Origin of the sequence: Wolbachia endosymbiont (group A) of Pherbina coryleti (assembly GCF_964026875.1) — a bacterium.
In the GTDB taxonomy this organism is placed as follows: Bacteria; Pseudomonadota; Alphaproteobacteria; order Rickettsiales; family Anaplasmataceae; genus Wolbachia; species Wolbachia pipientis.
This window is the reverse complement of record NZ_OZ034706.1, coordinates 1,149,533-1,380,218: the sequence shown is the minus strand read 5'-3', so window position 1 is coordinate 1,380,218 and position 230,686 is coordinate 1,149,533. Positions and strand designations below refer to the sequence as shown.

The following is a 230,686-nucleotide window of genomic DNA, read 5'->3' as shown; positions in this document are numbered from 1 at the left end:
AGAAGGAGGCTACTTGGACAACACCCTGACAACCATCATCCCGCTACGTGTTAGCGGGATCTGGAAATACCGCGGCGGTATGACGTAGGACTGCTGTCATTCCCATACGCGTCAAGTTAAGGAAATAAAGGTATGAAAGAGATAGAATAATAAGGTATAAGTTCTCCCAGATATACTTTTAGTGAGAGAACCAATGAATAAAATAACTTGCTTATCAAAAAAGCTCAAAGAATTTTTTAATGAAAAAGCAGAGAAAATCTCAATTACAACAAGGTTTATAAAAAGAAAGAGAAAGCTAAAAGGTTCATCATTCGTAAAAGCCATGGTCTTGGGTAATATAGGAGTTGATAATTGTAGCGTAGAAACAATGTGTCAATTACTAAACGAGGACTCGATAGATATAACAAAACAAGGTTTGGATTTTAGATTTACTGAAGAAGCAGTGGAATTTATGAAAAGGATGTATAATGAATCTGTGATTCTCTTTAAAAATATCTTGCAAGTTGATTGCAAAATCTTACAGCAATTTAATAGTGTTAAATTATTGGACAGTAGCTATATTACTCTACCTAACAGTATGGAAGAGATGTATAAAGGTTATGGTACTAGCTACAGTGGCTATGAAAGCAATACTAAGTCTGGAATAAAGTTACAATTAGTTTTCGACTACATGAATCAGATAATAGACCAACTTAATTTAACGGAGGGGGTAAGATCAGACCAGGGATATAGGAAACATTTAAGTAATATATTAAGCAATGATTTGCTAATATCTGATCTCGGTTATTTTGTGCCAAGTTCTTTTAAACAAATCAATGAAATAGGAGCTTATTTCATAAGTCGTCGATACCAACATATATGATGTAGAAACAAATCAAAAAATGGAGTTATTAGAATGTTGAGAGGATAAGTTATTTTTAGAAAACGAGGTATTGTTAGGAAAAGAAGCAAAAATTAGAGTAAGAATTATATGTCAGAAACTAACTGAAGAACAGTCTATGGGCAGAAGAAGGAAAGCTAATAGATTAGCAAGATCGCAGATCCTCTAAAAGAAATCAAAAATTGTTGAACTGGTCAATATTTATAACTAATGTTCCAGAAAATAAAATTAGTGCTGAGCAAGTATTAACGATTTACAGAGTAAGGTGGCAAATTGAGTTATTATTTAAATTGTATAAAAGCCATATCAGGCTTGATAAGCTAAAAGGAAAGCCATGCAGAGTATTATGTGAACTATATGCTAAATTGTGCGCAATTCTTATATTTCACGGCATAGTTGGTTGCACAGAAGTGAAAAAGAATACAGAACTTAGCTTAACAAAGGCATTTATTGAGCTAAAAAGGCGGGTTAGAGAGTTATTTTTAGTATTAACCAAAATTAATAGTTTAAAAGCATTTCTTAAAAAACTCACTATAACTTGGTCGCGATTTTCATTAAAAGACAAACGTAGAAGGGCTAGAGTATCCACTTTAACCTCTCTAAATTTGCTCACAATCTCTTAACTTGACGCGTATGGATCTTGGAACCTGGACAGACTGACCTTACCCAGAAAAAGTGGAGAGAAAGAAAGGAGTTTTTTCGGGTAAAATAAAATTTTGGAGGATTAGAAATGGCAAGAGAATATACGGCAGAATTCAAATTGGAAGCTGTTAAGCTGGCAAATGAACAAAGAAAGGTAGGTCAACCAGTTGCAAAAGTAGCAAGAGATCTAGGAATAAGGGATAGTGTATTAGGAAAATGGATGAAGAAATATAACGAAAAAAAGTCAGCGGCAAATGCATTTCCAGATGTAGCACCTTATGACAAAGAGAGATTTGATTTACAGAAAGAGTTAGCAAAAGTAACAAGAGAAAGAGACATTTTAAAAAAAGCCCTGGCCAGTCAAAAAGAGTAAAATATTTTTTCATAAAAGAGCATAGTAAACACTATAAAGTGCAGGAATTATGTAGGGTTTTCTGCTAGTGGCTACTATAAGTGGACTACAAGGAAAATAAGCAGTAGAGAATCAGCAAATAAAGAGTTATTAGCAGATATTCAAAAAATATATCAAGCTTCTAAATGTAGATATGGAGCTCCTAAAATTCATGCTGAATTAAAGGCTTTGGGTAAAAGTTGCAACTTAAAAACAGTGCAAAGTATTATGCAGAAAAATGGTATTCAGGCTATATTGAGAAGAAAATTTAAAATTAAGAAACAACAAACGGACAGTAGCTCCCAATATATTAGACCAAAACTTTATTGTCGATCAACCAAATAAAGTATGGGATTACTTATATAAAAACCAAAGAAGGATGGCTATATTTGGCAACAATAATCGATCTATATTCACGCATGGTAGTTAATGAGCAGTTCAATAAATAAACAATTGGTTATGGACTCTTTATTAATGGCCGTTAACAAGCGTAAACCTGCCAAAAATCTACTATTATAGCTCTTTTTACAATAATCCGAACAGACCGTAATATGCTACTGGCCTGCTATAGCCATAAACACATATCTTATCGCATTCGGACTATTATAAGAAAGGCTATACATAGTGATCAAGGTTCACAATATACTTCGCAAGGTTATCAATATCTCTTATCCATAAAAAACATAGATGAGTTATAAAGGTTGTTGTTACGACAATTCTGTTGTGGAAAGCTTCTTTAGCTCATTGAAAAGAGAAATACTTATTGATACTTCACAACACTCTGCTCAACAAACTAGAACTGCAATATTTGAATACATAGAAATTTTTTATAACAAACAACGTCACTATTAACTATTGCATTCCTGAGCATTTTGATTCATCATTCTCTTTGTGAAAAACATTCCAAACTTTCTCTCCACTTTTTCTGGGTAAGGTCAGTCAGCTACTTGGATGACAGGGGAGGGAGGTGCTACCCTGACAATCGTCATCCCGCTACGTGTTAGCGGGATCTAGAGATACCGCGAATGAATCGCGGTATGACGGTCTGCAGCGGTATGACGTAGGGCTGCACTAGCTATATCATGCATTTTATTAACCGACACTATAAACAATATCCTTACAATTATGAGATTGAACCACAACTTGCTCAAGCGTTAAGCTGCTGCGTTTAGCGTCTTTACTGTGATTTTCCCCAAGAACATTTGTTCTTTCTCGTTTTATTTCCTCAATGAATTTCCCATTAACATCTTTAGGATCAATCTCTTCTTCAGAATATATAAGGTTAGTGCAATTTGTTTTTCTATAATAATGCACGCCAAGACATATAATTGATAATGCAAGTATACCAGAACCTATAAGTAATGATAATCCTATGTTATTAGTCAAAGGGTTTTGGTAAAATTTTTGTACACCATTAACACCATGTGTTGCAAGTAGCCCTAGAGGAAACGCTATATTTGCAGCAACTACACCAGTAAATAATGCAGTAAATATTGGTCTGTCGTTAATTACTGATTTTATTTTATTAGTTCTAGTAATTACTTTTTCGTCAATGTTAGTGAAGCCTTGTTTAGCTTCCCAAGCATTAAGTACAAAATTTGAATGAGTGCCATTGCTATATTCCAGTCTTACAGATTTTATAGCTTTATCTTTTGGCTGGTGCTCCAACACCTCAGCTAAAATTTTATCCGCATCTTTTTTTTGAATGGAATGTTCTTCAGTATCTATAAATTGCCTTGTTGCAAAAAATATTGGACCAATTGCAAGCAATGCAGCAAGTGCGATAACTGGTATAGTGATATATTTTGGGCTGTTTGTAAAAAATGCAATAAATTTTGCTTTATCTTGTAAATATAATAAAGCTGCAGATATACTGAGTATAATAGCACTTGCACCAAAAATTATAAAACCCTTCTGCTGCATGGCATACTTTGCTCTTGGCAAGAATCTGTTTGTTTTTTTATTTTTTAAAATTGCATCGTCATTTATGTTAAATTTACTATTTGTAAGCAAAGACTTTTTAGAGCCATCTGCTGCGCTTGTGTATGATGGTAGTGAGCCAGTTGGAGGTATACTTGAGCTGTTAGTTCTTTGTAAATCTTCTAATATTTCACTATTCCAAGGTGGAATAAATACTGTCTCTTGAGAAGGTGATCTGCTTAGAGTTGAATTTTGTGGCACGTCAACATGAGTTTCTTCACCTTTTGTTTCTTCTAGGGAAGGAGGTGATACTTGAGTCTCAAGAGTTAACGGATCTCTTGAATTAGCATTGCTGTTTTTTTTCTCTTTAAATTCTTCCTCTAACAAAGCTTCTAAAGCTGTATTTTCATCATTTTTTTTCGGAGTACTTGTCCTAAGTGCTGGTATTGGTAAAATTCCTGGTGTTATCTCGCCATCTTCACTTATTGATGTGGAAGAAATTAATGTTACTGTTTGTTCTTCATTTACTGGTCCAGGCATATTCACTCCAAAATTAATTACTATGCTGCATTGATTACGCTATAGTTATTAAGATATAGTAAATACCAATTTACGGATAATTATTAGTATAGAAATTGTCTATCAAAGATTCTTTCATTCAGAGGGTAATCTTTGTCAAAAAGCAAAGTGATTGTGTTCTCATGGTCTTTTTGTATTTTTATCTGTGATATATCATGAAATTCTTTGTAATCTGATACTACAAGTGCTGGACGGTTTTTTGTGTCGTTAATGTCAATTTGTACGATTGTATCGTTTGATATTAACGCTCCATTCCAATGCCTTGGGTAATAGCTATTGATAGAGGTTAATGCAAGTAAATTTGAATTTAGCGGCAAGATTGGGCCACCGGCAGAGAAGTTATATGCAGTGCTACCTGTGGGAGTAGATAATATTACTCCGTCCCCTCTAAATTTTTCTACTTTTAGCTTATCATTAATAGTGATATTCATTTCTACTATTTGGTTTGCTTTTCTAAAAACATATACTTCGTTTACTGCTATGTAATGATATCTCTTGCCACTTGTGTCTGTTGCTTCCATTTTTAGCAAAGTTAACTGAGTTGAAGTTGCATGCTCTATATGATCAATTAAATCTTCACTGCAGCTAAAGCATTTATTCATCAAAAACCCAACATTGCCAGTGTTTATCCCATACACATGCATGTTTTTATTTTCTATGACGTAATTGTGCAAAGTGCGTAGCATAAAGCCATCACCGCCAACAACTATCAATAGATCGATTTCGGACTTATTTTCTTCTGTTATATTGATAAAATTAAGTTTCTTTAATAGTTTAGATACTTCCTGCGATTTTGGTGATGGAGAAGCAACATAGCCTATATTTTTGTATTTATGCATGCTTCAGTAAACTCTCTAAAACTTAAAGAGGAGGAGAATTAGAAAATGCTTCCATATTTATCGTTAAACTTAGCTAATTTGCTAGTTTTACTTGCTAACCCGCTTGTCAAACTTCCAGTCCATGCAGGGTGAGTAAGAGGATCTCTATCAAGTTTTACCCTATCTCCCTCCTTTCCATAAGTGGAACGAGTTTCAAACTCTTGACCGTCTGTCATAACTATAATAATTTTATGATAATTCATTGTTGTTTATAAACTTTTAGTCAGTTAACATTCTAGTGAACTTAATTCACTAAGTCAATCATTATTCTAAAATATTGACAAAAAATAAATAAAATCTTATACTTAATAAGGAATAAGTAATAATTATCATGATTTTCGCTTTCCCTGGTCAGGGCTCTCAGTTTGTAGGAATGGGAAAGAGCTTATATAGTGAGTTTTCCGTTGCAAGACAAGTATTTAATGAAGTAGATAGCATATTGGATAGAAAGCTGTCTCATTTAATCTTCAACGGTCCTATTGAAGAATTAACCATTACAGAAAACGCTCAGCCAGCTATAATGGCAGTATCAATTGCAATGCTACGTGTTATGGAGCATGTGTTTGGCAAATCTCTTTTCACTGATCACAATGTTAAATATGTTTGTGGGCATTCAGTTGGCGAATATACAGCGCTGTGTGCTGCAGGAGCGTTAACGCTTGAGTCTGCAATCAAGCTGCTGAAAGTTCGCAGCGAAGCAATGCATGAAGCTTCACTGAAATGTAAAGGCGGAATGGTTGCGTTGCTTGGAGCAGAGATAAATGAAGTGGAAGATATATTGAAATCAGTTCAAATTGACGGAATTTGTGAAATTGCAAACGATAACGGTGGCGGACAAGTGGTTATAAGTGGCACTAGAGAAGCTCTTGAAATGTTACCCGATTTATTCAAAAACTCGAGTGTGAGGAAACTAATTAAATTACAGGTTAGTGGGCCTTTTCATTCATCTCTTATGAAACCTGCTGATGAAAAAGTTTTGGAGTTTTTGAAGGGTATTAAAATAACCCGTCCTATAGTTCCTTTGATATCAAATGTTACAGCTAAAGAGGAGAGTGATCCCAAAGTTATAAAAACTTTACTCGCCAAGCAAGTTGTAAGCAGAGTGAAATGGAGAGAAATGGTTTTGTATATGTCAAGCCGTGGCATTAACAAATTTGTTGAAATTGGCCCTAATAAAGTTTTATCTAATTTGGTCAAAAGAATTGACCAATCTATCAGTACAAAAAATATAGATAGTATTGGTGATATTGACAGCTTCTTTAATGAATCATTAGTACTAACAGCGAAAAATTTAAAAGTTGGATTAAGTTAAAACACATCTATTTGATGTCATTCCGGTGCATAACGCTGCCTAGCTGGAATGACAGAGGGTAATGCAAGAAATCAACGAACTGCCTGTCATTTCGTTTGGTTTTTTAATTCCAAGTAGCTGTAAAATAGTAGGGGCAATGTCAGATAACCTTCCGTCTCTTAGTTTTAGATTATTGCAAGACACAATAAATGGCACTTTATTTAGAGTGTGTGCTGTATGAGGTGTATTATTTTCTTCATCGAACATACATTCCACATTACCATGGTCTGCAGTGACAATTAACGCGGTGTTGCTTGACTTTTTAACAGCACTCAGCACTTTTGCAAGACAATCATCTACAGCTAGCACAGCTTTCTCGGCTGCTTTTATATTACCTGTATGTCCTACCATATCAGGATTAGCGTAATTTACAACTATCAGTGCGAATTCTTGGGAGTGAATTTTTTCTACAAGCTTTTCTGTGAGCTCGAAGGCTGACATTTCGGGCTGCAAATCGTAAGTTTGAACTTTTGGTGAGGGAATGAGTATTCTTTCTTCACCAGAGAAAGGTTCTTCTTTTCCACAATTGAAAAAGAAAGTCACATGAGCGTATTTCTCGGTTTCGGCGATACGTAATTGTCGTAATTTATTGTCTTCTATTGTTTGTCCTAGAGTATCAGCGAAAGAAGTAGGAGGAAAAATATAAGGAATTTTGAGATCTTCTTTATACTTCATCATACTTAAAATTGAAGAGAATTTTGCTACCTTAGCGTAATCTGTTTTGCCAAGCAAAATACTTGCTAATTGTATCATTCGATCAGCACGAAAGTTAGCCAACAGCACTCCATCTTCTGGTTTTATACCTTGATAATCACCTATTACTGCGGGCCTGATAAACTCATCAGTTATGTTATTTTGATAGTTATTCTCAATTAACGATACTGCATTATCATGACAAGGTGCCTTTGCAAATGCGATAGCCTCATAAGCTTCGATTGTTCTCTTCCACCTGTTGTCACGGTCCATAGCATAGTAACGCCCAGAAACAGTAGCAATTCTTGTGTCATTTCCCTTTATACTCTTTGTAAATTCTTGAATGCATTTTTTTCCTGAATTTGGCAATGTGTCTCTGCCATCTAAAAATGCATGTATCACCACTTTTATTCCATGCTGTGATATTTTATTTGCTAAAGTTGAAATATGCTTTTGATGCGAATGAACACCGCCATCTGACACTAATCCCATTATATGGCATACTCCGTTCTTACTTTTTAGATTACTAATAAAACTTTGTAGATTTGCATTGTTTTCTATTGTTCCAATTTCTTGATTAATGCGCTGAAGGCTTTGCATTACTACTCTACCACTGCCAATATTCATGTGGCCAACTTCTGAATTACCTATTTGACCACCAGGTAACCCCACATCAGCTCCACAGGCGGATAAACTGCATTTTGGATAATTAGAGCTAATATATTGCCAACAGGGTGGATTTGCGTTGCTAATAGCATTGTATTTACTGCTTTCTACTCCATTTCCCCAGCCATCTAGTATACATAAAACGACTGATTTAATGTTCATACAAAATCAATACTAGAATTTCACAGAGAAGAGCTCCCCGAGCCGGATTCGAACCAGCGACCAATTGGTTAACAGCCAACTGCTCTACCACTGAGCTACCGAGGAATAAACTGGTTTCAATTTATCATATTGAGCGCTGATTGTAAATGGTTTTTGTATACAATTATGATCAAAACAATGTTAAATGCGCGAAAAAGTGTACATTGACATGAGATACAAGCCTAATGAAAAAAGCTACGAATGCCGGTGAAAAACATAGCAATTTTATTTTCATTTGCAGCTTTTATCACATCTTGATCTTTCAGCGAGCCACCGGGCTGAATTATAGCTGTAATTCCATGTTTTGCGCTTTCTACTATGCTATCTGGGAATGGAAAAAATGCATCTGAAGCAAGCACTGCACCTTTACATTTTTCACCTGCTTTTTTCACTGCAATGTTCACACTATCTATTCTGCTTGTTTGCCCTGCACCGATGCCAATAGCACAACCATCTTTTGCTATAACTATTGCGTTGGATTTCACATGCTTACATATTTTCCAGGCAAAAATAAGATCTTTTTTTTCTTTGTCTGTTGCAGTGCATTCTGTTACTTGTTCTGCTTTTATTGTGTGGTCATTATTTTCTTGCACCAAAAACCCACCAACAACATTTTTAGTTTGGTATTTCACATTTTGTTGAAAAGATTTATGAATAATCACTCTTAAATTTTTCTTTCTTTGTAAAATTTTTAGTGCCTCATTGTTTACCGATGGTGCTATCACTACTTCCAAAAATATCTCGTTTAATTTTTCTGCTAGCTTTAAATCTATCTCCCGGTTTAAGGCAACTATACCACCAAAACTGCTTACTTCATCGCACGATAGAGCTTTTTCATATGCCTCCAAAGCATTATTACCAATAGCAGCGCCACATGGGTTATTATGCTTGATTATCACTGCTGCAGGTTCTTCGAATTCAGAAGTTATGTTAAGTGCGGACTCTATATCTACTATATTATTATAACTCAACTCTTTTCCATGTATTTTTTCCAGCGGATATTTGGTGAATTGATTGCTATAAAATGCAGCTTTTTGATGAGGGTTTTCACCATACCTTAATTCTTGTGCTTTATGCCCATATAGTGCGAAAAACTCTGGTAACTCATTATTTTTACTCTGGGATAAAAACCAACTGTGAATATTAGAATCGTAGTGTGCAGTGAGAGCAAATGCTTTGGTTGCTAAGTGTTTTCTATATTCCAATGTTGTTTCATTGTTATTTTTTATCATCTCAGCTTTTAGTGCTTCGTAGTCTTGAATGCTAGAAATAACTGAAGTAAAACGAAAGTTTTTTGCTGCAGCTCTAATTAACGCCACTCCGCCGATATCAATTTGTTCTATAATTTGCTCTTCATTTGAGCCGCTACTTACTGTCTCCCAAAATGGGTATAGGTTAGTTATAAGCAGGTCTATTGGCTCAATACCTAGATCTTGCACTTCCTTTTTATGCTTTTCTCGATCATAAAGTATTCCTCCATGAATTTTAGGGTGTAAAGTTTTCACTCTACCACCCAGTATCTCTGGAAATTGTGTGTAATCTGAGACCTCTTGTGTTTTTATTCCTGCACTAGATAGCACTTTATAAGTATTGCCCGTTGAAAGAATTTCTATTTGTTGCTGCGTTAAAAACGATGCAAGATCAATTATATTCGTTTTATCGTATACTGATATTAAAGCTCTTTTTATTTTCATTTTTATATGGAAAGTTTTTTAAGATTATATCTAAGAAAAGGAAATTTAGCTATTACATTTCTACACTAATTTAAAGCAGTCTATTCTATAAATTTTTTTACCATGCTTGATTTCAAGCCACGAATAAAATCTTCAATACTGCAAGGATTTCTCCCTTCCATTTGTACAACTTTAGGAATTAAAGTGCCACCTTTTAAACTTATGTGCATATTATCGTTAACAATCTTACCTTGTTCTGAAGCGAGAGCTTCAAAGTCAGCATCAAGTATCCTGATACGTTTACTTTCTATCTTAATGAATGCTTTTGGGTAAAACGCTTTAACCTTTCTATAAGCAACTTCACAGGCATCACTTGCATAAATTTTATAGTCTTCCACTTTGTCAGCGTAACATGCATTGTTATCGTTCTGTTTTAAGGGAAGCTGTTTTTCAATTTCGTTTAGCACTTTCAGCAGTAAATCACTGCCTAGCTTAGATAATTTATCATGCAATGTCTTGTAATTATCGTTCTTTTCGATAAGAAATTTTTCCTGTTTTAAAATAGGGCCGGAATCTAATCCTTCATCCAATTGCATAATGCTAACCCCGGTTTCTTGATCTCCTGCTAAAATTGTGTGCTGTATCGGGGCTGCACTACGCCACCTTGGTAGTAATGAAGGATGAATATTAATACAACCATATTTTGGAATATTCAAAATTTCTCTTGGAAGTATCAACCCATACGCGGCTACAACTGCAACGTCTGGTTTGAAATTTCTAAATTTTTCTTGCTCTGCCGAAAACTTTAGAGAGATAGGAGTACATACCTCTATGTTACTTTCTTCAGCGATAACATGTACTGGAGATTTCGTTGGCTTCTGTCCACGCCCCGAAGGTTTTGGAGCCTTGGTGTATACTGCCACCACTTCGCTCTTTGATTTCAGTAACAAGCTCAGAGAATTAACAGCAAATCCTGGTGACCCCATGAAAATAATTCTCATGGTGTCTTTGCTTTAAGAATTCTCTGCTAATTTACCACTTACAGCTTCTACTAATTTGGCAAAATCATCCTTATAATTAACGGCCATCTCAGCAAGAATTTTTCTATTTAAATCAATGCCGGCAAGTGTAAGACCATGCATAAACCTACCATAAGTAAGCCCATGCTCTCTTGCTGCTGCATTAATACGTATTATCCATAAGCTACGGAAATCACGTTTACGGGTTCTTCTGTCTCTATAAGCATATTGCAGTGCTTTTTCAACTCTTTGTAATGCAATTCTATAACAACTTTTTGCGCGCCCTCTATAACCCTTTGCCAGTTTCAATATTTTTTTATGACGAGCGTGAGTAGTGACTCCACGTTTTACCCGAGCCATTTTATTTTACCTCCATTTTGTTAAATACCGTAAGGCATATGAAGCTTAACTATACGCGAGTCAGATTTACCAAGAATCGTTGTACCGCGCTGATTACGAATATTAGATTTACTTCTCTTTACCATGCCATGCCTTTTGCCTGACTGAGTAGAAATAACTTTACCCTTAGCTGTAAGGTGAAAGCGCTTTTTCACAGAAGATTTGGTTTTTAATTTTATTTTCTTCATATTCCAAATAAATTTACAAGCACTACTATTGAGTTCTTTAATAGTAATTAAGCATTAGTATAAATAATTTTATTAAAGAATCAAATTAAAATTGTATATTAAAGGAGTTTAAAAGTAATTACGCCCAATATGTGTGTTATACCTTCTTTATTCCCAAGTGGCAACAATACTTGCCTCATTTTAACACTTTCACTTTCTTCCTCTTCATTGATCGGGCATTTACTCTCTATTACAGTATCAAGTTTATCAATAACTGCATCTATTTTATATAGTCGCAAAAATGGTGCATCAATTGCATACTTATTATCAATGCGCGTCTTTTTCTCAAAACCATAGAATTCAACAGCCTTTTCTCCTGCATTTTCACAAATATAACCTTGATCCTTGACTTCAATGACAAAACAATGCTGCCATGATTCCATTATTTCTGCAGTGTCTATTTCATGCCTTTCTGGCCAATCTCTGTCTGATCCTTTTATGTCATTCCAGTGTTGAGTCACCACATTTGCTATTCTTTTTTCTTTGCCTACATAAATTTCCATTCCAATTTCCACATATAAAACACAGATATGAGGTAAATTTATCGTGAATATATTGATTTTTTCTTACCACAAGGTGCATGTCACTAGAAGTTCTGAGATCTAGAGAGTGGTATTGATTTTATTTCCATTACAACTTATTATTTATAGATAACCTCAATAAAAACGATGAAGCTAAACGAAATCAGAGAAAGATTTATAAAATTTTTTGTAAATAATGACCACGAGCAGGTTTCTTCTTCTCCTTTGATTCCAGAACATGACCCAACGCTCATGTTCACAAATGCTGGTATGGTGCAGTTTAAAAATATTTTTACTGGTGCTCAAAAAACTGAAATGAAACGTGCTGTCTCAAGTCAAAAGTGCCTAAGAGCAGGCGGTAAACACAATGATCTGGAAAATGTTGGCTATACAACTCGGCATCACACATTTTTTGAAATGCTCGGAAATTTTAGCTTCGGTGATTACTTTAAGGAAACTGCGATAGAATTTGCGTGGGAATTTATCACTAAAGAGTTATCTCTTGATAAAAACAGACTATCCATAACCGTCTACCATACTGATGATGAGGCGTACGAGATTTGGCGTAAGATAAGTGGCTTTTCAAGTGATAAAATCATAAGAATTACAACGGATGATAACTTTTGGAGTATGGGAAGCACTGGTCCGTGCGGTCCATGTTCTGAAATTTTTTATGACCATGGGAGTCCTAATTTACAAGAGGGCGATAGAATTGTTGAAATCTGGAATCTGGTATTCATGGAGTTTAACAAAGATGAAGAAGGTAATTTACACAAATTGCCAAAAAAATGCATCGATACTGGAATGGGCCTTGAAAGAATAGCGGCTGTTATGCAAAACGTCCATGATAACTATGATATTGATCTATTTTCTGCTCTGATAAGTAAATCACAAGAGTACTGTGGAAGAACGGAAAATAAAATAGCGCATAAGATCATAGCAGATCATCTTCGCGCGGCTGCATTTCTCATCGCAGAAGGAGTGCTTCCTGGAAATGAGGGCAGGAATTACGTATTACGCAGATTAATTAGGAGAGCCACACGTTATATTCACCTGCTTGGATATAATGATTCCCTACTCCATCGTATTTTTCCAGTGTTGATAGATAGCACGAGTTCGGCTTATATGGGAGCTGAATTAGTCAGAGCTAAAAGCTTAATAGAAACGACGTTAAAATCAGAGGAAGAAAACTTTAAAGACACTTTGATGAAAGGTATCAATCTCCTGGAGAAATTCACTACAGATTTAAAATCGGGCGATACTTTGCCTGGAGAATCAGCGTTTAAGCTATATGACACCTACGGATTTCCTTTGGATATTACACTTGATATTTTAAAAGAGAAAAAAATAAATTTTGACCAGAAGGGTTTTGATGATGCAATGGGAGAACAAAAAGAGAGAGCACGTGCTAAATGGGCTGGATCTGGTGAAAAATCTGTTGAGCAAGTATGGTTTGATTTGATCAATAAATTTGGCAAAACAAAATTTGTTGGTTATGAGTTCAATGAAGTAAGTGATGCGAAAATACTAGCTATAGTTTCCTCTAAAAATGAAGTAATTGATTCTGCAAAGGAGGGAGAAAAGATAACCATTATACTTGATAAAACACCTTTTTATGGCGAGTCAGGTGGACAAGTGGGAGATACTGGCAGTCTGATCAAATCTGATAGAAGTATTATTATAGTCGAGAATACCAATAAGGTTAATGACCTATATTTGCACAGATGCATAGTTAAGTTCGGTTCAATTTGTAAAGGTAACACAGTTGCAGCAAGCATTGACAAGGAAAGAAGGCAAACCTTAAGAAGAAATCATTCAGCTACACATCTTCTGCACTTTACACTCAGAAAAATTCTAGGTGATCATGTCACTCAAAAAGGTTCCCTAGTTGCACCAGATAGACTGAGATTCGACTTCAGCCATAACACTCAAATGACTCAAGATCAGTTGTTTTGGGTAGAGGATATGGTAAACTCTCTAATCAGAGAAAATCTTTCCGCATCTACAAAAATTCAAAGCATGAATCAGGCAATAGACGAAGGAGCTATGGCGTTATTCGGCGAAAAATATAGCGATCAAGTAAGAGTAGTGAAGATTGGAGATTCAAGGGAACTGTGTGGTGGCACGCACGTTGAACATACTGGAGAAATCGGTTTATTTAAGATAGTAACAGAGAGTTCTGTTGCTTTTGGAGTGAGGAGAATTGAAGCTTTAACTGGTCAGGAAGCAATCAATTATGTACGTGATAATGAAATTAACTTAAAAAAAGTTGCAGAATTCGTAAAAGCGCCAGTGAGTGAAATAACAAGCAGATTAAGTATTTTAAGTCAAGAACACAAAAAATCCGAAACCAAAATAAAAAACCTATATAAAAAGCTTGTGAGTGCAGAGAATATAAAAAGCACCGAAATAAATGGAATAAATTTTATAAGCCACACTTTCACTGATATTCCAGCAAATGTAATAAGAGAGTTTGTTTTGCAGCAACAAAAACCAAAAACGATAATAGCTTTCACGGCAACAGAAAAAGATAAAACAGTCTTGATTATTAAAGTAAGTAAAGACTTAATCAATAAGATTAGCGCAAAAGAACTAATATCCATAGCAGTTGAAAAGAACTGTGGTGGGAATGCTGAATTTGCACAAACAGGCTGTGATAGCAATAAAATAGATGATGCCATTACAGCCATTTATAGCAAAATAGCAGCTTCTAAGCACTCTACGTCATACCACCACGAACCGTCATACCGCCGCGGCGCTAACAAGCAGCGGGATACTTAACCATCGTCTACACCGTCATACCGCGATTCATTCGCGGTATCTCTTAGCCGCTAACAAGAGATCCCGCTAACAAGCAGCGGGATAACGAATTACTATGCCGCCGCGAACCGTCATACCGTTGCAAACCGTCATACCGCGATTCATTCGCGGTATCTCTTAGCGTAGATCCCGCTAACAGGTAGCGGGATGACGGTTGTCAGGCTAGCTGTCATCCAAGTAGCTCGACTACTTGGATCCAGGAAAAAGAATGGTGTCATGAAAGTAGCTGACACTGATTCCTTTATGATGGTGTCATCCCAGTGCCCAGACACTGGGATCCAGGAAACTTAATTGCAAGTAATGCATTGGATTTGGTGAGTATGGGTTTTGCGTTATAGAATGAAGCACTTTTGGTGAATTTATAAAGAAAGCTGGATCCCAATGTCAAGCACTGGGATGACAAGGTATAAACCTTATCGTCATGCCGCCGCGAACCGTCATACCGCGATTCATTCGCGGTATCTCAGCCGCTAACAAGAGATCCCGCTAACAAGTAGCGGGATGACGGTTGTCGTTCAGCCACAAACATTAAGAAATTTACCAAATGAAAAAAAAGGCAAAAGAAGCCCCGTGGTTATTATCCGCTTTAAAATATTGGCGTTTTTTATGTTTTAAACGCTTGACAAGCGAAATTCAGCTGCTTTTAATTGCAACTAACTTACGCTGCAAACGTTTAAGAAATTTACTAAGCAGAAAAAAAGACAAAGAATCCCCGAGTTAGCTAGTCTTTTACTATCTCTGTCGAGTATTGGCATTTTTTGATGTCTTGTAACGCTTTATAAGCGCGTTCAGCTTATTTAGATAAAAATCTAGATGTAGATGAAGTTTTGTAAAGACATACAGTATCTATATACTGCAAAAAATTGAACATAAGACGCCGATACATTAAGTAATCCTTACCTTTTAATCTGCAGATTGGCGAAAGCAAATACAATAGCTTCAGTTTCATGATAAGGGGGCTAGCGGAGTTTGTCAAGGAATTCTTATTAAAACTAAAGAGCTCAAATGAAAGGAGGTAAACTCTAAAGTATACATTTAGTAGCGCTTTCTATGAGAGAAATCGTATTACCTATTCCGTAAAGCTTTATGAAAGATCCCATTCTTGGACCGGTTTTTTGGCCAAGTAACGTTTCATATAATAGCTGAAACCAGTCACGTAAGTTGGTGTAATCATATTTTTTTCCAATAGAAAATACCTGAGATTGAATTTCTTCAGCAGTAGCAGTTGTAGATAGAGAATGTAAAGTGTCCTTCAAATCTAGTAACGCTGCTTTTTCTTTTTCATTTGGAGTTTTATATGATTTTGTTGGCTTGATAAAATCGTGATAATACTTTACTGCAAAGTCTGAAAGTCTATCAAGCATTTTATTATTTTCTGGTGTAACGTTTGGTGCATAAGAGGATATAAAACCCCATAGGATCTCTTTGTTTTCAGCATTACAAGCTGCTGCTAGGTTTAAAAGTAGTGAGAAATTTATGCCTGAAGTTTCTATACTGGGAACATTGCCCTGGTGAATGTGCCAAGCAGGATTATTTATATCCTTTTCTTTGTTCTCATGATAACGCTTTACAAATTCTAAATATTCATCAGTTGATTTTGGTATCACATCAAAATATAAACGTTTAGCTTTTTTAGGACTCTGAAAAATGTACAATGCTAAGCTCTCTGTTGGTGCGTAAGTTAGCCACTCTTCAATTGAAATGCCATTTCCTTTTGATTTTGATATTTTCTTTCCTTCTTTATCAAGAAAAAGCTCGTAGCAAAACAGAAGTGGTGGCTTTTCTCCAAGTATTTCACATATTTGACTTGAAAGCACAGCAGATGGAGTTAAATCTTTTCCGTGAGCTTCGTAATTTACTCCAAATGCGGCCCACCTCATTCCCCAATCAGGTTTCCATTGCAGTTTACATTTTCCTTTTGTCACTGGAACTTCTATTTTTTCCCCGTTTGGGTCTTCATATGTGATTGTTCCTTTCTCTGTATTTGTTTCAATTACTGGAACTTGTAAAACTTGAGAAGTTTTTGGGCATATTGGCAAGAATGGACTATAAGTCTGCTGCCTTTCTTCCCGAAATGATGGAAGCATTACGTCCATCACTTTATCATAATTTTTCAGCAGTAGTAAAAGTTTTTCATCGTAAACGCCAGATTTATAACACTCTGTTGCACTCCTGAACTCGTATTCAAATTCAAACAAATCAAGAAATTTACACAACAATGAATTCATGTGATGACCATAACTCTGATGAGTGCCAAATGGATCAGGTATCATAGTCAATGGTTTATTTAAGTGCTCTCTTAGCATCTCTTGATTTGGCACATTATCTGGTATTTTTCGCAAACCATCCATATCATCTGAAATTGCAATGATTTTGGTTTTTATACCAGGAGCTATTTTTTTTAATGCATTTACAACAACTGTAGTGCGGAAAACCTCTCCAAAGGTTCCTATGTGGGGTAAACCAGAGGGTCCATAACCAGTTTCAAATATTATTTCTTTTTTATTAGGAAACTCTTGCAATACTTTTTCTGCTTCTTGAAATGGCCAATTTGTCATTATCGGGATTAAATAATGTATCTTAACTTAAAGTGCTACTAGTTTCAATGGATTTTTAATATAATGATATAGTATTAGTGTTAGAGCTATTATTAGAAGGTTAAAGATATGTCCACAGGTAGTATACAAACAGATCAATTATTTAAAGGTCTTACAAGACCTGCAATGCTCTTTGGTGTGAGTTATATGTTTGCAATATTAAACGTCCTGATTTGCATGCTAATTTTCATTAATTCAAATGATTTAAGAGTGATTCTCTTAATGTTACCAGGTATACATGGACTTGGTTATATAGCTTCTGCAAAAGAACCGTTGTTTATTGAATTATTTATGGTAAAATTGGGAAAGTGCTCGAAATGTTTAAATCGTTTTTACCATGGAGCCAATTCTTATGATATTGCTTAACGTTGTGTGATGCTGAGGTTTAGGGCTATTCAATCAAAGAATAAATCTACTCTGAACAGGGAAGTTCACGCTGCTGAATTTATTCCTTATTCTTGCTATTGGAATAGCACAACCTTGATGACAAAAGAAAATTGGTTGGTTAAGGTTATAAAATTAAGTGGTTTTGCATTTGAAACTGCCGATGACGAGGATTTAGTCATACAGAACAACATCAGGAATCAGATGCTAAGAAGCATTTCATCTCCGGCATTTAGTTTGTATTTTCATACTATCAGACGTAAGAAAAATATTTTTTCTGATGAATTTGCAAGTCAAGGTTTGCCGAATTTTTTCGCTAATCACGTAAATCTAAAATGGAGAGAAAAACACGCAACAAGGCAATCATTTATTAATGACCTATACATTACGATTATCCGTAGAGCGGACACAAAAGGAGTAGAATTTTTGTCACATCTACTAAAAAAATTCGGACATGTAACTTCAAAACATGCTTGGGAAAGTGATATACGTGCCACGTATGAAGATTTAGAGGAAACGACAAATCGTGTAGTGACAAGCCTTAGAAATTATTCGCCTAAAATTCTTGGAGTAAAAGAAACTCCAGATGGTTTGTTCTGCGAAATAATGGAGTTTCTATCTAGAATCGTAAATTGTGGCTTCGTTACAAATACGCTTTTTCCGCTAAGAACTGAAATATCAAGATACTTACCAGTACATAGGTTATTCTTTGGCCTTAAGATGATACAGGTTGTGACTCATAATGAGAGTAAATATGCTGGAATAATTAGTATCAAAGAATATGGAAATCATACTTCTGCAGGAATGCTTGATTCGTTTTTACAACTTCCTTACGAGTTTATAATTACGCAATCTTTTCAATTTATAAACAGGCAAATGGCGATTGGAAAAATGCAGATACAGCAAAATCGAATGATACAGTCTGCAGATAAAGCTATTTCTCAAATAGCAGAAATTTCTCAAGCGCTTGATGACGCAATGAGTGGTAAGATTGCGTTTGGTCAACATCACCTGACTATTTTATGTATAGAAAAAAGTCCTAAATCATTGGATAACGCTCTGTCGTTGGTAGAATCAGAGCTTTCTAATTGCGGTGTTTACCCTATACGTGAGAGAGTTAACCTTGAACCAGCATTTTGGGCGCAAATTCCTGGTAATTTCGATTATATAGTGAGAAAAGCTACAATAAGTAGTCTTAATTTGGCTGGATTTGCATCTCAACATAATTATCCTACTGGTAATAAATTCAATAACCACTGGGGAGATGCCGTTACAGTTTTTGACACGACATCTGGTACTCCATTTTTTTTCAACTTTCATATAAGGGATGTTGGACACACTATGATAATTGGCCCAACTGGTGCTGGTAAAACTGTTTTAATGAATTTCCTGTGTGCCCAAGCGATGAAGTTTTCTCCAAGGATATTCTTTTTTGATAAAGATCGCGGTGCAGAGATTTTCTTAAGAGCACTTAGTGGTATCTATACTGTAATAGAACCAAGAACTAAAACAAATTTTAATCCTTTACAACTTGATGATACCTCTGATAATAGAACATTTTTAATGGAGTGGATAAAGTCTTTAATTTCGGTATATAATGATAAATTTACTTCAGAAGATATTGCACGAATTAATGATGCAATTGAAGGAAATTTTAAATTAAGAAAAGAAGACAGATTCTTGAGAAACCTCGTACCGTTTTTAGGGCTTGCAGGTCCTGATACTCTAGCTGGGGCAATATCTATGTGGCATGATAATGGTTCTCATGCTGCAATATTTGACAATAAAGAAGATTTGCTAGATTTTTCACGAGCAAGAGTATTTGGTTTTGAGATGGCTAGCTTGCTCAAAGATCCTGTTGCTCTTGGACCGGTCTTGATTTATTTATTTCATAGGATTAGTATATCTCTTGATGGCACTCCATCTATTATCGTTCTTGATGAGGCATGGGCGTTAATAGATAATCCAGTTTTTGCACCCAAGATAAAAGACTGGTTGAAGGTACTGAGAAAACTAAATGCTTTTGTGATTTTTGCTACTCAGAGTGTTGAGGATGCAAGTAAAAGTACTATTAGCGATACGCTTGTACAACAAACAGCGACACAGATTTTTTTACCAAATCTGAAAGCTACTAGTGTCTATCGGGATGTTTTTATGTTAACTGAACGTGAATATATATTAATTAAGCACACAGATCCGAGTACTAGATTCTTTTTGGTGAAACAAGGAGTCAATGCTGTAGTAGCTAGAATAGACTTAAAAGGCCTGGATGATATAATCAACGTATTATCCGGACGTGCAGAAAGTGTTCTATTGTTACACGATATATTAAATGAAGTTGGGGACAACCCAAAAGTATGGTTGCCTATATTTTATCAGAAGGTAAAAAATGTTTAAGACTAAGCTGTCATTGCTATTAATTGCGATATTTTTACTAAATATAGACTTTTTACTCTCATATCCAGTGCTTGCAGATGGAGTAAGTGGTACTGACAAGACAGAATTTGTTAGCAGATTTAATTCCACTGGCAGTTTTAGTCGTGCCTCTAATCCTGATTGTGGAGCGTTTAAAACAGCTGCAGCACTTGCTGGAATAGCGATTGCTGTTGGCGCAATATTTACTGGCATTGTTTTGATCGTTTCTTCTGCTGGTTTGTTTACCGCTCTTGTTATTGTTGGAATGATAGCTGCAATTGTTGGAGTCTGGAAAGCGATAGGAGGGCTTGTTGTTTGTGAACATAGTTTTGTTAAACACCCAGTTGCACGTGATCATGATGGAAAATACAAAAATTTTAAATTAGAAGACACAGGTTATAGTGGCTGCACCAATGAAAATTACCAAACAGAAGAGGAATATTTTTCTTGTTTGCAAAATAAAGCTCGGGAAGACGTGAACAAAAAAGATTATGACGGGAAAAGAGCAGAAAAAGAAGCCTTAAATTCTAACGTTCAGGAGAGTACAGAGAGTTATTACTGGCCAAAAAATGGTGTGCAATACAGTGAATATATAGAAGTATGTCATCGAAACCCTTTAACTTTTGGTAATCTTTTTAATAAGGTAGACTTTAATTCCAGAGGAAAACCTGGATACATAGACTTTGATGTCAGGGAGAAAGACACTGGATACGTAGATGGGTCATGGTCCTCGAAGGTTGATGGTGGTCTGGAATGTAGAGTTCTCAAAGCAGGACAGAGCGAACCCATACATGGAGCTACATTCAAAGCAGTGAGAAAAACGGGCAGATTATGTGTGGAGTTAGCCAGTGTTAGCATGCTTGGTATCGAAATGACTCCTTGGCCGCAAGGGGTTGATATGGGGTGCACGGAATTGCCACCTGACCCACTTGCTCCTATGTGTGAAAAATCTGTGATGATATTCAAAAATAAAGATGGTACAGGAGAGGAAAAAGTTCCTATTGGTAATAATGATGACTATAAAACTATTATCAGATCTAAAGAAAAAAGACTCAACGGACAAGGGGGGAAAATTTTTGTAGGTTATGATAATGCTGGCTGTTTTAGCTCGTATGTTTCTGAAGCTTGTTATAACCAGGCAGGGAGTAAATCATTAGCTCCTATTCCCGTAACTTCTATGATAGTGCAATGCATTAAGGAATCGTTAGATAATTTAGTTGCAGGTAAAGGTGCACCAAATGGTGAGAGTTTTATATCTGTAGCACAGAAAAGGCTGAAAAACACTGTAACTGCTGTTTTAGTTTTAGCTTTAATACTGTTCTCTATAAAAGCCATGTCTGGTGGAGTTCAGAGGCCTCAAGAAATGTATATGTTGATCATAAAATTCGCTTTAGTGATTTACTTCACAACAGGCAGTACCATGTCTCATTATTATGGAGAATTAACTCGTCTCTCAAATGGTTTGTCAGAGATAGTGCTAAAAGCATCATCTGAAAGTAAAGGCATATGTAATTATAAAGCAGGTACAGATTATGAATATACTCGTGCAGGAAAGAGGGTATCTTACAGTTATCTTGCACCTTGGGATAGGCTTGATTGTAGAATTTTATTTTATTTAGGTGCCCCTTTAGATGGAATTGGTGGCAAAATTGGTACTGGAGGTGTTGCAACGTTAGCAGTCTTGCTTGGTGCTGCTCCTGTCTTATTAGTTGCAGGTTCGGTAATCGGTATTATTTTTGCTGGTGGACAAATTTTAGTAGCTCTTGTCTGTATATTTATGGCCGTTCTGATGATGATGGTTATTTTGTGGCTGTGCTATGTATTTATTTTATCTCTAGTTGCTTTAAGTGTAATCATCATTTTATCACCTTTGTTCATTCCTATGGTTTTATTCCAACACACCAAAGGATATTTTGAAGGCTGGGTGAAAGAGTTGATTACCTATAGCTTATACCCGGTTATCCTTTTTGCGTTTTTGTCCTTTATGTTCATAGCATGTGATAAAATCTATTTTAAAAATTTAAATTTTGAACTGGACGAGTCATATAAAAATGAACAACCGGACAAGTCATATGAAAAGAAACAAGCAGAAATCTCATATAGTAAGAAAAAACAGTGGTTTAAATTGAAAGATGGGGAATGTGATAAAAATGAAACTACTCTTGCATGTATGATGCAAAATTATAGCTTTAAAAAGAGCAGCATACTTGGTCTATTCGACTTTACATACATGGAGTTTGGCAGCTCTCTCATCGGAGAATTATTAAAATTGTGTTTAGTATTATTCCTCTTTTACCACTTTTTAAACATTCTTCCTGGCATGGCTGCTGAACTTGCTGGTAACCATAGAGCAGCACTTGGCTCAGGTCAGACACCTGGACAAATGGTGGGCAAAGCTTTATCTGCTGCCAAAGCTGCTGCTGGGGGTGTTGCTGGAGTTGCTGGTGCTGCTGCTAAGAAGTTGAGTGGTGGAGACAAGAGTAAATCTCGAGGTTCTGGTTCTAGTAGCTCCGAGAGTGTTAACAAAAGCACTGAATGAGTTGGATTTATGCTAAAATTTTTGCTGATAATACCGTTTTTTTTTCTGTCAGGCTGCGGGGAACATCACTGTATTAAGCCAGAAAATTTATCAGGTTTGCGTGAAAAACTAGATATAGTGTCAACAGAGCAGAAATGGGTTGATTCTGGTGTTAATATCTCAGATAGAATAAGAGTAACAGAGATTGATATAGTGCCTAGTAAGGTTAATTTTTGTCCTAAGCAGTATGCAGATTTTGCAATTGGGCCTGGGAGAAATGACGTTGCATTACCATTTGCACTTAAAAAAGGCGATACGATAAGCTTTAGTGTGATTGGAAGTAAAGTGTGTAAAGATAAAGAGAGTGAGACAAAAATCAGGTATTTGAAAATCGACGAAAAGTGTAGCGAGCAAGAAACGGAACATTTTGCACATGTTTTAAATCAAGAGAAATGCCAAGGTGGCAAGGATGGGATATGTCCTAATAAATATATAATAGGCGATGCGCAATGGTTGAGTGGAAGAGAGTACTGGTTTTCGAAGTTAGATCAAGATGAAAGAAAAAAGGAAATTGAAAATATTATTAACTCTATAAAACAAGGAGAGAATATAGATTGCAGCAAGCTTTCAGAGGGCAGTGCAAGTAAGATAGATACGCACATTTTAAATTCACTCTGTAGACGTATATGTAAATTTTCTTCTGGTCGTAGAGGCGAGGATTGCGTGTATATTGAATATAATAATATAGAAATTGAGCTATTCAATGCTTTAAATTCTAGTGGTGAATCTGTTGTTGCTGAAATTATTAGTAACGTATTAAAGGGAAAACAGGTAAAAACTGACATTACATTTCTAAAAGTTGGTATGGATAATGAAACTCTTGAACACATTCCAGGTGGTGGTTTATGTACTAGTTGTGATCATAAGATGGAGAATGACCATCAAATACCAAGTTTAACTTTTAGTCTATGTAGCAGAAATGACAAGAGCTGCTACAATACAAATGACAAAGGCGGGTTCAACATAAGAGTAACGAAGAACCATAGTCTGGAAAATAGCTTGTATATAAGTGTTTCCGATAAATTCCCTGAGCATAAGCCTGGTGAAAATCAAGCGGATATATCTGTAGATATCAGCAAAGTTCATGACATGGAAAACTTGAAAGGAAAATTAAAAGACAAAACAGGCACCATATATTACGGAATAAGAGACCATGGCTGCGATTACAAAAATGAAGGTCAGTTTAGCATTAACCTAACAACTCAAGAGCCACCTACAAAAACTTTTAGTGCAATATATAATTTCTTTGATGAAAAAGTGAAAACTGCATTTTTCGGCTCTAATTATAAAGACCCTAACGCAATTCACTCTGATACTAGTCCTGTAAAGTCTCTTTACGAAAGTTTTATAAAATCAAGCAGAACAAATACCATTAGATCTACTATAATATCACTATTAGTACTATATATAATCTTATATACTCTTTATTACTTTTTTGGATTAACTCATATTTCTATATATGAGTTTTTAATTATATGCGTAAAGATAGGAATCATCGCCCAGCTATTGCAGGATAATAGCTGGGACTTTTTTTATAACAACGCATTCTCTATATTTATTAACACTCCAAAACAACTAATAGAAATAGCAAATTTTAGAGGCACTACTTCAAATGTTTTTGAGTTTCTTGATTTGCCGCTCAATAGGTTCTTGTCATCGCATTCAGTATTGTTAATAGTATCTCTTATATTTTCTGGCCCTTTGGGCATTGTATCTTTTTGCTTGGTGATTTGGGGTTTAATCACAGTGAGCTTATCTATTTTTAATGCCTTATTTTCTTTTATTACATCTATAGCAATAGTTGCGTTATTACTTTCTTTAGCACCTATTTTTATTATTTGTCTTTTATTTGCGTATACTAGGCAGATGTTTCAAAACTGGGTTAAAAATTTAGCAAGATTTGCAATTCATCCAGTGGTCCTTTTAATTTTTATATCACTGATAAGTCAGGTTATGGATTATATTGTGTATTCAGTATTTGATTTTGAGGTCTGCTCTACATGTATACTTAATATTAACCTAAAGATTTTTAACCCTTGTATTTTTTATGGTTATGCTTCCAAATATACACCTAATATTACCGCTATGATGGCTTTTGTTATTTTGGGACACGCTATGAAAGCTTTAGTTGAAGCTTCTTCGGCAATATCTGACTCGTTGTTTGGTGCTTATGTAGCAAGCGAACCTGGAAGACAGTATCAACAAAGCTTAATGGGAACAGTAGGGTTAGATGAACAAAGCGTTCAAAGAAGAGAAAGAGGAGATGCCTCTCAACAATCAGGTACGTCAAGACCTCAAATACCACAAGGGACTCAAAGGTCAACGCCTCAGATACCACAACCAGGAAGACAGCAATGATAAGTAAAAGATCACTATTATTGATACTGTGTCTTGCAATCACTGGTTGTAATATGGATTGTGTCGAGCCTGGGTTGCAGAGCAAAAACACCAGCGTTAATGTGGATGTTCCAGTTCGTAAAGCCGATAAAATTCATTGGGTTGATTCTGGTCAGGTAATTAGTCAGGGTGAGAAAATCAAATTCACCCTCGATGGATCAGTAAATTTTTGCCCTTTTAAAGAAGACAAAAATCCAAGGAAAGTACTTGTGCCAGCTAGCTTTTGTGCTGATGGCTCAGAACCAAATTATAGTAAGGCTGCGGATATTAATAGTGTACCTAACAATTATGGTGTTAATGAAAGTAAAAACGAACTATGTGGTGGCAAAGGATTTGGCAGCAATAGACGTTATGTGGACACTGGAATTAAAGTAAATCCTGGTGACAAGTTAAGCTTCAGCTTAGTTCCCAGAAAAATAACAATTGATTACGACAATCCAGAAGGGAAAGGCATCAATTTTGATGACAATTGTTATAAAGCTGTAGAAAATGATCGTAAGGAAACTGTATATAAGAAAGCTACAGTGAGTGAAGTACATCAGGGGGGAGAGTTTTTTTGTGATGGTAAAGATGGTACAAAAAATAAAATACAATTTTTACCTCTTGATAAAACAAAAGCAAAGGAAAGCAAAGTGCTAGTTGGCAATGGGTATACCCCATATGATAATAAGGTGCATTTTAATAAAGGTTATATTCAAGACAACGAACCATGGGTATATGGTTCACTACTTGATTTACGCAGCGCTAAAATAGGATTGAACGAGTTATGTGATGGAAAAAACTGTAGTCTTGATGAGAGAAAAAAGTACTCCTCCTATGAGCTTAACTGTTACCATCAAAATATATGCTATACTGAGAAGGGTATATGGAACTATGGTTTAGGTCAAGCAGGAGAACGGAACTGTGTCTCCTCTATAAGGTATAAGAAGTACGATAAAGGAAATAAATGTGATATGTATTCTTATCTAGAAAAAATGGAAGGGAATGTTAAAGCAGGTAGTTTTACTGAAGATGATAAATCTTGGGCTGAGGCTCTTGTTGCAAAAATTGGTGATCCTGATGATAAAAATACCGCTAAAGGTATTCAATGTCTTCCAAAGAAAGAGGGTGCAAAAGGGGATAATATGTGTTCGCAAATTGGCGATAACAATAAATTCGAGGATTTTTCTCTGGAATTGAACAATGATTATCCAGTAAATGACGAGGTAACGCCCGGTAGCAGTGTGATGCTTGCCATTGCAGATTATGGTCACTATGGAGCTAATAGAGGTGGGTACCATGTTAAAGTGACTAGATCGTGTGAATATATCAATGGCAAAAAACTGTATGTGTATTTGGGTGATAACCCTCCAGGGGATCCATCTGCTCCAAAGACTAATGATTTCAAAAAAGTAGAGAACTTAGATAAAACAAAGGATAAGGTATATTATATAATAGATGGAGGTCTTTTAACAGATGAATGCAAAGACAAAAAACCTATAACAGATGAATGCAAACCTAAGAAGATATATTTCGGTATCAATGTAAGCAACGTAGAGAAAGATGACATTACGGACAAAAATGGCAAATATTACGAAAACAATAAGTATAGTGTAACTTTATTTGTCAAAAGAAAAATTAATGATTTTATTTCATCGAATATAAACAAGATATTTGATTTTATGAAAAAAGAAGTAATTGGTGACAGCGTTAAAGATTCATACAAAGGATATATAAAAGGTCTTCTTCAGGGAGTAAGAGCTTTGCTTACTCTATACGTTATATTTACTGTCATTGGCTATATGCTTGGAACAATACAGCTAAGTAAATTTGATTTCATTGTAAGGATGTTCAAGATAGCATTTATAGCTTTTGCCTTTAGCGATAGAAGCTGGGAACTCTTTGGTACAACTTTATCCAGACTTTTTGTAGATGGTAGCATTTATTTAGTTGATAGTTTTTCTGGCTATGTAGGAGAAGGGGAGAGAAAATTTGCATTCTTAGACTTGACAGCAGGAGTATTATTCACAGCAGAAACTTGGTTAAAGTTTTTATCATTGATGCTCTCTGGTCCTTTTGGCTTTATTGCATTTTGGGTAATATTCTGCGCTACTTATGCGTTTTTAAAATGCATTATTAGCGCTACGTTTAAATATGTAATATCTACTGTTCTAGTGGCGTTTTTACTGTCATTAACACCTTTATTTATCGTATTTATTCTATTTCAAAAGACTAAACCCTTGTTTGATAATTGGATAAAAACGTTGGCTCATGTTTCATTAGAACCAGTCATTTTATTTTCATTTTTATCTCTTTTAAATCAGTTGATGTATTCAGTTTTATATAACCTCACAAATTTTTCTGCATGCTATCAATGTTTAATTAGCGTAAATTTCTTATCGTATGATCTGTGCTTGATGAAATCAATACTGCCTCTTGGATACAGTCCTGGCACTAGCGTTGATGTTGCACTCAGTACCGGAGAAAGGGCTGGTGGACACTTTGCAGCATTACCTATAGACCTAATCCAGGCGTTTATATACCTCATTATTGCCGGTGCAATGGAAGCTTTTGTTTCTATATCGGAAACTATGGTACAAACACTATTTAGCTCTGGTTATGGAGTTACTGGCGGTGTTGGTACAGTTGCTAAGAGCGCATCGCAAGCTATGCTGTCAACCGTTGGCCTTGATGATAAGACCCAAAGTATGATACAGAGTATCAAGCAGAAAATGAGTAAAGATCGGGGAAAAATTGAGGCTAAATTACCTAACACACCAAAGCAACCAGACAAAAAAGAAGATTCTAAAGGAAGTTCTGATAAAACAACGAGTGATAGACCTAAAACATTAAAACAATCAGATCAGCAAAAAAATTCTGATGAAACAATAAGAAGTGATCCTAGTGCTAAAGCTAAAAACAAGGAAGAAAATGGAGAGGAGTAAGATATGAATGATGTTATGGAGTAACTAATTAAAAAGATATTTTAAGTAAAGTTTTAGAAATTTATTCTGTATTTGGAAAAAGTTTAGATATGCAATCACGTTTAGGCAAATGTTGGTTTAGGGTATTACTTCTTGCAGCTTATGTGCTGATCACAGGTTGTAGTAAGAACGATATGCCTTTTCCAAGGTGCATATCTGCTGACTATTTTGGTCCTGAACCTATTGCAGTAAGCGCTCATTTTTCAAGCGATCATGATGCTTTTATTCCAGAAGGTGAAGATGAAAGCGTTATTGATCCTGACACTGGTGAAATTAATTCTGGTTTTCACCATAACCAAGTGGTGAAGTGGAAAGATACTGGATTAGAAACCAATGGAGATAGCTTAATAGTGCGAGTAAATGGTGCATGGACATCTTGGAGTAATAATAACAAGAAGGAATCTAAAAAAGGCAGTTATACCTTACAAAGCTTGGAGCAGTTAAAATATGCAACTAAATTTGAAGGTAAACAAAGTGATAATAGTTTACCTAATTTTCACTTAGTTTGTAATGATTATAAACCTAGCATACAAAAATTTTCAAGTAAGTCTGATACAAGTTGCACTGTAAATTGCAAGTGCATTAATGAAGATGATAGCGCAAATACAGTATCACGTGGTGCTCCATGTTGGTTTACCAATGGTCATGGTGCTTATCTTTTGTTTCAAACGGGGAAAGATGATCCTAACGAAAATCTAAAGTTAATGCGCGATCCTCAATATCCTACTGTACATCTAGGTTACAACTCCGTGGCAGAAAATGGGAGCGGTCTTTTTACTTTAGACAGAGATAGCACTAAATTAAAAGACAGAAATTGTAACCCGGTGAAATTAAAAAAGGGATGGAAAATATATGTAAAAATATTAGATAGATATTACTTAGATAATGTAGGTGGCTACTCTTTTGAGTTCTTAAGTGGAGTGCAGCAGCCAAGTAGTTTTGGGTTTTTTGATTACATTTATAACTATCTAAAATGTGTATTATTGATTAACGAAAATTGCAAAGAACATTTTAATAGCAATGATCCTGCAGTTGCACAAGCTATGTTCGAAAATATAGCTGAAAAAAGTACGAGCTTTCACAATTTTGTTCTTTCCTTGCTTGTTCTATTTGTAATGATTTCATCGCTTCTTTATCTTTTTGGCATGATACGAGAAACTAAGCATGATATGCTCATCAGAATGATGAAAATCACTCTAGTAATAGTGCTTATATCTCCTGGAAGTTTTAGATTTTTCTATGATCATTTTCTTGTTTTATTCGTTAAAGGTCTTGAACAATTAATAAGTGTAATTACTAACTTTGCTCCCAACATGAACACCGGAAGTATTGCTCAAGGAGATGAAGCTAAGTTGTTTAGCTTCATGGAGGACATGTTCAATAAATTTTTTGCTTATTCTGTTTGGAAAAAGTTTGCAGCGTTTTTACATTACCAAATGTGGGCAAGCCTTCTTATGATACCGGCAATTTTCATAGGGATTGTGCTATACTTCTTGCTGTGCTTATATGCTTACATAATATTTCTCTCTGGTTTTATGGGTATAGCTTTTCTTATAGCCATTATGCCACTGTTTCTAATTTCTATTTTATTTTCACCGCTGAAAAGTCTATTTGAAGGTTGGATAAAATTCTGCATCAGCTTTTGTTTACAGTCGATTATGATATTTGCTCTCTTGTCATTACTGGCTTCCATTATAATGAATACCTTTTATAGGCAGTTAGGTTTTACTGTATGCTACAATAAATGGTTTGAGGTAAGGTTATGTGCTCCAAAATGGGTGTTTGGTGGTTTTTGTATCGTTGATAAGCAGTACTTTGGTTGGACCCCAGGGCAAATTTTTGTACCTTACACTCTTGGAGAAGCTTCTTCTCTTAACATAGATAAAAGTATAGAAGGTATAGAAAAGATAAGCAGAGAAGGTGGTACAATAAAATTTACTGGAGGCGCTGGATATATCCCGCTTCCACCGGATTACCCTAAAGATAAAAATGGTGAACATATAAAAGGGTTTCGTTATATAGATTATCCTTTCTTTAATCCAATGCCTGGAACTAAAGATAATCCAGCAGACCACTATATTGCAGAAAGTGATATGGTAGTTAGTAATGGCTGCAGTGCAAAAGATCTAGTACGCTTAACAAATAGTTTATCCCATGCATCAGAGAGGGCTGACATTATATTACTGATCAACAATATAGAGAAAAGGATAGGTGATGTTAGTGAAATAATAAAACGCTACTGTCAAGATATAAATAAATGCAATAGTTATAGGGAAATAATTAATGAAATAAGATCTTTAGTGCGGAGTGCGGTAGAAAAACAAGGTTGTAGAATACTGAAACTTCATGATTTATATAAGGATCCCAACAGTGAATACTGTCAGAAATGTAAAGATTGTGAGGATTGCAAAAATTATCAAGAAAATAGCGATTACCAAAGGGTGCAAGACATACAGAGAGGTTATTTAATCAATGCAGGGGAAATCTTTATACTATTCTTGCTTTCATTTTTAATGTTCTCCTTACGCACGTTCGTACAACAAATGGGCTCAAGTATCGCTGGTGGTGGATTCAGCGTTTACAATATATCTAGTATGTATCAGGCATCGCCTTTGACTGGCATAATGGAAGGATTCAAACAGCAGTGGCAAAATTTTGCTGGTAGAGGACTTGAGTCTTTAGGCAGTTGGGCTACTCATTTACCGGATAGATTAGCCGGAGGTGCAGCTAATCTGCTGGGGAGAGTACCAAGAGTTGGAGGAGTGCTGAAATACGCTATTGATGTGCCACGTAAATTTGTAGGTGCTACTATTGAAGCAACAAAATTTGCAACATCACCTAAAAATGACGTTGATAAACTTGAGGAAAAGATCTACAGGGCATTTGGAGTTGATAAAGAAGATATTGTGCATAGAAGAATTGATAGATATTTAGAATATTACAAAGGGTATGTAGGATCACATTTGGGCTATACAATAGAAGATGCTATGAAGTTTACTTGGGAGCATGGCCTTGATTCTATAGGAGTTAGCCGCCGTACAGGAGAAAAAGATGGTTATCCAAATAACTTACTTTTTAGAGCAAAATCGCATAGGCAAGATTTCTTGAATAAGCTTCATGATGACACCATAGGCCGTAAGAGAGAACCAGAAAAAGACAATCCTGATCAATCAAATAAGGTAGAACGAGAGTTAGGCACGGAACTAGTAAGAGATAACCATGATCAGCCACTAGAAGAAGGCGACCCTCTTCGACTACGAGGGGGAAGTCAGCCAGATAAGGTAGTACGAGAACTAAGCACAGAACAAGAAGACAAGCCTAATCAACTACAGTATGATCAGCCAACAGAAGAAGATAAGCCTGATCAATCAAATGAAGTGACACGAAATTTAGGCACGGAACCAAAAGGTTCAGATGAAATTGATGATTTTGGATCTGCTTTTGAAGGTATGGAAAAACGTGCTGAAAGAGAAGGCAGAAGAAATCAAGATAAAGTTTACAACCTCTCACCACTTTTTGAAATGAACACTCCAGAAGCTGTAGAAAAACGTGCTGAAAGAGCTAGAAGAAAAGAAGAAAGAGATCGAAAAGACGAAGTTTATAATCTTAAGCCTTTATTTAAAGAACCAAAAAATCCAGAAGAGTACGTTAAGGCACTTTTTGAAATGAATACCCAGGAAGCTATAAAAAAACGTGCTGAAAGAGAGGAAAAAAGAAATCGAGAAGACAGTAAAAGGAAATTACCGGAACCAATGAGGAAACCAGATGCAAAAGGAGATGAGAAGAGGATTGAAGATGAAGACTAATAAAAATTTCAAAGGCCTTGATTATTATAAATTGCAGCAAGACAAAGATGGCAACATAAAGTTAAATGACTACGACGACATTTTAAATGCGCGTAGGGCAAGGGTAGACTTGTTGCGGGATAACACATCACTTGACAAGGATGTCAATTTTGCTAAATTGAATAAAGCTTTGAGTGAGAAATTTGTAGATAATCATAGTTTATTGTCTGAATTTGATAAGGAAGACAAAGAGATTGTACAAGAAAGGATTAAGGTGTTTAGTATTTTAGAAAGTCTTGAAGACCTTAAAAGCGTGAAAAGTGAAGATCTGTTAGAGGTTAGCTTACTGCTGTCAGATCTTAGCTTCATAGAGAGAAATGTTGTACTAAATACCGATCAGAATTCTGATCTAGCAGGATTTAAAAACCTATTTATTGAAAAAAAAGCATCTGGTGAAGAGTATAGTGAAGAAGAATGTAGAGGCTTTCTTGATAATATAGATAAAATCAATACTATAATTAAGTTAGAGTTAGAAAGCAGAATTGAAGGGCTAAATCATGATGAAAAAAATGATCATGATGATTTACAAGATGAGATTGGTCAAGCAATTAATGCAGCAGGCAAATCAGAAAAAGATAACTGATGAGTCTTGTGTTTGTGTTTTTCTTACAAGCGACTCGATAGATTCTCTCTATTAAACTGCTAAAGCCATATTGACATTAATCATATAGTATAAATAATTAATTATTTTGGAGCTTATTTAATATGCTACGCATCATTGCAGGCAAATATCGCGGAAGAAAAATAACTACAGGTAAGCATTTAGCTGCACGGCCAACTATGAGTATTGTCCGAGAAGCAATATTTAATATGCTTTCCTCAAGAAAACCTATTTATAACTTGAATGTACTTGATTTATTCTGTGGTAGTGGTTCTTTTTCATTTGAAGCGCTTTCTCGCGGCGCTAAACATGCATTTATGGTAGATTCAGATTATTACAATTTGCAATTGCCTAAAAAAACAGCAAAAGATTTTGGAATTACGGACAATGTTACGCTAATTTGCTGCAGTGCTAACTGCTTACCACAACCTATTTCAAAATGTGACATAGTTTTTATAGACCCACCTTACAATAGCAATCTAGTTGAATCAACGTTGAATGGACTAGCTCACTCAGGCTGGTTAAGTGATGATGCATTGATAATTCTAGAGATTAGGAAAAACGAAGATTTTGAGTGCAATAAAAACTTCAGTATAATCTTGGAACGCACCTACGGTATAGCGAGAATAATTTTTCTTTCTCTATTAACTTGAACTTGCATATACTTTTCATTGATGAGTTCCAGTTCTATTTTCGTCAAGTTTCCGGAGAAATTATAGCTCTTTTTACAATAATCCGAACAGATCATAATATGCTACTGCTCTACCATAGCCATAAGCACATATCTTATCCTATTCGGACTATTGCGAGAAGTGCTATACTTATTCTGTACTGCCCTAGATCAAAATTTTTATTAAATTCAGAGTCTATTAAATATTCATGTGCTTCTTCAATAAATTTATTTTCTTTTTCTTCGTAACTGGTGTATTTTGTTGTATAGCTCTTTTTACAATAATCCGAACAGACCGTAATATGCTACTGGCCTGCTATAGCCATAAACACATATCTTATCGCATTCGGACTATTATAAGAAAGGCTATACCATTATTATCCTCACGATAAACTAAATGTTCTTTATGATCAGCATGAATATTTTTATTTTCACAAACCTTTTCAGGATCGTGCTCAAGTACTTTTCTACCAACAATCAATAGCTTATAAGAAATTTCCTATGATTCCTTTTAAGCGAGTTTTGAATTTTTGAAATGTCATGACATTGTTGATACGGTTATCAAGAAACGATAAAGTATCCACAAAATCTTCTGAATAATCATTGATAAAAAAAAGTATCGTACTTAAGTACACTCCAGCTAATATTGCTCTTTTTGTATAGTAGTTAAAATCTGTTGATTGGTCATGAATGCCATACCAAATCGCACTAATAGTTCTGTATAAAAGTTTACTAGAAAAATATGTATTTTTTGGTGATACGGAGAATGATAAAACATTTTTTAAAAGTTCTCTATAATTCGGTAGCTTAGCATAGTTTGAAAGGTGTATTTGAATAGCTAACTTTACTCGCTCTCGCACTTTCATATCTTCTAAATTAGAATTTCTTAATTCAGCTTCCATTGAGCTATTTAAGTCCTCTGCTATGTGCTCCAAAGCGCTATATATTCCATTCTGAAATTTGCAAAAGCTATTAGCTAGATTAAGGTCAGTGCACACCTTTAATAGGGTTTCATCGCTTATCCCTTCAAATGGAATAACCCTAATTAGCTTATCTATTATTAACTTTTGTTCCACGCAACATCATACTAAACAGCATGTGTGATTGTACCTGAGATTTTCAAACATTCTACAAAATGCTTCACCACGTTCCTCGAAATTTTTCCATTGATCAAAAGAAGCACACGCGGGAGAAAGTAATATTGTTACTTCTTCTGCGCTATTTAAGGCCTCTTCAAAAGCCAATCTGAATGCATCTTCTAGATTGCAACATTTAACATAATCTACTTTATTCTCCATAACATTTGCAAAAGCTTCGGTTGATTCTCCAATAAGAAAAGCTTTTCTAACCCTTGTAAAATGCTTGCTTAATGATTCTATTCCACCTTTTTTGCTTCTTCCACCAGCGATCCAATTTATGTTTTCATAAGATAAGATCGCCTTTTCGCTCGATTTTGCATTAGTTGCTTTGCTATCGTTCACGAAAAACACATTTCTTATTTTGCCAAGCAGTTCATTCCTATGCCTCAGTCCTGAAAAGGACTTGATTCCATTGATAATAGTGTTGCTATCTACTCCAAGTACCTTACATACGGCATATGTGGCTGCTATGTTTTCTGCGTTGGATATTAGGTTTATTTTCACGTCGCTTACTGATAAGCTATGATTCTCTAGTTTTAACGAGATCTTCTGGATCCCAGTGCCCCTTTTGTCATCCAAGTAGCTGACACTGGGATCCAGATAATTTCGATCTATACCAGTAATCTGTTCACTATAATCAAGCAAATTGTTACCTGCCAATGATATTAGATCTCTTGCACCACCCTCTGTCATCTGAGTAGTTGGCAATGGTTTTTCTTTTCTGGATTCCAGCGTCACGCGCTGGAATGACATCGGGGAATATGTTACTGAGATTGGAATTTTGTCTCCAGTGAATTTGTTGAATATATCAGCAGTAATCTCATTGTCACATCCTATTACGGCAACCTCACTACCGTTTATCAGTTTTAATTTAGTTGCTATGTAGTTCTCCATACTTCCATGCCTATCTATGTGATCTGGTGTAATATTGAGCAGTGCTGAAATGTCCACGTTAATTTCATTCATCAACTCCAATTGAAAAGAGGAGAGTTCGATTACATAAATTTCTGCATCTCTTTCTAGATCCAAAACAGGAACGCCTAAATTTCCACCAATAGCTACTTTTTTCCCTGCAGATTTTAATATGTGCCCTATTAGTGATGTAGTGGTTGATTTACCATTTGTTCCTGTGACGCCTATTACCTTCTGGTTCGTAGTTTTAGCTTCAAGAAATAGCTCAATGTCTGATTTTATTTTGCAATCAAATCTCCTTGCAAGTTTTACTATCCAATGTGGCTCTGTTGGCACTCCAGGGCTTAAAACCAATGCACTGATCTCATGCCAATTGTATTCCTTGGGATGAATAAAATTACATTTTTTATACATCATTTTTGCATTTGCTATTTGCTCTTCATGATCATCCCATGCATATATTCTTGCACCACTCTTTGTTAGAGCGTTAATGGCGGATAAACCAGTTTTACCAAGACCAAAAACCGCGACGTTTTGATTTTTATATTTGTTTAGTTGCACTGCTAGATAACTTATGCGAACCATTTTATAAAGATATCGTACAAATTACAACAGACTTCTTTCGTAGGTTACAACTGTCATTCAATAGAAACAAAAAACTTCCTTGACAAACTCCGCCAGCCCCCTTATCATGAAACTGAAGCTATTTATTTATCTTCGCAATCTGTGCAGGTTAATGACAAAAAACTTAGGGTATTTGGCGTCTCATGTTTAATTTTTCGCACTACGTGCATCGCATGTCTTTAAAAATTTCTGGGTTTTTACCTATATAAGCCGAAACGCGCTTACAAAGCGTTTAAGACAGCAAAAAACGTCAAATTGACAAGGGAGAATTTGAATGCTAGCTACTACGGGGTTTCTTTGCCTTTTTTCCTGCTTAGTAAATTTCTTAAACACTTGCGGTGTAGGTTAGTTGCAAGTTAAAAGCAGCTAAATCGCTCTTAATCAAGCGTTTTAGAATAAAAAAACGCCGATATTTTAGTACATGGTAAATAGCCAACCACCACGGGGTTTCTTTTGCCTTTTTTTTCATTTGGTAAATTTCTTAATATTTATGGCTAAACGACAATCGTCATCCCGCTGCTTGTTAGCGGGATCTCTTGTTAGCGGCTGAGATACCGCGAATGAATCGCGGTATGACGGTTCGCGGCGGTATGACGGTTCGCGACGGCGTGACGATAAGCTCGTTATCCCGCTGCTTGTTAGCGGCTAAGAGATACCGCGGCAGTATGACGGTTAAGTGGGGTGTCATCCCAGTGTCAGCTACTCGGATGACAGGAGAAGGAGGCTACTTGCATGACACCATTCTTTTTTCTGGATCCAAGTAATCAGGGCACTGGGATGACAAGAAGAGGGCACTGCTGTCATAAAGGAACCAGTGTCAGCTACTCGGATGACAACAAAGAGCTACTTGGATAACAAGAAATATAGGCACTGGAATTGCAAAGAGTTTGCAAATATTAGTTATTACCTGTAGGATATAGAGAAATTAGTAAGGATTTTAATAGGAATAATATGCCATCTGTTACTTTTATTTTACCTGATGGGAGTAAGAAAAGCTATGAAGCTGCAGAGGGAGAAACTCTGCTCAATTTAGCCCACAGAAGTGATCCAGATCTGCTTGAAGGTGCATGTGAAGGTTCTCTTGCTTGCTCTACATGCCATGTAATTGTTGATCCAAAGTTTTATAATGCTGTAGAAATACATAACCCTATATCTGATGAGGAAAATGATATGTTAGACCTAGCTTTCGGCTTAACAGAGACGTCGAGGCTTGGATGCCAAATAAAAATCACAAAAGATATCGACGGCTTGTGTGTAACCATACCAAGGGGTACAAGAAACATATCATTAGATAAACAGGGGAATCATGCGTAAGATTTTTATCTATATTATCGTCTCTTTACTTTTGTTTATTCCTGTAGCGTATAGTGGTTTTTGGTATTTTTCTGCATGTAAGGTAAAAAATCTTTTAGCTGAAACAATACTATACATTAACGACGAAAAATTTGATATTTCACATGATTTTAGTGGATTTCCTTCTAACCTAATTTTCCGTGTGACAAACCCAAAATTTTCCAATGAGCAATTAACCATCTCATCTGATGCTTTATTGATAAAAAATAGATTGTTTGATAAATCAGTATATATCTACATACCAAGCAATGAAGTCAATATTGCTGTTCATGGTGATGAGAAAAAGAATATAAAATGCCACACAAACGATAGCAGCCGCTTTGTTGTTAGACTAAACGATTTACCATCTTCATTGCGATTCAACAAAAATAGTACCGTGATAGACTATATAGATACACTTCGTTACGAAGATTATGGATTAAAATGTGATGTTTCAGAAAATCAGCAAAGTGTTATAACTGAAGTGAATGATAAAAGTAATTACATTCAATTTTACCTCGATAAAGAACTGAGTGGAAATGCTAAGCTAGGATTTGATTTGTATACTTATCGGTATAAAAATACTGCAAGTCCTGAAAGTTACCTTAGTATCGACACTAAATTTGATTATGAATTTGTAAACGACATCTCAGCTTCCAGAATTAATTTCAATATAGAGAAATTTTTGATTCAAAGTAATAATTTTTCTTTTGCTGCAGATGGTGGGGTAAACAATTACAACTTAGTTACATATTCATTTAAAGACAAAATCAACGTGGCTATATCAAATTATAAAGAATTAATCGCGTTTATGATTGGTGACTCAAAAACTTCAGATGCGTTCGAAAAATTAGTACCTTCCTTATCAGAAAAAACAACTGATAATGGCATTCAATTTTCAATAAAGTACGATGATGATGTAGGGTCAAGCTTTATTGGAAAGTTATCCATCACTGATTTTATGAACCAACTCAGTAAAATAATCCAATTAACCAAGAATGAGAATAGTAATTAGCTTACTTTTCATATTGATATTCCACTCAGGCGTAAACGCTTTTACTCTGGATAATAAACTCAGAGATAAAAGCATGGAAAAACGAGCAACCAGTTTATTTGAAATAATAAGGTGTCCAATATGTTCTGGCGAATCATTGTCTGAATCTGGATCTCAGATCGCGTATGATATGCGAGAAGCAATTCGTAAAAAAATCAATGATGGATACACAGATGAAGAGATAATCTCAGAGTTAAAAAATTCTTACGGCAATTCAATTATAATCGTACCACCTATAAAATCTAGCACTTACATTTTGTGGTTTATTCCACTTACAACTCTGCTTATTGGGTGTTTTTTAATACAAAGATACATCAATACAACCACTTAAACCTTTTATATATAGCTAAAGTGACTTAGGTTCTCTAATTGCACATAAGTCAACAATAATTTTCACACAAATCAAAACAGCATATCTTCTCCATAATCCTTGGTAATTTTACATAAGTTAAAAGTAGCATATGGTTCTCTCCGCGGTCTGAGATGACAATAAATTTGTCAAGCCGCATCATACTTGTTAGGCGGAAGTGGACGGCAACATGTTTACCACGAAGTCTAACTAAGTTCTTGCTTGTCCCTTCCATCGGCATTGCTATCTTTATTTTCAATAAAATTATTGTCCTATGCTCTTTTGATGTTTATTGATAATAAAATTCTGTTTTATCAACCAACATCCTATGCATAATTACAGCTAATTTTCTTGCTACTGCTACAATTGCTTTTTTCATTCCTTTTTTCTTCGCAACCCCAGTTTTTTAATTTAAATGTCCTCTTGGTAACTGTAAGCATTGTTTGTGCAGCTTCATATAACATACTTCTACATTCCGCTGGTCCCATCTTTGATATGCTGCCATGCCGATCAACTTCTCCAGAAGAATATTGCCTTGGTGTCAACCCTATATACCCCAGTTGCGGATTAGCCAACGAAGTAAAGCTTAGAAATGCAGCGGCTGTATGGAATATGAAACAAGCGTAGAAAAAATGTGTACCAAAAAATTTATCGGTGATCTGTGGCGAGTATGCTCAATCTCAAATTTGTTTTTCAGAGAGCCAAAAACTGTCTCAATAATCGATCTTTTTCTTAACAAAATCTTCTCATTTAGCGCCATTAATGAGTTTTTCATACCCTTTTTTATACTGGTTACAAGCTTTAACCCTCTATCGAATAATTCGTGAAAAAGATCTTTTTTGATATATCCTTTATCTCCAAACAATAATCCAGTCAATTTCTTAGTTAAATTTGGCACAGGTATCAACGTTGCCTTTTATCACCGTAACCCCTTGAATTTCGCCAGTTTCATTGATTACTAGATGTACCGAAAAACCACCCATAAGTAGTCTTTCCAATCTTTGCCAACCCTTTGAAAACTTTGTTTCTCGAGGTCCTTTTTGGATGGCAAACAGCGATAGATGTTGCATCTATGTACGAAATCCCTGTCACTTTTGACTGTTCGCAAAACCATTGCATTAAGAGCGCTAAATACCATAAAACCCGCGATTTTAACCTGATAAACCTACTATAGGATGGCAATTTTGGAAACGCTGATTCGTATAATAATTTCAAATAATGCACATAGAAAATTTTAAAATTGTCGCACTTGATATAGCAATATTATGGTAAAAATCTCTGAATGCGTAATCTCTGGCGTCCTGGTTGGTTTTTTGCCACTTGGTAGAAGTTTTTCTGCAAAATTTTCATCGACTGTATTGCAAAAATCATCGACTATACAAAAGATTTCTGTTACTTTCTCTTTCATTGGTAACCTCCTATTTTAGGAATGAATATCAAATACCTTGGAGTTTACCCTATTTCCTTACCTTTTCTATTTTTTCTAATTTACAACTGGGGTTAGCAGTGCTGTGAGAATGGTTGAAAGCGCAAAAGAAAACCTCTCGGAAGTTAAAAATATACTGGTCGATGCAGGTTATACAGGAGAAAATTTTGCAACTCAAATAAAAACGATTATTGGAGCAACTGTAGAAGTAATAAAACGAAGTGAATTACATTCCTTTGCTGTATTGCCACAAAGATGGGTTGTAGAGCGATCTTTCGCTTGGTTAGAAAAATGCAGACGATTGTGGAAAAATTGCGAGCGAAAACTTAACACTAGCCTACAAATGGTCGTTCTTTCCTTCATTTCTCTTCTATTGAGAAGATTTTAAACAGGTTCTAAATCTTTATTTTAAAAATGTCATATTGACCACCGGTACCTGAAAATACTATTCCAATTGATCAGAGCTATCCATTTCCTTAATTTTTGTAACGTTGTCATAGGAGTACTATAACTTTAGTATCAACTATGTTTTATTGTTTTTGCATCTAAAAAAATTTAGCTTATTCAAGCAGCATTTTGCCTTTTTTTGGATGTAGGGATTTTTTAGGAATTGTCTTCTTGAATTCTATGGTATTTTGTTTAACATTGAAACAAGATTCCAGTGTCAGCTACTTGCATGACATTGTTGGTTAATGTTTTATGGCTTTACGATAGCTATACAACTTATCTTAAAAGCAATATAGTGTTTACTATACAATGAATCAAAGATAGTAAGTAAAGTCTATGGAATTTCAAATCGCTACACATTTTCAACCGGCTGGGGATCAACCACAGGCAATCGATAGCTTAATTGCAGGGCTAAATAGCAATAAAAGAGATCAGGTTTTGCTTGGAGTTACTGGTTCTGGGAAAACTTTTACTATGGCAAATGTTATTGCAAGGACAAACAGGCCTGCATTAATTATGGCACACAATAAAACTTTAGCAGGACAGCTTTATGAGGAAATGAAAGGATTGTTTCCCCATAATGCTGTTGAATACTTCATTTCTTATTATGATTATTATCAACCTGAAGCCTATTTACCACAAACTGATACTTATATCGAAAAAGATTCTGCAATTAACGAAAGAATTGAGATGCTGCGTTATTCCACCGTCTGCTCCCTTTTGGAGCGCAGGGATACGATCGTAGTTGCCAGTGTTTCCTGCATATACGGTCTTGGTTCGCCTGAGAGCTACCGCAGCATGATCATACCGCTTAGTGTTGGAAATAAAATTCGTATTAATGATTTCCTGAGCAACTTAACTGATCTTCAATACAAGCGCTCTGATGCCAGGTTTGAGAGAGGATATTTCAGAGTGCGCGGCGATATTATTGATATATTTCCTTCCCATTATGAAAATAAAGCTTGGCGTTTATCGTTATTTGGCGATGAAATAGAAGAAATTTCTGAAGTTGATGCTATAACGGGCAATGTTACCAAAGGCGTAAATAAAATCACCATTTTTCCAAATAGCTATTACATAACCCCGCGTGAGGCTTTGTTGCAGGCAATTGAACTAGTCAAAAAAGAGCTGCATGAACGCTTGGATTATTACTACTCGCAAAACAAGATTGTTGAAGCAAAGCGCCTCGAGCAACGCACTAATTTTGATATCGAAATGATGAGAACAACAGGAATATGTAAAGGTATTGAAAATTATTCGCGTTATCTCTATGGAATGGAAGCTGGGGATCCACCACCTACTTTGTTTGAATATTTACCCAAAGACGTAATTTTATTTGTTGATGAGAGTCATGTCACCGTTCCTCAGGTTGGTGCGATGTACAGTGGTAATGAGGCGCGTAAAAAGAAATTGATTGACTATGGCTTCAGGCTCCCTTCCGCTTTTGATAATCGTCCATTAAAATTTGAAGAGTGGGAGGGAGTTAGGCCGCAGACTGTTTACATTTCAGCCACTCCCGGAAAGTATGAGTTGGCAAAGACCAGTAATGTATTTATAGAGCAAGTTATCCGTCCAACAGGGCTTACGGACCCAATCTGCATTGTAAAACCAATAGAGAGTCAAATTGATGATGTAATTCATGAGGCACAAGTGACAATAGGGAAGGGATTTTGTGTTTTAATCACTACATTGACGAAAAAAATGGCTGAAAATTTAGCTGAATATATGAGTGAATTGAATATGAGAGTGAGTTATTTGCATTCTGATATTGCTGCGCTGGAGAGAATAGAAATTATATACAAATTGAGATCTAAAGAAATCGATGTTTTAGTAGGTGTTAACTTGCTGAGGGAAGGTCTTGATATTCCAGAGTGTGGGTTGGTTGCAATTTTGGATGCTGATAAAGAAGGATTTTTGCGATCGGAAACTTCATTAATTCAAACGATTGGTCGTGCTGCACGTAATGCTGAAGGTAGAGTAATTTTGTATGCAGATAAAATCACTGGTTCTTTAGATCGTGCATTGAGAGAGACCGAAAGAAGAAGAAAAAAACAAGAAGAACATAATATATTGCACAATATTATCCCGAAGACTATAATAAAACCTATATCAAACACCTTACAGGAGAGGGCAATAGCAGAACCGAAAGTAAATACTAATAAGGATGATTTGAGAAAGCAAATGATAGAGCATGCTAAAAATTTGGAGTTTGAAGAAGCAGCAAGAATAAAAAAATTATTGTAAGGTTAAGTAATATATGATGCTATGGGCATAGCATGAAAGTGTAAATAATTTTATTGATATCTTTATATTAATACTTTTTAAACATTTAGTACCATGCAATACTTACAATGGACAAGAAAAACCAACACCAGTGCTCTCAGGGTCAGCTAATAAAACACTTAGGTGGCTGAGAGCAGTGGATTAGGTACGACTGTTAACTTTTTTCTCCTGCAAGTATTGCTCGATCTTAGTAGCATCCATTTTAGTTCTAACAGTGGAAGTACTGGAGTTCGATGAGACTGACGACCTACCACTAGCTTCTAGTTCATCTTCATCACTTCCAGTATCACTAGTCGATTTTTGTGAAGACGATCCTGAATAACAACCACTATCTGCAAAACTTGTAGAAGCGTTACCACCAACTTTTTGTAAATCTGAGAGTAGTTGCTTCTCCTCTTTCTCAGGAGAAGAAAGGAGTAAGTCTAGCTTCTCTTTCCCACCAGGAGTATACAGCAAGTATTTTAACTGTGCATCCTCAAGAGAGTTGGAATCTAGTTTCTTCTGCAGCTTAGGACAAAGAAATGGGCGTAGTTCCTTCTTCTCGTCATTAGTAAGAGGTTTTTCTTGAGGAGAAGCCACTTTTGAGAGTGAAGAATTACGGTGAAGCCATTTTGCTAATTTGTCACGAAATGAACGGTGTGACATATTTTTAGGTTCTACACGAGAATAAATAAGTAAGGATATTATATTGCCTGCCTCAGGAGAGAAAGGTTTTAATATTCGCTCTCCCTCAGGAGACAAAAGTAAGGGTAGTTTCTCTTTCCCTTTAGGAGAAAGAACTAAAGGTATCAGCTTTTGCCCCTCAGGAGAAGGTGAAAACAGTAGCTCTTTTCCCTTAAGAGAAAAAAGTGAATGCAGTTGTTGTTTATTCTCAGAAGAAAGAAGCGAGCATAGTTGCTTACTCCTCTCAATAGAAAAAAGAAAGTCTAGTAGGTTTTCCTGTTCACAAGGATCAGAAATCGAGGATAACTGCTTTCCCGCCTCAGAAGAAAGAAGTGAGGGTAGTTGCTTCTTCCCTTCAGAAGAAGAAAAATAATCTAGAAAACACAAAAAAGCTTTTACTGTTTCATTACTAGCACAAGTAGAAAAACCCGCAAGTGGCAGTGACTGTGGCCGCTTATTGTCTACGGGAGGATTTAGATCTTTCCTTGATTCAGATATCCCTGGAACAGTACTAGTAGTGATAGAAGAATTCGACTGTGGCCGCTCAAGCGACTCGAAACCACTATCTTTAGAAATTTTAGAATTACGGTCCCCGGGCACATTTGGCTTGCTTACGGCATCTTGTGGCAAGGGTTCTGGAATACCACCATTCGTTTTAGAACGTAATGCTCGTATTTTTGGTCTATTGAGAAATCCGCCATCATCTGGTTCAGTAACAGGAGAAGTCACTCCTGAGGGTGGATTACTTAAAGATGGTTTTTTACTTACAGAACCCTCAGGAGTACTTGCACTTGAATACACCGAATCACGTTCTTGCTTTTGTGGCTTCGCTTTAGAACACTCATCACTACTTTTTCGATCACTTTCATCAGTAACTTGCTGTTTTTCAGATTCCTCATTAGAAACCTCAAGATTTAAGAATGTTGAACTATCCCATGCTCTAAGAGAAGGAATCGATGATGATCCACAGGTCAAAGATAGCTGTAATTGACCACAAGTGGATTGACTTGGACCTATTTCTCCGGAAGATAGCTGTGATTGACCACAAGTGGATTGACTTGAATCTATTTCCTCCGGCACCAACTGAAACAGCCCCCTTTTTCCTCCCTCTCTTTCTGATCCTTGCCTGGGAGGCCTCTCTAACCCTTCATCACGACTTCGCTTGGGAAACTCCTGTGTCTGTGATGCTTCAGCTAATAGCGTTCGAGGAAGCTCAGGGTCAATGGCCAGTTCATGGTCTTTGTTGATTACAGAGTTTTTTATTATTTTGGTTATCACACAGTGAGAAATTTCTTTATTAGAAAAGTCTATACCGTATATTCCTCTACTACCAAATACTGGTAGGTGTTTTGGTGAAGTGTAACTTTCAATATTATTTAACACAACCATACCAAAGCTACTATTAATACTATCTACTTCTTCTTTGGTTAAAAATCTATAATAGTTATCATAACTTACAATAGGAACTAAAATTGAATCCTCATTATTTCCTGAATAAGAAGTATGAAAGACATAATAAAGAGGAGGGCATGCTTTACGAATGAAGCCAGTTATTAAATACTTAATCTTCTCAATAGCTGGATCATCTGAGCTAGAAGTTTGAAGATCACGTCCTATCAAACATGCTTGACTTTCTTCTATCTCATTAATGAACTTAGTTTTATCAAAGAGGCTTTTCTTTATATATACACAATTGTCCTTGACTTTCAAGAAATCATCAGTTCTTTTAGGACTATTTTTATAACCTTTTACTGTCGCTGAGAATGACTCTATAAAATACTCTTGTAACCTTTTATCATAGAAACGCATACAATATAGATAAGATTTCCTGTCAAAGCTTTCATCAGATGTATACTCTTCTACATGTTCTAAACCAAAATTTCTTCCCATAGCACCTGTGATGTCTCTCGCAAGCCCATTAGCTAGCAAACATTTTAGATTGAAAACTATACTTTGACCTATCGGCACTGAAAATCTATACTTTCCATTACTATCTACCAATTGGCTCCGATTGAAATTAAAAGGAAAAGATTTCATATCAAAAGATAAACTAGCAGTACTTTCATTTCCACAGAATGTTTCTACTATCCTTCCTTTCATATTGTCTAAATACTTCATGCATTGATCAGCATCCATACTTTTATCAAATGAGATAACAATATGATCCTTGTTACGTAAACCTCGATGTACATTTTGTACTTTTAGATTAGTATTAATAATATTGTTATAACAAACACTAATATTAAATGCCTTTACTAATGCTTGATTCATTTCACTCGCACTAAATATAATACCCTCCCTACTTTTAATATACCTTAAAATCTTGAACTGCCTTGACCACTACTTTTACTTTTATTGGATTCATCCCTTCTTTTCCTCTCTTCATCTTCACGCTTAAACCTTTCACCAAAATTCTCTAGCTTTTTCTGATCTAATTTAGTTATATCAACTCTCCCTCCTCCTGGTGCAGTATTATCAAATTGCCTTTTGCCTGAGCCATTATTACTATGCATATTAACCTCCAGTAAAAATATTATGTAACTAGTATACTAAAAATAAAATTAAGTGCAAGCACTTTTTTATATTTTTTTTTAAAAAATTTTATTCACTCTTTTTCATAAAATTCAGTTTTCTAGATTCCAGCGTCACGCGCTGGAATGACACCTGTATTTCTCTTTGCCATCAATCCCTACTCTTTAATGTCATACCAGTACCTCTTTTTCTTGTCATCCCAGTGCCCAGACACTGGGATCCAGTCTTTTTTGTCATCTAAAGCTAACACTAGCTATCCCCTCGATGGTGCTTTTTCTGGTGCCTTTCCTATTGAATCCACATGATTATTAACTTTTACATCATCAATCAATCTTTTTGGTGGTTGAGCAGTGCTAGCATTAGACTTTCCATTAGAAGCTTGTTCTTGCTGATTGTCAGATGGAATATTCCGTTGATTATTATTACTCAAATTTATCCTTCTTGACTGTGTACTATCGAGTTTAAACTTTCCACCTCTTTTTTGCTGATCTCTCTTCGGCGTCTGCCCTGTAGGTTCCGGTGGACACACCTCTTTCTTCGGTCCCTCCGGCTTCGCTTTTTTCTCTTCTTCCACTTTTGGTTTTGTTTCTTTTACCTCGCGGATCTCCTCCTTTATAACCTCTTTAAGTATTAGTTCTTTCATAGGTTTTGGTAAAAGATCAAGCTCTGGTTTGCTCAGAGGGACTGGCCTTACAAATCCGGGTGAAATTTCAAAAAGGAAAACTGGCACTTTAGGCTTTTCTCTTTCGTCTAACTTGATTTCTACGTTTTCGCAAACTTCTTTATTTTCTTCCTTTAATGATGTTTTTTCTGCTTTTTTATCTTCTTTTTCTGTAGATGCCTCTACCGCAGCCGCCAACTCAACTCCAAACATCTCTGCGAACATTGTAACAATCCATCCGACAACGGCCATTTGTAACCTGAGTTTCAGATCTTGCAATGCAGTTAATCTTTCTAACGCCCTTGCAAACTCTTCTTCTGATAACTCACCACTGCCTAATTTCTCCTGCAATTCTTTTATCTCTTTGTCCAACCTCTGATTGAAACTTAAATCGCGTGCAAAAATCTTCTTGATTAACTCCTTAAGCTTGTCACGCATAAATTTAATTATCGAAAGAAGCCAATTTTTTTCTTTCTTCTCCTTGAGCATTTGGTAGATTTTCGGATCATCTACATCTACTTCAAAAAGGGTAAAGAGAGATTCAAAGAAATTCCAGAAATCTCCGAGTACTCTTCCTTTTTCACCAGTGAAGTAATCCTCATCATCACCTTCTCCGATATGTAGCTCTGCTTGAGATGATATTTCATCGATACAACTAGAATCCTGACGCTCACACTCGAGCCTCCTGAGCAAATCTTGTCTGGTGAGCTCCTCTACGCACTGCCTCTATTGCTCTGATATAGCTAAAGTGACTTACGATAATTTGAAAAACAAAAATTCGTCATTCCGCTACTTGTTAGCGGAATCTATACCGCGAATGAATCGCGGTATGACGTAGGACTGCTGTCATCCCAGTGCGTGACACTGGGATCTCGTTCCTTAACTTTATAGTGTAAATTATTTCAAATTGTGTCTAGCTGCAAGTATAATAATTTCCATTTATAGATAAAGTATGTTGCAAATGTTATGCCAAAGAGTATAATAAAATCTATATCAAATACTTTACAAGAAAAAGTGGGATAGAGGCAAAAGCAAATATTAATAAGGATAATTTAAGAAAAGTGCATGCTAGAGTTTGAAGAAGCAGTAAAAATAAAAAATATTATTGAAAGGTTAAATAGCACATGATATAATATATATATAGTGTAAAAATGTAAATAATTTTATTGACATCTTTACATTAATAGTTCTTAAATATTTAGTACTGTAGAATTAAATTATTAAGTTTTATGAAGGAAGTAAAAATGGTGGAAAGCTTTTCAGGTAACAACAAAGGCAGTAATTTTATTGAGGAGGCAAAAATAATGGAAAATTTTTCAGATAATAACGGAAACGGTAGCTCGATCTTCCAAGGAAAAATCAGGGAGCAAGATTCCTCTGCAGAGCAGAAGCTAAATGAACTAAAAGCAGCCATAGAGGAGCTCACCAGACAAGATTTGCTCAGGAGGCTCGAGTGTGAGCGTCAGGATTCTAGTTGTATCGATGAAATATCATCTCAAGCAGAGCTACATATCGGAGAAGGTGATGATGAGGATTACTTCACTGGTGAAAAAGGAAGAGTACTCGGAGATTTCTGGAATTTCTTTGAATCTCTCTTTACCCTTTTTGAAGTAGATGTAGATGATCCGAAAATCTACCAAATGCTCAAGGAGAAGAAAGAAAAAAATTGGCTTCTTTCGATAATTAAATTTATGCGTGACAAGCTTAAGGAGTTAATCAAGAAGATTTTTGCACGCGATTTAAGTTTCAATCAGAGGTTGGACAAAGAGATAAAAGAATTGCAGGAGAAATTAGGCAGTGGTGAGTTATCAGAAGAAGAGTTTGCAAGGGCGTTAGAAAGATTAACTGCATTGCAAGATCTGAAACTCAGGTTACAAATGGCCGTTGTCGGATGGATTGTTACAATGTTCGCAGAGATGTTTGGAGTTGAGTTGGCGGCTGCGGTAGAGGCATCTACAGAAAAAGAAGATAAAAAAGCAGAAAAAACATCATTAAAGGAAGAAAATAAAGAAGTTTGCGAAAACGTAGAAATGAAAGTGGATGAAAGAGAAAAACCTAAAGTGCCAGTTTTCCTTTTTGAAGTTTCACCAGGATTTGTAAGACCGGTTGTTCTGAGCAAACCAGAACTTGATCTTTTACCAAAACCTATAATGCCTCCTATATTTAAAGAGGTTATAAACAATGAGAACCGCGAGGTAAAAGAAACAAAACCAAAAGTGGAAGAAGAGAAAAAAGCGAAGCCGGAGGGACCGAAGAAACAGGTGTGTCCACCGAAGAAGCCTGCAACGGAGACGGGGCAGGAACAAATAAAGCATAGTTATGGATGCAATAGTGGTTGGAGAAGTGATAGCGACTTAGGTTCAAACCAATCTGCTCCAAACTTTATTTTCAGCAAAGAAGCTTCGAATCAATCTGCTAAGAGTCCTGTCTCTAACCCAGGGCAACTTAACGGAAGTGCTCCAGGAAAACCTGTTCGGGAATCTGCAACAAAGCAATCCATTAAAAGTTCTGTTGCTGATTGTGAATTTGATTTTAATATAGGTACTTGGAACGGTGCTGAGCATGAAGGTTCTGTGGGTGATGTTCAACCACCAAAAGAATTGACTAATGATGTAAAAGTTGAGAAATGTGTAGAAGGTCCGTCAGTAGGAAAGGCGCCATAATGAAGGTAGTTAGATCCCAGTGTCTGGGCACTGGGATGACACCCATAACCTTGTCATTCCAGTGCGTGACGCTGGAATCCAGGGGCATATAGATAGGTGTCGACAGTTCGTCATTCCGCTACGTGTTAGCGGAATCTAGAAAATTGAATTTTATGAAAAAGAGTGAATAAAATTTTTTGAAAAAAAATATAAAAAAGTGCTTGCACTTAATTTTATTTTTAGTATATTAATTGCATAATATTTTTACTTAGGGGTCAATATGCATAGTGGTAATGATAAAAAAGGTTTTGATGCTGAAAAGTGGAAGCGTGATAATACAGCACCAGGTGGTGGTATAGTGCAGGGAGCAAGAGGAATGAGGTATGATGATCATAGTGATAAAGCCAAGGAGCTACTAGAAAGGAGGCGTCAGTCTGAGCAGAAAAAAAACGAACCTGGTAGTTCTATGAAACGTTAAGTGAAAGGTAGTTGTTGTAATTTAAAAATGGGGAGGTTGGTATGTATGGTAGAAAAATAGTGAGAGCGTTGGTTAGTGCTTTTAATGTACATAATTATGCTCGTAATACAGTTAAAACTAATTTTACGCTGCAAAGCAGGGGCGGGGAGGACTATATTGTAGTCTCATTTGATAAGGGTATGAAGGATTATCAGTGTAGCGAATATCTGGACAGTATAAAAAGGAAGATAATACGTGAATTCTATGGCATTGAAGAAAGTAATGATAAAGAAATATTGGATACAGCCAAGAAAGATTTTGATGTTACGTCTTTTCCATTTAACTATATCTATAAAGGGGACTGGTCCGTAGATAAGCAAGGTAGAATTGAGTTTGTAGCACCTGTAGATCAAGGTGTAATTTTTAATTTAAAGTCTCATTTGGCTGCTTCACTTGCAAAGGGTGTTCTAGAAGATATGCGAGTTAGTAGCACAGCCGTACCATTCAACAAGAAAAAGTATTTATGGTGTGGTGAATTTGATAATAAACAATTACGTGAGGAATTTGAGCGTGAGTTTTTGTCAAGGATGAAGAATAGATATGGGTATAGGAATGGTTTTAAGAACCCTCTGAAGGTTAAAGGCAATAGTGTATATATCAGGGACGTTTTTGATGACGCTCGTTTTATCGATAGTGTAGCACGGTATATTACATCGCTTAAAGGTATGGGTCTCCAGGCTGATAGCAAAGTTCGTGGTGATGTAAAAGCATTTAAAGAGTTGATAATGGAATTTATTGATCAACCAACGGAAATAATAATAGCTGGCTTTGTATGTGCTTCTCCTCTAGGTAGAGAAGAGGCCTCAGTTCTTATACCTCTTGTATTAAATGGCGGAAGAAAGCGGATATTGACAAATGAAGAAGCTCTTAAACTAAATCATGCATTTAATGGTGCTGTATTTAATGATCTTTATGGTGGAATCCAGGGGGAATTAGCAATAAATGGAGGTAATGGACTGTATAGCATAGACTTTTCCAATCCATACATTTCTCACTGTGTGATAACTAAAATAATAGAAAGCTCTGTAATCAACAAAGACCATGAACTGGCCATTGACCCTGAGCTTCCTCGAACGCTATTAACTGAACCATCACCGACACGGGAGTTTCCCAAGCGAAGTCGTGATGAAGGGTTAGAGACGCCTCCCAGGCAAGGATCAGAAAGAGAGGGAGGAAAAAGGGGGCTGTTTCAGTTGGTGCCGGAGGAAATAGATTCAAGTCAATCCACTTGTGGTCAATCACAGCTATCTTTGAGTAGATCATCATCGATTTCTTCTCCTAGAGCATGGAAGAGTTCAATGTCCTTAAATTCTGGGGTTTCTAGTGATGAGTGTTCTGAAGCAAAGTCACAAGATAGTAAATCTCCGAAGAAACATGGGGGTGGTGTTCAAAAAATGAAAAAATGGCTCTCTTCAACTTTTAGTAAGCAATATGACGTAAACCTTAAGCGACATGATGAAGGGCGTGGTACAACGCGCAGTACTCCTGAAACTCCTGTAACTAAAAAATCATCTGTGTCTAGATTATTTTCTTCATTGTCAGATATAGTAAGAGTAGAAAATAATTCACCCTCAAAAGAGACTTCTCCTGTAAGTTCTCTAGATGGTGATCCAGGCCCGTCACAAGGTACTATTTCGGGGAAAGGGGAGGTACTACCTGTAGAGTATAGATCTGATAACTCTAGTTCTAAAACAGCAGTTGATAGAGATAGTGGTTTTTGTTCTACGGGTTCTCCTGCTGCGCAACATAAGGGAAGTGTCCCTTCAAAGGAAAGTGTCCCTTCAGAGGTTAAAGAGTGTGAGGTAGAGCCTGTATCAGAGGCTTTGAGAAAATAAATTTAGGTTTTTAGATATCCACCCAAGTGTTTTATTAGGGTTGGAGCCAAAATCCCTGACCCTGAAAGCACTGGTGTTAGTTTTTCTCATCCATTGCAGATATTGCACCGTACTATCCACTTGATCATCGTGGCGAGTTTCTGGGAACATTAAAATTTCATATTCGAAATCGCTGAGCCATACCGCTTGCTGTGGCAGAAAAACCCTGCCAGACTCTATCACCGGAACAATTTGATAAAATCGAGTGAGTTTGTCATTGTGTGGAATTATTTCGATAATCGGTAGATCGCTATTTGCCTTTAGCTCTTGTGTTAATTGTTGACCACTCGTTTTTGCTTCGATCAAAATTGCGTGTGGCGTCCATCTTGCAGCTAGTGACAGAACTTGCTCTTTAAGCTTTGGGTACTCAAGCTTTGCTCGATATACATCAAGTAAATAGAATTTATTATCTATTTTTGCCCAGGTGGTGCAGACGTTAAAGTCGCTGGAATCGTTTGTTGAAACTGCAGTGTCCCAGCTTTGAGTTACATGTGAGAGATTATCAGGGAAATTTTTATAGCGCTTTAACCACTCTTGTTTTATTATACCACTTGAAAGCGGCAGGGGGTTTTGTTGATATTGAGCAGCAAAAGCGTAACTCCCGAGTTCAACTTTTATCATCTCAACTTCTTCTCTTCCTCCCTCCAGGGGATATAATAACTCATTCTCTTCTCTTGAATATAAACCTTTTTCTTGTGTCGTAATTGAGTCGATTATCTCCACTTTTTCAGAAATCATTGGCAAACAAATGTGATGCCATATGTTTTTTGGCTTAGATAAGAGGTGCCCAGTTAAGTCTTCCAGGTGGAGCCTATGCATCACAAGCACAATTACTCCTTTTTTTCTATCGTTGAGTCTCGTTACCAAAGTCTGATCGAACCAATTTGTGGCACGTTTTCTAAATGTTTCACTCAAAGCTTGAGCAGGGTTAAGCGGATCATCCACAATAATAAAGTCACCACCTTCACCGGTTAATGTTCCTCCAACTGATGTTGCGATTCTGTATCCTCTCTGCACTGTTTGGAATTTATATTTAGTGTTCTGGTCTTTGGATAGTTCTACCTCTGGAAATAGTTCTTTATACCAATCAGATTGCATTATGCACCTGGTATCGAGCGAATGTTTTTCACTAAGCAACTTAGAATAACTTGCAACTATTATTCTTGCAGTTGCCCAGTATCCATGCGGGCCACGCAACACTCATACATATGGACTTCATTGAACGCGGAGGCATATTGAATATTATGCGCCTTACTTCGCCAGCATTCGCTGCTTCCAGCCTGTCTGCTATGACTTTTATGTACTGATAATCATTATACTCACATCCCGGCACCACTGTTTGAAAGCACAGTTCAATGAATTTTAGAAAGTTCATGTTAGACCTCCTATAGTATCACCCAAGTAACCCCTATGGTGTTATCCAAGTGGCCGACACTGGTTCCTTTATGACGGCGTCATGCAAGTATAGCTCTTTTTACAATAATCCGAACAGACCGTAATATGCTACTGGCCTGCTATAGCCATAAACACATATCTTATCGCATTCGGACTATTATAAGAAAGGCTATAGCTGACACTGGAATGACATCCTTTGATTTTTTATATGGTTATGCAAGAAATCTAGTGTAGATTTTTATTTATTTTATAAGATTGAAGTGTTACAGTAGCGAGCTTACAACACTACTGTTTTGTAAATTTAGTGAATAAAATTACTTCTTTAACTTTATTGAAGCGAAAAATTGATTTCCATTGCGGTAAATGAGCAACATTATTGAATCTTTACCGTTTTTCTTTACTGCTAAATCAACTTGTTTTTGAAAATCGTTAGTATTTTCTATATCAGTTCCATCCAATTGGATAATGATGTCCCCTTTTTTAATACCACGCAGCGTGGCATTACTGTTACTATCTACATTGGTAACTATCACACCTTTTGTAGGTACATTATTTTTACTTTCTTTTGATTCTTTTGGCAGATTTGAAACAGTTAAACCGGTTACATAATCAGATGTTGATTTATTTTCTTCTTGATTGTTATCTTGGCCATCATTTGTAGATTCTCCGATCACAACTTTAATATTAACCTCTTTGCTCTTTCTAAGTAACTTAACTTGCACTTTTTTCTCAGGTCCAGCTCTTGAAACCATTTGAGGTAATTGTGTCATTCTATCGATTTTTTTACCGTCAAATTCTAATAATATATCACCTACTTTAATCCCACCTTTTTCTGCAGGACTATCCTTTACTATACTTGCAACCAATGCGCCTTTTATATCTTTTAAACCCAAGGACTCAGCAAATTCTTTCGTTATAGGCTGAACTTGCACACCAAGCCAACCATGTTTTATTTTTTTGCCACTTTTTAATGTGTCAATAATTGACATAGCTAAATTAGATGGTATGGCAAAACCTATACCCACGTTGCCGCCAGACTCAGATGGAGAATAGATAGCAGTATTAATACCTATAACTTTTCCATTTAAATCAAATAACGGTCCTCCAGAGTTACCCCTATTAATTGCAGCATCAGTTTGAATAAATTCATTCATAGTGCCAATACTAATGTCCCTGGACCTTGCAGATATAATTCCTGTGCTTACAGAGCCACCCAAACCAAATGGGTTACCTATTGCCATAACCGTATCACCAACCCTTGCTTTATCAGAATCACCAAATGCAACAGAAGAAAGATCTTTATCAGAATTAATCTTAAGCACAGCAAGATCAGTTCTTGCATCATAGCCTAAAACTTCTGCTTTGAAATAAGTATTATCGTTCATAGTAACTGTGATATCTTTGGCGTTTTTAATAACGTGATAATTGGTTACTATAGTTCCACCTTTATCTATAATAAACCCAGAACCAAGCAACACCACCTCTTTGTTAACACTAGGGCCCCTATCCATAAAAAACTGATCAAAATGCTCAAAAAACTCTCTAAAATCATCAAAAAAATTATTTCCTGGCATAGATGGAACTCTAGTTCTGCTGTTATTTTCTTGTTTGATGATTTGTTCGCTTGAAATATTTACAACCGCAGGAATGAGTTCTTCCACTAAATCGGCAAGTCCTTGATTACAGTTGCATGCAGTAGTGCTAGCATCAACGACCTTTTTTGCATTCCAATCAAACATATTAGCATACGAAGAAAACGCAATTAGAAAATATGCAAATATAGATAAAATAAATGCCTTACTTTTCATAAATTATTTCCATCCTTTATTTAAAATATCTAAAAAGTTATTGTTTGGTGAAAGTACAAATTTAGTATTATTTTCGGCAAATGATTTACTGTAAGCGCTCATAGAGCGATAAAAGTTAAAGAACTCTTCATCAACCTTAAATGCCTCATTATAAATTCTAGTTGCTTCAGCATAACCACGGCCCCTTATTTCGTACGATTCTTTTACTGCACTGGAGATAATTTCCCTTTTTAATTTATCAGCTTTTGATCTAACTTCCTGCCCAGCTTGCTCTCCTTCTGCTCTAATTTCTTTTGCTTCTTTTTCCCTTTCAGTTTGCATACGGCGAAATATTGCAGAACTATTTTCTTCTGGTAAATCTGCTCTCTTAATTCTTACATCTATTATTTCTATGCCAAATTTTTCAGCTTCAGAATAAACTCCACGCTGAATCAATTGCATAACCTCTGATCTTTTTTCATTCAACAAACTAATCAACGAGAATCTGCCTATATTTTCTCTTATGTGTGCTTCTATAACCGGATATAATCTTCTAACCAGACCTGATTCATTCCTCACAGCCTGGTAAAAAGTAACAGGATTTGTTATTTTATATTTTGCATACGCATCTACTATAATACGTTTTTGATCCGCTGTTATCACTTCCCTTGGGATCTTGTCAGGACTTAAATCTAAAACTCTTTTATCAAGAAACTCTACACTATTTATGAATGGTAACTTAAAATATAAGCCACTTTCCCTAACATCTCTTACAACTTTACCGAGTTGTATAACTATCGCTTGCTTTGTTTCTTGCACAACAAATATTGAATTAGATAAAGCAATCAATAAAACAACAAATACAGAAACAAAAACAATTTTAATATTACTACTCATGGTTATTTTCCTAAATTTGTAAGAGGTAAATAAGAAAACATACCTTTCAGATCATCAGTTACAACAACTTTGTCTACCTTACTGAAAATATTTTCCATAGTTTCAAGATAAATACGATTCTTAACGAGAGAAGGATTCTGTCTATATTCCTCATAAAGAGATAAAAAGCGATTTGCATTACCTTTTGCTTCATTTATTATTTCATTTTCATATGCTTGTGCATCTAATTTTATCTTTATCGCTTCACCCTTTGCTCGAGGTATAATATCATTATTATAAGCATATGCTTCGTTTATAGTACGCTCTTTGTCTGCACGAGCACTTTGTACATCTCTAAACGAACTGATTACTTTTTCTGGTGGATCAATTTTTTTCATTTGAACAGATAAAATCTCTATACCCATTTGGTATCCATCAAGAATCTGCTGCAATAGAATTCTAGTATCTCTAGAAATTTCTGGTCTGCCTTGACCAAGTGCAAAAGAGATCGTATTTTTACCTATTATTTCTCTCATGGCACTTTCAGCAGCATTTTTAACACTGAAACCGGGTTTGTAATCCCGCACTTTGAATAAATAGTCCTTAGCATCTCTAACGCGCCATTGAACCTCGAAGTTAACGTTGACTATATTTTCATCTCCAGTTAGCATCACGCCTTCACCGCGATCTGTATCTCGCCCATAAGAACTACTTACCCCAATTTCTTCACGATTTACTTCCTTAACGTTCACTTTAAAAACCTTGCCAATAGGGTAGGGGAAGTGATAACGCAAACCAGGTGTTTCTGTATTAGAATATTTACCAAAGGTAAGTTCTATACTTTCTTCACTAGGATGGACAATATAAAAGCCAGTGCAAGCATAGAACAGCAAAATAATGAAAATGATGAAATAAGGTTTTTTGCCCCTGTTTCTGGTTAATCCATTAAGAAAGAACCTTATATCAGATACAGCTTTACTTAAAATATCTTCATTATTAGGAGTTTTGTTCCCTACCGGTTTCTTTCCCAGATTCCAAGGATTATTATCATCAAACATAATGATTGATTCTATAATTAATACGCTAATATTACTTCTTTAATAAGAAAATGCAAACATAAATTGCTATTTTATTTACAAATTAATCATCAGGATGGAAAACATGATCGTACACTTCCTTTTCTCTATGTAATATGGTCGACTCTATGGAATTTTCTGGCTTTTTTTTGAATTCTTTGTTGTCACTCTTTAAGTGCACTACGTCTTTGTGAAAATGGGAATTATACCTAAATAGTAAAGCTATTATTATTAAAGTTATAACAGCCAAAAAGATGAGTGTTCTTTTTCTATACTTCATAAATGCTGCAGCTTCTTGACCTAATTTTCTATGTTACCACAAAACACGTCAAGCGAAATTATTTGAAGACAAATAAATACTGGCAATCAATTTAACACTAACTTAAGAATCAAGGAATACAATTATAATATATTTAATTAATAGTGAGGTTTAAAATGTTACATAATGAAAAAAATTCAAATTCTGTTGGAACTCAACAAAACCAACCAGAAGATAGTTTTGATTTGAATAAAACGATGCAAAATCTACCAAATTCAGATATTGCTAATGATCCCAAGAAGCTAAAAGAAAGAATTACTGACCTGTTAAAAGGGGATACAAAATTCTCTAAGATGAAACAAGGAGATAAGATTCTTGTAGTAAGTGCAGCAAGTGGATTATTTACGGCAGTACTACCACTTTTGGCAGTTGGTGCAACACTTGCTATACCAGGTGCTATAGTTGGTCTTGCTTTATATTTCGCTGTAAAAGTCGCTGTAAAAACAGTTCAATCTGGATATAAAGGGCTCAAGTGGTCAGCAGAAAAAACAGTTGATGGGGCGAAATATACTGCTGGGAAAGTTAAGGACGCATCAACATACGCTGCCGGAAAAGTTAGAGATGGTGCTGTGCATGTTAAAGATAAGGTGAAAGAAGGTTATGAACATTCAGTAGATTCACTGAAAAAAGGCGCTAGTTTTGTAGGCGAAGGAGTGGCAAATAAATTCCATAAGGCATCTGGTGAGACGGACTATTTAGATAAGGTAAAAAGGTTTACTCCAGATGCAATTAAGAAATCTGACGAAATAAGAAATGATATGAAAGCAATTTTTGCTGATAAAGGAAATAATTCTGGGTTAGTGAAAAATGTACTTTCTGGAATATCGTCAGAAATTGATTTAAAAATGGCAGAGAAGGCAAAATCAGGGGAGATTGAACATACTTCTGGATGGCAAGTACAGAAAGAATTCATTAATAATTTAAATGAAAAAAGCTTGCATAACTTGTTAACACAAAGGTCATTACCTAAAGGTAGTTATTTCATCGACAGTGTTTTCTCTGAACATTACGATGAAATTAAGAAGGTTATTAAAGAATGTAGAGAAAATCATTTGTACTCAAGCGTAAGCAATATGTTTGACAGAGCAGAGAAAAAAGCTAACAGGCCTTCTGTCAAAAGTTTAACTAGGTCTGTGTCATCATCATTCTCTTCACTGGGAAGAAAAGGCTCTGAACAATCTAACAGCTTGTCAAAAAGCAATTCACTAAATTCTATAGGAACTGAAAGTACTGCTACTGTCTCTGATTCAGATTCTCAGAACTTTGCAACAGTCCGTAGAAGCAATTCATCTAGTAGCTTAACTCCTAAGCTTACTCCAGTTGCTCCACCAGAACTACCTAGAAGCGCCTCATTGACTAACTTAAATGGACAAAGTTCTTTCAGTGAAGATGTTCTCAGTGATCCTATTGTGGAGCAAAACCTGGATAGTTTGAGTAACAGAACTCTCACTCACAGTAATTCTACTGATAGTGGAATGGGTTCTGGTTCTTCTACGCTAACAAGAAAACAAGTTCTTCCTTTAAAAGAAGAATTTGACAGAGAACTCGAAGAAAAGTTGGCAAAACGACGCGCATCTCTAGATCAACCTAGTGCAGAACCTGTCAACTCAAGAGCTACAGCAACTCCAGGAACAGTGTAATAAGTAAAACTTCTACCTTCTCCAAAAGGATGTTACTCAATGAGTAACGTCCTTTTTTTGTTTTTAAACTATAGAAAAATCCTAGATCCCAGCGGTATGCGTACAACCATATGAACATTGTGATTTCTCTGCTAGGAAAGGTGTCATCCGAGTAGCTGACACTGGGATGGCTTTGTTGCATAGCAACTGAAAAAATTTGGTGGCTACTGACAAAATTCATTATAAAATAGCCATTTAACCTTGAAAGAAAAAATATGCCACAAAAAATGAGGGTCAGTAACCATAGCGAATATAACAAATTTCTAGAAAAAAGAGGAAATATTTTTCATTATATCAACGAAGCCATAGAAAAGTGGTACGAGAATGGTCCAAAAATACCAGGTGGCAACAATATTTATAGCGATAAAGTTGTAATTTTGGTGCACATAATAACTTGTTTATTTAGAATAGGCCTGAGGCAAACAGTTGGGTTTATAGCAGGATACCTTGAGCAAATTGGGAAAAATTTGCAAGTTATCAGCTATTCACAATCATCAAGAAGGTTTAAGAAACTCAATATTAAGATCAATGATTGCAGAAAATAATATGGAAGATATCGAAATTGCTATAGACAGTACAGGAATTAGTATATACAACAACACTCCTGGTCATAGCAAAGAAAATAGCGAAGATAGAAAGTATCGCAGCTATGAACAGACAAGAAAATTGCATGTAATGTTGAATACAAACAGCAAAAAAGCCATAGCTGTAAAATACAGTAACGGCTGATCACTATGGAGCTTGTGATTTGCTAAAAGAAGTCGATTTTCAGTATGTCATAAAAGTACTATATGCAGATAGGGCATATGACAGAGAAAAGCTCTATAAGCTGTGTAATCAATATGGTATAAAAACGAAAATTCCTCCGAAAAACAACGCAGCAGAGCATCCAAAGTTAGACTATATGGCTGAGAGAAATGCTGCAATTAGACTAATAAAATCATGCAGCGAAGATGGAATGAAGAGGTGGAAAAGGCAAACAAACTACGGAAAAAGATCTTATATAGAAAGTTTTTTCTCGCGACTGAAACAAACATTCGGGTTTAGTTTTAGGAATAAATCTGAGACAAATAGAGAGAAGGAACTAAATGCTATTTGCTCAATAAGTTCACTGATATTGGTATGGCTAAATTTGAGATAGCTTCATAAATTTATTGTGCGTTACCTACTATCCGAAGAGCGATGCAACAAAGCCCACTGGGATCCAGGAAAGTTTGCTTGTTTACAAGCAAACTAGCATAGAAAGTGGTTACAACGTTTTCGATGAGATTATATGGAAAACTGGATTCCAGTGTCAAGCACTGGAATGACATCACAGGGGCACTGGGATGACACCTTTACGTTTGAGGCAAACTAGCTATAACACTTAACATACTACCTTTGCAAACAAATGTTCATACAGTACGCGCTGGCGTTATTTTCTCTTGATGAATAAATCTCGGTAGAGTATAGTAGCAATGCATTTATGTAGCTACTAATGAATAATTTAGTTTTGGTTTATACAACTTTTTCAAATTTTGAGGAGGCTAAAACTGTTTCTGAAGAATTGTTAAACGAGAAATTAATTGTATGTGTAAATATATTTCCCGAAGTGAATTCTCTGTATTTATGGGAAGGTAAAATTAGTAATAGTTGTGAAGTAGTGGCAATTATGAAGAGCAGGAATGATCAAGTTGATAAAATTGTAGAAAAAATCGAAGCAATGCATTCTTATGATCAGCCAGCTATTGCTGTGATGCCCATAGAAAAAGCAAATAAATCTTTTACTAATTGGGCTAATAGTGTTATTGATGTAAGTAGTATTGGGGTGTAGCCAAGTGGTAAGGCAGCGGTTTTTGATACCGCCACGCGAAGGTTCGAATCCTTCCACCCCAGCCATATTGAAGTGGGTGTGAAATGATATCATTTTTCTATAAATTAAGATTATTGAATTATATATTAGGTAGTCTAAAAGATATAATTGTGAAACTGTTTCTCTTCACAATGTATCTTTACACATTCAGCATTGTGCTCATGTTTCTCAGCAATGGTTTTTGGTATGCTGTAGAATTTTGCTCTTTCAAAAATGCGTTTTACCGTTTGTTTCAATATTGCAAGTGGTATTATGAAAATAGGGAAGATCTCGGTTACGGAATTTCTATTCGAATATTAGTGGCGTTTCTTACTCCGCATTTTCTCTATAAATTATTACTTGGCACAGGCTGGAAGTCCTTTTTAAAGGAAAAGATAATACAGATACTCAACACAAGAAGAAAAAAGGGTAGTGAGTTCAGTAACAGTAGCAAACCAAGTGGCAGTAGTTATAGTGATAAGAATAATTACAGCAATAACAGTGGTAACAATGAGCGTCAAGCTCAAGATGCAAAGCGAAAAGTAAACATGATAAAGCAGCTATTAATCAAAGATATAGAGGCAACTATAGATAGGAGATTGAATTATATTTTTTTCGGTAAAAGGAGTAAACCTCATTAAGTATATAAAAAGGCTTTATCTAGTAAGGCTTTTTAAGGTTGGCTGTATTTTATTTTTTACGTATACCGGATCACAATCAGCCAATATACATGTGTGCACAAAATCTTGACTAAAGTCTGACAACCAAGAAATTGCCTTACGTTTTTCTACCAAGCTTTCTGTTTTTTTACAGTTACTTGCTGCATCAATCATTGCCTGCGCTATTACTGATTTCCACAGCAAATAATACCTTTGTATATCATCTGACGTACTATTTGTTTCATAGTGGTTAAAAAATTCTTTAAAATTGAAGTTGTTTGACATAATGATACCTCTTTGGATTAAAATTTGAATGATTTGAGTTTATGTCGCCACAGCAGATTCCGCTAACAAGCAGCGGGATAACGAATTACTTAACCGTCATTACACCGTCATACCGCGATTCATTCGCGGTATCTCGCTAACAAGCAGCGGACCGTCATACCGCCGCGGCGCTAACAAGCAGCGGGATGACGGTTGTCAGGCCAGCGCCCCTATGATGTCATTCAAGTAGCTGACACTGGTTCCTTTATGACGGCAGTGCCCCTATGGTGTCATCCCAGTGTCCCTATGATGTCATCCCAGTGCCCAGACACTGGGATCCAGGAATTTTGATTGGACACTGGGTTGGTAAGCATAAAAGTGTTATGTAAAATACAACGTTCTTGATGGGATTGTGTGGAATGCTGGATTCCAGACTGGAATGACATCACAGGAGCACTGACCTCTCTTGGGCTCTTTTAGCCATAAACATTAAGAAATTTACCAAATGAAAAAAAAGGCAAAAGAAGCCCCGTGGTTATTATCCGCTTTAAAATATTGGCGTTTTTTATGTTTTAAATGCTTGAAAAGCGAAATTCAGCTGCTTTTAATTGCAACTAACTTACGCTGCAAATGTTTAAGAAATTTACTAAGCAGAAAAAAAGACAAAGAATCCCCGAGTTAGCTAGTCTTTTACTATCTCTGTCGAGTATTGGCATTTTTTGATGTCTTGTAACGCTTTATAAGCGCGTTCAGCTTATTTAGATAAAAATCTAGATGTAGATGAAGTTTTGTAAAGACATACAGTATCTATATACTGCAAAAAATTGAACATAAGACGCAGATACATTAAGTAATCCTTACCTTTTAATCTGCAGATTGGCGAAAGCAAATACAATAGCTTCAGTTTCATGATAAGGGGGCTGGCGAGGTTTGTCAAGGAAGTTTTTTCGTTTCTGCGGGCTACCTGGTTTTCCTACTGAAATTTTGAAAAATGTAATCTACTCCTATATTCAAATATATCAAGCAGTAATTCAAAATCAGCCATTGCGCCTTTTGCGTTATTATACGCGAGATTGAGCAGCTCTTTGTCCTGATATAAATCAGCAAATTTAAATTCCATACATCCTGATTGTTTTGTGCCTAAAATATCTCCACTGCCTCTTAGCATCATATCCCTTTCAGCAATGTAAAATCCATCTTGTGACTCACACATGATCTTTAACTTTGAAGATGAGCTTTTACTTAAATTATCGTATAATAATACACAAAAAGATGGCTTGTTTCCTCGCCCTACTCTGCCTCTTAACTGATGCAATTGTGATAACCCAAATTGCTCTGCATTTTCTATAATCATGATGGTTGCATCTGGCACATCTATACCAACTTCTATCACAGTGGTTGCAACAAGCAGAGAAAATTCATTCCTTTTGAAGGAAAACATAACTTGATCTTTCTGCTCCTGAGTCAATTTTCCGTGTATTATCCCGACTTTATCAAGAAATGTTTTTTGTAATTCCTGAAAACGCATCTCTGCTGCAGCAATATTGGTCTCTTCGTTTTCTTCTATATATGGACAAATCCAATATGCTTTTTCGCCCCTGTTTATAGCACCTTTTAGCTTTTCAATAACATCTGGCACCCTACTAATGTTCATAGTTACAGTTTTTATTGGCAATCTGGATTTTGGTTTTTCTTTCAAAATTGAACATTCAACGTCACCATACATAGCTTGCTGCAAAGTTCTTGGAATGGGAGTTGCAGTAACGAAAAGTATATCGGCATTTTCTCCTTTTCCTACCAAGCGATTTCTCTGCATCACTCCAAATCGCTGTTGCTCGTCTATGACTGCAAGCCCTAAATTTTTAAATGTAACGTTAGCTTGAAATAGTGCATGAGTGCCAATCACTATATTTAAAACACCACTTGCAAGTTCGTTCATGATAATCTTTCTTTCCTTGCGCGAAGTTTTACCAGTAAGCAGCGCAACTTTTATATCGGTACAGGATAAAACTTCCTCAATCCAATTATAATGTTGCTCCGCCAAGATAGTAGTCGGTGCCATTAGAGCTGCCTGCATGTTGTTTTCTACCACATTTATCATTGCAAAAAGTGCAACTACGGTTTTGCCACTACCAACATCACCTTGCAGCAAGCTTATCATGCGATACTTGGATTTTTGTCTCTCTGAGATCTCATCTATTGCACGAGTTTGATCATTTGTTAATTGAAACGACAATTCATTTAAAACTTGCTCTTTATATTTACTCAATATTATAAATTCTCTTCCCCTTTCTTTCACATGATTTTTTCTTGCAAGTTTCAGCGCTAGCTGATACGCAAACAATTCATCATAAGCAAGCCTTTTTCTACAAACCTCAGCTTCCACCAATGAGCTTGGTCTGTGCAACTTTATGATGCTTTCCCTCCAGCTTAACCATTTTTTTTGCTTGATTAATGTATCATCTATCCACTCTGGTAAATCAGGCAATTCCTTTAGATTAGAGCTTATTATGTTCCCAATGCGCTTATTGGTAATGCCACGGCATAATTGGTAAACTGGCTCTATGCAAGCTATTTCTTTAAATTGGTTGATGTCAAGCGACACGTAATCTGGATGAGTAATTTGCCAATGTTCAGCAAATTTTTCGAGTTTGCCACTGATGATCACATTCGCTCCAATTGGAAATAGTTTATATAAATACTTAACTGAGTAATTAAAAAAGACTATGAATATATACTGACTCTCACTTTCAACGACTATTTTATATGGTCTACCTCTAAAAGTGGGCGACTGATGTTCATAAACTTTTGCAATGAAAGTTGTAAATTCTCCAACTCGAGCATCAGATAGTAACTTGCTTCTATCCACATAACTAAGTGGCTTATAAAACAGCAGATCCACCACCTTGTCCCCACCACAAAGTTTAGGTAATATTGCGGAATGAAACTTAGGTATATTCTCCAGCCTGCTATTTAGAAAAATCTGATTGCTCATTGAGATTCATACATGTGTAAAACTGTTATAGAGCCTTTTTAAAATCTTGTCACCTTATGGTCAGGTATGCACTATAGCTAGCACAGCTCTCTAACGTCATACCGCGATTCATTCGCGGTATCTCAGCCGCTAACACGTAACGGAATGACGAATTTGTTGTTTTTAAAATCGTCGGTAAGCCTAAGTTACCCCTAACTATATTTGCTATCATAGGGCTTATAGTAGGTATTTTATTAACTTATTAATCATTTTTATGTATTATTATACTATCAGCAGTCTATATCAAGGTATTCATAATGAGTAGCTCTATATCAGAAGAAAAGGAAAATCCAGTAGTTACATTAAGAACTCAAGCAGAAAAGTTTGGTTTTAGCAAGTTAAGAGCTGGTAAAGACAATGCTGAAGCGAATTCTGGTAATACAGCGTTCTTAGATTTTCAGAGAATGGATTTTGTTATTAACGGCAAAAGTATAAGTAGAGATTTGATTGCCGAGCTATACAAAGAACATGATAGTTTACTGCCAAAAAGTGAAGGTAAAAATGAAGACTACCGCCCATTTGCAAGAAAAGTTTTTAAGGAGATGTTCAAATACGCTAAGGCAGAAGTTCCAAGTGACTCTATCTTGGAAGAATTAGTTATCAATTGTAATCAAGCAGGATATGAAGCTGGTGTACATATAGAGTTTCAAGGTGCACTTAGCCAGCATTCATTCATAATAGAAAGCCCTGAAAAAGTAATAAGTATTGACTGTGTTAGCCAAAATAATGTGAGTGTTAAATCTGATATGACATTACCAATATTTTTCCAAAGGAGTGACGGTACATTCGGTGACAAGGTGTGTGATCTATCCAGCTCACTAGAATTCACGCTTAAGTCTCAAGATGATAAAAATGTAACATACACAAATGGTAACTTGTCACTTATAGCACTTCTCGCAATAGTCCGAATAGGATAAGATATGTGCTTATGGCTATGGTAGAGCAGTAGCATATTATGATCTGTTCGGATTATTGTAAAAAGAGCTATACTGTTCCTGAGAGACTGAAGGACTATAATATAGGTGATAAAAGCTTATTTGACATTATAAAAGAATACTTTCAGAAATTGTGCGAGAGGCTTGGATTTTTTAAAATAAAAATAGAGCATGGTTTAGGCGATCCACTAGAAGTAAGCGACCATCTGGAAAATATGGAACCCCCTATTCGTAGTAATGAGCACGGCCTGAATTAAAATATCTTGAGCTTGTTTGCACAATCAATCACTTCAGCATTTAGAAATTGTTTTTTAAACCAGGTATACTGACGTTTCGCGTAGTGTCTTGTGTTTGTTTGAGCAATTTGTATCGCTTCGTCTAAAGTAATCTCACCTTTCAAGTACTTTATAATTTCTGGCACTCCGTGTGCTTTCATAGCTGGCAAATGTGGGGCTAGGTTCATGCTAAGTAGCTTTTTTACTTCATCAATTGCTCCATTTTCAATCATTGTAATGAAACGAGAATTTATTTTTCGGTATACATCTTCACGTTTAGGCAGAATTGTATATATCTTAAAATTATTGAATAAAGGAGGCTGTCTATTCTCTTGCCATACAAAAATTGACTTGCCAGTTTCAGTGATAACTTCAAGTGCCCTTGAAAGGCGGTGCGAGTCATTCATGAACACTTTACCTTGAATCCTTGGATCTTTGCTTAGCGCTAATTTGTAAAACTCCTCTTTACTTAAATTTTTCCTTAATTCGCTTACATTTTTCCTCACTTCCTGACTTATTTGTGGCATTGATGATAAGCCTTTGATTAAACTGCTGATGTAAAGCCCGCTTCCTCCAGTGATGATAGGTATTTGAGCATTTTCTAATGCGTGATTAACTTCTTTTTCTAAATCTTCTAACCATAGACCCACGGAATAATTTTCTTTTGCTGAAACATAACCATATAGTTTATAAAATACTTCTTGCTTTGGTGGTTGAGCAGTAATTATGGGAATTTCTTCATATACCTGCTTTGAATCACAATTTATTATACTAATATTTCCATATTTTTCTATCAGGTTATCGCATAATTCTGATTTACCTGAGGCCGTAATTCCTGTAATAATTACTATATTATTTTTCATTTATATTAATTTAATTAACATATGATAAAGTGTAGTAAAAGTTTGGATTCTACAATCTAAAGTTTGGAGATTTTTATGGCAGAAAACAACGACAATAATTCATTTACTAAGCGTTTCACAAACAGGACTCCTGGCGGTACAGGGGAAGGTTTTTCCAGTAAGTATTCGTCTCAAAACACCAAAGAACGGGCATTAGGGGAAAAAGGAAAAATTTCTGAATTAGCAGGCAAAAAAACCGAATCCAAGGAAGCTTTTTCTGAAAGTGGCGGCATAAAAAGTAAAAGCAGAACTGTCAATGAAAGATCTTTTGCTGATGCAACAAAAAGAAGTAGGTCAGATCTTATATACTTAGTCCGTGGTAAAGATCGTGGAAAATCAGCGTGGCATTATGTATTAGTTGATAAAGAGAAAAGAGAAATGTTTCTAGCAAAAAGCAGAACTGGCTCTATAGATGTTGCAGACTATGGAGAGATTTTGTATTCAGGATGGGGAGAGGATCCACCACAGGCAATAGTTGATAAAGTCAATGAAGAGTTTGGGTTGTAGCAAGTCTGCATAACAAATGGTAAGCTGCGTTGTATTATATTCACAAAAACTAGCGTATCTGTTTAGAGGAGTGGCTAATGTGCAAATATTGAAGCAAAGTGCGTGACACACAGCTGTACGAACCATACGCGTCAAGTTAAGGAAATAAAGGTATGAAAGAGATAGAATAATAAGGTATAAGTTCTCCCAGATATACTTTTAGTGAGAGAACCAATGAATAAAATAACTTGCTTATCAAAAAAGCTCAAAGAATTTTTTAATGAAAAAGCAGAGAAAATCTCAATTACAACAAGGTTTATAAAAAGAAAGAGAAAGCTAAAAGGTTCATCATTCGTAAAAGCCATGGTCTTGGGTAATATAGGAGTTGATAATTGTAGCGTAGAAACAATGTGTCAATTACTAAACGAGGACTCGATAGATATAACAAAACAAGGTTTGGATTTTAGATTTACTGAAGAAGCAGTGGAATTTATGAAAAGGATGTATAATGAATCTGTGATTCTCTTTAAAAATATCTTGCAAGTTGATTGCAAAATCTTACAGCAATTTAATAGTGTTAAATTATTGGACAGTAGCTATATTACTCTACCTAACAGTATGGAAGAGATGTATAAAGGTTATGGTACTAGCTACAGTGGCTATGAAAGCAATACTAAGTCTGGAATAAAGTTACAATTAGTTTTCGACTACATGAATCAGATAATAGACCAACTTAATTTAACGGAGGGGGTAAGATCAGACCAGGGATATAGGAAACATTTAAGTAATATATTAAGCAATGATTTGCTAATATCTGATCTCGGTTATTTTGTGCCAAGTTCTTTTAAACAAATCAATGAAATAGGAGCTTATTTCATAAGTCGTCGATACCAACATATATGATGTAGAAACAAATCAAAAAATGGAGTTATTAGAATGTTGAGAGGATAAGTTATTTTTAGAAAACGAGGTATTGTTAGGAAAAGAAGCAAAAATTAGAGTAAGAATTATATGTCAGAAACTAACTGAAGAACAGTCTATGGGCAGAAGAAGGAAAGCTAATAGATTAGCAAGATCGCAGATCCTCTAAAAGAAATCAAAAATTGTTGAACTGGTCAATATTTATAACTAATGTTCCAGAAAATAAAATTAGTGCTGAGCAAGTATTAACGATTTACAGAGTAAGGTGGCAAATTGAGTTATTATTTAAATTGTATAAAAGCCATATCAGGCTTGATAAGCTAAAAGGAAAGCCATGCAGAGTATTATGTGAACTATATGCTAAATTGTGCGCAATTCTTATATTTCACGGCATAGTTGGTTGCACAGAAGTGAAAAAGAATACAGAACTTAGCTTAACAAAGGCATTTATTGAGCTAAAAAGGCGGGTTAGAGAGTTATTTTTAGTATTAACCAAAATTAATAGTTTAAAAGCATTTCTTAAAAAACTCACTATAACTTGGTCGCGATTTTCATTAAAAGACAAACGTAGAAGGGCTAGAGTATCCACTTTAACCTCTCTAAATTTGCTCACAATCTCTTAACTTGACGCGTATGCTTGGCACATCATTAACAGTACGGAAGTTATTCACTAAACCTTTAAGACCATCTTTATGACTGTTACTAATGCTATTTATTGCTGCAATATTGGCATTCTTTCTCGTATCAAGTAGCGATAAATTTGTTGTTCCTTTTTCATCAATTCTCTTTAATAACTGCTTCTCTGATTCAGAGATCACTGCTAAAGAACTAGCTTTTTTATTATCCAGATCAGTTAAGTGTTTTTTTGCACTATCAAGAAGTTCTTTTAGCTTACCATCTGTCATCTGTACAATTTCAGAAACTGCACTTTTGTCGATTATTGATTCCAATGCTTTAGCAAGATATGCTAATTGATCTGGTGTACTGTTTTCTGCTAAATCCTTAAGCCTCTTTTGTAGTGCATCAATTATTTCTTTTACTTTAGTCATTTGTGCAATATCAGAAATAGCTTTTTTATCTGCTATCAATTCCAGCGATTTTGCAAGATATGCCAGTTGATCAGGTGTGCTATTTGCTGCTAAATCCTTTATCCTTTGGTATATTGCTTCTTTCATTTCCAAAAATTTAAAAAAGTCTCAAAATTAAACCGCTCAAAATTACTCTTAAGTTGATTATGCTCATCTTCTCTTTCGGTAATATCTTCATCTATTTTCTTAATTGTGGTACGGATAAGAACAACATCCTGCACAGCAATATTTTCTGGATGTGGTAGTGGATACCCTCTGCTTGTTTTATCATCTGACATTCTGCTAAGTGATAATGATTCGTAGATTTTTGACTTTAGGGCGATAAACAACCGTTCCACTCAAAGCTAATTTTACCCTTGTCTCATTACCATTAAAGTTTGTTAGCACATGAGTTCTCTCTACCCAGTTTTCCCCTATTGGTTTTCCTGATGTTAAATTTACTAATTGCCAATCCACGTTTTTTTGCACATACGATTTAACATCTGCAGTGCCAGGTATCAGCGCATCATATGTTATGGTAATCTTAGTGTTAGCTCCTGCTGTAATGCTTCTAGTTACATAATCTGCACTCTTAGAAAGATTACCCATAACTAGCTGTAACCCAGGATATAGCACTGGACTTTTCTCTCGCCCTCCTTTTAGGCTTGCTTTTACCGTTAATTCCCCATTTATTCTTTCACGCAGTGCAAGCGGCAAATTATCAGACAAAAAGTTTTCTCTTCCCTCTTCATCTGTTAAGATAAATTCTACATTGGTATCAAATGCTACTTTTTCGACGTTTGTCAAAACAATTAAATCTGAAGTATTGGTTGCTGTAACTTTGCCAAGATCAATAACATGAGAATTTTCGCTAAATTTTGCAGCTAGTAGTCGAAACGTTAAATCTAAATTTTGATGTGGAGTCCAGGTACTTGCATTGCTAGATGAAAGTAATACTCCTACTTGATATAGCTGACTTGTTACCCAACGGCTATTTACTGCATCATATTTGCCAAGTTCTGCTATTTTGACTGCAGTACCCTGATCATCAGTAAGCAGTACTATTGCATACTCCTCTCCTGCATGGCAAAACACTGGTGGCCATTCTATACGTGTTGCTGTGCCATCTACTTTTATATCTTTCGGCTCAATATAACTTTCAGCAATGACCATACGCGTCAAGTTAAGAGATTGTGAGCAAATTTAGAGAGGTTAAAGTGGATACTCTAGCCCTTCTACGTTTGTCTTTTAATGAAAATCGCGACCAAGTTATAGTGAGTTTTTTAAGAAATGCTTTTAAACTATTAATTTTGGTTAATACTAAAAATAACTCTCTAACCCGCCTTTTTAGCTCAATAAATGCCTTTGTTAAGCTAAGTTCTGTATTCTTTTTCACTTCTGTGCAACCAACTATGCCGTGAAATATAAGAATTGCGCACAATTTAGCATATAGTTCACATAATACTCTGCATGGCTTTCCTTTTAGCTTATCAAGCCTGATATGGCTTTTATACAATTTAAATAATAACTCAATTTGCCACCTTACTCTGTAAATCGTTAATACTTGCTCAGCACTAATTTTATTTTCTGGAACATTAGTTATAAATATTGACCAGTTCAACAATTTTTGATTTCTTTTAGAGGATCTGCGATCTTGCTAATCTATTAGCTTTCCTTCTTCTGCCCATAGACTGTTCTTCAGTTAGTTTCTGACATATAATTCTTACTCTAATTTTTGCTTCTTTTCCTAACAATACCTCGTTTTCTAAAAATAACTTATCCTCTCAACATTCTAATAACTCCATTTTTTGATTTGTTTCTACATCATATATGTTGGTATCGACGACTTATGAAATAAGCTCCTATTTCATTGATTTGTTTAAAAGAACTTGGCACAAAATAACCGAGATCAGATATTAGCAAATCATTGCTTAATATATTACTTAAATGTTTCCTATATCCCTGGTCTGATCTTACCCCCTCCGTTAAATTAAGTTGGTCTATTATCTGATTCATGTAGTCGAAAACTAATTGTAACTTTATTCCAGACTTAGTATTGCTTTCATAGCCACTGTAGCTAGTACCATAACCTTTATACATCTCTTCCATACTGTTAGGTAGAGTAATATAGCTACTGTCCAATAATTTAACACTATTAAATTGCTGTAAGATTTTGCAATCAACTTGCAAGATATTTTTAAAGAGAATCACAGATTCATTATACATCCTTTTCATAAATTCCACTGCTTCTTCAGTAAATCTAAAATCCAAACCTTGTTTTGTTATATCTATCGAGTCCTCGTTTAGTAATTGACACATTGTTTCTACGCTACAATTATCAACTCCTATATTACCCAAGACCATGGCTTTTACGAATGATGAACCTTTTAGCTTTCTCTTTCTTTTTATAAACCTTGTTGTAATTGAGATTTTCTCTGCTTTTTCATTAAAAAATTCTTTGAGCTTTTTTGATAAGCAAGTTATTTTATTCATTGGTTCTCTCACTAAAAGTATATCTGGGAGAACTTATACCTTATTATTCTATCTCTTTCATACCTTTATTTCCTTAACTTGACGCGTATGATTTATGCAACAGTTCCTAAAGAACATATAGAAGCAAAAAGAGAACGTAAGCAGAAACAACAACCTCAATCCCTCGTACCACCAAAACCACCGCAAGTGCCAAAAAAAATGTTTACTACTGGTCAAGAAGTTAGACAAGAATCGAAAGTGGTAATCAAAGATAAACCTGCAGTACCGCCAAAGCCTAAAAATCTAAGCCGTGCTAATCAAAAAGTAAGCACAGAGCCAAAAGTAGTAGGAGTAATTCTTAAAAAATCAGCTGAAAGAGTACCACTAAAATCTGAAAATCAAGACAATAGGAAATCAGCACAAAAAGCTGCTGGTAAGGCGATACCAAAAGTAGCAGCGGCTACTATGAAAGGAGGAGCTAATCGCGAGATGGGCAGTAAAGTAAAGGCATTAAAAGAAAAATTTGAGCAAAATCAAGCAAAAGGAAATGCTAATGTACAGCTTGCTGAAAGCAAAACCACTCCAGCAGCACAAGCGGATATCGGTGTGAAGAAAAAACAATCTCATTCATTTCTAACAGAGAATAAAAGATCTGCAACGAAACACGTAACAGCAAAATCTGATCCAAAATCTCATATCAGCAAAAATTCCCTTCTCACGCATGCAAATGTAAAGGAAATGGTTGCACAAATTGAGAAAGGAAAAGGAGGAAGATAGTAACATTTGGGAAAAAAACATATGTGTCAAGTCAAGAGATTGTGAGCAAATTTAGGAAATTATAGCTAAACTGACTTAGATTTACCGACAATTTGAAAAACCGTCATTCCGCTAACTATAGTATTTTCAAAAGCGAATGATAAAGGTATAATATGTTTTTTTAAAGTAGGGAAAGCGATGGTATATAGTGTAGATTTAAGGGAAAAAGCAGTGTCTTTGGTAGAAAAAGGAAAGTCAAAGGTTGAAGTTGCAGAGGTTTTTGAGATAGACACTATATAGATGGCTAAAAAAGAAAGCTACTGGCCAAGGTCTCAAAGCGGTAAAAAGTACTGGTTTTATTCGAAAAATAGATCCAGAAATACTCAAAGAATATGTCAAAAAACACCCAGATCACACACTAGCAGAAATGAAATAAAACCTTGGCTTTGGGATAAGTGCAATTTGGTATAGATTAAGACAGCTAAAAATAACCTTTAAAAAAAGTCACATTCTATCAAGAGCGCAATCAAGAAGATAGGCAGCAATTTATCGATAAAGTCTCAAAAATAGACCACTGTAGCATTTTATATATAGATGAAGCAGGAGTGACTATACCGAGAATATGCACGAGCTCCAAGAGGAGAAAAAATATATGCTGATGTTCCAGGAAAAAAGCGGGAAAGAGTGAGTATAATAGGTGGATGAGAAGTTTATTGCACCAATGACCTTCACAGGAGGGTGTAATAAAGATATATTTAATGTATGGTTAGAGCGAAGATTACTTCCACAATTACAGCGTGATACAACCATAGTTATGGATAATGCTACATTCCATAAAACTCCCAAAACAAAGTCATTAATAGACTCTTTTGGCTGTCATTTGCTTTATCTTCCAACATATTCACCTGATCTAAATCCGATAGAGCATTGTTGGCACATCATCAAAAGTTGCCTCAGACCTCTAATGCATCAATGTACAGACTTACACCTTTTAGTTGGTAATACCATTTTAGACGTTTATCATTCGTTTTAGAAAATACTATAGTTGAAATAGCGCAGTTACTCACCCCATAAATTTGGTGCTCTCTTTCAATCAAAGGTGTCTTGCTGCTTGAAATGTTTTCTTTGTAAAAATTTGGCTTATCTTTATATCATCTCATTCAAACAGCATTAACATAACTTATGCCTTTTTTGGATGTAGAAATTTTCTAGGAATTGTCTTTTTGAATTCTATGGTATTTTGTTTAACATTGAAACAAGAGGCCAGTGTCACGCACTGGCATGACACCCATTTGTTCCTATAGTTGTCTTTTCTCGTCTACCTTATTTTGCCACTCTGCTGAACAGATACATAAAGAAAGTGGAAAATTGGACATTCTCAACTCGGCTCCTGCAGATTAAAAATTAAGTTGAATAAAAATTGGATTTGACGCAGTTTTTTCCCATAGTTTAAGAAATTAAAAGTTTAACGATTAGAATTATAATTACAAACCACAGCAAAAAATAGACTTTTCCATTTGATTTATTTTTAATTTGGATGTTTTCTAATTTTTTATCAGCTATTAGGTTCAATTTTTCTATAAGGCTAAATATTCCTTGGATTGTTTTTATGGGATAAGAACTTCTAATTTTTTCCCTATACCCTATTTTATTTTCATGTTGACTGCTTATCCACGCTTCAACTACTTTCCACATATTGATTTCTGGGTAGATCTTTCTACATGTCCCTTCCAGTAAAATCATAGTTTTCTGCAGCAATAACAATTGTGTTTGAACTTTCATATCAAAATCACCAGTTATTTTTAATAGCTGAGCAAGTAAACTAGCAAATGAAATCTTCTGTATAGGCTGCCCAATAATGGGTTCACCTATTGCCCTGCAAGCTGTGACAAAATTTCTATGCTGTGATGAAACGTAACCAGCTTTAAAGTGCATTTTTGCAACGTGATCATAATCCCGATTTAAAAAGCCTTTGAGTATCTCTATAACGTAATAGCATGTCTCACGATCTATTCTACCCATGATTCCACAATCCAGAGCAATAATATTGTTATTACTATCAACCATTAGATTTCCAGGATGCATATCAGCATGAAAAAAACAATCCCTGTATACCTGATTACAAAACGATTCTATAAGATTGATAGCTATTTGCTTATGATTATTCAGTTTTTCAACTTCGTATATTGGCGTTGCTTCTATCCATTCTAATGTTAAAACCTTTTTCGAAGTTCTATTCCAATCTACTTCAGGTACGTAAAAACCTCTGTCATTTTTTGTGTTTTCCTTTAGTTCCGAAGAGTGAGCAGCTTCAAAACGTAGATCTAACTCTAATCGGCAAATTTCAGCAAAAGTTTTAACTAATTCAATTGGCCTCAGCCTTTTTGATTGTTCGCTAAATTTTTCTGCAATTTCTGCGAGCCAAGAAAGCATTTTTATATCCCTTGAGAATGTTTTCTCAATATTTGGCCTTAAAACCTTCACAGCAACTTCCTTACCCTCAGTTGTAACCGCTCTATGCACCTGAGAAATCGATGCTGCTGCAATTGGCTTTTCAGAAAAGCTTGAAAAAATGTCGCTCAATTTACAATTAAACTCACTTTCTATAGTTTTAACTGCTATTTTATGTGAAAACGATGGCAATCTATCACATATCAATAACAAGTTATTTGTTATATCTTCATTTAAAACATCAGTACGTGATGAGATAGACTGCCCAAACTTAATGAACACCGGACCTAATTTTTCAAGAGCACACTTTAGCTTGTGGCCTTGTATTTTATTTATTGATTTTTTTGATGGTGGAAGTAAATAAGGTAATATATTGTAACGCGTCAGCACCGTAGTTATGTGCAGAAGACGCAAAATATTTTGAATCATTTCGCTGCGTAACTGCTAAATATTTCATTTAGGGTTCTATTTTTCATAATCTCATCAGGCTTGCCTTGGCAATAGATAGTATTATTTATACAAATTATGTAATCTGAGGATGGTAGAGCAGAGTTAAGATCATGAGAAGTCATAAGAATCGATACCAATCGTTTTTTTGCTATTTTATTTATAATATCATAAAATTTAGCCCGTGCGTTAATATCCATTGCACTAACTGGCTCATCTAGAATGATCAAGTCAGGCTCTGCAATTAAACAACGTGCAAGCAGTAATAATTGTGTTTGCCCTGCAGAAATTTCTAATACTTGATTTTTCAAAATGTTACCGATACCAGCCAACTCTATCGTTTCTGTAATAATGGATTGATTTTTCTTTAGTCTTTTCAAGGAGCTATTTAAAAGAAAATATTCAACTGTTATTGGCATCAAATTACTAATACTAAAATTTTGCGGCATGTAGCTAATTTTTGTGTTCTCAGCTAACACAATATTTCCAGTATAATTTTTATTTATACCAGCAATTGCTTTCACTAAAGAGGTTTTACCTCCACCATTTGGACCAAGTATTGTAATTATGTCTCCTCTTTCCATGAACATATTGATATTGTCAAGGATTCTTTTACCATCATATGCGAGAGCAAGATTTTCTATTTTTAGAACACGATTATTGACATTATTCAATTTATTGACAAAATTTAACTTCTTCTCAACGTTTATATGAGACATTTACTGGCTTTTTTTCTATTACTTTCACTTACACTATACTATAATATTGCCTTTTCATCCAATTTAAAAGTTGTAGCTACAATCAAACCTATCCACTCACTTGTAGCTTCTGTTACAGAAGGGATTTTAGAACCGGAATTGCTTGGCTATGCAACATCTGCACATAATTATATATTAAAGCCATCTGATGCGAGTAATTTAGAATCAAGTGACGTTATATTTTATGTTGACGATAACTTAGAGACGTTTGTTCAAACTTTCGCCAAAAATAATAAAGAACTAGTGCAATTGTCAAAGGCAATCAACCTACTTCCTACTCGGCCACATTCATTTTCTAGAAAAATCACTCACATTCAAGATGAAAAAGATTTACACATGTGGCTGAGTCCCGAAAATGCAAAGAGCATGATACTTTCTATAAGTGCAACATTGTCTGACATAGATAAAGGAAATTCCCATCGATACAGTTCTAATGCAACAAAAGCTATAAAAAAAATAGACCAAGAAGTAAAAGAAATCATGAAAGAACTGAATGATTTTAAAAATCAAAAATACATCGTTACTCATGATGCTTATCAATATTTTGAAAAATATTTCGGTCTAAATCATCCAAGCGCTATTCTTTCCATAGAAGAGGATTCTTACATAGGTATGAAGAGTTTAATGAAGCTAAAAAAGATAATGAAGGAAGAAAACGTTAAATGTATATTTGCTCATTCACAGGAAGATAGGATAAAGCCTAACGCCCTTTCTAATGACGCAAAAATGGTAGTTCTTGATCCTATTGGATCAGACATAGAGCCTGGAAAAGATGCATATCTAGCTATAATCAATAGCATTGCACAAAATTTTAAGTCTTGTTTTGTTGAGTAATAAGTTCCCTTTTAGCTTACTGTTTTATTGTTCTACAAATCAAGAAGAAGTGAGTTTACAACAAATGGTGTCATTCCAGTCTGGAATCCAGCTTTTTCATAATCATCAAAACGTTGTATTTTAACATAAAACGGCTACTTTTATGCTTACTAACTTAATAAAATTCCTGGATCCCAGACTGGGATGACATCGTAGGGGTGCTGGCCTGATAACCGTCATCCCGCTACTTGTTAGCGGGATCTAGAGATACCGCGAATGAATCGCGGTATGACGGTTCGCGGCGGCATGACGATAAGGTTTATACCTTGTCATCCCAGTGCTTGACACCGGGGTTGATTTATCTTGTCTACCTTATTTTGCCACTCCGCTGAACGGATACCATATTATGCAGGTTTAGAATTATGCTTTATTCTTACGTTTATGTCTTGGCCCAATACAATCAATAAGTTAAGCAAGTATTCTAAGGAGAACCCTTCGATTTTTGACCTATTGATTTGAGATACTTTAGGTTGATCAATCTTTAGAGCGTTTGCTGCTTTTTTCTGTGTTGTGTACTTCTTACTTATTAATTGTGCAATGACCTTTATTAATTTCAGTTTTGTATCTTTCACATCCCCCAACTCTACTATTATAGGATAACTTAATTGTAAATTTTGCATAATAATAAAATTCCTTATAAAAAAATTACTTTAGTTTTTCTTCTTTAAATAACACATGCCTTCTGACTACTGGGTCATACTTCCTAAACTCCAGTTTTTTGGTAAGCTTTTTTGGATTACGCTTTTTTACATAAAAATAGCCAGTTGATTTTTCTTCACCAGTTTTTGTTATCTTGATTGCAGTGCTGACTAACTTAACGAGCAAAGAAGCATTTTTTTTCGCCATACTTATAATGATATAATAAATTCTATGCGAGTTTATTACGCAAAATACTAAAAGTCAATCGAATAATGCAGATTGCAAAATCCTTGACAATCAACAGTGCATTAAGTAGCATAAAGTTAACTTCAGAATAAAAAGCAAACGGTAAATAAGTGACAAATAGTGGTAAAAGGGTATTGTTGATAGAAAATTCTATCTGTTCTAATGAGGTAAGAGTTGCCTTGTCAATTAATAACAAGGTTGTAGAATTTGAACAAGAATTCAAGGAAAAAAAACAATTAAGAGGTAATATATACGTTGCTTATATAAAGCGTATAGAGCCTTCTTTGCAAGCCGTATTTATTGAATATGGGAAAAATAAGCAAGGTTTTTTGTCTTTTTCCGAGATATCTCTAGATTACTTCAACATTCCAGAAAAAGAAAAGGAAACTATCTTTGAGGGCTACTCAAATGACGATTGTATAGAAGAAGCCTCAGCAAATGTTTCTTCAGATTCTGCAGCTAGTAAGAATGTCAACGGATCAGGTAGTGGTTTTGTAAGAGAGGTACCTTTATATAAAAAATACAAATTACAAGATGTTATTTCAGTAAATCAAAAAGTATTGGTCCAGCTAACTAAAGAGGAACGAGGCAATAAAGGAGCTTCATTTACAACATACATAACTTTAGTGGGTAGATACTGTGTTTTCATGCCAAATTCCATGAGTAAAGGTGGAGTGTCTCGCAGAATTGAAGATGCTAATGTCAGAAAGCAGTTAAAGGAGATACTGAGTTCAATAAACTTGCCAAAAAGATCAGGTTTAATAGTAAGAACTGTTGGTTCAGGAAAAAATAAGAAAGAAATTGAGCAGGATTACAATTACTTATCCTCATTATGGCAGAGCATTCAAAAAAATGCCTTCTCTGTAAACGTTCCATCATTAATTTACAATGAAGCAGATGTAATTATGAGATCTGTTCGTGATTTTTGTAGCGATGGTATAGAAGTTATAGTGTCTGGAAAGGAAGCTTTTGAGGCAGTTAGGCAATATGCTAACAATGCACTAAAAGGTAGTAAGTTGCGCTATAGATTGTATAGAGGTTATGCTCCGATCTTTACTTACTACGGAATCGAAGATCAAATTTCTGAGTTATATAGCAATAGAGTAGAATTGCCATCTGGTGGGTCTTTGATAATAACTTTAACTGAGGCGTTTGTTTCAATAGACGTAAATTCAGGAAAGATGACAGGAGAAGATAGCATAGAAGAAACAGCTTATAGAACCAACATGGAAGCAGTACCTGAAATATCAAGACAGGTGAATCTTAGGGGCCTATCAGGATTAATAGTAGTCGATTTTATTGATATGTTGAAATATCAGTATTGCAGAGCTGTTGAGTCTGCTATAAAGCAAGCGTTTAAAGATGATAAAGCTAAAGTTCAATTTAGCTACATAAATGACTTTGGTTTAATGGTATTTTCAAGACAAAGAATTAAACCAAACATACAAGAAATTAATACTACAGAGTGTTTACACTGCAAAGGTACTGGAAGAGTAAAATCAAACGAAGTAATTGTTTCATCAATACTAAGGGATTTACAACATATTGCTAACAAGAATCGAAATAAGTCTTTTGATTTAGTAGCACACAGTGCAGTTATAGCGCACATTTTTAATAACAAACGCAATACAGTTTCTACAATCGAAAAAGAGTTTAATATTACATTGAACGTTAGTATTGATAACAGTTTAGATGTAAATACATTTGTTTTAAAACAAGGAGATGATGTTAATTTAAACGGTTATAAGCCATTACAGAACTCTGGATACCAAATTGGGGATAGCAGCAATGAAGAAGCTGATAATTCAAATAAACTACGAGGCAATTTTTGGCTGACTAAGTGGCTTTCGCGCCTTTTAAGTTCTAATAACTAATTAGAAACCTAAATTGGGCTTGTAATTAATGAGCCCTATGCTTATATATTCTTATATCAGATAATATTTACAATGGGGTACTCATTATGGGAAGAGCAATAGGCATAGATCTCGGAACAACAAATTCTTGTGTTGCAATAATGCAGGGCAAGGATACAAAGGTAATAGAAAATAAAGAAGGGGCAAGAACTACTCCATCTATAGTTGCATTGACTTCTTCAGGAGAAAGGTTGATTGGTGCTCCAGCAAAAAGGCAAGCAACCACCAATGCAAGTAATACCTTTTTTGCTACTAAGAGATTAATAGGCCGTCAATATAGTGATCCTGAGATGAAAAATCTAAGTGTACCATACAAAGTATTTGCAGCAAAAAGTGGTGATGCATGGGTTAAAACAACTGATAATAAAGAATATTCTCCTAGTCAAATTGGTGCATTTATACTACAAAACATGAAAGAGGCAGCAGAAGCTTATCTTGGAGAGGAAGTAAAAGATGCTGTGATAACAGTGCCAGCATACTTCAACGACTCTCAACGTCAAGCAACAAAAGATGCAGGAAAAATTGCCGGATTAAATGTACTCAGAATAGTAAATGAACCGACTGCTGCAGCACTTGCTTATGGTCTTGATAAGAAACATGGGCACACAATAGTAGTATATGACCTTGGTGGTGGTACATTTGACGTTTCAATACTTGAAATAGGTGATGGAGTTTTCGAAGTGAAAGCAACAAACGGTGATACCCATCTTGGAGGTGAAGACTTTGATAATGGAGTAGTGAGTTATTTACTAGATGAATTCAAGAAAAGTAATGGCATTGATTTGAAAAATGATCCAATGGCTATGCAAAGAATCAAAGAAGCTGCTGAAAAAGCGAAAATTGAATTATCAAGTGCAATGGAAACGGAAATAAATCTACCGTTTATTACAGCTGATGCAAGTGGTCCAAAACACTTAAATATGAAATTAACGAGAGCAAAACTTGAAAGCTTAGTGAATGATTTAATCGAAAGAACTATGGCTCCTTGTAAAAAAGCTCTTGAGGATGCTGGTTTATCTGCTAGTCAAATTGGCGAAGTGGTTCTTGTTGGTGGCATGACTCGTATGCCAAAAGTCATAGAGAAAGTTAAAGAATTCTTTGGCAAAGATCCACATAGAGGAGTTAACCCTGATGAAGTTGTAGCAATTGGAGCTGCAATACAGGCGGGGATCATTCAAGGTGATGTAAGAGATGTGTTACTACTTGATGTGACCCCACTTTCTCTTGGTATTGAAACTCTAGGAGGAGTATTCACTCCACTTATTGAGCGTAATACTACAATTCCTACCAAAAAATCTCAGGTGTTTTCAACTGCAGAAGATAACCAAACAGCTGTTACAATTAAGGTGCATCAGGGTGAAAGAAAACTGGCAGTTGATAATAAGCTACTCGGTCAGTTTAGTTTGGAAGGGATACCTCCTGCTCCGCGCGGAAGGCCACAAATTGAAGTGACATTTGATATAGATGCAAATGGAATAGCACACGTTTCTGCAAAAGATAAAGCTACTGGAAAAGAGCAAAAAATACGCATTCAATCTTCAGGTGGTTTATCTGATGATGAAATAAATCGCATGGTAAAAGAAGCTGAAGAAAAAGCGCAAGAAGATGAAAAGCGCAAAAAGTTTATTGAAGTGAAGAATCAAGCGGATAGCTTAGTCCATTCTACAGAAAAGTCTCTGACAGAGTATGGTGATAAAGTTTCACCAGAAGATAGATCTGCTATTGAAAATGCAGTTAACGAATTAAAAGAAGTTAGTAAATCTGATAACATTGATGACGCTGATTCAATACAGCAGAAAGTCACTAATCTTTCTCAATTATCTATGAAACTTGGAGAAGCTATGTATCAAGCATCTCAACAAAATAGTGCTGAAAATGGCTTTTCATCAGAAGGAAATCCAAATGATAAAGAGGAAAAAGTAGTAGATTCTGATTATCAAGACATAGATAATAAAGAAGAGAATAAGTAATTGCGATTGTCATCCAAGTAGCTGATACTGGGATGACAAGAGGAGCATATTGTTGCTTAAAGAAACCATTATGGATATTATTAAAACAATAGAAGAAAAGATACGCGATTCGATAGATGTAATTGATATCAACATTATCGATGAATCAGCAAAGCATGCTGATCATTATTTTGCTTCATCTTCAACATTACCTTCGCACATTAAATTAATATTAATATCTGACGGCTTTATTGGAATGAGCGTTCTAAAAAGACACAAGTTGATTTATGAGTTATTGAAGGGTGAGATAGAGCTAATACATGCAATTTCTCTTCACTTGTATACGCAAGATGAGTACAATTTAAAAAATAAATAATAAAAATGTGAAGGAAGAGTCTATATTAGTTAAAGCAGGAAGAAAATTTAATGACTATAAAGGTTCTATGAACCCGCCAGTTTATCATTCTTCTACCATATTATTCCCTACTTACAAGGACTACTTAAATGCAGCAAATGGAGAAAGTATATACGATGTAATCAACGATGATGTTGCAAGAGATTACAGCTATAGTAATGTTGGTACTCCCACTGTTCATTATTTTTCAAATGCACTGGCTGAAATTGAAGGGAGTGGACAAGCGCTTATTTTTCCTTCCGGACTATTTGCACTTACTTTTGCTATTTTGACTTTCACTAAAGCAGGTTCTCATATTTTAATTCAGGATAACAGTTATTACCGACTCAAGAGATTTGCCGAAAATGAGTTACCAAACAGGGGAATAGAAGTAACTTTTTATGATCCAACACAGGATATAACTGATTTAATTCAGAGTAATACTTCATTGATAATGATCGAGACTCCTGGTTCTGTAACGTTTGAGATTTCGAATATAGAGCATATAGTAAAAGTTGCTAAAGAACGTGGAATCGTAACCGTTTGCGACAATTCATGGGCCACTCCTTTGTTATTTAAGCCGCTTGATTATGGAATTGATGTTGCACTATATGCGGTAACAAAGTATCTAGCCGGTCACTCAGATTTAGTGATGGGAGCTATGGTTGCTGAAGGTGAAACTTTTAAATTGCTTTATGAGAGCCATAAAAATTATGGGGTAACCATTCAATCGCACGACTGCTACCTTGCACATAGGGGACTAAGAACACTGCACACACGTATAAAAAGGCACCAAAATACAGCAATGGAAGTGGCAAAGTGGCTAGAAAAACATTTAAAAATCAAAAAAGTTTTGTACCCAGCACTTCCCTCCCATCCTCAACACGAATTATGGAAAAGTTACTTTAAAGGAGCAAGCGGCGTATTCAGTATAGTATTGGGTAGAGAATATTCATGTGAAGAACTAAGCTGCATGGTTGATCACATGAAAATTTTTGGTATCGGTGCTTCTTGGGGAGGGTGCGACAGTTTGATATTACCAATAGATCGTAGATCTATGTCAAGATCTGTAATGAATTCAGATTATGGTGGAAGTTTTATACGGATATTTTGTGGACTGGAAGATCCTGAAGATTTGATCTTTGACCTTAATGACGCACTAAAAAGGTTACCATGTTTAGACTTTCAAAACGATGAAGTAGGACATGAAACTGAGAGAATTACTGCATAACATTATTGATGTTAACTTTGATATTGAAATCAAAGGCGTCACATGTAATCCCAAGAAAATCAAGGAAGGTTATCTTTTTGTTTGTGTGTCAGAAAGGGATAGGATTTACATAGATCAGATATTATCTTGTGGAGCTAAAGCGATAATTGCAAGTGATTGCATAACAGAAGCTTCAAGCCTTGGTATCATTCCAACGCGTGATGCTGGAATCTGTATCTTCCACCCAAACCCTCAAGAAATATACAGCGAAATAGTCAGCAGGTTTTATCAATTCAAACAGCCAAAATATGTTGCTGCTGTAACAGGCACAAATGGCAAGACTTCAGTAGTAGAATTTTGCCTCCAGATCTGGCAAAACGCTGGCTATAATGCTGCGTCTATTGGAACACTTGGAACATGCATCAATAATGGTAGAAAAGGTAATAGCAACAGTCTTACCACTCCAGGTGCAGATGACCTTTACGCAGCATTACGTGATATAGATAATAAAAACGTAGAGCACTTAGTGTTAGAAGCATCAAGTCATGGGATTGATCAATATAGAATCCATGGATTAAAGTTGAGTGCTGCAGCTTTTACTAATTTCTCGCAAGATCATTTAGATTACCATAAAAGTCTTGGTGGATATTTAGAAACTAAAAAAAGGTTATTTTACGAAGTATTACCAGAAGGAAAAACAGCGATTTTAAATGCGGATATAGATGAATACGGCGCATTGCTTAAAATAGCTGAAAAACGCAGTAATAAAGTTGTGACTTATGGAAAAAAAGGCTCTGATATTACTTTATTAGAGCAAACATCAACCCCTAATGGTCAACATCTTACAGTAAAAATTGATAACCAAATTTACAATACATTTTTCCCAGTTTTAGGAAAATTTCAAGCATATAATCTGCTATGTGCAATTGGTATATCTGGATTAAATTACAGAGAAATATGCGTAGAAAAACTCGTTTCTCCACCAGGAAGAATGGAAAAAGTGAAACCTTTTGCATTCGTGGATTACGCTCATACTCCAAGTGCGCTTAAACAAGCCCTATTGTCTTTAAAATGGCATATCAACAAAAAAATAATTCTAGTTTTTGGATGCGGTGGAAATCGCGATCAGATGAAACGTTCAGAAATGGGCAAAATAGCACAAATGTATGCAGATAAAGTAATAATTACAGATGATAATTCGCGTGATGAAGATCCGGCAAAAATTCGCCACGATATTTTGCTACATTGCCCTGATGCACTGGAGATAGGAGGTAGGAGAGAAGCTATAGAGAAAGGCGTAGATATTGCCTATAACGAGGGTATGATTCTGCTAGTTGCAGGAAAGGGAAATGAGAAATTTCAAATTATAGGCAACCAAACTTTTGAATTTAGCGATGTTGAGGTTATTAAAAATCATGCCTTAACATACTGATTTTCGCAATGGGCTTACCTCCGCTAATGTGGGAATATTGAAGCAAAAGTGATGTCATCCCAGTGCTTGACACTGGGATGGCTTTGTTGCATAGCAACTGAAAAAATTTGGTGGCTACTGACAAAATTCATTATAAAATAGCCATTTAACCTTGAAAGAAAAAATATGCCACAAAAAATGAGGGTCAGTAACCATAGCGAATATAACAAATTTCTAGAAAAAAGAGGAAATATTTTTCATTATATCAACGAAGCCATAGAAAAGTGGTACGAGAATGGTCCAAAAATACCAGGTGGCAACAATATTTATAGCGATAAAGTTGTAATTTTGGTGCACATAATAACTTGTTTATTTAGAATAGGCCTGAGGCAAACAGTTGGGTTTATAGCAGGATACCTTGAGCAAATTGGGAAAAATTTGCAAGTTATCAGCTATTCACAATCATCAAGAAGGTTTAAGAAACTCAATATTAAGATCAATGATTGCAGAAAATAATATGGAAGATATCGAAATTGCTATAGACAGTACAGGAATTAGTATATACAACAACACTCCTGGTCATAGCAAAGAAAATAGCGAAGATAGAAAGTATCGCAGCTATGAACAGACAAGAAAATTGCATGTAATGTTGAATACAAACAGCAAAAAAGCCATAGCTGTAAAATACAGTAACGGCTGATCACTATGGAGCTTGTGATTTGCTAAAAGAAGTCGATTTTCAGTATGTCATAAAAGTACTATATGCAGATAGGGCATATGACAGAGAAAAGCTCTATAAGCTGTGTAATCAATATGGTATAAAAACGAAAATTCCTCCGAAAAACAACGCAGCAGAGCATCCAAAGTTAGACTATATGGCTGAGAGAAATGCTGCAATTAGACTAATAAAATCATGCAGCGAAGATGGAATGAAGAGGTGGAAAAGGCAAACAAACTACGGAAAAAGATCTTATATAGAAAGTTTTTTCTCGCGACTGAAACAAACATTCGGGTTTAGTTTTAGGAATAAATCTGAGACAAATAGAGAGAAGGAACTAAATGCTATTTGCTCAATAAGTTCACTGATATTGGTATGGCTAAATTTGAGATAGCTTCATAAATTTATTGTGCGTTACCTACTATCCGAAGAGCGATGCAACAAAGCCATCCCAGTGTCAGCTATAGCATTTCTCATAATAGTCCGAACAGGTCATAGGAAGGCAGAATCAACAGCACGACGAAAGGATTCGAATAGAGGAATGTTTTTCCTGGCTCTGTTTTTTATAGCAAACCAATGATGCTCAATTTTGTTGAAATCTGGAGAATAAGGCGGCAGATACAAAATTTCTGCACCAACCCCTTTAGCAAGCTCGATAATCTTATCAGACTTATGAAAAGTAGCATTGTCAAGAATGACAGTCTGTCCAGGTTCCAAGATCGGTGTCAAAAATTGCTCAAACCATCCATTAAAAACATCCATATTACAGTGGCCTTCAAAGGTTAACGGAACAACTATCTTTCTTCCACTTAAGGCTGCAACCATACTGATTCGTTGAGTTTTCTTTCCAGATTTTAAGGCATAAAACCGCTGTCCTTTCTGGCAATATCCGTAGGGGTAGTCTTCGGTGTTATCAATGCCAGACTCATCTATATACACTAAGTTTTTAGGTTCTTTTGTCGCTATAATTTTCAAAAATTCAGCACGTTTTTCTTCGTTTCTTTCCTTGTATCCATATGTCTTTTTTTGCGCGTAAATCCAATTTTTTTAAGGGCTCGATAGATCGTTTGGATACTAACGTTGTTCCAAAGTTTAGCCATTTCCGATAGAGTCTTTCCTCCGTGTTCTCTGGCAAATTTGGCAAAGGTATCCCAGTCGGTAATTTTGTGATTGTAACCCCCATTTCCAAGTTTTTTTGATTGAAAGTCTCCTGTTTCTTTTCTTCTTTGCTGCCACTCCCATAAAGTAGTTCGTCCAATCTTAAATCTTGCTGCCACTGTTTCTCTGCTTTCTCCTTCGTCTAGCGCTTCCATTGCTTTTTTTCTTAAATCATAACTATATGCTGCTGGCATTCAACCTCCTTATCATCATCTACCCTTATCCTATCACATCCGGACTTTTATGGAAAGAGCTATACTTGGATGACAGAGGGGGGTGGGATGACAGAAGATGATGGAGTGACAGGGAGTAATACAAAAAGTTTCGTCATCCCCATTGAATCGGCTTTAAAATCGATGTTCAAAGTTGAAATTTCCCTAGAAGATGCGGGGAAAATCAGAAAAGGTCAGGAAGTTGTATTAAATAACTTGCGTAATTTAAAGAATCATGATATTTGTTGTACGGTGGTGGGTAGTGTACCTATTGCAATCTGCAATTTTATTTATGGTTGTGTGAAACCTATTCGTGTTTTTAATATTTAAAATGAGGTTTAGATGTCGATAACATCCGAAAAGAAAAAGAGTTTGATAAATATATATGCAATTAAAGAAGATGATACAGGTTCATCTTTTGTACAATGTGCAATTTTGACCGAGAGGATCAGTAATTTAACTGAGCACTTTAAAGTGCACAAGCATGACCATCACTCTAAGCGTGGTTTACTTATATTGATAGGTAGAAGACGCAAGCACTTAAATTATATAAAGCGTAAATTTGGTAATGAAGCCTATCAGGAATTAATAGAGAAGTTAGGCATTAGAAAATAATCGAGGAATTTAGTATGTTTAAAATTATAAAAAAATCTATAGAGTGGGGTGGTCGTACCTTATCTTTAGAAACAGGAAAAATAGCACGCCAAGCTCATGGTTCAGTAGTTGTAAATTACGGTGATACTTCTGTTTTAGTAACTGTTGTAAGTAAAAAGAAGGAAGAAAATGTTGATTTTCTTCCTTTAAATGTACAGTTTATCGCAAAAAGCTATGCCATGGGTAAGATCCCTGGCGGCTTTTTTAAAAGAGAAGGCAAGCCATCTGATAGAGAAACTTTAATCTCAAGGGTAATAGATAGAAGTATAAGACCACTATTTCCAGAAGGATTTAATGATGAAGTTAGTGTGGTGTGCAATCTATTAACTTATGATACAGTCAATCCTCCTGAAGTGCCAGCATTGATTGGTGCTGTTGCAGCTCTTGCAATTTCTGGTGTTCCTTTTCACTTTACTATAGCTGGAGTGATGGTTGGTTGTGATGAAAATAATAACTATATACTCAACCCTTCTGTTCAAGAGATGAAAGCAAGCAGCTTGGATCTGTTTTTGTCCGGTGATGAAAATTCAATTTTAATGGTTGAATCAGAAGTGAAAGAGCTCTCTGAAGAAAATGTTTTTAATGCAATAAAATTTGGCCATGAACACCTTAAACCTGTCATTAAGCTCATAAAAGAGTTTGCTGATACAATTGGCAATAAACCTAAGAGCTTTGCTCCTATTGATACATCAGATATAACACAAGAGCTCGAAAAATACGGTAAAGATTTTGAAAAAGCATATTCGCAAACAGTAAAACAAGAGCGAGTTCAAGCTTTAGAAGCGATCAGAGAGAATATATTGAATACTCTTAAAGAAACTGGAAAAGACGAAAAGTTAATTATGTATGCAGTAAAAAACTTTGAAAGATCTTTAGTACGTGAAATAATTAGGAAGAAAAGTGTAAGGATAGACGGTCGTAAGCATGATGAGATACGTCAGATAGAAGTTGAAGTTGATATTCTGTCCAAAACTCACGGTTCTGCACTATTTACAAGAGGCAATACTCAGGCACTGGTTGTTACTGCTCTTGGCACCACTCAAGATGAGCAAATTGTGGATGATATTGAAGGGGATAGACGTGAGCATTTCATGTTGCATTATAACTTTCCCTCATTTGCTGTTGGAGAAACTTCTGCTGCGCGTGCACCAGGAAGAAGAGAAATCGGTCATGGCAAACTTGCTTGGAAAGCAATTCATCCTGTTTTACCCGATAAGTCTGAATTTCCTTATACAATAAGAGTAGTGTCCGAAATTTTGGAGTCTGATGGTTCTTCTTCTATGGCAACAGTTTGTGGGACTTCTCTTGCTTTAATGGATACGGGTGTGCCAATAAAGGCCCCTGTTGCTGGAATTGCTATGGGTCTCATCAAAGATAAAGACGAGTATGTAATACTTTCCGATATACTTGGTGATGAAGATTATCTTGGTGATATGGACTTTAAAGTAGCAGGAACTAGTGAAGGGGTTACGGCGCTACAAATGGACATGAAAATTTCTGGTATAAGCTTTGAAATTGTTGAAAAATCTTTAGAACAGGCAAAAGCTGGAAGATTACATATTTTAGAAAAAATGAATGCAGTGATTTCAGAACACAGTGATGATGTCAAAGACCATGCACCAAGGATGTTATCATTTTACATAGATAAAGACAAAATTTCTGCTGCTATAGGTTCTAAGGGGAAAAATATACGCAGTGTGTGTGAAAGAAGTAATGCAAAAATTGAAATAGGAGATGATGGTAAAGTTTCTGTTTTTGCTACGAGTGGCACTGAAGCTGAAATTGCAAAGAGTATGATGATTGATTCAATAACAAAACTAGAACAAGGTTCTATAGTTGATGTCAAGGTTGTAAGAATAGAGAAGTCTATTGTAGAGCTTGAATTTCTTAATGGCAGAAAAGGAAAAATGCACATAAGTGAAGTAGCTAATGAACATATAGATTCTATAGAGAGCGTACTTAAACAAGATGATATTTTCAAAGCACTAGTAATTGACTTCGAAAAAGATGGGTGTCCAAAGTTGTCAAGACGTCGGGTTGACCAAGAGACGGGAGAGTTTTTTGAAGGTGAGCTTTACAACGAGGAAAGGAAAGATGGTCCAAATGACAGGGATAATTATTACAATAATTCATTTAGTAGAAAACCTGGAGGAAGTCACCATAAGAGGCCTCCTCGTCCTCGTTCTGGTTTCAGCAACAGAAATAGGCCGAAATTTGGTAATAATGATTCATCATCAGGTTTTTATTAAGAGTAAACTTCTTGCGTTACCTCTCGTCATTCCAGTGCTTAACACTGGAATGACACCCTTTCTGGTGAAGGTTGTTCTCAAATCACAATGTTAGTACAATTGTGGTGTTAGCTATAGCTAACCCAAGGTATCCGTTCAGCGGAGTGGTAGAATAAGGTAGACAAAGTGATCTAAAAAGATAATCATAGAGCAAAAGTGAGGTAATGTGGTAAACCTTTTAGAACTTTGCAAAAATTTACAGCAAAAAATAGAAAAACTGAAAGCAGAGATAGAAAACTTAAAAGCAGAAAATAAAGCTTTAAAGATAGAGAACGCTGAATTAAAGGAAAGGCTTGGTTTAAACTCGAAAAATTCATCTCTACCGAGCTCTAAAGAATTGTACAAAACAAAAAAGGACAAGCCAAAAAGCGAAAGGAATGTTGGCGATCAGGTTGGGCATAAAGGAAATTTTCATGCTACAATGGAAGCGGATAAAGTAGTAAAAATAGAGTTGCCTAATATTTGCGAATGCGGAGGAGAGCTTGTAATATGCGAAAAACCTTATGTTCACCAAAAAGTTGATCTTCCGGAAATTAGGCCTTATGTAGTATAGCATTTCTCATAATAGTCCGAACAGGTCATAGGAAGGCAGAATCAACAGCACGACGAAAGGATTCGAATAGAGGAATGTTTTTCCTGGCTCTGTTTTTTATAGCAAACCAATGATGCTCAATTTTGTTGAAATCTGGAGAATAAGGCGGCAGATACAAAATTTCTGCACCAACCCCTTTAGCAAGCTCGATAATCTTATCAGACTTATGAAAAGTAGCATTGTCAAGAATGACAGTCTGTCCAGGTTCCAAGATCGGTGTCAAAAATTGCTCAAACCATCCATTAAAAACATCCATATTACAGTGGCCTTCAAAGGTTAACGGAACAACTATCTTTCTTCCACTTAAGGCTGCAACCATACTGATTCGTTGAGTTTTCTTTCCAGATTTTAAGGCATAAAACCGCTGTCCTTTCTGGCAATATCCGTAGGGGTAGTCTTCGGTGTTATCAATGCCAGACTCATCTATATACACTAAGTTTTTAGGTTCTTTTGTCGCTATAATTTTCAAAAATTCAGCACGTTTTTCTTCGTTTCTTTCCTTGTATCCATATGTCTTTTTTTGCGCGTAAATCCAATTTTTTTAAGGGCTCGATAGATCGTTTGGATACTAACGTTGTTCCAAAGTTTAGCCATTTCCGATAGAGTCTTTCCTCCGTGTTCTCTGGCAAATTTGGCAAAGGTATCCCAGTCGGTAATTTTGTGATTGTAACCCCCATTTCCAAGTTTTTTTGATTGAAAGTCTCCTGTTTCTTTTCTTCTTTGCTGCCACTCCCATAAAGTAGTTCGTCCAATCTTAAATCTTGCTGCCACTGTTTCTCTGCTTTCTCCTTCGTCTAGCGCTTCCATTGCTTTTTTTCTTAAATCATAACTATATGCTGCTGGCATTCAACCTCCTTATCATCATCTACCCTTATCCTATCACATCCGGACTTTTATGGAAAGAGCTATAATATGGAAGATATCGAAATTGCTATAGACAGTACAGGAATTAGTATATACAACAACACACAGCAAGGAAAATAGCACTGACAGAAAATATCGTGGCTATGAGCAAACGAGAAAATTGCACGTAATGTTGAATATAAACAACAAAAAAGCCATAGCTGTAAAATACAGTAACGGTGTCTACTCTGATCACTATGGAGCTTGTGATTTGCTAAAAGAAGTTGATTTTCAGCATGCCATAAAAGCACTATATGCAGATAGAGCATGTGATAGGCACAAGTTTTATAAGTTGTGTAACGAATATGATATAAAGACAAAAATTCCACCAATAAACAATGCGGCAGAACATCCAGAAATAGATTATATGTCTAACAGGAATGCTGCTATTAGGTTAATAAAATTATACGGTGAAGATGGCATGAAAGAATGGAAAAAAGAAGTAAATTATGGGAAAAGATCTTATATTGAAGGGTTTTTCTCAAGATTAAAGCAAATATTCGGATTTAGTTTTAGGAATAAATCTGAGATAAATCGAGAAAAAGAACTAAATGCTATTTGCTTAATAAATTCACTGATATTGGTATGGCTAAATTTGAGATAGTTACATGAATTTACCATAAATCACCATCTCATAAAGTGTGATGCAACAAAGCCATCCCAGTGTCTGGGCACTGGGATGACAAGAAGAGAGCACTGGAATGACAGGAGAAGGAGGGCTACTACCGTCATAAAGGAACCAGTGTCAGTTACTCGGATGATACCTTTTTCTACTTAATTTGGGTTATGCAAGAAGTCTATTCGCGGTATAGATTCCGCTAACACGTAGCGGGATGACGGTTGTCGGTAAATCTAAGTCAGTTTAGCTATATGCTTTTAATTCCCCCAAAAGGAGAATTAAATATGTGAAGTTCTAGTTGATATGACTTAATGAATGGTTAGTTTAAATTACTAATTTATTTAAGAGATTTTGATAATATTTAACCCACTCGCTTTTCTATTTTCCATATCACGATGTGCTTGAATTATTTCATCAAATTTATATTTTTTATTGATCCGTACAGTTAAAAGTTTTTTTCTTATCATCTCGAAGATTTCCATTGTGGTAAGCACTAATGTGAATCTATCATGCTTATAATGGTATATTGAGGTTCCAGTTGCAAATAACGAACGTGAACTAAGTAAAGAAAAACTAATAGGAGCGTTACCTGATATCTGCCCATAGGAAACGTATATGCCGAACCTGCCTAAAGATTCAAAAGAGAGCTTGCTTGTAGCGTAACCTATGGGGTCATATACTGCACCTACTCCTCTGTTTTGCGTAATCTCCATAATTTTAGAAACGAAGTCTTTATCATTGTAGTTTATTGCGTATGTGCAGCCACTTTGTAAAGCTATCTTCATTTTTTCATCAGAGCTTACAGAACCTATCACTACACCTTTTTTATCCTTTGCCCATTGGCATATTATTTGTCCTAAGCCACCATTAGCCCCATGAACTAGCACGAAAGCACCAGGCCTGATTTTATAAGATTGATTAACTAAATAGTGAGCTGTCATACCTTTAAACAGCACTGCAGCAGCAACTTCATCAGATATGTCATCTGGAATTTTTATCAGATATTTCTGGTGTATAATGCGCTTTTCACAATATGCCCCTGGAGGAGCTGTGCAATATCCAACTCTATCTCCGACCTTCAACCCATCACTGATTTTTTTACCAAGCTTTTCAATAACTCCCACTGCTTCCACTCCAAGCACTGATGGTAAATTTTTAATTTTGCGTGTACCTTTTCTGTGCTCTAAATCATAACGATTTAAGCCGATAGTTGTGTGACGCACTAAGACTTCCTCGCCTTTTGGCTCACCTATGCTCTTATCTACAAATTCTAATACTTCTGGTCCCCCAGTTTTTTTAATTTGTATAGCTCTAACCATGATGAATATTAAGACAAAAACTTTGATTATGTTATCTAACAATTAATATTTTGCAAAGTTATTGTTTTCACAATCAATAGACTTCTTGCGTTACCTCTTGTCATCCCAGTGTCAGCTACTCGGATGACACCCTATTGATTACTGAAATGACACGGTTTGCAAACATTCTGTTACTTAAGCTTAAAAAACGTGTATGATAGCGTTATTTCACTTAAATCTTTTGTATTACTATCAAGCATTATCTCAGGATCTATATAGAAAGATACGGGCATAGCTGCTTTTTGTTTTGGTAGCAACATTTGCTCTTCAAAACAAAAGCATGCAATTTTATTGAAATACTTACCTGCTTTGAAAGGCGTAACATTATACACCGCCATTCCAAATGAAGGCTGATCAGATAGATTTTTTGCGTAATAAAAAGCTAAACTTTGTTCTCCTATGTTTACATCAACATAGTTAGTTTCTGATTTAAATTCCCAAGGTAGATCGGACATTATATCAGCATTGAAATGGACCCTGATCTTTTGGTTAGTTATATTTGTTGTTGTGTTAGTTACTTTTCTTATTGTGCCACCATACCCAGTAGCTTTACAAAAAATGCTATATAGAGGCACCGATGCATATGTAAGACATATCATCGACACAACTAAAGATATTAAAAAGAAGACTATAGAATTTTTATCATTTCTCCTTAAAAAGGAGAACATTTAGTCCCTGTTATTAAGTAACCTGAGCAAACTGAGAAATATATTGATAAAGTCTAGGTAAAGACTAGTTGCACCAAGTATTGCCAGCTTAGTAGTAGCAGCTTCTGAACCATCATTATACTTGTAATAAACATCCTTGATTCTCTGAGCGTCAGATGCAGTTTTTAAAGTAAACACTATTACCGATATGAATGATATTGCAAAATCGAGTGGACCACTTCCAAGGAACAAATTCACTACAGATGCTATAATTAATCCCCAGACTCCCATTCTCAAAAAAGAGCCCATACTTGTTAGATCTCTTTTTGTGATGTTACCATACAAAGCCATAGAGCCGAACATGATTGATGTAATGAAAAATGCTCTTGCTATACTTTCTGCAGTATAAATTATGAAAATATAGGATGAAGACATTCCAATTAATACTGCAAACGCAAAAAATATGGTGAATGCAGACTGAACACTAAGATGTAGAATTTTAGGGTATACAAAAAACACTAGTACAAGTGGAGAAAATATTACTGTATACAACAGGACTGGATTAGAATGAATTACCTGAAAAAGACCTGAAAACACCGTTAGGAACGCGACAAGCCCTGTAACGCCTAAAGCTAAAGCCATATAATTATATACTTTAGTTAGGTAACTTCTAAGCCCAGCACTGTAGTAAGCGCCTTGAGAGCGAATATCCTGTTCATTTCTCATGTAAGACATAATATAACTCCTTTTATCCATTACTTAACACATTATAATATAAAACCATATTTTTATCAAGTGTTTTTATTATAAACAGCTATGCGCTGGCATTTGTTTTAATATAAATAGAATATAGGCCTATTGCTGCTGCATTTGAAACATTTAAACTATTAATTGCATTTGACATTGGTATTTTTAAAAGATAATCACAGTTTTCTTTAACTAACCTCCGCATTCCTTTCTCTTCGGAACCAAAAATAATTACTCTTTTTTTCTCAAAACTCTTTATTTCATCTATATTTTCTTTAGTATTGCAATCAAACCCATAACACCAGTAACCGACCTTTTTTAAATACTGCATAGTTTTTACTATATTTGTAACGTATATTAGTGGGACAATATCCAATGCTCCACTTGCTGCTTTTGCAATAGATGCATTTTCACTTGGTGAATGGTTATGTGGTAAAACCAATGCGTCGACATTAAAACAAGCTGAAGTTCTTAAAATCGACCCAATATTGTGCGTGTCAGTGACTTGATCTAAAATGACTATAGTAGAGCTATCGTTCGAGCTTTCAGCTATTTCTTCAATGCTTAAGTTATAAAGAATAGGGGCAACATTTAAAGCAATTCCCTGATGGTTAGCACCTTTGGGTAAAACGTCATTAAGTATTTTGCTTTCTACTAATCGAACTTTAATGCCCTTACTGTCTACACATTGCCTAATTTCTTTTTTGTGCTCTCTATAGAAATTTTCTGTTGCTAACAGTTCTATACACCGCCTATTTTTATTCTTCAGTGCTGACATGCAGGTGTGCTTTCCATACAGCCAAAAATTCTCATTAGTTTTTGACGATTTCATCGTATTATTGAAAATCGGGTTTTTATAGAATAAGCAACATTTTACTATGTTTGGATATTGTTGTAAAATTATACAATTCGATTAATGCGTTTATGTTGGACAATGAGTTGGATTGGCAAAAAAATGTTAAGCCAATAGAATGTGGAAAAGTTACTTTGAAAGTTGATCATAAAGTAAATATAAAGTCTATGGTTGATAAAGGTACCTCCGACTTACAAGGGAATTTTCTTAATACCAATAATAGTAACTCATCATTTTGTCTTGACCAAAACACAAAATCAAAAGTTGATAGGGGTAAATATTTTATAAGCGATAAGCTCGATTTGCATGGCTATAATATAGAGGATGCTTACTGTAAATTGATAGATTTTATTATCAAAAATTATCGAGCAGGAAATAGATGTTTATTGGTAATTACGGGATACGGCAGTGCAACAAACAAAACAGACACTATAAAGAGTAACTTAAATAAATGGTTAAATGACACTAAAATCCAGCATATGGTTCTATACTACCAACAAGCTACGAAAAAACATGGTGGTAAAGGGGCTTTTTATGTTTTATTAAGAAGGAATAAAAACCTTGAGTCCTGATACTTAAAATTCCTTTTAAGCCTTAATTTTTCTTGTATAACCATACAGTGTTCGGCAGCGCGTGACGCACAACCATACGCGTCAAGTTAAGAGATTGTGAGCAAATTTAGAGAGGTTAAAGTGGATACTCTAGCCCTTCTACGTTTGTCTTTTAATGAAAATCGCGACCAAGTTATAGTGAGTTTTTTAAGAAATGCTTTTAAACTATTAATTTTGGTTAATACTAAAAATAACTCTCTAACCCGCCTTTTTAGCTCAATAAATGCCTTTGTTAAGCTAAGTTCTGTATTCTTTTTCACTTCTGTGCAACCAACTATGCCGTGAAATATAAGAATTGCGCACAATTTAGCATATAGTTCACATAATACTCTGCATGGCTTTCCTTTTAGCTTATCAAGCCTGATATGGCTTTTATACAATTTAAATAATAACTCAATTTGCCACCTTACTCTGTAAATCGTTAATACTTGCTCAGCACTAATTTTATTTTCTGGAACATTAGTTATAAATATTGACCAGTTCAACAATTTTTGATTTCTTTTAGAGGATCTGCGATCTTGCTAATCTATTAGCTTTCCTTCTTCTGCCCATAGACTGTTCTTCAGTTAGTTTCTGACATATAATTCTTACTCTAATTTTTGCTTCTTTTCCTAACAATACCTCGTTTTCTAAAAATAACTTATCCTCTCAACATTCTAATAACTCCATTTTTTGATTTGTTTCTACATCATATATGTTGGTATCGACGACTTATGAAATAAGCTCCTATTTCATTGATTTGTTTAAAAGAACTTGGCACAAAATAACCGAGATCAGATATTAGCAAATCATTGCTTAATATATTACTTAAATGTTTCCTATATCCCTGGTCTGATCTTACCCCCTCCGTTAAATTAAGTTGGTCTATTATCTGATTCATGTAGTCGAAAACTAATTGTAACTTTATTCCAGACTTAGTATTGCTTTCATAGCCACTGTAGCTAGTACCATAACCTTTATACATCTCTTCCATACTGTTAGGTAGAGTAATATAGCTACTGTCCAATAATTTAACACTATTAAATTGCTGTAAGATTTTGCAATCAACTTGCAAGATATTTTTAAAGAGAATCACAGATTCATTATACATCCTTTTCATAAATTCCACTGCTTCTTCAGTAAATCTAAAATCCAAACCTTGTTTTGTTATATCTATCGAGTCCTCGTTTAGTAATTGACACATTGTTTCTACGCTACAATTATCAACTCCTATATTACCCAAGACCATGGCTTTTACGAATGATGAACCTTTTAGCTTTCTCTTTCTTTTTATAAACCTTGTTGTAATTGAGATTTTCTCTGCTTTTTCATTAAAAAATTCTTTGAGCTTTTTTGATAAGCAAGTTATTTTATTCATTGGTTCTCTCACTAAAAGTATATCTGGGAGAACTTATACCTTATTATTCTATCTCTTTCATACCTTTATTTCCTTAACTTGACGCGTATGGCTGTACAAACATTATGATTTGGAAGCAATTGCCACCAATAGGGTGTCATCCCAGTGTCTGGGCACTGCCTTTGTGTTTGAGGCAAAACTGGCTATAACATTTAACACACTGCTTTCGCAAATAAATGTTCGTACAGTTATAGCTCTTTTTACAATAATCCGAACAGACCGTAATATGCTACTGGCCTGCTATAGCCATAAACACATATCTTATCGCATTCGGACTATTATAAGAAAGGCTATATGTGTCAGCTACTTGGATGACACTTTTGTACTTGATGCAAGATTATATCTTGAAAAAATTAAGTTTTAATGCTATAAAATAATTGTAAATTTTGTCTCCGTGGTAGCTTTATGAATGTTGAAAGTAAAAAAATACACGATGCTAAAATAAAATTACCAATATTTCTTGATTATCAATCTACTACTAAAGTAGATCCCCGTGTTTTAGAGGTGATGATACCTTACTTTGGTGAGTTCAGCAATGCACACTCTCGCAGCCATTCATTTGGTTGGACTGCTGAAGAAGCAGTGGAAAAAGCAAGGAAACACATCGCTGATCTGGTGAACGCAGATAGCAAAGAAATTATCTTTACCTCAGGTGCAACTGAGTCAAATAATACAGCAATCAAGGGCGTTGCTCACTTTTATAAAAATAAAGGAAATCATATAATCACTGTCTGCACGGAGCATAAGTGTGTTCTGGATTCTTGTCGGCATCTGGAAAATGAAGGCTTTAAAGTTACATATTTGCCTGTTAAGCAAAACGGAATTATAGATTTATCAAAGCTTGAGGAAGCAATTACTGATCAAACAATCCTGGTTTCAGTGATGATGGTAAATAATGAAATCGGAGTAATTCAGCCTGTAAAGGAGATTGGTAAAATATGCAGAAAGCATAATATATTTTTCCATACAGATGCAGCTCAAAGCTTTGGAAAAGTTCCAATTGATGTTAATGAGATGTGCATTGATCTTATGAGTCTCTCTAGCCACAAAATTTATGGACCTATGGGAATAGGCGCATTATATGTACGTAGAAAGAATCCTCGTGTTAGGCTGATACCACTAATTAGTGGTGGTGGACAGGAAAGAGGCATGCGTTCTGGAACAGTTCCAACACCTCTTGCAGTTGGTTTTGGTGAAGCGGCACGTATTGCTAAAGAAGAAATGAAAAAAGAAACAACTAGAGTGGAAGAATTAAGGGATATTTTGTATAATAAGATAAAAGAAGCGTTTCCTGATATCGTTTTAAATGGTGATTATGAAAATAGAATTCCTGGCAACCTAAACTTGAGCTTTCCCTATGTTGAGGGTGAGTCTCTCATCATGGCAATCAAGGATTTAGCAGTAAGTTCTGGTTCTGCGTGCACGTCTGCGTCTCTTGAGCCTTCCTATGTCGTACGGTCGCTAAATAATGGCCATGACCTTGAGCATTCATCAATTAGATTCGGCCTAGGCCGATTTACAACTAAAGAAGAAGTTTTGTACGCAGCAGATCTTGTTGCTAAAAATGTTGGCCGACTGAGAGAAATGAGCCCACTTTGGGAGATGGTACAAGAAGGAGTAGATTTGAACACCGTGAAATGGGACTCTCATTAAATGTATCCATTCCAATTGCAAATGCACTTTGAAATTACTCTGTAACCGTTCACACTTAATTCTTCAATCTCACTAATAGAAAGGCCAGTAAACTTGACAATAGTGTTGACATCAACATTATTAGCCAGCATTGCTTTTGCGACTTCAATTTTCCCTTCCTCTTTACCAATTTTGATGCCTCTTTCTTCGCCAATTTGGATGCCTTTTTCAGTAGCAAGGTCAAGTCTGTATTCAAGAATGGCTTCTTCTTTGCGTAGATCCATTATTCTTTCTTCGTAAGCTACTAAATCTTTTTCATTCCAGCTAAACCTGTCTAATTCATCGTAGGCTAACTTTATTATTGGTGCTTTTTCTGCTATTTTCCTTAAGTCTTCTTCCGTAGTTTCATTTGCATATTTGAAGAAAAATAACCAACGATCCACTATGCTTTCTAGCTGTTCTTCCTTATTCTTAGGAAATTTAGGTAGTTCAATAAATACAAATTGAAAATCTTTTAAGTCATGCTCATTGGTTTTCTCATCTCTTATAGTGTGGCTGGATATATAATCAAGCTTATCAGGAAATAAATTACAATTAGAGATAGCAATAAAGAAAACCTTCTTTAAATCAATGTACTTACCAGATTTATCAGCTTGCCTTGAGTAAGCCTTAGCAGCATATAATTGAGCTCGTTTTTCGAAGCCTTTATCGCGAGTAAGCTGCATTTCAATCACATACCTGGCCCCACTAGAATCCCTGCAAAGAACATCAACTATACTTTGTTTATCAGATGCAATTTCAGGATCCATTATAGTACTGAGGAATTCCACTTCTTGTATAGTATTTATCTCGGTAAACCCTAAAATATCATTCAAAAAATGTATGAGAATATTCTTATTTTTTTCAGTGCCAAAGATTCTTTTAAAGGTTAAATCCAGCTTAGGGTCGAGAAACTTAGATAAAGCCATAGCCAAAGTGCTTAAAAATATTAATAATTATACACTATTATTAACAATTATTCAACCATATTTTTGAAGATAGCTATGCCGCCGCGAACCGTCATACCGCCGCGGTATCTCTAGATCCCGCTAACAAGCAGCGGGATGACGAATTACTTAACCGTCATACCACCGCGAACCGTCATACCGCCGCGGTATCTTAGCATAGATCCCGCTAACAAGTAGCGGAATGACGATTGTGTATCGTGTTTTGCTAAAAATCACAGAATGCAGTCTGGTTACATTACTCTAGCTATACGCAACAACTTTACTTTCAACAATTTTGTGAGCAATAATACGACTTTCACAATCAATATTTATTATATCAGATAGTGAATTAATATCGGTATAACTACCAAAACTTTCCATTGTTGATTCCACTACCTCTACTATTTTTAAAAAGCCGATTCGTGACTTCAAAAATTCATTAACAGCTATTTCATTTGCAGCATTGAGCACAATACTGTTTGTTTGTGGAGCAGAAGAGTTTAACACTGCCATGCTAAGCTTTAGCGCAGGAAAACGCTTATGGTCTGGCTCTTGAAAGGTCAATTTTCCTTGCTTTGTTAAATCTAATTTATAATTTAAAACTAATCTTTCTGGCCAAGATAGAGCATACGAAATGGGGATTGCCATGTCAGTTTCTGCAAGCACAGCAAAGTTGAACCCATCTTTATAAGTTACAATTCCATGTACTATTGACTCAGGATGCACTACTGCTTCAATTTTATCCGGGCTGATGTTAAACAAGTTATGTGCTTCTATTATCTCTAGTGCCTTATTCATCATTGTTGCGCTATCAACCGAGATTTTCTTTCCCATATTCCAAGTGGGGTGACTAAGCGCCTTATCTACCATAACATTTTTTAATTGCTCAAGGCTATAATTTAAGAATGGTCCACCAGAAGCAGTAAGTATGATCTTTTCTACGCATTTGTCGTCATTTTGCAAAATTTGAAAAATTGCATTGTGCTCAGAGTCAATAGGGATTATTTGTACATTTTTTTCTTTAGCTTTTTTGAGTAATAACTTTCCACCGCAAACAATGCTTTCTTTGTTTGCCAATGCAATGACTTTGGTACCGCTTTCTATAACTTCCATAACTGGCCCAAGGCCTGCAATGCCAACTATTGCAACAACTGAGAGATCAACAGGTATAGCAGCAACATTTGTAGCACCAATTGCTATTTTTACATCTGTACCAAGTAGACTTTCTTTCAAATCTTTGTAAAGTCTTTCATCGGAGATAGCAACATATTTTGCATTCAGCAGTTTTGCTTGGTGTGCCAGTAGAGCAAAGTTCGAATGGGCACTTAGTGCTTCCACTTGGTATTCTTCTTTTCTCTTTGAGAGCAAATCTACAGTCTTTTTTCCAACACTTCCTGTTGATCCTAAAACTGAAACCTTTTTCACTAAGACAAACTCATAACAATAGCAACTTTTCTTATTAGGCCTTCTTCCAACTATTCAATAGTTTTTAAGCGTTTAACCAAGTTCATGTCCGTGGTCATCGCCAACAGATGGTGAAGGACCAGGTGAAAAAGATTGACCATGGTGATCACCTGCATCATGCATGTCTTGCAAACCATCAGCATTATGAGCTATTTCGTTATTGGCATGAGGGTAATCATCTGAGTGATGTCCATCATCACCATGAGCCATGTCCATTCCTTCTGATGGCATATCTTCCCCACCTCCACCTGAAAAATATTCTGCAAGGCCTTCAAGAAGTTTTATGCCAAACATATTACCTGACTTTCCAAACAGTGTTACTAAACTACTGCCACTCACCAAACCTTCAAACACATTATTATAAGCAGCAATTGCTCCTTCATGAAAGTTGAACAACCATTTCATTCCATCGACAACTGTTGAAACAGAGTCACTGTGACCAAGACCAAAACCACTTTTCTCACCAGCAGCCTCTTGGTGTTGCTGCTGCGCTTGCCATTCTGCAATATTTGGACCTTGAGCTTCACTCATAAATTTTTACTCTCAACCTTAAGCTATTATTTTATCACAAATATTGCAAAATATCAATAGAGCTTTTGAATATAGCTAATACAAACAATTTCTGTCATCCTATATATAGCTAAACTGACTTACGACAATTTGAAAAACGACAAATTCGTCATTCCGCTACTAGTTAGCGGAATCTATGCCGAGATACCGCGAATGAATCGCGGTATGACGTGTTAGCTATAGGATCCAGTTTGAAAAAAATCTGAATTCCAATGTCCACTACCTTTTACAAAGTTAAAACTTAAAAATATGACTGTTAGCAATAGTGTATATATCTTTAGCTATATATAATGAATGAATTTTTTTATATATTCGTTATTGGTATTTTGTATTTCCTGAACAGTTCCATGGGAAATGATCTCCCCTTCATATAATACTGCTATTTTATCAGCTATTTTAAATGCACTATGAATATCATGTGTAATCGTGATAATTGTAGGGTTAAGATCTCTAGATAATTTTATTATTATCTCGTTTACTATATCTGACATAATTGGGTCCAATCCTGAAGTTGGTTCATCCAAAATAATGATTTCTGGATTGTGTGCAATCGCCCTTGCAAGTGCCACTCTTTTTTTCATTCCACCTGATAGCTCTATTGGAAACATATCTGCTATGCTTTCCTCCAGTCCAACATCATTTAACTTCTCGATTGCTAGCTGTTTTGCCTCTTTTTTGCTGATATTAAAGCGCTTTTTATAATTAAAAGATATATTTTCCCACACTGTAACGTAGTCAAATAAAGCGGAATTTTGAAATAAAACCCCAAATTTATTTTTGCTTTTACTATTTATTTTAACAGACCCTGAGTCTGGAGCAAGCAAGCCGATAATTGTTTTTGTTAATACAGATTTGCCGCTTCCTGAGCTACCAAGTATGACTAATGATTCCCCTTTTAATATATCAAAATTTAGATCTTTTAGTACTGTCCTATCATCAAAAGATAAGCTTAAGTTCAATATTGATATTATGGGGTTACGCATGTATCAAAGTAATCATGTAGTTTGCTAAAATGATCAGTATGGACGATAAAACAACAGTTGATGTTGTAGCAACACCTACTCCTCGTGCACCTTCTTTGCAATGGTAACCGTAATAGCAGCTTGAGACAGAAATTATGGCGCCAAATACAGTTGCTTTTATTAGCCCAGTTATAAAATCATACGTATTAAAGAACTGAGCTGTGTGTTTAATGTATATATTTAAATTGTGGTTAAATTCGAAGACTGCAGTGATACATCCTCCAAATATTCCTATTAAATCTGCACATACTGTAAGTATGGGAAATACTATGATTGACGCTAAAATCCTTGGTGCAATTAAATATTTAAAAGGGTTGATGTTCAAGGTTGTAAGTGCATCTATTTGCTCGGTGATGCGCATTGTACCAATTTCTGCTGCAACTGATGATCCAACCTTTCCTACCATTATTAAGCTGATCAAAACTGGTCCTAACTCTTTAATGATAGTGATCGTAACAAGTTTGGGTATTATCTGTTCTTGGTTAATTAATGGGTCACTCAAGCTACTTTGTAAAACTATTGCCGCTCCTATAAAAACTCCAGTGAGCCCAACAATTGGCAGAGAGAAAAAGCCTATCTCTATAATTTGTCTTGCTATGTTGCTAAAATAATATGGTGGCACAAGGCAGTGGTATAGAGATTGAATAAAAAATATGAATGCACTACCAAGCCTTAACAAAAAATTGATAAAGTACCTACCAATTATTCTAACACTATTTATATCAAAAAAGCTCACTTTGTATTCATTTTAGCTAGAGGTTAGTCTTACTGATTTTATTAAAATTTTTATTAACTTTATCGCAAAGTATAGCTGAGATATGTTTTAAGTTCAACATACTTGATGTTTTAATTTAAAGCTCATATAGCTAACCCAAGAAAGGTTTCCCTACGTCATACCGCCACGGTATCCACAACTGTACGAACGTTGTAGTTTGGGAGCAATTCCCACCAGTGGGCCAGTGCCCAGACACTGGGATGTCTTTGTTGCATCGCTAGCTATGATGGATTAAAGATAAAAAAGATAGGGAATATCAGTAGCTTATTATTCTGGTATTTATAACAAGAACGGTCAGTGAATACCTAAATTTGAGTAAAAGAAATTTCACTACCACTCACCAATCTGGCTAAAATTCAAGAATTTCAATGCTTTAGCTATTTTCAATAGAATTAAATTTATTAATATAAATAACAAATTACTATTCTTAAATTTGATCAGATTGATTGCAAAAAAACAAGATTTTCAATAGGTCGCTTATAATCCTAACTATAGTTAGCCTTTCATAAGTAGCGATGCAACAAAGCCCACTGGGATCCAGCTTCTATGCAACTTAATTAAAAACGTTTGTTTTAGCATAAGACAACTACCTTTAGCTCATCAGCTCAGTTATAAGCAAAATTTCTGGATTCCAGACTGGAATGACATCATCTGTTGTGCAATTTACCTTCAAAAATGAATGTTCGTACAGCTATGGATTCATTCGCGGTATAGATTCCGCTAACGAGTAGCGGAATGACGGTTTTTCAAATTGTAGAGCCACTTTAGCTATAGAACTCAATTACATAAGCAAACCTTACTTATTTTACTATCCCTGTTTACTTCCTGTAAAAAACATGTTACTAATGTATTGTATTTTGTAGTAGAATGGAGGAAATTTTGGCAGTTCCAAAAAGAAAAAAGTCAAAGTCAAGGCGTAATATGCATCGTTCTCATCATGCTATTGAGCCTAAGAATATTGTGGTGTGTTCAACAACTGGGGAATTCATGTTGCCTCATAACGTAGCAGTTGATGGCAGTTACAAAGGAAAACGGGTTTTCATCAAGCAACAGGCGGAGTGACTATTATGATATGTTACCTACGGTCAATAATAATATAGTTATTGCACTTGACGCTATGGGGGGCGATTTTGCGCCTCTTTCCGTAATTCAGGGTGCTGGTTTTTTTTTAGACAACCTTGTTGACCCAGGCATTAAAGTTTTTTTTCATATTTATGGAGATAAGGAAGAAGTATCTCCTTTGCTTTTGAAATATAAAAAAGTAAGTAACAATTCTGAATTTACTCATTGTTCTGACAATGTCCTTGCAAATGATAAGCCATCTTTTGCGCTGAGACATCGTAAAGACTCAAGTATGAAAGCTGCAACTGTTGCAGTGAAAGAAGGTAAAGCTTTCGGAGTGGTATCTTCAGGCAACACCGGAGCGTTGATGGCAATTTCCAGATTTATTTTAGGAACATTACCAAACATTTATCGTCCTGCTATTGCCTCTATCTGTCCAACTAAGACAAAAAGCTTCGCTTTGCTTGACCTTGGTGCAAATGTTGATTGTAATGCCGACTCATTATTTCAATTTGCGTTAATGGGTAGTATATTTGCAAAAATAGCATTAAAAATTGACAATCCTGAAGTTGCTTTGCTAAATATCGGCACAGAAGAAGTTAAAGGTAATGACTCAGTGCGCGGCGCTTTTGAGTTGCTTAAAAACGCTCCAGGCATTAATTTCAAAGGGTATATAGAGGCAAGTGAATTTTTAGAGGGTAATATAGATGTGATTGTTGCTGATGGTTTTGTTGGCAATGTAATGCTCAAAACGGCTGAGGCAACCGCTAGTACCTTTATCAATCTAATAAAGCAGGAAGTATTCAATTCGTGGATAGCGAAAATGCTTGTTGGTATATTGTTAAAATCCAAACTAAATAAAGCTTTAACGCGTTTTAATCCCAAAATTAGAAGTGGAGCTATGTTTTTAGGGCTGAATGGTATCATCATTAAAAGTCATGGAAATTCTGATGCTATTTCTTTTGCCCATGCCATAAAATTTGCAGTAAATGCAATTAGTGAAAATTTAAATCAAAAGATAATTAACGGGGTAAGTCATATTGAATAAAAGTTTCATATTAAGCACTGGATCTTACCTACCAAGAAAAATGTTGAGTAACAACGAAATTGCATCGATAGTTGAGACGAGCGATGAATGGATAAGGCAGAGAACAGGAATAGTTCAAAGGCATATAGCAGATGAAGGAGAACTAACGTCAGATCTAGCTGTAAATGCAGCAAAAAGTGCTATAGAAAAAGCTAAAATTTCAGTAGATGAAATTGACTTGATTATAGTTGCTACAACAACTCCTGATAAAACTTTTCCTAGCTGTGCAACGATTGTACAAAGTAAGTTAAAATGTAAAAACGCATTTGCTTTTGATGTACAAGCAGCATGCTCTGGTTTTATATATGCAGTTACAGTTGCTGATTCGCTCATAAAATCTAACAATAGAATTAAATATGCATTGGTTATAGGTGCTGAAATAATGTCTAGGATTGTTGATTGGGAAAATAGGTCAACTTGTGTACTCTTTGGTGATGGTGCTGGTGCAGTAATAATGAAATCAGCATGTCATTTTAACGTCATTCCAACAAATGATGCTGATACTTGGGTGGCAGAGAAGGGGGTTACAAAAGGTATAATTTCAACTAGCCTATATTCTGATGGCAATGTGGACATACTATGTACGAACGGAGGGATATCCTCAACTGGTGATTCTGGAAAAATATGCATGAATGGAAGAGAAGTGTTTAAACATGCAGTGGATAAGTTAACAGCCTCAGTAGAGGAAACTCTGAAATGCAATAATTTGAAAATCACTGATATTGACTGGTTAATTCCCCATCAAGCAAACATTCGTATTATTGAAGCAGTAGTAAAGAAATTAGATTTTCCTATAGAGAAAGTGATTAATACCGTTGATAAGCATGCAAACACCTCAGCGGCATCAATTCCACTGGCCTTAGACTATGCAATACAAGAATCAAAAATAAAATCAGGAAATCTGGTACTGCTGATTTCAATAGGTGCAGGCCTGACCTGGGGTTCCGTGTTGCTGCACTATTAGACTTCCTGCATTACCTCCTGTCATCCAAGTACCCTCTTTGTCATTCCAGTGCCTCTTTCTCCTGTCATCCCAGTGCCCCCTTTTGTCATCCCAGTAGCCCCTTCCATACGCGTCAAGTTAAGAGATTGTGAGCAAATTTAGAGAGGTTAAAGTGGATGCTCTAGCCCTTCTACGTTTGTCTTTTAATGAAAATCGCGACCAAGTTATAGTGAGTTTTTTAAGAAATGCTTTTAAACTATTAATTTTGGTTAATACTAAAAATAACTCTCTAACCCGCCTTTTTAGCTCAATAAATGCCTTTGTTAAGCTAAGTTCTGTATTCTTTTTCACTTCTGTGCAACCAACTATGCCGTGAAATATAAGAATTGCGCACAATTTAGCATATAGTTCACATAATACTCTGCATGGCTTTCCTTTTAGCTTATCAAGCCTGATATGGCTTTTATACAATTTAAATAATAACTCAATTTGCCACCTTACTCTGTAAATCGTTAATACTTGCTCAGCACTAATTTTATTTTCTGGAACATTAGTTATAAATATTGACCAGTTCAACAATTTTTGATTTCTTTTAGAGGATCTGCGATCTTGCTAATCTATTAGCTTTCCTTCTTCTGCCCATAGACTGTTCTTCAGTTAGTTTCTGACATATAATTCTTACTCTAATTTTTGCTTCTTTTCCTAACAATACCTCGTTTTCTAAAAATAACTTATCCTCTCAACATTCTAATAACTCCATTTTTTGATTTGTTTCTACATCATATATGTTGGTATCGACGACTTATGAAATAAGCTCCTATTTCATTGATTTGTTTAAAAGAACTTGGCACAAAATAACCGAGATCAGATATTAGCAAATCATTGCTTAATATATTACTTAAATGTTTCCTATATCCCTGGTCTGATCTTACCCCCTCCGTTAAATTAAGTTGGTCTATTATCTGATTCATGTAGTCGAAAACTAATTGTAACTTTATTCCAGACTTAGTATTGCTTTCATAGCCACTGTAGCTAGTACCATAACCTTTATACATCTCTTCCATACTGTTAGGTAGAGTAATATAGCTACTGTCCAATAATTTAACACTATTAAATTGCTGTAAGATTTTGCAATCAACTTGCAAGATATTTTTAAAGAGAATCACAGATTCATTATACATCCTTTTCATAAATTCCACTGCTTCTTCAGTAAATCTAAAATCCAAACCTTGTTTTGTTATATCTATCGAGTCCTCGTTTAGTAATTGACACATTGTTTCTACGCTACAATTATCAACTCCTATATTACCCAAGACCATGGCTTTTACGAATGATGAACCTTTTAGCTTTCTCTTTCTTTTTATAAACCTTGTTGTAATTGAGATTTTCTCTGCTTTTTCATTAAAAAATTCTTTGAGCTTTTTTGATAAGCAAGTTATTTTATTCATTGGTTCTCTCACTAAAAGTATATCTGGGAGAACTTATACCTTATTATTCTATCTCTTTCATACCTTTATTTCCTTAACTTGACGCGTATGGTAGCCCCTTCGGTGTCATTCCAGTCTGGAATCCAGTTCTTATTGTACATTCACCTGGTGTAAAGTTAAGTTTCCTGGATCCCAGTGTCAGCTACTCGGATGACAAAAAAAGGAGCACTGGAATGACAGCAGTCCTACGTCATACCGCGATTCATTCGCGGTATCTCTAGATCCCGCTAACAAGCAGCGGGATGACGGTTGTCGTTTAGCCACAAATATTTAAGAAATTTACCAAATGAAAAAAAAGGCAAAAGAAGCCCTGGGGTTATTATCCGCTTTAAAATATTGGCGTTTTTTATGTTTTAAACGCTTGACAAGCGAGATTAAGCTGCTTTTAATTGCAACTAACTTACGCTGCAAACGTTTAAGAAATTTACTAAGCAGAAAAAAAGACAAAGAATCCCCGAGTTAGCTAGTCTTTTACTATCTCTGTCGAGTATTGGCATTTTTTGATGTCTTGTAACGCTTTGTAAGCGCGTTCAGCTTATTTAGATAAAAATCTAGATGTAGATGAAGTTTTGTAAAGACATACAGTATCTATATACTGCAAAAAATTGAACATAAGACGCCGATACATTAAGTAATCCTTACCTTTTAATCTGCAGATTGGCGAAAGCAAATACAATAGCTTCAGTTTCATGATAAGGGAGCTGGCAAGGTTTGTCAAGGAAGTTTTTCTTTCCCGTGAATTCCCTTTGAAGTTGAATATTGAAAATTGACTGGAGAGTTGTGGATTACTTTGTATATGTCATAACAAGCCATGGCGCTCTCAGCAAAACCATTTAGTATTAATTTTAGTTTGCCTGAATAAATAGCTATATCTCCGATTGCATATATCCTATCTCTACTGGTTTTAAGTGTAGCTGGGTCGACAACTATGCGGCTATGTTCTAACTGTATACCCCAATTGTTTATTGGACCAAGATTCATTGACAATCCAAAAAATGGCAGCAAAAAATCAGCGGATATTTCTTTTTCTTCCTTAGAGGCAATGTTTTTTACTATCACTGTGCTCAATTGCCCATTACCTCCTGCTAGTTCGTGTAATTGATATGGCACTACCAGTTCTATTTTTCCATCAATTTCAAGTGATTCTAATTTATTTCTAGTTTCAGGAGTGCAGCGAAATTCCTTTCTCCTATGTATCACATAAATTTTCTTTGCAACTTTAGAAAGTTCTACAGTCCAATCAGCTGCAGAATCACCCCCCCCTGCAATGACTATAGTTTTATCCTGAAAATCAGAAATTTTATTTACACTGTAAAATACAGATTTATTTTCATATTCTAATATACCACTTAAGGGTGGACGGTTAGGTTCAAACATTCCATTACCTGCAGCAACAATAACAGCCTTACATTTTACCTCTGTACCTATGCTCGTTATGATAGTAAAGTTTTCACCTTCGTTATTTGAAATCTTTTCTACTTTTTGACTTAAATGGTAAATAGGCTTAAATGGCGAAGCTTGCTCCATTAGCTGCTCAATTAATTTTTGGGCAGTAATTACAGGATAACCAGGTATATCGTATATTGGCTTTTCTGGGTAAAGAGCTGTGCATTGTCCTCCTGCTTGATCCAAAACATCTATTACATGACATCTCATATCAAGCATTCCCGCTTGAAAAGCAGTGAATATTCCAACAGGTCCTGCACCTATTATTACTATATCGGTTTTCATATTCAGATGGTAATCTATTTATAGATATTAGCTTTCTTCGCTAATAAGGTCAATTTACAAAGGGACGTATTTTTAAAAGATGTGGCTAGATTAGATAAGATTTCCAGCGTTATGAACCACATAGTCCAAATAAGCTCTAAAAATCAGCTAGCATAGCGAGATGCTGTGCGGACGGAATGGGATTCGAACCCATGGTACGCTCATCACGTACGTCAGTTTTCAAGACTGGTGCCTTAAACCGCTCGGCCATCCGTCCATTTCTTTTCTATCACAACATTTGATTTTAAGCAATCTATAAAAGCTTTACTTGCCCACGCAAAAGTTGCTAAACACACTACTCAATATTTCCTCAACATTAATAATTCCAATCACCGCACCAAGTTCAAATGCAGCAAGCCTCAAATCTTCAGATATCAACTCAATTGGATTATCGATATTAAAACGTTGTAAATGTTCCAGTGCTTTCTGCATGTGATTCCTATGTCTTTGCCGAGTGATTACAGGAGTGTCTCTATCATGCCCAAATTTTTCCTCTGCCTTCTCTTTTATGAGAGAGATCAATTTGTTTGTACCTATTCCCTTTAAAATAGAAATAGGTAGAAAATCTATGCCATTAATTTTTATATTGTGATTATTGATAACATCGTCAGCTTTGCTCAATACATAAATAGTATCGCTATTTACAACGTTGCAATTGATATTATGACGCTGTTCAAAAGGAAACAGTTCTATTCTTAAATCAGCTTCAAAAGACCTCTTTTTCGCTCGACTTATACCTTCTGATTCTATTGGATCTGAACTCTCACGAATTCCAGCAGTATCAGAGAGAATGATTGGGTATCCGCCAATGTCAATATGAGCTTCAAGTATATCTCTTGTTGTGCCTGCATATTCAGAAACAATAGCAATATCACGCTTGGCTAAGAAATTAAACAGAGTTGATTTACCGACATTTGGTTTACCAGTTATTACAACATGTAAACCCTCACGCAACCTTTCACCCCGTCTATTATCATTTAAATGCTCTTGTATCAACCGCACAAGAGCTCGCACTTCATTATTAATTTTTTCCAATTCATTTTTTTCTGTCCAAACATCCTCTGGAAAGTCTATATATGCTTCGATTTTGGATTGTATCGTTATTAATCTTTGCCTCCAATTGCTGTATAGTCTCTCCAATTCTCCTGATATCTGCTTAATCGCTTGTTTAGCTTGCATTTTCGTCTCAGCATCAATTAAGTCTGCAATTCCTTCTATTTGAGTTAAGTCAAATTTACCATTTAGAAAAGCCCTAAGTGAGAATTCTCCAGGCCTGGCCATAACGAAAATTTTTGATAATTCCTCCAAGATGATTTTTATGACTGCCTTACTTCCATGCACTTGTAACTCTATAACATTCTCGCCAGTGAAACTGTTTGGAGCAGGGAAATAGATGATTATTCCATTATCTATCAATTGATTGAAATCATCATATAGATCAACTAAAGTAGCAAATCTTGGTTTAATTTCTTTCTTAATATGAAAATGATTTAAAGCTTTAAGCGCATAGTTGCCTGAAATTCTAATTACTGCAACTCCTGACTTACCAAATACGGTCGATAAAGCGAAAATAGTTTCATTTGTGTTTGTCATTATTTATATAAACTACTTAGCAATATTACACTTAAGAAACCAAAATACCTAATTTGAAAATATTCAAAATTTTTATCTATCTTGCTAGTTTATATTAATGCAGTACTATCATACTAGTGAATGTATTATATAGAAAAGCTGTAAAAGTCACCCAGGTGAAAATATTTATTTTGAAAACTGATAATATGATTTATAATGACTGACACAAGTTTTAAATATTTTATGCTCAAGAAATTAGCTTGGTATTGGTCTTTTGCAGAGTTAATCAAAGGGTTTGCTATTACATTGAAATATATGTTCAAACCAAAGGTTACGTTAAGATATCCTATGGAGAAGGGCCCTTTAAGTCCAAGGTTTCGTGGTGAGCATGCGTTGCGTAGGTATCCAAACGGTGAAGAACGGTGCATAGCTTGTAAATTATGCGAAGTTATCTGCCCTGCTCAAGCAATAGTTATTGAAGCAGAGGAAAGAGAAGACGGTAGTCGTCGCACCACACGCTATGATATTGACATGACAAAATGCATATACTGCGGGCTTTGCCAAGAGGCATGTCCAGTTGATGCAATTGTGGAGGGTCCTAACTTTGAATTTGCTACTGAAACGAGAGAGGAGCTAATGTACAATAAAGAAAAGTTATTGCGTAATGGTGAAATTTGGGAAGACGCAATTGCACTCAGGTTAAAAAAGAATAGACCTTATTATTAATGTTCAGAGCTTATAACCCTGTTATCCATTATGATTTAAGGGCAGTGCCCACTAGGGGTGGTGTCATCCAAGTAGCTGATACACAACTGTACGAACATTTGTTTGCGAGGGCAGTATGTTAAATGTTATAGCCTGTTTTGCCTCAAACACAAAGGTGTCATCCCAGTGCTTGACACTGGGGTCCAGGTATAAAAATATTTGCAAATTGTGCAATGGACAACAGATTTTAGGAGCATACGTTAAACTAATTTCCATTATAAAAATAAGATGGATCCCAGTGGGCTTTGTTGCATCGCTCTTCGGATAGTAGGTAACGCACAATAAATTTATGAAGCTATCTCAAATTTAGCCATACCAATATCAGTGAACTTATTGAGCAAATAGCATTTAGTTCCTTCTCTCTATTTGTCTCAGATTTATTCCTAAAACTAAACCCGAATGTTTGTTTCAGTCGCGAGAAAAAACTTTCTATATAAGATCTTTTTCCGTAGTTTGTTTGCCTTTTCCACCTCTTCATTCCATCTTCGCTGCATGATTTTATTAGTCTAATTGCAGCATTTCTCTCAGCCATATAGTCTAACTTTGGATGCTCTGCTGCGTTGTTTTTCGGAGGAATTTTCGTTTTTATACCATATTGATTACACAGCTTATAGAGCTTTTCTCTGTCATATGCCCTATCTGCATATAGTACTTTTATGACATACTGAAAATCGACTTCTTTTAGCAAATCACAAGCTCCATAGTGATCAGCCGTTACTGTATTTTACAGCTATGGCTTTTTTGCTGTTTGTATTCAACATTACATGCAATTTTCTTGTCTGTTCATAGCTGCGATACTTTCTATCTTCGCTATTTTCTTTGCTATGACCAGGAGTGTTGTTGTATATACTAATTCCTGTACTGTCTATAGCAATTTCGATATCTTCCATATTATTTTCTGCAATCATTGATCTTAATATTGAGTTTCTTAAACCTTCTTGATGATTGTGAATAGCTGATAACTTGCAAATTTTTCCCAATTTGCTCAAGGTATCCTGCTATAAACCCAACTGTTTGCCTCAGGCCTATTCTAAATAAACAAGTTATTATGTGCACCAAAATTACAACTTTATCGCTATAAATATTGTTGCCACCTGGTATTTTTGGACCATTCTCGTACCACTTTTCTATGGCTTCGTTGATATAATGAAAAATATTTCCTCTTTTTTCTAGAAATTTGTTATATTCGCTATGGTTACTGACCCTCATTTTTTGTGGCATATTTTTTCTTTCAAGGTTAAATGGCTATTTTATAATGAATTTTGTCAGTAGCCACCAGATTTTTTCAGTTGCTATGCAACAAAGCCATCCCAGTGTCACGCACTGGGATGACAAAGAGAGGGTTAGACAAAAGGGTCGATAAATGATTAGGATTACTTTTTCAGCCGAACAAAAAGTAAAAGAATACAGTGGTAAAGTTACTGGCTTTGATATATTACAACCGGATGTTTTGAAAGAAGCAATTGCCTTTAAGGTAAATGGTGAGTTGCATGATCTCTCACGTGAAATTGAAGCTGATGCAGAGATAGAGGTGATACAACTGAGTGACGAAGTGGGTTTAGATATAATAAGGCATGATGCTGCTCATATAATGGCGCAGGCAGTGAAAGAGCTATTTCCTAATACTCAGATTACTATCGGCCCAACAATTCAGGACGGTTTTTACTATGATTTTGCTACAGATCGTACCTTCACTACGGACGATCTTACCGCAATAGAAAAGAAAATGAAAGAGATTGTAAAAAGTAACCACAGATTTGTTCGAGAAGTTTGGACTCGCAAGCAGTCAGTTGATTTCTTTAGTGGTATAGGCGAAAAATATAAGGTTGATATTATCTCATCCATACCAGAGGGTGAAAACCTAACTGTTTATAGGCAAGGTGATTTTGTTGACCTATGCCGTGGTCCGCACTCACCATCAACCGGTAGAGTTAAAGCGTTTAAACTTATGAAAGTAGCGGGTGCATACTGGCGAGGTGATGCAAAGGGCCCAATGTTGCAGCGAATATATGGCACAGCATGGAGAAATAAGGATGAATTAAACGCTTATCTTGAGTGTCTCAAAGAAGCAGAGAAACGTGATCACCGCAAAATTGCCAAGGATATGGATTTATTTCACATCCAAGAGGAAGCTGTCGGGCAGGTTTTTTGGCATGAACAAGGATATATTTTATATAATGTTCTTGAGTCTTACATCAGAAAGAAGCTAATAAATAATGGCTATTTTGAGGTAAAAACTCCTATTTTAGTAAGCAAAGAGCTGTGGGAAAAATCTGGACATTGGGATAAGTTTCGTGAAAATATGTTTATTGTTGATGAATCTGAAAGCAAAAAGCTAGCAATAAAACCCATGAATTGCCCCTGTCATGTGCAGATTTTTAATTCTCACACCAGAAGCTATCGTGATTTACCGATACGTATGGCAGAATTTGGTACGTGTCATAGGAATGAAAGCTCAGGCTCATTGCACGGACTGATGCGAGTGCGTGGTTTTACGCAAGACGATGCACACATTTTTTGTATGGAAGAACAAGTGAATTCTGAAACTATAAAGTTTTGTGACCTTTTAAAAGAAGTATATTCAGAGCTTGGATTTAATGAAATTTCTGTGAAATTTTCAGACCGTCCAGATATTAGAGCAGGTAATGATGAAGTGTGGGATAGAGCTGAAAAAGCGCTGCTTGAAGCCGTTAAAGAAGCGGGCTTGAGTTATGAACTGAGCCCTGGTGAAGGTGCATTTTATGGTCCAAAGCTAGAGTTTGTTTTGAAAGATGCAATAGGCAGAAGCTGGCAATGTGGAACATTGCAAGTTGATTTCATTTTACCAGAACGTCTGGGAGCTTTTTATATAGGGGCAGATGGGCACAAGCATCACCCTGTCATGTTACATAGGGCAATTCTTGGGACTTTTGAGCGTTTTATCGGAATTTTGATAGAAAATTATGCAGGAAAATTTCCAGTTTGGCTTGCTCCAACGCAACTTGCTATTCTGACCATTACAAATGAAGCTGACGGTTACGCCACAGAAATTAGCAATATTTTAAAAGAACAAGGTGTTAGAGTCAAGACTGATTTGACCAATGAAAAAATTAGTTATAAGATACGTTTGCATAGTTCAAACAAGGTTCCTATATTGTGGATTGTAGGCAAAAATGAAGTTACAAGTAAAACTGTGTCAGTGAGAAATTTAGGATCGGAAAGACAGGAGTCTTTTTCTTTGGAGAAGGCTATTGAATTGTTGTTAAAAAGTATTAATTTGAATTAAGGGAGTTAAAGTTTGCAAGTTAAAAAGAACAATAAAAACAGAATTAATGGATTCATCACAGCTAAGGAGGTACGCTTAGTTGATCACAGTGGTGAAATGATCGGAATCGTGCTAATAGAACGAGCTTTGGAGCTTGCACAGGGTGTTGGTTTAGACTTGGTAGAAATTGCACCTGATTCAACCCCTCCAGTATGTAAAATTCTGGATTATAGCAAGCAAAAGTATGATATAAAAAAGAAAGCAAGTGAAGCAAAAAAGAAACAAAAAACATTAACTATAAAAGAAATTAAACTGGGTCCCAATATTGGTGATCACGATTACGGAACAAAATTGCGTCAAGCAAGAGACTTACTTGCCCACGGACATAAAATTAAAGTCACAATGAGATTTAGAGGGAGAGAGCTTATAAACACTGAAGTTGGACTGGAAAAATTAGAACGGCTAATTCGAGACACTGAAGATATCGCAAAGGTAGAATTGGCACCTAAAAGAGAAGGGAATCAATATTTTTTAGCTCTGGTTGCTAAGTAGCAAAACGGCTTAAGAAGTATAAGTAAAGTTAAATTATCGCTCTCTCTTTGATAACATGGCGAAAATGTCTTATTAATCCTTGAATCGGCCAAGCTGCAGCATCGCCAAGTGCGCAAATTGTATGTCCTTCTATTTGAGTTGTAAGGTCAAGCAGCTTATCTATTTCATCAGGCTTAATATCTCCTGCCACCATCCTCTTCATAATCCTCCACATCCATCCAGTACCTTCACGGCATGGTGTGCATTGTCCACAGGACTCATGCATATAAAAGTGTGATAACCTCTCTATTGCAGCTATTATATCAGTTGATTTATTCATCACTATTACAGCAGCAGTACCAAGCCCTGATTGTGCAGTTCTTAATGAATCAAAATCCATTTCAATAGTATCACATATAGATTTTGGAATTAATGGCACTGAAGACCCACCAGGTATTACAGCAAGTAAATTATCCCAACCTCCTCGCACTCCACCTGCGTATTTTTCAATTAATTCACGTAATGGAATTCCGAGCTCTTCTTCAACATTACACGGGTTGTTTACGTGCCCTGAAATACAAAAGACCTTGGTACCAGTATTATTTGGTTTACCAAGAGATGCAAACCATTCTCCTCCGCGATTCAGAATATCTGGAACCATGGCTATAGTTTCAACGTTGTTTATTGTGGTTGGGCAGCCAAAAAGTCCAACACCTGCGGGAAATGGAGGCTTCATGCGAGGAAAGCCCTTTTTTCCTTCAATTGATTCGAGTTGAGCTGTTTCTTCCCCACATATGTAAGCTCCTGCGCCCCTATGGATAAACACATCAAGATCATAACCTGATTTGCAGGCATTTTTTCCAATTAAACCTTCTTTATAGGCTTCCTCAAGTGCTTTTTTTAGAACTAAATATTCATTATAAAATTCACCCCTGATATAAATATATGCAACTGATGCGCTGATCGCTTTGCCGGCCAGGAGAATTCCCTCAAGTAACTTATGTGGCTCATATCGCAATATATCTCTATCTTTACATGTACCAGGTTCTGACTCATCTGCATTGACTACTAAATATGCTTTTGGGAGATTTTTGGGCATAAAGCTCCACTTAAGGCCGGTGGAAAATCCTGCACCCCCTCGACCTCTCAAACCAGATTTCTTTACTTCATCAATGATCTTTTCTGATCCTAAATCCAGTAATTCCTTTGTTTTTTGCCAGCTACCACGTTTTTTTGCACCCTCAAGTAGTGGAGTTCCTTTACCATTTAGGTTGGTGAATATTTTGTCTTGTTCTTTTAGCATGTTTTTCAAAATTTGTGAGTGATCCCGACGCGATTCGAACGCGTGACCCACTGATTAAAAGTCAGTTGCTCTACCGGCTGAGCTACGGGATCATTTCATTTTTCAGCTATACTAAACATCAATACAGTTTTTATCCGTTTTAATCAAACTAAAATTTTCATGTGTGGTTAAATAAATTATATAATATACTGCGTTAGTGATAATTTAGTTAAAAAATTTTTAAAGGAAAACTTCTTGTTAATTTTCAGTTCACAGATTTATTTGGATGGTGTGACGTATAACGCTAAGGAGACAAAAAAATAGAGAAGTGTGTACACCCTGCAGAATTTGTACACTATTTAGCAATAGCCTAATAGATAAATATTTCTTGCATTTCAGCCTGAGTGATTTATGCTTTAAGCAAGAATTACCTGGGGGTATAGCTCAGCTGGTAGAGCATCTGTTTTGCACGCAGAAGGTCAGCGGTTCGATCCCGCTTGCCTCCACCAGTCTATACAGCTCTAGCCGCCACAAAACCTGTCAAAACAGCTTATTTTAATCTATGAGTGTTTTATACTAGTTTCCTAAAAATCCCTATTTCTTTTCGTCACTTCTCTCTACACAAGTAATGTTTGTTATTATAATTCTAATATATACCAACTTAACAATAAATTAATCAATAAATGTTAGAATAGCTATAATTAAATTTATTAGGTAATACTCATGAGTGGAAAAAAGCATGTTTTTAAGATGATACCTGGAAAAGAGGTGTTTAGAAAAACCCCGACTACAAGGATAAAGTGGCCTGAAGGTAATGATCCTACAATGCCTATTAAAAAAGTTGAGCTTGTATCGCTGGATGATAAAAACGATGTAGTACTAGGCTTATTGCCTATAAAACTTTGCAGCAGTTCTTGCCTAGACAGTTACATATGTCTGGAGGAAGAAAATGAAGGAAATCTGGTAGCCAAAGATTATAAAAGTGATTCTAACTTAGATTATGTAAAAAGTAACCATACATTTGTATATTACGGTAATGAGTTGGCTAAGTTATCATATACAAGAGAGCTTGTGCAGCCTTTCAAAACTATGTGTAGCAGTTCTATTAAATCAAAAAAATTGGAATACAAATATGTAACATGGGAAGATTCAGATACTGGCAACAATAAATATTATTTTTCAGACGAGGCAGGAAATATAATCGATTCACCTGACAATAAGGTATTACAAGACATTATGTTATACTACGGTGAGAGACATATAAGAGATGTGCTACTGTTGCTATCAAACGCGTTTACTAAAGTTTTTATTCAGGGCCTAACAGACGACCAACTAAAAACTCTTACCAATACTCTTAGTAACGAGCAACTGCAAAAAATAATTCCTGAACTGAGCTCAAGCCAACTACAGACCTTAGCAAAGAACTTAACAGATGAACAACTCCAAGCTTTAGTGGATCATCTAACCAATCACCAATTACAAACTCTTGCTCAGGAACTAAATCCAGAAAAGTTACAAATAATTGTTCCTATTTTAAATGATGCTCAGCTTGAAGCTCTAGTTAGAGACTTAAATCCAGAGCAAGTAAAAGAAATTTTACCTCACTTAAAAGTGGATCAGTTCAAAGCACTTATTAAAACTTTAAATGACGAGCAATTTACAGTGCTTGCAAAAGACTTGGCTGAGCACCACTTGACAATACTCTCCAAAGAATTAGAAGGTGATCAGTTGAAAGCTTTAGTAAATAGTCTGCAAGAAGAACAACTGAAAGACTTAGTTAATAAGCTTGATCCTGAGAAACTCGAAGCAATTGCTCAGGATTTAACTGATTCTAATAAGATTCAGATTATCATTAAGTCTTTAGTTGACAACCCAGACAAACTTCAAGCTTTTGCTCGCAATATGTCTAATGAGCAGTTTAAAGAACTTTTGGATAACGTAGGCGCAGAAGAGCTTAAAGACATCATTCACAAACTGCCTTATGAGAAAGTGACAGCTGTGATCGGTGATCTCAGCAATCAAGATCAGTCTAAAGCTATTATTGATGCATTAAAAGGGAAACTTGACGAGCAGAGTAAACAGAACAAGGAAATGATTGAGATGCTCAAGCAAATCAAGGACGATATGCCAGGCATTGCAGAAGCTCCAGATTTTACAATAGTAGAAAACAATAACGATTCAATGCTACTTGTATGGTAGCAATTTATGAAAATCAATTTTTTTATAGGAGGTAACTTATTATGAGTAAAAACAATGTAGAATTATATTTTGGTGACGAGCCTTCAGACCAAAGTAAATTACTAAAACTTGAGAGCCCGGTTTTTACAAAACCAGATTTTGTAAAACCAAGTATAGATTCAGTAAAAATTCAGAATAAAGAAAAAGGTGCTAAGGAGTTAGATTTTGATATAAATCAGCCACTGGAAAAAATACCTATAGCGGAAATGAAGCAAACAGCCGCAGCTATAACATACCTTAAAAAGGTTTATGATGGCTTGATAGACAGTATTAATGAGTATAACACAAGTTTAAGCAGTAACATTACAACTGGCATAGTGGAGCCACTGTCAACAACTATATCAAATATAGGGAACAATACAACTGAAATAAAAAGTCAACTTCAAACTCTTCGAGATGAGCTTCAGGAATTTCGTGATGATCAGCCAGGCATTGCAGAAGCTTCCATATTCCCTCATGCTACTGGCGAAGAGAACGGGTTGCTTTAATAAAAAAGGTAATAGCTTGCTAGCTGTTACTCTTTCCACATACCACTTCAATGTAGCTGAATTGATTTTAAAATTATAATTTTTTATAGGAGTTAGCATGAATAATAGTAAACAAGAAAGCAAAAACGAACTTAAAGTAATAAGCAAAATAGAAGTTATAGCTCTTTTTACAATAATCCGAACAGACCGTAATATGCTACTGGCCTGCTATAGCCATAAACACATATCTTATCGCATTCGGACTATTATAAGAAAGGCTATAACACCAAACCTAAAGGTTATGATGAAACAGTTGCGCGAAATCCAGCGCAGCTTGGTTATGTCCACAAAGCTTTAGATAAATTAATCGCAGAGCTGAACACGAAATTCGTTCCTGAATTGGATGATGTATTGCATAACAATAGCAACTCTATCAGTCAATTATAGCCTTTCTTATAATAGTCCGAATGCGATAAGATATGTGTTTATGGCTATAGCAGGCCAGTAGCATATTACGGTCTGTTCGGATTATTGTAAAAAGAGCTATAAATGACATGCTAACAGAAGAAAGGAGTAAGCTTGACGAGCTAATTACAAAGGTTGGTAATGAAAATAGTGGTTTAGTACAGAGCCTGAATAACTTACAGACAAAAGTAGAGGAATTAGAAAACAATACCATTAATGAACCAGATTGGGGTTAAACTGGAAAGAGTAATAGTCTCTAGGCTGTGACTCTCTCTACATACCGTTTCAATACAGCCAGGTTAAGGAATCTATTTTAAAACTTTCGGCATATAGTTCTCATCATGTTTTGCAAACACTGTATCTGCAAGAAAAGTACTATTATCAAACATTTTACCTTGCACAACAACACCACTTTTTTCTGAAAACATTGGTGGAAGTATTCCCTGATATTTCACCATAACGCTCTTATTAAAATCTGTCATTTGAAAAATCACTTCACTTTCGTTGCGTATCACGCTATTTTCAACAACCATTCCACCAACACGGATTAGTTTTTGACCATTTGGTAAAACTATTGCCTCACTTACTGTATAGAAAAATGAGATATTTTCTTTGAGCGTTGTTAAAATAAAAAAAACTGCACAACTTAAAAAGCAGAAAATTCCTGAAGTTATAAGTAATCGCTTATGTTTCTTCTTCATGATTATCTTTCAGGCTTTCTAGAATTTTTTTACTTTTAGTATAACAAGAAATGGTAAAAATTAGCTCTCCAGCAATCAGCGTGAAACTAATAAGGTAAGCAAAAATTACATATGTATTCATAATGCATTATCAATAAATAACTCACCTGCATCAAAATAAATTAAGCTTCCATCCTTTTGCTGCAACACCAATTTACCACTTTTATCTATATCAGCAAAAATTCCTTCATACAATTTGTCAGCTAACTTTACACTGATTTGCTCATTCATTTTGAATGCTTTTTTTAACCACATTTCTCTTATAGCATAAAACCCATCAAGTAGCCATTGCTTTCTTAGCTTATTAAAATTTATTATTAATTTCTTTAACAGATCTATGTTAGACACAGACTCACCGTAATTGCTAATGCACGTTGTTCCTGGAAGTGGTGCATGACTGACATTAATTCCAGTTCCTATAATGAGCCAATTCGAATTGGATCTTTTTTCAAGCAATATTCCACTTATTTTCTTGCCATCGATTAGAATGTCATTTGGCCATTTATACTGGAGATTTAGACCATTTATAAATGACAGTATAGCATTTCCAACAGCAAGAGCAGTAACAAAAGTCAATTCTGTTAATTTGCTAACTTGATTCATTAAACCTCTTTCTATCATCCCAGTATTTTCCCCAGTGCTTGACACATAACTATGCGAACATTGCAATTTGCAGGTGGTATGTGGTGTCATTCCAGTGCGTGACACTGGAATCCAGTTCTTATTACACAGTTGCCTGATGTGCCCATTTGTAATTAAGTTTTCTGGATCCCAGTGCCAGGCTACTCGGATGACATCATCCTTGGTGGGAATACCACAACGTTTGTACAGTTGTGTGCTTGACCATTCTTCTTGATTTCTAGATTCCAGCGTCACGCGCTGGAATGACACCGAAAGCTGGCTTTCATTCAGATAATCGTTAAAGAGGTTTATTACCAAACTTGCATAAAAATTACCCTCTGGAGAAATCCAGTTTTTTCCGGTGCGCCCCCTGCCTTCTGTTTGTTTATCAGCAACAATAATAGTTTCATTTGATATTCCTTTATCAATTAAATCCAACGCTTCTTTATTAGTGCTTGAAACTTTTTTGTAATGATGAATATGAAAACCCTCAGGGGTCACCTTGTCAGCCCTTTAGTTCAATGAGTGAGTAAAACGTACAAGAAAAGAACGAGGTTGATCAGCGAAGCCACCGAAGTGATAATGAATAGGCCCTTAGAATAAGCAACCTTATTACCACTAGCTTTATCGAAATACATAGCTTTTATAATATTTAGATAATAGTAACACGATACAACACTCGCCACCACAAGGGTCAAAGACAGGCTGATAAAGCCAGAATTTATTAAACTTTTGAATATAAAAAATTTAGCGATAAAACCTGCAAGTGGAGGTATTCCCGACATCGAGAGTAACAGTACAGAAAGATGAAATGCTACAATTGGGCGTTTCTTCCCTATACCAGATAAATTTGCAATATCACAATCGTCATCGTCAATTTGTACAAGATATGAGAATAGCCCTATGCTTGTGATGATATATATCACCAGATACATTAAGGCACTATCTGTTCCTGCTTGTGTAAAAATAGAAAGTGAAGCAAATATAAAACCAATGTGACCAATTGAACTGTAAGCAAGCAGCCTTTTTAAGTTTTGCTGACGTAAGGCCCCAAAAGCTGAGATAAGCACAGACAATGCTGAAACGTATAAGAAAATAGGCTGAACATAACTTTTTACATTTACTAACTCTTCATTCATCAATCGAATTAAAAATGTTACAAGTGCAGCTTTTGGAGCTGTAGAAAAAAACGCAGTTACTATGGTAGGTGCACCTTGATAGACATCTGGAGCCCACATATGAAAAGGAGCAATAGCAAGCTTGAAACACAAACCAATAAGGATAAAAACTAACCCAAAAACTATTCCATAAGTTATCTGATGGCTTTGCAAGAATGAACCGAGCTCAGAGAAATTGACTTGTCCTGTATATCCATAAAGCAGCGACATTCCATATAGCATAATGCAGGAAGATAGTGCACTAAGTGTAAAATATTTCACTCCTGCTTCACATGAATAAGCTGAATCTTTATTAAAGCTCGCAAGAACATACAAAGATATACTCATCAACTCAAAAGCTAAATAAAAAGAAATCAGACTATTTGCTGAAACCAAAGTTATCATGCCAAATAGCGCAAAAAGAATCAGTATTGAAAATTCATATTTATAGTCATATTTTGATAAATTCAGCATCAAAAGTATTAAAATTCCTGTGCTGAGAATTAACCCTTGGGCTGACCTGATGTATAAATTGAGTTTTAACAACGAATTAAAGAGAAAAATTTCATTGTTTTCTGCCGAAATAATTAAAATAATCAAAGTTACCACTGTGCAGCCAAGTGCTAATAAGTTGATAGTTCGGCGGTTAAATATAATTCCAAGCAGTAGCAACACTAACGAGGAGATAATAGAGAACGTTTCCGGCAATATCTGTATATAATTCATAGCGCATTATATTTGACTAACAAATTTGCCATACATGGCTTCAAATAATTCAGTGCAAGGGTTGGGTAGAATCCAAGCAAAATAACAAACACTGCAAGCAGAATTAAGACAGAAAATTCTATGCTATCCAAGCGGTTATTTAATAATTTAGAATAGCTAACCCCCCATATTATTTGCTTACATAAATTCAGCATATAAACTGCGCTTAAAATAGTGCCAAGTGCGATAAATCCTGTAAAAAACCCTATGCTCTTAAACATTCCAACCATAGCCAAAAACTCACCTATGAATCCAGATGTTCCAGGTAGCCCTATTGAAGCCATTGAAAATAAAATGAACATAAAACCAAATTTTGGCATTGTGTTTACTATGCCAAAATATTTTGCAATCTCCAAAGTTCCAGTTCGAGTATATAGCATTCCAACACACAAAAATAAAGCAGCAGAAATAAGGCCATGACTAATCATTTGAAATATGCTACCCAGTACTCCTTCCTCACAAAATGAAAAGAGGCCAGCAGTAACGATCCCCATATGTGCTATTGAAGAATAAGCTATTAACTTCTTTATATCATCTTGAGCAAACGCAACTAGCGAAGCATATATCACCGCAATAATGCTCAGCACAACAACGAAATTTGAAAAATATAAACTTGCCTGAGGAAGCATTGGAATAGAAAACCTTAAAAATCCATATCCTCCCATTTTAATAAGCAAGCCAGCTAAAATCACAGATCCAGAAGTTGGTGATTGTACATGCGCATCAGGAAGCCAAGTGTGAAATGGAAACATCGGTACTTTTATTGCAAAAGAAATAAAAAATGCAATCCACAGCAATGACTGCACTTCAAGATCAAGGCTTGGCACTAATGTAGCTAATTTTTGTATATTAAACGTTCCAAAAATGTTATAGATGTAAACCAATCCAAGTAGAAATAATAATGAGCCAGTTAATGTATAAAGAAACAACTTAAACGTTGCATATACCCTGTGTTTTCCTCCCCAGATGCCAATAATAAAGAACATTGGTATTAAAACAGCTTCAAAAAACACATAAAAGCTTATAGCATTCAGTGAAACGAAAAAACCGACTACAAAACTCTCAAGCAGTAGAAACAATGCCATATAGGCTTTTAGGGTCGTATAACTCATTTTGCAGTTGTAGAGTATACAAATTACAAACAAGAAAGTTGTAAGCAGAAGGAAAAGCAACGATATACCATCTATCCCTATTCCAACATTTCTAATTGGGTAGCTGACAAACTGAAAGTCCGCATTGTTATAATCAAATTCTATACAAACTACAATGCTAAGCAAAAATGGAAGTACAGCAAAAAATAGAGCAAGGAATCTTAGGTGTATAGATTGATGATTAATCCTGATTAAGGATAAAATCAACGCTCCTATCAGTGGAAGCAAGAATATACTAAGTAACAACACCTTCTATTTAATTCCAATAATATATAAAGCACCGATTATTAGAGTAACAAACATAATAAATGCATAATCAAATATATAACCAGTTTGTAACTTTATAGAACTTTTTGAACATTCATTAACCAACCTTACAACACCATTTGGTCCAAATGAATCAATAGCCTTAACATCAAACTTCCATAGAAGCCTAGATATAAACCTTATCGGTGCAATTATAACAAACTCATACACCTCATCAAAGTACCATTTATTCTGCAAAAACTTAAGTAAAAATTTACTCTTAATTTGCCTAATTACTTGATATTGGTAAATTAGGTACGCAAGTGCTATTCCACTTAGGCTTGCTAAGGTTGGCAGTAGTTTTATAAAGAAATTATGAACTCCATGCTCATCAATCATCACTAAACTTGATTTCCAAAACGCATTACTAGTTATGTTCAAAATATTTGCTCCCCATATTCCAGAAAATACTGATCCAAAAGCGAGTATCAGTAATGGTATAAGCATAATCTTTGGTGCCTCATGTATATTAATTTTACTTTGTTTTTGGCTGTGGAACACAAGAAGCAATAACCTCCAAGAGTAAAACGCTGTGAAGAATGCAACAACTAAGCTTATTACAAAAGCAAAGCTATCCGTGCTATAAGCATGTTCAATTATCAAATCCTTTGAATAAAAACCTGCAAATGGGAATATCCCAGAAAGCGCAAGAGATCCAATCCACATGAGAGCGTAAGTGCAAGGGATTTTCTTCCAGCAATTTCCCATTTTCTGAATGTTTTGCTCATGATGCATTGCATGAATCACATTGCCAGCACCAAGAAATAGTAGAGCTTTAAAAAAAGCGTGTGTCATTAAATGAAAAATAGCAACATTGTAAGCAGAAAGCCCACATGCCATGAACATATAACCAAGTTGACTGCAGGTTGAATAAGCAATTATTTTCTTTATATCGTTCTGAGTAATTGCAACGGTGGCTGCAAAAAAAGCAGTGAGTGCTCCAACGATAACTATTAATTCTCGTGCCACATTTGATAACTCAAACAATGGAGAACACTTTGCTACTAAAAATATACCTGCTGTTACCATCGTTGCTGCGTGAATAAGTGCAGAAACAGGAGTTGGCCCTTCCATTGCATCTGGCAACCAAACATGTAAACCAAGCTGTGCAGATTTACCCATACAGCCAATAAAAAGTAATATGCATATTATATGAGTTACTTTGAATTCACAGCAGAATGCCCTAATGTTCTGCGTGCCAAGAAGATCAGTTGTGTCGAAAACTTCAGTAAAATTCAAAGAGTGAAATGTATAATAAATAAGAAAGATTCCAATCAATAGTGCAAAGTCTCCTACCCTATTCACAACAAATGCTTTAATTGCTGCATTATTTGCAGAATATTTTTGGAACCAAAATCCTATGAGTAAATAAGAACATAGGCCAACCCCTTCCCAGCCAAAAAAAAGCTGCACGAAATTATCGCTTACAACCAGCACAATCATGCAAAACGTAAATAGCGATAGGTAAGAAAAAAACCTCGACTTCCCCTTATCATGCTCCATATAACCGATAGAGTAGAGATGTACTACCAGTGAAACGGTGGTAATAACAATAAGCATTAAGGATGAGAGAGCATCCACACTAATTGCCCAATTTACTTTTAAGATGCTCAATGAAAACAAAGGAAATAAACTCAAGTGATAATTTTCAGAGAAGGTGAGAAAAACATACCAAGATAAAACTGCAGATATTCCAATCCCTGCCGTTGTAACTAACTGACTTTTTCTAAAAAGTGCTGCAAATAGCGAACCAAAAAGTGGCAAAAATACTATTAATTTCAGTATATACGTCATACTTTTATTCTTTCATTAAGTTCGCTTGTTCAACGTCTATATTGCCACGGCTTCTATAATATACAACCAATATTGCAAGCCCAACTCCTGACTCTGCTGCCGCAACAGTCAACACAAACATCACAAAAATTTGCCCAACTATATCATTCATAAAGGCAGAAAAAGCAACTAAGTTGATATTAATTGCCAGCAATAATATTTCTATTGATAACAATATATTGATTATGCTCTTACGGTTGATGAAAATACCGCACACTCCAATAGTGAACAAAACAGCAGCAACTATCAGAAAATGATTTAATCCTATTTCCATTCTACTCCTTTTCCAAATTTAGCCTTAATCAATTTTACAGATGAAGATTGCGTCAATTGCTTTAACACATTCTGTTTTTTAACTCCTTTTTTCTTATCCTGCAAAGTAAGAGCAATTGCACCGACAATTGCAACAAGCAGCAAAATTCCAGAAAGATGAAAAGCATACATATAGTCAGTATATAGCAAATTACCAATAGCTTTCACGTTATTAGTATTATAGTTTATAACATTGCTTATATTCGGTGCTGAGCTGCGGATTACAAAGCTGATGATTAGAAAAAACACAACACATAATATAGCACCAAGAGTGAAATGCTTTGCAAAACCCTGGCGCAACCTTATGTAGTCAATATCGAGCATCATAACTACAAAGAGGAATAACACTGCAACTGCACCGATGTATACTATCAGTACCATCATAGCAATGAATTCAGCTCCAAGAAGAATGAAAAGCACTGCAGAGTTAACGAAGGTGAAAATTAAAAATAATACTGCATGCACAGGATTTCTTACGCTAATCACGCATACAGCAGATAAAATGCTTAGAATTGCAAAAAAATAAAAGAAAAAAGGCATTGATACTTTAACTGCAACAATAGTTACTAATTTAAAGTGACTATTGTTGTAAAGTCAATACTAAATGCCTACCTTATGGATGAACTTGCGATTGTGATTTTAAACACTCAGGAGTAAGGACATTCTTAATCACAGTACCTATGCTCATATGGCGATCCTTTTGCCTTTCTTCACTGACCTTTTCACAAGATTTTCCAATACCATAACCCACCAGTGCACCAACAACAGTGGCTGCAATAAATACTGCAACAGCAACAATAGCAGGAGCTAAAGTGGCAGCTCCTGCAAGGTATGCTATAGCTGCTCCAATAATTGCACCACCACTTAAAGCACAACAAGTTCTACAAGCGTTTGGCTTGCTTTTAGGATTTGAAATCTCTTCTATTATTTTAAGTTTTTCTGCTACTAAATCACTACCTTGTTGTTTTTCTTCATCATTTAACTTACCAAATTTATATAAAATCTTTGAAGTGCATTCTAAGTATTGTCCAACAGATTGCACATGTTCTTTTAGTGCATCTATTGTTACTCCTTCATTAAAGTGTTCTCTCAAAGTATCATGATCAAGACGATCAAGTTCCCACATAAATGAAGTATGTATCTCATTGATTTGCTTAATAAATTCCTCAAAGGGCTCCTTTATTTGTTCAACATAATAACTTATTATGTCAGTCGTTTTTTTAACTGATTCAACATTATGGATTCTTAAATTTTCCACAGATGTTAAAGACGTAATAACTATCCGTTCTTCAAGTGAAAGTTTTCTTTGCTCATCAGAATTAGTAGGCATATTTTCTCCTATTTACTATACTTAACATACAATAATTTTAACTAATATTTTCACAATTGTCAAATTTAGGCGTCCATTTTTCTCAAAGTTCAAAGTACACAACAAAAACTTTACAGAGTGCAAGTAGTAAAATTCTTGACAACTTTAATTTATTAATGCATAATATATGTATATTAATAATCAGCGGTAGCTCAAAATGTACAACATATTTGGTTATTTCAAAAGCAACAATAGTTCTAATACCAATTCCCGCTACACAAGTAACGGATAGACAATAATAGAAAAAAAGCCATACTGAAGTAAGTAAAGTAGCGAGGTTTAAATGGCATTAAGATCAAAATTATTGGATGAAAAAGTGGTGGAATCAGCAAAAGAAATGCTGAAGAAAGTAAGAAATAACGCATATGTTGCAAAAAAACTAAATGCTGTAATTGCAGCAAAAAATCACAGTATAACAGCCGTAGCAAAGATATGCTGCATTTCAAGAAAGGCACTTACTGCATGACCTAAAATTTGGCAGAGAAGAAAAATTATTTGCTCCGCCTCAACGCCGTAGAAAAACTATATTGAATCAAAGTCAACGTGAACAAGTTGAGGTGTGGATAGAGGAAAACCCCAATATTACTATAAAAGAAATGAAAATAAGAATTCAAGAAAAGTTTGGTTTGAATATCAGCAAATCTACAGTACACCGTAATATGCAAAGAATGAAATTCTCATATATCACACCAAGACCAGTGCATAACGGACAAGATAAAAGTAAACAAGAGGAATTTAAAAAAAAATCTTAATGAAACTATTGTCATGTATCCTGAAAAAGAGCTATTTTTCTTCGATGAATCGCGGTTTGGCACACATTCAAAGATTGGACACGGGTGGTTTAAAAAAGGCATTAGGACACAGGTTAAGGTAAAACTAGGTAGGCAAAATTTTTATCTCTATAGTGCAGTTAATCCCAGAAATGGAGAAAGTTCTAGCTCAAACGTCAATACTGATTGTATGAATATATTCCTTGAGCAGATGTCACAATATTTAGGAACAAGGGAGGCATTTCTTATCATGGATTGTGCTAGTTGGCATAAGTCAAAAAATTTAAAAGTACCTAAAAATATCGACATTATATACCTACCACCATACTCACCTGACCTCAATCCTGTTGAGAGGTTTTGGTTATATATAAAACAGAACATTTTGCGTAACAAAATCTACGACACAATTGCTTTGCTTGAGAGCGCTTTGTGCAAATTTATTACCTCTCTTTCTCACTCCACAATTAAAAAACTCTGCAATGCCGCTTATTTGATTCACTAGTAATGAGAATTGGTATAACGCACAAAGTAGCAGACTAGATGGAGAAAGTTATCAATATACCACAAGAGACTATATGACAATTTACTTTAATAACACACTAGCAAGTTTCAGTAGATCATTGAGAGAATTTAAAGAAAAAGCGTATGGATTTATGTATGATATCGGAACTTGGTTGAAAGAAACATATGAAAATCTCACTGAACGACCTGCAACGCATAATCGCTATACCCCAAAAGAAAAACCCCTTGTTGAAGTTGAAGAAATAGAAATGAAGGAACTAAACCGTACATATAAGCCATTCCAAACTCCACTTATCCACCCAACAAGCAGAAGTTCTGGTGCCAATACCTCAAATCAAGTTGTTGTTACTCGACATACACCTGAAACTACTAAAACAAAATAGATGTAAAACCTACGTTTAAATATGTAGTACTTGAGTGAAGCATTCTTTAACTGTTCTATTCAATAAAACCTTTACAATATTTCAATCATAGGTTTAACTTTACGAAGTTATAATCTATAGGGCTACGATGAACGATTATCTCTCACTGCTAAATCCAGAACAACAATCAGCTGTAACTAACATAGATGGACCGGTTTTAATATTGGCAGGAGCCGGAACCGGAAAAACAAGAACGATTACTTCAAGAATAGCACACATAATTAGAAATGGTCACGCTTATTCTGATGAAATATTAGCTGTTACATTCACAAATAAAGCAGCAAATGAGATGGTATCAAGGGTACTTGAGCTAACGGGCAAAAACATACCATGGCTTGGCACTTTCCATGCAATTGCAGCAAAAATTTTGCGCCTGCACGCAGAAATTGTGGGCTTAAACCCCAATTTTACAATCATTGGTGTGGATGACCAATTACAGGTAATAAAAAATATTATCAATGAAATAAGCCCTGATTACCTATCAGAAAAATGTAAGACCATTATAAATATTATTCAGCAATGGAAAGAGAAGTGCTTATTGCCATCTGAAGTGGAAGATATTCAATCATTTAGGCCAGTGTACGTAACTGCACTCAAAGTCTATCACCAGTATCAGGAAAGGTTGAGATTCCTTAACTCTGTCGATTTTGGTGACTTATTGCTATATAACATACAACTCTTTAATCAAAAGACCGAAGTTCTGTCCTACTACCAAAACAAGTTTAAATATGTCATGGTAGATGAATATCAAGATACAAATGCGATACAATATCTTTGGCTAAAATACCTTGCAAAAGAGCACTCAAATATTTGCTGTGTAGGAGATGATGACCAGTCGATATATAGTTGGCGTGGTGCAGAAGTTGAAAATATTTTGAAGTTTTCTGATGATTTTAAAAATGCAAAAACCGTTAAACTAGAGTGTAACTACAGGTCAACATCCCACATACTTGCAACTGCGTCATATGTTATCAATCACAATAAGACTCGCTTAGAAAAAAAATTGTGGACAACAAACATTGAAGGGGAAAAGGTAAATCTAATAAAATTATGGGACGGAAAAGCTGAAGCAAGGTTCATAAGCGAACAGATATTAAAGCTCAATAAATACAGATTTAGTGACATTGCAGTGCTGGTAAGGGCCACTTTTCAAACTAGAGTTCTCGAAGAGTATTTTATAAAATATTCAATTCCCTACAAGATTATAAGTGGCGTAAAATTCTACGAACGTCAGGAAGTCAGGGATATAATTGCATATTTAAGACTCGTTACAAACAATAACGATGACTTAGCTTTCGAAAGGATTGTAAACCGGCCAAAAAGAAGCATAGGAGCTACAACTCTAAAGAAAATATACACGACTGCTCAGGATAACAAAATTTCTTTTTTTGAGGCAGCAAAAATATTAGTTAATAGTAATCAAGTAACCGAAAGAATTAAACTCTCACTAAATGATTTTTTAAATAAAATTAAAGCTTGGGAAGAAATAGTAAGCGTAAAACCACTGCATGAATTCGTTAAAATCGTAGCAAACCAATCAGGGTATATTGAAATGCTTGAAAATGACGAGGTAACAGGCTTAGCACGAATAGAAAATGTCAAGGAGCTCATCTCATCTTTAAAAAATTTCGATAATGCCACAACTTTCTTGGAGCACATAAGTTTGGTGATGGAAGTGGATAATATGAATAACGATGACACCGTATATGTTATGACTCTTCATGCAGCCAAAGGACTTGAATTCCCGTGCGTGTTTCTACCTGGTTGGGAAGAGGGATTATTTCCTCATCAAAGATCTTTTGATGACAAAAGTGGTAAAGCTTTAGAAGAAGAAAGGAGACTCGCATATGTTGGCATAACCAGAGCCAAAGAAAGGTTAATCATTTCATGTGCAGATAGGAGGGAAATTAACAACCAGTGGCAACCGATGCGCACTTCTCGGTTCATTAAAGAATTGCCAAGAGAAAATGTTGAGGTAATTAAAAGCAACATTGCCTACTGTTGAAGCTATAATTGCAGATAAACATATCTTACAAATCTGAATTACTTTAACTATATGTTTCTCCTGGCAAAAATTCTGTAACCGTTCACACTTAATTCTTCAATCTCATACCAATTTCTATTACATAACAAACAAATAGACAATAGAAGTGAGAAGGTTATACTAAGGCAGTATAATGATGGAGTTTTGGAATGGCATTGGTATCAGGTTGCAATTTTAGCTTACATTGTGCCAATCTTTCTTCAATTGCTGCTCGCATAAATTCTGCCTGTCTTTTAGTTCTGCAGTGCACTATCGCATCATCCACATATCTTTCAAATGGTACTGTTGGGTGATTTTGTTTCATCCATATATCAAATGCATGGTGCATAAATATGTTTGAAATGATTGGGCTTATTGAACCTCCTTGCGGAACTCCTTTTTTCCCTAACTACCTTACTGCCATCTGCTTGCTGAATAGGGGATTTCATCCACCTTTCAACATACAGTATGACCCATTTGCAGTCTGTGTGCTTCTTGATAGCCTGCAGTGCTAAATTGTGGTCCAGATTGTCGAAAAATCCTGTAACATCAACAGCTTTCTTGGTAATCGTATCCTGTCTCCAATAAACAGCGGTTTTGCTATGTATCCTTGATCAGCAAAAAACTTACGTAAAGTTGGAGCCTTGTATTTAGCTTGAGTGAAAAGATTTAGAGCACCATCACGATCTTGAACACTTGCACTATGAACATCAGCCGCAATAATTAAGCCCACTGTATCTACAACAATATGACGTTTTCTACCCTTTATTTTTTTTTCAGCATCATATCCTCTGGATCCCCTTTTTGAGTGGTTTTTACTGATTGACTGTCAATTATTCCTACTGAAGGTGTTTCATTTTTACCAAACATTTTTCTTACCTCTTTTACTAGCATATTATGTATTTTTTCCAATTTGCCATTACTACGTCACCTGAGAAAATAGTCATACACCGTCTTCCATGGAGGAAAATCTTTCGGCAGCATTCTCCATTGACAACCACCTCTCATTATATACCTTATTGCATTAATAATTGTTCTGATATTGTGCTTTCTTGGCCTCCCTATCTTTCCTTGTGCAACATGTGGCTCCAAAATTTCCCATTCCTTATCACTTATATCACTTGGATACAATTTTCCCTCCTATTTTTTACTTACACTATCATATTTTTTTCCTCATTCCTTTTCAAGACATACTCTTAGACAACTGGACGTCAAGCCTATCCTAGTGCTGCATATCAAGCTCATACTCAGTATGTAAATCTTTGACTAAAGCTACAGCGCATTCTTTTTGAACAATTATACTGATTTTGATTTCAGATGTTGTGATAGCAAGTATTTCTATCTTTTTTTCGCTTAAAACCTTGAGTGTGCGGTGCATCACTTCAGTGTTAGACATAACACCAATACCAATTATTGAAATTTTAGCTACATTATCGTTTATAGCATAATTTTCATTCTTATTCAGTAACTTTTCCATTAAATCAATATCAAATTTGGAGATAACAAAACTTGACCCATGTATCATATCAATTTTAACGTTTGCTCCTGCTATATCTCTTAAAGTACGCAAGTTATTTGCAAGGTTAGTGAAAGTTACAAGAGCTTCATTAGTGCTATAAGTTATTCCAGTAATTAAGTATCTCTCTAGTACATCCCTTTTGTGTAGCACTGTGGTGCCTTCTACTTCCTTAAAAGTGGATAGCACTTGCACTTTAATGTTATGTTTCATTGCAAGTTGTACTGAACGATTATGCAGTATTTTAGCACCAGATGACGACATTTCCAACATTTCATCGTAAGAGATAAATTTGAGCTTGCGTGCCTTTGGAACAATTCTCGGGTCTGCTGTATATATTCCATCAATATCAGTAAAAATTTCGCAAATTCTAACACCAAAGGCTACCGCGAAGGCAACTGCTGATATATCAGAGCCTCCTCTTCCAAAAGTAGTGATTCTATCATCATTTATACCCTGAAAACCAGCAATGATCGCAGCAGTATAACCCTCAGCAAAAGATCTTTTCACACGGTCAATCTTTATTGTTTTTATTTTAGACTCAGAATAAAAATCATCAGTTACAATTGGTAACTGCCAGGCAAGCCACGATTTAGCATTAACTCCGATCGATTGGAGAGTGATAGCTAATAGACCGCAAGAGATTTGTTCTCCTGCTGAAAGCATAACGTCATACTCTGATAACTCTTGTCTGCAACTTAAATTTGAGATTTGCCTAGCCTGAAAAGCCATTTGGTCAGTAAATCCTACAACAGCAGATACAACAACGATTACATTACAACCTTTCTCAATATCGTTTTTTATCAAATTTGCAACTCGGTTTAAATCAGTTAGCGAAGTCCCACCAAATTTTTTTATGATTATTTTGTCCATAGTTACAATATAACTCTCTTCTGAAGAAAAACATAGTTTTTGTAGAGATAGCAGCTTGCAAGCCATTCAGAAAAGGGAAGATAAAACTATAAAAAACCATAGGCGCCAGTTGGTTTTTAGCTAAAGTCAAGTGTCTGGAATTTTAGGCATAGAATCCCCCATATGAACAAGATTCAGAAAAAATGCAACGCACATTGGGCAGAGATTAAGTATGCGTGTGCACCCACATACACTGAAGAAGATACGCCACATTTTTAACTGAAATTTAAATGAAAAGTCTGCAGACGGAGACAAATTTTGAGCTCGAGAAACATCTCTAATTGTCATTATAATGAGGTTTCAAGTATGCGGAAGTAATTTTTTTAGCTAAAGTCAAAATTTTCTACCATGACATGAGCCCACCACTAAGCAGCAGGAGACCTTGCATGACCTCCAAAAAATGCTTTTACTCTTTCAAGATAAGTAGGTGGTTCTGCAGGGATTTCTATATTATACATTGAATAATACACTGCTTCCTTTATACTATCATCTGTAACTAATTCCCTTAATTTTTGCTTTATGGCACCTCTTTGAATACTTTTTCCATACTCTTCGTAAAATTTTATGTAAAGCTCTTTAAAGACAAATTCTCTTATTTCTATTATTGATTGGTTAATGTTGCTCTTCACCTCATCGCTTATATTATTTTTATCCGCATAATCTTCGGAGTAAAAATCTTCAAACTTGTCTACCAAAATTTTTAATTTTTTATAATTGCAATATTCTTTTAAAAATCTTTCAGTAAATTTAGGTGTTAATACGTTCACTGCTCCATTTATTTGAACCAAGAAATTATTTTTCGCTTCAAGACAACTAAGCGAATAAATAATACGATCGAACATTCCCAGAGTACATAAACCAAGTCCATCCTTTAAATTCATTAGTAATAGTGAATTCACATCTGATTTTTGATTCTTAGCAGCAGTTGAAACTAAGTTTGCAGCTTGTGTGAGAGTTAGTCCAGTTTTTGATTCTTGCCAAGCTGCTTCATTGGAACCATTAAAGTTAAGATAAAGTTTTAATTGCTCTTTTTGCTCAGTTGTAAGCTCATCTGAATTATTTATGTAGTCTTCAAACTCTTTATTGAGTACATTTGGTTGAGTTCCAAATTTCTGTTTTAGTTCTTCAGCGCAGTTTATGACACTTTCCTCAAAACTTCTAGTATGAACACTTTGACTACCAGTGCCCACATCACTTACATTAAACAAAAAGCTTAGCTGCTTTACATTCAAACCCAAAGGTGAAAAGAGTTTTACTGATGGATATTTTATTAACTCAAGAAGTGCTACTGGAATTAGCAGTGCATAATTTAACAATAATAAACCAAAATTAAATATAAGAAACCCACGTAGAGCTGATACCTTTGATGCAATATACAAAAATGGAAGCTGTAGGTAATATATCAAGTGTATACTGAAGAATAAGATTTTGTCCTTTAATTTTATTGTTGGATCTTTATAAACCTCAAACAACATGCTATTGCTATCAATATTGTTGTTTTTAAAGGAGGTATAGTTGTTTATGATCTTCTCTTGCAAGGGAAGAAGCATTTTATTCAGGCAAATAAACGCAGCAATAACAATAAAACCTGTAGCCAAAAATGCTAGTGCAGGGCTAGAAGTGCTTGTAGATAAATAGGCATAAAGACCATCAACAATTAAGTTTTTGTATAATCTTTCAAAGGGACGAACTAGAATCGGGTCAAGGATATAGTTAACAAGAAGATTTAAATAATACACGAGAAACAAAAGTGCAATCAAAAATGCAATAATACTACAAACAACCAAAAATGCTTTTAATCTCGGATTCATAACCCCCTCTTAATAATCTGTTAATATAATCTATTTTAGGAATAAATTGAAAAAAATGCAAGTTTTTATGTTAAAAGATCAATTGAAATTTCTGAGTTTAGGGTATATTGTTAATCTATTTAGATAAGAATTATTGTGTCAAATAAAATAGGTTTTTGGGCTATTTTTGCCTTAGTGATTAGCAGCCAAATTGGCTCTGGAATTTTTATGCTTCCAATTAGCCTTGCTCCATATGGCATGTATAGCCTTATAAGCTGGATAATATCAGGGCTTGGTGCTATATCTCTTGCTTTAGTTTTTGCCTCACTCTGCGCAAAATTTCCGGAAACGGGTGGCCCTCACGTCTATGTAAAGCATGCTTTTGGCCCTGCTGCAGCTTTTTTTGTTGGTTGGACGTATTGGGTGATCTCATGGGTTAGCACAACAGCCGTAATAGTTGTGGGTGTTGGTTATCTTACACCATTTTTCCATGAAGATATTCAAAACGTACATCTGTTTTTAGAGATGTTATTACTTACAATTATTACACTAATAAATTTTAGAGGAGTAGCTACTGCTGGACGTGTTGAGTTTTTATTGACGGTGATAAAAATTTCTGTATTGCTTGTAATACCTATAGCAGCATTGTTTTTTTTTGATAGAAATAACTTCATCATAAGTGAAGAAATATCAAATCTTACAACATCGCAGATTCTTGCCCGTTCTACACTTATTACTCTATGGGGTTTTATTGGAGTTGAATTGGCAACAGCACCTGCAGGGTCAGTTGATAATCCAGCTAGAACAATACCAAGAGCTGTGGTACTTGGAACAATCTCTGTTGCTGTTGTGTATTTTATCAACAATCTTGCAATTATGGGATTAATAAATGGCAATGATTTAGCAAGTTCAAGAGCACCATATGTTGACGCAATAAAAATTATGGCCTCTGGCAATTGGCACTTGATTATTTCTATAACTGCGTTCATTTTTTGTGTTGGTACTTTAAACGCTTGGGTACTAGCTAGTGGACAAGTGGCCCTTGGCCTTGCAAAAGATAAACTGATGCCACAGTTTTTTGCTCAAAGAAACAAGCACGGTTCTCCTTTCTGGGGCATAACAACTAGCTCAGTTGGAACTGCAACTTTACTAATCCTCACTTCAAGCAACAATTTTGCTAAGCAGATCACATCAATTATCGACTTTTCTGTAGTTTCATTTTTATTTGTTTACCTTGCATGCAGTCTTGCTTTTCTCAAAGTTATTGTGCAAGAAAAGAGTTGTTACAAATTTTTAATTGGCAGTATAGCAACAACCTTTTGCTGCTGGGTAATATTTGAAACTTCTGTGAATACCTTGCTGATCGCAAGCTTATTCACTGCAAGTGGCGTACCTCTTTATTTATTTTGGTATCGCAGAGTTTCTGTATAGCAAATGTTATGTATCTGTTCAGCAGAGTGGCAAAATAAGGTAGACGAGAAAAGACAACTATAGGAAGAAATGGGTGTCATGCCAGTGCGTGACACTGGCATCCAGTTCTTTCGCGCAGTTCCATCAAAAACGTTGTAAAGGATTAATCGCTTTCGTGTTTAACAACTTAGTGCCCAATCTGGATCCCAGATACTGTCTCTGCTGTCAAACAAATTATCCAACAAAATTACAATTAAATGGTTGATTCTTTTTAAGAATACCAAAAAAGACATGCATTAATTTTCGCATTAACGCAAGAACTATGACTTTTGGACATTTGCCTTTACTTGCTAGACGCTGACAAAACTTTTGAAAATGATTATTATGGTTTTTGACTACTATAGCTGGCATATAAAGAGCTTTTCGAATACGCTCAGATCCTATTTTGCATATGCAACTTCTCTTACTTACTGACGATCCCGATTGATAATGTCCTGGATTTAGACCAGCAAAAGCTGTAAATTGTTTAGCATTGTCAAAGTTATCAACTGATGGCATTTCTGCGACAACAGCAACAGCAGTAAGATATCCTATACCTTTTATAGTCTTAAGGTTTTCCACCATATTTTTTAGATGTGGATAGTTATTTATATGCTCATTAATTTCTTTTTCGAGAACAATAATTTGCTCCTCTATTGCCAAAATTACTTTAGATATAGCTTCTTTGCAACTGGAATGCATATTTTTGTTTTCCAAGCGATTTGTCTGTTGCACCTTATCATCTTTTAGCGATTGCATGCAACGGTAAAGCTCCTTCAAATGCCTCATTTCAGGTGCAATGGGCTTCCAAAGAGCAGGTTTGTTGGCGATACAAAATCTAGCTATCATAGCTGCATCTGATTTATCTGTCTTATTTCTGAGCAGCTCACTTTTGCCAAAAGCTTTCTGGGTTTACTATACTGACATTATGTCCTAAATCGTGCATAAAAGTAGCCAAATCTTCTCCATACCAACTAGTTGCTTCAAGACATAAATGAGTAAGATTTGCTCCATGGCCATTGCACCAAACTACAAGTTTTGCAAAACCATCTTGATTATTTTGAAAGACTTTGTGTCGTTTTTTACTGTCCACTAACAAACAAATATCAAATTTCTTTTTTGAAATATCCACACCCAAAATAGCATTTACTTGCATAAAATTGCCTCCAAGACTATAAATAAACTGAGAGTTTAGACTAACCTTGTAATACGGGATATAATTCCAAAAGATACTGTTCAGTCTTTAACTCTATGGGAGGGAAGCAAAATCTGGCTTAATGGCATTAGTGTCGCATCAGCTTCACCCTCCCTGTGAGGTATTTTAGCTCTAATGCCTCACATCATAAAGATACAAGTGTCACGCACTGGGATGACGAGAAAGGAGCACTGGAATTTTTGTTTCAATATTTGTACATGAGCCATGCATCTGAACAGATACAATGTTATAACTAGAGATAATTTTTAAATGATTGATATTTATGAACTACGACTTTTCTTGTTGTCCACTTGTTCAACATTACCCTTCTCAAGTTTACTATCTACTTCTTTTGTGTGTTCATCATCTATACTAGTTTCATCTTTTATCTTACTAGGGTAATCTTCCTGCGATTTTTTATATGCTTCCATGTTGTCATATATAGGGTTACTGATGATTTCTATTTTTTCAGGTGTGAAAATCCTTGCTAAAAATCTCCTTATTATTGGTATTGACCTTAAGAGATCTCTTAGCTTTGAAGATTCTTGTCTTTTGTTTAGAGACTGTTGGTCTATTTTAGAGGTTTTTACACCATACTTTTTATCATCAAAATTTATTGTAGGCTTTCTTTTATTCGAAAGAACACTTTGGGCCTTTGATCCATTGGTTCCTTCAGGCCCTTGAGGTGTAGACATTGCAGGTTTAACCTTAGTTTCATCGTATTCCTTACTCATCTTTCATTTCATTATGTAATATTACTAATATTGCATAATAATAGCTAAATTACAATTAATTGCAAGGTAAAAATATTAAAACAATTGTAAATTTTGTCAGTAAAAATATAATAGAACTTTAAAATTAGAGGTTCATCTATATGAGATACAAAATTGCTGTTATTGGAGCAACCGGAAGAGTAGGGCGTGAGGTATTAAGCACGCTTGCTGAATTTCAAGATGAGGCGATAGATTGCGTTATTGCACTTGCATCGAAAAAATCAGAAGGGAAGAAGGTGAGCTTTGGTGACAAAGAGTTAACAGTTTTATGCCTTGAGGATTATGACTTCGTTGGAACTAATGTAGCCATTTTCTGTGCTGGATCTCATGTTTCTGAAGAGTATGTACCAATTGCAACACAGGCTGGATGCATCGTGATAGATAACAGTTCCCATTTTAGAATGAAAGAGGGTGTGCCACTCATTATTCCAGAGATTAATAAAGAAAAAATTATGGAATATAAAAACCACAACATAATATCCAATCCAAACTGTACTACAATACAGATGCTGCTAGTACTACATCTATTACACCAAAAAGCAAAAATAAAGAGAATCGTTGCTTCAACTTATCAATCAACTTCTGGTGCAGGCAAAGCAGCAATGGATGAGCTCTATGACCAGACAAAAAAAATCTTTATGAACGAAGCTAAAAAACCCAAGATATTCTCTAAGCAAATAGCATTCAATTGCATTCCCCATGTAGGAGAATTCATGGAAAATGGCTCTACAGAAGAGGAATGGAAAATGCAAGAGGAGACAAAAAAAATTTTAGAGGAAGATATAAAAGTTACTGCAACTTGTGTAAGGGTACCCGTCTTTATCGGTCACGCTATGGCAGTAAATGTGGAATTTGATCAACATATCACTGAAGAACAAGCTCGTGAAGTGCTAAGTGAAGCCGAAGATAGTGGAGTTTTAGTGTACAACAGGCGTGAAGATAGTGAATACATAACTCAAATTGATGTTGTACAGGAGAATGCTGTATATGTATCGCGTATTAGAAGAGACAATACTGTTGAGCACGGATTAAATATGTGGATAGTGGCTGACAACCTGCGCAAAGGCGCAGCATTAAATATAGTGCAGATTCTTGAGATTTTGATAAGAGAGCATTTGTCAATCAAGTGCATATAGAGCGCACGTACGTTGTAATTCGAAGGAAATTGTATATCACATGGCAGCGCGTGACGCTGGAATGGCTTTGTTGCATCGCTACTTATGAAAGGCTAACTATAATTAGGATTATAAGCAACTTATTGAAAATCTTGTTTTTTTTGCAATCAATCTGATCAAATTTAAGAATAGTATAGCACTTCTCGCAATAGTCCGAATAGGATAAGATATGTGCTTATGGCTATGGTAGAGCAGTAGCATATTATGATCTGTTCGGATTATTGTAAAAAGAGCTATAACTTGTTATTTATATTAATAAATTTAATTCTATTGAAAATAGCTAAAGCATTGAAATTCTTGAATTTTAGCCGGATTAGTGAGTGGTAGTGAAATTTCTTTTACTCAAATTTAGGTATTCACTGACCGTTCTTGTTATAAATACCAGAATAATAAGCTACTGATATTCTCCACCTTTTTTATCTTTAATCCATCATAGCTAGCGATGCAACAAAGCCGGCTGGATTCCAGTGTCAAGCACTGGAATGACACCATTTGCTGTGCAGTTTACCTTCAAAAATGAATGTTCGTACAGCTATGGAATAAATCGCGGTATGACGGTTCGCAGCGGTATAGTATAGCCTTTCTTATAATAGTCCGAATGCGATAAGATATGTGTTTATGGCTATAGCAGGCCAGTAGCATATTACGGTCTGTTCGGATTATTGTAAAAAGAGCTATAACTCGTCACCCCGCTACTTGTTAGCGGCTGAGATACCGCGGCGGTATGACGTAGAAGCTATACTTTTATACTCACCAACTCAGTATCCAATCTGGATCCAAGTAGTCAAGCTATTCGGATGACACCCTCATAAAGTGAAATGAGATCCCGCTAACACGTAGCGGGATGACGAGAAAGGGGCTACTCGGATGACACCCTCATAAAGTGAAATGAGATCCCGCTAACACGTAGCGGGATGACGGGAAAAGAGGTACTGGGAGACATCCTTCCTGGTAGACCCAAATCACAATGTTCGCACAGTTGTGCGTCACCATACGCGTCAAGTTAAGGAAATAAAGGTATGAAAGAGATAGAATAATAAGGTATAAGTTCTCCCAGATATACTTTTAGTGAGAGAACCAATGAATAAAATAACTTGCTTATCAAAAAAGCTCAAAGAATTTTTTAATGAAAAAGCAGAGAAAATCTCAATTACAACAAGGTTTATAAAAAGAAAGAGAAAGCTAAAAGGTTCATCATTCGTAAAAGCCATGGTCTTGGGTAATATAGGAGTTGATAATTGTAGCGTAGAAACAATGTGTCAATTACTAAACGAGGACTCGATAGATATAACAAAACAAGGTTTGGATTTTAGATTTACTGAAGAAGCAGTGGAATTTATGAAAAGGATGTATAATGAATCTGTGATTCTCTTTAAAAATATCTTGCAAGTTGATTGCAAAATCTTACAGCAATTTAATAGTGTTAAATTATTGGACAGTAGCTATATTACTCTACCTAACAGTATGGAAGAGATGTATAAAGGTTATGGTACTAGCTACAGTGGCTATGAAAGCAATACTAAGTCTGGAATAAAGTTACAATTAGTTTTCGACTACATGAATCAGATAATAGACCAACTTAATTTAACGGAGGGGGTAAGATCAGACCAGGGATATAGGAAACATTTAAGTAATATATTAAGCAATGATTTGCTAATATCTGATCTCGGTTATTTTGTGCCAAGTTCTTTTAAACAAATCAATGAAATAGGAGCTTATTTCATAAGTCGTCGATACCAACATATATGATGTAGAAACAAATCAAAAAATGGAGTTATTAGAATGTTGAGAGGATAAGTTATTTTTAGAAAACGAGGTATTGTTAGGAAAAGAAGCAAAAATTAGAGTAAGAATTATATGTCAGAAACTAACTGAAGAACAGTCTATGGGCAGAAGAAGGAAAGCTAATAGATTAGCAAGATCGCAGATCCTCTAAAAGAAATCAAAAATTGTTGAACTGGTCAATATTTATAACTAATGTTCCAGAAAATAAAATTAGTGCTGAGCAAGTATTAACGATTTACAGAGTAAGGTGGCAAATTGAGTTATTATTTAAATTGTATAAAAGCCATATCAGGCTTGATAAGCTAAAAGGAAAGCCATGCAGAGTATTATGTGAACTATATGCTAAATTGTGCGCAATTCTTATATTTCACGGCATAGTTGGTTGCACAGAAGTGAAAAAGAATACAGAACTTAGCTTAACAAAGGCATTTATTGAGCTAAAAAGGCGGGTTAGAGAGTTATTTTTAGTATTAACCAAAATTAATAGTTTAAAAGCATTTCTTAAAAAACTCACTATAACTTGGTCGCGATTTTCATTAAAAGACAAACGTAGAAGGGCTAGAGTATCCACTTTAACCTCTCTAAATTTGCTCACAATCTCTTAACTTGACGCGTATGATCTTACTCACAGGGCCATAGCTTAAATAGATCCTACGAGGTACATAATCTTCATATGAAACTTGCCATGTTTGCTTTACTAGTGACTTTTCCATATGCCATTCAGCGTAATCAGTTGCCATAAAAATTAGATCTGAAATCAACTTATCATCCTGGTCGTTCTCAATACGTAAAAAAGATTTAACCTCTTCTAAAGTAACTGGAAAAGATTCAGGCTTAGATTTACGTTGCACAGATATTCTTGGTGAAGTCGATCTTATTGACATAATAACCCTCCTTTTTGATATAGCTAGAATAAGTAAGGTTTACCTCGTGACAGCATGGGGCAAATCTTACTTACTTTAGCTATGCAGCTTGCATGCAACATTAAGTTAAATTGGCGCAGCAACAACTCTGAGTGCTTTATCGTATGAATATATTAAGAAGAGAACGTATTAAAGCTGTTTCTCCTTTTTTGTTGATAAAATTTGAACTTATAGCATATTCAACTAGGCTGGATTTTAGTAGATTGACATTTTGAGAATGAATATTGTTGAAGATGGAGTTTAACTCTTTAGCAAGCAGACTGCGAAATTTCTGCACACTGTCATATGCGATGTTCTCAAGTTCATGTGCAAATTTATCTTGAGCTATAGTTGTTATATCTTCAATTTCCTTATTAAACTCCTCTAGCTTTTTTTCGTTATTTTTAAAATTTTTCGTAAAAGTTTTCATATCAATTAAACTCAACTACTATTATGATTATAATGACAATGAAAAACTACCGAAGTAAAAAATTCACACTACTGTGTAACTTGCAAATACTTTTACGCGCTAGGGCTATAGGTGTTATCCCAGCTCGTCATGCAAGTAGCCTCCTTTTCCTGTCATCCCAGTAGCTGACACTGGTTTACTTTACGATGATGTCATAAAAGTAGCTTTCCATCCAAAAGGGCAGTGCCCAGACACTGGGATCCAGAAAACTTCAAGTAAATGTACAATAAGAACTAGATCCCAGTGTCTGGGCACTGGGATGACAAAAAAAGGAGCACAAGGATGACATCATCCTTTTTGGGGATTCCAGTGCAGCTACTTGCATCTGCCACCTGCAAACTGCAATGTTCGTACAGATGTAGGTGCTAAGTTTTACAAACACCACGTTGTGCTGAACCTATATCCACTTCTTTCAATTCAGTAGTAGGAGCGATGGGTTTTGATATTGTGTATGTAATGCCACCAGCTATCAATGCAGATACCACAGAAGCTGCAACTATTAATAGAACAGACAATCCGGAAGCAATACTAAGAGCAGCACCTACTGCTAACATAGCTGCAAGACTCGCATAGGCAACTTTTAAGGAAAATTGTCTTTTTCCTACTTTTTCTAGCGACACTTCATTTGTTTTAGTTTTGCCCAGCTCACCCTCAAGTGGTGTGTTTTCATTCTCCAGACTTCTTATTTTTTGTGTTAGTGATTCATTCTCTTTATTGAATTGTTTCAACTTAGTCTCATGTCTAGCTATACAACTTTTTGATTCTTCTAGTTCCTTTTGCGTTTTTTCTAACAACGCTTCTGCTTTAGAATACTGACTTTCTGTTTTGTCTAATTTATCCTTAAGCGTTGCTTTTTCACTTTCTAGATCTTGTATTTGTTGTTTTAGCAATTCATTCTTTTTCTGCTCATCCTTTAGCTGAGTACGTAATTCTTTTAACTTAGCTTTACGTTTTTCAACCTTTTCTGCTTTTTCTGGAGTTTCCATTGCGTTGTGTGTTTTGGAATGGGAAGAAGTATAGCACTTCTCGCAATAGTCCGAATAGGATAAGATATGTGCTTATGGCTATGGTAGAGCAGTAGCATATTATGATCTGTTCGGATTATTGTAAAAAGAGCTATACTAGATACAACCTCAGATGGCTGATCACACATACTGTTTAGTCTATCTATTACTAAGCCTTCATCCTTTATCAATGAGCGATCTGCTCCATATTTTATCAAAAGTTTTGCTAATTCTTTATTGTCATTTGCAACAGCAAAATATAAAGGGGTATGTCCATCTTTATCTTGTGCATTAATATTTGCTTTACGTTTTATCAAAAGTTTTACTGATTCTTTAGCGCTTTTTGCAGCAGCATAGTGTAAAGGGGTCACGCCATCTTTATCTTGTGCATCAACACCTGCTCCATTATCTATTAGATATTCTGCAATCTCTACATAACCATATGTAGCAGCATAATGTAAAGGGGTCAGTCCATCTTTATCTTGTGCATCAACATTTGCTCCATCATCTATTAGATACTTTGCAGTCTTTACATCACCATTTGCAGCAGCATGGTGTAAAGGAGTCATTCCATTTTTATCTCGTGTATTGTGTTTTTCTAACTCTTTACCGATGTCTTCTGTGGAAGTATTTATTCCACTGTCGCTACTATTATAGCCTTTCTTATAATAGTCCGAATGCGATAAGATATGTGTTTATGGCTATAGCAGGCCAGTAGCATATTACGGTCTGTTCGGATTATTGTAAAAAGAGCTATACTTTCATCAATAGTCGAATCTAAAAAGGTCTGTTCACCATTATATGTAGCACCGTATTGTTCCGAATGTTGATTATGACCGGTTTGTTCTATGCGCTTCTGATTATTGGCAAGTCTTTGTTCTACCTCTTGCAACTTTTGCTCCACAGCATTTCTTTCTCTTAGAGCCTGTTCTCTTTCTAATGTATCATCTACTTTGTCTGTATTGTTTTCATTAATGATTGAGTTTGAAGAAGTCTGTTCATCCTCATCTTGTACATAGATTTTTCTGTTGTTTGGTGTAGTTCCGTTGTTCTCTTCCTGATCTCTTGCATTACATGCTTGCACTGCAGCAGTTGCGTTATTTCCGTTCACAGCTAAATTTCCTGGAGTTTTATTATTAGGCTGCGGTAAAGTGCCTTGTCTATTTTGTCTTCTCGTAGCTCCTGCCTCAGCATAACGTTGTTCTCCTTCCTCTAACATTTCTATTATAGCCTTTTTACCTTTTACATCACCGACAATATCCCTTGGAGTTCGGCCTTGACTATCTTTTAGTAAAAGATTTGCGTCATTATTCAATAAAAGCTGAACTATCTCTTGATGACCATGCAAAGCAGCAATGTGCAAAGCAGTTAATTGAGACTTAGCTCCATCAAGTTCATATATTGGTTCATTAACTTTTACTCCCTTTGCTAGTAGGAGTTTTACTATTGGTACACTGTTACATTCCACAGCAAGATGTAACAATGTATAAGTTACAATTTTGTATGAATCTGATACACGGAACATCTTATCTATCTTCAAATTGTTATAAGTGCTATATACTATTGAGTCTGCATCTTTTAGCTCACTTCCTATTCTTTCAAGTAAATTATTCTCATTTAAACCTTCACTCTTGCTTACCTCATTTATTATTTCAAAAAACTTTTCCTTTTTTATTGCCATAACCTTTCCTCTCAATTTATTTATTATTGCTGAACAGTCTCACAAAAAAGTTAAGTTTGTCGAAATTCCATGTTTGATCTAAAAATTAGTCATAAACATTTTCTATGCAAGTATAGCACTTCTCGCAATAGTCCGAATAGGATAAGATATGTGCTTATGGCTATGGTAGAGCAGTAGCATATTATGATCTGTTCGGATTATTGTAAAAAGAGCTATAGCTGACACTGGTTCATTCTATAATGGTGTCACAGCAGTCCTACATCATGCCACCGCGAACCGTCATACCGCGATTCATTCGCGGTATCTCATCCGCTAACAAGTAGCAGAATGACAGCAGTCCTACGTCATACCGCCGCGGCGCTAACAAGAGATCCCGCTAACAAGCAGCGGGATGACGAGCTTATCTTCATGCCGCCACGAACCGTCATACCGCCGCGGTATCTCCAGATCCCGCTGGGATGACGATTGTCGTTTAGCTATAAATATTTAAGAAATTTACCAAATAAAAAAAAAGGCAAAAGAAGCCCTGGGGTTATTATCTGCTTTAAAATATTGGCGTTTTTTATGTTTTAAACGCTTGACAAGCAAGATTTAGCTGCTTTTAATTGCAACTAACCTACGCTGCAAATATTTAAGAAATTTACTAAGCAGAAAAAAAGACAAAGAATCCCCGAGTTAGCTAGTCTTTTACTATCTCTGTCGAGTATTGGCATTTTTTGATGTCTTGTAACGCTTTATAAGCGCGTTCAGCTTATTTAGATAAAAATCTAGATGTAGATGAAGTTTTGTAAAGACATACAGTATCTATATACTGCAAAAAATTGAACATAAGACGCCGATACATTAAGTAATCCTTACCTTTTAATCTGCAGATTGGCGAAAGCAAATACAATAGCTTCAGTTTCATGATAAGGGGGCTGGCGGAGTTTGTCAAGGAAGTTTTTTCGTTTCTGTGGGCTACCTGGATTAATATTATATAGAAAGTCTGCTGCCAATAAAGCCTAAACTTACCAAATACATTTCTGTAGATTCAGATCTACTTGACTTTGGTTTAAAGTATTTTACTGTTTTAAACATTTTTTTTAGCTCGTTACAAAAATCTTTATCAGATTCTCCTTGGAAAATTTTTACTACAAACGTGCTACCATGGCTCAAGAAATGCTTTGCAAAATTGAGCGCTGCCTCACATAAAAGCATAATTCTGATATGATCCAACGATTTTAAACCACAAGATTCGGGCGCCATGTCAGATAAAATTACATCAAATTTTTGATCCTTGAATTTTTCTCTTAAAATTTCAAACTCATTGATAATATCACATTGTATAAACTCTACTCCATTAATTGCGTTCATTGGTTTTATGTCAAGAGCAACCACATTTGCACCTTTCTGAGATGCAACTTGTGACCATCCACCAGGAGAAGCACCAAGATCAATAATTTTTTGCCCTTCTTGGAATAATTTAAATTTGTTATCCATTTCTACCAGCTTATATGCTGAGCGTGACCTATAACCATCCTTGCTAGTTTTTTGCACATACTGATCATTCAAATGACGATGTAGCCACCTTGTTGAAGATAGTTTTCTGCCTCTAGCCGTCTTTACTCTAGTTTTTATTGCTAATACCCTACTTATTATTGATTATATCTTTAAGCTCTTTTTCAACTACTTCTTTTACCAGTGCATGTAGATATTTATTCAGCCATTCTGAGAGCTGAGGTTTTAAAAGAGATGTAACTAATTCTTCAACAGTAAGGTTCGCTTTTTTTTGTTGTTTATGCTGTAATTCGTTTTGCATTTTTCCAAGCAACGCTTTGATCTCTTCCATATTCTCTTTTAAAATTAGATGATCGTTATTTTGCGCTTGTAAGCCGCTATTACTCGCTTTGTTATTACTCATTTGGATATTATCGTACAAATAAATATCTTTTTTTTCTTCTGAATTGTAGCTATGGCCATTAAATTGGTTATTGTTGCAAGCCATTTCCTCACTTTGGTCATCATTATCAATGTCCTCTTTTTCATTATTTTCTTTTTTGCCATCTTCTTCTATTTCTTCTGGATACTCTTCCTCAAGGTATAGCACATCATCATTTTCATCCTTTATTTCTGCTTTATCGTTACTCGCGTTTTTACCCGATATAGCTTTTTTTATATCTTCTAGGATATCTTTTACAGATTGATTGCCTTGTTCATCATGCATAGTGCTAATACCATTAAATTTAGAGGTCTATACTATTTATCATAAAAAGCAAGTTGTAAACACTAATCACATAATTGCTTTTTGCTTCAACTAAGTCTGAACGTGCTTTAAATAATGCATCTTCAGTGTCCAAAAGGTCAGATGTACTCTTTAAATTTAAGTTTACTTCTTGCTCAACTCCTTCCAATGCTAGAGCTGCTGCTTTTTCCGCTTCTTGACTTGCTTTGATAATGGCCTTTGCTGTCAACACATTATTCCAAGCATTTACAACTGCTTGTTCTATATTTTTTACCGTTTCATAATAATCGTAGGTAGATTTTTTTGCATCCATTTTAGCTTTACTGACACCAAAAGCATTAACTCCTCTCTTAAAGATTGGAACATCAAGAGTAAAAACTACATGAACATTTTCTAATAGTTTGTCTACCTTCATACCATCCTCCCCAAAATTTTTGCTTGCACTTAGATTTAAAGAAGGAAGCCACTTGGAGCTTTCAGCAATCACTTCCATTCCGGCTGCTCTTTTTTGATAAACTGCTGCTTTTAGAGATAAATTATTGGTTTTTGCTAACTGTAAACATTCATTTAGCTCTGGAACAGAAGGTAGTTTATCATTAGCTTCAGAAAGGTCATCAGCATCTTCGCCAATCAAATGATAATAAGCAATATTTACCAACTTTAATTTACCTTCAGCATCAACTCTTTCGGATATAGAAGACGAAAATTTTGCTTTTGCTAACAAAACTTCAGCATTGGTTACCTCTCCAAGGGAAAAGCGTTTTTTCATAGCTGACAAATGTTCCAAAGAAACGCGTTCTTTATGTTCTCTGAGCTTTAATATTTCTGTCTTTTGTAAAACATTAACATATGCTTTCACAGCATTAAGTGCAAGCTCTTGTTTTAATTGCTGAAATCGCATCTTTTCTGCTTTGAGAAGATGGCTTGATCGACTGAATGTGGCAAAGGTACCACCGCCATCTATTATCCTTTGGCTTAATATCAGGCGTTTTCCAGAGCCTTGTGAATTGTTAATAATATTAAAATTACTATCAAAATTGTATTGCAAAGTAATGTCAGGTAAAAATCCAGCTAACCCAGAAGATTTATAGTGTTTTTCTGCGCTTTTATATTGGTAAAATTGAGACTTTATTTTTGAGCTATTTTTGATGGCTTTGCTTATCACTTCTCCCACATCGGTTGCATAGCAACTTATAGTACCAAAAATGATCGCAAGTGTGATAATCAATCGAAACATTCTACTTCCTGTGCATATTGGTTGCGCAGCTCAATTACTAACATAAATTACTTTAATAATCAATAACTAATATTGTTGACACTATTGAGAAATTAAGTATATAGTAGCTTACTATTGTTTAGTTAAATTACAATGAAAACTTTTTTCTTAAAAGAGAAACAAATCGACAAAAAATGGTTTGTCATAGATGCAGAAGGATTAGTGGTAGGAAGGCTCGCAGCATTTGTAGCGACACTATTACGTGGAAAGCATAAACCTGAGTATACACCTCATATGGATTGTGGCGATAATGTAATTATTATCAACGCAGAAAAGGTGCATTTCACCGGAAAGAAGCTTAAAGATAAAATTTACTATAAGCATACAGGTTATTCTGGTGGTTTGAAGAAAACTACTCCAGATAATATTTTAAATGGCAAATTTCCTGAGCGTGTAATAGAAATGGCAGTGAAAAGGATGCTTGATGATGGGCCTATGGCACGTAGACGCTTTGAAAATTTGTATGTTTATTCTGGTTCAGAACATAAGCATCAAGGACAGCAACCTGAAAAGATAGATTTTGCCTCTTTGAATCGTAAAAATAAAAAGTAATGGAGTAAAAATGAAGAGTTCTACAATAAATAACAATGATTGGTCAGAAAAGACAATTAAATCAGCAGTTGATTCGCTTGGTCGTTTATATGCTACAGGCCGAAGAAAAGAATCTGTAGCAAGAGTATGGATAAAGCCGGGGAGTGGAAAATTTAGTGTTAACAAAAAAGGCGATCTAATTTCTTATTTTAAAAGAGAGTCAGTGTGCCAAATAGTAAAAATGCCATTTGTTGCAACTTCCACATTGGATAAATACGATGTATTTGCAACTGTAAAAGGTGGAGGGCTATCTGGTCAAGCAGGTGCTCTAGCTCATGGAATAAGCAGAGCTTTAAGTAGTGTAAGCCAAGATTTGCATTCTATACTACGTAATGGTGAGTTCTTAACTAGAGATTCACGTGTTGTTGAACGTAAGAAATATGGTCAACATAAAGCTCGGAAAAAGTGTCAATTTTCTAAGAGATAGTTATTTTATAGGGGTGTTTTTTTGTAAGTATTATACAAATATTTGCAAAAATGTATGATATCCTCTATTTTTGTGATGAATTTAGTTGACTATCGGTGTCAACATAATATGCTATTTATGTGATTTTTTCAATATTAAGGTAATTTATGAGTAAAGAAGATATAATAAAACAATTAAAGGAAGATTGTTCTAGTCAGAATATAGATATAACAAAATCTGATTTGAGCAAGATTCATGATGCGTTTATTAAAATAATAAAGAATGAGCTGCATGGGAAAGGTGAAATACGTTTGCATGGAATAGGAACATTTTCTACTGCTATCAGTCAGGAAAAACAATGTCGTAACCCCCAAAGTGGTGAGATCATGACTGTTCCTAAAAAGACAAGGGTAAAATTTAAAGCAAGCCAAACTCTTTTAAGTATTTTAAATGAGAAGGAAAAAGCAGCAGTTAGTTAGACATTGTCATTTTCATTGTTTTTACTACGCTGTGTAAGCCGTAAAATACAGCTTCGCTAATTAAATAGTGGCCTATGTTAAGAGCTGAGATGTGAGGTATTCTTGTCATCTTCTTAGCGTGTTTATAAGTTATGCCATGTCCTGCGTGGCATTCTATTCCTAATTTATTGACGTACTCTGCAGCATTAGTAATTAACTGTAACTTTTTTTCTGATGGATTATCACAGTAATCCCCTGTGTGAATTTCTATTATGTCAGGTTTTGTCCCTAGCTTTTCAAGATATTTTAGTTGATCAATATTTGGATCGATAAACAGTGAGACTTTTATGCTAGAGCTATGCATTTCCTCTATTATACTAGAAAGTTTACTGTGCATATTCACGATATCCAGGCCACCTTCGGTTGTTAATTCTTCTCTTTTTTCTGGTACTATACTAATCGAATAGGGTTTTACCTTTTTTGCTATTTCAAGCATTTCTTCCGTGGCTGCAATTTCAAGATTTAACTCAGTGCTAATGCTTTTTTTTAGGTTAAATACGTCTTCATCTCTAATATGCCTTCTATCTTCTCGTAAGTGTACAGTAATAAAGTCTGCTCCAGCGTCAATGGCTATTTCTGCTGCTTTCAATGGATCTGGATAAGAAGTTCCGCGTGCGTTGCGGAGGGTTGCAACGTGATCGATATTAACACCTAGTTTCACAATCTACCTCAGAAATTATTTATAGATTATACATGTTATTAGGTTTTTTGCATAGTCATTGTTTGACCTTACCCAGAAAAAGTGGAGAGAAAGAAAAGAGTTTTTTTGGGTAAAATAAAATTTTGGAGGATTAGAAATGGTAAGAGAATATACAGCAGAATTCAAATTGGAAGCTGTTAAACTGGCAAATGAACAAAGAAAGGTAGGTCAACCAGTTGCAAAAGTAGCAAGAGATCTAGGAATAAGGGATAGTGTATTAGGAAAATGGATGAAGAAATATAACGAAAAAAAGTCAGCGGCAAATGCATTTCCAGATGTAGCACCTTATGACAAAGAGAGGTTTGATTTACAAAGCAAGAGTAACAAGGGAAAGAGACATTTAAAAAAAAGCCCTGGCCAGTCAAAAAGAGTAAAATATTTTTTTATATAGTAACTGCTATAAAGTACAGGAATTATGTAGGATTTTCTGCTAGTGGCTACTATAAGTGGACCACAAGAAAAATAAGCAGTAGAGAATCAGCAAATAAAGAGCTACTCGAAGCTATTCAAAAAATATATCAAGTTTCTAAATGTAGATATGGAGCTCCTAAAATTCATGCTGAATTGAAGGCTTTGGGTAAAAGTTGCAATTTGAAAACGGTGCAAAGTATTATGCAGAAAAATGACATCAGGGCTATACTGAAAAGAAAGTTTAAAATTAAAAAACAACAAACAGATAATAGAGCTGTAGCTCCCAATATACTAGATCAAAACTTTATTGTTGATCAACCAAATAAAGTATGGGATTACTTACATCAAAACCAAGGAGGGATGGCTATATTTGGCAGCAATAATTCTCACGTATGGTAGTTAATGAGTAGTGCAATAAATAAACAATTGGTTATGAACTCTTTATTAATGGCCATTAATAGGCGTAAACCTGTTAAAAATCTACTATTACATAGTGATCAAGGTTCACAATATACTTTGCAAGGTTATCAATATCTCTTATCCATAAAAAACATAGATGAATCATAAAGGTTGTTGTTACGACAATTCTGTTGTGGAAAGCTTCTTCAGTTCTCTAAAAAGGGAGTTACCAATAGACACCTCTCGGCACTCTAAACAGCATATCAAAACTGCTATATTTGAATATATAGAAATTTTTTATAACAAACAACGTCACTATTAACTATTGCATTCCAGAACAATTTGATGCATCATTCTTTTTGTGAAAAACATTCCACACTTTCTCTCCACTTTTTCTGGGTAAGGTCATTTTTGCCTTGACCAAGAAAAAATTCAGCTATTGCCTTACTTTCTCTTGCAACAACTTCTTCCTTAACAATTTTTCCTTTCTCATCAACGATACTTATAAAAGTTTCTTTTAGTGAGATCGCTATAATATTCCATGAGACTGCTCCTACTAATAAAAGTTTAAATTATTTTTGAAGAACTTATTCTACTGAATTCGTTACTTCGTGCTAAAATAATGGACTCCATCATTCAACAGCAATTACAGTATGTTTACCCTTTTTCTTGTTATTTTTCTAATCTATAGCTAGCGTTCAAAACCATATTCGAAAATACGTTTTCGGATTTTTTTTAATGCTGTTTATTTCATCCTCAACATCGTCTCTACCTTTATGAACTAAGTAGCAGCATTAAAAATTATAACGTACCCCTATCTCTAGAGTTGCATCTGGTATTTGTTTTGCTTTTATACCACTTAGTTGCCCACCCATGGTCATACCAACTGCACCAATTATCTGCGGAGTAATTTCATAATCAACACCTAACTTTAGTTTATAGGAAATAGAACTCAGTATTTTATCTACTACAGATGAACCAGCAGCTTCACCACCTGATTCTGGAGCACCTTGTGTTTCTTCTTCCTTTTCTTTTTCTTCTTGTGAACTATCGCCATCACCATCAACTGTATCACTAACACCAAAGCCAAAAGGTGTTATTTGGAGATATCCTCCTAAACCTCCGCTGACATATAGTTTAACGGGATCAATATCAAGGTCAGGATAGAAGCGGTAGTTTGCCAATAAGCTAGCTCCTATGCTCTTTAATGACTTAATATTACTGAGAACCTCAAGTTCAAATTTAGAGTTTTGGTCATAATGGTAACCAAGAACAACACCAGGTTTCATTTTAAAGCCACCACCCCAACCAGCACCAAAGTTTAAACCTGCATAGTACTTATCTTCTGACTTACTTGCACTATTACTAGCTGCACCTGCTAGAGATGAAGTAAGCAACACAGCCAAAACGCACAATCTCTTTATTTTCATATAACTCCTCATACAAAAAAATATATAATGCATAAGTATATATCCTTTATATTAAAAAAGATATAACTACATGTCAAAAAAAGTATAGCCATAAAATCAGATTATATAAAACGTACTACTCAGGTCTTTTATATAACTATATTTACTATCTTATTTGGTACAGCATATACAGTGCGAACTTTGCTTTGATCGATCTTACTGGACACAGAGTCTATCGCTATTTTCTTCAATTCTTCTTGAGGTAAGTTAATTGCCACCTTGATTGTTGTACGTAATTTTCCATTGATTTGCACTGCTATAGTTACCGTATCGTCAACTAATAATGATTCATCAGCTTTTGGCCAAGGTTGACCTCCTATTTCTTGCCATAGGCTTTCAGCTAGATGTGGTATGAATGGTTCGATTACTCTGATTAATATACATATACCTTCATCAATAAGAGATTTTCCAGTTTTTACGTCTATTTCAGCTATTAAATTCGTCATCTCACGAAATTTTGCCACTACACAGTTTAATCTGCAGTTTTCCAAGTCATCTGTAAGTCCGTGTAAGAGTTTATGAATTTTTTTTCTGTACTCTAGAAGTCCACCCGTAACATTTTCATTATCATAGTGTATATTTACAGGTCTTAGCTGCATGACCATACGCCACAATTTATTTACATAACGAGAACAACCTTCCACACCATCATCGGACCATTCCATATCTTTCTCCGGAGGAGTGTCGGACAACACAAACAAGCGAGCAGTATCAGCACCATACTTTTCTATGATAAAGTTTGGGTCAACTGTATTCTTTTTCGATTTGCTCATTTTTTCAACTTTGCCCACTTGAACTTTTGCACCTCGCGCTATTAATTCTTTTGCTTCTGCGGGAAATAGCCACTTACCATTTTCGTCTTTATAAGTTGCATGGCAGACCATTCCTTGAGTGATTAAAGTAGAGAAAGGCTCTTTAATATCAAAATAGCCACATTTGGTTAAAGCACGGCAGAAAAATCTTGAATAAAGCAAATGCAGAATTGCATGTTCTATCCCACCTATATAATAATCAACAGGCATAAAACGATTACATGCATCTTTGTCTATTGATTTATCTTCACTACAGAATGCAGCAAAATACCAGGAAGATTCAAAAAAGGTGTCGAATGTATCAGTTTCACGCTCTGCTTGCTTTCCGCACTTTGGACAATCAACAAATTTCCAAGTTGGGTGCTTATCCAGCGGATTGCCACCACTTGTAAATTCTACATCTATTGGTAGAACTACAGGAAGGTCTTTTTCTGGCACTGGAACAGTTCCGCAATCTTTGCAATATATGATAGGTATAGGGCATCCCCAATAACGCTGCCTTGAAACTCCCCAATCGTGCAAACGATAGTTTATTGTTTTTTTGCCTATTTTTTTTTCTTCAAATTTTTTAACTATGGCTTCCTTTGCTTCACTAACCATTAATCCGTTTAAGAATTCGGAGTTAAACATTGTCCCGTCTCCAGTATACGCCTCCTTTGTCATCTGAGTAGCTTGACACTGGGATCCATTGTAAGAATTCTGGTCACGCGCTGGAATGACACCTAAGTGGGCTGAAGAAATAACGGGAATTATCGGCAAATTATATTTCTGTGCAAATTCAAAGTCACGCTGATCATGTGCAGGGCAACCAAAAATCGCGCCTTCCCCATATTCCATCAACACAAAATTCGCTATGTAAAGCGGCAATTCCTTATCAAGAAATGGATGTTTGACGTTTAATCCGGTGTAAACTCCTATTTTTTCATCGTTCTCTCTTTTCGATTTTATTTCCTGGATCCCAGTGTCAAGCACTGGGATGACAACAGAAGAACCATTCTTTAATTCCTGCACAATAGGATGCTCTGCTGCCACTGCACAAAAAGAAGCCCCAAACAAAGTATGAGGATAAGTTGTAAAAACTTTTAATTTCTTATTCAGGCCAACTACTTCAAACTCTATAGTTGCTCCTTCAGATTTTCCTATCCAACGCTCCTGCATTGTTTTGACTTTTTCTGGCCAATTTTTCAAACTTTGCAGGCACTTGAGTAAATCTTCAGCGAAATCAGTAATCTTTAAAAACCATTGGGACAACTTACGTTTTTCAACAACTGCACCTGATCGCCATCCTTTTCCATCAACCACCTGTTCATTTGCAAGCACTGTTTGGTCCACTGGATCCCAGTTAACCCATGATTCTTTTCGATAGGCAAGCCCATGCTTTAAAAAATCCAGGAAAAATTTTTGTTCGTGTTTGTAATAATCAGGCTCACATGTGGAGAGTTCACGCTCCCAATTATAAGAAAGACCTATAGATTTCAACTGTGTACGCATATTATCTATATTCTCTTTTGTCCATGTTTCGGGGCTAATATTGTTATCCCTTGCTGCATTCTCAGCTGGTAATCCAAACGCATCCCAGCCAATTGGATGCAAAACCTCAAATCCATTAGCTCTCTTGTAACGCGCTATCACATCCCCTATTGCATAGTTACGTAAGTGTCCCATATGAATTTTACCAGATGGATATGGAAACATTTCCAACACGTAACACTTTTCTTGTTTACCACTCTTGCTTACAGAAAAATCCCATTTATCTTGATAAAATTTTTCAACACTTTTAAAATCATATTTCATATAAATCCAAATTCAATTACAGTTCATATGCATCAAAGGATCAACCGCTTGGCCATTATGTCGTATTGTGAAACACATCTGTGGATCTTTATCTTGTGTGCTTGATTTACCTGCAGATCCAATTACTTGACCTTGCTTTACTTTATCGCCAATTTCAACATGTATGTTTTTTAAATAGGAGTACACAGTCATGTAATTATCTTTGTGTTCCACTATAATTAAATTCCCATACCATCTCAGCCCTTTGCCTACATATATCACTTTACCTGGTGCAGAGGAAACTACGTTCGTTCCATTTTGAGCAGCAATTTTTATGCCATCCTTACACATTTCATCAGAAGAGGTAGCTGAACCTTTAACTGGCATTACAAATTTACAATTTACCCCCACATTTTGTGTATTATTGTTATCTTTGTATATCCTATTTATGATGGCTTTTCTACTTTCTTTTTGCACTGAAGGCTCCCTAATTAAATGGTACTCTCTTGTATATTCCAGATCTCTTTTTCCGTAAAATTCTTCGCCTTTAAGCAGCACAGGTGCAGGTTTTTGCAGGCCACAGCCTATTAATATTGCTAATAACATAAGAAATGAGGCTATATGCAACATTTTAAACTCTCACAAAACTCCAAAATTTTAGCGAGACGTAGTGTTTCACGCCTGCTTGTTACTTTCCTCGTTATTTATTTTACTAGTTAAATAGTCCCTCAAATCGGTGAGTTCTTGCAACAAATTCTTTGTGACTTTTATATCATTACCAAATTCTTTTTGCACTCCTTTTATTGTATATCCTTTATCATATAGCATGTATTTTACTTTCTTTATGGCCTCTATACACTTGCGATCATATAGCCTTCTTCCTTTACGCTTTGTAGGCTTAATTTGATGAAATTGACCTTCCCAAAATCTCAAAACATGCTGTTCCAAATGTAGCTCTTCAGCTACTTCCCCAATCGTATAAAATAATTTTTCCTTGTTCATTAATTATTGATTGATTTTTTTATAATTTTTGAAGGCCTAAAAGAAACTGAATTTCTTGCCTGAATCATCACTTTCTCCGATGTATTTGGTATATTTCCTGGTCTTTCCTTCTTTTTCTTAACCAAGAATGTTCCAAATGACGATATTTTTACTATTCCATCCTTTACCAAGCTTGTCTTTATTTCGTCCAATATATCATCTATTATCGAAACAGAGTCTTCCTTTGATAATCCTATTTCTTGGTTTATATCTCCAGCTATCGTTGCCTTAGTTACTGTTGTGTCTTTTGTTGTAACGTGATCCATTATTGATAAATATTACAATACGTAAATATAATATAGCAATCGACTCGAGATTCAGCTACTTTATTTTTTAGAGTATGTCTCTTTTGTTGCATAATTTAAAATACCGGCAACTATCAATATCGCAAATATTGCAAAAAGTGCCATTTTATGATCTGTAAAAAGTGCTAACATTGACACTATAACTCCACTGCCAATAAACATAAATCCATTGATAATGGATGATGATGTGCTGATGTATTTTCGTTTCACAATCTCGCTGCCGACAGTAAAATTAAGCATATGTCCTCCCGCAAAAAACCCGAACATTAACATACAAAAGTACACAACGTGGACTGTTAAATGGCTGTATAGTAAAATAATAATTGAGACGCCTTGCAATAAAGCAAAAGCAGAAATTACATGTTTCCTATTTTTAAATAAGTTTGAGATTCGATCTGCAATTGGAGCACCAACTGCAAGACCAAGCCATAGTATTGCAGTTGCTATACCTGACTCCATTGCATTGAGTTCTGAGTTGCCCAGTAACCTTGGAGCCCACAAGGTATTAAGTGCTAAAAATGTTCCAAAAGTAATAGCACCCACCACTGAAGTTATCCAGATATCTCTTAATTTTAGCACTGTTAATATAGAGCACATTACTGTCTTCATAGAGCTTTTTATTGTGCGCTTTTCTGAGCTGCTTTCTGGAAGTGTGTTTGGACAAAAAAGCGTAAGTACAAATATCAACACACCAAATAGTATTATGCATACAATCAGATTTTTCCAATATGCATCTTCGGCAAGCAAGTTAGAGAACAGTATTTGAATTACCAAAGCAGAAAGGCTTGAAATTGTCTGCACTAGTGAAAACATTAGTCCAAATTGGGCAGCGGAAAAACATATGCTACTTGTGTGAGCAGCACCAATAAAACCAAATGATGCTCCAGTTGCAATCAACACTTGAGACAAAATCAAATGGGAGAAATTGTCACTATTAATAAGGACAAAAAACCCCAAGATCATAGTTGATAACGAGAAAAAATAAATTTTTTTACTGGAAAAAACATTAAACGTTGCTCCACTAAAAAATTGTAAGATGGCGAAAGTCCAAGTATATGCTGAATTAGCCAGTGCAACTTGCGCGATTGTAAGTCCAAGTTCCTTTTCGAGATTTACACTTATAAAGGTATAAATTATCTGCATGTTGCTGAATATAACAACCAAGTTACTAATCAGCCAAATGAACCAAGCCTTAGCTCTGCTTTCCATAAGATTTGTTTTTATAAGTAATCTATTAGAAATTTAACACTAAGTCTCTTTTTAAGCTATTGTTTCCTGACTACTGTTATAGCTAACCCAAAAAACGGTTTCCCTACGTCATGCCGCCGCGGTATCTCTTAGCCGCTAACAAGCAGCGGGATGACGATTGTCAGGGTGTCATCCCAGCGCCCCTATGATGTCATCCGAGTAGCCAACACTGGTTTCCATCCAAGACGGTGTCATTCCAGTGCTTGACACTGGAATGGCTTTGTTGCATCGCTCTTCGGATAGTAGGTAACGCACAATAAATTTATGAAGCTATCTCAAATTTAGCCATACCAATATCAGTGAACTTATTGAGCAAATAGCATTTAACAAGTAGTTCCTTCTCTCTATTTGTCTCAGATTTATTCCTAAAACTAAACCCGAATGTTTGTTTCAGTCGCGAGAAAAAACTTTCTATATAAGATCTTTTTCCATAACTCATCTCTTTTTTCCACTTCTTTATACCATCTTCATCATATGACTTTATGAGCTTGACTGCAGAATTTCTCTCAGCCATATAGTCTAACTTTGGATGCTCTGCTGCGTTGTTTTTCGGAGGAATTTTCGTTTTTATACCATATTGATTACACAGCTTATAGAGCTTTTCTCTGTCATATGCCCTATCTGCATATAGTACTTTTATGACATACTGAAAATCGACTTCTTTTAGCAAATCACAAGCTCCATAGTGATCAGCCGTTACTGTATTTTACAGCTATGGCTTTTTTGCTGTTTGTATTCAACATTACATGCAATTTTCTTGTCTGTTCATAGCTGCGATACTTTCTATCTTCGCTATTTTCTTTGCTATGACCAGGAGTGTTGTTGTATATACTAATTCCTGTACTGTCTATAGCAATTTCGATATCTTCCATATTATTTTCTGCAATCATTGATCTTAATATTGAGTTTCTTAAACCTTCTTGATGATTGTGAATAGCTGATAACTTGCAAATTTTTCCCAATTTGCTCAAGGTATCCTGCTATAAACCCAACTGTTTGCCTCAGGCCTATTCTAAATAAACAAGTTATTATGTGCACCAAAATTACAACTTTATCGCTATAAATATTGTTGCCACCTGGTATTTTTGGACCATTCTCGTACCACTTTTCTATGGCTTCGTTGATATAATGAAAAATATTTCCTCTTTTTTCTAGAAATTTGTTATATTCGCTATGGTTACTGACCCTCATTTTTTGTGGCATATTTTTTCTTTCAAGGTTAAATGGCTATTTTATAATGAATTTTGTCAGTAGCCACCAGATTTTTTCAGTTGCTATGCAACAAAGCCCACTGGAATCCAGACTTTAATTGTTATACTTGTAAATAATCTGGTGAAAATAAACGTTCATCTCAAAATGCAGTATTTTTGTTGAAATAGCTCAACTGGATCCCAGTGTCTGGGCACTGGGATGACACCATAGGAGGCTACTTGGATGACAAAAAAAGGAGCACTGGGGTGACAGCAGTCCTACGTCATACCGCCGCGGTATCTCTAGATCCCGCTAACAAGCAGCGGGATGACGAGCTTATCGTCACGCCGCCACGAACCGTCATACCGCGATTCATTCGCGGTATCTCAGCCGCTAACAAGTAGCGGGATGACGGTTGTCAGGGTGTCATGAAAGTAGCTGACACTGGAATCCAGAAAAAAAGAAATATGTATCAGCTACTTTCATTTGCTGCGCCTCAAAAATAAACGTTCATGTAGCTGTAAGTCAAGCCATAAATCCAGATAAAGATCTTTAATCATTGGCTTCGTAGTACTTTTCAACCAACTTATTAAGTAACCTTACACCAAAACCTACTGCTCCTCTTGGACAAATGTCAGTACCTTTTTCGTGCCAAGCAGTGCCTGCAATATCTAAATGTGCCCAGCAAGTTTCATCCACAAAACGCTGTAAAAACTGTGCAGCCATTATGCTATCTCCGCCAGAGCCCGCAGGAGCGATATTTTGCACATCAGCAATCGGTGAATCAATAATTTTATCGTAAGTTTCATTCATAGGAAAACGCCATAACTTCTCATTTACTTCATTTCCTGCATCAATCAGACGGTTTGCTAATTCATCATTATTTGAAAAAAGACCAGCATATTCGTTATTTCCAAGCGCAACCACTATAGCACCAGTTAAAGTTGCAAGATCAATCATAAATTGTGGTGAAAATCTCTCTTGCGTATACCACAAAGCATCTGCAAGTATGAGCCTTCCTTCTGCATCGGTGTTCAACACTTCTATTGTCTGTCCAGACATTGAAGTTACTACATCACTTGGTCTTTGAGCATTACCACCCACTGCATTTTCTGCAAGTGCGACCACACCGATCGCATTTACTTTTGCTTTTCGTCCTGCTAAAGCATGCATCACCCCAACCACAGCAGCAGAGCCTGCCATGTCATATTTCATCGACTCCATACCACGTGAAGGTTTGAGTGATACTCCACCAGTGTCAAACGTTATGCCTTTACCAACAAAAGCTATTGGCTTTTGTTCTTTAGCAGCTCCATTCCATTTTATCACTACTAATTTTGGTTCTTTACTACTTCCTTGTGCAACTCCAAGCAAGGCTCCCATTTTTTTCTCTTCCATCTGCTTTTTATCAAGCACCTCGATTTCAAGGCCAAGCTTAGTAAGTTCTTTTTTTATATGATCAGCATAGGATTCTGGATATAGAATGTTAGGAGGCTCTGTTATAAAAGAGCGCGCAAGGAATATACTCTCACCTTCTTGCCTTGAGTGCTCAAATGATCTTTCAGCATTACTTAATTGCTCATCTTTTACTAATACGGTAATCTCCTCTACCTCTGTAATTTTCTCATCCTTTTTAGTTTTATACTTATCAAACTTAAAACTACGCAGAAACGCACCATATGCAACATTTGCTGCACTACCTTCGATTAAAACCGCTGCTTTTTTAATTTTTAATCTGCTTAGCTCACAATATATTTTACCACCAATATTTAATTCTTTATTTTCATTCCATTCATCCTTCTTACCAAGTCCAACAACTATGACATTTTTTTCTTCTGGCAAAGTAGTAGAGAAAAATTCACCAAAACTTCCATTGAAATTGCTAAATTGCTTTATATTATCCATGATCTGTTTTCCTTGCAAAACTCCGCCATCATTTACGGTTTCGTTGTCCTCAAATAAACCCGTTACTATTGTTTTAAAATCGGGCGAAATTTTAGAAATTGTTATTTTCATTGCTGGCATCTCCGTTGCAAATAATTGTAAACTGTACATAAAACACAGCAAAAACATCAGTAAGATATTTTTCATATACATCCTAAGTACAATAACACTCAAGTTTACTATGGACTCCCTTACATGCAAGGGTTTTTTATCTTTTATTAGAGAACTTATTATATCCGCCCAAGGTAATGTTAAACGTATAGGTTTTTATGACCTGATCACTGTAAGTAAATGGTGTTATGAGAAGGCTTGCAAGCCCATTACTAACAAAATCTCCAAGAACAGGATCAGCACAATTATCGCAATTATGGTCAACAAAAAACATTTGCGTTGTGAATTCCGGAAAATCCGGATGTTGAACTAGAAAGTTGATATGTGGAGCTCTATCACCAATTTTACCAGGTGCTATCGTAATAAAATTATAATAGCCAAGATTATTCACTACAAACCTTCCTGATCCAGCAAAATTCGGATCATCCTCTATATTCTTATCGTAATGGTTCACGCCGCGTGAATTCGCGTGCCATATAGAAACTACAGCATTTTGTATTGGTAAGCAGTTTATATCAGTAATTCTACCCACTATGTGTATTAATTCCCCTATTGCACTATTTGGAGAACCAGGTTTCCTTCTTAAATTGTTTGAAGAGCTAAAATTTTTTGGCCTTGCATCAAGGTCATATATTTCCGGAGTTTTAATGCAGTTGAGCAAAACAGGATCAGCTGCAAATAGCGGCAAACTGAATATCATTTGTACTAAAAGTGCTAACAAGATATTTTTCACATTCATTTCATTTATAATAGACTTCTTGCATAACCATATAACAAACTTTTATTGGAAATAGAAACGAAAAAACTTGCTTGACACCCTTCGCCAGCCCCCTTATCATGAAACTGAAGGTATTCAGTTATCTTCATCTGTGCAGATTAAACAGCAAGAAAACAACGTAGTTGGCGTCTTATTTTTAATTTTTTGCACTATGTGCACCTTATGTCTTCACAATATTTCTAGGTTTTTACCTACACAAGCTGAAACGCGCTATTTAAAACATTAAAAAACGCCAACTTAAAAAATGGATAGTGAATAACTAGCTACCCTAGGGTTTCTTTTGCCTTTTTTTCTGTTTAGTAAATTGTATCCGTTCAGCGGAGTGGTAGAATAAGGTAGACAAAGCAAGATAATAAAGATAATCATAGAGCAAAAGTGAGGTAATGTGGTAAACCTTTGAGAACTCTGCAAAAATTTACAGCAAAAAATAGAAAAGTTGGAAGGGAGGATAGAAGAGTTAGAGGCAGAAAATAAGGCCTTGAGGATTGAGAACGCTGAGTTGAAAGAGAGGCTTGGTTTAAATTCAAAAAACTCATCCCTGCCCAGCTCAAAAGAGCTATACAAAATAAAAAAGGACAAGCCAAAAAGCGAAAGGAATGTTGGCGATCAGGTTGGGCATAAAGGAAATTTTCATGCCACAATGGAAGCGGATAAAGTAGTAAAAATAGAGTTGCCTAATATTTGCGAATGCGGAGGAGAGCTTGTAATATGCGAAAAACCTTATGTTCACCAAAAAGTTGATCTTCCGGAAATTAGGCCTTATGTAGTAATTGGAACATGGTCGTTGTTGGAGATGCAGAAAAAGAAAAAGTAGCAAGTTACCAGAAGGTGTTACGCCAGATACATTTGGTCCAAGGGTTAAGTCTATAATTGCAGCACTCAGCGGATTTTACAAAAACTCAAAGCGTGAAGTGGCTAGTATCATAAATGACATTTTTAATTTGAACATAAGTGTTGGCAGCATATCAAATCTTACTATTACCCACAAATATAAATGTACTTATAAATAAAGTATTACAATATTAAAGTTTGCAAATATTGAGGGTATAAAAATGGCAAACGAGAGTAATGAATGGGCTAAAAATGAATTTGGAGATAAAAGATTAACTGACCGATTAGTAAAGATTGCTGATAGTTTGATAAGTTTACCTGAAAGCTCAATTAATGAGGCATGCGGAAGTTGGTCAGAAGCAAAAGCAGCATACCGTTTTTTTCAAAATGAGAATGTAAAAGAAAGTGATATTTTAGCTACACATATTAATAAGACGGTTGAGAGAACAAAAGCTCACAAGAGGGTTCTTGTCATTCAAGATACCAGTTACATTGTATATAATAACCATAAAAAAACAAGCGGATTAGCAAATTTGTCCAGTTATGATACTGCAAAAGGTATTATAATGCATACAGCTCTTGCCGTTAGTATAGAAGGTTTGGTACTAGGGATACTAGATCAAAAAGTTTATTCAAGACCTGAAGAAACTGAGAACCTTAAAAAAAAGAGCGATCGCATTGAAGATAAAGAAAGCGTAAAGTGGTTGGAAACTTTAAGAAAAACAAATAATATTATTGATCCAACTCAAACTGAGACTATAACTGTATGCGATAGAGAAGCAGATATATATGACTTTTTTGAGCTTGCACATAATCTTAATTCGGCAGTGCTAGTTAGAGCATGCAGAGATAGAGCAGTAAATAGAAAATCTCGATATCCTGAAAAAGGTGAGCAGAAGTTATGGGCATTTATTAAATCCTCTCATTGTACAGGTACGGTAGAAGTTGAAGTTCCTGTAAAAGATAATAAGCCAAAAAGAACAGCACGTTTGGAAGTTAGATTTGGAAAGTTTATGATGAATCCATCTAAGAATAATATTAGGCATAAGACGGAAGAACTACCTAAATTACCACTTTATGCAGTTTATGTTGTTGAGAAAACTCCCCTTCCCTTAAAAAAAAACCGCTAGAATGGATGCTATTAACGAATCTTTCAGTTAATACTTTCGATGAAGCTGTTGAAAAAATTAGTTGGTATTGCCTTAGATGGAAAATAGAGATATTACATAAAATTTTAAATTCGGTCTCAAAGTTGAAGAATGTAGGCTTGGAATAGCAGAAAGACTAATGAGATATCTAACAGTTATGAGTATTATTGCTTGGAGGATCTTCTTTATTACATCAATTGCAAGAGCTAACCCAACATTACCATGTACTACCTTATTAGCTGAAGAAGAATGGAAAGTTTTATACGTTAAAATACACAGAAAACCATGTCCAAGTGTAGTTCCCAACATAAAAGAAGCTGTTTTATGAACTTGGAGGCCATTTAGCAAGAAAAAATGACCCAAAACCAGGACCAATTACTCTTTGGAAAGGATATAAACGTCTCTTTGATTTAGCAGAAGGATGGCGACTTGCTCACGAACCTCATATTTGTGGGTAATAGTAAGGTTTCTAAGGGAGGGAGTAGTAGTAATACTGCTTCCTTACCTGACCAGTTTGCTCGTGATAAAGGTTTTGAGAAACGCGCTCAATACTATGCTGCTAAAGCTTATTCAAGTCAAGCTCACAAAGGTGATCAAGATCTTAAAGGAGTTATTTTTATTGCTATCGCCGATTTTATCTTATTTCCTAACAAGCTGGCTTACAAATCTGATCACGTTACTTTTGATAAAATTACCTATGAACATGACTTAAAAGATTTTCAATTTGTATTTATTGAACTACCTAAATTTCCTAAGAATAAGGAAGAACAGCTAGAAAGCATAGTGGATCGTTGGTTATTTTTCTTCAGTGCGACCCGGAAAGCCGTGGTTTTGTGATGGTTAAATTCCATCTTCCCTAGACATCGGGGATAATGTATGTCTCACATTTCAAAAGATGGCAACCTTTGGGATGCAAGCATGAGATAAAAGCAGGTAACACTAAACCTCATCCTGCAAACAGAGTTAGATATGATTACGAGAGGAACCTATGTTTGAATTGTCGTCAAAGCATAGTATGCGAAAAGAGGTTGAACTACGCATAGACCAAAATGGTACGAAGCAAAAGGGGAACTAAAGATTGAAGACTTTAGTTATTGATGTTCCCAGCTTCCGGCAAATAGTAGGAATCTAAGTTTAACGTGAAACGAAGCTATGGAACGGAGTAACCACATAAAAGCTCTTATATTCATTAAATATAAGTAGGTAGCCAACCACAAGCTGCTATGTGGAAGAAGAAGCTAATGCCCAAAGTAATATCTGGGATATGCAGACGTAAACACTTTAATTTGGAAGGTAAAGTGGTGAATAGTAGTGAATATGTTATGGACCAGCAAAAAGCTAGGTATGAATGGAATGGAATTCCTTGGCGAAAGCTGAAGAAATCTTCATTTAAGCTACAAAAACGAATTTACCAAGCTTCTAAATGTAATGACATCAAAAAGATGCATAATCTTCAAAAATTATTGCTCAAATCAACAAGTGCAAAAACACTCGCTGTTAGGAAAGTAACACAGGACAATAGGGGGAAGAAGACTGCAGGTATTGATGGAAAGGCTAATCTTAATCAAAAAGAAAGATTACAACTATCATATTCTTTAGATATAAAAGAAAAAGCAAAGCCATCAAGACGCGTCTGAATCCCAAAACCTGGTAAGCCATCGGAGCATCGCCCGCTTGGTATACCTACTATATCACAAACACTTGTAAAAATGGCTTTAGAACCAGAATGGGAGGCAAAACTTGAGCCAAACACTTATGGTTTTAGACCTGGTAGATCATGTCATGATGCAATTGAAGCCATATTTGATGTGCTAAAACAGAAAACAGCATATGTATTAGATGCTGATATTTCTGGATGTTTTGACAATATTAACCATAATAAACTGCTTGAAAACCACACCAACGTTAAAGAAAATCATAAGAAGATGGTTAAGGGCAGGCGTTATGGAAGATGGAAAGTTTCAATCCACAAAACGTGGTACAATTCAAGGAGGCACCGTTGCTAGCTTGTGTTGCATTACACGGATTAGAGCAACATATCAAAAAAGCATTAACAAACGAACTCTTTCAATGCATGAAAAGAAAATATGGTAGGATATCGCATAAAAACGCGCAAAAGTCTATTAGTGTAATTTTCTACTGTGATGATTTTGTCATCATACATGAAAACGAAGAGATTATTCTTAAAGCAAAAATTTTAGTTGAAGAATGGTTAGAAACCATTGGACTAAAATTAAAGCCCTCTAAAACAAGAATTTCTCATACATTAAGAACCATTGACGAAACAAAACCAGGATTTGATTTTCTTGGATTTTCAATAAGACAATATCCAACAAAAGAAAGTAAAAAAGGTTACACATTATTAATAAAACCAAGTCGTAATTCTATAAAGCAGCATACATTTGCTATTAAACATAAACTTAGAGAAATGCGTGGGGCGCCACAGGAAGTAATAATAAGGAATCTCAATCCAATAAACAGAGGATGGAGTCAATATTACTCTTCGGTAGTTTCATGTAAAATCTTTAGCTCATTGGATAATACTATACATAGAAAGCTCTGGAAGTGGGCAGTCTTTAGGCACCCAAACAAAGGGAAATGCTGGATAAAAAGAAAATACTTTAAAAAGTATAATAACGATAACTGGAGTTTTATGACAAGTAACAAGATACATCTTATTATACACAGCGATCATGTTATTAAACAAAGTGCAAAAAACCAGATCTCCATATGATGGTGATTGGGTATATTGGGGTAAACGTCTGAGAAAAATACCAGATAAGCCATTAAGAGTAATAAAACTATTGAAGTTACAACAAAGTAAATGTGATAATTGTAGACTATGGTTTAAAAGTGATGATACAATAGAAATACATCACAAAGACCGGAATAGACGAAACAATATGATCAAAAACTTATCTTTGTTACATGGACATTGTCACGATGAATTATACAGGAGGTGTGCATGAAAAGCACCAAATTGGAGAGAAGCCGTATGAGGCGCAAAGTCTCACGTACGGTTTTGAAGTCGAGTGAGGAGGGGCGACCTTCTTCACTTAGACAACAATATGCAGATGAAACTACGGAAGAAGACTTAAGGAAAATAGCAGAAAAAGCACCAATAATAAAGTTAGCCTACGATGAATTAGACAGGTTTAGCTGGAATGAAAAAGATTTAGTAGCATATGAAGAAAGAATAATGGATCTGCGGAAAGAAGAAGCCATTCTTGAATACAAACTTGAGGAAGGTATAGAGAAAGGAAAAATCGAAGTTGCAAAAAATTTACTTAAAGCTGGTGTATCTGTTAATTTAATAGCTGAATCCACTGGCCTTTCTCAAGCTGAAATTGTACAGCTTAAGCAAGAAGTGGCCTAAGTATCACGTTTTTTAGGGCTTTTTTAGCTCGGCAGTGGTCTGAAAAGTCCATTTTTCACTTTATAAAATGTTTATATTTTACCACCTACTTTATTTGAATAAGTTCTTCTGCCACACTCTGAACGGATACTTGAATCAGGCTCAAGTTGACAAGTAGATGTTATCTTGTTATAATAAATATTTATTAATTTAATCTTAACTTAAGAGGGTATTTATGGTAGCAAGTGATAGTGTTTTAAAAAGGTATGCGTTAGCCTATATAAAGAAATTAGGTAATAATAATAATATTGAAGGGTTTCTACAGTATTGTAATAATACACCGAATTTAACTTGGAGCAAGGAGAATTTTAAAAATGTGTATGAAGAATTTACATATCCAAATTCAAGCAATAGGCACGATACAGGAAGCAGAAATGATCAATATAACGCAGGGAATAACACACAACCTACAGGCCCTCAGACTACACATATACATGTATACAATGATAGAGGTTTAGATTTTTGGGATTATTTACTACTTCGCAGCCTGTTTGGTGGTCCATACGCGTCAAGTTAAGGAAATAAAGGTATGAAAGAGATAGAATAATAAGGTATAAGTTCTCCCAGATATACTTTTAGTGAGAGAACCAATGAATAAAATAACTTGCTTATCAAAAAAGCTCAAAGAATTTTTTAATGAAAAAGCAGAGAAAATCTCAATTACAACAAGGTTTATAAAAAGAAAGAGAAAGCTAAAAGGTTCATCATTCGTAAAAGCCATGGTCTTGGGTAATATAGGAGTTGATAATTGTAGCGTAGAAACAATGTGTCAATTACTAAACGAGGACTCGATAGATATAACAAAACAAGGTTTGGATTTTAGATTTACTGAAGAAGCAGTGGAATTTATGAAAAGGATGTATAATGAATCTGTGATTCTCTTTAAAAATATCTTGCAAGTTGATTGCAAAATCTTACAGCAATTTAATAGTGTTAAATTATTGGACAGTAGCTATATTACTCTACCTAACAGTATGGAAGAGATGTATAAAGGTTATGGTACTAGCTACAGTGGCTATGAAAGCAATACTAAGTCTGGAATAAAGTTACAATTAGTTTTCGACTACATGAATCAGATAATAGACCAACTTAATTTAACGGAGGGGGTAAGATCAGACCAGGGATATAGGAAACATTTAAGTAATATATTAAGCAATGATTTGCTAATATCTGATCTCGGTTATTTTGTGCCAAGTTCTTTTAAACAAATCAATGAAATAGGAGCTTATTTCATAAGTCGTCGATACCAACATATATGATGTAGAAACAAATCAAAAAATGGAGTTATTAGAATGTTGAGAGGATAAGTTATTTTTAGAAAACGAGGTATTGTTAGGAAAAGAAGCAAAAATTAGAGTAAGAATTATATGTCAGAAACTAACTGAAGAACAGTCTATGGGCAGAAGAAGGAAAGCTAATAGATTAGCAAGATCGCAGATCCTCTAAAAGAAATCAAAAATTGTTGAACTGGTCAATATTTATAACTAATGTTCCAGAAAATAAAATTAGTGCTGAGCAAGTATTAACGATTTACAGAGTAAGGTGGCAAATTGAGTTATTATTTAAATTGTATAAAAGCCATATCAGGCTTGATAAGCTAAAAGGAAAGCCATGCAGAGTATTATGTGAACTATATGCTAAATTGTGCGCAATTCTTATATTTCACGGCATAGTTGGTTGCACAGAAGTGAAAAAGAATACAGAACTTAGCTTAACAAAGGCATTTATTGAGCTAAAAAGGCGGGTTAGAGAGTTATTTTTAGTATTAACCAAAATTAATAGTTTAAAAGCATTTCTTAAAAAACTCACTATAACTTGGTCGCGATTTTCATTAAAAGACAAACGTAGAAGGGCTAGAGTATCCACTTTAACCTCTCTAAATTTGCTCACAATCTCTTAACTTGACGCGTATGGTTTGGTGGTCATACTACAGTTATAAATAACCCTGGTTTCAGTAGTGGTAGCCATCAAAGCAGAGAAGATAAGAAAAAAGACTCAGAAGACAATAGAAAGTTATTAGCTTTAGGTATGGTAGCTGCAGTTGTGTGTGTTGCTTTCCATGCTGGTATGTGTTTTTGGTATAACAGCAGCAGAAAAGTGGCTAGAAAAGAAGAAAAAATAGATTACCTGGATAGTAAATTTAAAACGTTCAGAAATATAGAATTTGCGGTTGGCGCTGTTTCTTTGGCAGCTTTGGTAGCTTGTGCTGTTTACCCAGTCTTACCAGTGTGGGGTTTAGTTATCCTTGGCGTTAATTCTCTTGTGTGTTTTACTGGTGGTTTAGCTTTTCATATGAAGCATGAGGAAGAATCAGAAAATATCGAGAAAGCTAAAGGAGCGGTAGATAGCTGTCTTAGACAAGGGCATGGTTATGGAGATTCTTCTCGTTATGATGCACCACCTCCTTACTTTTCTCAAGATCCTAATACTACTCCAACTGCTCCTCCTTGTAGTGAATTTGATAATTCTAATGCGAAACGGCAGTTTGAGAATTGTGAGGGGTTCACGTATGATAGAAATCAATAGTTTTATTTTTAGCCAAATTAATTGAATCAAGCCACAAAATCTGCTAAAGTTAACTTTATGAAAGCACCCTTAGCTCAGTTGGATTAGAGCATTTGACTACGGATCAAAAGGTCGGGCGTTCAAGTCGCTCAGGGTGCACCACATTTTATAGGAAGCAGAAGTCACACTTGAAATTAATATATGCAATACCTATCTTTAAAGGTTAAGCACTAAACTATTATATATGAGCAAAAAAGACTACTATGAGCTACTGGAAGTAGGCAGAAATGCCAGTATTGATGAGATAAAAAAAGCGTATAAAAAATTAGCGTTAAAATATCATCCTGATAGAAATCCTGGCAATCAAGAAGCAGAGGAAAAATTTAAAGAAGTAACAGCTGCATATGAAGTTCTGTCTGACTCTGAGAAAAGGGCAGGCTATGACCGTTATGGCCACGAAGGTGCTTCTGGTGGATTTCAAGGCTTTAGCTCTGCAGGAGATTTTAGCGACATATTCAATGACTTCTTTGGTGGAGGATTCGGTGGTGGTGCAAGTAGATCGAGAGCAAAAAGAAGTACAACAGGAGTATCTGGAGCAGACCTACGTTATGATCTTGAAATTACCTTAGAAGATGCATTTAAAGGAATACAAGCGCCTATACATTATGTGACAAATGTAAAATGTGATACATGCCAAGGCACAGGTGGCGAAGGAGCAATTAAACCAGTTCAGTGCCACACATGCCAGGGAAGCGGTAGGATTAGAACTCAACAAGGCTTTTTTACCATCGAAAGAACATGTACTACATGCTATGGGGAAGGAGAAATAATACAAAACAAATGTAAGAAATGTGGTGGAAGTGGACGTAGAAGAGATGAAGTAAATATATCCGTTTCAATTCCAAAAGGCATAGAAGAAGGAGCTAAGGTAAGGATAAGTGGTAAAGGAGAAGCTGGAACAAAAGGTGGAAAAAGTGGAGATTTATACGTATACGTGAAAATAATTTTCCATAAAATCTTTGCTAGAAATAAAGCAGATTTACACTGTAAAGTGCCTATAAGAATGACACTAGCAGTGCTTGGTGGTGAAATCGATATTCAATCAATTGATGGAGCTAAAATAAAAGTAAAGGTCCCTGAAGGCACTCAAACTGGTATCAAACTACGTTGTAGGGAAAAGGGTATGCCATATATGAACTCACATGCTCGTGGTGATTTATACGTACAGGTAATAGTTGAGACTTTAAATCCAAAAAATTTAACTAAAAAGCAAATTGAACTATTAAAAGCGCTTGAAGAAGAGGAAAATGCAAGTGTACAACAGCAATCTGAAGGGTTTTTTAGTAAAGTAAAAAAAAAATAAGAAATCTGCTAAATGACATAAAGGGGTAACTGTTTACGGGTTTTCATTTAATCCTGCAATTCTTTGACCTTATTAATGGAAAACTTAACAATAGTGTTATTATTAGCCAACAGAAACTTCTTAGTTCCTTAAAACTATGTAAAAGCAATAAATTTCTTTATTTAAGGTCGAAGTTTTGCTATTCTCAGGTTTTAATAATTTAAATTTAATGAATATAAACAAAAATGATTTTTTATTTCTTCCGCTTGGGGGAGTAGGAAGAATCGGGATGAATGTTAGCCTATATCATTACCAAGGTAAGTGGATTATGATCGACCTTGGTGTTGGTTTTGCAGATGAAACTATGCCAGGTGTTGAGCTGCTCATTGCTGATATAGATTTTATTGCTCAAAGAAAAAAAGATTTACTTGGAATAATAATTACACATGCACATGAGGACCACTGCGGTGCAGTGCCCCACTTGTGGGAAGAGTTGCAGTGCTCCATATATACAACAAAGTTTACGGTTAATTTTCTTAAAGAGAAACTAAAAGAATTTCGATTGGAAGGTATAGTGCCTGTGAAAGAGGTAGACATAAATGGCAGCATAAATTTGGGTCCTTTTACCGTCGAGTTTATAAATGTAACTCATTCAATTCCTGAGGCAAATTCAATATTAATTAGCACTGAAATGGGTAGTGCACTCCATACCGGAGACTGGAAATTTGATCCAAAACCTGTTGTTGGATTAACTTCTAATATGGAGCGTCTAAAAGAAATTGGCGATAAAGGTGACCTGCTTGCAGCAATTTGCGATTCAACCAATATATTAAGCAAGCATCACCCTGAGTCAGAAGGTGAAATTTATAATAATATTTATAACATAATAAAGCGGTCTAAAAAATTAGTTGCTGTTTCGCTATTCGCTTCAAATGTGGCACGAATTGAAACGATAAGCCAAGCTGCAAAAGCACTAAATAGAAAAGTAGTTTTACTTGGTAGATCTTTATGGAGAATAGTGAAAGTTGCGCAAGATAGTGGTTATTTAACTGATTCTCCTCAGTTTCTTGAAGCAAAGGAAGCAGTAAATTTTCCAAGGGAAGAACTGGTGCTACTTTGCACAGGTTGTCAAGGTGAGCCACTGGCAGCTACCGCAAGACTTGCTGCTAAGAGTCATCAAGCATTTAAAATGCAGCAAGGTGATACCATGATCTTTTCGTCAAAAATCATTCCTGGAAATGAAACTCGTGCGCACAACATGCTCAATGCCTTTATTGAGATGGGGGTAGAAGTTATTACTGAAAAAACAGAGCATGTTCATGCTTCTGGGCATCCAACAAGAGAAGAGCTAAAGGAAATGTATTCTTTAATAAAACCGAAGATGTCTATTCCAGTTCACGGCGAATATATTCACACGCATGCACATGTAAAATTTGCTAAAGAGTGCGGTGTGGCAAAAGCAATAATGATTGCACCAGGTGATATTGTTAATTTGGAGAACGGAGAAAAGGTTGATTCAATTGATGTTGACTACTTTGGTATTGATGGTATGTTGCTACGTCATCCGGAGAGCAGTGTTATAAAAATGCGTAAAAGAATGAGAGATGCCGGAGTTATTGTGGTAACAGCAGTTGTAAACAAGAAAAATAAATTGCTTGCTAAACCAAAAGTATTTGTACCTGGTGTTTTTGAAGTGCTAGAAGATGCAGCTACCATACAGAAAATTGTCAAGAAAGTTGAGTCGTTGTTTAGTTTGCAGCCAACAAAAAAAATTAAAAATAAGATTGAAAGTTCAATATTGAGTATCTTAAAGGAATATTTACTAAAAAGGCCTATAATTGAGGTTCAGATAGAACAGGTATGAAATGAATGAAGCTATTCGTTCATCTGGTGTTATTTATTTCGTTATTTATTCCTTATTTTACAAAAGCTGCTTTATATGTTGATATAAAAAAAAGCAGTGTTGGTAACATTGGTCTTGTTGTATCTAAATGTACATGTAAAACAGCGTTGGAAAGCGAATTAAGCGAAAATATTGCAAAGGTAATAGGAACAAATTTATCTAATTGTGGCTTATTTAATGTAAAACGTGGCGCGGAAGCTGAATCTAAATCTTGGAAAAGCGATACTGTAGTCACAGTAAGTTTAAGCGAAATATCTGGTAGTGCATTAGAGCTATCATTTCGTTTATTTGACGCTTTTACAAAAAGAGAATTACTTACTCAGTCAGTTGTTTTTCCAGCAAAAGACTGGAGAAAAATTGGTCACCTCGTTTCGGATGTGATACATGATAGATTAATTGGTGAGAAAGGGCACTTCAACACAAAAATCACGTATATCGCTGAAGAAAAAGATAGCAACTACAAATCTGTGCGTAAAATTGCTGTGATGAATCAAGATGGAAGTAATATAAAATACTTAACAAATGGCGATAGATTTGTGTCAACACCGAGATTCTCACCAAATGGAAAGGGTATTGTTTATATCTCGTACGCAAATGGTAAAAGTTATATAATATTAAAAAATTTAAAAGATAACACTGAATCAATAATCAGCGCATTTGAAGGAGTTGTTTCTGCACCAAGATTTTCTCCCGATGGTAAATCTCTTTTAATTTCCCACTCATTGGGTGGTGAAACGAATATATTATCTTTGGATTTAAGTAGTAAACGAACAAAAAAAATTACTAAAGGTTCAGCTATAAGCACTTCTCCCTCTTTTTCTCCAGATCAAAAGTATATGGCTTTTAGTTCTGATATAAGTGGGAGTCAGCAACTGTACGTTATCGATTTTACTAACAAAAGTAAAAAACCTAAAAGAATTAGTTTTGGGAGTGGAAGATATGCTACGCCTGTTTGGTCGCCAAAAGGAGATCTGATAGCTTTTACAAAGATTCAGTCAGGAAAATTTTACATAGGAGTTATGAAGCCAGATGGCAAAGAAGAACGTCTGCTTTCAGAGGGGCATAAAATTGAATCCCCGGCATGGCTACCAAATGGCAGAGAAATCATTTTTACAAGAACAGAATCACCAAGCAACTCTAAACTATATTTAGTAGACTTAGTAAAGAAAAATCAAAAAATGGTTTCCACTCCTACAAATGCTTCTTTACCGGATTGGTCTTATTTTTGAAAGTAGATCTATTGTGGATTTGATATAAGCTTGTTTTACCTTAATCGTTTATAACCTTTGGCACTACAAAATACCCATGCTCAGGTTTTGTATTGGACAATATCTCTTCTTTAATATTTTGAGAATTTATAACATCATCGCGTACATGAATGTCCTTGTCTATGCTGCCATAACGCATAGGAGAAACACCTTCAGTATTAACTTGCAATAAAGTATCATGTATCCAATCCAGCATTGTCAGTTCTTTGGAGTAGTGATCAATCTCGTCATTTGATAACTTAATCCTTACAAGCTGTGCAATTTTAAGCATTTCTTCCTTGGTAATTGTTATTTTTCTCTTATTTGCAAATTCTATTAGTGAAGTAATAACGTCTTCTGTTGACTTAGCTGGCATTTCTACCTCCTTGGATGAAGTGAGTTAAAATATTTACAACCGAAACAACTTCTATTTTACCAGTTTTTTCAAGTTTGTGAAGTATGGTATCCGTAATCACTAATTTATCTAAAGAAGAGGAAGAGATTTTCTCAACTGCACTTCCTGAAAGCACACCGTGTGTGATGCATGAAGTTACGGACTTTGCTCCGTAACTTTTTAAAGCAAGAGCTGCATTACACAATGTTCCACCAGAGTCAACTATATCATCAACAATGACACAATTTTTGTTTGCAACTTCTCCTATTATGTTCATTACTTGAGATGTGCCTGCTTTCTCCCTATATTTATCTACTACAATAATCTTATCACTTAACCCTATCTTGTACTTTTCCTCTAAAGTCTTTGCAAAAGCACGTGCTCTACCAATTGCTCCAACATCAGGTGCAACAATTGCCAAATTTTCCGTGTGTATAGAGTCAACAAATGCTTCAAAGCAGTTCAAATTAGTTATCGGTACATCAAAGAATCCTTCAATTTGACTTGAGTGCAAATCAATAACTGCAACGCTACTTGCACCTGCAGTTTGAATAAGATTTGCAACTAATTTGGCACTTAAAGCAGACTGCACATTATTGTTCTTGATAATTCTATCTTGCCTGCTATATCCATAATAAGGAATAATTACTACTATCCTTTTGGCTCCTAATCTATTTACTGCATCAATTATGAGCAGAAGCTCCATAAGGTTATCATTCACAGGGGGAGAAAGAGATTGTATTATATATACTTCTTGATTATATAGATCATTTGCTACTTCTACATTTACCTCGCCATCGGTAAACTTTGATATCCAAGCAGAGGATGGTTGAACATCTAGCCGGTTAACTACTGATTCCCCTAATTCCTTACTAGCATTACCTATTACTATCTTCATAACGCACTAATTGAGTTTTTAAGATTATACAGAAATTGTAAAATAATTGAAATGTAAGTGTCTTTATCTAGCATTCTTGTCGGTGAATTAGGTACCTCTTGTACAATGACCTGTCATTTTCACGCGTTGTTTCAATATACAGACCCAAATTGAAACAACTATACAAAATCCTGCTTATGTTTCAAGATAAATGACTTTAATGAAATATAATTTATCTAGTCATTTGTATCTGCTAACATACTACACTTCCCATTGTAGAGCCTCTGCAACTTACTGAAATTTATAATCGCTTTATAAAAAGTTTTATACTCTTTGCTTAATTGGAGGCGCTACCTCTGCACTTTCTGCTCTGTCTAGGGTACTACTTGGTTTTTCTGCAGTAATTTTTTGAATGCTACCATCTACCTTATTCTTGATATCTGCTCCATATGATCTTAATACTTCAATAGCTTTCTCGTTTCCACTATTCAGCGCAATATCCAAAGCATCCATTCCATCATTATTTTTGTGGTTGATAAAATTCTCTAACTCAAAGATTTTTATATATTGCTCAATGATGAATTCTACCACTTTTCCAGGGCAATTATTAGCGGCAGGAAAGAGTACTGCATTGTTATTATTGTCTTTCTTTGTTACATCTGCTTTGAGCTTGTCTATCAAATACTTGATAATTTCTATTCTGCTATCATCTTCTGCTTCAGTGCACTGCCTAGCAGCTAAAAACAGAGCTGTTCGCCCATTATTGTCCACATCTTCAATATCTTGTCCCTTATCAATTAAGGCTTGTATTATATTTTTGTTCCCATATAAAGCAGCAAAGTGAAGAGGAGTATACCCTTCGGTGCTTTCTCTTTCATTAATCAATGCACCATGGCTAGCTAGTAATTCTATAAATTCTGGCGTATTTGCAAAAACTGCAAAGTGCATTGGTGTTAGATCATCTTTACCATGATTTTGAGTTTTTGCATTAACGTTTGCTCCATTTTTTATCAGCAATTTTGCTATTTCTAATTGTTTGCGTCCGATGGCAATATGCAGTGGCGTACGATTGCGTTCATAATGATCATTGACGTTTGTGCCACACTTTATTAGTAGTTCTGCAGCTTCAATATTACCTTCCTGAATTGCAACGTATAAGGAAGCATATCCATCTTTTGTTTCCTCTGTCATACGAAATTGCGAACATGTTAGTTCATATATTATTAAGGATTATTATTAAGTTTTTATTAATACAATATTAATGTAGCGGGATGACGAGCTTATCGTCATCCCGCCGCGAACCTTCATACCACTGCGAACCGTCATCCCGCCGCGGTATCTCTAGATCCCGCTAACAACTTACTATTACCCACAAATAAAAACATAATATTGTATTTACTCAAATAATTTAATTTTATTAACCTGAAAGCTTATTAGATTAAAATTATTAAACTAAGAGTTATAATTTTAGCAACTAAAAGCTGTAAATTGCACCATATAAACAGTTATTTCAAGCAAAAGTTATGCCATTAAGAGCTATGCAACAAACATTTATATTTGTGGGTAATAGTAAGCGCTAACAAGCAGCGGGATGACGGTTTTTCAAATTATCGTAAGTCAGTTTAGCTATAGCTACAAGTTTCATTCTTCCCTTACAAATAACTTTACTGCGTCCTTTTTTCGGATTCAGAATTAGCAAGAAACGTTCTTGTAAGGTGGTCTACTAAAATTTTACTTTATAAAACAATGTCTGAGCTATGCAATTAATACATTGTCAACACAACTGATTCATAAAAGCAAATATTATAACCACGAAGAGAGAAAATGTTATGCTTAGTTTAATAAGAAAGACCTTGAGAAAAAAAATGACTCATCAGGTAAACGATTCGAAATTGAAAGAGAAAGATGAAAAAAGTATTTTAAAATTAGCATCAAAAATAGAAGGCAAAAAAAGTAGCATTGCTGAAGAACTAGAAAAAATATCTGAAAAGGAAAAACAAAGGATTCTTACTACGGAAGTAAGCAAACATCGGGGTAAAGAACCAACTATAGCTCTTTTTACAATAATCCGAACAGACCGTAATATGCTACTGGCCTGCTATAGCCATAAACACATATCTTATCGCATTCGGACTATTATAAGAAAGGCTATATTATATCACTTGCTTATGCTATACTACGTAAAGATAGTATAGCTGTTGAGAAAATGTTAAGAGTAGCTAAAGAAAACGGTATTCTGAAAGACATTCTTGACGCAACAACAACTATAAAATATCCAGGTGGTCAGGAAGAAACTTGCACACCACTTACTTATGCCATATTATGTAAAAATAGCAAAACTATTGAAGAAACTTTAAAAGTCTCTAAAGAAAACGGTATTCTGAAAGATATTCTTAACGCAACAACAACTATAAAATATCCAAATGGTCGGAGAGCAACTGTTACACCACTTGCTTATGCTATACTATATGAAGATAGTATAGCTATTGAAGAAATTTTAAAAGTCTCTAAGGAGAACGGTATTCTGAAAGATATTCTTAACACAACAGCAACTATAAGATATCCAGATAACAAGGAAGTGACTTACGCGCCACTTGCTTATGCTATGTTCTGGAAGGATAGCAAAGCTATTAAAGAAATTCTAGTAGCAGCTGAAGAGAACAGTATTCTGAAAGATATTCTTAACACAACAACAACCATGAAATATCTAGACCGGGAAGTGACTTACACACCACTTGCTTATGTTATACTACGTAGAGATAGTATAGCTGTTGAGAAAGTGTTAAGAGTAGCTAAAGAAAACGGTATTCTGAGAGATATTCTTGACACAACAATAACTATAAAACATTTAGATAGCCGGGAAGTGACTTACACACCACTTGCTCATGCTATGTTCTGGGAGGATGGCAAAATTATTAAAGAAATTCTAGTAGCAGCTGAAGAGAACAGTATTCTGAAAGATATTCTTGACGCAACAACAACTATAAAATATCTAGATGGTCAAGAAGAAATTTACACACCGCTTACTTACGCCATATCATGTAAAAATAGCAAAACTATTGAAGAAATTTTAAAAGTCTCTAAAGAAAACGATATTCTGAAAGACATTCTTGACGCAACAACAACTATAAAATATCTAGATGGTCAGAAAGAAATTTACACACCGCTTACTTACGCTATATCATGTAAAAATAGCAAAACTATTGAAGAAATTTTAAAAATCTCTAAAGAAAACGGTATTCTGAAAGATATTCTTGATGCAACAACAACTATAAAATGTCCAGATGGTCATGAAGAAACTTGCGCACCGCTTACTTATGCTATACTACGTAAAGATAGTATAGCTGTTGAGAAAATGTTAAGAGTAGCTAAAGAAAACGATATTCTGAAAGACATTCTTGACGCAACAACAACTATAAAACATTCAGATAGCCGGGAAGTAACTTACACACTACTTGCTTATGCTATACTGCGTGAAAATAGTATAGCTATTGAAGAAATTTTAAAAATCTCTAAGGAGAACAGTATTCTGAAAGATATTCTTAACGCAACAATAACTATAAAATGTCTAGATGGTCGGAGAGTAACTGTTACACCACTTGCTTATGCTATACTACGTAAAGATAGTATGGCTGTTGAGAAAATGTTAAGAGTAGCTAAAGAAAACGGTATTCTGAAAGACATTCTTGACGCAACAACAACTATAAAATATCCAGATGGTCAGGAAGAAACTTGCACACCACTTGCTTATGCTATACTACGTAAAGATAGTATAGCTGTTGAGAAAATGTTAAGAGTAGCTAAAGAAAACGGTATTCTGAAAGACATTCTTAACACAACAATAACCATAAAACATAAAAATAATCAAAAAGTAACTGATAAGTTACTTGCCGCATTACATGATCGCAAAGTTATTCAAAAAATTTTAGACATAGCTAGAGAAAATGATATTCTGAAAGACATTCTTAATGCAACAATAACTATAAAATATCCAGATAGTGAAGAAAAAATCTACACACCACTTACTTATACAATATCATGTAAAAGCAACGAAGCTTTTAATACAACAAGAGCTATAAATCAAGATGGTCAGGAAAAAACTCACATCCCATTTCCTACCCTTGATAAAAGAGAAACTGAATTAAAATTAAAAGAAAAAAGACAAAGTAGAAGAGATGAGGGATTAAATTTTAACAATGGTAGTAGTGACAAAAATGTTGAAATAAAAGTTAATGGGGATATCTTGTTGCAGCATAGTAGTGGAATTGAAAATGAAATAAATCATACTGCTGTACGTAATGATGTAAGGGGGGTAAAGCCTCTAATAGAAAGTAGAGTAAATGTTAAAGTACAGAATATAAATGCAGTGATTGCAACTTCTGTGACATTTAAAATGATTGCAACTTCTGTGACACTTGAGTTGGTAGCTAGTAAAATAACATGTGTACTGTCAAAACCCACCACTAAATTGGAAGAAGTAGCTATAACATATTTTCAAGGTTTAGCACTATATTTGTGAAACTTAATTTATATGTGCTAAACAAGATGCTGATTAGTTTTATAGCTAACCCAAGAAAGGTTTCCCTACGTCATACCGCCGTGGTATCTCTAGATCCCGCTAACAAGTAGCGGGATGACGATTGTCGTTTAGCCATAAATATTTAAGAAATTTACCAAATGAAAAAAAAGGCAAAAGAAGCCCTGGGGTTATTATCTGCTTTAAAATATTGGCGTTTTTTATGTTTTAAACGCTTGAAAAGCAAGATTTAGCTGCTTTTAATTGCAACTAACCTATGCTGCAAATGTTTAAGAAATTTACCAAGCAGAAAAAAAGACAAAGAATCCCCGAGTTAGCTAGTCTTTTACTATCTCTGTCGAGTATTGGCATTTTTTGATGTCTTGTAACGCTTTATAAGCGCGTTCAGCTTATTTAGATAAAAATCTAGATGTAGATGAAGTTTTGTAAAGACATACAGTATCTATATACTGCAAAAAATTGAACATAAGACGCCGATACATTAAGTAATCCTTACCTTTTAATCTGCAGATTGGCGAAAGCAAATACAATAGCTTCAGTTTCATGATAAGGGGGCTGGCGGAGTTTGTCAAGGAAGTTTTTCGTTTCTGTGAACCACCTGCTAACCGACAGCTAACATTAACTACCGATATCGTATCTGAAGAAGCCCCCTGGCCATTCTAAAAAATTTAATGCTGAGTACACCTTACTTTTGGCTTCCTCTATAGTGCTCCCTTCTGCTACTATATTTAGCACTCTTCCGCCATCGGAAACTAAGTTACCACTTTCATCGAATTTAGTACCAGCATGAAACACCAACACACCAGGAATGCTTTCAATCTTATCTAATCCTTTAATTACTTCTCCCTTTTGATAATCACCCGGATAGCCTTTACTTGCAACAACTACACAAACTGTAGATTTGTTGTTAAGTTCCACCATTTTGACATTTAACTTTCCTTCTGCAACTGACAACATCAATTTTAACAAATCGCAATTTGAATCAAATCTAGGTAATATAGATTGCGTTTCTGGATCACCGAATCTAACGTTATACTCGAGAAGTTTTGGGCTATCTTTGCAAATCATTAAACCAGCAAAGAGTACTCCTTTATAAGACGTACCCATGTTAACCAATGCTTGAGCTGTAGGGTATATTATTTTTTGGATAATTTTTTGCTCCATGTCCTTACTTATAATTGAAGGTGATGAGTACGACCCCATACCTCCAGTATTTTGGCTTTCATTACTTTCATCAACTCTCTTATAATCTTTTGCACACCCAAGAGTTACTACTTTCAACCCATCAATAAGAGCAAAAAAACTTACTTCTTCTCCAACTAAAAACTCTTCTATGATTATTTCTTCACCTGATTCACCAAATTTTTTCTCCACTAGCATTGAATTTATTGCTGAAAAAGCTTCGCTTTCTGTATTACATATAACCACCCCTTTTCCTGCTGCAATTCCACTTGCTTTCACTACAAGTGGAAACTTTATTTTATTGCTACGTACAAAATCTTTAGCTAACCCTTCATCAACAAAACACTCGTACTTGGCAGTTGGTATACCATATCGTTTACATAGTCCCTTGGTGAAAGACTTCGATCCCTCAAGTTTTGCAGTTGCTTGACTTGGAGCAAAAACATTTATTCCCTCTGCAACTAAATCATCAGCAAGCCCATCAATTATTGGTTGTTCTGGACCAATAACAACCAACTCTATATTTTCTCTCTTGCAAAATTGTGTAACATCCACTGAATTTTGAATATTTACATCCACAAGAGCCCCAAGATCTTTCATAGCTTGGCGACCAGGAGTTACATATAACTCAGTCAAGATAGGAGATTTTTTTAGAGCCCAAAGTAGAGCGTGCTCACGCCCACCAGAACCTATAACCAGAACCTTCATCTTTATTTCCTCGCTTTTCTATATGTCAAAATTATTATTTGCTTATAACAGTATCATTACTCATGTATTTTTGCAACACGTTTGGTATTGCAATCGACCCGTCAGAATTTTGATAATTCTCCATTATGGCAATAATCGTTCTTCCTATAGCTAAAGCTGAGCCGTTTAAAGTGTGAACATATTTTTTTATCTTTTTATCAGTTTCTGAAGAGTATTTAGCGTTCATCCTTCTTGCTTGAAATGCACCACAATTTGAGCAGCTTGATATTTCTCTATATTTATTTTGCCCAGGTAACCATACCTCTATGTCATAAGTCCTTTGTGCAGCAAAACCCATATCGCCACTGCAAAGCAGCATTACTCTGTATGGCAATTCTAATTTTTTTAATATCTCTTCAGCAACACTCGTCATACCCTCAAGCTCATCATTTGATTGGTCTTCAGTTGTGATGCTTACCAACTCCACTTTACCAAATTGGTGTTGCCTTATCATGCCCCTGGTATCGCGACCTGCACTACCTGCTTCTTTACGAAAGCACTCCGAATATGCAGTAAAGCGAATAGGCAGTTCTTTTTCTTCCATTATTTTGTCAGCAACTAAATTTGTTAAAAACACTTCACTTGTGGGAATCAACCTCAATTCGTCGGTAGTTAAATACGAATCGTCAGAAAATTTCGGTAGCTGACCAACATTATACATAGCCTCGTTTTTCACCAAAGTCGGGTGGTACACCTCAGTATAGCCAAATTCATTAACATGCATTTCAAGCATAAAATTTATTAGCGCTCGTCCAAGCTTAGCTAACTGTCCTTTTAATATCGTAAATCTTGATCCGGAAATTCTCGCCGCTTGTTCGAAGTCCATTAAACCTAATTTTTCTCCGAGTTCATAATGAGATTCTGGTACAAAATCAAACTGTCTTTTTCCTCCATATCTTCTCACCTCTAAATTAGAGTTCTCATCTGCGCCTATTGGCACATCTTGCGCAGGAATATTCGGCAAGTTAGATAAAACATTCACTAACTTATCCTTTTCTGCTTGTTCTTTTAAGCTGATTGCCTCTATCTCATTTGTGATGCTTTTTGACAACTCTATTTGCTCTTCACAGGGGCTCTTGCTCATTTTAAGCTTTTTTATTTCCTCTGTGATTTCATTGCGCTGCCTATTCAAATCCTGCAGTTTAGTGGTTAATGATCTTTTCTCGTGATCGATTTCTAATATCTCTTCCGCAGTAGATTCTCTAATTCCCCTGCTTTTCATTGCCTTTTCAAATCCTTCAGGGTTTTTGCGTATATATTCTATATCGTGCATATATTGTGCTATTACTAACATTGTTACTGTACTCCAAAAGCTCTTAATATTCAATATATTCTCATACTACTAAAATTATTATGGTTGATTTTTTTGTTAGAATTTGTTAAAATTAATTAACTTAGCGTTCATAGGATGTGGTATGTTGGGCATCACAGGAAAATGTAATCAATTAAAAAAGAGCACTTACTTTGCTGATTGGAAATTCGTTATCTACGCTACTTGTGTATGCCTAGCAGCCACATTCGCTGCTGGCTGTTTAGGGGCGGTAATAGGATCCCCTCTATTGACCTTTCCACTTGCTATGCTCATCTCTAACCCCGTAGTTTGGGTTTTAATGGGAATAATTCTTACAGTAGCATACAAAATGGTTGTTGAACCTTTATTTTACTTAGCGAAGAACTATATTAATGGAAAAAGAGCAAGTCAAGGTGAGCAAAAAACTCAAGATGGAGATAGTGGTATTGTACCAGGAAGTGAACCCAATTCAAGGAACAGTAGTCGTAGAAGCTCTTTGGATAGTGGTTTGGGTGGTAAAGAGTTTCACGAAGATTTGGACACTCTTGTGCATCAGACAAACAGAAAAAACTATAGTTACTGGTTAGATGATAATGACATTACACATATTGCAAGAGTTGTATATGGGTACTCACAAAGTGAATATAGTAATAATAATGTCTATTTTCTTGCCCCTAGCTATTCTAATGGTTGGGACGAACTCACAAAAGAATTTCTTCAGAATTATAGAGGTGAATTCAAACAAAATTCTAAATTGATATTTACTTCGGTTCTTCATATTAACAATAATCATTGGGTAACTTTGGTTATTAAACCTGATGCAGGTGATAAAAAATTTAGAGCTTATTACTGTGACTCATTTGGTAATCAATTGCCAGATAATGTGCTAAATATTGTTAAAAGAGAACTGCAAAAAGAGGAATGGGTATTAGACATAAGAATTTCCCCAACTAAGCAGCAAAGTGACGGGTATAACTGTGGAATATTTGCGTTAGAAAATGCTCATAAAATTACACAAATGCTTAACGAAGACAAATCATTTGACGAAATTGACAAAAAGTTATCAGAATATAAATTTGATTTGAATGAGAAAAGAGAAGAATTTACAAGAGCGCTTATGGAAGATGAGAAATGTAAGGAAGATCTAAGAAATCGTAAGCATCCGCCAAGGACGAAAACATCTCAGTCTTCTATTTCAAGGGAGAATGCAAGTTTGTGTTGCATTATGTAATCAATGAAAAATTACCATTGACCTTATGCCCCTCCAAATAGGAAATTTGACAATTGATTCTCCAGTTATTTTAGCTCCAATGTCTGGAGTGACTGATTATCCGTTTAGAAGTATTGTGAAGAAACTTGGTGCAAGTTTGTTAGTTTCAGAGATGATTGCAAGCAGAGCTATGATTATGCAAACTCGCCAGAGTTTGCAAAAAGCAAAAGTCGATGCATTAACTGCTGTTCAGCTTGCTGGATGCGAACCGAATGTTATGGCAGAAGCTGCAAAATTGAATGAGGATATGGGAGCAAAAATTATAGACATAAACTTTGGTTGCCCTGTTAAAAAAGTTGTAAACGGTTATGCAGGATCAGCGCTAATGCGTGATGAGAAAAAAGCCGCTGAGATAATTGAAGCTGTGGTCAAAGCAGTGAATATGCCAGTTACGGTGAAAATGCGCACTGGATGGAACGATGAAAATCGCAATGCCCCGAGACTTGCGAAAATTGCCGAAGACTTAGGAGCAAAAATGATCACTGTGCATGGAAGAACAAGAGCGCAGCTTTATAATGGTCAAGCAGATTGGAAATTCGTTAGAAATGTTAAAGAGCAAGTGAAAATTCCAGTTATAGTAAATAGCGATATTAAAAATTTAAATGATATTCAGAATGCTCTCAAAGAATCTGGAGCAGACGGAGTGATGATAGGTCGTGGTGCCTACGGTAAACCTTGGCTGATTAATCAAGCAATGAACTTTCTCAGTGGAAGTGAAACTTCTGAGCCAATAGCTTCAGAGAGATTAAGCATCATACTCGAGCATTACGACAATATTCTTGAGTACTATGGAAATGACACAGGAATAAAGATGGCCCGCAAACACATAGGTTGGTACAGTAGCGGGCTTCAAGGCTCATCTGAATTTCGTGTGAGAGTAAATAACATGACAGATAGCACAGAAGTGAAAGAAAATATTATTGGCTTTTTTGGTCAAGAGACACACTAGCTGTACTCAATTCGACTGATCGTATGCCACTACGCTCTCTTCCTCACCAGAGTGTAAATGACAACCATTATCCATCAACCATTCCTCGTCATAAGTTTCAATATTAAAATATTTTTCATATTTATCCACATTATCACAAAGTGAAAGTGCTCTGATCTTATTCATAATCAAACCTGTACCAGCAGGAATTAATCTTCCTACTATAACATTTTCTTTTAATCCACTTAAAGGATCACTCTTCCCGCAGAATGCTGCTTCTGTAAGTACTTTTGTTGTCTCTTGGAAAGAGGCAGCAGAAATAAAGGAGCTAGTTTCAAGACTTGCCCTAGTAATCCCCTGCAGAATAGGAAGATAATGAGTAGGCCGTTTGCCAGAGTTACTCATAGCATCATTTTCCCTATCAACTTCCAGCTTGTCAATGCTTTCGCCAACCAAGTACATAGTATCACCAGGATCAGTAATTTCCACTTTTTGTAGCATTTGTTTTAAGATCACCTCTAAATGCTTATTGTCTATACGAACACCCTGCAATCTATAAACTTGCTGTATTTCAGAAATCATATAGTGCGCTAAAGCTTCTAACCCAAGCACACGTAAAATATCATGGAGATCAGGGTCACCATCCATCAATAGATCACCTTTACGTACAAAATCACCTTCATTGACTATTACATGCTTACTTCTTGATACCAAATATTCAACTGGAGAAATTTGTTCATCTACAGGTTTAATTAATATACTGCGTTTTCCTCTACGGTCTTTTTCAGAAAACGCTACATAGCCATCTATCTCACTAACAATAGCATGCTCTTTAGGACGACGTGCTTCAAATAACTCTATAACCCTCGGTAAACCACCAGTAATATCACGAGTTTTAACTGACTCTCTTGGTGTTCTTGTAATAACATCACCTGCATGAACCTTCTGGCCATCTTGTACATTGAGCACTGCACCGATTGGTATAAAATAACATGCTTCAACGCCACTTGCGAGTGTCATTACTTTACCATTATCGTCAAGCAGCACAATACGAGGACGTAAATTAGCTCCACCAGAATGCAATTTCCAGTCTTTTACTACTTTGCTTGATATTCCTGTAGATTCATCCATCACTTCAGTGATCGAAATTCCATCTTTTAAGTCCTGATAAGACACTGTACCAGTCTTCTCCGTGATAATAGGCAATGTATAAGGATCCCATTCCGCAACTTTATCGCCAATTTTTACTGACCCACTCTCATCTACATAAAGCTTAGCGCCGTAAGGTACACTGTGCTTCAACTTCTCACTACCAAGGCTATCAATCAACACGACTTCACAGGAACGGCTTATCACAATTTTATTTCCGTTTCTATCTATAATTATATTACTATTGTTTAACTTTATTTTAGCATTAATAGAAGCTATAATATTCGAGGATTCAACGCCTCTAGTCATTACTCCACCTATATGAAAAGTACGCATCGTTAACTGAGTACCTGGCTCTCCAACAGATTGAGCAGCTATAACACCAACTGCTTCACCTATTGAAACAATTTTACCAGTTGCAAGGTCTCTTCCATAACATAAAGAACATACACCAGGACTTATTTCACAAGTTAAAGGCGATCTAATTTTTACAACATCAAGACCTGCAATGCTGATTTGCTTTACTTTATCCTCATCAATTAATTCCCCTGCTTTTACTAATAATTCTTTTGTCACTGGGTTATATATATCATTTGCAGCTGTTCTACCCAGCACAACACTCTCTAGAGATGCAACTATAGTACTTCCTTCAACTGTAGCTCTCACAACAAGACCATTTTTTGTTTTACAGTCATGCTTTGTAACTATGCAATTTTGAGATACATCAACTAAACGACGAGTTAAGTATCCAGAGTTTGCAGTTTTAAGTGCAGTGTCAGCTAAACCTTTACGCGCACCGTGAGTAGAATTAAAGTATTCAAATACGTTCAATCCTTCACGGAAATTAGAAATTATAGGTGTTTCTATAATCTCACCAGAAGGTTTGGTCATGAGCCCTCGCATTCCTGCTAGCTGTTTCATCTGTGAAGTAGAACCCCTTGCACCAGAGTTAACCATCATATACACTGAGTTGTACTTACTATTTCCATCATATATAGATATTGCTTTTAACATATCATTAGCTATCATATCCGTACACTTAGACCATTCATCTATAACCTTGTTATACCTCTCACTTCTAGTTATTAGCCCATCTTGATATTGCATAGAGAATTTCTTAATTTCACCCCTCGCGTGATCAACATGTGTAGCTTTAGTTTCAGGTATAACCATATCACAACGACCAAAAGAGACACCAGAAAATGTGGCATACTCAAAGCCAAGTACCATTAATTTATCAGAAAATGCCACTGTAGCACTTTGACCACAGTTACGATATACCAAATCAACTATACCAGTTATTTCCTTGACTGTTAATATCTGATTTATTAGATCGAAGCCTAGATTCTCATGCTTAGGAAAAATTTGCCATAATATTAAACGGCCAGGAGTTGTACAAACAGTTTTATAGTGAGTTTCACCGCTGCTATTAATATACTCCATCCTATACTTTATACTAGAATGAATATGTAAAGTACCATCACTCAAGGAATGCTCAACTTCACAAAAAGCACCAAAAGATGGTAAATTATCTTCCTTAGGTTCTTGTAAAGTCAGATAATATATACCAAGTACTATATCTTTACTAGGAACTATAATCGGTCTGCCATTAGAAGGACTTAAAACGTTATTAGTGGACATCATCAACACCCTAGCTTCAAGCTGAGCTTCCAATGAAATTGGCACATGCACTGCCATTTGATCACCATCAAAATCAGCATTAAACGCCGTACAGACAAGCGGATGAAGCTGTATTGCTTTGCCTTCAATAAGGATTGGCTCAAAAGCCTGAATACCAAGTCTATGTAGCGTAGGCGCTCTATTCAACAAAACAGGATGCTCTTTTATTACCTCTTCAAGCATATCCCAAACTTCTGGTTTTTCTGCTCTTATCAACTTACTAGCAAACTTAATAGTTGGAGCCATACCATACATCTTAAGCTTTGAGTAAACAAAAGGTTTGAATAGTTCAAGAGCCATTCTTTTTGGTAATCCACACTGATTTAGTTTCAAAGTTGGACCAACAACTATTACAGAACGTCCAGAGTAGTCTACCCTTTTTCCTAAGAGGTTCTGGCGAAAACGACCCTGTTTTCCTTTTAACATATCACTAATGGACTTTTTATATCCAACAGCACCAGCTTTATTTACCAAAGTATTACGACGACTATTATCAAAAAGAGAATCAACTGCTTCTTGTAACATCCTTTTTTCATTACGAATCATAATCTCAGGAGGATTTAAGCTCAACAATTTCCTCAACCTGTTATTTCTATTAATAATAGTCCTATAATGATGATTCAGATCAGAAACTGCAGGACGACCACTCTCAAGCGATACCAAAGGACGCAAATCAGGTGGTAAAATAGGTATAGTTGTAAGTATCATCCACTCAGGCCTATTTCCAGATTTAATGAAGTTTTCAACAATACGCAATCTCTTTATAATTTTCTTTCTTCTTATCTCAGAAGCAACAGATTCTAATTCTAGTCTTAAATCCTTCCTAATTTCATGTAAATCAAGGCGCGTTAGCAACTCTCTTATAGCTTCAACACCTTGCATAGCTACAAAACTATCGATCCCATAGCTATCTTTAGCTTCATTATAAGCTTTTTCACTAATAATCTCACCTTTTTCAAAAGGCGAAACAAGAGGATCTATTACGATATAATTATCGCTATATAAAATATTCTCAATATCTCTGAGAGACATATCCAATAATGCTCCAATTCTTGAAGGAAGCGATTTCAAAAACCATATATGAGCAACAGGAGATGCAAGCTCTATATGACCCATCCTTTCTCTTCTTACTTTAGAAGATGTAACTTCTACTCCGCATTTTTCGCATATGCGACCTCTGTGTCTTCTTTTTTTGTATTTTCCACATAAACATTCATCGTCATTGACAGGGCCAAAAACCTTAGGGCAAAATAATCCACCTTTCTCAACTTTGAACGTACGATAATTTGCAGTTGAAACATCTTCTATCTCACCACAAGATATACGCTTAATACTTTCAGGGCTAGCAATCGATATGCTAACCTCATTAAAAGGTTGTGCAATGTTAGTGTGAGATATATCTTCAATCACTACATCATTTTGCTTTAAATCTACATTTAAACATAAAGAACGTAGTTCTTTTATCATCACATTAAAGGATTCAGGAATTCCACATTCAAAATTACTGTCACCTTTTATTATCGATTCATAAATCTTAACTCTACCATTAATATCATCAGACTTCACAGTTAACATTTCCTGCAAAGTATAAGCAGCACCATAGGCTTGTAATGCCCAACATTCCATTTCACCAAAACGCTGACCACCAAAATGAGATTTTCCTCCAAGAGGTTGTTGAGTAACCAAACTATAAGGCCCTACTGAACGCGCATGAATTTTACCATCAACCAAGTGGTGCAACTTAAGCATGTACATGTAACCAACTGTAACCTTGCGGTCGAATTTTTCACCACTGCAACCGTCATATAATACAGCTTGTCCAGAGTTATCTAAACCAGCAAGTTCAAATAATTTTGCTATTTGTTCATCTTTTGGACCCTCAAATACAGGTGCAGCAACAGGAACGCCATCACGTAATTTGCGTGCAAATTCAATGAGATTATTATCACTAATATTACGAATATCATTACAGATAGATACGTTACTGCCATAGCTATAAACCTCAATCAGGAAGTTACGTAAATTGCTGTATGAACTTTTACAAGAGTTCAAATAGTTCTCTACTAACTCATTCAACTCGTCATTTAGTGCATTCTTATTAGGTGTATTTAAAACAGAAGCCGTTATTTCATCATCATCAATATTTTCAATTTTTTTATTATCAAGGTATGCTACTGCAAATTGTGTAAAATTATCATCGTTAAGGGACCTAATTCCCTTGCAAAAAGCACTTTTGATCTTATTGATCTCATCGAGAATATTACTTACCTTTTCCCCTAATTTTCTACAAGCCCAACCTACATGCGTTTCCAGTATTTGCCCTACATTCATTCGTGAAGGAACACCAAGAGGGTTAAGAATAATATCAACAGGAGTACCATCTTCCAAATAAGGCATATCTTCCACTGGCACAACTCGAGAAATCACACCTTTATTTCCATGTCTACCAGCCATTTTATCCCCTGGTTGCAGACTATGTTTCACAGCAATGAAAACTTTTACTGACATCGACACACCTTGAGGCAGGTCATAACCTTCATGTAATTTTTCTACTTTTCGCTTAAACTGTGCTATTGCATGTGATACTTTTTCATCAAAATCTTTTTTTAAGCTCTTAACTTGCTCAGAAATGGATTGGTTTTTTAATCCTATACCCCACCATTGCTCACGTTCAATAGAGTCAAATTTTTCTCGATCTTGAGAACCAGAATTAATAAGAAGTTTCTTCAGTTCATCATAGAAATATTCACTAGTAACATTGATTATATAATCTCGCTCTTCCTCAAAGTCATTTATCTCTTTTTGTTTGATGAGTAATGCCCTTTCATTTTCTTCAACCCCCCTGCGTGTAAAGACTTGTACATCAATTACTGTCCCTTCAACATCTGGAGATGTATATAAAGAGGAATCCGCACAATCGAATGACTTTTCACCAAAAATTGTCATTAATAACTTCGTTTCAGGAGGCAATGAAAGAGAAGGTTTAGGTGTAACTTTACCTACCAGAATATAGCCTGGACCAACTCTTGTACCAATTTTCACTATACCACTATCATCCAAGTGATATAGATTTTCTTCATTAACACCAGGTATAGCACGAGTTATTTTTTCTGATCCTAAAGGGGTATCATGTACAACACAGTCAAATTCTTCTATATGAATAGAAGTAAAGAGATCTTTTTTAACAACTTCACTAGAAATAATAATAGAGTCTTCAAAATTATAACCTTGCCAAGACATAAAAGCGACTAGCAAATTTTTACCAAGCGCCAACTCACCACTGTTAATTGCAGGACCATCAGCTATTACATCACCCTTTTTAACATAATCACCTACGCACACTAGCGGTCTTTGATTAATACAAGTATTATGGTTAGAACGCTGAAATTTCCTTAGATGATAAATATCTACGTCCAAGTAGTTAACCCTTTCTTTATCAAAAGCACGTATAACTATAGAGTTACTATCAGAACTATCAACTATGCCATCGCGTTTTGCTAAAACTACAGCACCAGAGCCAGAAGCTACAAAAGACTCCATACCAGTAGCAACCAGAGGAGCGGTAGGCTTCAATAAAGGTACGGCCTGACGTTGCATATTTGAGCCCATTAATGCTCTATTAGCATCATCATTTTCTAAAAATGGAATCAAGGAAGCTGCAACTGATATTACCTGCTTAGGAGATACGTCAATGTAACTAACTTGGTCGCTACTTACCATGACGAAGCTACCAGCATATCTACAGTATAGCATGTCATCAACAAAGCAATTATTTTCATCAAGCTTTACGCTAGTGTCAGCTATATGATGTGAGCCTTCGTCTATAGCAGAAAGATACTCAATTTGATCAGTAACAACCCTATTGACTACTTTTCTATAAGGGCTTTCAATGAAACCATATTTATTAATACGCGCGTATATAGCTAAGCTGTTGATTAACCCTATATTTTGCCCTTCAGGAGTCTCAATAGGGCAAATTCTTCCATAATGAGTTGGATGAACATCACGCACCTCAAATCCTGCCCGTTCTCTTGTTAAACCGCCAGGACCTAACGCGGATAACCTTCTTTTATGTGTTATTTCAGATAACGGATTAGTCTGATCCATAAATTGAGATAATTGAGAAGAATTGAAGAAATCTCTTAAGACATTAGTTAACACTTTTGGATTAATAAAATCAGATGGAGAAACTTTATCTAAACTAGAAGTGGACATAGAATCAACTATTGCGCGTTCCAATTTCAACAACCCAGTTCTAAATTGATTTTCTATAAACTCTCCAACTGATCTTACTCTTCTGTTTCCTAAATGATCAATATCATCTACAGATCCTTGACCGTCACGTAACAATACTATTTTTTTCACAATTTCAATAATATCTTCATGCGTTAAAACAGTTAAATCCTCATCATAATTTAATCCAAGGTAAGAGTTAAGCTTCAACCTACCAATGTTAGACAAATCATAATATTCCGGACTGAAGAAAAGATTACGGAAAAACTCTTCTACTATCTCTAAAACAGGAACTTCACCAGGACGCAAAACTCTATATATTTCATATAGTGCATCCTGATAAGACATGTTTTCATCTAAGAAAAGCGTATTTAATATATAAGGTCCAACAAACAAATTATCTATGTTCAACACTGATATTTCATCTACAGATAATAACTCAAGCTTCTTTATGTCTTCCAGCTTTATAGATTCACCAGCAGATAAAATTTTCGTAGAGCTAGCACTATCCATTAAATCTTCTGCGAGGAATAAACCACATATAGAATTAAAAGGAACCAGATACTCTTTCAATTCATTATCATATAGCTTTTTAGCTAGTCTTGAGGTAATACAAACGTTAGCTTTAAGCAGCACATTACCTTCAATATCCATTAAGTCGAAAGGCAGCCTCACTCCTTTAAATTTATCAGGAACAAAAGGCACTTTCCAACCATCTTTATGTTTTACATACTTTATTTTCTCATAAAATCTATCGAGTATATCATTATTTGATAGACCCAACGCCTTTAATAAAACTGAAATTGGCAATTTTCTTTTTCTATCAACACGAAAATACAAATGGTCTTTAACATCAAATTCAATATCAAGCCAAGAACCCCTATAAGGAATAATTCTAGCAGAATAGATCAATTTACCAGAATTGTAAGTTTTTCCCTTATCGCTATCAAAAAATACACCAGGAGACCTATGCATTTGTGAGACGATAACTTTTTCCACACCATTAATGATGAAAGTGCCCTTATCAGTCATCATAGGCAACCCACAAAAGTGGACTTTCTGCTCTTCTATAGATTTTACAACGGTTGCAAGTTTAGAATGATCTCCACTCTCTTTAATCGATTTATATTCATCAAGAGAAATACCATCCTGCATAACAACAAGACGTATAGAAGCAATAACCTGAGCAGAAAAAGTTACACCACGCTTTATACACTCAGATTCATCATACTTAGGATCATCTACCCTACAACTTATAAACTCAATAGTAGCCCTACGCAAAGGATCATTTATTGGAAAGATTGTATGAAAGATAACTTCAAGTCTTTCATTACCCTTATTCTTAGGAGTAAAAGAATCATATGATTCTTTTTGAACCTTAACCAAATCCAATAAAGAATCTTTTAAATCAATCGACCTAGAATAAGAAACTCTAGGAACAAAAGCACCAGAAGCGTACATATAAGAAGAATCAACCATTAAAATACCCCAAACTAATTAAAAGAGCTATATCAATATAAAATTAATACATTAAATATTATTCAAGCTCCACTTTAGTTGCTCCTGCTTCAATAAGTTTTTGCTTGATTTTTTCTGCTTCGTCTTTAGGAACATTAGCAGTCAAATCTTTAGGTAAAGATTCAACCAACTCTTTTGCTTCTTTTAAACCCAATGTAGAATTAACCTCTCTCACAGCTTTAATAACTCCTATTTTTTTACTCGCATCAATTTCTTTAATCACAACTTTATACTCAGCTTTTTCTTGAGCAGCAGGAGCAGCAGCATTATCACCAATAGGCGCCCCAGCACCAACAGCTCCACCAAGAAAAGAACCAGCAGGCAACCCTATTTTCTCTTCTAAAACTTTTACAAGTTCAGAAGCCTCTAATAGGTTTAAAGATAATATTTTATCAACCAAATCACTTGTTACATTACTCATAATTACCACCTTACTTAACAACAAATTTATTTTTTAGAACTATAATAATCCAAAACTCTCATAAGCCTCATAGAAGATGAATTAATAGACAACGCTAACCGAGCAGGAATATCATAAGATATTAAACGCATAATTTTAACACGCAATTCATCCAGAGAAGGCAACTTAGCCAGTTTATTAACATCTTCCACTGTTAACAATTCATTTAAATGAGCTGCGCAAATCACAGACATTTTTTCTTTGTTAGCATTAGTAAAATCAACTATTAATTTTGCAGCTTCTACTATGCCACTAGAGTATATAATAGCAACAGGACCGGAAAATTTGCCTGATAAATAAGAGAATTTACCAGTCCTTTCCAAAGCCAAGCGCGCTAGAGTGTTTTTAACTACTAATACCCCACCTGCTATAGACTTCAGACTATTCCTCAGAGTTAATGAATCATTAGCATTTATAGATTTAAAATTTACTAATATCAAGAAATCATTATTTACAAATACGTTTATTGTGCTCTGTATAAATTCATCCTTATCTTTACGCTTCACGGTATCACTCCCTTAAATTATATCTTCCACTTTGCCTATCTTATAAGCTTTACCCATAGTTGAATTTAAAAAAACACCCTTAAAGTAAATTCCTTTCGCAGAAATAGGTTTATTATCTTTAATTACTTTAAGAAAGGCTTTTAAATTTTCTAGCAAGTCATCAATATCAAATTTAATATTTCCTAATTTACCATGAATAACACCATTTTTATCTGTTCTAAATTTTACCTGACCAGACTTAATGGTTTTAATAGCTTCTGCAATGTTAGAAGTCACAGTACCAAATTTAGGGTTAGGCATCAGCCCTTTAGCACCCAATACTTTTGCAATAGGAGTGATTTTTGCCATAAAATCAGGAGTAGTAATGCACCAATCAACATCTAACTTTCTACCTTTTTTTATTTCTTCAACTAAATCCTCTCCTCCTGCAATATCAGCACCAGCTTTTTCAGCTTCTAATAAATGTTTATCTTGAGCGAAAACAGCTACTTTAATATTCTTCCCGATACCTTTAGGCAAAACTACTGTACCACGCACCTGCTCTTCAGATTTACGTGAATCTACGCCTAAATTGACCGCAATATCAACTGATTCATTAAATTTTGCTGAAGCAGACTCAACAATCTTCTTCAAACACTGCTTAGGATTATCATTATATGTATTCATTTACCTAACCTTCCACAACTTCTATACCCATAGATTTTGCAGTGCCTACAACCATTTTCACTGCTGAATCTTCATTATCCACTTTCATATCAACCATCTTGCACTTTGCTACTTTAATTATAGCAGACATAGGTAATTTAGCCACTAATTCTTTACCAGGATTACCAGAACTTTTACTTAATTTAGCCTCCTGCTTAAGTAAATAAGCCACAGGCGGACCGCTGACAGTAAAATCATGAGAGCGATCATCCTTTATGGAAATTCGCACTGTTACTAAATCGCCTACTTTATAATTAGCGTTAGCAGCACTAGTAACTTTATTAAAAGCTTCACAAAACTTAGGAACAGGTATACCACGTGGACCAAGTACTGAAGCAATTTTCGGTCCTGGAACTGCTTTCCCAGCTTCCATAAGTAAGTTAATCTTAGCAACTATAACACTCATAATTAATCCTCTATTTTCTCTACTTGAGCCAGATCAAGCTCTATTATTGTCGGCTTACCTAAAATCGATACTTCCACATTAATAATTTTTTTCTCATCGTTTACCATATTTACCTTACCAGTAAAATTTTGAAAAAGACCATCATTAATTTTCACTTTTTCACCTTTTTCATAACCATAACCTAACTTCTTTGTCTCTTGAGCATTATAAAGTGCATTACACATTGAGTGAATCTCATCATCCAAAATCACCTTTGGAATATTACCGTTTTTCAAAAATCCATAAACCTTAAGAGATTTTGGTATATTATTGATAAAATTCAATACTTCATCGCATAAATTCACGTATAAAAAGACATAACCAGGAAAGCATTTCCTTCGTGTAGCAATTTTCTTAGATTTCAACTCTACTTCACTTAGCTCTTCATATGGAATAAAAACTTCCTTAAAGTAATCATTAACAGCCAATCTCATAGAATTTTCCAATATATGTTGGCGCACTTTCTCTTCACAATTGGAAGCAACTCTCAAGATATACCATTTATATCTATTAAATTCTTTACACTTTAAACTTATCTCATCATCTGAAATCATCTCAAAATCACCAGATTCGCCACTGCAGAATCCAGGCGTTTGATTCAAAATATTTTTGCTTTCATCACACAGATGCATATATACATACACTTCACATAATTCTTTTATATCAGAGTTTGAATTACATACCGTTTGATAAGGAATAAACACTTCCTTAAAATAAACAGCATTACTTACCAATTCGCGTATGTTTTGCTCATATCCATAATCAACTTTAATGATATACCATTTATATTCACATTCCATAAATAATTCCAAATAAAGCCTTAATTACGTAAAGAGACATAAAATCCACAAAACAGAAGAAAATCGAAAAGCATAATATAACAATCATTACAACAAATAGAGATGACAACACCTCCTGTTTCTTTACCCAAGCAATTCTTCGTATTTCTTGCTTTATATCACAGAAAAAACCACACAAACTTTTTAACATTTCCACCACAACATTAATGCAGGAGCGATAGGAATTGAACCTACAACCTCTGGTTTTGGAGACCAGCGCTCTACCAATTGAGCTACACTCCTATAACTCAAACTCTCACTCCAAAATTTCAGAAACAACACCAGAACCAACAGTTCTACCGCCTTCTCTTATCGCAAAACGCAATCCCTTATCCATTGCTATCGGTACTTGCAATTCTACTTCTACACTCACATTATCTCCTGGCATTACCATCTCCTTCCCATCTAGCAATTTTATGCTCCCAGTTACATCCGTTGTCCTTAAATAAAACTGTGGCTGGTAATTCGCAAAAAATGGTGTATGCCTTCCTCCTTCCTCTTTCTTTAATATATAAACCTCCGCCTTAAATTTTCTATGCGGCGTTATCGTCCCCGGTTTTGCCAATACTTGCCCTCTCTCCACTTCTTCTCTTTTTGTTCCTCTTAACAATATTCCTACATTGAGTCCTGCACTTCCCTTATCCAGCAACTTCTTAAACATTTCTACACCTGTGCATATCGTCTTTTGCGTCGCTTTCAGACCTATTATCTCTATCTCTTCTCCCGTCTTTATCTCTCCCTTCTCTATTCTTCCTGTTACCACTGTTCCTCGCCCCGATATCGAAAATACATCTTCGATTGGCAATAAAAATGGTAAATCCACAGGCCTTGGTGGAACCGCTACATATTCATCTAACTTTTCCATCAATTTGTCTATTGATTTCTTTCCATATTCGCTGCTGTCATCCTCCAGCGCCTTGAGCGCTGAACCAACCACCACAGGCACTTCATCCCCTGGAAATCCGTATTTACTCAGTAATTCCCTCACTTCCATTTCTACTAAATCTATCATATCAGCATCAGCAACATCAGCTTTATTTATATACACCACGATATATCCAACACCTACCTGCTTCGCCAGCAATATATGCTCTCTCGTTTGTGGCATTGGCCCATCAACCCCCGACACTACCAATATCGCCGCATCCATCTGTGCTGCACCTACTATCATGTTCTTTACATAGTCAGCGTGTCCAGGACAATCAACGTGTGCATAATGCCTTTTTTCCGTCTGATACTCAACATGCGCTGTTGCTATCGTTATCCCCCTCTTCCTTTCTTCTGGCGCTTTATCTATCTGATCGTACGCTACAAAATTTCCATAATGCTTCGTTATCGCCGCTGTTAACGTCGTCTTCCCATGATCCACATGTCCTATTGTTCCCACATTTACATGCGGCTTTCCAAATGCTTCCACTACTGCTGTCATAATTATTACCCTTAATTATACTCTAACTTTAACTCATCAACCACATATTGTGGCACTTGCTCATAACAAGAAAAATGCATACTATACTGCGCCCTTCCCTGAGACATAGAACGCAAAACGTTGATATAACCAAACATATTTGCAAGAGGTACCGAAGCAGTAATTATTTTACTATTATTACCTAAATCGAGCATATCAGCAACATTTCCTCTTCTACTATTTATATCACCCATAACATCACCCATATATTCTTCAGGAGTAATGATTTCAACTTTCATTATAGGCTCCAGCATTTTTGGACCAGCTTTATTTGCCATCTCTTTAAAAGCACCTTTAGCAGCAAGTTCAAAAGCTAAAGGACTAGAATCAACCTCATGAAAAGCACCATCAAGAAGGGTAGCCTTAAAATCAATCAACGGAAATCCCGAAATTATACCACCTTCTTTTATCAACTCCAAGCCATTTTCTACCCCAGGAATATACTCTTTTGGAATAGCACCACCTACAATTTTACTTTCAAATTGAAACCCAGAACCAGGCTCAAGAGGTTCAAATTTTATTTTAACCTTAGCAAACTGACCAGCTCCACCAGATTGTTTTTTATGAGTGTAATCAATTTCAACAGATTTAGTGATAGTTTCACGATATGCAACCTGAGGAGCACCGACGTTAGCCTCAACGTTAAATTCGCGCTTCATTCTATCAACAATAATCTCAAGATGGAGCTCACCCATGCCTTTCAATATAGTCTGGCCACTTTCCGCATTTACTGACATTCTCAAAGAAGGATCTTCTGCAACCAACCTATTTAGAGCAATACCTAATTTTTCCTGATCTGAAGTGGTTTTAGGTTCCACAGCAATTTCAATAACAGGCTCAGGAAATTCCATACGCTCCAATAATATAGGAAAATCAACAGAACATAAAGTATCTCCGGTGGTTGTTTTCTTTAGCCCAACTAAAGCAACTATATCTCCAGCCCTAGCCTCAGTTATATCTTCTCGGTTATTTGCATGCATAAGTAACATTCTGCCAATCCCTTCAGTTTCGTTTTTTAACGCATTTGAAACGGTAGATTTAGACTTTAATTTACCAGAATAAATACGGATAAACGTCAAGCTGCCTACAAATTTATCCGTCATCACTTTAAATGCAAGAGCAACAAATTTCTCTTTTTCTGAAGGTTTGACCTCAATTTTCTTTTCTGAATCTTTAGGATCAATTCCAACAATTACATCAACATCAATAGGAGAAGGTAAAAAGTCAACCACACCATCTAAAAGTGGTTGTACGCCTTTATTTTTAAAAGCTGATCCACATAACACAGGAACAAATTTTCCTTTAATGGTCCCATTTCTCACGCATTTTTTCAGTAAATCCACTGGCAGATCATTAGACTCAAAGTAAGTATTCATCGCTTCATCATCCATCTCAGCTGCAGCATCTAATAAAAGATTTCGATATTCTTGAGCCTTATCAAGCAAATCAGAAGGAATATCTTCATAAGAAAATTTAGCGCCCAACGTTTCTTCTTGCCATATAATGGCTTTCATAGAAATAAGGTCAATTATACCTTTGAAATCTTTCTCACTCCCTATTGGTAAATGAATAACTAAAGGTGCTGCACCAAGCTTCGTCTTTATCATATCAACACATCGATAAAAATTTGCCCCTATTCTATCCATCTTATTAACAAAGCAGATACGAGGAACGCTATATTTATCAGCTTGACGCCACACTGTCTCAGATTGAGGTTCAACTCCAGCAACTCCATCAAATACAGCAACTGCACCATCCAAAACCCTTAAAGATCTCTCAACTTCAATAGTGAAATCAACGTGACCAGGAGTGTCTATTATATTGACCCTATGATCATTCCAAAAACATGTTGTTGCAGCAGATGTGATTGTAATACCACGCTCTTTTTCCTGCTCCATCCAATCCATAGAAGCTGCACCATCGTGCACTTCACCAATTCTATTTTGCTTACCAGTATAAAATAAAATACGCTCTGTTGTGGTAGTCTTACCAGCATCTATGTGAGCCATTATCCCTATATTTCTGTATTTAGATATTCCAATTTCCATATCACAATTAATTAGCTAACATTAAAAACGAAGATGAGAAAATGCCTTATTAGCTTCAGCCATTTTATATTTTTCTTCGCACATCTTAAACGCACCACCGCGTTTATTATAAGCATCCAGTATTTCAGATTGCAAACAATCAACAGTGGTTTTTCCACTCTTTTTTCGAGCAGCAGAAGTTGCTTTAGCAATCCACCTTAACGCTAAAGAAACCGCTCTATCTTGTCGAACTTCAACAGGTACTTGATAAGTTGCACCACCAATGCGTCGAGAACGCACTTCTATAGAAGGAGTAACATTTCCTACTGCTATCTCAAAAATTGATAACCCACCTTCGCCTATTTTCTTTTCAGCTAAAGACAAAGCGTCATAGATAATCTTTTCTGCAGTAGATTTTTTACCACATTTCATGATTGTATTAATGAAACGCATCAGCAAAACACTGCCGTAACGCGAATCAGGACTTATTTCTCTTTTTTTTGCTTTATTCCGACGAGCCATAAACTTTAACCAGATTTCTTTACACCATATTTTGAACGAGCTTTCTTTCGATTTTGCACACCACGCAGATCAAGGGCACCTCTTATTATGTGATAACGCACACCTGGCAAATCTTTAACCCGCCCACCACGTATCAAAACAACAGAGTGTTCTTGTAAATTATGACCTTCACCAGGTATATAAGCCGTCACTTCACCATACCCACTAATTTTTACTCTGGCTACTTTACGGAGTGCTGAGTTAGGCTTTCTAGGAGTTGTAGTATACACCTTAGTGCAAACACCTCTCCTTTGAGGGTTGCTTTCTCCCAAAGCTGGTACCTTTTTCTTATGGGTCAATCCTAATCTACCCTTACGTATTAATTGATTTATCGTAGGCATATGTTATAAACTCAAGCTCATTAAAATAACTAAGTTTTTAGTTATAAAATAATAAACCTCAATAGTCAATATAAAAATAAACATTACTACTCTAATAATTAAGCTCAACTGCCTTGAAAGCCATCAGTAGACTTCTTGCACTACCTCCCAAGCCACAACTGTCATTCAGTAGAAACGAAAAAACTTACTTGACACCCTTCGCCAGCCCCATTATCATGGTACTGAAGGTATTCATTTATCTTCAATCTGTGCAGATTAAATGACAACAGTATTACGTAATTGGCGTCTTATTTTTAATTTTTTGCACTATGCACACTTTACGTCTTCACAACATTTCTGGGTTTTTACCTATATAAGCTGAAACGCGCTTATAAAGCGTTTAAGACAGTATAGTACGCCAATTTGCAGGATTAGAGAGTGACAACTAGCTAATACGGGATATCTTTTGCCTTTTTTTCTGCTTAGTAAATTTCTTAAACATTTAAACTAAGGTGAGTTGCATTTAAAAGCAGCTAAATTGCAGTGTTTAAGACTTAAAAAACGCCAATACTGAAAATAGACAATGACTAGGGCTTCTTTTGCCTTTTTTTTGCTTGGTAAATTTCTTAATATTTATGGCAACATGAACTGAGCAGGAAGGTGTCATTCCAGTGCTTGACACTGGAATCCAGTTTTCCATATAATCTCATCGAAAATGTTGTAACCACTTTCTGTGCTAGTTTGCTTGCTTACAAGCAAACTTTTCTGGATCTCAGTGTCTGGGCACTGGGATGACAGGAGAAGGTACTAGGATGACACCCTGACCTCGTCGTCCCGCTACGTGTTAGCGGAATCTAGAGATACCGTGACGGTATGACGTAAAGCTCGCATTAGCTATACTTTTATGCTCACCAACTTAGCTGGATCCAAGTAGTCAAGCTACTTGGATCTGCAAATTGCAATGTTCGTACAGCCATACGCGTCAAGTTAAGAGATTGTGAGCAAATTTAGAGAGGTTAAAGTGGATACTCTAGCCCTTCTACGTTTGTCTTTTAATGAAAATCGCGACCAAGTTATAGTGAGTTTTTTAAGAAATGCTTTTAAACTATTAATTTTGGTTAATACTAAAAATAACTCTCTAACCCGCCTTTTTAGCTCAATAAATGCCTTTGTTAAGCTAAGTTCTGTATTCTTTTTCACTTCTGTGCAACCAACTATGCCGTGAAATATAAGAATTGCGCACAATTTAGCATATAGTTCACATAATACTCTGCATGGCTTTCCTTTTAGCTTATCAAGCCTGATATGGCTTTTATACAATTTATAGCCTTTCTTATAATAGTCCGAATGCGATAAGATATGTGTTTATGGCTATAGCAGGCCAGTAGCATATTACGGTCTGTTCGGATTATTGTAAAAAGAGCTATAAATAATAACTCAATTTGCCACCTTACTCTGTAAATCGTTAATACTTGCTCAGCACTAATTTTATTTTCTGGAACATTAGTTATAAATATTGACCAGTTCAACAATTTTTGATTTCTTTTAGAGGATCTGCGATCTTGCTAATCTATTAGCTTTCCTTCTTCTGCCCATAGACTGTTCTTCAGTTAGTTTCTGACATATAATTCTTACTCTAATTTTTGCTTCTTTTCCTAACAATACCTCGTTTTCTAAAAATAACTTATCCTCTCAACATTCTAATAACTCCATTTTTTGATTTGTTTCTACATCATATATGTTGGTATCGACGACTTATGAAATAAGCTCCTATTTCATTGATTTGTTTAAAAGAACTTGGCACAAAATAACCGAGATCAGATATTAGCAAATCATTGCTTAATATATTACTTAAATGTTTCCTATATCCCTGGTCTGATCTTACCCCCTCCGTTAAATTAAGTTGGTCTATTATCTGATTCATGTAGTCGAAAACTAATTGTAACTTTATTCCAGACTTAGTATTGCTTTCATAGCCACTGTAGCTAGTACCATAACCTTTATACATCTCTTCCATACTGTTAGGTAGAGTAATATAGCTACTGTCCAATAATTTAACACTATTAAATTGCTGTAAGATTTTGCAATCAACTTGCAAGATATTTTTAAAGAGAATCACAGATTCATTATACATCCTTTTCATAAATTCCACTGCTTCTTCAGTAAATCTAAAATCCAAACCTTGTTTTGTTATATCTATCGAGTCCTCGTTTAGTAATTGACACATTGTTTCTACGCTACAATTATCAACTCCTATATTACCCAAGACCATGGCTTTTACGAATGATGAACCTTTTAGCTTTCTCTTTCTTTTTATAAACCTTGTTGTAATTGAGATTTTCTCTGCTTTTTCATTAAAAAATTCTTTGAGCTTTTTTGATAAGCAAGTTATTTTATTCATTGGTTCTCTCACTAAAAGTATATCTGGGAGAACTTATACCTTATTATTCTATCTCTTTCATACCTTTATTTCCTTAACTTGACGCGTATGGTATCTGAATCATTCTCTGTAGGTTGCCTTAATAATAGGAGATCTAATCTATGCTCTGCAACTCTTGTATTTGCTCGCTCCACTATTCCTCCTACCATTCTTATATCGGAACTATATGTTTGACCTACCTTGTACCCAGCAATCACTTTATCAGGATTGTCACAAGTATAAAATACACCATGCAATATAGACCGAAACTTTTCCTCGCTATCTACATCTATTATTGCATTACCATTCATATCTTCTGGCATTAATACTCTGGAAATAGCCGTAAATAGTTCTCCGTGCTGAGCACCATCTTGCCAGTCATCATTCATAACTCCCTCTAAAATACCATGTACATTTTCAGCATTGGGAATTTCTACAAGCTGATCACCAAGCAAATCACCTCTATTCCCCAGCAGGTAATCTTCCGGTGTATTAAATCTAACTGCATTAGAATTTATTCCAGATCGATCATTAAGTGTGTATGTCACTACACCCACAGCAGCAATATTATCTTGTGGTAAACGGATTGCCTCTAGTTGTATATCATTGCTGGCTCTAATATGAAGTATAACTACATCAGAATCTTGAGCATGCAAGACCATAGTTAAAACGCTTCTTCTTAAATTCTGATTATTGTATCTAAATATGTATTTTGTTACATATGCTTCATCATCTTCTTCTAGTCGTACAGGGTGTATATCAAAAGCACTACTCCCAAAAGCAAAACCAGTCATATAATCAAATCTCCTATCGCGATTACCTTCATCTATTGGTATTTCGCGTGGAAGATGATGTAGTAAAAAATTTCTAGTTTCCTCTTGAATTTGTCTGTCTTGTCTATTTCGTACACGCTCAAATAATTTTTCTACTAAAGGAAATCTATCCTGTTGAAGTTCTACTGTATCAACACTAAAAGGATCTAGATCTATATATGGATTAAAATTTAATCCAACACAAACAGCATATCCTGATTCAGTATGAACAGGTATAAATGAAGAAGTATGTAATCTCTTAGCATTACCTCTAGCGCGATTTAATGCAGCACCAGAAGGCGTCCTCCATCCAATAACATTAATAACGATAGGAATGTTTTCTCTCTCTTCTTGACGATGTACAAGGAAAACAACACATGAATTTTCAGTAGACAAGTCAAGGTCAATATCTATCGTGTGGAGATGACTAAAATTTGCTAAAAACCCTAATAAAAATCCGTGACCCTCAAATTCTTGATTGCGATTTCTAATATCACTTTCTAGTCTGTCTGCGTAACCATACGCGTCAAGTTAAGGAAATAAAGGTATGAAAGAGATAGAATAATAAGGTATAAGTTCTCCCAGATATACTTTTAGTGAGAGAACCAATGAATAAAATAACTTGCTTATCAAAAAAGCTCAAAGAATTTTTTAATGAAAAAGCAGAGAAAATCTCAATTACAACAAGGTTTATAAAAAGAAAGAGAAAGCTAAAAGGTTCATCATTCGTAAAAGCCATGGTCTTGGGTAATATAGGAGTTGATAATTGTAGCGTAGAAACAATGTGTCAATTACTAAACGAGGACTCGATAGATATAACAAAACAAGGTTTGGATTTTAGATTTACTGAAGAAGCAGTGGAATTTATGAAAAGGATGTATAATGAATCTGTGATTCTCTTTAAAAATATCTTGCAAGTTGATTGCAAAATCTTACAGCAATTTAATAGTGTTAAATTATTGGACAGTAGCTATATTACTCTACCTAACAGTATGGAAGAGATGTATAAAGGTTATGGTACTAGCTACAGTGGCTATGAAAGCAATACTAAGTCTGGAATAAAGTTACAATTAGTTTTCGACTACATGAATCAGATAATAGACCAACTTAATTTAACGGAGGGGGTAAGATCAGACCAGGGATATAGGAAACATTTAAGTAATATATTAAGCAATGATTTGCTAATATCTGATCTCGGTTATTTTGTGCCAAGTTCTTTTAAACAAATCAATGAAATAGGAGCTTATTTCATAAGTCGTCGATACCAACATATATGATGTAGAAACAAATCAAAAAATGGAGTTATTAGAATGTTGAGAGGATAAGTTATTTTTAGAAAACGAGGTATTGTTAGGAAAAGAAGCAAAAATTAGAGTAAGAATTATATGTCAGAAACTAACTGAAGAACAGTCTATGGGCAGAAGAAGGAAAGCTAATAGATTAGCAAGATCGCAGATCCTCTAAAAGAAATCAAAAATTGTTGAACTGGTCAATATTTATAACTAATGTTCCAGAAAATAAAATTAGTGCTGAGCAAGTATTAACGATTTACAGAGTAAGGTGGCAAATTGAGTTATTATTTATAGCTCTTTTTACAATAATCCGAACAGACCGTAATATGCTACTGGCCTGCTATAGCCATAAACACATATCTTATCGCATTCGGACTATTATAAGAAAGGCTATAAATTGTATAAAAGCCATATCAGGCTTGATAAGCTAAAAGGAAAGCCATGCAGAGTATTATGTGAACTATATGCTAAATTGTGCGCAATTCTTATATTTCACGGCATAGTTGGTTGCACAGAAGTGAAAAAGAATACAGAACTTAGCTTAACAAAGGCATTTATTGAGCTAAAAAGGCGGGTTAGAGAGTTATTTTTAGTATTAACCAAAATTAATAGTTTAAAAGCATTTCTTAAAAAACTCACTATAACTTGGTCGCGATTTTCATTAAAAGACAAACGTAGAAGGGCTAGAGTATCCACTTTAACCTCTCTAAATTTGCTCACAATCTCTTAACTTGACGCGTATGGCTTCGTAGAGAGTCTACAGAGTTTTTGTGCGCGCAACACTGAACCAGATTTCTTTATCTTAGCCATATTTAAAAATCTAGCTACACCAATTGGTGAAAGTTAGTGCAGCAACCACAGCGGTATCGACTCTTAAAATTCTTTTTCCTAGACTCAATTTTTGACAAAACTTATCGGCAAGATCAAGTTCATAAGATGAAAAACCACCTTCAGGGCCAACAATAATAGCAACATTTTTCTTACCTTTCAGCACTTTATCAGCTTTACCTGTTTCATCACATAAAACAAAATTTTTACTCTGGGAATCAGGTAATTCGCAAAAGTTAATAGGAGGCAAAATCTCTGGTATACTTATCCTACCGGATTGTTCCGCTGCTTCGATTGCTTGTAATTTTGCTCTACTTAGGTTAATATTTTTTACCACTGTACGTTCCGTTGAAATAAATTGAATGCAGATTACTCCCATTTCAGTTGCCTGTCTTACTATGTTGTTCAAAGCAGCACTTTTTACCATGGCACAATACAGGTATAAATTTTCCTCATATTGCTGTTGTTTAGTGCATTCTTTGGGTGTAACTTCTGTCAATTTACGCGATATATTAACTACTTCTCCTAACCATTCTCCATCTTTTCCATTAAAAAGAGAGAGATTATCATACTTCTTAAGCCGCATTACATTGCAAATATAGTGACTTTGTTGTGGATTAAGTGCTAAACTCACGCCTTGTGATAAAGCTTCTTCAACATAGAGCCTAATTTTTCCCATTCAAAACTTTAATTATATTCTACTTGAGTGACTCTTACGGGATTTGAACCCGTGTTACCACCGTGAAAGGGTGGTGTCCTAACCACTAGACGAAAGAGTCAACTTGAATCTAACTAGGTTATATCGATTACATATATAAAGTCAATTCAATTATTTTGAATCACATAGTTAGAGGGATATATCAGTAATCTTATATCGACAGCCTCCTATTACTCCATGCTCAATACTCACTGAACCTATCTCAGATTTAGGAGCTAATTCTAATTGTTGTTCAACTTTTGTATCGGAATCATAGCCAGAATCGTAGCCAGAATCTCTACGCTCATATTTCTGCCTTATTTCTTCTACACTAAAGCCAGCCTTGGTCTTAATTTTTTGATCATTAGTCTGTTGCTGACTTATCGACTTATTAGCACTTAGCTCATTTAGCTTCACTTGCCAATCATTCACTTTATCTTGCACTAACCCATGGCAAGTTCCAGAATTAGCTTTTATGTCTTTTGCTTTTCTTTCTGCTCTTTTCTTGGACAAATCTACCCTAGCATAAATAGGTTCTGACGACTGTTCTGGCTCTTTCTGTTTTAGGCTAGTAGGCTTTTTTTGTTCTGAAAGATCATCTATAGTGCAATAAATAGGTTCTTCTGATATACTCAAATAACCACTATCTTCCAATGATAAATTTTCAGTGGATTTTTTATGTGAATCATATATTTCAGCATAAATAGATTCTTCTGATACACTCAAATAACCATTCTCCCCTAATGAGTTACTAACCTTAGCATCATACACCTCAGCGTAAATTGGCTCTTTTGAAGGCAAAGCATCATAATTAGTGCTCTTTGGCTTATACTCAAAAGTTCTAGAAGGTTTTTGAAGTGGTATTACATTGTTGTTCACCTCAGCGTACATAGTTATTGGCTCATATTCAGAGGTTCTAGGAGGTTTTTGTTGTATAGCTTCAACATTCAAATCATCTGTAGAATAATACTCTGCGCCTTTTCCTAGTAAAAAGGAAACTGTGGGGTGAAGAATTATCTCTGCTGGTAAGTTTTTCTCACTATCCAATTTTAGATTTTTTGATTCTGCTAAACTCTCAATAACACGAATTATAACATTCTTTCCATTCTCATCTATTGAGTGGATATCAGCTCCACGATTAATCAGCAATTCCATTATTTTGTGATCTGTAGCATGTCCTAAAGCCTGATTTAAAGCTTGATTATTATTTATATCAAATGATCCTGTATTCTTGAGCATACGCGTCAAGTTAAGGAAATAAAGGTATGAAAGAGATAGAATAATAAGGTATAAGTTCTCCCAGATATACTTTTAGTGAGAGAACCAATGAATAAAATAACTTGCTTATCAAAAAAGCTCAAAGAATTTTTTAATGAAAAAGCAGAGAAAATCTCAATTACAACAAGGTTTATAAAAAGAAAGAGAAAGCTAAAAGGTTCATCATTCGTAAAAGCCATGGTCTTGGGTAATATAGGAGTTGATAATTGTAGCGTAGAAACAATGTGTCAATTACTAAACGAGGACTCGATAGATATAACAAAACAAGGTTTGGATTTTAGATTTACTGAAGAAGCAGTGGAATTTATGAAAAGGATGTATAATGAATCTGTGATTCTCTTTAAAAATATCTTGCAAGTTGATTGCAAAATCTTACAGCAATTTAATAGTGTTAAATTATTGGACAGTAGCTATATTACTCTACCTAACAGTATGGAAGAGATGTATAAAGGTTATGGTACTAGCTACAGTGGCTATGAAAGCAATACTAAGTCTGGAATAAAGTTACAATTAGTTTTCGACTACATGAATCAGATAATAGACCAACTTAATTTAACGGAGGGGGTAAGATCAGACCAGGGATATAGGAAACATTTAAGTAATATATTAAGCAATGATTTGCTAATATCTGATCTCGGTTATTTTGTGCCAAGTTCTTTTAAACAAATCAATGAAATAGGAGCTTATTTCATAAGTCGTCGATACCAACATATATGATGTAGAAACAAATCAAAAAATGGAGTTATTAGAATGTTGAGAGGATAAGTTATTTTTAGAAAACGAGGTATTGTTAGGAAAAGAAGCAAAAATTAGAGTAAGAATTATATGTCAGAAACTAACTGAAGAACAGTCTATGGGCAGAAGAAGGAAAGCTAATAGATTAGCAAGATCGCAGATCCTCTAAAAGAAATCAAAAATTGTTGAACTGGTCAATATTTATAACTAATGTTCCAGAAAATAAAATTAGTGCTGAGCAAGTATTAACGATTTACAGAGTAAGGTGGCAAATTGAGTTATTATTTAAATTGTATAAAAGCCATATCAGGCTTGATAAGCTAAAAGGAAAGCCATGCAGAGTATTATGTGAACTATATGCTAAATTGTGCGCAATTCTTATATTTCACGGCATAGTTGGTTGCACAGAAGTGAAAAAGAATACAGAACTTAGCTTAACAAAGGCATTTATTGAGCTAAAAAGGCGGGTTAGAGAGTTATTTTTAGTATTAACCAAAATTAATAGTTTAAAAGCATTTCTTAAAAAACTCACTATAACTTGGTCGCGATTTTCATTAAAAGACAAACGTAGAAGGGCTAGAGTATCCACTTTAACCTCTCTAAATTTGCTCACAATCTCTTAACTTGACGCGTATGGTCATTCTTGACAATGCTACTTTTCATAAGTCTGATAAGATTATCGAGCTTGCTAAAGGGGTTGGTGCAGAAATTTTGTATCTGCCGCCTTATTCTCCAGATTTCAACAAAATTGAGCATCATTGGTTTGCTATAAAAAACAGAGCCAGGAAAAACATTCCTCTATTCGAATCCTTTCGTCGTGCTGTTGATTCTGCCTTCCTATGACCTGTTCGGACTATTATGAGAAATGCTATAAATAGCTATTTATAATGAATTTTGTCAGTAGCCACCAGATTTTTTCAGTTGCTATGCAACAAAGCTATCCCAGTGTCAAGCACTGGGATGACAGGAAAAGAGGCTATTTGGATGACATCTTTCTTCTTGGTATAAATTATTTTATATCTCAATGTTCATACAGCTATGCACGTTGCTGCATAGTGGATGAGGTGTACTACCTCTAAGAATATACATTATCTCACATAATAATATAATATTTCGTTCATAAATCAACGTTTTTAACATGCAGCAAGAACATTTCCGTTGTAATTAAGGTTCTTAAGATGTATATTAATGAATCTTGTTTTCAATAAATAATGAAAGTAATAATTGTCATGATAATGTTATTGTGTAGCAGTTACACAATGGCAAGCGAGAGAATAAGTCTAGTGGATAAAAAACTATCTCAAGGATATGTAGCTCCAGTGCTTATAGAAAATAGCGTTATTTTATCAGACAAGCACGGCGCTTTATATTCCTTTGATATTGATAACTCAAAGGCTATGAATTGGAAATTACACCTCTCACATAGGAAAAAAATTGGTAACATGAGCCTATCACATTATGAAAAAAATGTTTTCTTTATAGTGGATAACACTTTACACGCAATAGGCGCAAAAACTGGCAAGATTGAGTGGGAAAAAGAATTGAGAGCTCCAGTAAGAGGAAAAGCAGCAGTAATAAATAATAAATTGGTAGTATTGACTATTGATAATTATCTGTACGTATTTGATATAAAAGATGGCAGCTCCGCTTGGGCTTATCAAAACGGTATCAATGAGGTTCGAGGTTTGTATTCCATATCGCCAACAACTTCTAACGATAAAATAATAGCACCATTTTCAAATGGTGAGTTAATAGCTTTTAATGAAGATGGTAAAAAATTGTGGAGCCAAAAATTGGCTACAAACCTTTTGGATACACAGCTCACAGATGTAACTACTACACCGAGAGTGCTTGGCGATACTTTAATAGCTACAAATAATTCTTATATTTATGGTATTGACGTAAAATCAGGAAATATTTTATGGTCAAAGTCACTGCAAGTAAAAAGTGTATCAGACATTGAGTCATATTATAGTCCTCTTATTCCTGCAGAGAAACAAAAAGAAGGCGGAAGAATTTTTATAGTTACTAAAGATGATAAAATAATTGGCCTGGATATAAAAAATGGAGAAATAGTCTGGGCATCTGATTTAATAGAAAATACGCAACTATTTGCTCCAATTATGCATGCCCATACACTGTGGGTGACAAGCAATAAAAGTTCAATGTTTGCTTTTCCGGGATCTGAAAGTGCAGGAAAGGTAGTAAAAGTACCTGGTAATGTGTTTCACACTCCAGTGTTTACTCGCAATAAGATATATGTAACAACTGAGGGAAAAGGTGTTTATTCTTTAGAAAATAGGTTTGTTTTTTATGACTGATTATGATTTAATTGTTATAGGTGGTGGCCCAGGAGGCTATAAGTGCGCTATCGCTGCTGCAAAACTTGGATTGAAAGTTGCCTGTATAGATAAAAATAGCATTTTTGGTGGCACATGCCTCAGAGTTGGGTGCATACCCTCCAAAGCATTGCTCCATTCTTCCTATCAGTATGCTCACACGAAAAATGATCTGTCGAAGCTTGGCATAAAAATTAAGGACGCAAGTTTCGATTTAAAAGAAATGCTAGGTTATAAGGACGCCAGAGTTCAGGAACTTGGAAAAGGTATAGAATATCTGTTTAACCTTCACAAAATCACTAAAATCAATGGGCTTGCTTCTTTTGACCAAGGTAATCTTGAAGTTTCAGTTGAAGGTAAGGTGCTGAAGACAAAAAATATAGTAATTGCAACCGGTTCTGACGTTATTTCTTTGCCAGGAATTAATATCGATGAGAAAGACATTATTTCTTCCACCGGTGCACTATCTTTAACTGAAGTACCAAAAAAACTTGTCGTAATCGGAGCTGGGGCAATAGGGCTTGAAATGTCTTCTGTATGGAGGAGGCTAGGGTCTGAAGTCACTGTAGTAGAATTTTTTGACAGAATCGCTGCAGCAATGGATGGAGAATTAAGTAAGTCTCTACTTTCTAGTCTACAAAAACAAGGAATAAAATTTTTACTTAGCACTAAAGTTGAGGAGATAAAACAAAGTAGTAATTCTTTGAGTGTGAAAGTTTGCTCTGTAAAAGATAATCAAACAAACACTATAGAGGCGGATAAGGTATTGGTGGCAGCAGGACGCAAACCATGCACTGAGAATCTTGGTATTGATGAAAAAATAGAAAAAGATAATCGCGGTTTCGTTCAAGTTAACAACAGATATGAAACTAATGTGAAAGGAATATTTGCTATTGGTGATGTGATCGGTGGAGCAATGCTTGCTCATAAAGCAGAGGAAGAAGGAGTGGCAGTTGCAGAGATAATAGCAGGACAGTCACCTCACGTTGATTATGGAATCATACCATCTGTCATTTACACTCACCCTGCGGTTTCTTCAATCGGTAAAACTGAAGAGGAGTTGAAAAGTGTTGGCCGTAAGTACAAAGTTGGTAAATGTCAATTTGCTGCAAACGGCAGAGCAAAAATAACTGATGATACTGAAGGATTCGTGAAAGTGCTGACTTGTAGCAGGGCAGATACAATACTAGGTGTGCATATCATAGGAGCATACGCTGACACGCTAATCAACGAAGCAGCGGTTGCAATGGCATATGGCGCAGCAGCAGAGGATATATACAGAATTTGTCACTCTCATCCTGATATAAATGAAGCCTTTCGAGATGCGTGCATCGATGCTTTCTTTAAAAAATAATTGTGGACCTCGGTTCAATCATTGAAAAATGGTATGAGTGGCTGAGGTGCAACAGATCTTATTCACCAAACACTTTGGAATCATACATGAGGGACTTGAAGGATCTTATAAGTTTCCTAAATACTCACATTGGTGGAGAAGTAAATGTTGGTACTCTGAAAAATTTAAGCATACCTGAGTTAAGAAGTTGGCTTACCTCTCGTTACGCAAGAGGTGTAAACGCAAGATCCAACACTCGAGCACTCTCAGTAATCAGAAATTTCTTCAAGTACATAAAAAATAACCACAATATAGACAATGAAGCTGTATTTTCCTTATCAAGGCCAATTCAGAGAAGAACTCTGCCCAAAGCATTATCAATACCTAATATAAAAACTTTATTGAAAGAAATGAAACTATCCGACCTGGGTGAACCTTGGGTGGTAAAAAGAGAAATTGCGATTATCGTCCTGCTATATGGTACAGGCTTAAGAATCAGTGAAGCGTTGAACCTTAGGGTTAGTGATATTAACAATGAAAGTTTAATAGTAACAGGTAAGGGAGATAAACAAAGGCAGGTATTCATTCTTCCGGTAGTAAAAAAATGTATACAGGAATATGTAAAAGCCTGTCCTTATCTTGGCATTAATGATGAAGCACAATATCTTTTTTTGGGAGTAAGAGGAAAAAAATTGGGAAGAACTTATGTGGCCAATCGTTTGCAAAAAATAAGGAGAATGTTAAATTTACCAGAAATTTTATCTCCACATGCATTTCGCCATAGTTTTGCTACTCATTTGCTTCAGGAAGATATTGACATAAGATCAATACAACAACTGCTTGGTCACTCAAGCCTGGAAACTACTCAAATTTACACTCACCTCAATTATCAAGATGTTTTTAACATGTACAAAAATTTTCAGCAGGGCCTGGAGAAGAAATCAAAACTTTAACTTCGTTCTAAACCACCAAGCTGAGTGCTTTCAACATCACTAAGTATTGTGTTTGCTTTATATAAATTACAACATCCTAATAAAAAAAAAGCCAGTGCAACTGCTGTAAAGAAAGCACTTATTATCCCTGGATAATCTTCTATTACTAAACATGCAACAACAGTATATACTCCAAGCAATATAAAACATGCAGAAGCGTAGTTGCTTAGTTTTCTACCAGAAGAAATTGCTTGCGAGGATTTTTCGTTTTTATTACTACGGAGCAGTCTATTTTCTGATGAAAGCCTATCTCTTTCTTCCCTTACTTGTTTCAAATCTCTTTTTAATTGTAAAATTTCGACAGTGTCGCTTGCTCTTCCATACACAATTCTATTAAGTCGAGTTACTTCACTATTTAGATCATTGATTTTTGTTTTTTGAGCCGATTTTTCCTGTCTTACTTGCCCTAAATCTCTTTCTAATAGTGAAATTTTGCTAGTTTTATTCGTTAGCTCTTGCTCTTTCTCTACAAGTTGAGCTTTTGTTCTTTCAAGCCCTTGTAAAAACTTCTCAAAATCTTCTGGTATATTATTCGTATTTGCAGGAAATTTTTCATTTAAATAATCTTTAATAGAGTTAACTGGATTATCAACACCCCCCAATGCAGCAGTAACAACTGCACGATTTATAAAACAATTATCTTCTACTAATTTTTTCACATCATCTAAATCTTTTCTATTAATAGTATCAGTTAATCGGCTCTGAATAGCTTGTTCAATTGTTTGCTTTAATTGTGCATACTGCTCGTAACTAAAATCTAGGTCTTTATGTTTTAAAAGTTTTGTCAATACTTCTTTTTCATCTTCTGTTATCGTTCGTAAACATAATCGAATAATTAAGCTAAGTGGTGTTTTTATTCTTCCATCTTGGGTTCTTCTCCAGCAATTAGGATGAAGCTCTTGATTCAATAGTGTTTTCGCTTGGCAAATATTTCCGCTAGAAAGAGCAGCTAATAATTCTTTTCCTTTCTGTGCTTTTTGTATTTCTATTATCAAATGCCCAGCACGATTTTGTCTAGCACATTCCTCAGGATTTTGATGGTTTTTATTGGTTAGATAAGTGTTTATGTTTGGATGACTTAGTAAGAGTTGTAAAGTTTTCTTTTGTTGAAAGCACATTGCTAGATGCAAAACTGTATTGTTATTATTTTGTTCAGAAATATTAACATCTATGCTCCGGTGCAGTAGGAGCAACCTAATCATATTCTGATATTCTTTTTCTGTTTCAGAGCCTGCAGACAAATTAGTAACTATGGACATCAAAGGTGTCATGCCTTCTTTATCAAACGCATTAACATCCGCACCCTCTGCCAGAGCTTCTTTAAAATCTTCTAGGTTTCCATCATCAATAGCCTTAAATAGCTGTTTTGTTGATTCACTTAGCTGTCTTGAAGTTGTCGGATTTCGAGCTTGCGATGCCGTGTTATCACCACCTCCATAAGCTCTATAATATGCTACACCGTTTCTATAAGGCATACTAAACCCTCTTTATTAATGATTTACTAATATAATTATGTAAAAGAAAAGGAAAATTGCAAGCAATTTATCTAAAATCCTAGAATTAACTACGACTCCAAAAACTTTTCTGCATCAAGCGCAGCCATGCATCCTGTTCCTGCTGCAACTACTGCTTGACGATATACCTTATCTTGAACATCACCTGCAGCAAACACTCCTGCCCTACTAGTTAAAGTTGTTCCAGGTTTTGTAATGATGTAACCCTGCTCATCCATTTCAACAAAGCCTTTAAAAATACCCGCATTTGGTGCATGCCCGATTGCAATGAACACTCCATCCACTTTTAATTCTTGGGTTTTATCGATCTCTGCTGATTTAATCGCAATACCAGCAACCCTTTTTGGATTTTCTTCTCCAAGAATCTGCTCTACGGTATGGTTCCACATTACTTTTATTTTATCATTTTTAAAGAGCCTATCTTGCATTACTTTTTCCGCTCTTAATTTATCACGCCTGTGTATTAATATCACTTCTTTGGCAAATCGAGTTAAAAATATTGCTTCTTCAACAGCAGTGTTTCCACCACCAATCACAGCTACAACTTTATTCCTAAAAAATGCACCATCGCAAGTCGCACAAGCTGAAACCCCATAACCCTGAAATTTCTTTTCACTTTCTAAACCAAGCCACTTCGCTTGCGCACCAGATGCAATGATAATTGCATCTGAATAGTAGTCATTGATATTACCAGAAGATCTAAATCTATACTCATTAAAGTCCTCAAGTTGTTCAACGCTTTTTATCTCATCATCTATTATTTTTGCTCCAACCTTTTCTGCATGAAACCTCATTTGCTCCATTAGTTCTGGACCCTGTATTGAAACAAAACCAGGATAGTTTTCAACATCTGTAGTAATTGTAAGCTGACCACCAGGCTGCATTCCCGTTACTACAATTGGCTCTAAGTTTGCACGTGCTGCATATATAGCGGCAGCATAACCCGCTGCCCCAGATCCAATAATAAGAACTTTTGTACTAAATTTATAATTCTTCACTGTATGAGTTTAGATAATCAGCTACTCCTTCATCGCTTGCCTGCATTGCTGGCTTACCTTTCTTCCACCCTGCTGGACATACTTCACCATGCTCCTCATTATGTTTAATTGCATCAACGATTCTAACGAATTCATCGATATTACGCCCTAAAGGCAAATCATTTATCGATTGATGACGTACAATAAATTTATCATCAATAACGAAAGTTGCTCTCAGCGCAATTGAGTCATCATATAAGACCCCATAGTCTCTTGATATAGACTTTTTGATATCAGACACTAAAGTGTAGCTAATCTCTCCAATACCACCATCATTAACTGGAGTGTTTCGCCATTTATAATGTGAAAATTTTGAATCTACACTTATTCCTATCACTTCAACACCACGCTTTGCAAACTCATTTATTCTATTATTGAGCGATATCAATTCAGTTGGGCAAACAAAAGTAAAATCAAGTGGATAGAAAAAAAGGACAGCATACTTATTTTTTATGCGCTTACTCAGACAGAAATCATCAACAATTTCTCCGTCAGAGAGAACAGATGAAGCAGTAAAATCGATAGCAGATTTTGTTACAAGATTCATAATTAACCTATTCTTTTAAAATAACTTTAATTTTACATCTTGATAAACTTATATGCAAGTTTTCTTTGGTTTTAGTCCTATAAAAACTTCCTAAAATAGCTCTTCTTTTTTACCGATAAGATACAATCCAGGTTGGAATACTGAGTTGGTGAGTATAAAATTCTACGTCATGCCACCGCGAACCGTCATACCGCCACGGTATCTCAGCCGCTCACAAGTAGCGGGATGACGGTTGTCGTTTAGCTATAAATGTTAAAAAATTTGCCAAACGAAAAAAAAGGCAAAAGAAGCCCCGTGGTTGGCTAATTACTTACATTATACTTTCAAGTATGGCGTTTTTTTATTCTAAACGTTTAATAACCGCGATTCAGTTGCTTTTAAGCCGCAACTAATCTAAATTATAAACATTAAGAAATTTACTAAACAGAAAAAAAGGCAAAAGAAACCCTAGGGTAGCTAGTTATTCACTATCCATTTTTTAAGTTGGCGTTTTTTTATGTTTTAAATGCTTTATAAGCGCATTTTAGCTTATATTAGGTAAAAACCTAGAAGTTTTATAAAGACATAAGGTGCACATAGTGCAAAAAATTAAACATGAGACGCCAGATACGTGAGTTTTTTTGTCATTTAATCTGTACAGAGAAGATAAATAAATAGCTTCAGTTTCATGATAAGGGAGTTGGCGGAGTTTGTCAAGTAAGTTTTTCGCTTCTGCGGGCTACTTGAATAACGGCTACAATGTTCATACAGCCATACGCGTCAAGTTAAGGAAATAAAGGTATGAAAGAGATAGAATAATAAGGTATAAGTTCTCCCAGATATACTTTTAGTGAGAGAACCAATGAATAAAATAACTTGCTTATCAAAAAAGCTCAAAGAATTTTTTAATGAAAAAGCAGAGAAAATCTCAATTACAACAAGGTTTATAAAAAGAAAGAGAAAGCTAAAAGGTTCATCATTCGTAAAAGCCATGGTCTTGGGTAATATAGGAGTTGATAATTGTAGCGTAGAAACAATGTGTCAATTACTAAACGAGGACTCGATAGATATAACAAAACAAGGTTTGGATTTTAGATTTACTGAAGAAGCAGTGGAATTTATGAAAAGGATGTATAATGAATCTGTGATTCTCTTTAAAAATATCTTGCAAGTTGATTGCAAAATCTTACAGCAATTTAATAGTGTTAAATTATTGGACAGTAGCTATATTACTCTACCTAACAGTATGGAAGAGATGTATAAAGGTTATGGTACTAGCTACAGTGGCTATGAAAGCAATACTAAGTCTGGAATAAAGTTACAATTAGTTTTCGACTACATGAATCAGATAATAGACCAACTTAATTTAACGGAGGGGGTAAGATCAGACCAGGGATATAGGAAACATTTAAGTAATATATTAAGCAATGATTTGCTAATATCTGATCTCGGTTATTTTGTGCCAAGTTCTTTTAAACAAATCAATGAAATAGGAGCTTATTTCATAAGTCGTCGATACCAACATATATGATGTAGAAACAAATCAAAAAATGGAGTTATTAGAATGTTGAGAGGATAAGTTATTTTTAGAAAACGAGGTATTGTTAGGAAAAGAAGCAAAAATTAGAGTAAGAATTATATGTCAGAAACTAACTGAAGAACAGTCTATGGGCAGAAGAAGGAAAGCTAATAGATTAGCAAGATCGCAGATCCTCTAAAAGAAATCAAAAATTGTTGAACTGGTCAATATTTATAACTAATGTTCCAGAAAATAAAATTAGTGCTGAGCAAGTATTAACGATTTACAGAGTAAGGTGGCAAATTGAGTTATTATTTAAATTGTATAAAAGCCATATCAGGCTTGATAAGCTAAAAGGAAAGCCATGCAGAGTATTATGTGAACTATATGCTAAATTGTGCGCAATTCTTATATTTCACGGCATAGTTGGTTGCACAGAAGTGAAAAAGAATACAGAACTTAGCTTAACAAAGGCATTTATTGAGCTAAAAAGGCGGGTTAGAGAGTTATTTTTAGTATTAACCAAAATTAATAGTTTAAAAGCATTTCTTAAAAAACTCACTATAACTTGGTCGCGATTTTCATTAAAAGACAAACGTAGAAGGGCTAGAGTATCCACTTTAACCTCTCTAAATTTGCTCACAATCTCTTAACTTGACGCGTATGGTTCATACAGCTATGTACATAGCTGGAACCCAAAAAAAGAACCAAGTAGCCAAGGCTACTTGGATGACAAAAGGTAATACAAGAAATCTATTGGCTCTCGTATATCTTAGTGAAACTTAACAAGTTTATCTATAGTTTTAGTGATGATTCTTGGAGTATCCGGAGAAACTGCTGAGCTCAGCCTATTTAACCGCTCTATAGCGAACTCGCTATTCTCATTTGCTATGAAATCACATAAAATATTTTCTATATCCTTAGTAACACTTTCATGCTTTCTCAGAGGATGATTATGTGGATACCTACTGATGGTTTTGATACTGGAATACTCAACAAAAGCTTGATCCTTAAAAGCAAGTTGTCTCAATTTCTCTTTGAATTTTCCTTCTTCCTCTTTTGCTAAAAGGCGAGACTTTATCAGTGATTTTATAATCAAATTTATAGCTTGATGTATTTCAGAATGCACTATAACTTTAATGGTATTTTCTTCTACTATACAATCATAAATATTTTTTTCGCTCTGTAACGACTCTATTAATTTCTTGCTACTTTGTGAATTCAATTCCAAATTCTCCTCACTCATAGGAGTTATTATGAAGGTGTTCTTACTCACTCTGATGTTAAATTGTGGAGAGCCTTCAGAAAAGGAAAATGCTACATCCTTAAATTCAAGTGCATGATTGTATGCAGCAAAAAGGGTGTGTGCTATAACACTGCTGGGCACCTTCATTCCATGTTTACTCAGGTGGTTCAATACATTTTCAACCTCATGATATGTAAAGTCTGTATCTTTTAGCAATTCAACAACTTCTATGCCGTTGTGTTGTTTATACTCTATTCTCACTTCTTCTGTAAAAAGTGTTTTAGCTGCTATATGTTTATCAAGCACTGTGAAAATCTTAATGAAATTCTCTAAATCTTGTTTGTTAACTAATTCGATACTAATTAAGTTTCTGCTAATAATTGAAATATTTTTTGTCATTTTTTCCCACTAAAAAAACTCACTGAATGAATTGTATTTTTAATTCATTAAGAATTGTTTAAAGTGAGCATACTAGTTTTCATTTACGTATTACACGACAAAACAAGATAAAAAGTTACATAAAATCATCATGTGGTATAACACACTCTCCACATTCATCATTGCTGTTTGTGTAGGTTGTGACATCAGTGTGATTGTCATTATTATTTAGCATATCATCCAACTTTCCTTCTTTTTCAAGATCCATCAATTTGTCACACCCCCCAATGTGCTTATCGTTGATAAAAATCTGTGGAACTGTTCTAACGTTATACTTTGATTTTATGTCGTTAAATAGATCTGAGTTTTTGAGCACATCAATTTCTTCATACTTCACACCTTTTTTATCTAGTAAATCCTTTGCCCTTATGCAGTATGGACAGCCCTTCTTTACATATATCACAACATTTTTCACAATTTATCTCCGTAGCTTACTAAAATATAGTTATTATATATAAGAAACATGTAAAAACATCAAATTGTATGAAAATTATTTATAATTGTGAGCAAGGAATAGAAAATAATATAGCACTAACCTTCGGAAATTTCGATGGCATTCATTTAGGACACGAGTTTGCAATTTCTACTCTAAAGAAGGTAGCACAAGAAAGAGGATTACCCTCTGCAGTTTTAACTTTTGAGCCTCACCCATCAACTGTTTTATTTGGTAGAAACAATTTTAGGTTAATAGACCAAGAACAAAAAAAGGAACTGATCAGCAGCTATGGTATAGATTACTTGTATATTATTAATTTTAATAGAGGTTTTTCTGAGGTTGGCTGCGATGACTTTATCAGTAAGATTTTAATAGATAAATATGGCGCTAAACACATAATTGTCGGAGAAAATTGCACTTTTGGTCATAAACGATTGGGTAATATATTAACTCTAGAGAAATATTCTGAAACGTATGGATACTCTTTGACTAAATTAGAGCCATTAATAATTGACGGCAAAATTTGCTCTTCTTCTTCAATAAGGGAGTATGTACAAAGGGGCGAAATAGAAATTGCTAATAAATTGCTCGGCAGGCCTTATCAAGTTTCTGGTGTTGTGACACAAGGTGCATGTAGAGGTAGAGAAATAAGATTTCCAACCATAAATATTCCTATAGAAGATTGCATGATAAAACCTAAGTTTGGCACATATTACGCTAGAGTGACTTTTCCTGATAGTAATCCAAATTGGTTATATGGAGTAGTCAATATTGGTATGAGACCTACTTTTAAGGATCTGAAAAAGCCTATAATAGAAATGCACATATTCGATTTTGATGAAGACGTATATAGTCATAAAGTCAATATACAACTTTTAAAATTCATAAGGTCAGAAAAAAAATTCCATAGTATTGAGGAGTTAACAAAACAGATAAATTATGATATACTTAAAGTTTATAGGTTAAAGGCAAATTTATGAAAAAGTTATGCTTAGTTGTTATATTAATTATAGTATTGATTGACCAAACGAGCAAATTGTACATAAACTCATTGATTGATGAAGGAGAATCAATTGAGATCGCTAGTTTTATAAAACTAGTTGAAGTTTGGAATTCAGGTATTAGTTTTGGAATGTGTAGCGCTTTACCACATGGCGGTTTCTTTTTTTCAGCATTTTCAATACTAATAATTGGTATACTTGCACATTTGATATACAAGTCTGACGATCAGTCAACTTACCTTGGTTTTTCTCTGATGATTGGTGGAGCAATCGGAAACGTAGTTGATAGGATCTATTGGGGAGCTGTATATGATTTCATATATTTTCATATTGATGATTGGTATTGGCCAGCCTTTAATTTAGCAGATTTATCTATAGTTTGTGGAATGTTTACATTGTTATATAAGTGGTATATATACGATATGCTTATTTCTAAACAAAATGAGGAATAAAATAATTGTTTTTATATTAGGTCGAAATAATGCTTCATAAGTTTTTTAGTTTTCTTATACTACCTGTACTTTTTTTTACTTACCCAATTTCTTCGAATGCTTTAAACATAGAGCACAACATAAAATATACTAAACTCAGTAACGGACTAGATGTTTATGTTGTTTCTAATCATCGGATTCCAGCCGTTTTACATGCAGTAATATACAAAGTTGGGGGAATGGATGATCCAATCGGCAAAGCAGGATTGGCTCACTACTTTGAACATTTAATGTTTGAAACTACAGGAAAGTTCACAGATATAGAAGCCACTATGAGTAGCATTGGGGCTCAATTTAACGCGTTTACCACTAAAGAATATACCTGTTATTATGAGTTGGTCCCCAAAAAAGATTTACCACTGGCAATGGAAGTTGAAGCAGATAGAATGGGAAACTTTAATGTTACTCAAGACAAAATAGATAGAGAAAAAAACATTGTACTGGAAGAAAGAAAAATGAGATTTGATAACCAACCTCATAACTTGTTGTGGGAAGAAATGGATAGTGCATTTTACCGTAATGGCTATGGTAGATCTGTTATTGGCTGGGAGAGCGATATCAAAACTTACAATCAGGATGACATAGTGAGGTTTCACGATAGTTATTATCACCCTGGTAATGCAATATTGCTGATTGTGGGTGATGTGGAGTTTGATGAAGTAGTGAAATTAGCAGAAGAAAAATATGGCGAAATTAAAGCTAAGCCTGTAATGAGACATTACCCAAATCAGGATCCAGTGCATAATGCAGGTCTATCGGTGACCTTAGAGAGCACTGAAGTAAAAGAATCAGTTTTATATTTTCGTTATCGTGTTCCCTTATTTGATCACATAAATGAAGCCTCTGCTGCTCATTTAGCGGTTGACATTTTAGGTGGCGGCAAATCCAGCAAACTGTATAAAGATTTGGTTTTAGATAAAGATGTGGCAGTATCAGTGTTTGCTTATTATAATAGCCTAGCTTTTAGTGATGGCTACATTGATATTATGATAATTCCAAAAAGTGGCGCTAATTTAGATATTGTTGAAAGAGAGTTAGATAATGCTATTAATGGCTTCGTATCTAAAGGGGTGACGAGCGAGGAATTACAAAGCTCAAAATATAGGTATAAGGCAGCACAGTTTGATAATCTATCTGACTTAACTCATATAGCGATGTTCTATGTGCCACACCTTGCACTTGGTATTCCACTTGATGAAATAGATATTTCATATAGCAAGATTAATGATGTCAATCTAGAGGATGTAAATAATAAAATCCGTGCTATTTTTTCTGCTAATAAGTTAATTGGTCGTTTATTACCAAAAGGAGATAATAATGAGAATAAGTAAAATTATATTTCTATTTTTTTTCTGTCTAGGCTTTAATTTACAAGCAAGTGGTAACCTAAATATAGAGGAGGTCACTACCCGTAAAGGATTTAAGTTTTTATTTGTAGAAAATCATGATTTGCCAAAAGTTTCACTAAATATATCGTTCAAGGATGCAGGTTATGTGTATGAGAATAAGGAAAAACAGGGGCTTGCTTGGTTTACTTCTCTTGTAATCCAAGAAGGGGCAGGAAAAAATGATGCCAAAGATTTTGCGAAAAAGCTTGAAGATAAAGGGATTAGTTTAAATTTTATTGCTGATTTAGAAGCATTTAGGGTTTCATTAAATACTTTGTCTGACAATCTAGAGGAAGCAATTTCATTACTGAGCGATACTATAATGCGTCCTAAAGTTGACCCTGAAGGGTTGAATAGAGTTTTCGAGAAAGCCAAAGTTGATTTTAATAATCTTGAAAAAAATCCTTATTTTGTTGCTGGAAAAGAATTAGATACGTTATTGTTTAAAAAACATCCTTACTCAAAAAGTGTGTACGGTACTCTTGATACTATAATGAGCATTACTAGAGACGATGTTTTAACATACATAAAGCGTAATTTTGCTAAAGATAACATAGTTATCAGTGTTGCTGGTTGTACAAAAAAAGAAGAAATTATTACGCTATTAGATAAATATTTATCTAAATTGCCGTCAAAAAGATCAAAAGTTAGAAAAATACCTGTAAAAAATAATTTTGGTTCTGCAGAAAGTAAGAATATTTTTATGGATATACCACAGAGTGTGATACTTTTTGCTCAAAAAGGTATAGCTTATGAAGATCCTAATTATTATAACGCTGGTGTCTTAATTGATGCACTTGGTGGCATGAGGCTGAATTCAATATTAATGACAGAACTGAGGCAAAACTTGGGTATTACTTATGGTGTTTATGCAAGTATTATTTCCAATAAACATGGAAATATTATATCTGGATTTATAAGTACTGATAGTTCTACTGCTGGCAAAGCTATATCAGCAGTAAAAGATACATTTAGCAGAATAAAAAAGCAAGGAATTGACGAACAATTGTTCAAGGATGCAAAAATTGGCTTGGTAAATAATCTTGTCCTTTTCCTGTCCAATAACACAAATACAGCAACGCTGCTAGATAATATGCAGATAAATGATCGTGATGTTAACCGTATAAATAATTATGCGAATATCATTAATGATGTTAAATTAGAGGAAGTAAACGAACTGGCAAGTTCTTTACTGGAACCTGAAAATTTATTTTTTGTTGAAGTTGGAAAAAACGCTCAAGGTCAATAATTATTACAGTCATATATCTTCTGCTATTGACCTTACTGCTTCTACATAACACTTATGCTCCTCAGCTAGAATGCGTTCTGAGAGGCTTTGAATATCATCAGCTGGTAACACTGGTACAACAACTTGAGCAATTATGGCTCCAGCATCAACTTCAGGAGTGACATAATGTACAGTACAACCTGTAATTTTTACACCTGCTTTTAGAGCTTGCTCTTGAGCGTTTAGGCCTTTAAAAGACGGAAGTAAAGAGGGATGAATATTTATCACCTTGTTATGCCATTTACTCAGAAAATCAGCTTTGAGAATTCTCATAAACCCTGCAAGGCAAATTAAATCAACCTTATGTTGAACAAGTATTTCGTGAATTTTACCAGCATCAAGCGGTTTATCTTTAACAATAAACGCTGAGATTCCTGCTTGCTCTGCTATTTTCAGACCAGCAGCTTCGCTATTATTTGTGATAACACATGCAACTTCTGCGGAAAAATTCTGATCTTGACATGCTTCTATTAAGGCCTGCATATTCGACCCCCTACCTGAAATTAGTATTCCGAGTTTTATCTTTTTCATTATAGCACAGTTAGTTTAGAATTTAGTTAATACTAACAAAACAGCTCAAAAGGAAAACTTATTTTATAGCAAAGAAGGCAGACTAAACTCTTTATATAAGTGGACCTCTAATTTTGGACCTCACTGGACAACACAAAATAACGAATAGCCCCATGTACCCAGCTAAAACTAGCTTTAATGCTTAGATATTGTGCTATTTTTGTATAATATACTACTATAAGTATATATTTTTGTAATCGCGTTATTATTTATTTAACAAAGTATTAGTATAATTTATTACACTGGATTAAATGGAGAAAGTTCAATGAGTAAATTACCGAACAATGCAAAAATAGGTAAATCTCAGGTTACTCAGTGGGAGGTAATAAAAAATTGTGAATATGCTGATAATTGCTTGTCAAAAATAGTAACTTTGTACGTTATTAGAATAACTCAGCTATCAGATTTTTATACGAGTGACGAACCTGAAATTAACACTGTTTTAGCAAGAATAAGCGTGACAAGTGAAAATGTATTTTTAAACAAGGCTACTACTATTGAAGTTATGGAAGGTATTTTTCCGTATAAATTCAACAGCAAGAAGAGAAATAACGTATTAAGGTTAGAAGATTTGTATAATTATTTATGTTCTATTGTTAACAATAGCCTTCCAAAAGAAATGCTTGAAAGTCTTGTAAGGGAATATAAGGATGCTGTTAACTTATTTAAAGCAATTACTTAACTGAACGTAGTATTTTTAAGATTTTATTTTCTATTTCAGAAATGCCGCTTTCAAGATCTTTATCTATCAAATACATGGTAGAGAAATATGTTTTCTGCTTACTTTCAACATTGATAGTTAAAGTTCCGGGAGTGATTGTGACTGAATTGGCAAATAACGCAATGCTTTCATCATTATGCCCTTTGCATTTTCTTAGGATAATGATTGGCTCAAGCTTAGATTTGAGTTGTAGCACCTTTTTTGTTACATAAACACTTGATAAAATGATTTGGTACATTAACCATGGTATATAACTTACTAACTTATAAAACGACAGTCTACTCGTACTATTTAAAATCTGGCTAAGAGCTCTTTCAGCGTTTATCAACCTTCTAAAGATAAACGATGTGAATATACAGGAAAACACTCCACAAAAAATAAAAAACGGCTCAAAATAACCAGACAATACAGTCCATAGAACAAATAAAATTATAAATGACAGAGAAAAAAACTTGATTTCCTTCCTAAAGTTGAGGTTTTTCATAGTCTGTAATATAACTAAAATGACTCTTTAAGGAAAGATAATAACGAATATTTAGGTTCTTGACTTCTATGTTAAAAGATATAACAACTAAGTTATGTATTTTAAGTGAGGAAGTTATGGAATATGATAAATTTATGAAAATATTAAAAAAAATAAATGACCTTTCAGATTTGAGCAAGGACAATATAGTTGAAAAAATAAAAGCTAAGTTACAAGAAGAAGATCCAGATTTATGTCAAGAGTGGGAAAAGAGTAAACCTGACAATGATAGTGGATCTGGCATAAATTACATATTTACTATATCTCGTGGTCAAAATTCTAAGGAAGTCAAATTGTTACATCTTGCTTCTTATTGGAACTGTGCAAATGTAGCAAAAGCTCTGATTGAAAACGGAGCAGATATTAATGCAGAACATGATAATAAAATTACTCCTTTACATATTGCTGCTCACTATGGCCACGAAGATGTAGTAACCATTCTAACTGGAAAAGGAGCAATTGTTGATGCAAAAAATGGTGATGGATGGACTTCTTTACATTTTGCTGTTGAAAAGAACCACAAAAATGTAGTAAACACTCTAATTGGAAAAGGAGCAAATGTTAATGCAGAAAATGATAAAGGATGGGCTCCTTTACATCTTGCTATTACAAATGGCCACAAAGAGATAGTACAAGTTCTATCAAAAGCAGAAGGAATCAACGTTGATGCAAAAAATAGTGATGGGTGGACTTCTTTACATCTTGCTGCTGCAAATGGCCGCAAAGATATAGTAGAAACTCTAATTGAAAAAGGAGCAGATGTTAATGCGAAAGACCATTATAAATGGACTCCTTTAACATTTGCTTCTCAAAAAGGCCATAAAGCGGTAAAAGAAGCTCTATTAAAGGCACAAGAGAACATCAAAGCTTTGCATTCAGCTGTTAAACATAATAATGAGGAGGAGGTGAAAAACCTATTAAATAAAGGAGTAAACGTTAATGCAAAAGATGATGATGGATGTACTCCTTTACATCTTGCAGCCAGAGAGGG

At 35.3% G+C, this 230,686-nt stretch carries 205 protein-coding genes, 8 tRNA genes and 28 pseudogenes (1 of these 241 only partly in view); 117 read left to right on the top strand and 124 right to left on the bottom strand.

Annotated elements, in window-relative coordinates; all coding sequences use genetic code 11:
• The first annotated feature begins 193 nt into the window (after positions 1-193).
• The 5 genes and pseudogenes from AAGD87_RS06885 to AAGD87_RS07920 all read left to right on the top strand — a co-directional run bounded on the left by AAGD87_RS06885 (position 194) and on the right by AAGD87_RS07920 (position 2,765).
• Positions 194-1,503, top strand: a pseudogene (locus AAGD87_RS06885) (IS4 family transposase).
• Positions 1,504-1,610: 107 nt separating this feature from the next.
• Entirely contained in the window at positions 1,611-1,895 is a 285-nt protein-coding gene (locus tag AAGD87_RS06880) for a transposase (RefSeq protein ID WP_038198869.1), read from the top strand.
• Between the two features lie 21 nt (positions 1,896-1,916).
• A complete protein-coding gene (locus tag AAGD87_RS07925) occupies positions 1,917-2,258 on the top strand; it encodes an IS3 family transposase (protein ID WP_095866567.1) in 342 nt (113 codons plus the stop codon).
• 206 nt (positions 2,259-2,464) lie between these two features.
• Entirely contained in the window at positions 2,465-2,611 is a 147-nt protein-coding gene (locus AAGD87_RS06875; RefSeq protein ID WP_341817538.1) for a hypothetical protein, read from the top strand.
• Positions 2,601-2,765 (top strand): IS3 family transposase, encoded by a 165-nt coding sequence (locus AAGD87_RS07920; RefSeq protein WP_264329637.1) that lies wholly within the window; start codon positions 2,601-2,603, stop codon positions 2,763-2,765. The genes AAGD87_RS06875 and AAGD87_RS07920 overlap by 11 nt, the downstream gene beginning before the upstream one ends.
• 240 nt (positions 2,766-3,005) lie before the next feature.
• Here AAGD87_RS07920 and AAGD87_RS06870 read toward each other — a convergent pair whose 3' ends face one another.
• The 3 genes from AAGD87_RS06870 to rpmE all read right to left on the bottom strand — a co-directional run bounded on the left by AAGD87_RS06870 (position 3,006) and on the right by rpmE (position 5,493).
• The gene (locus AAGD87_RS06870; protein WP_341817537.1) at positions 3,006-4,373 is read right to left on the bottom strand and encodes a hypothetical protein; all 1,368 of its coding nucleotides are present in this window, start codon (positions 4,371-4,373) and stop codon (positions 3,006-3,008) included.
• 83 nt (positions 4,374-4,456) lie between these two features.
• Positions 4,457-5,251 (bottom strand): NAD kinase, encoded by a 795-nt coding sequence (locus AAGD87_RS06865; protein WP_006280584.1) that lies wholly within the window; start codon positions 5,249-5,251, stop codon positions 4,457-4,459.
• 38 nt (positions 5,252-5,289) lie between these two features.
• Entirely contained in the window at positions 5,290-5,493 is a 204-nt protein-coding gene (gene rpmE, locus AAGD87_RS06860) for a 50S ribosomal protein L31 (protein ID WP_007548602.1), read from the bottom strand.
• Between the two features lie 128 nt (positions 5,494-5,621).
• Here rpmE and fabD point away from each other — a divergent pair, with 128 nt between their 5' ends.
• Positions 5,622-6,602 carry an ACP S-malonyltransferase gene (gene fabD, locus AAGD87_RS06855; protein WP_155969147.1) on the top strand — a complete coding sequence of 327 codons (981 nt, stop codon included), beginning with the start codon at positions 5,622-5,624 and terminating at the stop codon, positions 6,600-6,602.
• Between the two features lie 39 nt (positions 6,603-6,641).
• Here the strand turns inward: fabD and gpmI are convergent, their stop codons facing one another.
• The 7 genes from gpmI to AAGD87_RS06820 form a co-directional block, all read right to left on the bottom strand.
• Positions 6,642-8,162 (bottom strand): 2,3-bisphosphoglycerate-independent phosphoglycerate mutase, encoded by a 1,521-nt coding sequence (gpmI, locus tag AAGD87_RS06850; RefSeq protein WP_264339077.1) that lies wholly within the window; start codon positions 8,160-8,162, stop codon positions 6,642-6,644.
• 33 nt (positions 8,163-8,195) lie between these two features.
• Positions 8,196-8,267: transfer RNA gene (locus tag AAGD87_RS06845), tRNA-Asn, on the bottom strand.
• Between the two features lie 116 nt (positions 8,268-8,383).
• Positions 8,384-9,895 (bottom strand): bifunctional phosphoribosylaminoimidazolecarboxamide formyltransferase/IMP cyclohydrolase, encoded by a 1,512-nt coding sequence (gene purH, locus AAGD87_RS06840; protein ID WP_264339078.1) that lies wholly within the window; start codon positions 9,893-9,895, stop codon positions 8,384-8,386.
• A gap of 80 nt (positions 9,896-9,975) precedes the next feature.
• Positions 9,976-10,875 carry a methionyl-tRNA formyltransferase gene (gene fmt / locus AAGD87_RS06835; protein ID WP_341817536.1) on the bottom strand — a complete coding sequence of 300 codons (900 nt, stop codon included), beginning with the start codon at positions 10,873-10,875 and terminating at the stop codon, positions 9,976-9,978.
• A 12-nt stretch (positions 10,876-10,887) separates the two neighbouring features.
• Positions 10,888-11,253: a 50S ribosomal protein L20 gene (gene rplT / locus AAGD87_RS06830; RefSeq protein ID WP_064125369.1), complete on the bottom strand. Its 366-nt coding sequence runs from the start codon at positions 11,251-11,253 to the stop codon at positions 10,888-10,890.
• A 20-nt stretch (positions 11,254-11,273) separates the two neighbouring features.
• On the bottom strand, positions 11,274-11,480 hold the full coding sequence (gene rpmI, locus AAGD87_RS06825; RefSeq protein WP_007548610.1) for a 50S ribosomal protein L35: 207 nt from the start codon (positions 11,478-11,480) through the stop codon (positions 11,274-11,276).
• A 98-nt stretch (positions 11,481-11,578) separates the two neighbouring features.
• The gene (locus tag AAGD87_RS06820) at positions 11,579-12,022 is read right to left on the bottom strand and encodes a PAS domain-containing protein (protein ID WP_010962890.1); all 444 of its coding nucleotides are present in this window, start codon (positions 12,020-12,022) and stop codon (positions 11,579-11,581) included.
• Between the two features lie 165 nt (positions 12,023-12,187).
• On the opposite strand from AAGD87_RS06820, the gene alaS reads away from it, so the two are divergent.
• Together alaS and AAGD87_RS06810 are read left to right on the top strand one after the other, a co-directional pair.
• Positions 12,188-14,821, top strand: coding sequence for an alanine--tRNA ligase (alaS, locus tag AAGD87_RS06815; RefSeq protein WP_264339079.1), 2,634 nt, complete (start codon positions 12,188-12,190; stop codon positions 14,819-14,821).
• Between the two features lie 583 nt (positions 14,822-15,404).
• Positions 15,405-15,581: a hypothetical protein gene (locus AAGD87_RS06810; RefSeq protein WP_179945715.1), complete on the top strand. Its 177-nt coding sequence runs from the start codon at positions 15,405-15,407 to the stop codon at positions 15,579-15,581.
• Positions 15,582-15,882: 301 nt separating this feature from the next.
• Here the strand turns inward: AAGD87_RS06810 and AAGD87_RS06805 are convergent, their stop codons facing one another.
• Positions 15,883-17,418: a lysine--tRNA ligase gene (locus AAGD87_RS06805; protein WP_264339080.1), complete on the bottom strand. Its 1,536-nt coding sequence runs from the start codon at positions 17,416-17,418 to the stop codon at positions 15,883-15,885.
• 108 nt (positions 17,419-17,526) lie between these two features.
• Here AAGD87_RS06805 and AAGD87_RS06800 point away from each other — a divergent pair, with 108 nt between their 5' ends.
• The 9 genes from AAGD87_RS06800 (at position 17,527) to AAGD87_RS06760 (ending at position 33,559) form a co-directional block, all read left to right on the top strand.
• Entirely contained in the window at positions 17,527-17,823 is a 297-nt protein-coding gene (locus AAGD87_RS06800) for a type IV secretion system protein VirB3 (protein WP_007548615.1), read from the top strand.
• A 9-nt stretch (positions 17,824-17,832) separates the two neighbouring features.
• Positions 17,833-20,238: a VirB4 family type IV secretion/conjugal transfer ATPase gene (locus AAGD87_RS06795; RefSeq protein WP_341817804.1), complete on the top strand. Its 2,406-nt coding sequence runs from the start codon at positions 17,833-17,835 to the stop codon at positions 20,236-20,238.
• On the top strand, positions 20,231-22,795 hold the full coding sequence (locus AAGD87_RS06790) for a type IV secretion system protein (protein WP_213863603.1): 2,565 nt from the start codon (positions 20,231-20,233) through the stop codon (positions 22,793-22,795). Before AAGD87_RS06795 ends, AAGD87_RS06790 begins: the two co-directional genes overlap by 8 nt.
• Positions 22,796-22,804: 9 nt before the next feature.
• On the top strand, positions 22,805-25,192 hold the full coding sequence (locus AAGD87_RS06785) for a type IV secretion system protein (RefSeq protein ID WP_341817535.1): 2,388 nt from the start codon (positions 22,805-22,807) through the stop codon (positions 25,190-25,192).
• On the top strand, positions 25,189-28,155 hold the full coding sequence (locus tag AAGD87_RS06780) for a type IV secretion system protein (protein WP_341817534.1): 2,967 nt from the start codon (positions 25,189-25,191) through the stop codon (positions 28,153-28,155). Before AAGD87_RS06785 ends, AAGD87_RS06780 begins: the two co-directional genes overlap by 4 nt.
• An 89-nt stretch (positions 28,156-28,244) precedes the next feature.
• Positions 28,245-32,000: a type IV secretion system protein gene (locus tag AAGD87_RS06775; RefSeq protein ID WP_341817533.1), complete on the top strand. Its 3,756-nt coding sequence runs from the start codon at positions 28,245-28,247 to the stop codon at positions 31,998-32,000.
• The gene (locus AAGD87_RS06770) at positions 31,990-32,622 is read left to right on the top strand and encodes a hypothetical protein (protein WP_010082417.1); all 633 of its coding nucleotides are present in this window, start codon (positions 31,990-31,992) and stop codon (positions 32,620-32,622) included. Before AAGD87_RS06775 ends, AAGD87_RS06770 begins: the two co-directional genes overlap by 11 nt.
• A gap of 122 nt (positions 32,623-32,744) precedes the next feature.
• A complete protein-coding gene (gene rsmD, locus AAGD87_RS06765; RefSeq protein ID WP_006280837.1) occupies positions 32,745-33,293 on the top strand; it encodes a 16S rRNA (guanine(966)-N(2))-methyltransferase RsmD in 549 nt (182 codons plus the stop codon).
• Between the two features lie 98 nt (positions 33,294-33,391).
• On the top strand, positions 33,392-33,559 hold the full coding sequence (locus AAGD87_RS06760; RefSeq protein WP_341817532.1) for a hypothetical protein: 168 nt from the start codon (positions 33,392-33,394) through the stop codon (positions 33,557-33,559).
• Positions 33,560-33,795: 236 nt separating this feature from the next.
• On the opposite strand, the gene AAGD87_RS06755 is transcribed toward AAGD87_RS06760, so the two are convergent.
• Both AAGD87_RS06755 and AAGD87_RS06750 read right to left on the bottom strand, forming a co-directional pair.
• Positions 33,796-34,386: a COQ9 family protein gene (locus AAGD87_RS06755; RefSeq protein WP_010082414.1), complete on the bottom strand. Its 591-nt coding sequence runs from the start codon at positions 34,384-34,386 to the stop codon at positions 33,796-33,798.
• Positions 34,387-34,392: 6 nt separating this feature from the next.
• Positions 34,393-35,946: a Mur ligase family protein gene (locus AAGD87_RS06750; RefSeq protein ID WP_007549232.1), complete on the bottom strand. Its 1,554-nt coding sequence runs from the start codon at positions 35,944-35,946 to the stop codon at positions 34,393-34,395.
• A 771-nt stretch (positions 35,947-36,717) separates the two neighbouring features.
• On the opposite strand from AAGD87_RS06750, the gene AAGD87_RS06745 reads away from it, so the two are divergent.
• The 4 genes from AAGD87_RS06745 to AAGD87_RS06730 all read left to right on the top strand — a co-directional run bounded on the left by AAGD87_RS06745 (position 36,718) and on the right by AAGD87_RS06730 (position 38,702).
• Positions 36,718-36,840, top strand: a complete 123-nt coding sequence (locus tag AAGD87_RS06745) for a hypothetical protein (protein WP_341817531.1) — start codon at positions 36,718-36,720, stop codon at positions 36,838-36,840.
• 96 nt (positions 36,841-36,936) lie between these two features.
• Entirely contained in the window at positions 36,937-37,299 is a 363-nt protein-coding gene (locus AAGD87_RS06740) for a ferredoxin family 2Fe-2S iron-sulfur cluster binding protein (RefSeq protein ID WP_077188202.1), read from the top strand.
• Positions 37,292-38,332: a hypothetical protein gene (locus tag AAGD87_RS06735; RefSeq protein WP_338481713.1), complete on the top strand. Its 1,041-nt coding sequence runs from the start codon at positions 37,292-37,294 to the stop codon at positions 38,330-38,332. The genes AAGD87_RS06740 and AAGD87_RS06735 overlap by 8 nt, the downstream gene beginning before the upstream one ends.
• Positions 38,316-38,702 carry a cytochrome c-type biogenesis protein CcmH gene (locus AAGD87_RS06730; RefSeq protein WP_182309927.1) on the top strand — a complete coding sequence of 129 codons (387 nt, stop codon included), beginning with the start codon at positions 38,316-38,318 and terminating at the stop codon, positions 38,700-38,702. Before AAGD87_RS06735 ends, AAGD87_RS06730 begins: the two co-directional genes overlap by 17 nt.
• A 344-nt stretch (positions 38,703-39,046) precedes the next feature.
• Here AAGD87_RS06730 and AAGD87_RS06725 read toward each other — a convergent pair whose 3' ends face one another.
• Positions 39,047-39,295: a transposase gene (locus tag AAGD87_RS06725; protein WP_182309100.1), complete on the bottom strand. Its 249-nt coding sequence runs from the start codon at positions 39,293-39,295 to the stop codon at positions 39,047-39,049.
• An 11-nt stretch (positions 39,296-39,306) separates the two neighbouring features.
• Positions 39,307-40,128: pseudogene (locus tag AAGD87_RS06720) on the bottom strand (IS982 family transposase).
• Between the two features lie 133 nt (positions 40,129-40,261).
• Between AAGD87_RS06720 and AAGD87_RS06715 the strand changes: the two are divergent.
• A pseudogene (locus AAGD87_RS06715) lies at positions 40,262-40,534 on the top strand (transposase); the annotation flags it as partial.
• A gap of 395 nt (positions 40,535-40,929) precedes the next feature.
• On the top strand, positions 40,930-42,837 hold the full coding sequence (uvrB, locus tag AAGD87_RS06710) for an excinuclease ABC subunit UvrB (RefSeq protein ID WP_341817530.1): 1,908 nt from the start codon (positions 40,930-40,932) through the stop codon (positions 42,835-42,837).
• A gap of 180 nt (positions 42,838-43,017) precedes the next feature.
• Here the strand turns inward: uvrB and AAGD87_RS06705 are convergent, their stop codons facing one another.
• The 3 genes from AAGD87_RS06705 to AAGD87_RS06695 all read right to left on the bottom strand — a co-directional run bounded on the left by AAGD87_RS06705 (position 43,018) and on the right by AAGD87_RS06695 (position 47,425).
• Positions 43,018-45,810: a hypothetical protein gene (locus AAGD87_RS06705; protein ID WP_341817529.1), complete on the bottom strand. Its 2,793-nt coding sequence runs from the start codon at positions 45,808-45,810 to the stop codon at positions 43,018-43,020.
• 44 nt (positions 45,811-45,854) lie between these two features.
• Complete coding sequence (locus tag AAGD87_RS06700) at positions 45,855-46,052, bottom strand: hypothetical protein (protein ID WP_264339090.1); 198 nt, start codon at positions 46,050-46,052, stop codon at positions 45,855-45,857.
• A gap of 272 nt (positions 46,053-46,324) precedes the next feature.
• Positions 46,325-47,425, bottom strand: a complete 1,101-nt coding sequence (locus AAGD87_RS06695) for a hypothetical protein (protein WP_341817528.1) — start codon at positions 47,423-47,425, stop codon at positions 46,325-46,327.
• A gap of 551 nt (positions 47,426-47,976) precedes the next feature.
• On the opposite strand from AAGD87_RS06695, the gene AAGD87_RS06690 reads away from it, so the two are divergent.
• The 3 genes from AAGD87_RS06690 to AAGD87_RS06680 all read left to right on the top strand — a co-directional run bounded on the left by AAGD87_RS06690 (position 47,977) and on the right by AAGD87_RS06680 (position 51,726).
• Positions 47,977-49,395, top strand: coding sequence for a hypothetical protein (locus AAGD87_RS06690; RefSeq protein WP_341817803.1), 1,419 nt, complete (start codon positions 47,977-47,979; stop codon positions 49,393-49,395).
• A gap of 259 nt (positions 49,396-49,654) precedes the next feature.
• A complete protein-coding gene (locus AAGD87_RS06685) occupies positions 49,655-49,852 on the top strand; it encodes a hypothetical protein (RefSeq protein WP_182309933.1) in 198 nt (65 codons plus the stop codon).
• A gap of 41 nt (positions 49,853-49,893) precedes the next feature.
• Complete coding sequence (locus AAGD87_RS06680) at positions 49,894-51,726, top strand: hypothetical protein (RefSeq protein ID WP_341817527.1); 1,833 nt, start codon at positions 49,894-49,896, stop codon at positions 51,724-51,726.
• Here the strand turns inward: AAGD87_RS06680 and terL are convergent.
• Positions 51,706-53,140, bottom strand: a pseudogene (terL, locus tag AAGD87_RS06675) (phage terminase large subunit). The gene AAGD87_RS06680 and the pseudogene terL overlap by 21 nt on opposite strands.
• Positions 53,141-53,265: 125 nt before the next feature.
• Between terL and AAGD87_RS06670 the strand changes: the two are divergent.
• Complete coding sequence (locus tag AAGD87_RS06670; RefSeq protein ID WP_341817526.1) at positions 53,266-53,394, top strand: hypothetical protein; 129 nt, start codon at positions 53,266-53,268, stop codon at positions 53,392-53,394.
• Positions 53,395-53,474: 80 nt separating this feature from the next.
• Here the strand turns inward: AAGD87_RS06670 and AAGD87_RS06665 are convergent, their stop codons facing one another.
• From AAGD87_RS06665 to hflK, 3 genes are read right to left on the bottom strand one after another with little or no spacing between them, the layout of a single operon-like run.
• The gene (locus AAGD87_RS06665; RefSeq protein ID WP_077188355.1) at positions 53,475-54,968 is read right to left on the bottom strand and encodes a DegQ family serine endoprotease; all 1,494 of its coding nucleotides are present in this window, start codon (positions 54,966-54,968) and stop codon (positions 53,475-53,477) included.
• A gap of 3 nt (positions 54,969-54,971) precedes the next feature.
• Positions 54,972-55,844 (bottom strand): protease modulator HflC, encoded by an 873-nt coding sequence (gene hflC / locus AAGD87_RS06660; protein WP_155969359.1) that lies wholly within the window; start codon positions 55,842-55,844, stop codon positions 54,972-54,974.
• A 2-nt stretch (positions 55,845-55,846) separates the two neighbouring features.
• A complete protein-coding gene (gene hflK, locus AAGD87_RS06655; RefSeq protein WP_010962866.1) occupies positions 55,847-56,881 on the bottom strand; it encodes an FtsH protease activity modulator HflK in 1,035 nt (344 codons plus the stop codon).
• A 453-nt stretch (positions 56,882-57,334) separates the two neighbouring features.
• On the opposite strand from hflK, the gene walE1 reads away from it, so the two are divergent.
• The 7 genes from walE1 to AAGD87_RS06620 all read left to right on the top strand — a co-directional run bounded on the left by walE1 (position 57,335) and on the right by AAGD87_RS06620 (position 61,369).
• On the top strand, positions 57,335-58,858 hold the full coding sequence (walE1, locus tag AAGD87_RS06650) for an actin bundler (RefSeq protein WP_264339096.1): 1,524 nt from the start codon (positions 57,335-57,337) through the stop codon (positions 58,856-58,858).
• A 254-nt stretch (positions 58,859-59,112) separates the two neighbouring features.
• Complete coding sequence (locus AAGD87_RS06645) at positions 59,113-59,442, top strand: transposase (RefSeq protein ID WP_007548762.1); 330 nt, start codon at positions 59,113-59,115, stop codon at positions 59,440-59,442.
• On the top strand, positions 59,426-59,626 hold the full coding sequence (locus tag AAGD87_RS06640; protein WP_010082383.1) for a hypothetical protein: 201 nt from the start codon (positions 59,426-59,428) through the stop codon (positions 59,624-59,626). The genes AAGD87_RS06645 and AAGD87_RS06640 overlap by 17 nt, the downstream gene beginning before the upstream one ends.
• Positions 59,627-59,645: 19 nt before the next feature.
• Positions 59,646-60,038 carry a transposase gene (locus AAGD87_RS06635; protein WP_338481864.1) on the top strand — a complete coding sequence of 131 codons (393 nt, stop codon included), beginning with the start codon at positions 59,646-59,648 and terminating at the stop codon, positions 60,036-60,038.
• A 336-nt stretch (positions 60,039-60,374) separates the two neighbouring features.
• Complete coding sequence (gene cutA, locus AAGD87_RS06630; RefSeq protein WP_006279213.1) at positions 60,375-60,710, top strand: divalent-cation tolerance protein CutA; 336 nt, start codon at positions 60,375-60,377, stop codon at positions 60,708-60,710.
• Positions 60,701-60,775: transfer RNA gene (locus AAGD87_RS06625), tRNA-Gln, on the top strand. Before cutA ends, AAGD87_RS06625 begins: the two co-directional genes overlap by 10 nt.
• Before the next feature lie 201 nt (positions 60,776-60,976).
• Positions 60,977-61,369 carry a hypothetical protein gene (locus tag AAGD87_RS06620; protein WP_244263371.1) on the top strand — a complete coding sequence of 131 codons (393 nt, stop codon included), beginning with the start codon at positions 60,977-60,979 and terminating at the stop codon, positions 61,367-61,369.
• Positions 61,370-61,384: 15 nt separating this feature from the next.
• Here the strand turns inward: AAGD87_RS06620 and AAGD87_RS06615 are convergent, their stop codons facing one another.
• Together AAGD87_RS06615 and recG are read right to left on the bottom strand one after the other, a co-directional pair.
• Positions 61,385-61,672, bottom strand: a complete 288-nt coding sequence (locus tag AAGD87_RS06615; protein WP_010962862.1) for a hypothetical protein — start codon at positions 61,670-61,672, stop codon at positions 61,385-61,387.
• 952 nt (positions 61,673-62,624) lie between these two features.
• Positions 62,625-64,646, bottom strand: coding sequence for an ATP-dependent DNA helicase RecG (gene recG, locus AAGD87_RS06610; RefSeq protein ID WP_038199133.1), 2,022 nt, complete (start codon positions 64,644-64,646; stop codon positions 62,625-62,627).
• Positions 64,647-64,942: 296 nt separating this feature from the next.
• Between recG and AAGD87_RS06605 the strand changes: the two genes are divergently transcribed.
• Positions 64,943-65,602: a hypothetical protein gene (locus tag AAGD87_RS06605; protein WP_341817525.1), complete on the top strand. Its 660-nt coding sequence runs from the start codon at positions 64,943-64,945 to the stop codon at positions 65,600-65,602.
• 71 nt (positions 65,603-65,673) lie between these two features.
• Positions 65,674-65,877, top strand: a pseudogene (locus AAGD87_RS06600) (hypothetical protein); the annotation flags it as partial.
• Here the strand turns inward: AAGD87_RS06600 and miaA are convergent.
• Positions 65,874-66,758: a tRNA (adenosine(37)-N6)-dimethylallyltransferase MiaA gene (miaA, locus tag AAGD87_RS06595; RefSeq protein ID WP_065094524.1), complete on the bottom strand. Its 885-nt coding sequence runs from the start codon at positions 66,756-66,758 to the stop codon at positions 65,874-65,876. The pseudogene AAGD87_RS06600 and the gene miaA sit on opposite strands and share 4 nt — an antisense overlap.
• Positions 66,759-66,833: 75 nt before the next feature.
• Between miaA and AAGD87_RS06590 the strand changes: the two genes are divergently transcribed.
• Together AAGD87_RS06590 and AAGD87_RS06585 are read left to right on the top strand one after the other, a co-directional pair.
• On the top strand, positions 66,834-67,304 hold the full coding sequence (locus AAGD87_RS06590; protein WP_182309938.1) for a hypothetical protein: 471 nt from the start codon (positions 66,834-66,836) through the stop codon (positions 67,302-67,304).
• 213 nt (positions 67,305-67,517) lie between these two features.
• Positions 67,518-68,827 (top strand): annotated as a pseudogene (locus AAGD87_RS06585) (IS4 family transposase).
• A gap of 12 nt (positions 68,828-68,839) precedes the next feature.
• Here the strand turns inward: AAGD87_RS06585 and AAGD87_RS06580 are convergent.
• From AAGD87_RS06580 to AAGD87_RS06565, 4 genes and pseudogenes are all read right to left on the bottom strand, one after another.
• Positions 68,840-69,379: pseudogene (locus AAGD87_RS06580) on the bottom strand (hypothetical protein); the annotation flags it as partial.
• Complete coding sequence (locus AAGD87_RS06575; protein ID WP_341817523.1) at positions 69,376-69,570, bottom strand: hypothetical protein; 195 nt, start codon at positions 69,568-69,570, stop codon at positions 69,376-69,378. The gene AAGD87_RS06575 and the pseudogene AAGD87_RS06580, both read right to left, overlap by 4 nt.
• Positions 69,571-69,574: 4 nt before the next feature.
• Positions 69,575-70,450: pseudogene (locus tag AAGD87_RS06570) on the bottom strand (hypothetical protein); the annotation flags it as partial.
• Positions 70,451-70,454: 4 nt separating this feature from the next.
• Positions 70,455-71,764: pseudogene (locus AAGD87_RS06565) on the bottom strand (IS4 family transposase).
• 87 nt (positions 71,765-71,851) lie between these two features.
• Between AAGD87_RS06565 and AAGD87_RS06560 the strand changes: the two are divergent.
• The 4 genes and pseudogenes from AAGD87_RS06560 (at position 71,852) to AAGD87_RS06550 (ending at position 73,532) form a co-directional block, all read left to right on the top strand.
• Positions 71,852-72,520: a hypothetical protein gene (locus AAGD87_RS06560; protein ID WP_264339657.1), complete on the top strand. Its 669-nt coding sequence runs from the start codon at positions 71,852-71,854 to the stop codon at positions 72,518-72,520.
• A gap of 177 nt (positions 72,521-72,697) precedes the next feature.
• Positions 72,698-72,799: an IS630 transposase-related protein gene (locus tag AAGD87_RS06555; RefSeq protein WP_213863610.1), complete on the top strand. Its 102-nt coding sequence runs from the start codon at positions 72,698-72,700 to the stop codon at positions 72,797-72,799.
• A 49-nt stretch (positions 72,800-72,848) separates the two neighbouring features.
• A pseudogene (locus tag AAGD87_RS07915) lies at positions 72,849-72,935 on the top strand (hypothetical protein); the annotation flags it as partial.
• Positions 72,936-73,196: 261 nt separating this feature from the next.
• Positions 73,197-73,532: a transposase gene (locus AAGD87_RS06550; RefSeq protein ID WP_341817522.1), complete on the top strand. Its 336-nt coding sequence runs from the start codon at positions 73,197-73,199 to the stop codon at positions 73,530-73,532.
• A 416-nt stretch (positions 73,533-73,948) separates the two neighbouring features.
• Here the strand turns inward: AAGD87_RS06550 and ubiB are convergent, their stop codons facing one another.
• Together ubiB and AAGD87_RS06540 are read right to left on the bottom strand one after the other, a co-directional pair.
• A complete protein-coding gene (gene ubiB / locus AAGD87_RS06545; RefSeq protein WP_264339656.1) occupies positions 73,949-75,379 on the bottom strand; it encodes a 2-polyprenylphenol 6-hydroxylase in 1,431 nt (476 codons plus the stop codon).
• On the bottom strand, positions 75,376-76,116 hold the full coding sequence (locus tag AAGD87_RS06540) for a metal ABC transporter ATP-binding protein (protein WP_038199232.1): 741 nt from the start codon (positions 76,114-76,116) through the stop codon (positions 75,376-75,378). The genes ubiB and AAGD87_RS06540 overlap by 4 nt, the downstream gene beginning before the upstream one ends.
• Here AAGD87_RS06540 and AAGD87_RS06535 point away from each other — a divergent pair.
• The gene (locus AAGD87_RS06535) at positions 76,108-76,989 is read left to right on the top strand and encodes a zinc ABC transporter substrate-binding protein (RefSeq protein WP_341817521.1); all 882 of its coding nucleotides are present in this window, start codon (positions 76,108-76,110) and stop codon (positions 76,987-76,989) included. The two genes, AAGD87_RS06540 and AAGD87_RS06535, sit on opposite strands and share 9 nt — an antisense overlap.
• Positions 76,990-77,372: 383 nt before the next feature.
• On the opposite strand, the gene AAGD87_RS06530 is transcribed toward AAGD87_RS06535, so the two are convergent.
• Complete coding sequence (locus AAGD87_RS06530; protein WP_010082632.1) at positions 77,373-77,648, bottom strand: helix-turn-helix domain-containing protein; 276 nt, start codon at positions 77,646-77,648, stop codon at positions 77,373-77,375.
• 25 nt (positions 77,649-77,673) lie between these two features.
• A complete protein-coding gene (gene rpmG, locus AAGD87_RS06525) occupies positions 77,674-77,874 on the bottom strand; it encodes a 50S ribosomal protein L33 (protein WP_010082633.1) in 201 nt (66 codons plus the stop codon).
• Between the two features lie 149 nt (positions 77,875-78,023).
• On the opposite strand from rpmG, the gene AAGD87_RS06520 reads away from it, so the two are divergent.
• The 8 genes from AAGD87_RS06520 (at position 78,024) to AAGD87_RS06485 (ending at position 85,902) form a co-directional block, all read left to right on the top strand.
• Positions 78,024-79,787, top strand: a complete 1,764-nt coding sequence (locus tag AAGD87_RS06520; RefSeq protein ID WP_095742804.1) for a ribonuclease E/G — start codon at positions 78,024-78,026, stop codon at positions 79,785-79,787.
• 86 nt (positions 79,788-79,873) lie between these two features.
• Positions 79,874-81,796 carry a molecular chaperone DnaK gene (gene dnaK, locus AAGD87_RS06515; RefSeq protein WP_012673300.1) on the top strand — a complete coding sequence of 641 codons (1,923 nt, stop codon included), beginning with the start codon at positions 79,874-79,876 and terminating at the stop codon, positions 81,794-81,796.
• A 70-nt stretch (positions 81,797-81,866) separates the two neighbouring features.
• Entirely contained in the window at positions 81,867-82,151 is a 285-nt protein-coding gene (locus AAGD87_RS06510) for a BolA family protein (RefSeq protein ID WP_077188332.1), read from the top strand.
• Positions 82,152-82,158: 7 nt separating this feature from the next.
• Positions 82,159-83,400, top strand: a complete 1,242-nt coding sequence (metC, locus tag AAGD87_RS06505; RefSeq protein ID WP_341817520.1) for a cystathionine beta-lyase — start codon at positions 82,159-82,161, stop codon at positions 83,398-83,400.
• Complete coding sequence (locus AAGD87_RS06500; protein WP_341817519.1) at positions 83,375-84,811, top strand: UDP-N-acetylmuramoyl-L-alanyl-D-glutamate--2,6-diaminopimelate ligase; 1,437 nt, start codon at positions 83,375-83,377, stop codon at positions 84,809-84,811. The genes metC and AAGD87_RS06500 overlap by 26 nt, the downstream gene beginning before the upstream one ends.
• A 165-nt stretch (positions 84,812-84,976) precedes the next feature.
• Positions 84,977-85,306 (top strand): transposase, encoded by a 330-nt coding sequence (locus AAGD87_RS06495; protein WP_007548762.1) that lies wholly within the window; start codon positions 84,977-84,979, stop codon positions 85,304-85,306.
• Complete coding sequence (locus AAGD87_RS06490; RefSeq protein WP_010082383.1) at positions 85,290-85,490, top strand: hypothetical protein; 201 nt, start codon at positions 85,290-85,292, stop codon at positions 85,488-85,490. The genes AAGD87_RS06495 and AAGD87_RS06490 overlap by 17 nt, the downstream gene beginning before the upstream one ends.
• Before the next feature lie 19 nt (positions 85,491-85,509).
• Entirely contained in the window at positions 85,510-85,902 is a 393-nt protein-coding gene (locus tag AAGD87_RS06485; protein WP_338481864.1) for a transposase, read from the top strand.
• A gap of 98 nt (positions 85,903-86,000) precedes the next feature.
• On the opposite strand, the gene AAGD87_RS06480 is transcribed toward AAGD87_RS06485, so the two are convergent.
• A protein-coding gene (locus tag AAGD87_RS06480) for an IS630 family transposase (RefSeq protein ID WP_264705388.1) occupies positions 86,001-86,860 on the bottom strand; the annotation gives its coding sequence in 2 pieces (ribosomal slippage) (positions 86,001-86,536 and positions 86,536-86,860; 861 coding nt in all).
• A gap of 87 nt (positions 86,861-86,947) precedes the next feature.
• Here AAGD87_RS06480 and AAGD87_RS06475 point away from each other — a divergent pair.
• From AAGD87_RS06475 to AAGD87_RS06460, 4 genes and pseudogenes are all read left to right on the top strand, one after another.
• Positions 86,948-87,208 (top strand): hypothetical protein, encoded by a 261-nt coding sequence (locus AAGD87_RS06475; RefSeq protein WP_341817518.1) that lies wholly within the window; start codon positions 86,948-86,950, stop codon positions 87,206-87,208.
• A gap of 12 nt (positions 87,209-87,220) precedes the next feature.
• On the top strand, positions 87,221-87,493 hold the full coding sequence (rpsO, locus tag AAGD87_RS06470; RefSeq protein ID WP_006279944.1) for a 30S ribosomal protein S15: 273 nt from the start codon (positions 87,221-87,223) through the stop codon (positions 87,491-87,493).
• Between the two features lie 14 nt (positions 87,494-87,507).
• Entirely contained in the window at positions 87,508-89,781 is a 2,274-nt protein-coding gene (gene pnp, locus AAGD87_RS06465; RefSeq protein ID WP_341817517.1) for a polyribonucleotide nucleotidyltransferase, read from the top strand.
• Between the two features lie 205 nt (positions 89,782-89,986).
• Positions 89,987-90,370, top strand: a pseudogene (locus AAGD87_RS06460) (IS66 family transposase); the annotation flags it as partial.
• 28 nt (positions 90,371-90,398) lie between these two features.
• On the opposite strand, the gene AAGD87_RS06455 reads toward AAGD87_RS06460, so the two are convergent.
• Positions 90,399-91,258 (bottom strand): IS630 family transposase gene (locus tag AAGD87_RS06455; RefSeq protein ID WP_264705388.1). Its coding sequence is split into 2 segments (ribosomal slippage): positions 90,399-90,934 and positions 90,934-91,258, totalling 861 coding nucleotides; the frame shifts between segments, so codons are not numbered across the junction.
• A gap of 187 nt (positions 91,259-91,445) precedes the next feature.
• Between AAGD87_RS06455 and AAGD87_RS06450 the strand changes: the two genes are divergently transcribed.
• Positions 91,446-91,919: a transposase gene (locus AAGD87_RS06450; RefSeq protein ID WP_341817516.1), complete on the top strand. Its 474-nt coding sequence runs from the start codon at positions 91,446-91,448 to the stop codon at positions 91,917-91,919.
• 356 nt (positions 91,920-92,275) lie between these two features.
• On the opposite strand, the gene AAGD87_RS06445 is transcribed toward AAGD87_RS06450, so the two are convergent.
• From AAGD87_RS06445 to rlmB, 4 genes are all read right to left on the bottom strand, one after another.
• Positions 92,276-93,253, bottom strand: coding sequence for a quinone oxidoreductase family protein (locus AAGD87_RS06445; RefSeq protein ID WP_264723920.1), 978 nt, complete (start codon positions 93,251-93,253; stop codon positions 92,276-92,278).
• A gap of 170 nt (positions 93,254-93,423) precedes the next feature.
• On the bottom strand, positions 93,424-93,960 hold the full coding sequence (locus AAGD87_RS06440) for a cytochrome c oxidase assembly protein (protein ID WP_213863166.1): 537 nt from the start codon (positions 93,958-93,960) through the stop codon (positions 93,424-93,426).
• On the bottom strand, positions 93,961-94,674 hold the full coding sequence (locus AAGD87_RS06435; RefSeq protein WP_182309587.1) for a Bax inhibitor-1/YccA family protein: 714 nt from the start codon (positions 94,672-94,674) through the stop codon (positions 93,961-93,963).
• 79 nt (positions 94,675-94,753) lie between these two features.
• Complete coding sequence (gene rlmB, locus AAGD87_RS06430) at positions 94,754-95,518, bottom strand: 23S rRNA (guanosine(2251)-2'-O)-methyltransferase RlmB (RefSeq protein ID WP_213863167.1); 765 nt, start codon at positions 95,516-95,518, stop codon at positions 94,754-94,756.
• A gap of 92 nt (positions 95,519-95,610) precedes the next feature.
• Here rlmB and AAGD87_RS06425 point away from each other — a divergent pair, with 92 nt between their 5' ends.
• The gene (locus AAGD87_RS06425; RefSeq protein WP_341817515.1) at positions 95,611-96,111 is read left to right on the top strand and encodes a Smr/MutS family protein; all 501 of its coding nucleotides are present in this window, start codon (positions 95,611-95,613) and stop codon (positions 96,109-96,111) included.
• Positions 96,112-96,197: 86 nt separating this feature from the next.
• On the opposite strand, the pseudogene AAGD87_RS06420 reads toward AAGD87_RS06425, so the two are convergent.
• Positions 96,198-97,507 (bottom strand): annotated as a pseudogene (locus AAGD87_RS06420) (IS4 family transposase).
• 109 nt (positions 97,508-97,616) lie between these two features.
• Here AAGD87_RS06420 and AAGD87_RS06415 point away from each other — a divergent pair.
• Together AAGD87_RS06415 and AAGD87_RS06410 are read left to right on the top strand one after the other, a co-directional pair.
• Positions 97,617-97,910 carry a hypothetical protein gene (locus AAGD87_RS06415; protein ID WP_341817514.1) on the top strand — a complete coding sequence of 98 codons (294 nt, stop codon included), beginning with the start codon at positions 97,617-97,619 and terminating at the stop codon, positions 97,908-97,910.
• 41 nt (positions 97,911-97,951) lie between these two features.
• Positions 97,952-99,199: an IscS subfamily cysteine desulfurase gene (locus AAGD87_RS06410; RefSeq protein WP_341817513.1), complete on the top strand. Its 1,248-nt coding sequence runs from the start codon at positions 97,952-97,954 to the stop codon at positions 99,197-99,199.
• Here the strand turns inward: AAGD87_RS06410 and AAGD87_RS06405 are convergent.
• The 5 genes from AAGD87_RS06405 to AAGD87_RS06385 form a co-directional block, all read right to left on the bottom strand.
• Positions 99,196-100,146, bottom strand: coding sequence for an Rpn family recombination-promoting nuclease/putative transposase (locus AAGD87_RS06405; protein WP_341817512.1), 951 nt, complete (start codon positions 100,144-100,146; stop codon positions 99,196-99,198). The genes AAGD87_RS06410 and AAGD87_RS06405 overlap by 4 nt on opposite strands.
• A 279-nt stretch (positions 100,147-100,425) precedes the next feature.
• A complete protein-coding gene (gene dxr / locus AAGD87_RS06400; RefSeq protein WP_264339620.1) occupies positions 100,426-101,589 on the bottom strand; it encodes a 1-deoxy-D-xylulose-5-phosphate reductoisomerase in 1,164 nt (387 codons plus the stop codon).
• A gap of 72 nt (positions 101,590-101,661) precedes the next feature.
• Entirely contained in the window at positions 101,662-102,159 is a 498-nt protein-coding gene (locus tag AAGD87_RS06395; RefSeq protein WP_264339621.1) for a hypothetical protein, read from the bottom strand.
• A 320-nt stretch (positions 102,160-102,479) separates the two neighbouring features.
• Complete coding sequence (locus AAGD87_RS06390; protein ID WP_341817511.1) at positions 102,480-103,181, bottom strand: ABC transporter ATP-binding protein; 702 nt, start codon at positions 103,179-103,181, stop codon at positions 102,480-102,482.
• A complete protein-coding gene (locus tag AAGD87_RS06385; RefSeq protein ID WP_015589313.1) occupies positions 103,174-103,956 on the bottom strand; it encodes an MlaE family ABC transporter permease in 783 nt (260 codons plus the stop codon). Before AAGD87_RS06385 ends, AAGD87_RS06390 begins: the two co-directional genes overlap by 8 nt.
• Before the next feature lie 918 nt (positions 103,957-104,874).
• On the opposite strand from AAGD87_RS06385, the gene rpmF reads away from it, so the two are divergent.
• Genes rpmF through AAGD87_RS06370 form a run of 3 tightly spaced genes read left to right on the top strand, consistent with a single transcriptional unit; the run spans position 104,875 to position 107,108 of the window.
• Positions 104,875-105,057: a 50S ribosomal protein L32 gene (gene rpmF / locus AAGD87_RS06380; RefSeq protein ID WP_041573607.1), complete on the top strand. Its 183-nt coding sequence runs from the start codon at positions 104,875-104,877 to the stop codon at positions 105,055-105,057.
• A 10-nt stretch (positions 105,058-105,067) separates the two neighbouring features.
• A complete protein-coding gene (gene plsX / locus AAGD87_RS06375) occupies positions 105,068-106,105 on the top strand; it encodes a phosphate acyltransferase PlsX (RefSeq protein ID WP_182309753.1) in 1,038 nt (345 codons plus the stop codon).
• The gene (locus AAGD87_RS06370; RefSeq protein WP_182321005.1) at positions 106,098-107,108 is read left to right on the top strand and encodes a beta-ketoacyl-ACP synthase III; all 1,011 of its coding nucleotides are present in this window, start codon (positions 106,098-106,100) and stop codon (positions 107,106-107,108) included. The genes plsX and AAGD87_RS06370 overlap by 8 nt, the downstream gene beginning before the upstream one ends.
• Positions 107,109-107,225: 117 nt before the next feature.
• Here the strand turns inward: AAGD87_RS06370 and AAGD87_RS06365 are convergent.
• Positions 107,226-108,535, bottom strand: a pseudogene (locus tag AAGD87_RS06365) (IS4 family transposase).
• Positions 108,536-108,860: 325 nt separating this feature from the next.
• Between AAGD87_RS06365 and AAGD87_RS06360 the strand changes: the two are divergent.
• The gene (locus AAGD87_RS06360; protein ID WP_179945717.1) at positions 108,861-109,037 is read left to right on the top strand and encodes a hypothetical protein; all 177 of its coding nucleotides are present in this window, start codon (positions 108,861-108,863) and stop codon (positions 109,035-109,037) included.
• 251 nt (positions 109,038-109,288) lie between these two features.
• Here AAGD87_RS06360 and AAGD87_RS06355 read toward each other — a convergent pair whose 3' ends face one another.
• The 3 genes from AAGD87_RS06355 to mnmE all read right to left on the bottom strand — a co-directional run bounded on the left by AAGD87_RS06355 (position 109,289) and on the right by mnmE (position 111,937).
• Complete coding sequence (locus tag AAGD87_RS06355; protein ID WP_182309632.1) at positions 109,289-110,305, bottom strand: NAD(P)/FAD-dependent oxidoreductase; 1,017 nt, start codon at positions 110,303-110,305, stop codon at positions 109,289-109,291.
• Positions 110,306-110,473: 168 nt separating this feature from the next.
• Positions 110,474-110,561, bottom strand: a tRNA-Ser gene (locus tag AAGD87_RS06350).
• A 47-nt stretch (positions 110,562-110,608) separates the two neighbouring features.
• The gene (gene mnmE, locus AAGD87_RS06345; RefSeq protein WP_264339624.1) at positions 110,609-111,937 is read right to left on the bottom strand and encodes a tRNA uridine-5-carboxymethylaminomethyl(34) synthesis GTPase MnmE; all 1,329 of its coding nucleotides are present in this window, start codon (positions 111,935-111,937) and stop codon (positions 110,609-110,611) included.
• A 222-nt stretch (positions 111,938-112,159) separates the two neighbouring features.
• Between mnmE and nuoI the strand changes: the two genes are divergently transcribed.
• Positions 112,160-112,642 carry an NADH-quinone oxidoreductase subunit NuoI gene (gene nuoI / locus AAGD87_RS06340; RefSeq protein WP_041573606.1) on the top strand — a complete coding sequence of 161 codons (483 nt, stop codon included), beginning with the start codon at positions 112,160-112,162 and terminating at the stop codon, positions 112,640-112,642.
• A gap of 115 nt (positions 112,643-112,757) precedes the next feature.
• Complete coding sequence (locus AAGD87_RS06335) at positions 112,758-112,949, top strand: hypothetical protein (RefSeq protein ID WP_341814668.1); 192 nt, start codon at positions 112,758-112,760, stop codon at positions 112,947-112,949.
• Positions 112,950-112,976: 27 nt separating this feature from the next.
• Here the strand turns inward: AAGD87_RS06335 and AAGD87_RS06330 are convergent, their stop codons facing one another.
• From AAGD87_RS06330 to AAGD87_RS06320, 3 genes are read right to left on the bottom strand one after another with little or no spacing between them, the layout of a single operon-like run.
• Complete coding sequence (locus AAGD87_RS06330) at positions 112,977-113,369, bottom strand: transposase (RefSeq protein ID WP_338481864.1); 393 nt, start codon at positions 113,367-113,369, stop codon at positions 112,977-112,979.
• 19 nt (positions 113,370-113,388) lie between these two features.
• A complete protein-coding gene (locus tag AAGD87_RS06325) occupies positions 113,389-113,589 on the bottom strand; it encodes a hypothetical protein (RefSeq protein WP_010082383.1) in 201 nt (66 codons plus the stop codon).
• A complete protein-coding gene (locus AAGD87_RS06320; protein ID WP_007548762.1) occupies positions 113,573-113,902 on the bottom strand; it encodes a transposase in 330 nt (109 codons plus the stop codon). The genes AAGD87_RS06325 and AAGD87_RS06320 overlap by 17 nt, the downstream gene beginning before the upstream one ends.
• A 142-nt stretch (positions 113,903-114,044) precedes the next feature.
• Between AAGD87_RS06320 and thrS the strand changes: the two genes are divergently transcribed.
• Together thrS and infC are read left to right on the top strand one after the other, a co-directional pair.
• The gene (gene thrS, locus AAGD87_RS06315; protein WP_265043322.1) at positions 114,045-115,946 is read left to right on the top strand and encodes a threonine--tRNA ligase; all 1,902 of its coding nucleotides are present in this window, start codon (positions 114,045-114,047) and stop codon (positions 115,944-115,946) included.
• A 12-nt stretch (positions 115,947-115,958) separates the two neighbouring features.
• Entirely contained in the window at positions 115,959-116,477 is a 519-nt protein-coding gene (gene infC, locus AAGD87_RS06310) for a translation initiation factor IF-3 (protein ID WP_151807803.1), read from the top strand.
• 28 nt (positions 116,478-116,505) lie between these two features.
• Here the strand turns inward: infC and nuoF are convergent, their stop codons facing one another.
• Both nuoF and AAGD87_RS06300 read right to left on the bottom strand, forming a co-directional pair.
• Complete coding sequence (gene nuoF, locus AAGD87_RS06305) at positions 116,506-117,759, bottom strand: NADH-quinone oxidoreductase subunit NuoF (protein WP_010962959.1); 1,254 nt, start codon at positions 117,757-117,759, stop codon at positions 116,506-116,508.
• 19 nt (positions 117,760-117,778) lie between these two features.
• A tRNA-Lys gene (locus AAGD87_RS06300) sits at positions 117,779-117,851 on the bottom strand.
• A gap of 320 nt (positions 117,852-118,171) precedes the next feature.
• On the opposite strand from AAGD87_RS06300, the gene AAGD87_RS06295 reads away from it, so the two are divergent.
• The 4 genes from AAGD87_RS06295 (at position 118,172) to AAGD87_RS06280 (ending at position 120,801) form a co-directional block, all read left to right on the top strand.
• Positions 118,172-118,247 (top strand) — tRNA-Ala (locus tag AAGD87_RS06295).
• 214 nt (positions 118,248-118,461) lie between these two features.
• Positions 118,462-119,937, top strand: coding sequence for a magnesium transporter MgtE N-terminal domain-containing protein (locus AAGD87_RS06290; protein ID WP_341817510.1), 1,476 nt, complete (start codon positions 118,462-118,464; stop codon positions 119,935-119,937).
• 41 nt (positions 119,938-119,978) lie between these two features.
• Positions 119,979-120,464 carry a hypothetical protein gene (locus AAGD87_RS06285; protein ID WP_010082371.1) on the top strand — a complete coding sequence of 162 codons (486 nt, stop codon included), beginning with the start codon at positions 119,979-119,981 and terminating at the stop codon, positions 120,462-120,464.
• 97 nt (positions 120,465-120,561) lie between these two features.
• Positions 120,562-120,801, top strand: a complete 240-nt coding sequence (locus tag AAGD87_RS06280) for a hypothetical protein (protein WP_341817509.1) — start codon at positions 120,562-120,564, stop codon at positions 120,799-120,801.
• Positions 120,802-120,876: 75 nt separating this feature from the next.
• Here the strand turns inward: AAGD87_RS06280 and AAGD87_RS06275 are convergent, their stop codons facing one another.
• Positions 120,877-120,999: a hypothetical protein gene (locus AAGD87_RS06275; RefSeq protein ID WP_341817508.1), complete on the bottom strand. Its 123-nt coding sequence runs from the start codon at positions 120,997-120,999 to the stop codon at positions 120,877-120,879.
• Between AAGD87_RS06275 and AAGD87_RS06270 the strand changes: the two genes are divergently transcribed.
• Positions 120,998-121,144, top strand: coding sequence for a hypothetical protein (locus tag AAGD87_RS06270; RefSeq protein ID WP_341817507.1), 147 nt, complete (start codon positions 120,998-121,000; stop codon positions 121,142-121,144). The two genes, AAGD87_RS06275 and AAGD87_RS06270, sit on opposite strands and share 2 nt — an antisense overlap.
• Positions 121,145-121,216: 72 nt before the next feature.
• Here AAGD87_RS06270 and ccmE read toward each other — a convergent pair whose 3' ends face one another.
• From ccmE to AAGD87_RS06230, 8 genes are all read right to left on the bottom strand, one after another.
• Positions 121,217-121,609, bottom strand: coding sequence for a cytochrome c maturation protein CcmE (ccmE, locus tag AAGD87_RS06265; RefSeq protein ID WP_010082373.1), 393 nt, complete (start codon positions 121,607-121,609; stop codon positions 121,217-121,219).
• Between the two features lie 117 nt (positions 121,610-121,726).
• The gene (locus AAGD87_RS06260; protein WP_341817505.1) at positions 121,727-122,770 is read right to left on the bottom strand and encodes a biotin--[acetyl-CoA-carboxylase] ligase; all 1,044 of its coding nucleotides are present in this window, start codon (positions 122,768-122,770) and stop codon (positions 121,727-121,729) included.
• Between the two features lie 17 nt (positions 122,771-122,787).
• The gene (locus tag AAGD87_RS06255; protein ID WP_264339641.1) at positions 122,788-124,152 is read right to left on the bottom strand and encodes an NADH-quinone oxidoreductase subunit N; all 1,365 of its coding nucleotides are present in this window, start codon (positions 124,150-124,152) and stop codon (positions 122,788-122,790) included.
• Positions 124,149-125,591, bottom strand: coding sequence for a NuoM family protein (locus AAGD87_RS06250; protein ID WP_264339642.1), 1,443 nt, complete (start codon positions 125,589-125,591; stop codon positions 124,149-124,151). Before AAGD87_RS06250 ends, AAGD87_RS06255 begins: the two co-directional genes overlap by 4 nt.
• A gap of 3 nt (positions 125,592-125,594) precedes the next feature.
• Entirely contained in the window at positions 125,595-127,442 is a 1,848-nt protein-coding gene (nuoL, locus tag AAGD87_RS06245) for an NADH-quinone oxidoreductase subunit L (protein ID WP_182309334.1), read from the bottom strand.
• A gap of 4 nt (positions 127,443-127,446) precedes the next feature.
• Positions 127,447-127,755, bottom strand: a complete 309-nt coding sequence (nuoK, locus tag AAGD87_RS06240; RefSeq protein ID WP_006012916.1) for an NADH-quinone oxidoreductase subunit NuoK — start codon at positions 127,753-127,755, stop codon at positions 127,447-127,449.
• Positions 127,746-128,333: an NADH-quinone oxidoreductase subunit J gene (locus AAGD87_RS06235; protein WP_264339643.1), complete on the bottom strand. Its 588-nt coding sequence runs from the start codon at positions 128,331-128,333 to the stop codon at positions 127,746-127,748. The genes nuoK and AAGD87_RS06235 overlap by 10 nt, the downstream gene beginning before the upstream one ends.
• Before the next feature lie 73 nt (positions 128,334-128,406).
• Positions 128,407-129,123 carry a hypothetical protein gene (locus tag AAGD87_RS06230; protein WP_174515685.1) on the bottom strand — a complete coding sequence of 239 codons (717 nt, stop codon included), beginning with the start codon at positions 129,121-129,123 and terminating at the stop codon, positions 128,407-128,409.
• A 322-nt stretch (positions 129,124-129,445) separates the two neighbouring features.
• Here AAGD87_RS06230 and AAGD87_RS06225 point away from each other — a divergent pair.
• The 3 genes and pseudogenes from AAGD87_RS06225 (at position 129,446) to AAGD87_RS06215 (ending at position 132,881) form a co-directional block, all read left to right on the top strand.
• Positions 129,446-130,434 (top strand): annotated as a pseudogene (locus tag AAGD87_RS06225) (IS630 family transposase).
• Between the two features lie 73 nt (positions 130,435-130,507).
• Positions 130,508-130,837 (top strand): hypothetical protein, encoded by a 330-nt coding sequence (locus AAGD87_RS06220; protein WP_246165590.1) that lies wholly within the window; start codon positions 130,508-130,510, stop codon positions 130,835-130,837.
• Between the two features lie 127 nt (positions 130,838-130,964).
• Positions 130,965-132,881, top strand: coding sequence for an ATP-dependent helicase (locus AAGD87_RS06215; protein ID WP_341817504.1), 1,917 nt, complete (start codon positions 130,965-130,967; stop codon positions 132,879-132,881).
• A gap of 154 nt (positions 132,882-133,035) precedes the next feature.
• Here AAGD87_RS06215 and AAGD87_RS06210 read toward each other — a convergent pair whose 3' ends face one another.
• The 5 genes from AAGD87_RS06210 to AAGD87_RS06195 form a co-directional block, all read right to left on the bottom strand.
• A complete protein-coding gene (locus AAGD87_RS06210) occupies positions 133,036-133,248 on the bottom strand; it encodes a hypothetical protein (RefSeq protein ID WP_065094389.1) in 213 nt (70 codons plus the stop codon).
• A gap of 162 nt (positions 133,249-133,410) precedes the next feature.
• Positions 133,411-133,647, bottom strand: a complete 237-nt coding sequence (locus AAGD87_RS07910) for a hypothetical protein (protein WP_238513961.1) — start codon at positions 133,645-133,647, stop codon at positions 133,411-133,413.
• Between the two features lie 179 nt (positions 133,648-133,826).
• Complete coding sequence (locus AAGD87_RS06205; protein WP_007549940.1) at positions 133,827-134,030, bottom strand: IS5 family transposase; 204 nt, start codon at positions 134,028-134,030, stop codon at positions 133,827-133,829.
• A 91-nt stretch (positions 134,031-134,121) separates the two neighbouring features.
• The gene (locus AAGD87_RS06200) at positions 134,122-135,288 is read right to left on the bottom strand and encodes an aspartate kinase (protein WP_341817503.1); all 1,167 of its coding nucleotides are present in this window, start codon (positions 135,286-135,288) and stop codon (positions 134,122-134,124) included.
• 404 nt (positions 135,289-135,692) lie between these two features.
• Positions 135,693-137,138 (bottom strand): hypothetical protein, encoded by a 1,446-nt coding sequence (locus AAGD87_RS06195; RefSeq protein ID WP_155969030.1) that lies wholly within the window; start codon positions 137,136-137,138, stop codon positions 135,693-135,695.
• A 135-nt stretch (positions 137,139-137,273) separates the two neighbouring features.
• On the opposite strand from AAGD87_RS06195, the gene AAGD87_RS06190 reads away from it, so the two are divergent.
• Complete coding sequence (locus AAGD87_RS06190; protein WP_010082345.1) at positions 137,274-138,548, top strand: APC family permease; 1,275 nt, start codon at positions 137,274-137,276, stop codon at positions 138,546-138,548.
• A 213-nt stretch (positions 138,549-138,761) separates the two neighbouring features.
• On the opposite strand, the gene AAGD87_RS07905 is transcribed toward AAGD87_RS06190, so the two are convergent.
• The 3 genes and pseudogenes from AAGD87_RS07905 to AAGD87_RS06175 all read right to left on the bottom strand — a co-directional run bounded on the left by AAGD87_RS07905 (position 138,762) and on the right by AAGD87_RS06175 (position 140,495).
• A complete protein-coding gene (locus tag AAGD87_RS07905; protein WP_410541889.1) occupies positions 138,762-139,151 on the bottom strand; it encodes a transposase in 390 nt (129 codons plus the stop codon).
• A 186-nt stretch (positions 139,152-139,337) separates the two neighbouring features.
• Positions 139,338-139,722: pseudogene (locus tag AAGD87_RS06180) on the bottom strand (IS110 family transposase); the annotation flags it as partial.
• Positions 139,723-140,042: 320 nt separating this feature from the next.
• Positions 140,043-140,495, bottom strand: a complete 453-nt coding sequence (locus AAGD87_RS06175; RefSeq protein WP_015589289.1) for a hypothetical protein — start codon at positions 140,493-140,495, stop codon at positions 140,043-140,045.
• A 140-nt stretch (positions 140,496-140,635) separates the two neighbouring features.
• Between AAGD87_RS06175 and AAGD87_RS06170 the strand changes: the two genes are divergently transcribed.
• Positions 140,636-141,670 (top strand): aspartate-semialdehyde dehydrogenase, encoded by a 1,035-nt coding sequence (locus tag AAGD87_RS06170; protein WP_010962945.1) that lies wholly within the window; start codon positions 140,636-140,638, stop codon positions 141,668-141,670.
• A 108-nt stretch (positions 141,671-141,778) separates the two neighbouring features.
• Here the strand turns inward: AAGD87_RS06170 and AAGD87_RS06165 are convergent, their stop codons facing one another.
• Both AAGD87_RS06165 and AAGD87_RS06160 read right to left on the bottom strand, forming a co-directional pair.
• A complete protein-coding gene (locus AAGD87_RS06165; protein ID WP_341817500.1) occupies positions 141,779-141,910 on the bottom strand; it encodes a hypothetical protein in 132 nt (43 codons plus the stop codon).
• A 309-nt stretch (positions 141,911-142,219) separates the two neighbouring features.
• On the bottom strand, positions 142,220-142,351 hold the full coding sequence (locus tag AAGD87_RS06160) for a hypothetical protein (protein ID WP_341817499.1): 132 nt from the start codon (positions 142,349-142,351) through the stop codon (positions 142,220-142,222).
• A gap of 438 nt (positions 142,352-142,789) precedes the next feature.
• On the opposite strand from AAGD87_RS06160, the pseudogene AAGD87_RS06155 reads away from it, so the two are divergent.
• Positions 142,790-144,099, top strand: a pseudogene (locus AAGD87_RS06155) (IS4 family transposase).
• On the opposite strand, the gene AAGD87_RS06150 reads toward AAGD87_RS06155, so the two are convergent.
• The 9 genes from AAGD87_RS06150 to AAGD87_RS06110 all read right to left on the bottom strand — a co-directional run bounded on the left by AAGD87_RS06150 (position 144,076) and on the right by AAGD87_RS06110 (position 151,008).
• The gene (locus AAGD87_RS06150) at positions 144,076-144,378 is read right to left on the bottom strand and encodes a head-tail connector protein (protein ID WP_341817498.1); all 303 of its coding nucleotides are present in this window, start codon (positions 144,376-144,378) and stop codon (positions 144,076-144,078) included. The pseudogene AAGD87_RS06155 and the gene AAGD87_RS06150 overlap by 24 nt on opposite strands.
• A 136-nt stretch (positions 144,379-144,514) precedes the next feature.
• A complete protein-coding gene (locus tag AAGD87_RS06145; protein ID WP_007548422.1) occupies positions 144,515-144,826 on the bottom strand; it encodes a hypothetical protein in 312 nt (103 codons plus the stop codon).
• Between the two features lie 404 nt (positions 144,827-145,230).
• Positions 145,231-145,851, bottom strand: a complete 621-nt coding sequence (locus AAGD87_RS06140) for a hypothetical protein (protein ID WP_341817497.1) — start codon at positions 145,849-145,851, stop codon at positions 145,231-145,233.
• Entirely contained in the window at positions 145,800-146,483 is a 684-nt protein-coding gene (locus AAGD87_RS06135; RefSeq protein ID WP_341817802.1) for an ankyrin repeat domain-containing protein, read from the bottom strand. The genes AAGD87_RS06140 and AAGD87_RS06135 overlap by 52 nt, the downstream gene beginning before the upstream one ends.
• A 17-nt stretch (positions 146,484-146,500) precedes the next feature.
• The gene (locus AAGD87_RS06130) at positions 146,501-147,550 is read right to left on the bottom strand and encodes an ankyrin repeat domain-containing protein (RefSeq protein WP_341817496.1); all 1,050 of its coding nucleotides are present in this window, start codon (positions 147,548-147,550) and stop codon (positions 146,501-146,503) included.
• 102 nt (positions 147,551-147,652) lie between these two features.
• Positions 147,653-147,775, bottom strand: a complete 123-nt coding sequence (locus AAGD87_RS06125) for a hypothetical protein (RefSeq protein WP_341817495.1) — start codon at positions 147,773-147,775, stop codon at positions 147,653-147,655.
• Positions 147,776-148,522: 747 nt separating this feature from the next.
• On the bottom strand, positions 148,523-149,101 hold the full coding sequence (locus tag AAGD87_RS06120) for an RlmE family RNA methyltransferase (protein ID WP_341817494.1): 579 nt from the start codon (positions 149,099-149,101) through the stop codon (positions 148,523-148,525).
• A gap of 76 nt (positions 149,102-149,177) precedes the next feature.
• A complete protein-coding gene (locus AAGD87_RS06115; protein WP_010082598.1) occupies positions 149,178-149,753 on the bottom strand; it encodes a PopZ family protein in 576 nt (191 codons plus the stop codon).
• A 19-nt stretch (positions 149,754-149,772) separates the two neighbouring features.
• Positions 149,773-151,008, bottom strand: coding sequence for a TolC family protein (locus AAGD87_RS06110; protein WP_341817493.1), 1,236 nt, complete (start codon positions 151,006-151,008; stop codon positions 149,773-149,775).
• 132 nt (positions 151,009-151,140) lie between these two features.
• Here AAGD87_RS06110 and rplM point away from each other — a divergent pair, with 132 nt between their 5' ends.
• The 3 genes from rplM (at position 151,141) to AAGD87_RS06095 (ending at position 152,523) form a co-directional block, all read left to right on the top strand.
• A complete protein-coding gene (gene rplM / locus AAGD87_RS06105) occupies positions 151,141-151,599 on the top strand; it encodes a 50S ribosomal protein L13 (RefSeq protein ID WP_253302273.1) in 459 nt (152 codons plus the stop codon).
• 10 nt (positions 151,600-151,609) lie between these two features.
• Positions 151,610-152,065: a 30S ribosomal protein S9 gene (rpsI, locus tag AAGD87_RS06100; RefSeq protein WP_006279875.1), complete on the top strand. Its 456-nt coding sequence runs from the start codon at positions 151,610-151,612 to the stop codon at positions 152,063-152,065.
• 146 nt (positions 152,066-152,211) lie between these two features.
• Positions 152,212-152,523, top strand: coding sequence for an HU family DNA-binding protein (locus AAGD87_RS06095; RefSeq protein WP_006279876.1), 312 nt, complete (start codon positions 152,212-152,214; stop codon positions 152,521-152,523).
• Here the strand turns inward: AAGD87_RS06095 and AAGD87_RS06090 are convergent.
• Complete coding sequence (locus AAGD87_RS06090) at positions 152,516-153,223, bottom strand: pyridoxine 5'-phosphate synthase (RefSeq protein ID WP_006279877.1); 708 nt, start codon at positions 153,221-153,223, stop codon at positions 152,516-152,518. The genes AAGD87_RS06095 and AAGD87_RS06090 overlap by 8 nt on opposite strands.
• Before the next feature lie 136 nt (positions 153,224-153,359).
• Between AAGD87_RS06090 and AAGD87_RS06085 the strand changes: the two genes are divergently transcribed.
• The 3 genes from AAGD87_RS06085 (at position 153,360) to AAGD87_RS07900 (ending at position 154,394) form a co-directional block, all read left to right on the top strand.
• Complete coding sequence (locus tag AAGD87_RS06085) at positions 153,360-153,653, top strand: transposase (RefSeq protein ID WP_007548709.1); 294 nt, start codon at positions 153,360-153,362, stop codon at positions 153,651-153,653.
• The gene (locus tag AAGD87_RS06080) at positions 153,638-154,072 is read left to right on the top strand and encodes an IS3 family transposase (protein ID WP_319606382.1); all 435 of its coding nucleotides are present in this window, start codon (positions 153,638-153,640) and stop codon (positions 154,070-154,072) included. Before AAGD87_RS06085 ends, AAGD87_RS06080 begins: the two co-directional genes overlap by 16 nt.
• 157 nt (positions 154,073-154,229) lie before the next feature.
• Entirely contained in the window at positions 154,230-154,394 is a 165-nt protein-coding gene (locus tag AAGD87_RS07900) for an IS3 family transposase (RefSeq protein ID WP_151807939.1), read from the top strand.
• A 472-nt stretch (positions 154,395-154,866) separates the two neighbouring features.
• On the opposite strand, the gene AAGD87_RS06075 is transcribed toward AAGD87_RS07900, so the two are convergent.
• The 11 genes from AAGD87_RS06075 to AAGD87_RS06025 all read right to left on the bottom strand — a co-directional run bounded on the left by AAGD87_RS06075 (position 154,867) and on the right by AAGD87_RS06025 (position 164,705).
• Positions 154,867-155,502, bottom strand: a complete 636-nt coding sequence (locus tag AAGD87_RS06075) for a hypothetical protein (protein ID WP_155968855.1) — start codon at positions 155,500-155,502, stop codon at positions 154,867-154,869.
• 128 nt (positions 155,503-155,630) lie between these two features.
• The gene (leuS, locus tag AAGD87_RS06070) at positions 155,631-158,147 is read right to left on the bottom strand and encodes a leucine--tRNA ligase (protein ID WP_264339279.1); all 2,517 of its coding nucleotides are present in this window, start codon (positions 158,145-158,147) and stop codon (positions 155,631-155,633) included.
• 12 nt (positions 158,148-158,159) lie between these two features.
• The gene (locus AAGD87_RS06065; protein ID WP_341817492.1) at positions 158,160-158,756 is read right to left on the bottom strand and encodes a M23 family metallopeptidase; all 597 of its coding nucleotides are present in this window, start codon (positions 158,754-158,756) and stop codon (positions 158,160-158,162) included.
• A gap of 45 nt (positions 158,757-158,801) precedes the next feature.
• Entirely contained in the window at positions 158,802-159,128 is a 327-nt protein-coding gene (locus tag AAGD87_RS06060; protein WP_006279880.1) for a MerR family transcriptional regulator, read from the bottom strand.
• Complete coding sequence (locus tag AAGD87_RS06055) at positions 159,128-159,433, bottom strand: integration host factor subunit alpha (RefSeq protein WP_006279881.1); 306 nt, start codon at positions 159,431-159,433, stop codon at positions 159,128-159,130. The genes AAGD87_RS06060 and AAGD87_RS06055 overlap by 1 nt, the downstream gene beginning before the upstream one ends.
• 60 nt (positions 159,434-159,493) lie before the next feature.
• Positions 159,494-160,615, bottom strand: a complete 1,122-nt coding sequence (locus AAGD87_RS06050; protein WP_264373699.1) for an MFS transporter — start codon at positions 160,613-160,615, stop codon at positions 159,494-159,496.
• A gap of 367 nt (positions 160,616-160,982) precedes the next feature.
• On the bottom strand, positions 160,983-161,390 hold the full coding sequence (locus tag AAGD87_RS06045; RefSeq protein ID WP_007548764.1) for a transposase: 408 nt from the start codon (positions 161,388-161,390) through the stop codon (positions 160,983-160,985).
• A gap of 19 nt (positions 161,391-161,409) precedes the next feature.
• Positions 161,410-161,610, bottom strand: a complete 201-nt coding sequence (locus tag AAGD87_RS06040) for a hypothetical protein (RefSeq protein ID WP_010082383.1) — start codon at positions 161,608-161,610, stop codon at positions 161,410-161,412.
• Positions 161,594-161,923, bottom strand: coding sequence for a transposase (locus AAGD87_RS06035; protein WP_007548762.1), 330 nt, complete (start codon positions 161,921-161,923; stop codon positions 161,594-161,596). The genes AAGD87_RS06040 and AAGD87_RS06035 overlap by 17 nt, the downstream gene beginning before the upstream one ends.
• Positions 161,924-162,463: 540 nt before the next feature.
• Positions 162,464-163,966 (bottom strand): leucyl aminopeptidase, encoded by a 1,503-nt coding sequence (locus AAGD87_RS06030; RefSeq protein WP_174515790.1) that lies wholly within the window; start codon positions 163,964-163,966, stop codon positions 162,464-162,466.
• A 97-nt stretch (positions 163,967-164,063) separates the two neighbouring features.
• Entirely contained in the window at positions 164,064-164,705 is a 642-nt protein-coding gene (locus AAGD87_RS06025; RefSeq protein WP_155968861.1) for a protocatechuate 3,4-dioxygenase, read from the bottom strand.
• Positions 164,706-165,171: 466 nt separating this feature from the next.
• Between AAGD87_RS06025 and AAGD87_RS06020 the strand changes: the two are divergent.
• From AAGD87_RS06020 to AAGD87_RS05950, 15 genes and pseudogenes are all read left to right on the top strand, one after another.
• Positions 165,172-165,742, top strand: a pseudogene (locus AAGD87_RS06020) (DUF6444 domain-containing protein); the annotation flags it as partial.
• A gap of 54 nt (positions 165,743-165,796) precedes the next feature.
• Positions 165,797-167,181 (top strand): annotated as a pseudogene (locus tag AAGD87_RS06015) (IS4 family transposase).
• Between the two features lie 7 nt (positions 167,182-167,188).
• A pseudogene (locus AAGD87_RS06010) lies at positions 167,189-167,530 on the top strand (PD-(D/E)XK nuclease family transposase); the annotation flags it as partial.
• Between the two features lie 494 nt (positions 167,531-168,024).
• A complete protein-coding gene (locus tag AAGD87_RS06005; RefSeq protein ID WP_209473178.1) occupies positions 168,025-168,360 on the top strand; it encodes a reverse transcriptase N-terminal domain-containing protein in 336 nt (111 codons plus the stop codon).
• Complete coding sequence (locus AAGD87_RS06000; RefSeq protein WP_209473350.1) at positions 168,361-168,729, top strand: reverse transcriptase/maturase family protein; 369 nt, start codon at positions 168,361-168,363, stop codon at positions 168,727-168,729.
• The gene (locus AAGD87_RS05995) at positions 168,675-169,457 is read left to right on the top strand and encodes a group II intron maturase-specific domain-containing protein (protein ID WP_341817491.1); all 783 of its coding nucleotides are present in this window, start codon (positions 168,675-168,677) and stop codon (positions 169,455-169,457) included. Before AAGD87_RS06000 ends, AAGD87_RS05995 begins: the two co-directional genes overlap by 55 nt.
• Positions 169,432-169,692 (top strand): HNH endonuclease, encoded by a 261-nt coding sequence (locus AAGD87_RS05990; RefSeq protein WP_341817490.1) that lies wholly within the window; start codon positions 169,432-169,434, stop codon positions 169,690-169,692. The genes AAGD87_RS05995 and AAGD87_RS05990 overlap by 26 nt, the downstream gene beginning before the upstream one ends.
• 95 nt (positions 169,693-169,787) lie before the next feature.
• Positions 169,788-170,099: pseudogene (locus AAGD87_RS05985) on the top strand (hypothetical protein); the annotation flags it as partial.
• A gap of 214 nt (positions 170,100-170,313) precedes the next feature.
• On the top strand, positions 170,314-170,655 hold the full coding sequence (locus AAGD87_RS05980) for a hypothetical protein (protein ID WP_265024226.1): 342 nt from the start codon (positions 170,314-170,316) through the stop codon (positions 170,653-170,655).
• A gap of 73 nt (positions 170,656-170,728) precedes the next feature.
• A pseudogene (locus AAGD87_RS05975) lies at positions 170,729-172,038 on the top strand (IS4 family transposase).
• 197 nt (positions 172,039-172,235) lie between these two features.
• Positions 172,236-172,664 (top strand): hypothetical protein, encoded by a 429-nt coding sequence (locus tag AAGD87_RS05970; protein ID WP_341817489.1) that lies wholly within the window; start codon positions 172,236-172,238, stop codon positions 172,662-172,664.
• A gap of 63 nt (positions 172,665-172,727) precedes the next feature.
• Positions 172,728-172,805: transfer RNA gene (locus AAGD87_RS05965), tRNA-Arg, on the top strand.
• Between the two features lie 82 nt (positions 172,806-172,887).
• The gene (dnaJ, locus tag AAGD87_RS05960) at positions 172,888-174,006 is read left to right on the top strand and encodes a molecular chaperone DnaJ (RefSeq protein WP_341817488.1); all 1,119 of its coding nucleotides are present in this window, start codon (positions 172,888-172,890) and stop codon (positions 174,004-174,006) included.
• 208 nt (positions 174,007-174,214) lie between these two features.
• Positions 174,215-175,849 carry a ribonuclease J gene (locus AAGD87_RS05955; RefSeq protein ID WP_341817487.1) on the top strand — a complete coding sequence of 545 codons (1,635 nt, stop codon included), beginning with the start codon at positions 174,215-174,217 and terminating at the stop codon, positions 175,847-175,849.
• Between the two features lie 5 nt (positions 175,850-175,854).
• Positions 175,855-177,117, top strand: a complete 1,263-nt coding sequence (locus AAGD87_RS05950) for a Tol-Pal system protein TolB (protein WP_006279726.1) — start codon at positions 175,855-175,857, stop codon at positions 177,115-177,117.
• Between the two features lie 40 nt (positions 177,118-177,157).
• Here the strand turns inward: AAGD87_RS05950 and gatC are convergent, their stop codons facing one another.
• The 3 genes from gatC to AAGD87_RS05935 all read right to left on the bottom strand — a co-directional run bounded on the left by gatC (position 177,158) and on the right by AAGD87_RS05935 (position 179,597).
• On the bottom strand, positions 177,158-177,511 hold the full coding sequence (gene gatC / locus AAGD87_RS05945) for an Asp-tRNA(Asn)/Glu-tRNA(Gln) amidotransferase subunit GatC (protein ID WP_065094978.1): 354 nt from the start codon (positions 177,509-177,511) through the stop codon (positions 177,158-177,160).
• The gene (locus AAGD87_RS05940) at positions 177,501-178,427 is read right to left on the bottom strand and encodes a ribose-phosphate diphosphokinase (RefSeq protein ID WP_182309371.1); all 927 of its coding nucleotides are present in this window, start codon (positions 178,425-178,427) and stop codon (positions 177,501-177,503) included. The genes gatC and AAGD87_RS05940 overlap by 11 nt, the downstream gene beginning before the upstream one ends.
• Before the next feature lie 303 nt (positions 178,428-178,730).
• Complete coding sequence (locus AAGD87_RS05935) at positions 178,731-179,597, bottom strand: ankyrin repeat domain-containing protein (RefSeq protein WP_006280296.1); 867 nt, start codon at positions 179,595-179,597, stop codon at positions 178,731-178,733.
• A 638-nt stretch (positions 179,598-180,235) separates the two neighbouring features.
• On the opposite strand from AAGD87_RS05935, the gene AAGD87_RS05930 reads away from it, so the two are divergent.
• Entirely contained in the window at positions 180,236-180,601 is a 366-nt protein-coding gene (locus tag AAGD87_RS05930) for a hypothetical protein (RefSeq protein ID WP_341817486.1), read from the top strand.
• A gap of 11 nt (positions 180,602-180,612) precedes the next feature.
• Positions 180,613-182,925: a hypothetical protein gene (locus AAGD87_RS05925; RefSeq protein ID WP_341817485.1), complete on the top strand. Its 2,313-nt coding sequence runs from the start codon at positions 180,613-180,615 to the stop codon at positions 182,923-182,925.
• Positions 182,926-183,561: 636 nt separating this feature from the next.
• On the opposite strand, the gene purD is transcribed toward AAGD87_RS05925, so the two are convergent.
• Together purD and serS are read right to left on the bottom strand one after the other, a co-directional pair.
• Complete coding sequence (gene purD / locus AAGD87_RS05920; protein ID WP_341817484.1) at positions 183,562-184,833, bottom strand: phosphoribosylamine--glycine ligase; 1,272 nt, start codon at positions 184,831-184,833, stop codon at positions 183,562-183,564.
• A 34-nt stretch (positions 184,834-184,867) separates the two neighbouring features.
• Complete coding sequence (gene serS / locus AAGD87_RS05915) at positions 184,868-186,145, bottom strand: serine--tRNA ligase (protein ID WP_338482154.1); 1,278 nt, start codon at positions 186,143-186,145, stop codon at positions 184,868-184,870.
• A gap of 142 nt (positions 186,146-186,287) precedes the next feature.
• Between serS and AAGD87_RS05910 the strand changes: the two genes are divergently transcribed.
• Both AAGD87_RS05910 and dusB read left to right on the top strand, forming a co-directional pair.
• A complete protein-coding gene (locus tag AAGD87_RS05910) occupies positions 186,288-187,394 on the top strand; it encodes a C48 family peptidase (protein ID WP_264339240.1) in 1,107 nt (368 codons plus the stop codon).
• Positions 187,395-187,419: 25 nt separating this feature from the next.
• Positions 187,420-188,382: a tRNA dihydrouridine synthase DusB gene (dusB, locus tag AAGD87_RS05905; protein ID WP_341817483.1), complete on the top strand. Its 963-nt coding sequence runs from the start codon at positions 187,420-187,422 to the stop codon at positions 188,380-188,382.
• 6 nt (positions 188,383-188,388) lie between these two features.
• On the opposite strand, the gene AAGD87_RS05900 is transcribed toward dusB, so the two are convergent.
• The 15 genes and pseudogenes from AAGD87_RS05900 to AAGD87_RS05830 form a co-directional block, all read right to left on the bottom strand.
• Positions 188,389-196,902 (bottom strand): DNA-directed RNA polymerase subunit beta/beta', encoded by an 8,514-nt coding sequence (locus AAGD87_RS05900; RefSeq protein WP_341817482.1) that lies wholly within the window; start codon positions 196,900-196,902, stop codon positions 188,389-188,391.
• Positions 196,903-196,960: 58 nt separating this feature from the next.
• The gene (rplL, locus tag AAGD87_RS05895; RefSeq protein ID WP_007551887.1) at positions 196,961-197,362 is read right to left on the bottom strand and encodes a 50S ribosomal protein L7/L12; all 402 of its coding nucleotides are present in this window, start codon (positions 197,360-197,362) and stop codon (positions 196,961-196,963) included.
• A gap of 26 nt (positions 197,363-197,388) precedes the next feature.
• Positions 197,389-197,907, bottom strand: a complete 519-nt coding sequence (rplJ, locus tag AAGD87_RS05890; protein WP_006279539.1) for a 50S ribosomal protein L10 — start codon at positions 197,905-197,907, stop codon at positions 197,389-197,391.
• A gap of 12 nt (positions 197,908-197,919) precedes the next feature.
• Positions 197,920-198,573, bottom strand: a complete 654-nt coding sequence (rplA, locus tag AAGD87_RS05885; RefSeq protein WP_065094732.1) for a 50S ribosomal protein L1 — start codon at positions 198,571-198,573, stop codon at positions 197,920-197,922.
• A gap of 4 nt (positions 198,574-198,577) precedes the next feature.
• Positions 198,578-199,018, bottom strand: a complete 441-nt coding sequence (locus tag AAGD87_RS05880) for a 50S ribosomal protein L11 (protein WP_006279541.1) — start codon at positions 199,016-199,018, stop codon at positions 198,578-198,580.
• A 2-nt stretch (positions 199,019-199,020) separates the two neighbouring features.
• On the bottom strand, positions 199,021-199,857 hold the full coding sequence (gene nusG, locus AAGD87_RS05875; protein WP_341817801.1) for a transcription termination/antitermination protein NusG: 837 nt from the start codon (positions 199,855-199,857) through the stop codon (positions 199,021-199,023).
• Entirely contained in the window at positions 199,847-200,047 is a 201-nt protein-coding gene (gene secE / locus AAGD87_RS05870; RefSeq protein ID WP_022626186.1) for a preprotein translocase subunit SecE, read from the bottom strand. Before secE ends, nusG begins: the two co-directional genes overlap by 11 nt.
• A 19-nt stretch (positions 200,048-200,066) precedes the next feature.
• A tRNA-Trp gene (locus AAGD87_RS05865) sits at positions 200,067-200,139 on the bottom strand.
• A 13-nt stretch (positions 200,140-200,152) separates the two neighbouring features.
• Positions 200,153-201,325 carry an elongation factor Tu gene (gene tuf / locus AAGD87_RS05860; RefSeq protein WP_010962309.1) on the bottom strand — a complete coding sequence of 391 codons (1,173 nt, stop codon included), beginning with the start codon at positions 201,323-201,325 and terminating at the stop codon, positions 200,153-200,155.
• 11 nt (positions 201,326-201,336) lie between these two features.
• Entirely contained in the window at positions 201,337-203,412 is a 2,076-nt protein-coding gene (gene fusA / locus AAGD87_RS05855; RefSeq protein ID WP_010962308.1) for an elongation factor G, read from the bottom strand.
• 21 nt (positions 203,413-203,433) lie between these two features.
• Positions 203,434-203,913, bottom strand: a complete 480-nt coding sequence (rpsG, locus tag AAGD87_RS05850; protein WP_341817481.1) for a 30S ribosomal protein S7 — start codon at positions 203,911-203,913, stop codon at positions 203,434-203,436.
• A gap of 5 nt (positions 203,914-203,918) precedes the next feature.
• Complete coding sequence (gene rpsL, locus AAGD87_RS05845) at positions 203,919-204,293, bottom strand: 30S ribosomal protein S12 (protein WP_006279787.1); 375 nt, start codon at positions 204,291-204,293, stop codon at positions 203,919-203,921.
• Between the two features lie 966 nt (positions 204,294-205,259).
• Positions 205,260-205,595 (bottom strand): annotated as a pseudogene (locus AAGD87_RS05840) (IS4 family transposase); the annotation flags it as partial.
• Positions 205,596-205,699: 104 nt separating this feature from the next.
• A pseudogene (locus AAGD87_RS05835) lies at positions 205,700-206,673 on the bottom strand (IS4 family transposase); the annotation flags it as partial.
• Between the two features lie 65 nt (positions 206,674-206,738).
• The gene (locus AAGD87_RS05830; protein ID WP_341817480.1) at positions 206,739-207,899 is read right to left on the bottom strand and encodes a hypothetical protein; all 1,161 of its coding nucleotides are present in this window, start codon (positions 207,897-207,899) and stop codon (positions 206,739-206,741) included.
• A 212-nt stretch (positions 207,900-208,111) separates the two neighbouring features.
• Between AAGD87_RS05830 and AAGD87_RS05825 the strand changes: the two are divergent.
• Positions 208,112-209,085 (top strand): annotated as a pseudogene (locus AAGD87_RS05825) (IS4 family transposase); the annotation flags it as partial.
• Between the two features lie 104 nt (positions 209,086-209,189).
• A pseudogene (locus AAGD87_RS05820) lies at positions 209,190-209,525 on the top strand (IS4 family transposase); the annotation flags it as partial.
• A gap of 90 nt (positions 209,526-209,615) precedes the next feature.
• On the opposite strand, the gene AAGD87_RS05815 reads toward AAGD87_RS05820, so the two are convergent.
• From AAGD87_RS05815 to AAGD87_RS05805, 3 genes are all read right to left on the bottom strand, one after another.
• On the bottom strand, positions 209,616-210,302 hold the full coding sequence (locus AAGD87_RS05815) for a 16S rRNA (uracil(1498)-N(3))-methyltransferase (RefSeq protein ID WP_006279818.1): 687 nt from the start codon (positions 210,300-210,302) through the stop codon (positions 209,616-209,618).
• 28 nt (positions 210,303-210,330) lie between these two features.
• Positions 210,331-210,402, bottom strand: a tRNA-Glu gene (locus tag AAGD87_RS05810).
• Between the two features lie 68 nt (positions 210,403-210,470).
• Positions 210,471-211,559, bottom strand: a complete 1,089-nt coding sequence (locus AAGD87_RS05805; RefSeq protein WP_341817479.1) for a hypothetical protein — start codon at positions 211,557-211,559, stop codon at positions 210,471-210,473.
• Positions 211,560-211,646: 87 nt separating this feature from the next.
• On the opposite strand from AAGD87_RS05805, the pseudogene AAGD87_RS05800 reads away from it, so the two are divergent.
• The 5 genes and pseudogenes from AAGD87_RS05800 to AAGD87_RS05780 all read left to right on the top strand — a co-directional run bounded on the left by AAGD87_RS05800 (position 211,647) and on the right by AAGD87_RS05780 (position 216,958).
• Positions 211,647-212,956: pseudogene (locus AAGD87_RS05800) on the top strand (IS4 family transposase).
• 13 nt (positions 212,957-212,969) lie between these two features.
• Positions 212,970-213,176 (top strand): annotated as a pseudogene (locus tag AAGD87_RS05795) (transposase); the annotation flags it as partial.
• 368 nt (positions 213,177-213,544) lie between these two features.
• Entirely contained in the window at positions 213,545-214,654 is a 1,110-nt protein-coding gene (locus tag AAGD87_RS05790) for a PQQ-binding-like beta-propeller repeat protein (RefSeq protein WP_265023851.1), read from the top strand.
• Positions 214,647-216,026 (top strand): dihydrolipoyl dehydrogenase, encoded by a 1,380-nt coding sequence (lpdA, locus tag AAGD87_RS05785; protein WP_341817478.1) that lies wholly within the window; start codon positions 214,647-214,649, stop codon positions 216,024-216,026. The genes AAGD87_RS05790 and lpdA overlap by 8 nt, the downstream gene beginning before the upstream one ends.
• Before the next feature lie 2 nt (positions 216,027-216,028).
• Positions 216,029-216,958, top strand: a complete 930-nt coding sequence (locus AAGD87_RS05780; RefSeq protein ID WP_264339486.1) for a tyrosine recombinase XerC — start codon at positions 216,029-216,031, stop codon at positions 216,956-216,958.
• On the opposite strand, the gene AAGD87_RS05775 is transcribed toward AAGD87_RS05780, so the two are convergent.
• From AAGD87_RS05775 to AAGD87_RS05765, 3 genes are all read right to left on the bottom strand, one after another.
• Entirely contained in the window at positions 216,955-218,472 is a 1,518-nt protein-coding gene (locus tag AAGD87_RS05775) for an ankyrin repeat domain-containing protein (RefSeq protein ID WP_264339487.1), read from the bottom strand. The genes AAGD87_RS05780 and AAGD87_RS05775 overlap by 4 nt on opposite strands.
• Before the next feature lie 89 nt (positions 218,473-218,561).
• A complete protein-coding gene (trxB, locus tag AAGD87_RS05770; protein ID WP_264339488.1) occupies positions 218,562-219,509 on the bottom strand; it encodes a thioredoxin-disulfide reductase in 948 nt (315 codons plus the stop codon).
• Positions 219,496-220,095 (bottom strand): peroxiredoxin, encoded by a 600-nt coding sequence (locus tag AAGD87_RS05765; RefSeq protein ID WP_012673206.1) that lies wholly within the window; start codon positions 220,093-220,095, stop codon positions 219,496-219,498. Before AAGD87_RS05765 ends, trxB begins: the two co-directional genes overlap by 14 nt.
• Before the next feature lie 841 nt (positions 220,096-220,936).
• On the opposite strand from AAGD87_RS05765, the pseudogene AAGD87_RS05760 reads away from it, so the two are divergent.
• Positions 220,937-222,246 (top strand): annotated as a pseudogene (locus AAGD87_RS05760) (IS4 family transposase).
• A gap of 119 nt (positions 222,247-222,365) precedes the next feature.
• On the opposite strand, the gene AAGD87_RS05755 reads toward AAGD87_RS05760, so the two are convergent.
• Complete coding sequence (locus AAGD87_RS05755) at positions 222,366-223,238, bottom strand: hypothetical protein (protein WP_007550039.1); 873 nt, start codon at positions 223,236-223,238, stop codon at positions 222,366-222,368.
• Between the two features lie 115 nt (positions 223,239-223,353).
• Entirely contained in the window at positions 223,354-223,692 is a 339-nt protein-coding gene (gene grxC / locus AAGD87_RS05750; RefSeq protein ID WP_007550037.1) for a glutaredoxin 3, read from the bottom strand.
• A 68-nt stretch (positions 223,693-223,760) separates the two neighbouring features.
• Here grxC and ribF point away from each other — a divergent pair, with 68 nt between their 5' ends.
• From ribF to AAGD87_RS05730, 4 genes are read left to right on the top strand one after another with little or no spacing between them, the layout of a single operon-like run.
• Complete coding sequence (gene ribF, locus AAGD87_RS05745; protein ID WP_341817477.1) at positions 223,761-224,693, top strand: riboflavin biosynthesis protein RibF; 933 nt, start codon at positions 223,761-223,763, stop codon at positions 224,691-224,693.
• Positions 224,690-225,166, top strand: a complete 477-nt coding sequence (lspA, locus tag AAGD87_RS05740; RefSeq protein WP_341817476.1) for a signal peptidase II — start codon at positions 224,690-224,692, stop codon at positions 225,164-225,166. Before ribF ends, lspA begins: the two co-directional genes overlap by 4 nt.
• Before the next feature lie 29 nt (positions 225,167-225,195).
• Complete coding sequence (locus AAGD87_RS05735; RefSeq protein WP_341817475.1) at positions 225,196-226,536, top strand: pitrilysin family protein; 1,341 nt, start codon at positions 225,196-225,198, stop codon at positions 226,534-226,536.
• Complete coding sequence (locus AAGD87_RS05730) at positions 226,523-227,842, top strand: M16 family metallopeptidase (protein ID WP_010962819.1); 1,320 nt, start codon at positions 226,523-226,525, stop codon at positions 227,840-227,842. The genes AAGD87_RS05735 and AAGD87_RS05730 overlap by 14 nt, the downstream gene beginning before the upstream one ends.
• A gap of 9 nt (positions 227,843-227,851) precedes the next feature.
• On the opposite strand, the gene purN is transcribed toward AAGD87_RS05730, so the two are convergent.
• A complete protein-coding gene (gene purN / locus AAGD87_RS05725) occupies positions 227,852-228,412 on the bottom strand; it encodes a phosphoribosylglycinamide formyltransferase (RefSeq protein WP_010082490.1) in 561 nt (186 codons plus the stop codon).
• Positions 228,413-228,716: 304 nt separating this feature from the next.
• On the opposite strand from purN, the gene AAGD87_RS05720 reads away from it, so the two are divergent.
• Positions 228,717-229,133 carry a hypothetical protein gene (locus AAGD87_RS05720; protein WP_010082489.1) on the top strand — a complete coding sequence of 139 codons (417 nt, stop codon included), beginning with the start codon at positions 228,717-228,719 and terminating at the stop codon, positions 229,131-229,133.
• On the opposite strand, the gene AAGD87_RS05715 is transcribed toward AAGD87_RS05720, so the two are convergent.
• A complete protein-coding gene (locus tag AAGD87_RS05715) occupies positions 229,126-229,656 on the bottom strand; it encodes a Na+/H+ antiporter subunit E (protein ID WP_006280659.1) in 531 nt (176 codons plus the stop codon). The genes AAGD87_RS05720 and AAGD87_RS05715 overlap by 8 nt on opposite strands.
• 68 nt (positions 229,657-229,724) lie before the next feature.
• Here AAGD87_RS05715 and AAGD87_RS05710 point away from each other — a divergent pair, with 68 nt between their 5' ends.
• On the top strand, positions 229,725-230,686 hold the 5' portion of the coding sequence (locus AAGD87_RS05710) for an ankyrin repeat domain-containing protein (RefSeq protein WP_341817474.1). 1,081 nt of this gene lie beyond the right edge of the window; 962 of the gene's 2,043 nt are visible here — the first part of the coding sequence; it begins with the start codon at positions 229,725-229,727; the stop codon falls past the right edge of the window.

Excerpts from the sequence above, each read along its gene's own strand:
- AAGD87_RS06880 (WP_038198869.1), top strand. The coding sequence starts at position 1,611 with ATGGCAAGAGAATATACGGCAGAATTCAAATTGGAAGCTGTTAAGCTG.
- AAGD87_RS06875 (WP_341817538.1), top strand. The coding sequence starts at position 2,465 with ATGCTACTGGCCTGCTATAGCCATAAACACATATCTTATCGCATTCGG.
- AAGD87_RS07920 (WP_264329637.1), top strand. The coding sequence starts at position 2,601 with ATGAGTTATAAAGGTTGTTGTTACGACAATTCTGTTGTGGAAAGCTTC.
- AAGD87_RS06870 (WP_341817537.1), bottom strand. The coding sequence starts at position 4,373 with ATGCCTGGACCAGTAAATGAAGAACAAACAGTAACATTAATTTCTTCC.
- AAGD87_RS06865 (WP_006280584.1), bottom strand. The coding sequence starts at position 5,251 with ATGCATAAATACAAAAATATAGGCTATGTTGCTTCTCCATCACCAAAA.
- rpmE (WP_007548602.1), bottom strand. The coding sequence starts at position 5,493 with ATGAATTATCATAAAATTATTATAGTTATGACAGACGGTCAAGAGTTT.
- fabD (WP_155969147.1), top strand. The coding sequence starts at position 5,622 with ATGATTTTCGCTTTCCCTGGTCAGGGCTCTCAGTTTGTAGGAATGGGA.
- gpmI (WP_264339077.1), bottom strand. The coding sequence starts at position 8,162 with ATGAACATTAAATCAGTCGTTTTATGTATACTAGATGGCTGGGGAAAT.
- purH (WP_264339078.1), bottom strand. The coding sequence starts at position 9,895 with ATGAAAATAAAAAGAGCTTTAATATCAGTATACGATAAAACGAATATA.
- fmt (WP_341817536.1), bottom strand. The coding sequence starts at position 10,875 with ATGAGAATTATTTTCATGGGGTCACCAGGATTTGCTGTTAATTCTCTG.
- rplT (WP_064125369.1), bottom strand. The coding sequence starts at position 11,253 with ATGGCTCGGGTAAAACGTGGAGTCACTACTCACGCTCGTCATAAAAAA.
- rpmI (WP_007548610.1), bottom strand. The coding sequence starts at position 11,480 with ATGAAGAAAATAAAATTAAAAACCAAATCTTCTGTGAAAAAGCGCTTT.
- AAGD87_RS06820 (WP_010962890.1), bottom strand. The coding sequence starts at position 12,022 with ATGGAAATTTATGTAGGCAAAGAAAAAAGAATAGCAAATGTGGTGACT.
- alaS (WP_264339079.1), top strand. The coding sequence starts at position 12,188 with ATGAAGCTAAACGAAATCAGAGAAAGATTTATAAAATTTTTTGTAAAT.
- AAGD87_RS06810 (WP_179945715.1), top strand. The coding sequence starts at position 15,405 with ATGAAAAAAAAGGCAAAAGAAGCCCCGTGGTTATTATCCGCTTTAAAA.
- AAGD87_RS06805 (WP_264339080.1), bottom strand. The coding sequence starts at position 17,418 with ATGACAAATTGGCCATTTCAAGAAGCAGAAAAAGTATTGCAAGAGTTT.
- AAGD87_RS06800 (WP_007548615.1), top strand. The coding sequence starts at position 17,527 with ATGTCCACAGGTAGTATACAAACAGATCAATTATTTAAAGGTCTTACA.
- AAGD87_RS06795 (WP_341817804.1), top strand. The coding sequence starts at position 17,833 with ATGCTGAGGTTTAGGGCTATTCAATCAAAGAATAAATCTACTCTGAAC.
- AAGD87_RS06790 (WP_213863603.1), top strand. The coding sequence starts at position 20,231 with ATGTTTAAGACTAAGCTGTCATTGCTATTAATTGCGATATTTTTACTA.
- AAGD87_RS06785 (WP_341817535.1), top strand. The coding sequence starts at position 22,805 with ATGCTAAAATTTTTGCTGATAATACCGTTTTTTTTTCTGTCAGGCTGC.
- AAGD87_RS06780 (WP_341817534.1), top strand. The coding sequence starts at position 25,189 with ATGATAAGTAAAAGATCACTATTATTGATACTGTGTCTTGCAATCACT.
- AAGD87_RS06775 (WP_341817533.1), top strand. The coding sequence starts at position 28,245 with ATGCAATCACGTTTAGGCAAATGTTGGTTTAGGGTATTACTTCTTGCA.
- AAGD87_RS06770 (WP_010082417.1), top strand. The coding sequence starts at position 31,990 with ATGAAGACTAATAAAAATTTCAAAGGCCTTGATTATTATAAATTGCAG.
- rsmD (WP_006280837.1), top strand. The coding sequence starts at position 32,745 with ATGCTACGCATCATTGCAGGCAAATATCGCGGAAGAAAAATAACTACA.
- AAGD87_RS06760 (WP_341817532.1), top strand. The coding sequence starts at position 33,392 with ATGCTACTGCTCTACCATAGCCATAAGCACATATCTTATCCTATTCGG.
- AAGD87_RS06750 (WP_007549232.1), bottom strand. The coding sequence starts at position 35,946 with ATGGTTCGCATAAGTTATCTAGCAGTGCAACTAAACAAATATAAAAAT.
- AAGD87_RS06745 (WP_341817531.1), top strand. The coding sequence starts at position 36,718 with ATGACACCATTCTTTTTTCTGGATCCAAGTAATCAGGGCACTGGGATG.
- AAGD87_RS06740 (WP_077188202.1), top strand. The coding sequence starts at position 36,937 with ATGCCATCTGTTACTTTTATTTTACCTGATGGGAGTAAGAAAAGCTAT.
- AAGD87_RS06735 (WP_338481713.1), top strand. The coding sequence starts at position 37,292 with ATGCGTAAGATTTTTATCTATATTATCGTCTCTTTACTTTTGTTTATT.
- AAGD87_RS06730 (WP_182309927.1), top strand. The coding sequence starts at position 38,316 with ATGAGAATAGTAATTAGCTTACTTTTCATATTGATATTCCACTCAGGC.
- uvrB (WP_341817530.1), top strand. The coding sequence starts at position 40,930 with ATGGAATTTCAAATCGCTACACATTTTCAACCGGCTGGGGATCAACCA.
- AAGD87_RS06705 (WP_341817529.1), bottom strand. The coding sequence starts at position 45,810 with ATGAATCAAGCATTAGTAAAGGCATTTAATATTAGTGTTTGTTATAAC.
- AAGD87_RS06700 (WP_264339090.1), bottom strand. The coding sequence starts at position 46,052 with ATGCATAGTAATAATGGCTCAGGCAAAAGGCAATTTGATAATACTGCA.
- AAGD87_RS06690 (WP_341817803.1), top strand. The coding sequence starts at position 47,977 with ATGGTGGAAAGCTTTTCAGGTAACAACAAAGGCAGTAATTTTATTGAG.
- AAGD87_RS06685 (WP_182309933.1), top strand. The coding sequence starts at position 49,655 with ATGCATAGTGGTAATGATAAAAAAGGTTTTGATGCTGAAAAGTGGAAG.
- AAGD87_RS06680 (WP_341817527.1), top strand. The coding sequence starts at position 49,894 with ATGTATGGTAGAAAAATAGTGAGAGCGTTGGTTAGTGCTTTTAATGTA.
- AAGD87_RS06670 (WP_341817526.1), top strand. The coding sequence starts at position 53,266 with ATGCTACTGGCCTGCTATAGCCATAAACACATATCTTATCGCATTCGG.
- AAGD87_RS06665 (WP_077188355.1), bottom strand. The coding sequence starts at position 54,968 with ATGAAAAGTAAGGCATTTATTTTATCTATATTTGCATATTTTCTAATT.
- hflC (WP_155969359.1), bottom strand. The coding sequence starts at position 55,844 with ATGAGTAGTAATATTAAAATTGTTTTTGTTTCTGTATTTGTTGTTTTA.
- hflK (WP_010962866.1), bottom strand. The coding sequence starts at position 56,881 with ATGTTTGATGATAATAATCCTTGGAATCTGGGAAAGAAACCGGTAGGG.
- walE1 (WP_264339096.1), top strand. The coding sequence starts at position 57,335 with ATGTTACATAATGAAAAAAATTCAAATTCTGTTGGAACTCAACAAAAC.
- AAGD87_RS06645 (WP_007548762.1), top strand. The coding sequence starts at position 59,113 with ATGCCACAAAAAATGAGGGTCAGTAACCATAGCGAATATAACAAATTT.
- AAGD87_RS06640 (WP_010082383.1), top strand. The coding sequence starts at position 59,426 with ATGATTGCAGAAAATAATATGGAAGATATCGAAATTGCTATAGACAGT.
- cutA (WP_006279213.1), top strand. The coding sequence starts at position 60,375 with ATGAATAATTTAGTTTTGGTTTATACAACTTTTTCAAATTTTGAGGAG.
- AAGD87_RS06615 (WP_010962862.1), bottom strand. The coding sequence starts at position 61,672 with ATGTCAAACAACTTCAATTTTAAAGAATTTTTTAACCACTATGAAACA.
- recG (WP_038199133.1), bottom strand. The coding sequence starts at position 64,646 with ATGAGCAATCAGATTTTTCTAAATAGCAGGCTGGAGAATATACCTAAG.
- AAGD87_RS06605 (WP_341817525.1), top strand. The coding sequence starts at position 64,943 with ATGAGTAGCTCTATATCAGAAGAAAAGGAAAATCCAGTAGTTACATTA.
- miaA (WP_065094524.1), bottom strand. The coding sequence starts at position 66,758 with ATGAAAAATAATATAGTAATTATTACAGGAATTACGGCCTCAGGTAAA.
- AAGD87_RS06590 (WP_182309938.1), top strand. The coding sequence starts at position 66,834 with ATGGCAGAAAACAACGACAATAATTCATTTACTAAGCGTTTCACAAAC.
- AAGD87_RS06575 (WP_341817523.1), bottom strand. The coding sequence starts at position 69,570 with ATGTCAGATGATAAAACAAGCAGAGGGTATCCACTACCACATCCAGAA.
- AAGD87_RS06560 (WP_264339657.1), top strand. The coding sequence starts at position 71,852 with ATGATTTATGCAACAGTTCCTAAAGAACATATAGAAGCAAAAAGAGAA.
- AAGD87_RS06555 (WP_213863610.1), top strand. The coding sequence starts at position 72,698 with ATGGTATATAGTGTAGATTTAAGGGAAAAAGCAGTGTCTTTGGTAGAA.
- ubiB (WP_264339656.1), bottom strand. The coding sequence starts at position 75,379 with ATGATTCAAAATATTTTGCGTCTTCTGCACATAACTACGGTGCTGACG.
- AAGD87_RS06535 (WP_341817521.1), top strand. The coding sequence starts at position 76,108 with ATGAGACATTTACTGGCTTTTTTTCTATTACTTTCACTTACACTATAC.
- AAGD87_RS06540 (WP_038199232.1), bottom strand. The coding sequence starts at position 76,116 with ATGTCTCATATAAACGTTGAGAAGAAGTTAAATTTTGTCAATAAATTG.
- AAGD87_RS06530 (WP_010082632.1), bottom strand. The coding sequence starts at position 77,648 with ATGCAAAATTTACAATTAAGTTATCCTATAATAGTAGAGTTGGGGGAT.
- rpmG (WP_010082633.1), bottom strand. The coding sequence starts at position 77,874 with ATGGCGAAAAAAAATGCTTCTTTGCTCGTTAAGTTAGTCAGCACTGCA.
- dnaK (WP_012673300.1), top strand. The coding sequence starts at position 79,874 with ATGGGAAGAGCAATAGGCATAGATCTCGGAACAACAAATTCTTGTGTT.
- AAGD87_RS06510 (WP_077188332.1), top strand. The coding sequence starts at position 81,867 with ATGGATATTATTAAAACAATAGAAGAAAAGATACGCGATTCGATAGAT.
- AAGD87_RS06500 (WP_341817519.1), top strand. The coding sequence starts at position 83,375 with ATGAAACTGAGAGAATTACTGCATAACATTATTGATGTTAACTTTGAT.
- AAGD87_RS06495 (WP_007548762.1), top strand. The coding sequence starts at position 84,977 with ATGCCACAAAAAATGAGGGTCAGTAACCATAGCGAATATAACAAATTT.
- AAGD87_RS06490 (WP_010082383.1), top strand. The coding sequence starts at position 85,290 with ATGATTGCAGAAAATAATATGGAAGATATCGAAATTGCTATAGACAGT.
- AAGD87_RS06475 (WP_341817518.1), top strand. The coding sequence starts at position 86,948 with ATGACAGAAGATGATGGAGTGACAGGGAGTAATACAAAAAGTTTCGTC.
- rpsO (WP_006279944.1), top strand. The coding sequence starts at position 87,221 with ATGTCGATAACATCCGAAAAGAAAAAGAGTTTGATAAATATATATGCA.
- pnp (WP_341817517.1), top strand. The coding sequence starts at position 87,508 with ATGTTTAAAATTATAAAAAAATCTATAGAGTGGGGTGGTCGTACCTTA.
- AAGD87_RS06450 (WP_341817516.1), top strand. The coding sequence starts at position 91,446 with ATGTTGAATATAAACAACAAAAAAGCCATAGCTGTAAAATACAGTAAC.
- AAGD87_RS06445 (WP_264723920.1), bottom strand. The coding sequence starts at position 93,253 with ATGGTTAGAGCTATACAAATTAAAAAAACTGGGGGACCAGAAGTATTA.
- AAGD87_RS06440 (WP_213863166.1), bottom strand. The coding sequence starts at position 93,960 with ATGTTCTCCTTTTTAAGGAGAAATGATAAAAATTCTATAGTCTTCTTT.
- AAGD87_RS06435 (WP_182309587.1), bottom strand. The coding sequence starts at position 94,674 with ATGTCTTACATGAGAAATGAACAGGATATTCGCTCTCAAGGCGCTTAC.
- rlmB (WP_213863167.1), bottom strand. The coding sequence starts at position 95,518 with ATGAAATCGTCAAAAACTAATGAGAATTTTTGGCTGTATGGAAAGCAC.
- AAGD87_RS06425 (WP_341817515.1), top strand. The coding sequence starts at position 95,611 with ATGTTGGACAATGAGTTGGATTGGCAAAAAAATGTTAAGCCAATAGAA.
- AAGD87_RS06410 (WP_341817513.1), top strand. The coding sequence starts at position 97,952 with ATGAATGTTGAAAGTAAAAAAATACACGATGCTAAAATAAAATTACCA.
- AAGD87_RS06405 (WP_341817512.1), bottom strand. The coding sequence starts at position 100,146 with ATGGCTTTATCTAAGTTTCTCGACCCTAAGCTGGATTTAACCTTTAAA.
- AAGD87_RS06395 (WP_264339621.1), bottom strand. The coding sequence starts at position 102,159 with ATGAGTGAAGCTCAAGGTCCAAATATTGCAGAATGGCAAGCGCAGCAG.
- AAGD87_RS06390 (WP_341817511.1), bottom strand. The coding sequence starts at position 103,181 with ATGCGTAACCCCATAATATCAATATTGAACTTAAGCTTATCTTTTGAT.
- plsX (WP_182309753.1), top strand. The coding sequence starts at position 105,068 with ATGTTACCTACGGTCAATAATAATATAGTTATTGCACTTGACGCTATG.
- AAGD87_RS06360 (WP_179945717.1), top strand. The coding sequence starts at position 108,861 with ATGAAAAAAAAGGCAAAAGAAGCCCTGGGGTTATTATCCGCTTTAAAA.
- AAGD87_RS06355 (WP_182309632.1), bottom strand. The coding sequence starts at position 110,305 with ATGAAAACCGATATAGTAATAATAGGTGCAGGACCTGTTGGAATATTC.
- mnmE (WP_264339624.1), bottom strand. The coding sequence starts at position 111,937 with ATGACAAACACAAATGAAACTATTTTCGCTTTATCGACCGTATTTGGT.
- nuoI (WP_041573606.1), top strand. The coding sequence starts at position 112,160 with ATGCTCAAGAAATTAGCTTGGTATTGGTCTTTTGCAGAGTTAATCAAA.
- AAGD87_RS06335 (WP_341814668.1), top strand. The coding sequence starts at position 112,758 with ATGTTAAATGTTATAGCCTGTTTTGCCTCAAACACAAAGGTGTCATCC.
- AAGD87_RS06325 (WP_010082383.1), bottom strand. The coding sequence starts at position 113,589 with ATGATTGCAGAAAATAATATGGAAGATATCGAAATTGCTATAGACAGT.
- AAGD87_RS06320 (WP_007548762.1), bottom strand. The coding sequence starts at position 113,902 with ATGCCACAAAAAATGAGGGTCAGTAACCATAGCGAATATAACAAATTT.
- thrS (WP_265043322.1), top strand. The coding sequence starts at position 114,045 with ATGATTAGGATTACTTTTTCAGCCGAACAAAAAGTAAAAGAATACAGT.
- nuoF (WP_010962959.1), bottom strand. The coding sequence starts at position 117,759 with ATGCTAAAAGAACAAGACAAAATATTCACCAACCTAAATGGTAAAGGA.
- AAGD87_RS06290 (WP_341817510.1), top strand. The coding sequence starts at position 118,462 with ATGAGTGGAAAAAAGCATGTTTTTAAGATGATACCTGGAAAAGAGGTG.
- AAGD87_RS06285 (WP_010082371.1), top strand. The coding sequence starts at position 119,979 with ATGAGTAAAAACAATGTAGAATTATATTTTGGTGACGAGCCTTCAGAC.
- AAGD87_RS06280 (WP_341817509.1), top strand. The coding sequence starts at position 120,562 with ATGAATAATAGTAAACAAGAAAGCAAAAACGAACTTAAAGTAATAAGC.
- AAGD87_RS06270 (WP_341817507.1), top strand. The coding sequence starts at position 120,998 with ATGCTAACAGAAGAAAGGAGTAAGCTTGACGAGCTAATTACAAAGGTT.
- AAGD87_RS06275 (WP_341817508.1), bottom strand. The coding sequence starts at position 120,999 with ATGTCATTTATAGCTCTTTTTACAATAATCCGAACAGACCGTAATATG.
- ccmE (WP_010082373.1), bottom strand. The coding sequence starts at position 121,609 with ATGAAGAAGAAACATAAGCGATTACTTATAACTTCAGGAATTTTCTGC.
- AAGD87_RS06255 (WP_264339641.1), bottom strand. The coding sequence starts at position 124,152 with ATGAATTATATACAGATATTGCCGGAAACGTTCTCTATTATCTCCTCG.
- nuoL (WP_182309334.1), bottom strand. The coding sequence starts at position 127,442 with ATGACGTATATACTGAAATTAATAGTATTTTTGCCACTTTTTGGTTCG.
- nuoK (WP_006012916.1), bottom strand. The coding sequence starts at position 127,755 with ATGGAAATAGGATTAAATCATTTTCTGATAGTTGCTGCTGTTTTGTTC.
- AAGD87_RS06235 (WP_264339643.1), bottom strand. The coding sequence starts at position 128,333 with ATGCCTTTTTTCTTTTATTTTTTTGCAATTCTAAGCATTTTATCTGCT.
- AAGD87_RS06230 (WP_174515685.1), bottom strand. The coding sequence starts at position 129,123 with ATGCCTACTAATTCTGATGAGCAAAGAAAACTTTCACTTGAAGAACGG.
- AAGD87_RS06220 (WP_246165590.1), top strand. The coding sequence starts at position 130,508 with ATGACAATTTACTTTAATAACACACTAGCAAGTTTCAGTAGATCATTG.
- AAGD87_RS06215 (WP_341817504.1), top strand. The coding sequence starts at position 130,965 with ATGAACGATTATCTCTCACTGCTAAATCCAGAACAACAATCAGCTGTA.
- AAGD87_RS06210 (WP_065094389.1), bottom strand. The coding sequence starts at position 133,248 with ATGCACCATGCATTTGATATATGGATGAAACAAAATCACCCAACAGTA.
- AAGD87_RS06200 (WP_341817503.1), bottom strand. The coding sequence starts at position 135,288 with ATGGACAAAATAATCATAAAAAAATTTGGTGGGACTTCGCTAACTGAT.
- AAGD87_RS06195 (WP_155969030.1), bottom strand. The coding sequence starts at position 137,138 with ATGAATCCGAGATTAAAAGCATTTTTGGTTGTTTGTAGTATTATTGCA.
- AAGD87_RS07905 (WP_410541889.1), bottom strand. The coding sequence starts at position 139,151 with ATGGTGGAAAACCTTAAGACTATAAAAGGTATAGGATATCTTACTGCT.
- AAGD87_RS06175 (WP_015589289.1), bottom strand. The coding sequence starts at position 140,495 with ATGAGTAAGGAATACGATGAAACTAAGGTTAAACCTGCAATGTCTACA.
- AAGD87_RS06170 (WP_010962945.1), top strand. The coding sequence starts at position 140,636 with ATGAGATACAAAATTGCTGTTATTGGAGCAACCGGAAGAGTAGGGCGT.
- AAGD87_RS06165 (WP_341817500.1), bottom strand. The coding sequence starts at position 141,910 with ATGCTACTGCTCTACCATAGCCATAAGCACATATCTTATCCTATTCGG.
- AAGD87_RS06160 (WP_341817499.1), bottom strand. The coding sequence starts at position 142,351 with ATGCTACTGGCCTGCTATAGCCATAAACACATATCTTATCGCATTCGG.
- AAGD87_RS06150 (WP_341817498.1), bottom strand. The coding sequence starts at position 144,378 with ATGTCAATAAGATCGACTTCACCAAGAATATCTGTGCAACGTAAATCT.
- AAGD87_RS06145 (WP_007548422.1), bottom strand. The coding sequence starts at position 144,826 with ATGAAAACTTTTACGAAAAATTTTAAAAATAACGAAAAAAAGCTAGAG.
- AAGD87_RS06140 (WP_341817497.1), bottom strand. The coding sequence starts at position 145,851 with ATGGAAACTCCAGAAAAAGCAGAAAAGGTTGAAAAACGTAAAGCTAAG.
- AAGD87_RS06130 (WP_341817496.1), bottom strand. The coding sequence starts at position 147,550 with ATGGCAATAAAAAAGGAAAAGTTTTTTGAAATAATAAATGAGGTAAGC.
- AAGD87_RS06115 (WP_010082598.1), bottom strand. The coding sequence starts at position 149,753 with ATGCATGATGAACAAGGCAATCAATCTGTAAAAGATATCCTAGAAGAT.
- AAGD87_RS06110 (WP_341817493.1), bottom strand. The coding sequence starts at position 151,008 with ATGTTTCGATTGATTATCACACTTGCGATCATTTTTGGTACTATAAGT.
- rplM (WP_253302273.1), top strand. The coding sequence starts at position 151,141 with ATGAAAACTTTTTTCTTAAAAGAGAAACAAATCGACAAAAAATGGTTT.
- rpsI (WP_006279875.1), top strand. The coding sequence starts at position 151,610 with ATGAAGAGTTCTACAATAAATAACAATGATTGGTCAGAAAAGACAATT.
- AAGD87_RS06095 (WP_006279876.1), top strand. The coding sequence starts at position 152,212 with ATGAGTAAAGAAGATATAATAAAACAATTAAAGGAAGATTGTTCTAGT.
- AAGD87_RS06085 (WP_007548709.1), top strand. The coding sequence starts at position 153,360 with ATGGTAAGAGAATATACAGCAGAATTCAAATTGGAAGCTGTTAAACTG.
- AAGD87_RS07900 (WP_151807939.1), top strand. The coding sequence starts at position 154,230 with ATGAATCATAAAGGTTGTTGTTACGACAATTCTGTTGTGGAAAGCTTC.
- AAGD87_RS06075 (WP_155968855.1), bottom strand. The coding sequence starts at position 155,502 with ATGAAAATAAAGAGATTGTGCGTTTTGGCTGTGTTGCTTACTTCATCT.
- leuS (WP_264339279.1), bottom strand. The coding sequence starts at position 158,147 with ATGAAATATGATTTTAAAAGTGTTGAAAAATTTTATCAAGATAAATGG.
- AAGD87_RS06065 (WP_341817492.1), bottom strand. The coding sequence starts at position 158,756 with ATGTTGCATATAGCCTCATTTCTTATGTTATTAGCAATATTAATAGGC.
- AAGD87_RS06060 (WP_006279880.1), bottom strand. The coding sequence starts at position 159,128 with ATGAACAAGGAAAAATTATTTTATACGATTGGGGAAGTAGCTGAAGAG.
- AAGD87_RS06055 (WP_006279881.1), bottom strand. The coding sequence starts at position 159,433 with ATGGATCACGTTACAACAAAAGACACAACAGTAACTAAGGCAACGATA.
- AAGD87_RS06050 (WP_264373699.1), bottom strand. The coding sequence starts at position 160,615 with ATGCAGATAATTTATACCTTTATAAGTGTAAATCTCGAAAAGGAACTT.
- AAGD87_RS06040 (WP_010082383.1), bottom strand. The coding sequence starts at position 161,610 with ATGATTGCAGAAAATAATATGGAAGATATCGAAATTGCTATAGACAGT.
- AAGD87_RS06035 (WP_007548762.1), bottom strand. The coding sequence starts at position 161,923 with ATGCCACAAAAAATGAGGGTCAGTAACCATAGCGAATATAACAAATTT.
- AAGD87_RS06030 (WP_174515790.1), bottom strand. The coding sequence starts at position 163,966 with ATGTACAGTTTACAATTATTTGCAACGGAGATGCCAGCAATGAAAATA.
- AAGD87_RS06025 (WP_155968861.1), bottom strand. The coding sequence starts at position 164,705 with ATGAATGTGAAAAATATCTTGTTAGCACTTTTAGTACAAATGATATTC.
- AAGD87_RS05995 (WP_341817491.1), top strand. The coding sequence starts at position 168,675 with ATGGAAAGTTTCAATCCACAAAACGTGGTACAATTCAAGGAGGCACCG.
- AAGD87_RS05980 (WP_265024226.1), top strand. The coding sequence starts at position 170,314 with ATGGTAGCAAGTGATAGTGTTTTAAAAAGGTATGCGTTAGCCTATATA.
- dnaJ (WP_341817488.1), top strand. The coding sequence starts at position 172,888 with ATGAGCAAAAAAGACTACTATGAGCTACTGGAAGTAGGCAGAAATGCC.
- AAGD87_RS05955 (WP_341817487.1), top strand. The coding sequence starts at position 174,215 with ATGAATATAAACAAAAATGATTTTTTATTTCTTCCGCTTGGGGGAGTA.
- AAGD87_RS05950 (WP_006279726.1), top strand. The coding sequence starts at position 175,855 with ATGAAGCTATTCGTTCATCTGGTGTTATTTATTTCGTTATTTATTCCT.
- gatC (WP_065094978.1), bottom strand. The coding sequence starts at position 177,511 with ATGCCAGCTAAGTCAACAGAAGACGTTATTACTTCACTAATAGAATTT.
- AAGD87_RS05940 (WP_182309371.1), bottom strand. The coding sequence starts at position 178,427 with ATGAAGATAGTAATAGGTAATGCTAGTAAGGAATTAGGGGAATCAGTA.
- AAGD87_RS05935 (WP_006280296.1), bottom strand. The coding sequence starts at position 179,597 with ATGACAGAGGAAACAAAAGATGGATATGCTTCCTTATACGTTGCAATT.
- AAGD87_RS05930 (WP_341817486.1), top strand. The coding sequence starts at position 180,236 with ATGCTTAGTTTAATAAGAAAGACCTTGAGAAAAAAAATGACTCATCAG.
- AAGD87_RS05925 (WP_341817485.1), top strand. The coding sequence starts at position 180,613 with ATGTTAAGAGTAGCTAAAGAAAACGGTATTCTGAAAGACATTCTTGAC.
- purD (WP_341817484.1), bottom strand. The coding sequence starts at position 184,833 with ATGAAGGTTCTGGTTATAGGTTCTGGTGGGCGTGAGCACGCTCTACTT.
- serS (WP_338482154.1), bottom strand. The coding sequence starts at position 186,145 with ATGCACGATATAGAATATATACGCAAAAACCCTGAAGGATTTGAAAAG.
- AAGD87_RS05910 (WP_264339240.1), top strand. The coding sequence starts at position 186,288 with ATGTTGGGCATCACAGGAAAATGTAATCAATTAAAAAAGAGCACTTAC.
- dusB (WP_341817483.1), top strand. The coding sequence starts at position 187,420 with ATGCCCCTCCAAATAGGAAATTTGACAATTGATTCTCCAGTTATTTTA.
- AAGD87_RS05900 (WP_341817482.1), bottom strand. The coding sequence starts at position 196,902 with ATGGTTGATTCTTCTTATATGTACGCTTCTGGTGCTTTTGTTCCTAGA.
- rplL (WP_007551887.1), bottom strand. The coding sequence starts at position 197,362 with ATGAGTAATGTAACAAGTGATTTGGTTGATAAAATATTATCTTTAAAC.
- rplA (WP_065094732.1), bottom strand. The coding sequence starts at position 198,573 with ATGAATACATATAATGATAATCCTAAGCAGTGTTTGAAGAAGATTGTT.
- AAGD87_RS05880 (WP_006279541.1), bottom strand. The coding sequence starts at position 199,018 with ATGAGTGTTATAGTTGCTAAGATTAACTTACTTATGGAAGCTGGGAAA.
- nusG (WP_341817801.1), bottom strand. The coding sequence starts at position 199,857 with ATGGAATGTGAATATAAATGGTATATCATTAAAGTTGATTATGGATAT.
- secE (WP_022626186.1), bottom strand. The coding sequence starts at position 200,047 with ATGTTAAAAAGTTTGTGTGGTTTTTTCTGTGATATAAAGCAAGAAATA.
- tuf (WP_010962309.1), bottom strand. The coding sequence starts at position 201,325 with ATGACAGCAGTAGTGGAAGCATTTGGAAAGCCGCATGTAAATGTGGGA.
- fusA (WP_010962308.1), bottom strand. The coding sequence starts at position 203,412 with ATGGAAATTGGAATATCTAAATACAGAAATATAGGGATAATGGCTCAC.
- rpsG (WP_341817481.1), bottom strand. The coding sequence starts at position 203,913 with ATGGCTCGTCGGAATAAAGCAAAAAAAAGAGAAATAAGTCCTGATTCG.
- rpsL (WP_006279787.1), bottom strand. The coding sequence starts at position 204,293 with ATGCCTACGATAAATCAATTAATACGTAAGGGTAGATTAGGATTGACC.
- AAGD87_RS05815 (WP_006279818.1), bottom strand. The coding sequence starts at position 210,302 with ATGGGAAAAATTAGGCTCTATGTTGAAGAAGCTTTATCACAAGGCGTG.
- AAGD87_RS05805 (WP_341817479.1), bottom strand. The coding sequence starts at position 211,559 with ATGCTCAAGAATACAGGATCATTTGATATAAATAATAATCAAGCTTTA.
- AAGD87_RS05790 (WP_265023851.1), top strand. The coding sequence starts at position 213,545 with ATGAAAGTAATAATTGTCATGATAATGTTATTGTGTAGCAGTTACACA.
- lpdA (WP_341817478.1), top strand. The coding sequence starts at position 214,647 with ATGACTGATTATGATTTAATTGTTATAGGTGGTGGCCCAGGAGGCTAT.
- AAGD87_RS05775 (WP_264339487.1), bottom strand. The coding sequence starts at position 218,472 with ATGCCTTATAGAAACGGTGTAGCATATTATAGAGCTTATGGAGGTGGT.
- AAGD87_RS05765 (WP_012673206.1), bottom strand. The coding sequence starts at position 220,095 with ATGAATCTTGTAACAAAATCTGCTATCGATTTTACTGCTTCATCTGTT.
- AAGD87_RS05755 (WP_007550039.1), bottom strand. The coding sequence starts at position 223,238 with ATGACAAAAAATATTTCAATTATTAGCAGAAACTTAATTAGTATCGAA.
- ribF (WP_341817477.1), top strand. The coding sequence starts at position 223,761 with ATGAAAATTATTTATAATTGTGAGCAAGGAATAGAAAATAATATAGCA.
- lspA (WP_341817476.1), top strand. The coding sequence starts at position 224,690 with ATGAAAAAGTTATGCTTAGTTGTTATATTAATTATAGTATTGATTGAC.
- AAGD87_RS05735 (WP_341817475.1), top strand. The coding sequence starts at position 225,196 with ATGCTTCATAAGTTTTTTAGTTTTCTTATACTACCTGTACTTTTTTTT.
- AAGD87_RS05730 (WP_010962819.1), top strand. The coding sequence starts at position 226,523 with ATGAGAATAAGTAAAATTATATTTCTATTTTTTTTCTGTCTAGGCTTT.
- purN (WP_010082490.1), bottom strand. The coding sequence starts at position 228,412 with ATGAAAAAGATAAAACTCGGAATACTAATTTCAGGTAGGGGGTCGAAT.
- AAGD87_RS05720 (WP_010082489.1), top strand. The coding sequence starts at position 228,717 with ATGAGTAAATTACCGAACAATGCAAAAATAGGTAAATCTCAGGTTACT.
- AAGD87_RS05715 (WP_006280659.1), bottom strand. The coding sequence starts at position 229,656 with ATGAAAAACCTCAACTTTAGGAAGGAAATCAAGTTTTTTTCTCTGTCA.